The organism is Variovorax paradoxus (assembly GCA_016806145.1).
GTDB lineage: Bacteria > Pseudomonadota > Gammaproteobacteria > Burkholderiales > Burkholderiaceae_C > Variovorax.
On sequence record CP063166.1, the window covers coordinates 1587457 to 1816526 of the forward strand.

Below are 229070 nucleotides of genomic sequence, written 5' to 3' on the forward strand. Positions count from 1 at the left end.
TAAAAAGCCTGAAATCACAAAAAACACGTCGACCCCAACGAAGCCTCCGCCAAAGCCCGGTACGCCAAAGTGATAGAGGATGACGGCGACAACGGCCCAAGCGCGAAGGCCATTGATGTCGTTGCGAAAGCTCGTAGGATTGCTAGATGCAGACTGCATTTTTTTGGCTCATAGGGCGTTGGGGATGGCACGCGGTTGAAAAGAAAGTTCGACGATGAGGCATCGAGCCATCCAGCGACCGGCAACGTGTGCGGGTGATTCTAGTTCTACCGTGACTTGGTATCAAAAAGGCGTCGGCGAGCGCACGACCTCGACTGGCCCGGCGCCAAAGTGAAGGCCATTGGCCGCGCTGGTCGCGTACCGGGAAATAACCTTTTGGCAACTCGGTGACGGAATAGTCGGTGGGCAGGCCTGGGAGGATGTGGGCCTGGTGCCGGCCAGTGGCCTTGCACGGAGCATGCAAAAGTGTGGGGTAGGTTTGGATCACCGGGGCCTTCCGGGCACCACCCACCATGACTGATGGATGGCCGGATCGCTCGGCAGGTGAGGATCAACGCCTACCAGCCGCATTCCCACGCCATCATGGCTCGCAGCCAGCAGTGGTCAAGCTCGTAGAGAAGCGCGTTCTCTGAGGCGGTGGAGCTGGGGAGGATGAATGCTTGTGAAAACGGCATGCCAACGCCAGGCGTCTTCGAATGCATACGCAGCCAGCCGAAGATGAAGTTGGCCTTGGCCTTTTCCGCAGGGAGTAGCTTGCCATCGCGGTAAAGCATATGATGGCATCTCGAGCCTAGGATGATAGACATTTGGGTCAAAGAAAATGCATAGCCTACTTAGCCCGGCTAGACCTGCCTGCTGCGCTTGTGCTTTGCTTAAAGGAGAGAACAGAGTGCGCCAGTTTGCGTTGGCGTATTGCTCAAAAAAATCATAAAAGGAAGCGGGGTAAAGGCTTTGATCTGAACTCCGCCCAAGGATGTTTCGCACCTAAGGCCATTTACGTTGGAGTCGTGCGATGGAGGTGGGGGTTTATGTTTTTTCATGCGTTGTCCTGTTCAAAAGCATTCCGCGCGCCGCAGCGCTGTGCGTGCCAGCAAGCGGGTCGAGTCCAGCGTCGGCAGCGATGAGCTGCCGTCGTTCAGCACTAGCCGCAGCTCGGTACAGCAGAGTACGACGGCACCGCGGTTCTGCGCTTTCAGCCGATCGATCAGCCGCCGCAACACGTCGGTCGACGGGCCTGACCACGCCGCGCACGAGTCCGTCCATGATGATGGGGCCCATCTGCTACGGTTCGTCGGCGCCGGGTCGCACCACCTCGAGCCCTGCCGCCGAGAGCGCCTGCGCGTAGACCTCGTTGTCCACCAGCCAGTGCGTGCAGAGCACGCCGACGCTGCGAAAGCTGTACGGCACCGCCTCGGCCGCAACGACTTCGGCGATATGCAGCCAGGGCCGCGGAGACCTGGGCAGCACAAGGTGCGTCACTTGGTGGATGGTGTTGTCGGGGCAGATCAGAAAGTCGACGCCCGCGACCGCGAGCTTGCTCGCTGAAGACAGCATCAGCTGCCCGAAGCCGTCTAGGTCGCCGCGGTCCAGGCAGTTAAAGTATGCCGCGAGCGAGTGCGTGTGCATCGACACCTCGGGGGCGCGCGTACGCGTGGCCCATGTGGCTCGCCCTTCCACGCAGAGCGTGCAATCGCAGCATTGTCAGGTGAGCATGCCTTGCGAGACATTGAGCGGGTGAAGTTCGCATCGCTGATTCTTGATAGCCAACCTGGCCATCGATAGTAGGCGCCCCGATCGAAGTGAACCACGGGCCGCGCCGTGCCTCCAGCGCGCCCGTCGATGCGTTCGAGCCAAGCGGCCGCGTGTTCAAATTCATGCCCCTTCAGGTTCGCGGCGCCTTCGCGCTGCAGCCGGGTCCAGGCCTCGAAGCACTACCCCACCATGCCGAGCCGCCGATTTGCGCATCGAGCTGGATCCGAAAGGTGAAGCTGGCCACATCGTGTCCTGTACGGTGACTTCCTACCCTGAACTTCGATGACATAGGGACGCTCGCCGCCCATCGTCTCGACCGCCAAGGACCGAGTATGCCGAGACACCGTAGCCGCCTGCCAGGATCATGAGACGGGCCACTTCGCGCTGGCGCGGGGTGTCGCCCCGCGTGTGCACAGGACGCGCCCATATGCGATGCTGTGAAACGCCGCGTGGCCCGTTTGACTTGCGGACAAAGACACGCTCTCCTGCAAGCAGCCGCGGGCTATTGCCCCACCTTGTGCATCCACAGGCTCAGCAGCGCGAGCCGACCCACCAGCGTGCCGCGCTGCGCCGCGCGTAACTGGGCGGGCACGCCGCGCAGCAGCCTGGCGCTGCGCGCGAGCCCGGCCCGCTCGAGTTGCGCGGCCTGCGTTTCGGCGCGCGAGCCGGCGCCGCCGCCCTGGTGGCGCAGGCCCTGGCGCAGCCACAGCGCGAGCAGGTCGGGTGTCGGTGGCGAGCGCGTTGAGCGCGGGCGGCTCCTCGTGCTCGCCCTGCAGCGGCAGCGGGTGCGGCGCGGGTGCCTCGGCCTGCAGCACCACGGCGCGCTGCACGGTCAGCAGGGCCGTCGGCTGCATCACGGGCTCGCCGTCCTGCAGCCGCACGCTGCCGGCCACGGCGCGCAGCGCGCCCCATTCGCCGGCGAGCGCGCGCGCGAGCGCGTCGACGGCGCCGGGCGCGGCCGCGCGATGGGGCAGGGCGAGGTGCAGCGGCGGGACTTCATCGGCAGGCGCGGCCGCTTCCGTGTCGTCCGCCGCGCGCCCGATGCGCGCATGCAGCACCTGCGCCGCCGCATCCCAGTGGCTGGCCAGCACCGCCATGTGTTCGAAGGCCGCCACATGCAACTGGCCCGAGGCGCCCGCCGCGGCACCGCTCGCCGCCTGGCGCGGCCGCACGAAGTCGGGCGGCGTCTCGCGCAGGTGCGCGACCAGTGCCTGCACGCTCGGCTGCTTGAGCGGCGCGACGAGATCGTCCCAGGACTTCGGCGACAGCGGCATCACGCCGGTCTGGCGCGCACCGGGCGCGATGTCGATCTGGCCGTTGGCACGCCGGGTCGCGGTCTTGGTGATGACCTGCCCGCTCGCGAGCTGCCGCAGCGGAAAGCCCGCGACGCGGCGGCCCAGCAGGTTGGCGGGCGTGCCGCCGGCCGTGGCATCGTCGGCGCGCGACCACTGGCGCTCGAGCACCGTCACGGCCTGCGTGTCGGGGTCGGCGAACATCACGCTCGCGCCTTCGCCGCTCTCGTCGGACCAGAGCTCGGCGCCCAGCGACACCAGCCGCAGGTGATCGAGCGCGACCTCGCCCTTCACGCCCACGCCGAGGATCTGGCTCGCGGGCAGTGGCGGCGGCCCGGCCGCGCCGTCGGCATGGGCGGCCGCGCGCAGCCGCGCCCAGAGCTCGGCCATCACGTGCAGCAGGCGCCGCGGATCGAAGCGGCTGCTGCGCGCCTGCTGCGCCTGCAGCAGCATCCAGAGCTCGTCGATGCCGTCCTCCACCCAGCGCCAGCCCAGCGCGCGCGCCTGCTCGCGCGCGGCCTCGAAGCGCGCCGCCAGCGCCATCAGCGGCTGGCTCGAGCCATCGAGCCAGAGCGAGAGGCTCAGCGCCTCGAGCTTCGCCTGCAGCGCGCGCGCGGCCTCGCCGTGCATCAGCGCCGCGGGGCGGTGGCCGTCGCCAGTCTCGTCGTCGGCGGCCGGCGCGCGCACTTCCACCATGCGCTCGGCCGAGCCCCCGGCCAGCGGCCCGGCCTGGCGGAAGGCCCACAGCGCCACCACCACGTGGGCGCAGCCGCTGCCCTGCTTGCAGTCGCAACGCGCATGCACCAGCGAGCTGCGCGAGAAGAAGCGCACGCTGCACATCGGCAGCCGCGCGATCGGCGGCGCGCTCGCGCTGCGCCAGGCCTGTACCGCGACCACGGGCCGCGCGGCGGCCAGGCGCTGGGCCTGCTCGATGACGGAGGGCGCGAAGCTCGCGGCCAGCGCGGCGTCGTCGAAATGGGCCGGGCTCCATTCGCCGCCCGCGGCCGAGGCGTCGACCTCGTCCTTCGCCGGCGTGGCCGAGGGCGCGGGCGCGGCACTGGCCGCCTGCGCCTGGTAGGCCAGCACCAGCATCACGCGGTGCCGGCACATGCCGCTGGCCGGACAGCTGCACTGCGCATCGCGCAGGGTGCGGCCCGGCGGCAGGCTGGTGCGCACGCCGTCGTCGAAACGCGCGCTCACCGTGCCGTCGTCGGCGGTCTCGAGCACCGGCAGCAGGCCGGCCGCCACGTCCTTCTGCGCGCGCTTCACGAAGCCTGCGTTGGCGAGCGCGGTCAGCGCCTCGGGCGTGAGTTCGAGCAGGTCGCCGCGCACCGCCGTCATGCCTGCACCTTCTCGGCCAGCCAGCCCGCGAGCTGGCCCGGCGTCATGGCGCCGATCTGCGCGCCCTCGCGCACCAGCCGCGCGGCCATCTCGCGGTCGTAGCTCGGCTCGGCCTTCGCATCGAGCGCGGCCAGGCCCAGCACCTTGGCGCCGGCCTCCACCAGCGCCTTCACGCGGCGCACCAGCTCGTAGGGGCTGCCGCCCTCGTAGAAGTCGCTGACCAGCACCACGATGGTCTTCGCGGGATTGGCCACCAGCGACTGCGCATAGGCCACCGCCTTGGCGATGTCGGTGCCGCCACCGAGTTGCACCTTCATCAGCAGCTCGACCGGGTCCGACACGTCGGCCGTGAGGTCGACCACCGCGGTGTCGAAGGCCACCAGCCGCGTGCGCATGCCGGGCAGTTGCCAGAGGCAGGCGGCCATCACCGCGCTGTGGATCACCGAGTCGACCATCGAGCCGCTCTGGTCGATCAGCAGGATGATGTCCCAGGGCTCGGCATGGCGCTTGGTGCGGCTGATGAACACCGGCCGCTCGACGTAGAGCTTGCGCCGCTGCGGGTCGTAGCGGTGCAGGTTGGCCGCCAGCGTCTGCTTGAAGTCGAAGTTGCGCGCCACCTTCATGCGCGAGCGCCGGCGCCGGTCGCGGCTGCCGCTGAAGGCCTGCCGCACCTCGGTCGCGAGCTTCTCCATGATGCGCCGCACCACCTCGGCCACCAGCTTGCGCGCGGCCGCGAGCACCTCGGGGTTCATCAGGTGCTTGGTGTGCAGCACGGCCCGCAGCAGCGATTCCGAAGGCTCGATGCGCTCGAGCACCTCGAGGTTGGTCACCACCTCGTCGATGCCGTAGCGCTCCACCGCGTCCTGCTCGAGCCGCTCGATCACCTCCTTGGGAAACAGCGTGTGGATGGCGTTGATCCAGTCGGGCGTGCTGAGCGCCGAGGGCCCGAGGCCGGCGCTGCGTTCGCCGCGCTCGGCGCGGTCGCCGTCGCGGCCGTAGAGCCAGTCGAGCGCGGCGTCGGCCGCCTGCGCCTCGGCGCTCAGGCCGCCGCAGGCCCGCTCGGCCGGATCGCCGAGCAGCAGGCGCCAGCGCTGCAGCGGATCGGGGATGTCGAGGCTCATGGCTGTTCTTCCGTATCCAGGCTCGGCAGGCTCAGGCCCCAGCCGGCCAGGCGCGCGATCGCCGCATCCTCGGCGGCGCGCGCCGCGGCCAGCGCCTCGGGCGCGGCCTCGCCCTCGCGCCGCGCCGTGAGCGCGCGGCGCGACAGGTGGGTGGCATCGTGCAGCGTCAGCACCTGGTCGGCGAGCCGGCCGCGCTCCTGCGGCGGCAGCCAGGCGAAGGCCGCGCGCAGGCTCGGCATGGCGCGCACGAAGTCGGCGTTGTCCAGTGCCTGCACGGTGCGGTCCATGCCGGCGGCGAAGGCGGGCTCGGACGACAGCGTCTCGCGCGCCAGTGCGAGCAGGCCCGTGAGCGCATCGCCGAGCACCGGCGCGGGCATCGCGTGCAGCAACTGCATCGCATCGGCCACGCCGGCCTGCGTGGCTTGCGGCACGCGGTGCGCGAGGCTCAGCGTCGCGCCCAGCGCCGCGCCGCGGCTCAGCGGTGCCGCGCCGGCATCGGCCGCCTTGCGCTGCCACACGGCGAGCGCGCGCGCGGGCTCCACGTCGAGCGGCTCGGCTTGCGCGGCGTCCTCGCGATCGGCCAGCACGTCGGCCACGATGCGGCGCAGCGCGAGGTGGCCCTGCAGGTGCGCGTCGATGTCCGACGGCGCGATCGCGGCGGGCGGCTCGAGCAGCCACAGCGCGCGGTCGAAGCCGGCCTCGATCGCCACCCGCAGCACCGGCGCGTCGGCCATGCCGAGCAGCTGGCCGTGGCGCAGCAGTGTGTGCATCACCGCGAGGGCCGGGCCCATGGCCTCGAAGCGCGGCTCCCGCGCCATCGCCTGCTGCAGCTCGCGCAGCAGCGCGCCGCTGAGCGCCGGCAGGCCGGCCCAGGCGGCCTGGTTGAGGCCCTCGGCCAGCGGACCGATGCGGCCCTGCGCATGGCGCAGCTCGTCCTCGAGCCGCGCGCGCGCCGCGTCGTGCAGGTTGGCGCCCCAGGCGCCGGCCTCGATCAGCGCGGCCTGTTGCTCGAAGGGCTGGCCCAGGGTCCAGACCTCGGTGCGTTCGCCCGACATCGCGAGCTTCGGTCCCTGGCTGCGCACCACGCCGGGCAGGCGCAGCAGCGCGAGCCGGTGCAGCACGCGGCTGCGCGCGCGGTCGGCGGCATCGAGCAGGTCGAGCTTGCGCTGGCCGCGCAGCTCGAGGCCGTGCGCCGCGAGCTCGTCGCGCACCGCCTTCACCAGCGGCGGCTGCGGCGTGCCGTCGGCGAGCTGGCCCGCGATGTCGCCGGCCAGCACGTCCATCGCCTGCACCAGCACCGGCGCGGTGCCGGGGCGCATCGGGCCGCGGTAGGTCCAGGGCAGCCGCGCGTCCAGCGCTTCCTTGACCAGGGCGCCGGCCAGCGCGTCGAGCCAGTCGGAGCGCAGCGGCTTCTCGTGGCCGCGCAGCCGCGCCAGGCCCTGCGCGCGCAGGTGCACCGCCATCAGGTCGGCGGTGGAGGCAGGCAGCCTCTTGTCGCGCAGCCGCTGCATCACCTGCTGCAGCGCGCGGTGCGCGGCGCCCTCGGGGCCGAGCTCCCACATCCACTGGTAGTAGGCCGGCGAGGGCATGCCCGAGGCATAGCCCGCGAAGGCATCGAGCCGCTTGAAGGTGTAGGGCACGAGGTAGGAGCCGTAGCGCACCACGGGGTCCTGGTCGCGGGCATCGGGCGTGTCCTCGACGCTGGGTTCGGGCGTCTCGGGCAGCTGCGCCGGCAGCCCGGGCCATAGCCGAGCGAGCGCGGGCGCGTGGTAGCCGCCGCAGACCACCAGCACCGGCGCGCCGGCCCGCACCGCGGGCTGCGCCATGGCCCAGGCGATCCAGCGCGCCATCATGGTCTCGCGCGCCTGGTTGCCGAGCGAGCCCGGGTCCTCGCCGCGCAGGTGCTCGAAGTAGGTGGACAGCCGCTGCGCGAGTTCGGCGCTGTCGCAGCCGTCCTCGAACAGGTGGTCCCACAGCGCATCGCGGCCCTGCACCGAGAGCTGCTCGGTCAGCGCGCGCTCGTAGGCCGCGGCGCGTTCCTCGTGCTGGGTGTCGGCCACGTCGGCATAGCGGTTCTCCATGCGCGAGAAGGCGTCGTGCCAGGCCGGCAGGTCGATGAAGCGCACGTCGGCACCGACCTCGCGGCCCACCTGCAGCGCCTGCCATTCGGGCGAATGCTCGGCGAACGGTGACCACGAGCCGTGGTGCGTCTCGCCGGCCGAGAGGTAGCTGTAGATCGCCACCGGCAGCCGGTGCGGCAGGTAGAGCTCCTCGAGCCGCGCGTTGAAGTCGGCCGGGCCCTCGATCAGCACATGGGCCGGGCGCAGCGCGCGGATGCGCTCGGCCACCAGCCGCGCGCAGGCGGGGCTGTGGTGGCGCACGCCGACGATGTGGGGCGCGTTCATCCTTGGCAACCGCGAGCGTCTATGAATGCGGGATCGGACTTCCGGACGCAGAGGACGCGAAGATTTCGCGAAGGTCGCGAAAGGAACAGCCCCAAGAAGTTTTTCATTTCTTCTTTCGCGTTCTTCGCGGAACCTTCGCGTCCTCTGCGTCCGGCTGTTGGTGTTGTTTGCTGGTCGCCCATGGCACAACGCTTCTCAAGGCAGCCGATGGCGTGCTTCGTAGTAGGCGCGCCAGTGCTCGCCGCTGCGCTTGGCCGCCTTCTGCTCGAAGTAGCGGCGCAGCTTGGCGCGGTCGTCGGCGTTGTCCTTGACCACCGTGCCCGCGATGCAGTCGACCAGGTCGGCCGGCGAGCCCTCGCGCTGCTCGAGGAACCAGGCGCGCACGCCCACCGCGTGCGCCACGTTGACCGCCTCGGCGGTCGACATCACGGCCGTGAGCCGGTCCATCGCGGCATCGCTGCCGCCGCCGTTCTTCTCGGAGGAAGCGGGCGCGCCGCGCAGGTCGCGGAAGGTGGCCACCAACAGCTCGAGCACCGGCTGCGGCACGGTCTTCGGAATGCCGCTCTGCGCGAGCAGCCGCGCTGACGATTCGCGCACCAGCGCGAGCTCGCGCTCGAAGTCGAGGATCGGGAACACGGTCTCGAAGTCGAAGCGGCGCTTGAGCGCGGCGCTCATCTCGTTGACGCCGCGGTCGCGCGTGTTGGCGGTGGCGATGATGTTGAAGCCCTCGCGCGCATAGAGCATGCCGTGCTCGCCCGAGAGCTCGGGCACGGCCATCACGCGGTCGGACAGCATGCCCAGCAGGCAGTCCTGCACCTCGAGCGGCGCGCGCGTGATCTCCTCGAAGCGCACCACCTGGCCCTGCTGCATGCCGATGTACAGCGGCGCCGGCACCATCGCGCGCGGGCTCGGGCCCTCGTTGATCAGCAGCGCGTAGTTCCAGCCGTACTTGATCTGGTCCTCGGTGATCGAGGCGCCGCCCTGGATGGTCAGCGTGGACACGCCCGAGATCGCGGTCGCCAGCAGCTCCGAGAGCATCGACTTCGCGGTGCCCGGCTCGCCCACCAGCATCAGGCCGCGGCCCGTGGCAAGGGTGACCAGCATGCGCTCGATGCTCGCGACCGGCGCGACGATCTTCGGCGCGATGCCCAGCGGCGCATCGCCGAGGATGAAGGCGCGCGCGGCCTTCAGGCTCATGGCCCAGCCCGGCGGGCGCGGGTCCTTGTCCTGCGCCTGCAGCTGCGCGATCTGCGCGGCGTACTGGATCTCGGCGGGCGGGCGCTGCAGGGCGGGGGAACCGGTGGGTGGGGTGTCGGTCGGCTTGCGGGAGGTGGCCATGGTCGGGATCGGTGTCGGATCTGAAAAGGGCGCGGGATGGTGCCCGCGGAAACATAGCAGAGCGATGGCAGGACGGCGCAGCGCTCCTCAGCGCGCGCCCAGCGCGTCGATGTCGCGCACCGCCTCGCTGAAGACGATGGGATCGAGTTCGCAGAACGGGTGGCCGTGGTGCAGCACGTCGAGCGTCTGGTCCTCGCCGGCGCCCGCGTTGTCGAGGCCGGGCCCGAAGCGCAACGAGAGCGCGCGACCGCCGCCCAGCCCTTGCCAGGCATGGTCGTAGGCACCGCCGCCGCCGCGCCCGCGCAGCCAGCCGCGCGACTCCAGCGCCCACAGCGGCCCGGGCCGCGCGATGCGGCCCGACCAGCGTGTGAGCGCGGTCAGCGTGCGTTCGTCTTCGCGTGGTGCATGCACGGCGCGGTGCAACTGCTCGAAGGGCTGGATCAGCTCGTAGTCGGCGAACTGCTGCGCGAAGGCGGCGATCTGCGCGGCGCTCAGCTGCAGCGGATGGGCGACGACGATGCGCGCGGCGGCGCCATCGTCGAGTGTCTGTGGCACTTCATCGGCATCGACCCATTCGCCTTCGGCGCTCACGCGGAAGGCGGCGCGCAGCAGCGTCAAGCCGCGCGCATCGCGCCCGCCCTCGCTCACGCCCCACACCAGCCGCTCGGCCAGGTGGCGCATCAGCGGATGCCCGGCGATGAAGCGGCGGAAGTCCTCGACCGGCCAGCCGCGGCCCGTGCGCATCGCGCGTTCCAGCCGCAGCGGCTGCTGGGCCGCGACGGTGGCGGCATCCTGCTTGAGCGCCTTGAAGCGTTCCGCGGCCGTGGCCGCGCGTTCGGCATCGTCGCTCGCGCGCGGCCGCGGCGCCGAGGCCAGGCGCGCGCCGGGCCGGCCCTCGACCGATTCGCGCACGAAGGGCACCAGCGCCTCGTCGAAGCCGACGTGGAACTGGCGCGGCCCGAAGTCCAGCAGCAGGCCGCCGCGCTCGTCCAGGCCGAGGTCGGGCGCGATCCGGTCCTCGAGTTCGTCGGCGCTCAGGCCGCGTTCGGCCGCGGCCTGCGCCAGCTTCTCGGCGGCCGCATGGCGCACCGTGGCGATGCGGTTCTTGCGCGCGATCGCGTCGAGCTGCATCAGCGCGACGTCGCTGCCCAGCCGCGCCAGCGCCTCGAGCACCCAGCCGATGCGCGTGGCGGTGCCGCCGGCGCCGGGTGCGCTCCAGCGCCGCACGAGGGCGCCGAGCCGGCGCGCCGTGTCGTCGGTGCCGACGAGGCCGAGCGCGCGCAGTGCCCAGTTGCCCGGCGCGCCGGCGCCAGCGGCCTCCCACGATTCGCAGACGTCCCAGCCGAAGTCGGCCAGGCTCTGGGGCTCGCAGGCGGCGCGCACGGCGTCCAGGCCCGCATAGCCCTGCGGCAGATCGGCCGCGAAGCTCAGCATCAGGCCCAGCGGCTGCAGTGCCTCGTCGGGCAGCGCGAGGCCGTCGTCGCGCAGCCGCGGCTTGCGCCAGCCGGCCGGTTGCCAGAAGGTCGGAAGCTTGCTGCGTGCGTGGATGCGCGACGGGAAGTCGCGCAACGGGTCCTCGGCCAGCAGCGCATCGACGGCGGCTGCCACGGCCGGGTCGTCGTGGCGGCGCGCGGTGGCGCGCAGCGCCTCGGCCTGTCCCAGCGCGGCCATGGCGCGCAGCGCGGCGCGGGCCTGCTGGCGTGCCTCGCCCTCGGGGCCCAGCACGGCGGGCAGCAGGCCGGCCGCGCCATGCGGCGCGAAGCGCACCAGCCACTGCCGTGCTTGCGCGCGGCGCGTCGGTCGGCGTGCGAGCGCCTGCGCCATGAAGGGCGCGAGCTGCGTGGCCCCGATGAAGCGCGCGACGAAATACTCGTCGCCGTCGTTGGCCAGCGCCTGCAGCAGGCCCGGCAGCGCGGCGCTGCCGAAGCGTGCCACGAAGCCGCCGGCGCGCGGTGCTTCCTTGCCACTGCCCACGGCATTCCAGAACGCCAGCCCGGTGGCCGGCGGCAGGAACCAGGCGGCCTGCACCGCAATGAAGTTGCCGTACTGGCGGCGGTCGGGCGCGGCATCGTCGTGCACGCGTTGCCAGTCGGCGATGAAGCGCTCGAGCTCCCGCGGCGGCTGCGTGTGCAGCGCGGCGACGCGCTCCGGCGTCCATTCGCGCAGCCGCTCGCCGATGGCGCGCTCGGCCTCCATCGGCTGGCGGTAGACATAGGGCGTGTCGCGGTCGATCCAGTCCTGTCGGACCTCGTCGCCCCAGTCCTCCTCGGGCGGCACCTCTAGCACGGGCAGGCCGGCCAGCACCAGCGGCGGCGCCGCATCGGCCGCACGCCGCGCCCACGGCGGGTCGGCGAGCACCGCGGGCCAGCGCGCGCGCTCGGCGAAGGCTTCTGGTGCCGACCCGGACTGGTCGGCGACCGCGCCGAGCTGGCGCCGCACGGCCGCCGGCAGCGCCGGCAACAGCGCGGGCAAGCGCTCGCCGAGCGTGCCGGCCAGGGTCTTGAGCTGTGGCACGAGGCGCGCGGCGCCGGCTTTGGGCAGGCCGCCGTCCTCGAGCACCTGCGCGAGCGCGAGGAAGCAGCGCTCGGGCCGTTCGCCCGCGACCCAGCCCAGCGCCTTGGCACAGGCGGCGTCGGCGGCGGTCATGCGCGCCAGCGCCTCGGCGGCCTCGGGCGTGTCGAAGGCGGCCAGCGTCCAGGCCACGGCCACGCTGCGCTGGCGGGCGCCGAGGTCCAGCAGCAGCGGCAGCAGCGCCTCGCCGTGTTCGCGCAGCAGCAGCGCGAGCATCGACGGCTGGTCGAGCAGCCGCATGCCGTCGCCCGCCACCTCGGCCAGCGGCAGGCCGGCGGCCCAGCGCAGCCAGGGACCGCAGCGCTCGAGCTGCTCGGGCGTGGCCTGCTCGAACAGCTGCCGCGCGCGCGGGCGCCATTCGGGCAGCGCGATCGCGAAGCGGGCGCGCGCGGCCAGCGGCAGCTGCGGGTCGAGCGCGCGCAGCCGTTCGATGCAGGCGGCGCGCGTCGCGGCGTCGGCCGCCATCCAGTGGCCGCGGAACTGCCACAGCGAACTCGCGGGCTGGCCCCAGAAGGAATGGGCGCCATCGTCGGGTGGCGCATCCTGGCGCAGCGGCTTGTGGCCGATACGTTCGCGGCGCCAGCGCGCCGCATGCAGCAGCGCGTCGAAGGCCGTGTCGAGGCCGTGCTGCAGCACCAGCCAGTGCACCAGCGCCTCGGCCGGCTCGTCGCGGCCGGTGTAGGCCTGCTCGCGGAAGCGCGCGATCATCAGGCCCAGCAGCCGCGTGTCGGCCGCGTCCATCGCGGCCTCGAGCCAGCCGCGCGTGGCGGGCGAGCGCACTTCGAAGGGCTCGGGCAGCAGCGCGTCGACCGCGTACTCGTTGCACTTGTCGAGCACGCGCTTGCGCAGCGTGGGCAAGGTCGAGGCCTTGGGCGGCGGCTTCGCGCCGGGTTCGCCGGGCGGCAGCGCGTTCTGGAGTTCCGGTGGCAGCACGAGCGGCGCCGCGCTCATTCGAAGACCTTCGTGCTTCGCACTGCGGTGCGGGCTTGCTTGGGGCTACCCGGCGCCGCGCTCATGCCCTCAGTCCCTCCATGTCGCGGATCAGCTCGCTGGCCGAGATCGGATCGAGCTGGTCCAGCGTCTCGGCGTTCTGCATGTTGCCCCAGCCCGAGGGCTTGCCGACCTGCACCTCGCCGAGCTTCTGCTCGGGGTACTCGTCGACCATGCCGACGATGATGCCGGGGTCGAGGTAGAGCTCGATCACGCGGCTCGGGCCCAGCGGCTTGGTGAAGTACCAGATGCCGCCACCGTCCTGCGCCTCGCCGCGGCGCCAGCCCTTGTTGACCAGGCCCAGCACGCGGCCCGTGGGCACGGTGGCGTCCTTCCAGCGCTCGAGCTTCTGGCTCTTCTTCTCGTCCTCGGTCAGCACGTAGGTGTCGCGGCCGATCTGCGCGAAGGGCTGCAGCAGCTCGTAGTCGGCGAACACCTGGCCGAAGGCGCCCGCGTCGGCAGGCGAGATCTCGAGCGCATGCGGCACGCCGATGCGGATGTCCTCGCCCGCGGGCAGTTCGAAGGGATCGTCCTCGGCGGTGGTGAAGCTGCCGTCCTCGGCAACGCGGAAGCACGCCAGCAGCTCGCCGCCGTAGCTGGCTTCGCCCTGCACGCGGTAGGCGCCCCAGATCAGCCGCTGCACCAGGTGGCGCACCAGCGGATGCTCGACCAGGAAGGTGCGGAACACCTCGGGCGTCCAGCGCCGGCGCGCGCACATCGCGACCTCGAGCCGCAGCAGCTGCTGGCTCGCGATGGTGCGCACGTCCTTCTTGAGCAGCTTGAAGCGTTCGACCGCCTCCTTGCTCTTCTCGGCGTCGTCGGTCTTCTTGGGCTTGGGCAGGTCGGACAGGCGCGCGCCGTCGACGCCATCGGCGCGCTCGCGCACATAGGGCTTGAGCGCCTCGTCGAAGCCGACCTTGAAGCTGCGCGGCCCGAAGTCCAGCAGCAGGGTGCCCTGTTCGTCGAGGCCGAGGTCGGGCGCGAGCCGGTCCTCGAGCTCCTCGGTCGAGAGGCCGCGCGCCTCGGCGATCGTGTCGATCTTCTCGCGCGCGCGGTCCTGCAGGCCCTTGAACTTCACCTTCTGCGCGATGCCGTTGAGCAGCATCAGCGCCACGTCGGAACCGATGCCGGCCAGCACGTCGAGGCCGGTGACGGCGCGCGCATGCGCGGCCTCGCCAGGCCAGGCGCGGATGAAGGGCGTGAGCCGGCGCGCCGTGTCGTCGTTGCCGAGGAAACCGAGCACCGTGAGCGCCCAGCCTTCCTTGCTCGGGCCGCCGGCCTCGAGCCAGGCGCTGAACGCGTCCCAGGCGAAGTCGGCCAGCGACTCGGGTGCACAGGCCTCCTTGACCACCGCGATGCCGCCGTAGACCTCCTCGTTGGTCGGGAAGGTGAACATCTGGCCCAGGTGGTCGAGCGCCTCGTCGGGCAGCGCCTTGCCGTTGCGCAGCACCGGCCGGCGCCAGCCGCGCGGCTGCCAGAACTCGGGCAGCTTCGCGCGCTTGGTGGGGAAGCGGTCGAGCGGGCTTTCCTCGAGCACGGCGCGCAGCGCCTGCACCACCTCGTCCTTGCCGTAGCGGCCGGCGACCTCGAGCAGCAGCTCGGCATGGCCCTCGGCCTGCAGCAGGCGCAGCGCCGAGCCCGCCACGTCGCGCGCCTCGCCGGCCTTGCCGAGCGCGGTCGCGATCAGGCCGCAGGCCGCGTGCTCGGGATACCTGAGCAGCCAGTCGCGGCCGGCCTGGCGCGCGGTCTTGAGCTTGGCGAAGGCGCGCGCGGCCGGTGCCGCGAGTTCCACCGCGCCGTAGTTCAGCGCCAGCTGCAGGTTCTCGCCGGGCTTGGCGCGCACCACCGACAGCAGCCCCGGCAGCGCGGGCAGGCCGAAGTTCGCCATCACGAAATCGGCGCCCTGCGTCTCTGCCTGGCCGGCCACCGCGTTCCAGAACGGCACGCCGATCTCGGGCGGCAGCAGCGCCGCATAGCGCGCATCGAACCAGAAGAAGTAGTAGCGCTCCTGCTTGCGCGCGGCCAGCATGCCGCGCCAGGCGGCGATCAGCTTGCCCGCATCGCCGCCGCGGATGCCTTCGCGCGCGGTGTCGAGGATCGGGTCGCGCAGGCTCTCGAGCAGTTCCTTCTCGCGCGCCTCGCCGCGCTGGTGGATGTCCTGCAGCACGGCGGCGTCGGGCATGTCCTCGGCCTCGTAGGCGGCCTGCATCAGCTTCACCTGCTCCTCGTGCGCGAGCTTGCTGGCCTTGCTCTCGAAGCCCAGCTCCTTGAGCATCACCTGCACGTCGGTGCGCGCGGTCGCGAAGCGGTTGACCTGCCACGAGGTGCCGGGCCGCTGCGCTTCCTCGCGCGCGCCCGGCGCCCACTGCTCGACCGGCGCCAGCGCGAGCGGCTCGAGCGCGAGCACCGCGGCCGCCTTCTTCTGCACCTTGGCGAGCCAGGGCGGCGAGGCCAGCACGCCCGGCAGCTCGCTCGCCTCGGCGACCTCGCTCGGGCCCGACAGCAGCGCGAGCTGGCGGTCGATCGCGCCCTGCGCGCCGGCATCGAGCCAGGGCCGCAGGCCGTCGACCAGGCCGCCATGCGCGCGCAGCAGCCGCGTGAGGCTGGGCGTGAGCAGGCCCGCGTCCTTGCCGCCGGCCGCCACCAGCCGCGCCAGCGCGACGATGGCGGCCTGCGGCCAGCGGTCCACCGCGAGCGACAGCCGCGCCAGCGCCGCCTTCGAACCGCTCGCGACCTTGGCGAGCGCCGCCACCGCCTCGGGCGTGCCGATGGCCGCGAGCGTCTCGCCCGCGTGTTCCTCGGCCGCGCCGCGTTCGAGCAGCGCCACGGCCTCGGTGCCGCGCTCGAGCAGCGCGGTGGCCGTCATCTTGTAGTGGCCCCAGAAGCCGCTCGAATAGCTGAGCCGCACCTTCGCGGCCTGCGCGGCGGCGGCGGCATCGGTGATGGTCAGCAGCAGCCAGTGCAAGGTCTCGCCGCTGTCCTTCTCGCCGGCCAGGCGCAGCGCGAGCGCGTTCGAGAGTTCGGGCCGCTCGGGCAGCAGCAGCGCCGCCAGCGGCTGGCGGCTCGGATGCAGCGAGGGCAGCGCGGCCTCGATCAGGTCGGCGCACTGCTGCCACTCGGCCTCGGGCGCGGTCGAGAGCTGCTCGCGCAGCACTTCCTCGGCATCGCCCACGGCGCCGTACCAGCCGTGGTTGACCGCATGGCCGGGGTTGCTCGAGAAATGGCTGCGCCACTTCTTGGCCTGCTGGTCGTAGCTGCCCTCCACCTGCAGGCGCAGCGCCGACAGATAGACCTCGATCGCGCCGGCCAGTCCGTACTGCGCGACCAGGTACTGGATCAGGAACACAACAGAGCCGGCCTTGTCGCGGCGCGTGTTGTGGTCCATGAAGGCCAACAGCAATGCATCGGCTTCGGCATCGGGCGCGGGCGCGACGGGCTTGTCGCGCGCGAGCATGCGTTCGGCCGCGGGCCGCAGCGCGGCATCGGTCGCGGCCATGTCCAGCGGCAGCTCGAGGTCGTTGCAGGCCCGCTTCCAGGCCTGCGCGAGGTCGAGCACCGGACGGGTCGAGGGGAAGCGCCGCGAGGCATAGGCGAACTCGCGCGTCTGCGACGTGATGCGCAGCGGCGCGCCCTGCGCGAGCCAGGGCGGCGCGCCTTCGGCCACGGGCTGGGCCGGCACCTCGCTGCGCGCGGTGGCCGTGCGCTGCGCCAGTTCGCGTGCCGCATCCTTCGCCTTCTCGCGCACCTCGGCGGTGGTGCCCCAGCCCGACAGCAGGCCATGGGACTTGAGCTCCTCGAAGGCCATCGTGGCGCCTTGCTCGCTCACGCCGTACTGGCGCTTGAGCGCGGCGGCCGAGAACTTGTCGCCGCTCTTGACGCTGCCGTCCTCGATCGCGATGCGCACGGCCTCGACGACGCGCTCGCACTGGCTGTCGAGGCTTTCGCTCGCGACGGGCGGCGGTGCCGGCGTGGCGGGTGCGGTGGCGACTGGTGCCTGCACCGGTGCCTGGGCGGGTGCGGCGGCAGGCGCCGCGGCGGGTGCGGCAGCCGGCGCTTCCGCCTTCGGTTTGACCTCGGTCTTGCCGATGCTCGCATCGGCGCTCACGCCGACTTCCTTGTAGCCCTTGCCGGTCTTCTCGCTCACCAGCTTGGTCAGCGCGGTGGCGGTCTTCGCGGCATCGGCGAAGGACTTGGTCTGGCTCTGGCCCGCGGTGCCAATGCGGCCCCAGCGGATGTTGAGATCGTTCTCCGCCTGTTCCACTTCCCAGAACTTGCTGGCGGTTCCCTCGATCAGTTCAAAACGGCGCATGGAAAGAAAATCCTCCTGGGGTTCGTCGATGAGCGGGCATCAAGAAGCGTTGCCGTACGCAAGCCTGGGGGCAGGATAGGCGCGCCATGTGAACACCGCGTGCAAGCGGCGCAGCGAAGGGCGCGGGGGTTCAAGACGCAGGCGCCCGATGGGCGTCCGGCAGTCGCATGCTGCGCGCCGGAGCGATCGGGAAAGGACAACGCATGGGCGCGATCATGCCCGCGGTGCACGCGCGCGTGCACCTCCAAAAGTCGCAAGGCCGCGTAGGGCGTCGGGAATGTACGAAGAAGGTCTGCGGTTCGCGCGCGGACGCCTCGAAAAAGCTCAGGAAGGCGCGTGCGCGCTGCCCGGTTCCGCGATCCTGCGGTGCTGCTCGGCCAGCGCGGGCGAGGGCATCACGCGCGACAGCGCCACCTGCATCTTGTTGCGCCAGCCCGCGATCACGCCGCTCTCGCCCTTCATCAGCGCGTCGAAGCCCTCCTTCGCCACCTCGGCCGGATCGGCCTTGTCGGACTGCTGCCCCACGCGCGTGTCGAGCATGTCGGCGCGCGCGAAGAAGTGGGTGTCGGTCACGCCGGGCATCAGGCAGGTCACGGTCACGCCGGTGTCCTTGAGCTCGTTGCGCAGCGCCATCGCGAAGGAATCGATGAAGGCCTTGGTGCCGTTGTAGACCGCCTGGAAGGCGCCGGGCTGGAAGCCCGCGATCGAGCCCGTGATGAGGATGCGGCCCTGGCCGCGCTCGCGCATCGCGCGGCCCACGCGCTGCACCAGGTAGAGCGTGCCGGTCACGTTGGTGTTGATCACGTGCTGCACGTCGTGGAACTCCTGGTCGAGGAAGCCATGGCCCAGGCCGTGGCCCGCGTTGGCGAACAGCACGTCGATCGGCCGGTCCTCGCAGGCCGCGAGCAGCGCGTCGACGCCGTCGCGCGTGGCGAAGTCCTCGCGCACCGCGAACACGCGCGCGCCCATCGCGCGCAACTCGGCTTCGGCCTGGGCCAGCGACTCGTCGGCGCCGATCAGCAGGTCGTAGCCATGTTCGGCCGCGCGCCGCGCGAGCTGGTAGCCGATGCCCGAGGAGGCGCCGGTCACCAGCGCGAGCGGGCGGCGTTCGGCGCCGGGGAACACGTCGGGGGAGGGTGTCTGCATGCCGGTCTCCTGCGTTGCACCGCGTGGACGCTGCCGGAAATCGGCCGTGGCGCGCCGTGCATGGAGATCAGCGTAGAAGCCCCGCGCGCCTTCCATGTAGGAATGTGTACCGAGCGCGCGCCCGTCGAGGCGGGACGGCGCATGCAATTGCTTGCAGCGGAAACCCCGGCGTAACCTGTGGCCGAGGCTCGAGCGCTTCAGATTTCGGCGCCCTCGACCAGGAAGCGCACGCGCCGCACGCCCTGCCATTCGTCGGCGTCGAGCCGGAACGCCAGCTTCACGCGCGGCGGCAGCGGGTCGGTGTGGCCGAACCAGATGCCGTCGATGGGCTGGCCCTGGTGGCGCAGCTTGAGCGCGAGGTGCCGCTCGCCGACCAGCCGCTGCGACACCACCTCGACCTCCTCGCTGAAGGTGGGCGGCGCGAAGCCCTGGCCCCAGACCTCGCGGTGCAGGGTGTCGATCAGGTCCACGCGCAGGTACTCGCGCGAGATCGGGCCGTCGGTGTCGATACGGCGCGTGAGCGTGGCGGCATCGAGCCATTCGTCGGCCACCTGCGCGAGCGCGCGCTCGAAGGTCTGGAACTGCTCGCGCGCGACCGTGCAGCCGGCCGCCATCGCATGGCCGCCGAAGCGCAGCAGCACGCCCGGATGCCGCTTGGCGACGAGGTCCAGCGCATCGCGCAGGTGGAAGCCCGGAATCGAGCGGCCCGAGCCCTTGAGCTCGTGCTCCTTGCCGGGCGCGCCGCTGGCCGCGAACACGAAGGTGGGCCGGTGGAAGCGCTCCTTGATGCGCGAGGCCACGATGCCGACCACGCCCTCGTGGAAGTCGGCATCGAACACGCTGATGGCCGCGGGCACCGTCTCGATGCCTTCGCCGTCCACGGTGAACAGCGACTCGGCCAGGAGCAGCGCCTGGTCGCGCATGCCGCCCTCGATGTCGCGCCGCTCGCGGTTGATGCCGTCGAGCAGGCGCGCGAGCTCGTCGGCGCGGGCGGCATCCTCGGTCAGCAGGCATTCGATGCCCAGCGTCATGTCGGCCAGCCGGCCGGCTGCATTGATGCGCGGGCCGAGCGCGAAGCCGAAGTCGAAGGTGGTGGCCGCGGCGGCCACGCGGCCCGCGGCCTTGAACAGCGCCGACACGCCCGCGGGCATGGCGCCCGCGCGGATGCGGCGCAGGCCCTGCGCCACCAGCCGGCGGTTGTTGGCGTCGAGCTTCACCACGTCAGCCACGGTGCCCAGCGCCACCAGCGGCAGCAGCGCGTCGAGCTTGGGCTGCGTCGCCACGTCGAACACGCCGCGCCGGCGCAACTCGGAGCGCAGCGCGAGCAGCACGTAGAACATCACACCGACGCCGGCGATGCACTTGCTCTCGAAGCCGCAGTCGGGATGGTTGGGATTCACCAGCACGTCGGCGATCGGCAGCTCGGGGCCGGGCAGGTGGTGGTCGGTCACCAGCACCTGCAGGCCGCGCGCCTTGGCCGCGGCCACGCCGTCGACGCTGGCGATGCCGTTGTCGACGGTGATCAGCATGTCGGCGCCGCTCGCGGCCACGCGCTCGGCGATCGGCGGCGTGAGGCCGTAGCCGTCGACCACGCGGTCGGGCACGAGGTAGCTCACGTTCTTCGCGCCCAGCAGGCGCAGGCCGCGCACGCCGACCGCGCAGGCGGTGGCACCGTCGCAGTCGTAGTCGGCAACGATGCACAGGCGCTTGTCGGCGGCCATCGCGTCGGCCAGCAGCACCGCGGCCTCCTGCGTGCCGCGCAGGGTGTCGGGCGGCAGCAGGCGTGCCAGGCCGTCGTCGAGCTCGTCCTTGGCGCTGACGCCGCGCGCGGCGAACAGCCGGGCCAGCAGCGGATGCACGCCGGCCTGCTCGAGCGCCCAGGCGCTGCGCGGGGGAATGTCGCGGGGGTGGATCTTCATATCAGTTGTTCACGTTGCCGAGCGCCCCCGCGTCGCATGACACGGTGAATCCGAAGACGGGAGCGGGCTTCCGGACGCAGAGGACGCGAAGGTTGCGCGAAGGACGCAAAAGGAATGCAAGAAAAATTTTGAATTTCTCTTTCGCGCCCTTTGCGAAATCTTCGCGTCCTCTGCGTCCGGCTGTTGGCGTTTCATTTCAGAGCGCCTCCAGCACGGCGGCTGCGCGGGGCCGGTCGAACAGGCTGCGCGCCCAGCCCACGAAGCCGCGCGGCTGGATCTCGTGACGCTGCGCCGTGCGGTCGCCGCACAGCGTGATCGCGACCGGGGCGCCCGCGTTGTAGTGGTCGAGCAGCGCGGCGACGGGGCCCGCGTCGAGCGCCTGCCAGGCTTCGGCCCAGCCGATGCCGTCGTCGTGCAGCGCGGCGGTGCGCAGCGAATCGTCGACCTGCGGCGCCGGGCCTTCGGGGCTGACGGCACCCGCGGGGAGCACGCCGGTGCCGCTGAGCCAGAAGGAGTTGATCGGCGGCGCGCCGCGCGCGGCGCGGTCGTCGTTCACGCGCTGGGTGTAGAGCAGCATCTGCATCTCGTTCTGCAGCCGGCGCAGCGGCCGCGCGGCATCGGCCAGCGGCGACCACTGCGAGATCGGGTGGCCCACGGCGCGGTCGATGGCGGCGGTGGCGAGGTCCTGGAAGATCGGCGCGCGCGCGAGCCAGCGGCCGGGGCGCGCGGACGGATGCAGCGCGATGCCGTCCTCCTCGAAGAAGGGGCGCGCCGCGGCCAGCAGCGCGGCCGACTCCTCGGCGTCGATCTCGATCGCCGAGGGATCGCCGAGCACCACGTCGTCGATGCCGACCTGCCAGTGGCACAGCGTGACCAGGCCCCAGGCGCCGGTGTCGTCCGCTCCGGCGGCACCGTTGCGGCGTGCCTCGAGCGCGGCCCAGGGGATGCAGCCGTCGGCCGCGGCGATGCCGAGCGCGCGCGCCAGGGCGCGTTCGTGCGGCGGGGAGCGGGTGCTTTCGTCCTGCGTGTCGGTGGCCGTGACGGCGAGCCGGCCGAGCAGGGCTTCGAGCTTCGGCAACCTCAAGGTCGAGAGGGCTGCGCGGCAGGACGGGGAACCGCGGCCGGCAAAGGGAATCAGGAGATGACGGGCGGGAGCGGGTTCGGCCATGGGCCTATTGTCCGGGATGCCACAATTCCGCCCGCCTTCCTCTTCGTCTTCACCCTTTTTCCCATGAACCGACCCATGCCGTCGCCCCGAGCGCCGCAGGAGACCTGATGCGACTCCCCTACGAACTGCAGCTCGGCTGGCGCTACACGCGCGCGGGCCGCGCGACCCGGCGCAACGGCTTCATCTCGTTCATCTCCGGCGTGTCGATGCTCGGCATCGCGCTCGGCGTGGCCGCGCTGATCATCGTGCTGAGCGTGATGAACGGCTTCCAGAAGGAAGTGCGCGACCGCATGCTGGGCGTGGTCTCGCACATCGAGATCATCTCGCGCGACGGCCAGGCCCTGCCCGAGCTCGACACCATCATGGCGGCCGCGCGCAAGCATCCCGAGGTGGTCGGCGCGGCGCCCTTCATCGCGACCCAGGCGCTGATCGCGCGCGGCGAGGACATGAAGGGCACGCTGGTGCGCGGCATCGAGCCCAAGCTCGAGCCCGAGGTCACCGACATCGCGGCCGCCGCGCCCAAGGGCACGCTCGACAAGCTGGTGCCCGGCGAGTTCGGCATCGTGCTGGGCGGCGAGCTGGCGCGCTCGCTGTTCGTGCAGCCCGGCGACCAGGTCACGCTGGTGGCGCCGGGCGGCCAGGTCACGCCGGCCGGCGTGGTGCCGCGCCTCAAGCAGTTCACCGTGGTCGGCACCTTCGACTCGGGCCACTACGAATACGACTCGGCGCTGGCCCTGATCAACGAGCAGGACGCGGCGCGCGTGTTCCGGCTCGAGGGCCCGACCGGCATCCGCATCCGCCTGAAGGACCTCAACCAGGCGCGCGACGTGGCCGACGAGATGGCCGTGACCCTGCCGGGCCAGTTCCTGATCCGCGACTGGACGCGCCAGAACAAGACCTGGTTCGCGGCCGTGCAGGTCGAGAAACGCATGATGTTCATCATCCTCACGCTGATCGTGGCGGTGGCCGCGTTCAACCTGGTGTCGACGCTGGTGATGACGGTGACCGACAAGCGCGCCGACATCGCGATCCTGCGCACCCTGGGCAGCTCGCCGCGCAGCATCATGGGCATCTTCGTGGTGCAGGGCGCGATGGTGGGCGTGATCGGCACCGTGGCCGGCCTGCTGCTGGGCCTGGGCATCGCCTACAACATCGACGTGATCGTGCCCTTCCTCGAGCAGCTGTTCCACGCGAGCTTCCTGCCCAAGGACATCTACCTGATCAGCAAGATGCCCAGCGATCCGCAGCGCAGCGACATCATGCCGATCGCGATCATCTCCCTGGTGCTGGCCTTCCTGGCCACGCTGTATCCGAGCTGGCGCGCCAGCCGCGTGAATCCCGCCGAGGCGCTGCGCTATGAGTGAAGTCGTATTGAAGGCGCGCGGTCTGACCAAGCGCTTCCACGAAGGGCGCCTCGACCTGACCGTGCTGCACGGCATCGACCTCGACGTGCATGCCGGCGAGACGCTGGCCATCGTCGGCGCCTCGGGTTCGGGCAAGAGCACGCTGCTGCACCTGATGGGCGGGCTCGATTCGCCGACCTCGGGCAATGTCGAGCTGCTCGGCAAGGACATCGCGCATGCCGACCCCGCCGAGCAGGGCCGGCTGCGCAACCTGCACCTGGGCTTCGTCTACCAGTTCCATCACCTGCTGCCCGAGTTCAGCGCGCTCGACAACGTGGCGATGCCGCTGAAGATCCGCCGCGTCGACCCGGCCACGGCCGCGCAGTCGGCGACGAAGATCCTCGAGAGCGTGGGCCTGGGCGAACGGCTGCACCACCGGCCGGCCGAGCTGTCGGGCGGCGAGCGCCAGCGCGTGGCGATCGCGCGCGCGCTGGTCACGCAACCGGCCTGCGTGCTGGCCGACGAGCCCACCGGCAACCTCGACCGCAGCACCGCCGACACCGTATTCGCGCTGATGCTCGACCTCGCGCGCCGCCATGGCACGGCCTTCGTGATGGTCACGCACGACCAGGACCTGGCGCGGCGCTGCGACCGGGTGCTGCAGCTGGTGGCGGGGCGGCTGGCCTAGTTGTCTTTTCTCCCTCCCCCGCTGGGGGAGGGTAGGGGTGGGGGCACCGGGCGGTCGATAAGCCTTGGCCTTCCCACCGCCGCGTGCCCCCATCCCGGCCTTCCCCCAGAGGGGGAAGGAGCAAATGCGGATTCAGAACGAGAGCGCTTCCTTTTCTTCCTGCCGCGCCTCCAGCGGCAGCACGCACAACAGCTTCCCGCCCAGCGTCAGCACCAGCCCGAGCCGGCCGCCGATCTGCACCACCTGGCAGGCCGCGCGCGGCGAGCCCGAGGCCCGTGGCGGAGGTGCTGCATCGGCCGACAACCCGATCGCCCGTGCCGGCGGCTGGCGCAGCATCGCGAACAGCAGCCGCGCATCGGCATCGCGCAGCGCCTGCTGGTAGAGAGGAAAGGCGGCATCGCGCCCGGCCGCGTCGGACGCCTTCTCGCGCGGCTCGCGCAGCCGCAGCAGCGCGCGGTGCATCTGTTGGCGCCAGGCGGCCTCGGTCCGGCCCGTGACCTCGGCCAGCTCCTTGAAGCTGACTTCGAACACCTCTCGCAGCAGCACCGCGGCGCCATCGGCGGGGCTCAGCCGCTCGGCCAGGAGGCGCAGCGCCTGCCCGGTCTCTTCGGCGCGCGCGGCCTCGGTTTCGGCCGATTCCGCCGTCTCCGGCATGGCGCCGGCCTCGTCGAGCCAGCGCCGCATCCAGCCTTCGCGCCGCAACCGGTCGATCGCGAGGTGCTGCATCACCGTCGTGAGCCAGGCCTGCGTGCTGTCGATGCCGGCGTGTTCGCCGGCCTCGAGCGCGCGCAGGTAGCTGTCCTGCACCAGGTCCTCGGCCTGCGCCGTGCCGCCGACCAGCCGCGCCGCCGCGCGCACCAGCCGGCCGCGCAGGAGGGGGAATTGCGAGAGATAGCGTTCGTCTAGCATCGGCGCAGCTTGCCACGGCCGGCGATGTCACGAAAGCGTGGGCTTGTTCGTCAAGACAGCTCCAACCCCCTGGAGCTTTTTTCATGACCGCCATGTTCACGCTGGAATCCGAAGACGACACCCGCCCGGCCGCCACCGCCGAGCCGCGCAATTCCTACCTTGAGGAGAAGGCCTTCCGTTCGCGCACCTTGCTGATCTTCGGCAGCATCACCGACGCCGTGGCCGCCGACGTCACGCGCCGGCTGATCGCGCTCGACGCCGACAGCGCCGACAAGCCCATCGACATCCTCGTGAGCTCGCCCGGCGGGCATCTCGAATCGGGCGATGCGATCCACGACGTGGTGCGCTTCATCGCCGCGCCGGTGCACATGATCGGCACCGGTTGGGTCGGCAGCGCCGCCACCCATCTGTTCCTGGCCGCGCCGCGCGAGCGCCGCGTGTGCCTGCCCAACACCCGCTTCCTGATCCACCAGCCCTCGGGCGGGGCCGGCGGCCAGGCCACCGACATCGCGATCCAGGCCCAGGAGATCGTCAAGGCCCGCCAGCGCATCGCGCACGAGATCGCGCGCGAGACCGGCAAGCCCCTCGAGGTGGTGCTGGCCGACATCGAGCGCGACCGCTGGCTGTCGGCGGAGGAGGCGGTCGAGTACGGGCTGGTCTCGCGCATCGTGCAGCGCAAGAGCGAGCTGCGGGGCTGACGCGGGACGGAAATCCGAACAGCCGAACGCAGAAGAAAGCCCAAAGCTGCGCAGAAGTCGCAGAAAAGACCGAAGGCATCTTTCGGTTTTCTTCTGCGACCTTCGCGCAACCTTCGCGACCTCTGCGTTCGGCTGTCCGGTCCCCGTGTCTCAAGCCTTCGGCTTGTACGCCACCACGTCGATCTCCACCTTCGCATCGACCATCAGCCGCGCCTCGGTGGTCGAGCGCGCGGGCTTGTTCTCGCCGAAGTAGCTCATGTAGATGCGGTTGAAGGCGCCGAAGTCGCGCGCGTCGTCGAGCCAGCAGGTGGTCTTGCAGACGTCGTCGAGCGTGGCGCCGGCCAGCGCGAGCACGGTCTTCAGGTTCTCCATCACCTGGCGCGTCTGCGCCTCGATGCCGCCGGCCACGATCTCGCCCTGCGCATTGGCCGGCACCTGGCCCGACACGTAGATGAAGTCGCCCGCGCGCACGGCCGGCGAGAAGGGACGCACCTGGCGGTCGGAAGCGGTGGGCGGGGCGCCGAGGTATTCGAGAGGCATGGACGAACTCCTGTCTAAGAAGGAAAGGGAAGGGGTTGAAAACGGCCGCCAGTATCGGCCGAAACTGAAAATCTATTTCAGTGATAACGCTGAATCAAGGGTTTTCACGGATGATTTGGCATGGATACTGCTTCAAAGTGCGGCCCGCAACGAAAGTTTTTTTCACAAACGCGTCTCGCCCCATGAAGGAGAACTCCATGCCCCACGCCGGCTCTTTCCCGCGCCTGCCCATGCTGTCGAAGCGCACCCTTCTGGGTGCCACCCTGCTCGCGGCGCTGTACGCCGTGGCGCCGCTGAACGCCCAGGCGCAGGGTCCGCGCAACTTCGCCACGCTGGCGATGGTGGCCGAGCCGCAGACGCTCGATCCGATGGCTTCGACCGCCGACCTGGTCGGAACCATCATGCAGCACGTCTACGAGACGCTCTACACCTTCGACGCCAAGTGGAACGTGGTGCCGATGCTGGCCGAGGGCATGCCGAAGATCTCGGCCGACGGCAAGACCTACGCGATCGCGCTGCGCAAGGGCGTGATGCTGCACAGCGGCCGCGAGCTCACGGCCGACGACGTGGTCGCGAGCCTGCAGCGCTGGATGGACCAGTCGCCGCGCGGCAAGGCCGTGGGCAAGGAGATCGACAGCCTCAAGGCCAAGGGCCCGCTGGCGGTCGAGATCGTGCTCAAGGAACCCTATGCGCCGCTGCTGTCGCAGCTCGCGCTGCCCAGCGGCATGGCCGCGATCATGGCCAAGGAATCGATCGCCTCGCCGCTCAAGGACTTCGTCGGCACCGGCCCCTACAAGTTCAAGGAGCGCCGGCCCGACCAGTTCGTGCTGCTCACGCGCTTCGACAAGTACGCGGCGCGCAAGGAGCCCGCGAGCGGCTACGGCGGCAAGCGCGAGGCGGCGATCGAGGAACTGCGCTTCGTGCCGGTGCCCAACGCCAGCACGCGCGTCGAGGGCGCGCTGGCCGGCCAGTACGACTTCGCCGACCTGCTGCCGGTGGAGGCACTGCCGCGCCTCGAGAAGTCGGGCGGCAAGACGGTGCCGATCATGACGCCCTCGTTCGGCTTCCCCTACCTGGTGCTCAACACCAAGGAAGGCGTGGCCGCGAGCCAGCCGGTGCGCCAGGCGATCCAGACCGCGCTCGGCGAGGGCGAGATGCTCGCGGCCGGCTTCGGCGACACGCGCTTCTTCGTGGCCGAGGCCAACCACTTCCCGAAGGGCTCGCCGTTCTATTCGACGGCCGGCGCCGACCAGTACAACCAGCGCAACGCCGCCAAGGCCAAGGAGGCCGCGGCCAAGGCCGGCTACAAGGGCGAGCCGATCCGCGTGCTCACGAGCCGCCAGTACGACTTCCACTACAACATGTCGCTGCTGATGGCCGAGCAGCTCAAGCGCGCCGGCTTCAAGGTCGACCTCAACGTGGTCGACTGGGCCACGCTGGTGCAGCGCCGCAACGACGCCAAGCTGTGGGACATCTACGTCACCCACTCGGGCCAGTTCCCCGAGCCCATGCTCTCGCCGCCGCAGCTCGGCGACGGTGCGCCCGGCTGGTGGGACACGCCCGCCAAGAAGGCGGCGCTGCAGGCCTTCAACGTCGAGAGCGATCCGGCCAGGCGCGGCGCGCTGTGGGGCAAGGTGCAGCAGGTGGTCTACGAGGAGGTGCCGTACATCAACGTCGGCAAGTTCAACGGGCTGTCGGCCAGGAGCCCGGCGCTCGACAACTACCAGCCGGCGACCTGGCCCTTCTTCTGGAACGCTCGCATCAAGTAACGCGGCCGTCGAACACGGGCAGCCGAACGCAGAAGGAAGACCAAAGTAGCGCAGAAGTCGCAGCAAAAGACAGAAGACTTTTTTTTGGTTTTTCTTCCGCGACCTCTGCGAAACCTTCGCGACTTCTGCGTTCGGCTGTCCGCTCCCGCATCCCATAACGACTACCCCATGATCCGCTACATCGCATCCCGCGCCACCGGCATGCTCATCGTGCTCGCCCTCGTGGCGGTGCTGGTGTTCGTGCTCACGCGCGCCGCCTCGGGCGACCCGGTCTCGGTGCTGCTGGGCGACCAGGCCACCGCGGCCGACATCGCGCGCGTGCAGAAGGAATACGGCCTCGACAAGCCGCTGCCCGTGCAGTTCGGCTACTGGCTGCGCGAGGTGCTGCAGGGCAACCTCGGCACCTCGATCTTCCTGCAGCGGCCGGTCACGCAGGCGCTGTGGGAGCGCGCCGAGCCCACCGCGCTGCTCGCGCTGATGGCGGTGGCCATCGCCGCGCTGATCGGCGTGCCCTGCGGCATCGTCTCGGCCGTGTTCCGCGGCCGCGCGGTCGACCAGCTGTTCACCGGCATCGCGATGCTGGGCGCGAGCATCCCGAGCTTCTGGCTCGGCATCGTGCTGATCCAGATCTTCGCGGTCTCCTTCGGCTGGTTCCCGGTCTCGGGCTACGGCGCGCCCGACGCGGCGCTGGCCGAGCGGCTGCATTCGCTGGTGCTGCCGGCCGCGGTGCTGGGCCTCCTGAACTCCGCGCTCATCATCCGCTTCACGCGCGCCTCGATGCTCGACGTGCTCGGCGAGGACTACGTGCGCACCGCGCGCTCCAAGGGCCTGAGCGAGACGGTGGTGGTGCTCAAGCATGCGCTGCGCAACGCGCTGGTGCCGATCGTCACGGTGATCGGCCTGACGGTGGCGCTGATGATCGGCGGCGCCGTCATCACCGAGACCGTGTTCGGCCTGCCGGGCGTGGGCAACCTCGTGGTGAGCGCGGTGCTGCGGCGCGACTACCCGGTGATCCAGGGCGCGCTGCTGGTGATCGCCGCGATCTACGTGCTCATCAATTTCTCGATCGACCTGCTGTATGCGGTGGTCGATCCGCGCGTGAAGGTCTGAGCCATGCGGATGCCAAGAATGCTTCGCCAGCTGATGCACCGCCGCATCGTGATGCTGTCCGCGCTGGTGCTGCTGGCGATCGCCATCCTCGCCATCGGCGCGCCGCTGTTCGCCTCCATCGATCCCAACGACACGGCCGTGCTGCAGCGCCTGAAGGCGCCGAGCGCCGAGCACCTGCTGGGCACCGACGAGCTGGGCCGCGACCTCTACTCGCGCATCGTGCACGGCGCGCGCTACTCGCTGGCGATCGCGGCGCTCACCGCGCTGGGTGCCGTCGTCGCGGGCACCGTGCTGGGCCTGATGGCCGGCTTCTTCCGCCGGCTCGACGCGCCGCTGATGCGCGTGGTCGACGCGATGATGTCCTTCCCCGACATCCTGCTGGCGATCGCGCTGGTGGCGATCCTCGGGCCGTCGCTGATGAACACGGTGCTGGCGCTGGTGCTGGTCTACACGCCGCGCGTGGCGCGGGTGGTGCGAGCCTCCACGCTGGTGGTGCGCGAGCTGCTGTTCGTCGAGGCCGTGCGCGCGCTCGGCGTGCGCACCTCGCGCATCCTGTGGCGCCACATCCTGCCGAACCTGATGTCGCCGATCCTGGTGCAGGTCTCGTTCATCTTCGCCTACGCGATCCTGGCCGAGGCGGGGCTGTCCTTCCTCGGCGTCGGCGTGCCGCCCGAGATCCCGACCTGGGGCACCATGGTCGCGGGCAGCCAGCAGTACGCGCACCAGGCCTTCTGGGTGGTGCTGTTCCCGGGGCTCGCGATCATCTTCACGGCGTTGTCGCTGCAGCTGCTCGGCGATGGCGTGCGCGACCTGCTCGACCCCAAGCTGAAGAAGACCGCGTGATGACGACCGCCACATCCTCCCCGCGCCTCGTGGTCGACAGCCTGAGCACCAGCTTCCCCACCGAGGACGGCCTGATCCGCTCGGTGGCCGACGTGAGCTTCGCGATCCAGCCCGGCAAGACCACCGCGCTGGTCGGCGAATCGGGCTCGGGCAAGTCGGTCACCAGCCTCACGCTGATGCGCCTCTTGCCCAGGACCGCCAATGCCCAGGTCAGCGGCGGCGCGCGCTTCGTCACGCGCGAAGGCAAGACCGTCGACCTGCTGACCCTGCCCGAGCGCGAGATGCGCGCGCTGCGCGGCAACCAGCTCTCGATGATCTTCCAGGAGCCGATGACCAGCCTGAACCCGGTGTTCACCATCGGCGAGCAGATCGCCGAGAGCGTGCGGCTGCACAAGGGGCTCGATCGCCAGGCCGCGCTGGCCCATGCCAAGCGCATGCTCGACCTGGTCGAAATCCCGGCCGCGGCGCAGCGCATCCACGAGTACCCGCACCAGCTCTCGGGCGGCATGCGCCAGCGCGTGATGATCGCGCTGGCCATGGCCTGCGACCCGACGCTGCTGATCGCCGACGAGCCTACCACCGCGCTCGACGTGACCATCCAGGCACAGATCCTGGTGCTGATGCGCCGGCTGCAGGCCGAGACCGGCATGAGCATCCTGTTCATCACGCACAACCTCGGCGTGGTCGCGCACCATGCCGACGACGTGGTCGTGATGTACGCGGGCCGCGTGGTCGAGAGCGCGCCGGTGCGCCCGCTGTTCGCGCAGCCCGAGCATCCCTACACCCAGGGCCTCTTGGCCTGCCTGCCGGGCAAGGCGCGGCAGCCGGGCCAGCCCAGGCCCAAGCGCCTGTTCGCGATCCGCGGGCAGGTGTCGAGTCCGCTGGCGCCGCCGCCGGGTTGTGCGTTCGAGCCGCGTTGCGATCTAGCGCTGGCGCAGTGCAGTGCCGAGATGCCCGCGTTGCTGCAGACCCATGCCGGTCGCCAGGCGCGCTGCGTTCGCGTGCAACCGGCGCCGTCGATGGCGAAGGTCGCATGATGTCCTCACAGACCCTGTCTTGCTCCCTCCCCTTCCGGGGGAGGGCTGGGGTGGGGGCACCGGGCCGCTCCATCGCCGCAACGGTATCGACCGCCCGGAGCCCCCATCCCAACCCTCCCCCAGAGGGGGAGGGAGTCCATACCAGGGACCCACGATGACCACCGCCACTCCCCTCATCGAAGTCCGCGGACTCAAGAAGTATTTCGGCAGCGGCGAGCGCCCCGTGCGCGCGGTCGACGACGTGTCGTTCGCGATCCAGCCCGGCGAGACGCTGGGCCTGGTCGGCGAATCGGGCTCGGGCAAGAGCACCATCGGCCGCACCGTGCTGCGCCTGCTCGAGCGCACCGAGGGCCAGGTGCTCTACCGCGGCGACGACATCGGCGCGCTCTCGGGCGAGCGCATGCGCAAGCTGCGCAGCAAGCTGCAGATCATCTTCCAGGACCCGTACGCGAGCCTGAACCCGAAGATGCGCATCGGCGCGATCCTCGGCGAGGCGCTGGCCACGCACGGCCTGCACAAGGGCGCGGCCGCGCGCGAGCGGCGCATCGCCGAGCTGCTCGAAACGGTGGGCCTGCGCGCCGAGCATGCGAGCCGCTTCCCGCACGAGTTCTCGGGCGGCCAGCGCCAGCGCATCGGCGTGGCGCGCGCGCTCGCGGTGGAGCCCGAGTTCATCGTGGCCGACGAGCCGCTGTCGGCGCTCGACGTGTCGATCCAGTCGCAGGTCATCAACCTGCTGGCCGACCTGCGCGAGCGCCTGGGCCTGACCATGCTGTTCATCTCGCACGACCTCGACGTGGTCGAGTACCTGTGCGACCGCGTGGTGGTGCTGTACCTGGGCAAGGTGATGGAGGTCGCGGAAACCGACGAACTCTTCGCGCGTCCCTCGCACCCCTACACCCAGGCGCTGCTGGCCGCGAGCCCGAAGCCCGATCCCGAGCTCGCCACCGAGCGCATCGCGCTCAAGGGCGACATCCCCAGTCCGATCTCGCCGCCTTCGGGCTGCGTGTTCCGCACGCGCTGCCCGCATGCCATCGAGGCCTGCGCGCAGACCGTGCCGCCGCTCGAGCAGGTTTCGAGCGGACACTACAGCGCCTGCATCCGCAAGGACCTGCTTTCCCCCATCGCCGCATGACCATGACCGACACCGCCGCCCCCTCCTTCGACGACCCGCTGCTGGGCAGCAGCTTCAAGGGCTATCCGCGCACCCAGGCGCCGCGCCGGCGCAGCGAGATCGGCGCCGCGGGCTGGAACGTGCTCGCGGGCGACCTGCCGCTGCCGCTGGCTGTGCTCAAGCGCGAGGCGCTCGAGCACAACCTGGCCTGGATGCAGGCGCGCGTGCGCGAATGGGGCATCGACCTCGCGCCGCACGGCAAGACCACCATGTCGCCGCAGCTGTTCCAGCGCCAGCTCGACGCCGGCGCCTGGGGCCTGACCTTCGCCACCGTGACCCAGCTCGCGGTGGGCGTGGCTGCCGGCGCGCGCCGCACGCTGATCGCCAACCAGGTGGTGAGCGACGAGGACCTGGCCGGCATCCAGCTGCTGCTGCGCGACCATGCGGGCCTGCGCATCGTGTTCCTGGTCGATTCGCTGGCGCAGCTTGCGCTGATCGAGGACTGGGCGCGCCGCCACCCGAACAGCGTGCCCTTCGAGGTCATGCTGGAGATCGGCGTGCAGGGCGCGCGCACCGGCTGCCGCACGCATGAAGAGGCGGTGGCGCTCGCCACGCGGCTGCGCGCGAGCGACGCGGTGCGGCTGGTGGGCATCGAGACCTACGAAGGGCAGGGCGCCACCGGCGCCAGCGAGCCCGACGCGGCCTATGCCGCGACCCTGATGGACCGCGTGGAAGCCGTGGCGCGCCATTGCGACACGCAGCAGCTGTTCCAGACCGACGAGGTGCTGGTCTCGGCCGGCGGCTCGGCCATCTTCGACCTCGTGGCGGGGCGGTTGAAGCCCGCGCTCGCGTCGCCGGTGCGCGGCCTGCTGCGCTCGGGCTGCTACGTCACGCACGACCATGGCTTCTACAAGCGCATGGTCAGCGCGGTCGACGAGCGCCTCGGTTGCGATTGCGGCGAGAGCCTGGTGCCCGCGATGGAGGTCTGGGCCACGGTGCAGTCGCGGCCCGAACCCGGGCTCGCGATCCTGGCCGTGGGCAAGCGCGACATCTCCTTCGACCTCTCGCTGCCGGTGCCGATCGCGCGCGCGGCACGCGGCGTGCTCGCGCCCGAGGCCGTGCCCGCCGGCTGGAAGATCACCGCGCTCAACGACCAGCATGCCTACCTGCGCTGGGAGGCCGACGAGGAGGCGCGCGCGCCGGCCGTCGGCGACCGCGTGGGCCTGGGCATCTCGCATCCCTGCACCACCTTCGACAAGTGGCACTGGATGCCCGTGGTCGAGAACGACTACCGCGTGAGCGACGCGGTGGCGATGCACTTCTGACAGCGCGGCCGATGAATCCCTCGCTGCTCCAGAAGATCGCGCAGACCCGCGAGGGCGCGCCCGCCACGCGGCGCGCGATCCTCGACCTGATCCTCGAGGACCCCGACCGGGTGCTCGAGGAGAGTTTCGAATCGCTGGCCGAGCGCTCCGGCAGCTCGGTGCCGACCATCATGCGCACCTGCCGCGACCTCGGCTTCGCGGGCCTGCGCGAATTCAAGCTCGCGCTGGCGCAGGAGCTCGCGCTCGGCGGCTCGCCGCTGCACCGCCGCGTCAACATCGAGGACGCCGCCGACGAGGTGGTGTCGAAGATCGCGCGCAGCGCGGCCGCCTCGGTCTCGGGCGTGCGTGGCCAGCTCGACATGCAGGTGCTCGACGGCGCCGTCTCGGCCATCGCGGCCGCGCCGCACGTCGACCTCTACGGCGCCGGCGCCACCTCGTGGTTCATGGCCAACGACCTGCAGGCGCGGCTGTTCCGGCTCGGCCTGTCGGCCAATGCCTGGGCCGACTACCACCTGCAGCAGGTGGCCGGCGCCGCGCAGCGCCCCGGCGGCGTGGTGATCGCGATCTCGCACGTGGGCGGCATGCCCTCGCTGCTCGACGCGGTCGACATCGCGCGCGGGCAGGGCGCCAAGGTGGTCGCGCTCACGCGGCCCGGCACCGCGCTCGCGGCCAGGGCCGATTTCCTGCTCGGGCTCTCGGTGCCCGACGACGCCGTGATGCACGTGGGCATCGATGCCTACCTGACGCACCTCACGGCGATCGAGATCCTCACGGTGCTGGTCGCGCAGCGGCGCGGCGAGCCGGCGGTGCAGCGCCTGCAGCGCGCGCGCGAAGCCTTCCAGCGCCACGGCATCGACGCCACCACGCACCCGCTGCAGAGCTGGGACGGCGGCGGCATCAACGAGAAAGGACAACGGTCGTGAGCGCTCCCCAAGCCGTGCTGCTCGAAGCCGGCCTCGTGGTCGACGGCTCGGGCGGCCCCTCGTGGCCCGGCGACGTGCTGCTGCACGGCGACCGCATCCTCGCGCTCGGCGAGGGCCTGCGCGCGCGCCTGCCCGAGGGCCTCGCGCTGGCCGACGTCGAGGTCGTCGACTGCCGCGCCAAGGTCATCGCGCCGGGCTTCATCGACGCCCACACGCACGACGACGCGATCGTGCTGCGCGACCCGCTGTGCCTGCCCAAGGTGTCGCAGGGCATCACCACCGTGGTCACGGGCAACTGCGGCATCTCGCTCGCGCCTTACCGCACGCCGCAGTCGAAGCCGCCGCTCACGCTGCTGGGCGCCGATTCGTTCCGCCACGCGAGCATGGCCGAGTACCGCGCCGCGGTCGACGCCACGCAGCCCGCGCTCAACGTGGCCGCGCTGGTGGGCCATACCACCCTGCGCTTCGCGGCCATGGAGGCGCTCGACCGGCCCGCAAACGCGGACGAGCTCGCGCGCATGGCGGCGCTGCTCGAGGCCTGCATGGAAGAGGGCGCGCACGGCATGTCCTCGGGCCTGTTCTATGAAGAAGCCTTCGCCGCGCCCGCCGAGGAGGTGACCGCCCTCGCGCGCGTGGTCGCGCGCCATGGCGGCGTCTACGCCACCCACCTGCGCAGCGAGATGCAGCAGATCGTCGAGGCGCTGCACGAGGCCGGCGACTCGGCCTTCGCCGCGGGCGTGCCGCTGGTGATCTCGCACCACAAGTGCGCCGGGCCCGCGAACTGGGGCCGCACCAAGGAGACGCTGCCGCTGATCGAGTCGCTCGCGCAGCGCCAGAAGATCGCGATGGATGTCTACCCCTACGTCGCCGGTTCCACCGTGCTGCGCGAGGACCTGGTCGACGGCGTGATCGACGTGCTGCTGACCTGGTCCGACCCGCATCCCGAGATGACCGGCCGGCTGGTGTCGGACATCGCGCGCGAATGGGGCGTGAGCGAGCAGGAGGCCTGCCTGCGGCTGAAGCCCGGCGGTGCCTGCTACTTCCAGATGCAGGAAGAGGACGTGGAACGCGTGATCGCGCATCCGCTGACCATGATCGGCAGCGACGGCCTGCCGCACGACCGCCATCCGCATCCGCGGCTGTGGGGCGCGTTCCCGCGCGTGTTCGCGCGCTACTGGCGCGAGCGCCGGCTGTTCACGCTCGAGCAGGCGGTGCACAAGATGACCGGCATGAGCGCGCGCAACCTGCGCATCGCCGAGCGCGGCCTGCTGCGCGCGGGCCACATGGCCGACGTGGTGGTGTTCGATCCCGAGACCATCGCCGACACCGCCACCTACGACCGGCCCCGGGGCTTGAGCCTGGGCATCGAGCGCGTGTTCGTGAACGGTGTGCTGGCCTATCGCGGCGGCGCGACGGTGGACGAGGCGCGCGTGCTGGCGCGCGCGGGGCGCATGCTGACGCGCGGGACCTGAAAGACCCCATGGCGCGGGGGTGCGCGGGGGGGCTTCTATAGACTGAAGGGGTGACAACCTCTTGCGAGCCTCCCAGTCCGTCGCTGGCCTGCGCCAGCCTCCCCGTTCCCCGCCGCCGCTTTCCGAGCGCGCTGTCCCCGCCAATGACACGGCCTCCGCCGCGTCCAACGGCCGCTTCTCCCCTCCCGATTTCCCCTTCATCGCCCGCCATGGTTCGCGCCATGCCGGGCCGCACGCGCTCGCGCGCCACCTTCCATGATTGAACTGCTGTCCGACCCCGCCGTCTGGATCGGTCTCCTCACCCTCGTCGTGCTCGAGATCGTGCTGGGCATCGACAACCTGATCTTCATCGCGATCCTCGCGGAGAAGTTGCCGCCGCACCAGCGCGACCGCGCGCGGCTCATCGGCCTGAGCCTGGCGCTGCTGATGCGCCTGGGGCTGCTGTCCATCGTCTCGTGGCTGGTGACACTGACCACGCCGCTGTTCAGCCTGTTCGGCCAGGGCTTCTCGGGGCGCGACCTGATCCTGCTGTTCGGCGGCCTGTTCCTGCTGTTCAAGGCCACGGCCGAGCTGCACGAGCGCATCGAGGGCGTGAGCCATGCCGTGACCGGCAGCGCGGCCTATGCGAGCTTCGGCGTGGTGGTGGCGCAGATCGTGGTGCTCGATGCGGTGTTCTCGCTCGACGCGGTGATCACCGCCGTCGGCATGGTCGACCACCTGCCGGTGATGATGGCCGCGGTGATCATCTCGATCGCGATCATGCTGTGGGCCTCGAAGCCGCTGACGCGCTTCGTCAACGCCCATCCCACGGTGGTGGTGCTGTGCCTGAGCTTCCTGCTGATGATCGGCCTGAGCCTGGTGGCCGAGGGCCTGGGCTTCCACATTCCCAAGGGCTACCTCTACGGCGCGATCGGCTTCTCGGTGCTGATCGAGGCGCTCAACCAGTGGGTGCGCCGCAACGAACTGCGCCACGAGGCGCGTCGGCCGCTGCGCGAGCGCACGGCCGAGTCGGTGATCCGCCTGCTCGGCGGCCGCACGCGCGGCGAGCCGGTACCCGTGGGCGGCGATGCGGCCGATGCCGATGCGCCCGCGGCCGAGCCCGCCTTCGGCATCGAGGAACGCAACATGGTCAGCGGCGTGCTCTCGCTGGCCGAGCGCAACGTGCGCTCGGTGATGACGCAGCGCGCCGACGTCTCCTGGGTCGACCTCGACGACGATCCCGAGGCGCTGCGCGAGCAGCTGCTCGACACGCCGCACGGCATCTTCCCGGTGTGCCGCGGCTCGCTCGACCAGGTGGTGGGCGTGGCGCGTGCCAAGGACCTGCTGGGCCAGCTGCTGCGCCATGGCCGCATCGACGAGGGCCATGGCCTGCGCGCGCCGATCTACGTGGCCGAGTCGACGCGCGTGATCCGGCTGATCGACACCCTGCGCGGCGCGCGCGGCCAGCTCGCGCTGGTGGCCGACGAGCACGGCACGCTCACGGGCGTGGTCACGCCGATCGACGTGCTGGAGGCGATCGCGGGCGAGTTCCCCGACGAGGACGAGGCGCTCGAGATCCAGCAGACCGGCCCCGAGGCCTGGACCGTGGCCGGCAGCGCCGACCCGCACCTGCTCGAGCAGGCGCTGCAGACCGACGGCCTGGCGAGCGAGGACGACAGCTACACCTCGGTGGCGGGGCTGCTGCTCGATCGCTTCGGCGGCCTGCCCGCGGCCGAGGCGACCTGGGTGCATGACGGCTGGGAGTTCGTCGTCACCGGCGTGGACGCGCAGCGCATCCGCGAGGTGGCGGTGCGGCGCGTGCCCGTGGCGTTGCCCGAGGCCTGAAGCGCGCGGGGCGCCGCTTTGGTAGGCTGGCGCCCCCGCTTCCCGACCCGCTCCGCGCATGACCTCCAACGCCGCCCACCGCCAACCCGTTCCCCTCGCCAAGGCCTATCGCCTGCTCAACCACGGCCCCACAGTGCTGGTGAGCGCGGCCCACGCGGGCCGGCGCAACATCATGGCGGCGGCCTGGGCCATGCCGCTGGACTTCGATCCGCCCAAGGTGGCGGTGGTGCTCGACAAGAGCACCTGGACCCGCGTGCTGCTCGAGGGCGCGGGCAGCTTCGCGCTGCAGGTGCCGGTGCGCGCGCAGCTCGACCTGACTGAGGCGCTGGGCAGCAGTTCGGGCCGCGAGATGGTCGAACGCGACGGCCGCGACAAGTTCGAGGCCTACGGGCTGCAGAGCTTCGCGGGCAGCGCCACCGAGGCGCCCCTGCTCGAGGGCTGCGCCGCCTGGCTCGAATGCCGGCTGCTGCCCGAGCCGCCGATCCAGCAGCGCTACGACCTGTTCCTCGGCGAGGTGATCGCGGCCCAGGCCGACGCGCGCGTGTTCTCGAACGGCCGCTGGCATTTCGAGGGCCACGACGACCTGCGCACGCTGCACCATGTGGCGGGCGGGCACTTCATCGTCGACGGCGAGGCGGTGGACGCGAAGCCGCTGGCGCCCTTCAGCGGTTGATGCGGCAGCACCGACAGAACCGTTCTGGCTGAGCTCGGCCCGTCCTGAGCTTGTCGAAGGATCGAAGCCCAGCGCGGCGCTTCGACAAGCTCAGCGTGAACGGTTTTCGTAGATCAGCCCTCGCTGGTCCGCCCCGAGGCCACCAGCAGCTGCCGCAGCACCACCCCGCCGCACAACGCGGCCGCGCCGGCCAGCAGCACGAAGCTCAGCACGCCGGCCGGCGAGGCGTCCTCGAGCCAGCCGGCCACCAGCAGCGTGGTGCTGTTGTAGGCCGCGTGCAGCGCGATGCACGGGATCAGCGAGCGCGTGCGCTCGTAGAGCCAGCCCAGCACCGCGCCCATCGCCACGCCGACCACGAACTGGTAGATGTTCATGTGGGCCGCGCCGAACAGCAGCGCCGACATCAGGATCGCCTGCCAGCGCGGGTAGCGCTGCAGGAAGCCGCGCAGCACGACGCCGCGGAACAGCATCTCCTCGAGCAGCGGCGCCATCACGCAGACCGCCAGCACCGCCGCCACGCTGCCGTCGGCCATGCGGCTGAACATCGCCTCCTCCCAGGCCGACAGCGGCATCGCCAGCGTCAGCAGGTTGATCGCGCAGGTGATCGCCAGCATCAGCGCCGGCACCAGCAGCAGCGTGGGCGGCACCACCAGCATCAAGGTGGCGCGCATCGATGCGTGCGAGGGATGGAACAGCGCGCGCCAGCCCAGCTTCTGCCGCTGCATCACGACCGCGAACACCAGCCCGTTGCCCAGCACGGCCGACAGCACGCCGATCTGCATGCTGCTCAGGCCGAACAGCCGGTTGGCGTCGCGCAGCGCGGCGCCCACGACCAGCTCGCAGAGGAACAGGGCGAGGTAGAGCAGGACGGCCTGCGTCGCCGAGGGGAAGGCCGGGCGGTTCGGGGAGGGCATGGGCACGGGCGCTGGCGGGGAGGTGGCGCGCATGTTAGCCGCGCGCCGCCCCGGCCCGCCTGAGCGCCGCGTTCAGCCCTGGCGCGGCGCCGGCAGCTGCCGCAGGTACAGGTGCAGCGCCCGCATGTCGGTGTCGCTGATCTCGCGCAGCGACTCGAAGGGCATCACGCGCACCGGCGTGCCGTCGGGGCGCAGGCCGCTGCGGAAGAGGCGGATCATCGACTCGGCATCGGGATAGCGCGCCATCGCCGAATCCCCGCCGGGCGCGAGTCGCGAGGCCGCGGGCCAGTCGGGCGGGCCGCCCGGGACCTTGCCGCCCGCGAGCTGCGCGCCATGGCAGCCCAGGCACATGTTCGCCACGTAGGCGCCATGCGCCACGCTCACGCCCTCGGCCACCGGCTGCGCGGGCGGCAGCCGGTGATCGATCTTGGCGGCCGCGTCCTGGATCAGGCCGAAGCCGTAGAGCGCGCGCACCGGCAGCGGCATCTCGACCACGGCGGGCGTGCCCTGCACCGGCGGCAGGGCGCGGACGTGGGCCACCAGCGCGGCGAGGTCCTCGTCGGTGAGGCGGTTGTAGTCCTCGCTCGGCATGATCATCAGCGGCCGGCCTCCGGGCGCCACGCCGTGGCGGATCGCGCGCACCCAGTCCTCGGGCCGGTAGCCGGCGGTCGCGTTCGCGGCACCGGGCGCGATCTGCGGCCCGGCCACGCGCAGGCCGTTCGGCGCGTCGATGAAGCGGCGGCCGCCGCCGTTGGCGCCGTGGCAGTCGACGCAGCCGCGCGAGGCATAGAGGTAGCGCCCGCGTTCGAGCGCCGCGGTGTCGCCGCGCGGGCGCAGGGCCACCGGCTTGACCTCGATGTCGACGCGGCGTTCCATCTTGTGGCGCGCCATCAGCACGCCGCCGGCCAGCGCGGCCGCGGCGAGCAGGGCCAGCGCCAGCAGCGCGAGCACGCCGCGGCGCAGCCAGCGGGCGGTGGCACCGGGCGCGCTCATCGCGCCGCCTCCGCGCTGCGATGGCATGGCGCGCGGCGGGCGGGCTTCTTTTTCTTCTTCTCTGTCATGGGGGAATCGTGGGATCGTTGGCGACGCCGGATGGGCGCGCGCCGTTCAGGCCCGAACGATAGGAGAAAGGCCCGGCCATGGGCATTGGCCGGATTGCCTATGCCCGGCGCCGGGCCGGCCGAGGCCTCGGACCTTGTCAGACCAGGAAGGGCACGAAGCGCCGGGTGCCGCGCATGTAGGCGCGGTAGGCGTCGCCGAAATGCGCGATGCATTCGCGCTCGTCGCTGAGCGCGGTCAGCACCAGCAGCACGGTGGCCGCGAGCGCCAGCGCGAGGCCGGGGCCGCCGACGTCCTTGAGGCAGGCGCCCCAGGCCAGCAGCATCAGCGCGGTGTACATCGGATGGCGGATGTAGCGGAAGGCGCCGTCGGTGACCAGCGACGCGGTCTTCTCGAAGCCGAGCAGCGCGGGATCGTCGTCGCGCGCCGCGCCGGGTCGCACCGCGGCCCGCAGCCGGCGCCAGGCATGCACCGGCAGCCAGGCCGACAGCGCCAGCAGCAGCCACGACAGCAACTGGTGCGGCGCCAGCGGATCCACGTGCCACACGGGCAGGTTCAACAGGATCAGCGCCAGCATGCACTCCCAGGCGAAGAAGCGGTAGAAGCCGTGCGAACCGCGCCGGCGCAGCGCGCCGCGCGAGACGTGAAGCAGCGCGGCCGACACGGCGACGAACAGGGCGATCTGGATCCAGGCGAAAGGCATGGGGCCGAATCTACACGCCGGGCCGCGGCGCCCTCACACCTTGTCAGCCCATCGTCGAGTAGCCGCCGTCCACCGGGATCGACACGCCGGTCACGTAGTCGGACGCCGGGCTCGCGAGGAACACGGCCGTGCCCGCGATGTCGGCCGGACGGCCCCAGCGGCCCGCCGCCGTGCGCGCGACCACGCGTTCGTAGAGTCCCGCGACCTGGGCGCGCGCGCCATCGGTCATCTCGGTCTGGAACCAGCCCGGCAGGATCGCGTTGACCTGGATGTTGTCGGCCGCCCACGAGAGCGCGGTCGACTTGGTGAGCTGCACCACGCCGGCCTTGCTCGCGGCATAGGCGGGCGAGTAGGCGGCGCCGAAGATCGACATCATCGAGCCGACGTTCACGATCTTGCCGCCGCCCGCGCGCTGCATGTGCGGATGCGCCGCGCGGCTCACGAGGAAGGCGCTGGTGAGGTTGGTCTGGAGCACGAGGTTCCACTCGTCCAGCGTGAGCTGGTCGACCGGCTTGCGCACGGTGGTGCCGGCGTTGTTGACCAGGATGTCGAGCCGGCCGCAGCGCGCGGCCACGGCGTCGACCGCCTGCTGCACCGAGGCCTCGTCGGCCACGTCGATGGCGACCGCGAAGCTGTCGCTGCCGAGCGCCTTCAGCGTCTCGACCGCGGCGGCCGATTTCTCGGGGTTGCGCGCGGCGATCGCCACGCGCGCGCCGGCCCGCGCCAGGCCCTGGGCCATGCCGAGGCCCAGGCCGCCGTTGCCGCCGGTGACCAGCGCGACCTTGCCGCCGAGGTCGAACATCAGGCCGCCGCCGCCGGCACCGGCTTCTTCGCGACCAGCGTCAGGATGTCGTAGCTCGCGACCAGCTCGCCGTCCTGGTTCGTCACCTCGACGTCCCAGGCCACCACGCCCTGGCCCTGACCATTGGCGTCCTTGCGGTTGCGGTCGATCTTGCGCTTGCAGGTCAGGCGCGCGCGGATGGTGTCGCCAATGCCCACGGGCTTGACGAAGCGCAGCGTGTCGAGGCCGTAGTTGGCCAGCACCGGGCCCGGCGCGGGCGAGACGAACAGGCCCGCTGCCGCCGACAGCACGAAGTAGCCGTGCGCGATGCGCTTGCCGAACGGCGACTCCTTGGCCGCGATCTCGTCGAAGTGCATGTAGAAGTAGTCGCCCGACAGGCCGCCGAAGGCCACGATGTCGGCCTCGCTCACGGTGCGGCGGTGCGTCAGCAGCGAGTCGCCGATCCGCAGGTCCTCGAAGTGGCTGCGGAACGGATGCACCTCGCTCTCGCGCACCTTGGCGCCGCGCACGTGCTCGCCGGTGACGGCCGCCAGCATGGTGGGCGAGCCCTGCAGCGCGGCGCGCTGCAGGTAGTGCTTGACGGCGCGCAGGCCGCCGAGCTCCTCGCCGCCGCCGGCGCGCCCCGGGCCACCGTGCTTGAGCGGCGGCAGCGGCGAGCCGTGGCCGGTCGATTCGGCGGCGGCCTCGCGGTCGAGCACCAGCAGCCGGCCGTGCCAGGCCGCGGCCACGGGGATCGCCTTGGCGGCGGTGGCGGGATCGCGCGTGACCAGCGTGCCGACCAGGCTGCCGCGGCCGCGCGCGGCCAATGCGAGCGCCTCGTCGATGCCCTCGTAGGGCATCAGCGTGCTGACCGGGCCGAAGGCCTCGATGTCGTGCACCGCGTCGTGCTCGAGCGGCTTGCGGCTCAGCAGCAGCGTGGGCGCGAAGAAGGCGCCCTCGGCCGTGCCCTCGCCCACGGGCGAGAAGCCGTCGCCGCCGCCGTACACCAGCTCGGCGCCCTTGCGCAGCTCGGCCACGCGCTCGGCCACGTCGGCCTGCTGCGCATGCGAGGCCAGCGCGCCCATGCGCACCTCCTCGCGCGAGGGGTCGCCCACCACCGTCTTGGCCAGCCGCGCGCGCAGGCGCTCGGCCACGGCGTCGAGGTGCTGGCGCGGCACGATGGCGCGGCGGATGGCGGTGCACTTCTGGCCGGCCTTCACCGTCATCTCGCGCGCCACCTCCTTCACGAACAGGTCGAACTCCTCGTCGTCGGGCGTGACGTCGGGCGCGAGGATCGCGCAGTTGAGCGAGTCGGCCTCGGCGTTGAACGGGATCGACTGGCGCACCAGGTTCGGATGCACGCGCAGCCTGGCGGCGGTGTCGGCCGAGCCGGTGAAGGTCACGACGTCGGGACCCTCGAGGCGGTCGAGCAGGTCGCCCGTGCCGCCGATGACCAGCTGCAGGCTGCCCTCGGGCAGGATGCCCGACTGCACGATCAGCCGCACCACCGCCTCGGTGAGGTAGCTGGTGGCGGTGGCCGGCTTGCCGATGCAGGGCATGCCCGCGAGGAAGCTGGGCGCGAACTTCTCGAGCAGGCCCCAGACCGGGAAGTTGAAGGCGTTGATGTGCACCGCCACGCCGCCGCGCGGCACCAGGATGTGGGTGCCCGCGAAGCCGCCCTTCTTGCCCAGCGGGAAGGCCGGGCCTTCGTGCACCAGGTTGCCCGAGGGCAGCTCGTTGCTGCCGATGCCCGCGTAGGCCGCCAGCGTGCCGGCGCCGCCCTCGATGTCGACCCAGCCGTCGGCGCGCGTCGCGCCGGTGTGGGCCGAGACGGCGTAGAGCGTTTCCTTGTTGGCGGCGATGTACTTGGCCAGCGCCTTGAGGCGTTCGGCGCGCTGCTGGAAGTCGAGCGCCATCAGCGCCGGGATGCCGACGCGGCGCGCATGGGCCAGCGCCTCGGCGAAGTCGATCGCCTCGGCGTGCGTGCTGGCGATGGCCTGGCCGTTGACGGCGCTGCGCAGCGACTGCGCGGCTTCGCGGCCGATCCAGCGGCCGGCGATGTAGCTTTGGAGGGTGGTCATGAAAGGGTCCTCGAAGTTGAAACCGTTCGGGCTGAGCTTGTCGAAGCCTTGCGCCCGGCTTCGACAAGCTCAGCCCGAACGGTGATGGGGATGGATGTTCAGCAACGTGAACGGGGATGGAAGATCGCGGCGGTGCGCGCCTCAGTGCTTTTCGGCATCGCGGTTGCCGATGCCCAGGTAGGTATCGATGATCCGCTGGTCGTGCAGCAGCTCGCGCGCCGGGCCCTCGAGCGCCACGGCGCCCATCTCGAGCACGTAGGCGCGGTCGGCCACCTGCAGCGCGGCGCGTGCGTTCTGCTCCACCAGCAGCACCGACACGCCGTGCTTGCGCAGCTGCGCCACCACGCGCAGCACCTCGCGCACCACCAGCGGGGCCAGGCCCAGCGAGGGCTCGTCGAGCATCAAGAGGCGCGGGCGCGCCATCAGCGCGCGGCCGATGGCCAGCATCTGGCGTTCGCCGCCCGAGAGCGTGGAGGCCATCTGCGGCCGGCGTTCCTTCAGGCGCGGGAAGATCTCGAAGATCTCGTCCATGCGCGCGCGCTGGTCGCGCTTGCCCTTGCGCCACTGGTAGAAGCCGCCGAGCAGCAGGTTGTCTTCCACCGACATCTCGCCGAACAGCTCGCGCCGCTCGGGCACCAGCGCCACGCCGCGCGCGACCATGGCCTCGACGCCGGGGCGCGCGATGCGCTCGCCGTGCAGCGACAGGCTGCCGGTGGAGGGCAAGAGGCCCATCGCCGCGCACAGCAGCGTGGTCTTGCCGGCGCCGTTCGGGCCGATCACGGTGACGATCTCGCCTTCGTTCACGTGCAGGCGCACGCTGTGCACCGCCTCCACCTCGCGGTAGGCGACGCAGAAGCCGTCGAGTTGAAGCAGGGGTTGGCTCATCGCGATGCGTCCTCGAGCAGTTCGTCGTCGGCGCCGCCGAGGTAGGCCTCGAGCACGCGCGGGTTGGCCTGCACTTCGGCGGGCGAGCCGGTGGCGATCACGGTGCCGAACTCGAGCACGGTGATGCGGTCGGCGAGGTTCATCACGAACTCCATGTCGTGTTCCACCACGAGGATGCCGAGGCCTTCGGCGCGCAGCTGGCCGAGCAGCTCGGACAGCGCGCGCTTCTCGAGGTGGCGCAGGCCGGCCGCGGGCTCGTCGAGCAGCAGCACCGAGGGCTGGCCCGCGAGCGCGCGCGCGATCTCGACCACGCGCTGCTGGCCCAGCGAGAGCGAGGCCGCGGGCGTGTCGGCATGCGCGCCGAGGCCGCAGCGCTCGATCTGGCGCCGTGCCTCGGCCATCAGCGCGGCTTCCTCCGCGCGGTCCAGCCGCAGCATCGCCGAGACCCAGCCGCGTTTGGCGCGCAGGTGGGCGCCGAGCGCCACGTTCTCGATCACGCTGCGCTGGCCGAGCAGGCGCACGTGCTGGAAGGTGCGGCCCAGGCCCAGCGCGGCGAAGGCGCGCGAGGGCTGGCCCGACATCGGCTGGCCGACCAGCCGCACCTCGCCGGTGGTGGGATCGTCCACGCCCGAGATCATGTTGAAGAAGGTGCTCTTGCCGGCGCCGTTGGGGCCGATCAGCGCATGCACCTCGCCGGCCTTGAGGGTCATCGAGATGTCGTTGTTGGCGACCAGCCCGCCGAAGCGCTTGCTCACGCCGTCGGCCTGCAGCAGCAGGCTGCCCGTGGCCGGCAGCGCGCGCTGCGCGAGCTGCTCGGTGCTCGAGACGGCCGGGCCGGCGCCGGCGGCACGCGGCAGCTCGCGCACCCAGCGGCGCGTGAGCCGCGCCAGCGTGGGCCACAGGCCGTCGGCGAAGCGCTGCAGCACGAACAGCATCAAGAGGCCGAACACCACCACCTCGAAGTTGCCGCTGGTGCCCAAGAGCGCGGGCAGGATGTCCTGCAGCTTTTCCTTCAGCAGCGTGATCAGCGTGGCGCCGAGCACCGCGCCCCAGAGATGGCCCGCGCCGCCGACCACCGCCATGAACAGCATCTCGATGCCGATGTTGAGGTTGAAGGGCGTGGGGTTCACGAAGCGCTGCATGTGGGCATAGAGCCAGCCCGAGATCGCGGCCAGCAGCGCGGCCAGCACGAACAGCTTGATGCGGTGGCGCGCGGTGTCCACGCCCATCGACTCGGCCATCAGCCGGCCGCCCTTGAGCGCGCGGATGGCGCGGCCCTCGCGCGAGTCGAGCAGGTTGTGCATGGCCCACAGCGCGAGCAGCAGCACGGCCCAGATCACCACGCCGAGCATGCGCGGCGTGGCGAAGGAGAAGCCCGCCACCACCAGCGGCGGAATGCCGGTGATGCCGGTCTGGCCGCCGAGGAACTCCATGTTGCCGAGCAGGAAGTACAGGCTCAGGCCCCAGGCGATGGTGCACAGCGGCAGGTAGTGGCCCGAGAGCTTGAGCGTGACCGCGCCGAGCGCCCAGGCCAGCGCGAAGGTCAGCACCAGCCCGAGCAGCAGGCCGAGCCAGGGCACCAGCGCGGAGCCCGCGAGGCCGCCGAGCCAGCCGGCCGCGGTCGGCGAGGTGCAGATCCAGGCCGTGGCATAGGCGCCCATGCCGACGAAGGCGGCCTGGCCGAAGGAGGTCATGCCGCCGACGCCGGTCAGCAGCACCAGGCCCACGGCCACCAGTGCATAGAGGCCGATGTTGCTGAGCACGGTGACGGTGAAGGCCGGCAGCCAGCCCCAGGCCAGCGCGAGCGCGACGATGAAGACGAGCGTGAGCACGCGCGGCGTGACGAGCGGACGGCCCTCGGGCACGGCGCTGGCGGAAGAAGAAGCCACAGGGGTCGATGAAGACGGGTTCATTCCTCGTCCTCCACGTGATGGCTGCGCAGCGAACGCCACCACAGCACCGGGATGATCAAAGTGAAGACCAGCACTTCCTTGTACGCGCTGGCCCAGAAGGAGGAGAAGGCCTCGAGCAGGCCCACAAGCAGCGCGCCCGCGAGCGCCAGCGGATAGCTCGCGAGGCCGCCGACGATGGCGGCCACGAAGCCCTTGAGGCCGATCAGGAAGCCGGTGTCGTAGTAGACCGTGGTGATCGGCGCGATCAGCAGGCCCGAGATGGCGCCGATGACGGCCGCCAGCGCGAAGCTCAGGTCGCCCGAGAGCTCGGTGGGAATGCCCGACAGGCGCGCGCCCACGCGGTTGATGGCGGTGGCGCGCAGCGCCTTGCCGATCATCGAGCGGCCGAAGAACCAGAACATCGCGATCACCAGCACCAGCGTGACGCCGACCACCACCAGCGACTGGCCGCTGACGGGAATGCCGCCGAGGTCGAGGCGCAGCTCGGAGAACGCGCTGGTGCGCGAGCCCTCGGCGCCGAAGAAGAAGAGCCCGAGGCCGACCAGCACGCCGTGCAGCGCGACCGAGACGATCAGGAGCATCAGCACGCTGGCGTCGGCCAGCGGGCGGTAGGCGAGGCGGTAGAGCAGCGGGCCCAGCGGCGCGATCAGCACCAGCACGGTGAGTGCCTGCGCGGCCAGCGAGGTGGGCTTGAGCACCAGCACCAGCGCGGCGGCGACCGCGGGGAAGGCCACGCACCAGGTCAGCGCCGAGCGCCAGTCGACCGTGGCGCCGCGCTTCCAGCGCCAGGCCTCGACCGCCAGCACGGCCACCGCCAGCGCCAGCAGCAGCCACAGCGTGGACGGCGCGCGGCCGCCCTGCAGCGCGGCCATCGACAGCGCGCCGAAGGCGACGAACTCGCCCTGCGGGATGAAGATCACGCGCGTGACCGAAAACACCAGCACCAGCGCGAGCGCCATCAGTCCGTAGACCGCGCCGTTCACGATGCCGTCCTGCCCGAGCAGCAGGGCGATCTGCAAATCCATACGACCAACTTTCCTTCAGAAGACCAGGGGCGAGAGAAAAACCGTGCCCCTCTTGCAGGAACACCGCGGGCCGGTGGCGCCGGCCCGCGGTGTCCGTCGTTCAACCCCGTGCGATCAGGGCTGGTATTTCCAGGCGCCGTTCTCGATCTTGACCATCACGCGCGCGCGCTGGTCCAGGCCCAGGTGGTCGGTGGCGCTCATGGTGAACACGCCGTGCGCGCCCGCCACGTCCTTGGTCTGCTCGAGCGCGTCGCGCAGCGCGGCGCGGAACTCGGGCGTGCCCGGCTGGGCCTTCTTGAGCGCGACCGGCACGGCCGAGCTCATGAGCAGGCCGGCGTCCCAGGCGTGCGCGCCGAAGGTCGAGACCGAGCCCTTGCCGTAGGCGGCTTCATAGGCGGCCACGTAGGCGAGCGCGGACTTCTTCACCGGGTTGGAGGCCGGCAGCTGGTCGGCCACCAGCACCGGGCCGGCGGGCAGGAAGGTGCCTTCCACGTCCTTGCCGCCCACGCGCAGGAAGTCGGCGTTGGCCACGCCGTGCGTCTGGTACATCTTGCCGGTGTAGCCGCGCTCCTTGAGCGTCTTCTGCGGCAGCGCGGCCGGCGTGCCGGAGCCGGCGACCAGCACCGCGTCGGGCTTGGCGGCCATGATCTTGAGCGCCTGGCCGGTGACCGAGGTGTCGGTGCGCGCATAGCGCTCGTTGGCCACGACCTTGATCTTCTTGAGCTCGGCGGCCTTGGCGAATTCCTGCGACCAGCCTTCGCCGTAGGCGTCGGAGAAGCCGATGAAGGCGACGCTCTTCACGCCGTTGGCGGCCATGTGCTCGGCGATGGCCAGCGACATCATGATGTCGTTCTGGGGCGTCTTGAAGACCCACTTCTTCTTGGCGTCCATCGGCTCGATGATGCGCGCCGAGGCGGCCACCGAGATCATCGGCGTCTGCGCCTCGGCGGCCACGTCGATCATCGCGAGCGAGGCCGGCGTGGTGGTCGAGCCCAGGATCACGTCGACCTTGTTCTCGGCGATCAGCTTGCGCGTGTTGTTGACGGCGGCCGTGGTGTCGGAGGCGTCGTCGAGCACGATGTAGTTGATCTTCTGGCCGCCGATGGTCTTGGGCATCAGCGAGATCGTGTTCTTCTCTGGGATGCCCAGCGAAGCCGCCGGGCCGGTGGCCGAGATGGTCACGCCGACGTTGACGTCGGCCCAGGCCGACAGGGCCGTGGCGCACAGGGCGGCGATCAGCAGGGGCTTGAAGAATTTCATGGTTGGCTTGTCTCCGGTTGAAAAGAAAGGTTGAGGCCTGAAGTATCTCAGCGCTCGTCGAACGAGAGCGTGACGCGTTCGGTAAGGGGGTGGGCCTGGCAGGTCAATACGAATCCCGCGGCCACTTCATTCTTGTCGAGCGCGAAGTTTCTTTCCATGCGGACTTCCCCGTCCACGCACTTGGCGCGGCAGGTGCCGCACACGCCCGAGGTGCACGAGAACGGCACCTCGAGGCCGGCCGCCGAGGCCGCGTCGAGGATGCTGGGCTGGCCTTCGGTGTAGGTGATCTCGCGCTGCAGGCCGTCGCGCACGATGGTCACGCGGGCGCGCTTGGCGTCGCCGGGCAGGGCCTCGTGCACCACGGCGCCGACCTGGGCGGTCGAGCTCGCCGAGGGCAGCGCGACGCCGAAGCGCTCGATGTGGATGCGTTCCTCGGGCACGCCCGCGGCCAGCAGCGCGGCCTCGGCCTCGTCGTTCATCTGGAACGGGCCGCAGATGTAGACGTGGTCGATGCTGCCCGCCGGCACCAGGCCCTGCAGGAACTCGCCGATCTTCTCGCGGTTCATCACGCCGAAGCCCAGCGGCGAGTCGGTGTGCTCGTCGGAGAACACGTGCTGCAGCACCAGGCGCGTCATGTAGCGGTTCTTCAGGTCCTCGATCTCTTCCTTGAACATCGTGGACTGGAGCTGGCGGTTGCCGTAGATCAGCGTGAAGCGGCTCTTCGGCTCGCGCGCGAGCACGGTCTTCATGATCGACAGGATCGGCGTGATGCCGCTGCCGCCCGCGATGCCGACGTGGTGGCGCGCGGACTCGCCCTCGATTGGCACGAAGAAGCGGCCTTGCGGCGCCATCACCTGGATCGAGTCGCCGGGCTTGAGGTGGGCGTTGATCCAGTTGGAGAACTGGCCGCCGCGCACCTTGCGCACGCCCACGCGCAGTTCGCCGTCGTCGACGCCGGCGCAGATCGAATAGGAACGGCGCAGATCCTGGCCGTCGATCTCGTTGCGCAGGGTCAGGTACTGGCCCTGCGTGAAGCCGAAGACTTCGCGCAGCGTCTCGGGGACCTCGAAGGAGACGATGACGGCCTCGGGCGTGTCGGGCTCGATGGCCTTCACGCGCAGGGGGTGGAACAGGGTACTCATCGGCGTGGGGCCTAGATCGGCTTGAAATGTTCGAAGGGTTCGCGGCAGGCGAGGCAGCGGTACAGCGCCTTGCAGGCGGTGGAGCCGAAGGCCGACAGCCGCTCGGTGCGCTCGCTCGCGCAGCGCGGGCAGGCGATGCGCTCGCCGGCGAGGCGGCCGAACAGGCGGATCGGCACCGCGGTGCCGGCGGCCTGCTCGGGCGTGAGGTGGGCGGGCGGGGCGATGCCGTAGGCCTTGAGCTTGGCGCGGCCCTCGTCGCTGATCCAGTCGCTGGTCCAGGCCGGCGCGCGGCGCAGGGTGGCGCGCGCGGGGCCGAGGCCGGCGCGCTCGATCGCGGCCAGCACGTCGTGCTCGATGGCCTCGGTCGCGGGGCAGCCCGAATAGGTCGGCGTCAGCACCACCTCGAGGCCGTCGTCGTGCTCGATCACGTCGCGCACGATGCCGAGGTCGCAGACCGACACGGCCGGCACCTCGGGGTCGGGCACCGAGTGCAGCACCTCCCAGGCGGCGTCGATGCGCGAGGCGGCCATGGTGTCGGCAGTCACCACACGCCCCCGGGGAAGGCGCGCTGCAGGTGCTGCATCTCGGCCAGGATGTAGCCCATGTGCTCGCTGTGCACGCCCTGCTTGCCGGTGCTGCGGAACTTGGCCTCGGCCGGCGCGGCGAGGCCGGCGGCGTCGAGCACCTGCTGCATCTCGGCGAACCACGGTTCGCGCAGTTCGTTCCAGGCCGGGCCCAGGCCGCTGGCGCTGGCCTCGCGGTCGACCGCGTCGGCTTCGAACAGCTCGGGCATGTAGAGCCAGGCCTGCTTGAGCGCGGCCTCGGTGCGGCGGCGCGATTCCTCGGTGCCGTCGCCCAGGCGCACCACCCAGTCGGCCGAATGCTGCTGGTGGTAGCGCGCTTCCTTCAGCGCCTTGCCGGCGATGGCGGCCACTTCCTCGTCGCTCGAGCTCGCCAGCCGTTCCCACAGCAGCTTGAGCAGGGTGGCGATCATGGTGTTGCGCACCACCGAGAAGGCGAAGTCGCCGCGCGGCAGCTCGACCAGCGTGAGGTTGAAGTAGTCGCGCTCCTCGCGCAGGTAGGCGAGCTGGTCCTCGTCGTGCTCGCGGCCGGCGCCTTCCAGCTTGCCGGCGTGGGTGAGCAGCGCGCGCGCCTGGCCCACGAGGTCGAGCGCGATGTTGGCCATCGCGATGTCCTCCTCGAGCACGGGCGCGTGGCCGCACCATTCGCCCAGGCGCTGGGCCAGCACCAGGCAGGTGTCGCCGATGCGCAGCAGGTACTGCACGGCGGGCGTGCGGTTCAGTTCGATCGATGCTTGCATGTGTTGTGTGTCCTATGGCTGTCGCAGACCCCAGACCGTTCACCCGGCTTCGACAGGCTCAGCCCGAACGGGTGGGGTGGCACGACGGGTTGCATCACATGTGGTCGACGGACTTGGGCAGCGCGTAGAAGGTCGGGTGGCGGTAGACCTTGTCCTCGGCGGGATCGAAGTACATGTCCTTGTCGCCCGGATCGCTCGCGACGATCTGCTCGGAGCGCACCACCCAGATGCTGCAGCCTTCCTGGCGCCGCGTGTAGACGTCGCGTGCCATCTGGATCGCCATCTTCGAGTCCGCGGCATGCAGGCTGCCGCAATGCTTGTGGTCCAGGCCGGCCTTGCTGCGCACGAACACTTCCCACAGGGGCCATTCTTGTTTCTGTTCGACGGTCATGCCGCCTCCTTCATCGGTTGCTTGTTGGCATGGGCGAGTGCGGCTTCGCGCACCCAGGCGCCGTCGTCCCAGGCGTCGACACGGGCCTGCAGGCGTTCGCGGTTGCAGGGGCCGTCGCCGCCGATCACGCGCCAGAACTCGCTCCAGTCGATGGTGCCGAAGTCGTGCGCCTGGCGTTCCTCGTTCCACTTGAGGTCGGGGTCGGGCAGGGTCACGCCGAGGATGGCCGCCTGCTCGACGGTGGCGTCGATGAACTTCTGGCGCAGCTCGTCGTTGCTGAAGCGCTTGATGCCCCAGCGCATCGACTGCGCCGAGTTGGGCGACTGGTCGTCGGGCGGGCCGAACATCATGATCGAGGGCCACCACCAGCGGTTGACCGCGTCCTGCACCATCGCCTTCTGCGCGTCGGTGCCGTGGGTCATCATGGTGAGCAGGGCCTCGTAGCCCTGGCGCTGATGGAAGCTCTCCTCGCGGCAGATGCGGATCATGGCGCGCGCATAGGGTGCGTAGGAGCAGCGGCAGATCGGCACCTGGTTCATGATGGCCGCGCCATCGACCAGCCAGCCGATGGTGCCCATGTCGGCCCAGGTCAGCGTGGGGTAGTTGAAGATCGAGCTGTACTTGGCCTTGCCGGTGTGCAGCGCGTCGAACATCTGGTCGCGCGAGGTGCCCAGCGTCTCGGCCGCGGCATAGAGGTAGAGGCCGTGGCCGCCCTCGTCCTGCACCTTGGCCAGCAGGATCGCCTTGCGCTTGAGCGTGGGCGCGCGGCTGATCCAGTTGCCCTCGGGCAGCATGCCGACGATCTCCGAGTGCGCATGCTGGCTGATCTGCCGCACCAGCGTCTTGCGGTAGTGGTCGGGCATCCAGTCCTTGGCCTCGATGAAGTCGCCGGCGTCGATGCGCGCGTCGAAGCGTTCCTCGAGCCGCAACTCGTCGGCCGAGCGCAGGGCCTTCTTGCCGTCGCCGGCATCCTTGCCCATGGTGTCCATGGCTTGTGTGTACATCGCGGTTCTCCTTGAGAGGTGAAGAGGTCGTCGATCGGTGGTCAGTAGCTCAGCTGCTTCGTGGACTGCGCCCGGCGGTCCACCTCGGCCGGTGTCAGGGCCTCGCTCTTGCAGCCGAAATCCTTGAACAGCGCCATCTGGTCGGCGTAGTGGGGCGACTTGCGGCCGTCGGGTGCGACGAAGCCGCTCTGGCCCGGCGGGGCGGCGGTGCACAGCACGACGCCCTTGGCGCCGAGCACCACCTTGTCGTTCTGCGTGCCGCGGTTCATGTAGCTCGGCAGGCTCAACAGCTCGTCGGCCCCGGCCTGCGGTGCGCCGATGAAGTTGCTGGTGAGGAACACATGCTTCGTCACCGGCGTGCGCCACCTGGCGGTGTCGCTGCCGTAGCGCTTGTCGAGCTCGGCCACGGCCTGCGCGAGCGTGGCGCGCAGCACGGCGTTCCTGTCCTCGCCGTTGAAGAAGTCGTAGCGCTGCGGCACGCCGGCCTTGGGGCCGAGCAGCGCGTTGTAGACCAGCTTCAGGCCGTTGCCCGGGCGGATGCTGGCCACCTGCGTGTCGCCGGCATAGCCGGTGCCCGCATAGGCCGCGAACACCTCGGGCGGCAGGTCGTCGGCCAGCACCTTGCGGTAGAGGATCGGCAGCCACGCCGTCATGAGCGTGGTGGCCGGGCTGTCGTAGACGCCGCGCTCGGCCGGGTCCTCGTTGAGCATGTTCCAGTCCGCCAGCACCTGGGCGGCGCGGCGCGCCGGGTCGGCGGCCGGCAGGCCGCGCGTGGCCTCGAGCGCGAAGGGCACGAGGTAGCGCGCGTTGGTGTCGGCGTAGGCGGTGGTGCGATTGAGCGCCCAGAGCTCGTCGGGCGTGAGCCGGGGCTTGGCCTCGAGCCGCGCCGTGAACTCGCGCACCCGGTCGACCACCGAGTAGTTGCCGCCGTCGCTGACCGCGCCCGGCGCCGACTGGTTGTTCCAGTTGGCGACGTAGCCCTGCGCCGGGTTGAAGGTCTTCGGGTCCTCGCCGAACGGGCGGATGCCGAGCCATTCCATCGAGCCGTCGCCCACGGCGGGCAGGCGGATGTCCTGCGTGGCCGGGCGAATCGGCAGCCGGCCCGGCGAGACGTAGCCGATGTTGCCGGCGGTGTCGGCGTAGTACCAGTTGATGGTGATGGCCACGCGCGAGGCCTGCGCCAGCCACTGCTCCCAGTTCTGCGCGCGCATCGCGTGGATCCAGCCCAGCAGCGACTCGAGCTCGTAGCCGTCCCAGCTGCGCTTCATCGAATACGCGGTGCCGTTGGGCAGGTCGAAGTTGGTCACGGTGCCGTGCACGGTGGCGTAGACGTCCAGGCTCTGGTCGGGCTGGCCCTTGACCTTGATGAGCTCGGTGCGCTTGCTCATGGCGCGCATCGCGCCGTTGAAGCGGTACTGATACTGGTTGGCCGGGTCCAGCTTCTCCTGGTACATGTCGTTCACGTCGAGCGGACCGGCGGTGGCGCCCCAGGCGATCTTGCCGTTGGCGCCGAACAGCACCACGGGATGCGCGAACGGCGTGTTGCCGGTCACGTCGAAGCCGGCGCCGTGCAGGCCGATGCCGAACACGTACGAGGGATTGAACCAGTTGAACTGCGGGCCGTTGATGAAGACGGTGCTGCCGTCGGTGGTCTTGTTCGGGCCGGCGATCCAGAGGTTGCTGGCGATCGGGCGGGTCCAGGGCTCGGCCACGCCGCGCTGCGCGGCATCGATCTCGTTGCGCGCGACCAGCAGCTCGGGCGAGACCGGCGCCAGCGCCGCGCGATGGGCGGCGTGCGCATCGTTGGCGGCGCCTCGGGCCACGGCCTTGGGACGCGGCACGGTGGTGGGCGCGAGCGGGTCTTCCACCCAGCGGATCTGGTCGAACAGCTGGCGGCCGGCCTCGTCGCCGCGCGCCTTGCGCAGCTGCTCGAGCAGGCGCAGGTTGGCGAGCTCGCTGCTCACGTTGGAGTAGCGGTTGGCCATGGTGCCGACCCAGATCATCGCCACGTCGTAGCCGGTCCAGTCGGCCTTCGGGCGGAAGCCCGCATCGGCGAACTGCTTGGGCAGCAGGGTGGCCGGCGCGGCCAGCACTTCGTTCACGCGCGCATTGAAGCCGGCGGCATAGCCGTCGAAGATGGCCTTGTCGTCGCTCGACAGGCGCGCCATCTGCGCGCGGATCGAGGCGGGATCGAAGCTGGCGCGGCTGCCCTTGTCGAGCGCGACATAGGCCGGGCCCATCACTTCGGCGACGGTGCCCAGCACCGCGCGGCGCGCCATCTCCATCTGGAACAGGCGGTCTTCCGCGACGGCATAGCCGAAGCCGTGGAACAGGCCGCGCACGTCGTTGGCATAGACGTGGGGCACGCCGTAGTCGTCGCGCTTGATCGTGACCTTGCCGGCCGGGGGCATGGCCGCGCCGGTGGCCGGGGCGGTGGAGTTGGCGGCGCAGCCGGCCAGCGCCACCAGGGCGCAGGCGAGGGCGATCGATCGGAAATTCAGTGTCATCGGTGGCGGTTCAAGGGAAAGCGGCGGCGCCTCAGCGCGGGCGGTTGTCGACGACGCGCCGGGCCTTGCCGGTCTGCGTGCGTTCCATCTCGTTCGGTGCATGCACCACCACGCGGGTGGAGATGCCGACCAGCGTCTTCACGCGGTGCTGCACCCAGCCGGCGATGGCCGCGCGGTCGGCCGCGGCGGCTTCGTTCGGCGCGAGTTCGCAGTGCACCTCGACCTGGTCGAGCAGGCCTTCGCGGCTCACGTGCACCTGGTAGAGGCCGGAGAGGGCGCCGTGCGCGAGCACGATCTCTTCGACCTGCGTGGGGAACACGTTCACGCCGCGGATGATCATCATGTCGTCGCTGCGCCCGACGATCTTGCCCATGCGGCGGAAGGCGCGCGAGGTGGGCGGCAAGAGGCGCGTGAGGTCGCGCGTGCGGTAGCGGATGATCGGCATCGCTTCCTTGCTCAGCGAGGTGAAGACCAGCTCGCCTTCCTCGCCGTCGGCCTTCAGTTCGCCGGTCTCGGGATCGATGATCTCGGGATAGAAGTGGTCTTCCCAGATCACCGGGCCGTCCTTGCTCTCGACGCATTCGCTGGCCACGCCCGGGCCCATGACTTCGCTCAGGCCGTAGATGTCGACGGCGTCGATGCCGGCCTTGGCCTCGATGTCGCGGCGCATGGCCTCGGTCCAGGGCTCGGCGCCGAAGATGCCGATGCGAAGCGAGCTGTCCTTGGCGTCCAGGCCCAGGCGCTCGAACTGTTCGATGATCACCTGCATGTAGCTCGGCGTGACCATGATGATGTCGGGCCGGAAGTCCTGGATCAGCTGCACCTGTTTCTCGGTCTGGCCGCCCGACATCGGGACCACGGTGCAGCCCGCGCGCTCGGCGCCGTAGTGCGCGCCCAGGCCGCCGGTGAACAGGCCGTAGCCGTAGGCGATGTGGATCAGGTCGCCGGCGCGGCCGCCCGCGGCGCGGATCGAGCGCGCGACCAGGTCGGCCCAGGTGTCGATGTCCTTCTTGGTGTAGCCCACCACGGTCGGCTTGCCGGTGGTGCCCGACGAGGCGTGGATGCGCGCCACCTGCTGGCGCGGCACCGCGAACATGCCGAAGGGATAGTTGTCGCGCAGGTCGCTCTTGACCGTGAACGGGAATTTCGCGAGGTCGGCCAGCGTCTTGAGGTCGCCCGGCTGCACGCCCTTGGCGTCGAAGGCCTGGCGGTAGTGCGGCACGTTGTCGTAGGCGCGCTGCAGCGTGTCGCGCAGGCGCTGCACCTGCAGCGCGGTGATCTCGTCGCGGCTCGCGGTCTCGATCGGTTCGAGATCGCCGGGGGCGGGGCGGGGTGCTGGCATGACGGGGTCCTCGTTTTTTTCGTTCGGTTCAGGCCGCGACGGCGGGGCGGCCCTTGGCGGTGTAGGAGCGGCCGCGGAAGATCGCGACGCGCTCGCCGCGCTGGTTGGTGATCTCGGTGTCGTAGACGCCGGTGCGGCCGGCCTTCGAGACCTCGAAGCAGCGCGCGGTCAGCAGGTCGCCTTCGCGCGCGGGGGCGATGAAGTCGATCGCGAAGCCCGAGGCCACGGTCAGCTCGTTGTAGGAGTTGCAGGCGAAGGCGAAGGTGGAATCGGCCAGCGTGGCCATGAAGCCGCCGTGGCAGATCGCATGGCCGTTGAGCATGTCGGGGCGCACGCGCATCTCGATCGTGGCCTGGCCGGGGCCGACCTCCACGATGCGCATGCCCAGGCCCTTGGAGGCGTTGTCGTTGGCGAACATGCCATCGCGCACGTATTCGGCGGTCTGTTGCGGGGTGCGTTCGGTGCTCATGGCTCAGCGGTCCTTGAAGACGGGGGCGCGCTTGGCGCGGAAGGCCTCGACACCTTCGCGGTAGTCGTCGGCAGCGCCGAGGTCGCGCTGCAGGCGGGCCTCTTCGGCCAAGGCGGTGTCGAGGTCCATGGTCTGCGCGGCATTCATCGCGGCGCGCGTGGCGACCAGCGCGCGCGAGGGCATGGCGGCGAGCCGGCCCGCGAGCGCGGCGGCGGCATCGGCCAGCGCGGCGTCGTCCACCACCTGCCAGATCAGGCCGATGCGCGCGGCTTCCTCGGCAGGCAGCTTGTCGCCGAGCATCGCGATGCCCAGCGCGCGCGCCGGGCCCACGAGCCGCGGCAGCAGCCAGGTGCCGCCGGTGTCGGGCACCAGGCCGATCTTGGTGAAGGCCTGGATGAAGCTGGCCGAGCGCGCGGCGAGCACGAGGTCGCAGCACAGCGCGAGGTTGGCGCCGGCGCCGGCGGCCACCCCGTTGACGGCGGCCACCACGGGCACGGGCATGCTGCGGATGCGCTGGACCAGCGGGCCGTAGAGCTTCTCGATGACATGGCCCAGGTCCTTGGGCGCGGCGCCGGGCGTGGTGTCGGGCGCGACCATCGGGTCGGCGAGGTCCTGGCCGGCGCAGAAGGCGCGGCCGGCGCCGGTCAGCACCACGCAGCGCACCTCGGCATCGGCCGCGGCCGCTTCGAGCGCCGCCAGCAGTTCGGCGTGCAGTTCGCTCGTGAAGCTGTTGAGCGCCGCGGGGCGGTTGAGGCTCAGTGTGCGGACGGCGCCGGCATTGCCGACGAGGACCAGGGGTTCCGACATGGGCTTGTCTCTCATCTGTGTGGGGGATGACTTCGGGTCAATTACTATTGACCGACCGTTCGGTAGATTTTAGGATCGCGAACGAATCCGGCACAAGTCCAAAGCATTCAGGGAAAACCCTGGTATTGCGTGACAGAGGACCGGCACCCCACAGGAGACCGCATCCATGCCCAGCTACGCCATCGACGGCGTGATCCCCGTCGTCGACCCCACCGCCTACGTGCATCCGTCCGCCGTGCTGATCGGCGACGTGATCGTGGGCCCGAACTGCTATGTCGGCCCCTGCGCCAGCCTGCGCGGCGATTTCGGCCGCATCGTGCTCGAGGAGGGCTCGAACCTGCAGGACAACTGCTGCGTGCACGGCTTTCCCGACAACGACACGGTGATCGAGGTCAACGGCCACATCGGCCATGGCGCGATCCTGCACAGCTGCGTGGTGCGGCGCGACGCCATGGTGGGCATGAACGCCGTGGTGATGGACGAGGCCGAGATCGGCGAGAAGGCCATCGTGGCCGCCAGCGCCTTCGTGCCGGCCGGCATGAAGGTGCCGCCGCGCACGCTGGTGGCGGGCATGCCCGCGCGGGTGAAGCGCGAACTCAGCGACGCCGAGATCGCCTGGAAGCTCGAGGGCACGCAGGTCTACCAGGCGCTCGCGGTGCGCAGCCTCGCGACGATGCGCGAGGTCGAGCCGCTGGCGCAGGTCGAGGCCGGGCGGCCGCGGCTGCCGGCGATCGACGTCAAGCCGCTGATCGCGACCAGGCGCGGCTAGGATCGCGCGCTGCCCGCCACACCCTCTCAACGCCAGAACAGAAAGAACACCGATGCCCAGAGGAAGATCCGCCAGCTACGACGACCAGCGCGAGCTCATCCTCGAGCGGGCCGCGCGGCTGTTCGCGCGCCAGGGCTACCCCGCCACCTCGATGAACCAGGTGGCCGAGGCCTGCAATCTCTCGAAGGCCACGCTCTACCACTACTACAAGGACAAGCGCAGCCTGCTGATCAGCATCGCCGAGACGCACGTCTCCAAGCTGGCGGCGCTGGTGGCCGAGGAGGAGGCCTCGACGCAGACCGACGAGGAGCGGCTGCGGCGCTTCATCTACCGCATCGTCGAGGAGTACGCGGGCGCGCAGGACGCGCATCGCGTGCTGACCGACGACGTGCGCTTCCTCGAGGAGGAGGACCGCGAGCGCGTGCTCGACAAGGAGCGCGAGGTGGTCGCGGGCTTCGCGCGCGCGGTGGCCGCGCTGCGCCCGGGCACGCCGAGCGACGACCTCGCCAAGCCGCTGACCATGCTGCTGTTCGGCATGATCAACTGGATGTTCACCTGGATGAAGCCCGGCGGCCAGCTCGACCATGCCTCGATCGCGCCGGTGGTGGCCGACCTGTTCCTCGGCGGCATCGGCGCCGTGAAGGCGCCGCCGGCGCGCGCGAAAAGGAAGCCGAAACCGGCGGCCTGAGGGCGCGGACCTTCAGCGCGCCGCGCCGGCGTAGCGCGTGGCCGGCGTGCCGTTCTGCGAGGCGCCGAAGAGTCGGGCGCGCGCGTCGTCGTAGGCCGCGAACAGCGGCGCGTAGTCGTCCACCGAGGGCATGGTGATCGGCTCGCCGAGGTCGAGGCCGGCGATGGCGGCATCGACGCAGTGCTCGGCCGTCATCACGTGCGCGGGATCGAGGTTCGTGACCGGGACGCCCGACAGCTCCCAGATGTCGGTGGCCGTGGCCGCGGGCAGCACCAGCTGCACGCGCACGCCGCTGCCCGCCACTTCCTCCTGCAGGCCGCGCGTGAAGTTCAGCACGAAGCCCTTGGTGCCGCTGTAGATGCTGCTGATCGGCAGCGTGTGGAAGCCCAGCACCGAGCCGATGTTGATCAGCGTGCCGCGGTCGCGCGCCTTGAAGCCCGCGAGCGCCACCAGGCTCAGCCGCGCCAGCGCGGTGACGTTGACGTCGATCATCGACTGCGCCGACGCGGGCGCGGTCGCGAGCACCGGCGCCAGCGTCGAGGTGCCGGCGTTGTTGACCAGCAGCGTGATCGAGGCATCGGCGGCGATGGCCTGCGCCACGCGCTCGAGGTCGGCGGTGGCGCCGAGGTCGGCCACCAGGATGTTCACCGTCACGCCGTACTGGCTGCGCAGCGCGTTGGCGGCTTCGTCGAGGCGGTCGCCGCGGCGTGCCACCAGCAGCAGGTCGTGGCCGCGGCGCGCCAGCCGGTCGGCGAAGAGCCGGCCCAGGCCGGCGGAGGCGCCGGTCACCACCGCGGTGCCGGGCTTGGCGGAGGTGTTGTTCGCTTGCTCGCTCATGTCGTTCTCCAAAAAAGAAGTCGGGGTGCCCGCGCGGTCGGCGACCGCTTCCCAAAGGCCCTTCGTCGTTAAGCATGATGGTCATCATGTTTGACGGTGCGAAGCATGATGCCTATCATGAATAGCGTCAACCAGGGTCTGGAAGTACCCGGAAAGAGGATGAGGTCACATGCGATACCCCGCAGCGGAAACCGCCGAAAAGCATCAGAAGATCCTGGGCGAGGCCTCGCGCCTGTTCCGCGAGCGCGGCTTCGGTGGCGTGAGCGTGAGCGAGATCATGAAGGCCACGGGCCTCACGCACGGCCCGTTCTACAACCACTTCGACTCGAAGGAAGCGCTGATGGCCGAGTGCGTCGACCATGCATCGGCGCATTCGCTCGCCGACCTCGATGCCGCCACCCAGCTGCCCAACGGCATGGTCGACTACGTGCGCGCCTACCTCAGCGTGTCGCACCGCGATGCGCCCGGCGACGGCTGCCTGCTCGCGGCCTTCTCGGCCCAGACGGCGCAGAAGCAGGTCACCGCGCCTTCGCTCACCGCGCACATGAAGGCGAGCATCGAGCGCTTCGCGAAGTTCTTTCCCTGGCGCGCACGCAAGAACGCCGATGCGCGCGGCGACGCGATCCGCGCGGTGGCGGCGATGACCGGCGCTCTGGTGCTGGCGCGCGCGATGAACGACGAGGCGCTGTCCGAGGAGATCCTGCGCGAGGTGCTCGCGGGGATCGAGGGAATGGCGAAGGCCTGAGCGGGCGTTGGCCTAGAGGATCCGGTTGAACCAGAGCAGCGAGAGCCCGGCCGACAGCAGCGTGAGCACCGCGGCGCCGAGCGCGAACAGCGCCGAGATCTCGGTTTCCTTCTTCTCGACCGTGAGCCGCGAACTCAGCGTTTCGTAGACCTTCTTGAGGTCGGCGGCGGTGCCGGCGTAGAAGTAGTCGGCCTGGGTCTTGCTGGCGACGGCCTTGAGGGTTTCCTCGTCGAGCCGCACGCGCATCGACCAGCCCTCGAAGCCGATGGTCTCGCCGTCGACCGTGCCGATGCCCACGGTGTAGATGCGCACGCCGCGGTCGGCCGCGGCCTTGGCCGCGTCGAGCGGATCGACGCCGGTGGTGCGCTGGCCGTCGGTCAGCATGATGATCGCGGCCGAGGTGAAGGAGCCCGGCGCGACCGGCGTGAATTCCTTGGCCGGCTTGTCGGCCTGGTCGATCGCCACGCCGCGCTGGCGGCTCGGCGCGCTGAACTGCGAGACGTCGATGCCGGCCTCGGGGAACAGCGTGGCGAGCGACACCACGATGGCATTGCCGGTGGCCGTGGCGCGCTGCAGCTGGAAGCTGTCGATCGCGGTCACGAGGTCGTCGTGGTTGGTGGTGGGCAGCTGCGCCACCTGCGCGCTGCCCGCGAAGGCGACGATGCCGACCTTCACGTTGCGCGGCAGGTCCTTGATGAAGCTCTTGGCGGCATCCTGCGCCGCCACCAGCCGGTTGGGCTGCACGTCGGCAGCGCGCATGCTGCCCGAAACGTCCATCGCGAGGATGATGGTCTGCTGGTTCGACGGCAGCATCACCACCGCCATCGGCCGCGCGGCGGCCACCAGCATCGCGGCCAGCGCAAGCAGGAACAGGAACGGCGGCACATGGCGCCGGATGCTCTGGCCGGTGCCCATCGCCTCGCGCACGATCGAGAGGCTGGCATAGCGCACCGCGAGCTTCTTCTTGCGGCGCAGCAGCCACAGGTAGAGCAGCACCAGCAGCGGCAGCGCCAGCAGCAGCCAGAGGAATTGGGGCCAGAGGAAGGTCACGGCGAAATCCTCGCGCTCGTCGTCGCCAACGTCAACTCGATATACCCGATGGTCGTCATGCGGCCACCGCCTTTACAGGACGCGAGGCACCCGAAGTGCGCACGCGCCGCTTGCGCATGTCCGCGAAACGCACGATCGCCTCGACCAGGTCGTCGGCGGTCGACAGCTCCAGCGTGTCGACGCCGGCGCGGGCCAGCGCGCCGCGCAGCGCATCCTCGCGCTCGCGCGCGATGCGCGCGAAGCGGCGGCGAAAGCCCGCATCGTGGGTGTCGACCCAGAGCTGCTCGCCGGTCTCGGCGTCGCGCAGCGGCACCAGGCCCAGGTCGGGCATGTCGAGCTCGAGCGGATCGAACAGGCGCACGGCCACCACCTCGTGGCGCTGCACCAGCTGGCCCAGCGGCTTCTCCCAGCCGGGCTCGCTCAGGAAGTCGGACACCACGAACACGGTCGAGCGGCGCGGCATCAGGGTGGCGGCCGACTTCAGCAGGTCGTCGAGCCGGGTCATGCCCTTCTGCGGCGGCGCCTTGTCGGCCTGGTCGGCGCGGCGCTCCATCGCATGCAGCAGGTGCAGCACGTGGCGCCGGCCGCTGCGTGGCGGGATCACGGCCTCGAGGTCGTGGCCGTAGACCAGCGCGCCGACCCGGTTGCCGTGGCGCGTGAGCAGGCGCGCCAGCACGCCGACGAAGCCGGCCGAGATCTCGCGCTTGGCCTTCAGGCCCGAGCCGAAGTCGACCGAGCGGCTCAGGTCGAGCACGAACCAGGCCGACATCTCGCGGTCCTCGGTGAAGACGCGCACGTGCGGCGTCTGCAGCCGCGCCGTGACGTTCCAGTCGATGTGGCGCACGTCGTCGTGCAGCTGGTACTCGCGCAGGTCGGCCAGGTCGAGGCCGGTGCCGCGCATCAGCGTGCGGTAGTCGCCCTGCAGCAGGCCGTCGAGGCGGCGGATCACGGTCCATTCGAGGCGGCGCAGCGCGCGCTCGGCGCCGCCGGCCTCGAGCGCGGGGCGTTCGTCGTTCGCGGCGGCCTCGGGGGCCTTGCGCCACCAGCTTTTCTTCATGGCGGGTCGTGTGGGGTGATCCGGGTTCAGGCGGCGAGCTTCTCGTGCTCGAGCGGCTTCGGCGGCGCGGGCACCGCACGCATGATCTTCTCGATCAGGCCGTCGGGCGTCAGGCCCTCGGACAGGCCCTCGTAGGACAGCGTCACGCGGTGGCGCAGCACGTCGGGCACCAGCGCCGTCATGTCCTCGGGCAGCGCGTAGCTGCGTCCGCGCAGCAGCGCCAGGGCGCGCGCGCCCTCGGTCAGGCTGATGCTCGCGCGCGGGCTGGCGCCGAAGGTGATGAAGCGGCCCATGTCCTTGAGCCCGTGCCTGTCGGGCGTGCGCGTGGCCGACACCAGCTTCACCGCGTACTGGATCAGGGAGGGGTCGACGTACACGCGCCGCGCCTCGGCCTGCAGCGCCGCGAGCTGCTCGGTGGTGGCGACCGGCACGGCCTCGACCGGCGGGCCGATCACGCGCTGCACGATCACGAACTCTTCCTCGTCGGTCGGGTAGTCGACCAGCACCTTCATCATGAAGCGGTCGACCTGGGCCTCGGGCAGCGGATAGGTGCCCTCGGTCTCGATCGGGTTCTGGGTGGCCATCACGAGGAAGGGGCGCGGCACCTTGTGCGTTTCGCCCGCGATCGTGACCTGGCGCTCCTGCATCACCTCGAGCAGCGCGCTCTGCACCTTGGCCGGCGCGCGGTTGATTTCGTCGGCCAGCAGCAGGTTGGCGAACACCGGGCCCAGCGAGGTGCTGAAGTCGCCGGTCTTCTGGTTGTAGATGCGCGTGCCCACGAGGTCGGAGGGCACCAGGTCGGGCGTGAACTGGATGCGCTTGAACTGGCCCTGCACGGTGTCGGCCAGCGTCTTCACGGTCAGCGTCTTGGCGAGGCCCGGCACGCCTTCGACCAGCAGATGACCGCCCGCGAGCATCGCGACCATCACGCGCTCGAGGAAGCGGTCCTGGCCCACCACCACGCGCTTCACCTGGTAGAGGATCTGCTCCATCAGCTCGGCGGTGCTGGCGGGCGTGGCGAAGGAGGAGGTCTCGGTGCTGCTCATTCGGGACTTTCTGGATCGAGGAGGAGAAAGGGGATCAGAACGGTGGCGAACCGGCCGCCGAGGCGGCGTTCTCGATCGGCACCGCGAAGCCGATGCCGATGAAGGTGCGCTGCTGCGTGGGATTGAGGATGGCGGTGACGATGCCGAGCACCTCGCCGTCCATGTTGACCAGCGGCCCGCCCGAATTGCCGGGGTTGGCGGCCGCGTCGAACTGGATCAGGTTGCCGAGCTCCTGCTTGCCCTCGGGCGAGCGGAACGAGCGCTTGAGGCCCGACACCACGCCAGCCGACACCGAGGGGCCGATGCCGAAGGGGAAGCCCACCGCGGCCACCTGGTCGCCGGGGCGCAGGTCGGCGGTCGAGCGCATCACGGCGGGAATCAGGTCGTCGGGAATCTTCTGCGCCTGCAGCACCGCGAGGTCGTTCTCGGGCTGCACGCCGGTGATGACGGCCGGCGCCTCCAGGCCGTCGGCGAAGGTCACCTTGATGGTCTCGGAGCCCGCGACCACGTGCAGGTTGGTGAGGATCACGCCCTTGTCGACGATCACCACGCCGGTGCCCACGCCGCGCTCGACCTGGCCCGGCGGGCCGTCGTCGGCCGGTGCCTCGGGCGACTTGCCCTTGGCCATGTTGCGGCCGCGCTTCTGGGTCTTGGCCTCGGGCGTGGCCTTCTCGGAACCGTAGCCGACCACGCGCACCACCGAGGGCCGCACGATGTCGGCGGCCTTGGCGGCGGGCGAGGGCAGGGTGTTGGTCTGCAAGGTGCGCAGCACGGCCGCGTCGATGTCCTTTTGCGTGAGCTGGCGCGCATTGCCGCGCTGCCACCAGGCCGCGCCGCCGGCCGCGAGGGCCGCGCACAGCGCGAGGCTCAGCAGCGCGAAGCTGCGGCGCCCGGGTTGCCAGCGCTCGCGCGCGGCGGCGGGCTGCGGCGCCACGGGATCGGTGACGGCCTGCCCGGGGGCCCCGTCGTCGGACTCGATCGGCGTGCGTGGCGAGCGGCTGTACATGGCGGGCCTGCGCATGGGTGCACCTCCGGCAAAAGACTGTCGCGTGGTGGGTGTCACGCAATGAGCGTGATGAAAAGCACGGTAGCACGCTTTCTTCTGCCTTGCATCCCTTCGGGCATCATGACGCGATGGCTCTTTTCGTCGACACCCACTGCCACCTCGACGCGCCCGAGTTCGGTGCGCAGATGCCCGGGATCCGCGCCCGCGCGGCCGAACGCGGCGTCGCGCTGTGCGTGATCCCGGCCGTGGCCGCCTTCAATTTCGAGACCGTGCGCGAGCTGGCCGAGCGCCAGGGCGACGCCTATGCGCTGGGGATCCATCCGCTGTGCACGGGCGATGCGAAGGAGGAAGACCTGGCCCTGCTCGATGCCGAGCTGGCCGCGCGGCGCGACGATCCGCGGCTGGTGGCGGTCGGCGAGATCGGGCTCGACTATTTCGTCGAGCACCTCGACGACGACAAGCAACAGCACTTCTTTCACACTCAGTTGCAATTGGCGCGCAAGCACGGGCTGCCGGTGCTGATCCATGTGCGGCGCTCGGTCGACAAGGTGCTCAAGCATCTGCGCCAGACCGCCGGCGGGCAGCCGTGGCGCGGCATCGCCCATGCCTTCAACGGCAGCGAGCAGCAGGCACGAGCCTGCACCGGGCTCGGGCTCAAGCTGGGCTTCGGCGGCGCCGTGACCTTCGAGCGCGCGCTGCAGCTGCGGCGGCTCGCGGCCAGCCTGCCGATCGAGGCGCTGGTGATGGAGACCGACGCGCCAGACATCCAGCCGCACTGGCTCTACCGCACGCAGGCGCAGCGCGACGCGGGCGAGCCGCAGGGCCGCAACGAGCCTGGCGAGCTGCCGCGCATCGCCGAAGTGGTGGCGCAACTGCGCGGCATCGGGGTCGACGAGCTGGCCGAAAAAACCACGCGAAATGCCGTGGAAGCGATGCCGAAGCTCCAAAGTCTTCTGGCGCTGTCGGAGGGGTCCTTACCCGGGGCGTAGGCCAATGCCTTGACTTGGGTCGAAGTGGTTTTCGGGCCTGCATTTGCTGTCATCCTTGAACCGTGGAGCTTCGTTGGACGGGTGTGACGACCTTCGTCACCGATGTCGAACGACACCGGCTCCCAGCATTTCATCCAAGAAAAGGAGTTCATCCATGAAAGCAACTTTCGCTCGCACCCTTCCCGTCGTGCTCGCACTGGCCTTCGGTGCCGTGGGCATCTCTGCCGTGGCACAGACCACCGCTCCGGCAACGGCCGAACCCTCGACCACCGAGAAGGTGAAGGAAGCCGGCAAGGACGCCTACGACGCGACCAAGGACACCACCAAGCGCGCCGTGAACGCGACCGAGCGCGGCGCCGAGAAGGCCTGGGACGCGACCAAGCGCACGACCAAGAAGGCCGCCAACGCGACCGAGTCGGGCGCCGAGAAGACCTGGGACGCGACCAAGAAGACCACCAAGAAGGCCACCAACGCCACCAAGAAGGCGGCCAACAAGACCGGCAACGCGGTCGAAAACGCCGGCCACAAGACGGCCGACGGCATGCGCAGCACGGGTCACGCCATCGGCGAGAAGATCCCGGGCACGGCCGAGAACGAAGCCGCCAAGAAGTAAAACCGCACGCGCCGCGCCCTCGGGCCGGCACGCAAGGAATGGAAACCCGCTTCGGCGGGTTTTCCTTTTGGGGCGCGCCGCGACCGGTCCCGGACTATCGCTTGCGGCCAGAATGCGCATCCATGCCCAGATCCAGATCCCCCGCAAGCCCGGCCCCGCCCGAGCGCGAAGCCATCCCCGAGCCGGTGGCCGCGGGCCCGGTGCTCACCGGACTCGCGCCGATCGTCTCGCCCGCCACCGTGCTGCTGATCCTCGGCAGCTTCCCGGGCGCGAGATCGCTCGAGCTGCAGCAGTACTATGCGCATCCCCAAAACCAGTTCTGGAAAATCTTGCAAGCCCTGTGGCCCCATGACCCGCTCCCCACGGGAGTAGACAGCTATCGAAAGCGTAGCGACTGGCTGCTGGCACACGGCCTCGGCGTGTGGGACGTCTATGCGGCCTGCGAGCGCGAGGGCAGCCTCGATTCGGCGATCCGCGCGGCCGTGCCCAACGACATCGCGGCGCTGCACCTGCCGAAGCTGGCGGCCGTGGCCCACAACGGCGGCGAGAGCTTCAAGCACGCCCGGCATACCCGAACCCTCGGCGTGCCGGTTTACCCACTGCCTTCGACCAGCCCGGCCAATGCGTCGTGGAGCTTCGAGCGCAAGCTCGCCGCATGGCGCGAGGTCTTCTCTGTCCATGGACTGGTCTGATCCGATGGCCGCACGCAAGCAATCCACGTCCCGCCTTCCCGCCGAACTGCCCGAGGTCAACTTCTCCGACTGGGGCGACATCCGCTACCTGCACCTGGGCACCGAATGGGTCCAGGGCTCGATGAAGCTGGACGCGCCCTACGAGATCGAGCTCGAGTACGTGCAGCGCATGATGGCCTGGCTGCTGTTCACAGGCGGCACCGGCATCGGCAACCGCCATGCGATGCAGCTCGGCCTGGGCGCGGCCACGCTCACCAAGTTCTGCCGCAAGACCTTGCGCATGCGCACCACCGCGATCGAGCTCAATCCGCAGGTGGTGTCGGCCTGCCGCGGCTGGTTCAAGCTGCCGCCCGACGACGTTAAGCTGCGCGTGGTGATCGCCGACGCGGCCGAGGAGATCCGCCGGCCCGAATGGCAGGGCACGGTCGACGCGCTGCAGGTCGATCTCTACGACCACGAGGCCGCGGCGCCGGTGCTCGACAGCGAGGACTTCTATGCCGACTGCCGCGCGCTGCTCACCGAGGACGGCGCGATGACGGTCAATCTCTTCGGCCGCTCGTCGAGCTACGAGCGCAGCCTCGAGAAGATCCAGGCCGCCTTCGGCGCCGACGCGGTCTGGGCCTTCAAGCCGACGCGCGAAGGCAACACGGTGGTGCTCGCGCAGCGCCAGCCCAGCCGGCCCAAGCGCGAGGCGCTTGCCGAGCGTGCCCAAACCATCCAGACTCGCTGGGGCCTGCCCGCGCCCAAGTGGCTGCGGGTGTTCAAGCCGGTCCTTTCCATCTGAATCCATGAGCGCCGTTCCCGCTTCCGCCGCACCGGCCGTCCGCCCCGAAGGTCCACTCGAGCTGCGTCGCCTGATCGAATGGCTGGCCGCCGACGGCGTGATCTCGCCGATGGAAGCCAAGCGCACCATCGCGCGCTGCGCCCAGGCCGAGAGCCGCCAGCATCCGCTGGTGCGGCTCGCCAATGTCGCGATGACGCGCGAGAGCGACAGCAAGCCGCTCGACCTCGAGATGCTTGCGCAGTGGCTTGCGGGCCGCGCGGGCCTGTCCTACCTGCGCATCGACCCGCTCAAGGTCGACGTGGGCAAGGTGGCCGACACCATGAGCGCGGCCTATGCCGAGCGCCACAAGGTGCTGCCGGTGCAGGTGCTGCCCAACGAGGTGGTGGTGGCCACGGCCGAACCCTTCCTCACCGACTGGATCTCCGAGGTCGAGCGCCAGTCGCGGCGCACGGTGCGGCGCGTGGTCGCGAACCCGGCCGAGATCCAGCGCTACACGGCCGAGTTCTTCGCGCTCGCGAAGTCGGTGCGCGCGGCGCAGAAGGCCGGCGGCAACACCGGCGGCGCGAGCTTCGAGCAGCTCGTCGAGCTCGGCAAGAGCAACAAGCAGCTCGATGCCAACGACCAGAGCGTGGTGCAGGTGGTCGACTGGCTGTGGCAGTACGCCTTCGACCAGCGCGCGAGCGACATCCACCTCGAGCCGCGACGCGAGCAGGGCGTGATCCGCTTTCGCATCGACGGCGTGCTGCATCCGGCCTACCAGATGCCGATGGGCGTGATGAACGCGATGGTCGCGCGCATCAAGCTGCTGGGCCGCATGGACGTGGTCGAGAAGCGCCGGCCGCTCGACGGCCGCATCAAGACCCGCAACATGCGCGGCGAAGAGATCGAAATGCGGCTGTCGACCCTGCCCACCGCCTTCGGCGAGAAGATGGTGATGCGGATCTTCGACCCCGACACCGCGGTCAAGGACCTCGACGCGCTCGGCTTCGCGCAGCACGATGCGCAGCGCTGGGAGCAGCTCGTCACGCGGCCCAACGGCATCATCCTCGTGACCGGCCCCACGGGCTCGGGCAAGACCACCACGCTGTACTCGACGCTCAAGCGCGTGGCGACCGAGGAGGTCAACGTCAGCACGGTGGAAGACCCGATCGAGATGATCGAGCCTTCGTTCAACCAGACGCAGGTGCAACCGCAACTCGATTTCGGTTTCACCGAGGGGCTGCGCGCGTTGATGCGGCAGGACCCGGACATCATCATGGTCGGCGAAATCCGAGACCTCGCCACCGCCGAGATGGCGGTGCAGGCCGCGCTGACCGGCCACCTGGTGTTCAGCACCCTGCACACCAACGACGCGCCCAGCGCCATCACGCGGTTGATGGAGCTCGGCGTGCCCTCGTACCTCATCAACGCCGTGATGCTCGGCGTGCTCGCGCAGCGGCTGGTGCGCACCCTGTGCCCGCACTGCAAGCAGCCCGACGACGGCATCACGCGCGAGAAGCTCGAGGCCATCGTCAAGCCGTGGCAGATCACGGGCTCGGTGCGCGCCTACAAGCCGGTGGGCTGCGTCGACTGCCGCATGACCGGCTACATGGGCCGCATGGGCCTGTACGAACTGCTGAGCATCAGCGAGACCTTCCGCAACGAGGTCACGAAGGCGCCGAACCTCGCGGTGCTGCGGCGCCAGGCCGTGGTCGACGGCATGCGGCCGCTGCGCCTCGCGGGTGCGCTGCGCGTGGCCGAGGGCCTGACCACGATCGAGGAAGTGCTGAGCGCCACGCCGCCGCTCGACGCTTGAACAGTCCCCGGCGCAGCCCCGCGCCGAACACGAACTGCCTACATCCGAGGCGCCTCGTGCACCGGGGTTATCCCTAAGTTCTCGGTAGGTGGAACCCACATGGGGCTGACTTCCACCTGACTCCACAATCCCGCATCGAAATTTGTTCGAGGAGACTGTTCGTGAAAATCAAGAGTCAAAAAGACTTTTTCTCGGGCCTGATGTTCACCGTGGTCGGGGTCGCCTTCGCTTGGGGCGCCACCAACTACAGCGTGGGCACAGGCGCTCGCATGGGCCCCGGGTACTTCCCGCTGGTGCTCGGCATCCTGATGGCGGTGATCGGCCTGGGCATCATGTTCAGCGGCCTGACCGTCGAAACCACCACCGGTGATCCGATCGGCAAGTGGGCCTGGAAGCAGGTCGTGCTGATCCTCGGCGCCAACCTGATGTTCGGCATCCTGCTCGGCGGCCTGCCGAGCATCGGCCTGCCGGCCATGGGGATGATCATCGCGATCTACGCGCTGGTGATCATCGCGAGCCTCGCGGGCCACGAGTTCAAGCTGCCCAGCGTGCTGGTGCTGGCCACCGTGCTGGCCGTCGGCAGCTACGTTGCATTCATCTGGGCGCTCAAGCTCCAGATCCAGGTCTGGCCGACCTTCATCGGCTGAGGACGCAAGCACCATGGAACTCTTTCAAAACCTCTCGACCGGCTTCGGCGTCGCGTTCACCTTCACGAACCTGCTGTACTGCCTGGTCGGCTGTATCCTGGGCACGCTGATCGGCGTGCTGCCCGGCATCGGCCCCGTCGCGACCATCGCGATGCTGCTGCCCGCGACCTACGCACTGCCCCCGGTGTCGGCCCTGATCATGCTGGCCGGCATCTACTACGGCGCGCAGTACGGCGGCTCCACCACCGCGATTCTCGTGAACCTGCCAGGGGAGTCATCCTCGGTGGTGACAGTGATCGACGGCTACCAGATGGCGCGCAAGGGCCGGGCGGGGCCGGCGCTTGCCGCGGCGGGCCTGGGCTCGTTCTTCGCGGGCTGCGTCGGTACGCTGATCCTGGCCGCCTTCGCGCCGCCGCTGACCGAGCTGGCCTTCAAGTTCGGCCCGGCCGAATACTTCTCGCTGATGATCCTGGGCCTGATCGGCGCCGTGGTGCTGGCTTCGGGTTCGCTGCTCAAGGCGATCGCGATGATCGTGCTGGGCCTGCTGCTGGGCCTGGTGGGCACCGACGTGAACTCGGGCGTGGCGCGCTTCAGCTTCGACATCCCCGAACTGACCGACGGCATCGGCTTCGTGGCCATCGCCATGGGCGTGTTCGGCTACGGCGAAATCATCGCGAACCTCTCGCGTCCCGATGAAGAGCGCGAAGTGTTCACCGCCAAGGTGAAGGGCCTGTTCCCGACCAAGGAAGACTTCAAGCGCATGGTGCCCGCGGTGCTGCGCGGCACGGCGCTCGGTTCGGCCCTAGGCATCCTGCCCGGCGGCGGTGCGCTGCTGGCGGCCTTCGCGGCCTACACCATCGAGAAGAAGACCAAGCTGAAGCCGGGCGAAGTGCCCTTCGGCAAGGGCAACATCCGCGGCGTGGCGGCTCCCGAGTCGGCCAACAACGCCGGCGCGCAGACCTCCTTCATTCCGCTGCTGACGCTGGGCATTCCGCCCAACGCCGTGATGGCGCTGATGGTGGGCGCGATGACGATCCACAACATCCAGCCGGGCCCGCAGGTCATGACCAGCAACCCCGAGCTGTTCTGGGGCCTGATCGCCTCGATGTGGATCGGCAACGCGATGCTGATCATCCTGAACCTGCCGCTGATCGGCATGTGGATCAAGCTGCTGTCGGTGCCGTACAAGTACCTGTTCCCGGCGATCGTGCTGTTCTGCGCGATCGGCGTGTACTCGACCAACAACAACACCTTCGACATCTGGATGGTGGGCATCTTCGGCTTCGTGGGCTACACCTTCTTCAAGCTCGGCTGCGAACCCGCGCCGCTGCTGCTGGGCTTCATCCTGGGCCCGATGATGGAAGAGAACCTGCGCCGCTCGCTGCTGCTGTCGCGTGGCGACTGGAGCGTGTTCATCACGCGTCCGATCTCCGCTGGCCTGCTGGCTGCTGCCTTGCTGCTGCTCGTCATCGTGCTGCTGCCGGCCGTGAAGTCGAAGCGCGAGGAAGCCTTCGTCGAGGAGTGATCGACGACCGCCCGGCACGCGTGCCGGGCTCGCTCCAATGAACGGCGCCCGCGGGCGCCGTTCGTTTTTGGCGAAGGCCTTTTCAGCCCTTCGCCGCGCGCGGCTTCAGGTGCTGCCGCGCGATGTCGAGGAAGGCCATCGCCGCCGGGCTCAGCGGATGCTTGGCCAGCCGCACCGCCACCAGCGGGTATTCGAGCACCGGCCGCGTGACCGAGAGCACGCGCAGGTTCGGCGGCATCAGCACCTCGACGTAGCGCGGCAGCAGCGCCACGCCCGCGCCGGCCTGGATCAGGCCGAAGGCGGTGGAGAGCATCGACACGTGGTGCGCCACCTGCGGATAGACGTTGGCCACGCTCGACAGCTGCCGGCTCACCGCGCGCCAGACGTTGGCGTCGGGGTTGACGTGGATGAAGGGCAGGGCCTCGAGCTGCCGCGCCTCGATGCTGCTGCGCTGCGCGAGCGGATGGTCCTCGCGCACGAACAGCGCCATGCGCTCGACGAACAGCGGCTCGGTCGCGAGCTCGGAATGCGCCTGGCCGATGTCGGAGCCGAAGCCCAGGTCGGCCTCCTGCGAGAGGATGCGCGAGATCATCTGCTCGGCGGTGCTGTCGAGCAGCGTGGTGGCCAGCTTGGGGTGCTTGTGCGCGAAGCGCCCGAGCAGCGGCGGCATCAGCGCGCCGGCCGTGAGATGGCCCACCGCCAGCACCACGCGGCCCTCGCGCAACTGCGCCTGCGAGCGGCAGGCATTGACCGACTCATCGATCAGCCGCAGCGCGCGCACGGCCGTGTCGACCATCATCTGGCCGGCATCGGTCATGCGGATGCGCCGCCCGCGCACCACCAGCGGCTGGCCCAGGTCCTCCTCCATGCGCTTGACGAGATGGCTGATGGCCGGCTGGGTCAGTTGCAGGCTCTCGGCGGCCAGCGTGAAGCTGCCCGTTTCGGCCACCGCCGCGAGCGCGCGAAGCTGCTGCAGCGAAACCTCCTCGGCGGCGATCCGTGCCATAAATTGTGCTCATAGTTGAATAAGCGGGATTATCTGGCTTGATGCGCCCGTGCTGCTTAGCATCGAATGTTCGCCATCTTGCGAAGGGAATCCAGCACCATGCAACGCCACCAGTTTCTCCACGGCCTCGCGGCCGCCTTCGCCGCGCTGTGCCTGGCCGCGCCGGCCACCGGCTTCGCGCAGGGCTATCCCAACAAGCCGATCCGCCTGGTCGTGCCCTTTCCCGCGGCCGGCGCCACCGACCTGTTCGCGCGCACGCTGGGCCAGAAGATGGGCGAGAAGCTGGGCACCACGCTGGTGGTCGACAACAAGCCCGGTGCCGGCGGCGCCATCGGTTCCGACATTGCGGCCAAGGCCGCGCCCGACGGCTACACGCTGCTGTTGGCCACCACCAGCACGCATTCGATCGGCCCGGCCATCACCAGCCGGCTGCCCTACGACACGGTGCGCGACTTCACGCCGATCGCGCACGTGGGCGACGCGCCGAGCATCATGCTGGTGCCGGTGAACTCGCCCGCGAAGACGGTGCGCGAGTGGATCGACTACGCGAAGAAGAACCCCGGCAAGCTCAACTACGCCTCGAGCGGCAACGGCACCATCGTGCAGCTCACGGCCGAGCTGTTCAAGGCGCAGGCCGGCGTGTTCGTCACCCACATCCCCTACAAGGGCACGGCGCTCGCGATCCCCGACCTGATCAGCGGCAAGGTCGACGTGCTGTTCGACTCGCTGCCCACCGGCATGCCGCACGTGCGCGACGGCCGGCTGCGCGCGCTGGGCGTGACCTCGCTCAAGCGCAGTCCGCTCGCGCCCGAGCTGCCGCCGATCGCCGACACGCTGCCGGGCTACGAATCGAACACCTGGTTCGGCTTCTACGGCCCCAAGGGCCTGCCGGCCGATCTGGTGGCGCGCGTGAACAAGGCCGCCAACGAGGCGCTGGCCGACCCCGAGGTCAAGGACAAGCTGTCGCGCCTGGGCATCGAGCCCGCCACGGCCGGCACGCCCGAGCAGTTCGCGAAGATGGTGGCCGTCGACGCCGCCAAGTGGAAGAAGATCGTCGTCGAACGCAAGATCACCAACGACTGAAGACACGAGAGCACGACCGCCATGACCGCCATGAACTTCGATTTCGGCAACCCCTACACCTCCACCCGCATCCCGGTGTTCGCGCGCAACGTGGTGTCGACCTCGCACCCACTGGCCGCGCAGGCCGGCCTGCGCATCCTGCAGCAGGGCGGCAACGCGGTCGACGCGGCCGTCGCCACCGCGGCCGTCATGACGCTGGTCGAGCCGGTGAGCAACGGCCTGGGCAGCGATGCCTTCTGCATCCTGTGGGACGGCAAGGCCCTGCACGGCCTCAATGCCTCGGGCCCCGCGCCCAAGGCCTGGACGCCCGAGTACTTCAAGGCCAAGTACGGTGCCGACGCCGCCACCCCGCCGATGCGCGGCATCGACTCGGTCACCGTGCCGGGCGCGGTGCGCGGCTGGGCCGCGCTCAGCGAGCGCTTCGGCAAGCTGCCCTTCGCCGACCTGATGGCGCCGGCCATCGACATCGCCGAGCGCGGCTACCTGGTGCCGCCGGTGGTGCAGGGCAAGTGGCTCGCGGCCACGCCGCTGCTGCAATCGCAGCCGGGCTTCGCCCAGGCCTTCCTGCCCTGGGGCCGCGCGCCCGAGGTCGGCGAGCTGTTCCGCTTCGCCGCCGCCGCGCGCGCGCTCAAGGCCATCGCCCGCACCAGGGGCGAGGCCTACTACACGGGCGAGATCGCCGAGGCGCTCGCGAAGTTCTCCCAGGAGCAGGGCGGCGCGCTCACCGTGGCCGACCTCGCGGCCTACCAGCCCGAGTGGATCACGCCGATCTCGCGCGACTATCGCGGCCACACGCTGCACGAGATCCCGCCCAACGGCCAGGGCATCGCGGCGCTGATCGCGCTGGGCATCCTCGAGAAGTTCGACATCGCCTCGCTGCCGGTCGACTCGGTGGAGTCGCAGCATCTGCAGATCGAGGCCATGAAGCTGGCCTTCGCCGACGTCTACCGCTACGTGTCGGAGCGCTCGACCATGGAGGTCACGACCGAGCAGATGCTCGACGACGCCTACCTGGCCTCGCGCGCGCGGCTGATCGACCGCAACAAGGCGCAGGACTTCAAGGCCGGCAACCCCGTGAAGGGCGGCACCATCTACCTCACCGCAGCCGACGAGAGCGGCATGATGGTGAGCTTCATCCAGAGCAACTACATGGGCTTCGGCTCGGGCTGCGTCGAGCCCGAATTCGGCATCAGCCTGCAGAACCGCGGCCACGGCTTCAGCCTCAAGGCCGAGAGCCCGAACGTGGTGGCGCCGGGCAAGCGTCCGTTCCACACCATCATCCCGGCCTTCCTCACCAAGGACGGCCAGCCGGTGATGAGCTTCGGCGTGATGGGCGGCAACATGCAGCCCCAGGGCCACATGCAGACGCTGGTGCGCATGCTCGACTACAAGCAGAACCCGCAGGCCGCCTGCGACGCGCCGCGCTGGCGCTTCAACGCGGGCCTGGAGATCAACGTCGAGGCCGCGATGAACCCCGCCACCGTGCAGGGCCTGCGCGGGCTGGGCCACCACCTCGAGGTCATCAACGACTCCTACCAGGACTTCGGTGCCGGCCAGTTCATCTGGCGCGCGGGCGATCCCTCGGTCGAGGGCTACGTGGCCGCCAGCGATCCGCGCCGAGACGGAGCGGCAGCAGGGTATTGAGCTTTCACGCGATGATCGGGGGATGACCAAGACGGCCGCGAGCACCGGCATTCCCCTTCCAGACAGCGCGAAGAGCATCGCGCCCGGCCTCGTCCTCGCCTCGCTGGGCGCGATCGCGTTCAGCGGCAAGGCGATCATCGTCAAGCTGGCCTACCGCCATGGCGTCGATGCCGTGACGCTGATCATGCTGCGCATGCTGTTCGCGCTGCCGCTGTTCGCGCTCATGGCCTGGTGGGCCGGCCGCGGCAAGCCCGCCCTGAGCTTTCGCGACTGGCTCGGCGTGATCGGGCTGGGCTTCTCGGGCTACTACCTTGCGAGCTTCCTGGACTTCGCCGGGCTGGCCTACATCTCGGCCAGCTTCGAGCGGCTGATCCTCTATCTCAATCCCACGCTGGTGCTGTTCTTCGGCTGGGTGCTGTACCGCCGCCGCGTCACGCGGCCGCAACTGATCGGCATGGTCATCAGCTACGCGGGCGTGCTGCTGGTCTTCGGCCACGAGCTCCTGGCCGGCGAGAGCAAGGGCGGCGGCCTCGCGGCGGCCTGGGGCGCGTTCCTGGTGTTCCTCAGCGCGGTGAGCTATGCGGGCTACCTGGTCTACAGCGGCGAATTCGTGCAGCGCCTGGGTTCGCTGCGGCTGGTGGGCCTCGCGACCACGGTGGCCTGCCTGTTCTGCCTCGCGCAGTTCGCGCTGCTGCGCCCGCTAGCCGCGGCGCTGCAGGTGGCGCCCGAGGTGATCTGGCTGTCGGTGCTCAACGCCACCCTGTGCACCGCGGTGCCGGTGCTGATGGTGATGATGGCGATCGAGCGCATCGGGCCGGCCATCGCCGCCCAGACCGGCATGATCGGGCCCCTGTCGACCATCCTCATGGGCGTGGTCATACTCGGCGAGCCGTTCACGGCCTGGATCGCCGCCGGCACGGCGCTGGTGATCGCGGGCATCTTCGTTTTCACGCGCAAGGGCCGCTGAGGCCACCGCGCTTTATTTTTTCTCTTCTGGAGTCGAACAAATGGATCTGGGCATTGCAGGCAAGACCGCGCTGGTGTGCGGCGCGAGCAAGGGGTTGGGCTACGGCTGCGCCGAGGCGCTGGTGCGCGAGGGCGTCAACGTGGTGATCGTGGCGCGCGGCGCCGAGGCGCTCGAGGCTGCGGCCAAGCAACTGGCCGACGCGGCCACCGCGGCGGGCACGCCCGCGCCCTTCGTCAAGGCCGTGGCGGCCGACATCACGACCGAGGCCGGCCGCGCCGCCGTGTTCGCGCTGGGCCATGCCTTCGACATCGTGGTCACCAATGCCGGTGGCCCGCCGCCCGGCGACTTCCGCAACTGGGAGCGCGAGGACTGGATCAAGGCGGTCGACGCCAACATGCTCACGCCGATCGAGCTCATCAAGGCCACGGTCGACGGCATGGCCGAGCGCGGCTTCGGTCGCATCGTCAACATCACCTCGAGCTCGGTGAAGTCGCCGATCGAAGTGCTGGGCCTGTCGAACGGCGCGCGCAGCGGCCTCACCGGCTTCGTCGCCGGCGTGGCGCGCAGCAGCGTTGCCGGCAAGGGCGTGACCATCAACAACCTGCTGCCCGGTTCCTTCGAGACCGATCGCCTCAAGGGCACGATGAGCGGCGCGGCGCAGAAGTCGGGCCTGGACTTCGACACCGTGTGGGAGAACCGCAAGAAGGCCGTGCCCGCGCGCCGCTTCGGCACGCCCGCCGAGTTCGGCGCCATCTGCGCCTTCCTGTGCAGCGTGCAGGCCGGCTACATGACCGGCCAGAACGTGCTGGCCGACGGCGGTGCCTACCCGGGCACCTACTGAGCCGGACCAGGCATCACGCGAGCCGAAGAATTCGCGGGGCAAGAGGATGAGCAGGGAGTCGTTTCAAGAGATCACGCTGGTGTCCGTCACCGGCCTGCCGGATGCACGCGGCGCCGCCATGGCGCTCGCGCTGAGCCTGGCGCAGATGCCCGGCGCGCGCGCGCTGCTGTGCAGCCCGCAGGCGCCGCCCGACCTGGGCCGCGGCATCGCGCACCGCGCGATCGCGCCGCTCGACTACCACGAGTACAGCTGGTTCATCATGTTCGCGCTCTGGCGCCTGGTGGACACCGAGTTCGCGCTGATCGTGCAGGAAGACGGCTGGGTGCTCGACGCGGCCAACTGGAACGAGGCCTTCCTCGACCACGACTGCATCGGCGCGCCGATCCACCTCGCGCGCATCGAGCCGCCGCGGGGGCCGGCCTATTGGCGCAACCGCTTCGAATGGGCCGACGAGTACGCGCGGCCCGACCACCGCGTCACGCCGGTGCTCAACGGCGGCTTCAGCCTGCGCAGCCGGCGCTTCCTGCGCGCGCTGGTCGACCATCCCGAGATCCGCGTCGAGATTCCGCCGCCCGATGCGCTCGAGGGCGAGCCGCTGCGGATGCACTGGCATCACAACCCGCTGCTGGAGGACGTCCAGCTGACGGGGGTGCTGCGGCCCGCGCTCGAGGCCCGGGGCCTGCGCTTCGCGCCGGTCGAGCTGGCGCGCGAGTTCGCGATCGAGCATGCGGGCCCGCAGCTGCACCATGGCTTCGATGCGCTGAAGATCTTCGGTCATCACTCGAAGGTGCGCCGGCTGGTGTCGCTGTCGCCGCCCACGGTGCGTTCGCTGGTGCCGCTGTCGGAGCTCGACGGCTGGTACGGCGAGCGCGACCTGCTGGCGATGTTCGAGCGCCGCGGCTACCGCGTCGAGTTCCCGCTCGAGGCGCGTCAGGCCGTGGCCGTGTCGCAGGGCCCCACGCGCAGGGTCTACGACTGCTTCACCTACAACGGCGAGGCCGACGTCCTCGCGGCGCGGCTGCACGAGCTCGACGAGGTGGTCGACTGCTTCGTGCTGGTGGAGGCCGACCGCAGCTTCACCGGCGCGCCCAAGCCGCTGCGCTTCGATGCCGCCGATCCGTGCATTGCGGCCTTCCTGCCGCGCATCCGCCATGTGGCGGTGCACGACATGCCCGAGGTCGACGCGGCGGCCGATGCGATCGCCGTGCCCGGCGACTGGCATGCCGACACGCCGACATCGGGCTTCTGGATCCGCGAGAAATTCCAGCGCAACCAGATCCTGCGCGGCCTGCACGACGCGGCGCCGCACGACCTGGTGATGGTCTCCGACGCCGACGAGATACCGCGCGCCGACGTCGTTCGCGCCATGCGCGACGACCGCCGCCACGAGGTCTTCGGGCTGCGCCAGGCCTTCTATTACTTCTACGCCGACTACCGCAACGTGCAGGGCCCCGAGGCCGCGGCGATCTGGACCGTGGCGGCCACGCGCGCGCGGCTCGATGGCCTCACGCCCGACCAGCTGCGCCTGCGCGTGCGCAGCGGCGCCCAGCCCGCGCGGCTGATCGACGACGCGGGCTGGCACCTGTCGTACCTCGCGATGGACGAGGAGGCGGTGCGCGCCAAGATCCGCGGCTTCGCGCACCAGGAATACAACCGGCCCGAGCTGCTCGAGGCGCTCGACATTCCCGCGCTGCTGGCCTCGGGCCGCGATCTCTACGGCCGACCCGGCTATGTCTGGCGACTGGTGGGGCGCGAGGAGGCGCCGCGCTGGCTCGCGGCGCAGCCCACGCTGGCGCACCTGTTCGCCCCGCGCCAGTGATTCAGCGCCGCGCCGACACCACGATCCCGCCCACGATCAGCACGAAGGCCGCGCCGTGGTACCAGTGCGGCGCCTCGCGCAGGAAGGCCGCCGACATCACGGCCGCGAACAGCGGCGTGAGGTTCATGAAGATGCCGGCCACCTGCGGGCCCGCGCGCTGCACGCCGCTGCCCCAGCACCGGTAGGCCAGCACGGCCGGGCCGATGCCGATGAAGGCCATGGCGGCGACCAGCGGCCAGCCCAGGTCGAGGTGGGCCGGCGTCAGCGCCCATTCGCCGGCCGCGAACGTGCCCGACCAGGCGACGCCGAACACCAGCTGCGCCATCAGGAACGCGGCCCAGTCGCGCCGCAGCGCGGCGGGCTCGTGCGTGCGCGCGAGCAGCCAGCTGTAGAAGGCCCATGCGATGGTGCCCAGGATCATGTAGAGGTCGCCCGGCACCAGCCGCAGCGCCAGCAGCTGGCGCCATTCGCCGCGGCTGAGTACCAGCAGCACGCCGAGCATCGACAGCAGCGCGCCGCCGATCGCGCGCCCATGCGGGCGGGCGCCGAAGAACAGGCTGCCCACCGCCAGCATCCACAGCGGCAGGCTCGAGCCCACCAGCGTCACGTTGATCGGCGTCGAGGTCTGCAGCGCCAGGTACTGGAAGGCGTTGTACAGGCCGATGCCCAGCAGGCCCAGCAGCGCATAGCGCCTCCAGTGCGCCCACAGCGGGCTCGCGGGCCGCAGCACCGCGGCCGCGAGCGGCAGCAGCAGCACGAAGGCGATGACCCAGCGCACGAAGTTCAGCGTGAGCGGCGACACCAGTTCGCGCACCAGCCGGCCGACCACCGCGTTGCCGGCCCACAGCAGCGGCGGCACGACGAGCAGGAGGACGGTCAGTGGCGTGAGGCGCTGCGGCTGTGACATGGGCGCCGACTCTAACGGCTGGATGCAATGACCCGTGTCGCCGCGGAAACCCCAAACATGGCAGGATGCGCCTCTTCTTTTTTCGCGCGTGGAGACAGCACCGATGTTGAGCAAAGCCGTTCGTATCGACCGCCATGGCGGTCCCGAGGAACTGAAGATCGTCGAGGTCGAGGTCGGCGAGCCCGGCCCCGGCGAGATCCGCATCCGCCACAAGGCCGTGGGCCTGAACTTCATCGACACCTACCAGCGCAGCGGGCTTTATCCGTTCCAGATGCCGCTGCAGCTGGGCATGGAAGCCGCGGGCGTGGTCGAGGCGGTGGGCGAGGGCGTCACGCACCTGAAGGCCGGCGACCGCGCCGCCTATGCGAGCCAGCCGCCCGGTGCCTACAGCGAGCTGCGCGTGATGCCCGCCAAGTGCGTCTGCAAGCTGCCCGACGACATCTCCTTCGAGACCGGCGCGGCCATGATGCTCAAGGGCCTGACCACGCAGTACCTGCTGAAGAAGACGCTGCCGGCCGAGGGCCTGCAGGCCGGCGACTTCGTGCTGTTCCATGCCGCGGCCGGCGGCGTCGGCCTGATCGCCTGCCAGTGGGCCAAGGCGCTGGGCCTGCAGCTGATCGGCACCGCCGGCAGCGACGCCAAGTGCCAGCTCGCGCTGGACCACGGCGCGGCGCATGCCCTCAACTACAGCAGCGAGAACTTCGCCGCCCGCGTCAAGGAGATCACCGGCGGCAAGGGCGTGAAGGTGGTCTACGACTCGGTCGGCAAGGACACCTTCGAAGGCTCGATCGACTGCCTGCGTCCCTTCGGCCTGCTGGCCGTGTTCGGCAACGGCTCGGGCCCGGTGCCGCCGGTGAACCTCGGCGTGCTGGCCTCGAAGGGCTCGCTGTACCTGACGCGTCCCACGCTGTTCTCGCACCTGGCCACGCGCGAGAGCACGCAGGCGATGGCGGACGACCTGTTCGCCATCGTGCAGAGCGGCGCGGTGAAGATCCCGATCGTGCAGCGCTATGCGCTGGCCGACGTGCAGCAGGCGCACCGCGACCTCGAGGCGCGCAAGACCACGGGCTGCACCATCCTCACGCTCTGAGCGTCACCCCGGCCTTGTCCTACCCGGGCAGGGGTGTCATGCCTGCGTCTTGTGGCGGGAGCACTTTGTAGCCTCGTTGGCAACGAAGCCCCGCCGCCGTCCCGCCTCTTCGCGGGATCGCCGCCTGCCGCCATGAGCACCGTCCGCACCTTCATCGTCGAAGACAACCCCACCATCCGCGAGAACCTCGTGGGCACCCTGCGCGAGGTGGCGCGGGTCGATCCGGTCGGCCTGGCCGACACCGAGGCCGAGAGCACGCGCTGGCTCACGCGCAACATGGCGGCGTGGGACCTGGCGATCATCGACCTGTTTCTGAAAGACGGCACCGGCCTCAGCGTGCTTCAGGCCTGCCGCCACCGCGACCCATCGCAGAAGATGGTGGTGCTGAGCAACCACGCCACGCCCGACATGCGCCGCCGCTGCCTGCAGCTCGGCGCCGATGCCGTGTTCGACAAGGCGACCGAGGTCGACGACCTGATCGACTTCTGCCTGCGCTGCCGCCAGGCGCGCTTCACGGCCACCGCCACGGGCTATCCCCCACCGTCCGCGTCGCCTTCTTCGCGCCCCGCCGCCTCGACGGCGCACTAGCGCGAAAATACGGGTAATCCCTAATTCGAGCGATCGTCCCTGTCCCGGGGTCGGTCGCGCTTTGCCTTTCCATGTCCCGTTCCCGTCTCCTGCCCGACAACTTCACCCTCGCCCTGCTGTTGGTCGTCACCCTCGCGAGCCTCGTCCCCGCCAGCGGCCGTCCCGCCCAGTTCTTCGAGGGCCTGACCACGGTGGCCATCGGCCTGCTGTTCTTCCTGCACGGCGCCAAGCTCTCGCGCGAGGCGATCCTCGAGGGCATCACCCACTGGCGGCTGCACCTGCTGGTGTTCGCGAGCACCTTCGTGCTGTTCCCGCTGCTCGGGCTGGCGTTGAAGCCGGTGCTGGTGCCGCTGGTCACGCCCGAGCTCTACACCGGCGTGCTCTACCTGTGCGTGCTGCCCGCGACCGTGCAGTCGGCGATCGCCTTCACGGCGATGGCGCGCGGCAACATGCCGGCGGCGATCTGCAGCGCCTCGGCCTCGACGCTGCTGGGGGTGTTCGTGACGCCGGTGCTGGTGGGGCTGGTGGTACTGCCGCACGGCGGGCATGCGGCGTCGTCGTCGCTCGATGCGATCGGGCGGATCCTGCTGCAGCTGATGGTGCCGTTCGCGGCGGGGCATCTGCTGCGGCCGTGGATCGGGGGCTGGGTGAAGCGGCGTGCGTCGGTGCTGAAGTTCGTGGACCAGGGGTCGATCCTGCTGGTGGTCTATACGGCATTCAGTGCGGCGGTGATCGAGGGGTTGTGGCGGCAGGTGCCGATGCATGCGCTGGTGGGGTTGCTGGTCGTGTGTGCGGTGATCCTGGCTTTGGCGTTGAGCCTGACTACCTTGTTGGCGCGCAAGCTGGGCTTCGATACTGAAGACGAGATCACTATCGTGTTCTGTGGGTCGAAGAAGAGTCTGGCTAGCGGGATTCCTATGGCGAAGGTTCTGTTCGCCTCGCATGCTGTGGGCGCTATCGTTTTGCCGCTGATGTTGTTTCATCAGATGCAGTTGATGGTTTGTGCTGTGTTGGCGCAGAGGTATGCGCGGCGGGAGGCTGGGGTTGCTGAGCCTTCTGCTGTTGGGGCTGCTGCTTCCTCTAAATAGCGGGTTGCTTTTTTTTGAGGCAGGAGCCGGGAATTCGCCCCGGCGGGCGAGTCACTTTCTTTTGCTTCGCCAAAAGAAAGTAACCAAAGAAAAGGCGACCCACTGTCTGCGTCCCTCCGCTTCGCTGCGGGCAACCTGCGGTGCTCGCGTTTCGCGGGGTCTCGCAGAACTCGCTCCGCTGCGCTGCGCTCAAACAGCTGCGAGCCCTTATCCGCGAAACGCTGCGCTCCTCGGCGCAGCCAGAGGGGGTGGGTCGGGCCTTTGCTTCGCTCGGCCTTGGAATGCCGCTCGGGCCATTGCTTCGCTCGGCCTTGCAATGTCGCTCGGGCCATCGCTTCGCTCGGCCTTGCAATGTCGCTCGGGCCATCGCTTCGCTCGGCCTTGTGTTTGTCTTGTCCCCTCTCCCTCTGGGAGAGGGCTAGGGTGAGGGCACCGGGCCTCACCAAGGGTTTGACGGTATCCACCGCCCGGAGCCCTCACCCCAGCCCTCTCCCAGAGGGAGAGGGAGCAAGACCCGAAGCCGAGCGAAGCGATGGCCCGAGCGGATGTCGTGTGGCCGAGCGAAGCAAAGGCCCGAATCACCCCCCTCTGGCTGTGCCGAGGAGCGCAGGGGAAAGCGGGATCAGGGCCGCAGCTGTCTGAGCGGAACGAAGTGCAGCGAGTTCTGCGGACCCCCGCTTTCCCCGAGCACCGCAGGTTGCCCGCAGCGAAGCGGAGGGACACAGACAGCGGGGTCGCCTTCTTTTGCTTACTTTTCTTGGCGAGACAAGAAAAGTGAGTCGCCCGCCGGGGCGAGTCCCGGCCTACGGCCTAAAAAAAGAACCCTACCCTTCGATCTTCCCAAGACGAGACTCTTTCAACCGAGAAGGCGCCAACGCCCCAGCCGACTCCAGAATCGGATAAGCAATAGAACAGATATGCGAATTGATCCGCTTCAGATCGCTGATCAGATCGATATGCAATGAACTGGTCTCGATGCTCAACGTCGTCCGATCCGACAACCGATCCAGGTGCGTCGTCGCATAGGCCCGCTCCAGATCCCGAAACCGAGCCTTCTCCTCGAGCAGCTTCTGCGCATCCCGAACATTCCCGTTCAGGAACACGCTCATCGACAGCCGCAGATTCGCCACCAGCCGCCCGTGCAGCTCGACGATCTCCGCCATGCCCGCTTCCGAGAAGTTGCGCTGCGGCTTGATCTTCTTGTCCTCCACGTCCTGGATCACCCGCTCGATGATGTCCCCGATCTGCTCCATGTTGATCGTGAAGCTGATGATGTCCGTCCAGCGCCGGCTCTCCTCCTCGCCGAGGGCCTCGCGCGAGATGCGCGTCATGTAGTACTTGATCGCCGAATAGAGCTCGTCCACGGTGTCGTCGAGCTGGCGCAGCTCCTGCGCGAGCTTGAGGTCGTTGCGGCGGATCACGTCGAGCACGCCGATCAGCATCGTCTCCACGATGTCGGCCTGGTGCAGCGCCTCGCGCGCGGCATTCGAGATCGCGAGCGTGGGCGTCGACAGCGCCGAAGGATCGAGGTGGTGCGGCCGCAGCGAGGCGGTCGAGGGCGCGGGCTCGGGCAGCATGCGCGTCACCAGCTTCGCCACCGTCTGCGTGAGGCCGATGAAGCCGATGCTGATGATGATGTTGAAGGCCAGGTGGAACAGCACCACGCCATGCGTGGGCGTCGGCAGCTGCGGCTGCACGTAGCGCAGCCAGAGGCCGACGAAGGGCGCGACCACCGCCACGCCCAGGGCCTTGAACAGCAGGTTGCCGATGGTCACCTGGCGCACCGGAATCGCCGACTTGGCCGTGGTCAGCACCGCGAGCAGGCCGCTGCCGAGGTTGGCGCCGAGCACCAGGCCGAGCGCGACGTCGAGCGGCACCACGTTCGAATTGGCCATGGTCGCCACCAGCAGCACCACCGCGAGGCTCGAGTACGAAGCGATCGCGAGCACGGAGCCGATGGTGATCTCGAGCAGCACGTCGCTGCTGATCGAGGCCAGCACCGCGCGCACCGCCTGCGAGGAGAACAGCGGCTCGGTGGCTTCGACCACCAGCTGGAGCGCCAGGAGCATCAGGCCCAGGCCGATGAAGACGCGGCCGATGCGGCCGGCCACGCTGGCCGGGCGGCTGATGAACAGCACCACGCCCACGAAGATGAACATCGGCGAGAGCCAGGACAGGTCGGCCGAGAACAGCACCGAGATCAGCGCCGTGCCCACGTCGGCGCCGCGCATCACCGCCAGCGCCGCGGGCAGGGTGATCAGGCCCTGGCCGACGAAGGAGGAGGTCATCAGCGAGGTGGCGGTGCTCGATTGCACCAGGGCCGTGACGCCGATGCCCGAGAGGGCGGCCGTGAATCGGTTGCGCATGCTCTGCACGAGGATCTTGCGCAAATTGGCGCCGAACACGCGAAGAACGCCGGTGCGCACGAGGTGCGTGCCCCACACCAGCAGGGCGACGGCCGCCAGCAGGTTCAGAAGATGCTTCATGGGTGTCGGGCTTGATCCTTTCTTTTCGTTCTGTTTCGGTTTTGCGTCGACCCCCCATTCTCCACATGTGGCCGGAGCAGGCCAGCGGGGTCCTAATCGATCAACGCGCCGTTGTCGTGGAACGGATACGGCCCCTCGAAATGCCCCGAGGCCGCGAGGTGCGTGACCAGCCGGCCGGCCGTGGGCGACCAGGCATGCACGCGGAAGCCCGGGGGCTCGAGCGTCCAGGCCGAGGCCGCGTCGGGCGCGAGGTCCAGGCAGACCTGGTGCGCGGGCGCGGGCGCGGTCGAGGCCAGGGTGCCGCCGAAGCGCACGTCGATGGCGCGGTGCAGGTGGCCGCAGATCACGCGTTCCACATTGGAATGACGCGCAATCAGGGCCTCGAGTTCCGCGGCGCCCTCGAGCAGGCCGATCTCGTCCATGTGGCCGATCAGGGTCTGGAACGGCGGATGGTGCATCGCCACCACCACCGGCTCGCGCCGGCTCTCGCCGAGCCGGGCCTCGAGCCAGGCCAGCCGCTTCTCGCACAGCGCGCCATGGCTGGCGCCGGGCACCACGGTATCGAGCGCGATCATCCGCAGCGGCCCGACGTTCAACGCGTACTGCACGAAGCCGTCGCTGTCGCCGCCGTCGCCGAGGTAGGCGTGGCCCGGGAAGCTGCGGCGCAGCTGGTCGCGGTCGTCGTGGTTGCCGGGCATCAGGTGGACGGGGATGCCCCGCGCCTCGAGCGGCGCCAGCAGGCGCGCGAGGTGCTCGTACTCGGCGGCGCGGCCGAAGTCGGTGAGGTCGCCGGTGATCACCACCGCGTCGGGCGACTGCCGCAGCGCGAGCACCGATCGCACCGCGCGCGCGAGGTAGGGCGCGGTGTCGATGCGGCCATAGGCCAGCCGGCCCGGCTCGCGGATGTGCAGGTCGGTGAGCTGGACCAGGAAGGTGTCTTGGGTGGTGGCGGTCATGCGCGGGTGTCCTGCGGGCTCATCAATCGGTCGGGGTGGATGCGAAGCGCGACGGCATCGCCGATGCCGTAGGGCGTGTCGCGCGCGGTGTCGGCCAGCAGCATCTGCGGCTGGTCGGCCACGCGCAGCTGCAGCTGCACGCGGTCGCCGAGGAAGGTGCGGCGCTCGACCGTGGCCGTGCCCCAGCCGGGGCGCGCGGGCTGCGCGGGGCCGACCTCGATGTCCTCGGGGCGCACCAGCAGCATGGCGCGGTCGCGCCAGGCGCCGGGGCAGGGCAGGGCGCTGCCGCCGAGCCGCACGACGTCTTCGCGCAGCGCCTCGGGCGTGCGCTGCAGGCGGTTCACGCGGCCCAGGAATTCGGCCACGAAGGGATGGGAGGGCGCGCGGTAGAGGTCCTCGCCGCGGCCCACCTGCACGATGCGGCCGGCCTGCATCACGGCGAGCCGGTCGGCGATGGCCAGCGCCTCCTGCTGGTCGTGCGTGACATGCACGGCGGTGATGTGCAGCCGCCGCAGCAACTCGGCGAGCTCGTCGCGCAGCGACTCCTTGAGCTTGGCGTCGAGCGCGGCCAGCGGCTCGTCGAGCAGCAGCACGCGCGGGCGCACCGCCACCGCGCGCGCGAGCGCCACGCGCTGGCGCTGGCCGCCCGAGAGCTCGGCCGGGCGCTTGGCCTCGAGGCCGCCCAGGCGCACCAGGTCGACCAGTTCGCCGACGGCGCGCTTCTCCTCGGCGGGCGCCACGCCGCGGATGCGCAGGCCATAGCCGATGTTGGCCGCCACCGTCATCTGCGGGAACAGCGCGTAGCTCTGGAACACCATGCCCACGCCGCGCTGCTCGACCGGGCGCTGCGTCACGTCCTGGCCGCCGAAGGCGATGCGGCTGCCGGCATCGGGCGTTTCCAGGCCCGCGATCAGCCGCAGCAGCGTGGTCTTGCCGCAGCCCGAGGGGCCGAGCAGCGCCAGCACCTCGCCGGCCTCCACCTGGAGGTCGGTGGGCTGCAGGCCGCGCGTGCCGTCGGCATAGGTCTTGGCGCAGTGGGCGATGTCGATGGGGACGCGTTCAAGTTCCATGGCGTTTCTGGATCAGGTGGGCGAGGTATTGCAGGCCCCACAGCACGGGGAGGATGACGGCGAAGAAGACCAGCGTGTAGGCCGAGCCGATCTCGATGCGCATCGAGGCATAGCTGTCGGCCAGGCCCACGGGCAGGGTGCGCGTGAGCGGGGTGTGCAGCATCCAGGTGAGGTTGAACTCGCCCACCGAGAGCGTGAACACCATCAGGCTGCCGGCCACGATGGCGGGGAACACGGCCGGCACCAGGATGCCCATGAAGCGCTGGCGGAAGCTCGCGCCCAGCGTGCGCGCGGCTTCCTCGAGCGCGAGCAGCTCGTGGCGCTGGAAGGCCGAGCTCACGGTGCGCACCATGAAGGGCAGCGTGAACACGACGTGGCCGACCAGGATGAAGGCGAAGCTCTGGCGGAAGGCCGTGAGCTGGCCGTAGGCGAGGATCAGCGCGAGCGCGGTCGCCAGGCCCGGCACCGCGACCGGCAGGGTCAGCAGTTCCTCGAAGACATGGGCCGCGCGCGAGCGGCTGCGCGCCAGCGCATAGGCGCAGGGCACGCCGAGCAGCACGGTGCAGGCGACGCAGGCTGCGGCCAGCGCGAGCGACCAGCCGACGGTGCCGCCGTAGTTCTCCCACACCTCGCCGAGCCAGCGCAGGGTGAGGCCGCTCTTCAGGCCGGTGCTGTAGTTGTTGACCAGGCCGGCCATCACCGACAGCAGCATCGGCGCGATCATGAACAGGCTCACGACCAGCGTGATCGCGAGCAGGAAGGGGGCCTGGGGCCGGGTGTTCGTTCGCATGGCGGCCTCAGCGTGCGACTGGGTTCGCGCCGAAGCGGCGCGCGGCGAACAGCACCAGCCAGGTCACGAGGCCGAGCGCGATCGACAGCGAGGCCGCGAGCGCGAAGTTCGCGTAGTTGGTGAACTCGTTGTAGATGGTGATCGGGATCACCTCGAACTTGCTCGCGAGCGTGAAGGCGGTGCCGAAGGCGCCCATCGAGGTCGCGAACAGGATCGCGCCGCAGGCCAGCGTGGTGGGCGCGAGTTCGGGCATCCACACGTCGCGCGCCACGCGCAGCCGCGAGGCGCCAAGCGAGCGCGCGGCTTCCTCGAGCTGCAGGTTCATGGCCTCGGCCGCGGCCGCGTAGGTGGCGATGGCGCGTGGCAGCGAGAAGTACAGGTAGGCCAGGAACAGCCCGAGCAGGCCGTAGGCGAAGGTGATGCGCTCGCCGATCAGGGCGTCGCTCAGGCTCGCCACCACGCCCTGGCGGCCGCCGAGCAGGATCACGAAGAAGCCGATGATCACGCCCGGAAAGGACAGCGGCAAGGTGAGCAGCGACAGCAGCACGCGCCGGCCCCAGAAGGCATGGCGCGCGAGGTAGATGCCCACGGCCGCGCCGAGCACCAGCGTGGCCAGCGTGACCGCCGCCGACAGCAGCACGGTGTTGGCCATGCTCTGCAGGTAGCGCGCGTCGGTCAGCACGGCGAAGTAGGTGGCCCAGCCCTTGTCGGCGGGCAGCGCGAGCAGCCGCACCACCGGCAGCAGCCAGAAGGCCGCGAAGAAGGCGGCCGCGGGCAGGGCGCAGGCCAGCAGCCGCCAGCGCGGGGTCCAGACGCCGGAGGCGCCGTCCGAAGGCATCGTGGCGGTGGCCTGCGTCATCTCATGCGGTTCGGCTCAGCGCACTTCCTTCAGGTACTCGTCGGAGAAGGCGCGCTGCGCCGCGGCCATGCGGCCGTAGTCCACGCTCTTGGCGCGCGCGTAGTCGCTCGCGGGCAGGAACTGGGCCTCGATCTCCTTGGGCATCGCGCCGGCGCGCACCGGGCGCAGGTAGGCCTTGGCCCAGATCGCCTGGCCCTCGTCGGACAGCGTGAAGTCCAGCACCTTCTTGGCGTCGGCCGCGTGCGGCGCCTTGGCCACCAGGCTCATCACGTAGGGCACGGCCAGCGTGCCTTCGCTCGGGATCACGAAGGCGACGTTGGCCTTGTCCTTGTACTTCGCGCGGTAGGCGTTGAAGTCGTAGTCGAGCAGGATCGCGATCTCGCCCGAGAGCACGCGCGCGTACGAGGTCTGCTTGGGCACGATCGGCTCGTTCTTCTGCAGCGCCTTGAAGTAGTCGATGGCCGGCTTGAAGTTGTCGAGCGTGCCGCCGCGCGCCTCGTTCACCGCGACCGCGCCGACGTAGCCGACGAAGGCCGAGGCCGGGTCGAGGTAGCCGATCAGGCCCTTGTACTCGGGCTTGAGCAGGTCGGCCCATGACTTCGGGACCGGCTTGCCCTTGAGCGCGTCGACGTTGACCATGAAGCCCAGCGTGCCCGAGTGGATGGTGAACCAGTTGCCGGCAGGGTCCTTGAGGCCGTCGGGGATGTCCTTCCAGGCGGCCGGCTTGTAGGGCTCGACCAGGCCGTCCTTGGCGGCCTGCACCGCGAAGGTCACGCCGAGGTAGGTGACGTCGGCCACCGGGCTGGCCTTCTCGGCCGCCATCTGCGCGAGCGACTGGCCCGAGTTCTTGTTGTCGGGCGGCACGGTGATGCCGGTCTTGGCCTTGATTGCCTTCAGCTGGGTGCCCCAGTCGGCCCATTCGGTCGGGCAGTTGTAGCAGATGGCGGTCTGCGCGAAGGCGGCGCTGCCGCCGACGAGCGCGGCGGCGAGCAGGCCGAGGCGCGCGATGTGGCGCAAGGAAGAGGACATGGGAGAAGCTCCTGTGGCGGGGTGGGTTGAAGCGGTCGGGAGAAAAGGGCGTCAGGCGATGTCGCCCGGGTCGCCGTCGGGCGCGGCGGCGCACGATTCGCCGTCGCGGAACACGTGGGGCAGCAGCAGGCTGGCGTCGGCGTCGAGCGCGCCGCCGCCGGCCATGGCCTGGATCAGCAGCTCGACGCCGTGGCGGCCGATGTCGCTGTTGGGCTGCGCGATGGTGCTGAGCGCGGGCGTGAGGTCCTCGCCGAGCGCGATGCCGTCGAAGCCGATCACGCTGAGGTCGGCGGGCACGGCCAGGCCGCTGCGGTGCGCGGCGCGGATGCTGCGGATGGCCAGCAGGTCGTTCGAGCAGACCAGCGCGCTGGGCCGGTGGCGCAACTGCAGCAGCCGCGCGAGCCGGTCGACCGCGCTCTCGACGAAGGGCACCTCGACCAGCGGCTGCGGCTTGAGGCCCGCGTCGGCCATGCCCTTCTGGTAGCCGCGGTAGCGCTGCTGCGCGCGGTCGGAGGCCGCCAGCGTGCCGCTGACCATCGCGATGCGCCGGTGGCCCAAGAGCACCAGCCGGGCCACCGCGTCGGCGACGGCGGCCTCGTTGTCGACCGTGACGCAGGGATGCGCGGGATGGCGGTTGTAAGCCAGCACGTAGGGCACGCGCTGGGCACGCAGCCGCTCGAGCGCCTTCGAGGTCGAGGGGTTGGAGACCACGAGGATCAGGCCGTCGACATTGCCGGCCAAGAGCATGTGGACCGCGCGTTCCTCCTCGTCGAGCCTGTAGCCGGTGGTGACGGGAATGATCGCGTAGCCGCCCGCCACGGCCGCCTGCGCGATGCCCTGCAGGCATTCGGCGAAGGTGGGGTTCAGCAGCGTGGGCAGCACCACGCCGAGCACGCGGCTGCGCTGGGTGCGCAGCGTGCGAGCGCTGGCGTTCGGCAGGTAGTCGAGCTCGCGCGCCGCGCGCTCGACCAGGTCGCGCGTGGCGCCGCTGACCTTGTCGGGGAAATTGAAGACGCGCGAGACGGTGGCGACGGACACGCCGGCCTTGGCCGCGACTGCCTGTATGCTCATCGGTGGGTGCTATGTAATCGATTACATTGGACCGCGGCAGTATGACCTCGCCATGACAGCGCGGGATCGATGAAAACCCGTGCGCCCGAATGCGCGAAGGGCGCGCCGGGAATCCCGGCGCGCCCTTCAAGGGAGCAAAAAAGACGGTGGGCCGCTACTTGCCGCGCCGCACCCTGCGGATCTCGTCGAGGATCAGGCAGATCGCGCCGAGCGTGATCGCGCTGTCGGCCGCGTTGAAGGCCGGGAAGTACCAGCCGCCCGCGTGGAAGCTCAGGAAGTCCACCACGTAGCCGTGCATCATCCGGTCGACCACGTTGCCGATGGCGCCGCCCAGGATGCAGGCCATGGCGAACGAGAACAGCTTCTGGCCCGCGTGCGACTTCAGCATCCAGACGATGAACACGGCCGCCGCCACGCCGATGCCGGTGAACAGCCAGCGCTGCCAGCCCGAATGGTCGGCCAGGAACGAGAAGGCCGCGCCCGTGTTGTGCGCGCGCACGACGTTGAAGAAGCTGGTGACGTAGGTGGCGTCGCCGAGCTTGTAGTAGCCGAGGATCAGCGTCTTGGTGAACTGGTCGATGATCACGATGATCAGCGCCAGCGCGAGCCAGGGCCAGATGCCGGTGCCGCGCGAGCGCGAGGCCGAGACGGTGCGGGTGGCGGCCATCAGGCGAAGCTCCTCGATTCGCCGGCGCCGAACAGGTTGCTGGTGCAGCGACCGCAGATCGTCGGATGGGCCGGGTCGTGGCCCACGTCCTCGCGGTAATGCCAGCAGCGCTCGCATTTCTGCGCCGTGCTCGGCACGACCGCCGTGGCCAGCGCCTCGCCCGCGGCCAGCTCGATCGCCGAGGCGATGAAGACGAACTTCAGGTCCTCGCCGAGCGAACCCAGCAGCGCGAAGTCCTCGGCCGGTGCCGTCACGCGCAGGTTGGCCTGCAGCGAGGAGCCGACCTTGCCGTCGGCGCGCACCGTCTCGATTTCCTTGTTGACCGCGTCGCGGATCTCGCGGATGCGGCCCCACTTGGCGAGCAGGGCTTCGTCGGGCGCGTCGAAGCGGCTGTAGGTCTGGGTGAAGATCGAGTCGCCGGGCGCGCCGGTGCCGACGAGCTTCCAGGCCTCCTCGGCCGTGAAGCTCAGGAACGGCGCCATCCAGCGCAGCATCGCCTGCGCGATGTGCCACAGCGCGGTCTGCGCGCTGCGGCGCGCGCGCGAGCCGGGCGCGGTGGTGTAGAGGCGGTCCTTCAGGATGTCGAGGTAGAAGCCGCCGAGGTCTTCCGAGCAGTAGATCTGCAGCTTGGCGACCACCGGGTGGAACTCGTACACCTTGTAGTGCGCGAGGATCTCGTCCTGGAACTGCGCGGCGCGCGCGAGCGCGTAGCGGTCGATCTCGAACAGCTCCGACAGGGGCAGCGCGTCCTTCGCGACGTCGAAGTCGCTGGTGTTGGCCAGCAGGAAGCGCAGCGTGTTGCGGATGCGGCGGTAGGCGTCGACCACGCGCGCGAGGATCTTGTCGTCGCCCGCGATGTCGCCCGAATAGTCGCTCGCGGCCACCCACAGGCGGATGATCTCCGAGCCCAGCTTGTTGCTGATCTCCTGCGGATCGATGCCGTTCTTGAGCGACTTGCTCATCTTGATGCCCTTGGCATCGACGGTGAAGCCGTGCGTGAGCAGGCCCTTGTAGGGCGCGCGGTCTTCGAGCGCGCAGGCCAGCAGCAGCGACGAGTGGAACCAGCCGCGATGCTGGTCGTGGCCCTCGAGGTAGAGGTCGGCCTCGGGGCCGGTCTCGTGGTGCACCGTGGGGTGCGTGCCGCGCAGCACGTGATAGAAGGTCGAGCCCGAGTCGAACCACACCTCGAGGATGTCGGTGCTCTTGGTGTAGCTCGGCGCATCCTCGGCGCCGAGGATCTCTTCGACCGTCACGCGGCTCCAGGCCTCGATGCCGCCCTTCTCGACGATGTCGGCGGCCTGGTCGAGGATCTCCATCGTGCGCGGATGCAGCTCGCCCGAATCCTTGTGCAGGAAGAACGGGATCGGCACGCCCCAGCTGCGCTGGCGGCTGATGCACCAGTCGGGCCGGCCGGCGATCATGTCGTGCAGGCGGGCCTTGCCGTTCTCCGGATAGAAGCTGGTCTCTTCGATCGCGTCGAGCGCGGTCTGGCGCAGCGTCTTGGGCGCCTTGTCCTTGGTGAACACGCCCTCGCCCTCGTCCATGCGGATGAACCACTGGGCCGCGGCGCGGTAGATCACCGGCGTCTTGTGGCGCCAGCAATGCGGGTAGCTGTGGCTGATGGTCTCGGTGGTCAGCAGGCGGTTGGCATCGCGCAGCGCGGCGATGATCACCGGCACGGCCTTCCAGATGTTCTGGCCGCCGAACAGCGGGAAATCGGGCGCGTAGCTGCCGTTGCCCTGCACCGGGTTCAGGATGTCGTCGTAGGCCACGCCATGGGCGACGCAGGAGTTGAAGTCGTCCAGGCCGTAGGCGGGCGAGGAGTGGACCAGGCCGGTGCCGTCGGTGGCGGTGGCGTAATCGGCCAGGTAGATCGGCGACAGGCGGCGGTAGCCCGCGTCCACGTCGTACAGCGGATGCTCGAACTCGAGCCCGCCGAGCGCCTCGCCCTTGACGGTGGCGATCACCTTGCCGTCGAGCGCATAGCGCGTCATGCACATCTCGACCAGCGAGGCGGCCAGGATCAGCAGGCCGCGCTCGGTGTCGACCAGCGCGTACTCGAGCTCGGGATTGAGGTTGAGCGCCTGGTTGGCCGGGATGGTCCAGGCGGTGGTGGTCCAGATGACCGCGAAGACGTCGCCCAGCGCATCGGGCCGGCCGAAGGCGGCGAGCACCTTCTCGCGCTCGTGCGCCTTGAAGGCCACGTCGATGGTCTGGCTCTTCTTGTCGGCGTATTCGATCTCGAACTCGGCCAGCGAGGAACCGCAGTCGAAGCACCAGTAGACCGGCTTCAGGCCGCGGTAGACGAAGCCGCGCTCGATCACGCGCTTGAACGCGCGCAGCTCGCCGGCCTCGTTGGCGAAGTCCATGGTCTTGTAGGGATGGTCCCATTCGCCCAGCACGCCCAGGCGCTGGAAGTCGGCCATCTGCTGCGCGATCTGCTCGGTGGCGTAGGCGCGGCTCTTGGCCTGCATCTCGTCGCGGCTCAGGTTGCGGCCGTACTGCTTCTCGATGGCGTTCTCGATCGGCAGGCCGTGGCAGTCCCAGCCCGGCACGTAGAGCGCGTCGTAGCCCTCGAGCTGGCGCGCCTTGGTGATCATGTCCTTCAGGATCTTGTTCACCGCGTGGCCCATGTGGATCTGGCCGTTGGCGTAGGGCGGGCCGTCGTGCAGGATGAACTTGGGCGCGCCGCGGCGGGCCAGGCGCAGGCGGTGGTAGGTGCCGTGCTCGGCGTCGTTCCATTCCTTGACCCAGCCCGGTTCGCGCTTGGGCAGGTCGCCGCGCATCGGGAAGGGGGTGTCGGGCAGGTTCAGCGTGGAACGGTAATCGGTGGGGGCAGCAGCGTCAGACATGTTGGGGGTGCGAAACAGTGGGCTTCGACAGGCTCAGCCCGAACGGCACAAAGGGCGTCGGTGCGGAAGAAAAGCCGTTCGCCCTGAGCTTGTCGAAGGGCGGCAGCACGGAGCGTGCAGGGCTAAATTCGATCGCGCGTGGTCTGGCGGTGGGTTTCTGCGTGGGTGGATGCAAAGAAGGCACGCGCGTCGCGTCCATCCTTCGCGATGCCCGCGGTGAGGGCTTCGAGGCTGGTGTAGCGCAATTCGTCGTGCAATTTGTGCAGCAGTTCCACGCGCACGATTTTACCGTAGGCCCCTTCGGCGCCCAGGTGAGAGGGCCACTCGAGGCAGTGGGTCTCGAGCAGGACCCGGCCGGCATTGACGTCGTTCGGGTCGAGCGAGGGCCGCACGCCGAGGTTGGCGACGCCGGGCAGCGGCCGCTCGGACAGGCCATGCACCAGCACCACGAAGATGCCGCTGGCCGCGGGTTTCCAGTGCTTGAAGCGCAGGTTGAGGGTGCGGAAGCCGTCGTCCTGCCCCGGTGCCGAAGCGCCGAGCGCGCGGCCCAGCTTGCGCCCGTGCACCACGTGGCCCGAGATGGCGTAGGGCCGGCCCAGCAGGGTCTGGGCGTCGGCCATGCGGCCTTCGGCCAGCGCCTCGCGCACGGCCGAGCTCGACACGCGCAGGCCGTGCACCTCGTAGCTGTTCATGCGCGCGACGTCGAAGCCGCGGGCATCGCCGGCCGCGTCGAGCATGGCGTAGTCGCCCGCGCGCCGGGCGCCGAAGCGGAAGTCGTCGCCCACCAGCACGTAGCGCGCGCCCAGGCCGTCGACCAGCACGTTCTGGATGAATTCCTCGGGCGACTGCGAAGCGAGCCGGGCATCGAAGGGCAGCACCACGGTCTGCGCCACGCCGCAGGCGGCCAGCTCGCCGAGCTTGTCGCGCAGCGTGCCGATGCGCGCCGGCGCGAGTTCGGGCTTCTTCGCGAGCGCGGCGAAATAGTCGCGCGGATGGGGCTCGAAGGTCAGCACGCAGCTCGGCAGGCCGCGTTGCCGCGCCTCGGTCTGCAGGAGCGCCAGCATGGCCTGGTGGCCGCGGTGGACGCCGTCGAAATTGCCGATGGTCAAGGCGCAGGCCGGAGCCACGCCCGGGTGCCGGAAGCCGCGGAAAACCTGCATGGGTGAATATCTTTTTGATAGCGCCTGTCGCCCGCCGAATGGGCTCATCAGGCCGTTTTGTCACAAAGCCGGTATATTGTGACGCAGTGCGCCGATCCGCGAGGTCGCCGACGCGCTCCGTGTCCCGGGTCTCTCCGTGTTTCTTTCGTTCTGTCGAGGAGGCGTGTGGTGAAGGTCTTGAAGCTGTCGGCCCAAGGGCTGCCCCAGTCGTGGATTTCGCTCGAACAGGCGGTGATCCACTATGCAGCGGACGAAGTCCGCTGGGAGGCTGGCGGCCAGGTGGCCCTGTTCCGCGGCGGCCACAACGCGATGACGGGCGAGCAGTCGCAGATTGCCGTCAACAGCATCATCGGCACCAAGGGCGTGCCGCGCATCAACCCCTTCACCCAGCGCCCGGGGCTCACCAACAGCAAGCTGTTCGCGCGCGACCGCAACGTGTGCGCCTACTGCGGCGGCCACTTCCACGAAGACGAGCTGACCCGCGAGCACATCATTCCGTTCGCGCAGCGCGGCATCGACACCTGGATGAACGTGGTCACGGCCTGCAAGCCCTGCAACCACCGCAAGAGCAGCCGCACCCCCGAGCAGGCCAACATGCCGCTCTTGTACGCGCCCTACGTGCCCAGCCTCTGGGAGGACTTCATCCTGCGCAACCGCCGCATCCTGGCGGACCAGATGGAATTCCTGATGGCGCACCTGCCGCAGAGCTCGCGGCTGCACGACAGCTAGCTGGCCGCGTTCAGGCCTTCCAGGAAGGCGGGCGCTTCTCGATGAAGGCCTGCACGCCTTCGAGCGCACTCGCATCCATCATGTTGCAGGCCATGGTCTGGCTGGCGTCCGCCAGCGCCGGCGCGATGCCCGTTTCGAGCTGCCGGTAGAACAGCGCCTTGCCGAGCGCCAGCGCGGTGCGCGGCTTGGCGACGATGCTGGCCAGCAGCGCCTCGAGCGCGGCATCGAGCTGGTCCGGCGAGGCCACGCGGTTGACCAGGCCCTTCTCGCGCGCTTCCTCGGCGCCGATGAATTCGCCGGTGACGAGCATCTCGAAGGCCTCCTTGCGCCCCAGGTTGCGCGACAGCGTGACGCTCGGCGTGGCGCAGAACAGCCCGACGTTGACGCCGCTGACCGCGAAGCGCGCCTCGCTCGAGGCCACGGCGAGGTCGCACACCGCCACCAGCTGGCAGCCCGCGGCCGTCGCGATGCCGTGCACGCGCGCGATGACGGGCACCGGTAGCCGTTGCAGCGACAGCATCATCTCGCCGCAGCGCGCGAACAGGCGCTGGTAGTAGTCGAGCGCGGGCGCGGCGCGCATTTCCTTCAGGTCGTGGCCGGCGCAGAAGGCCTTGCCGGCGCCGGCGATCACGACGGCACGCACCGTGTCGTCGGCCGCGATGCCGGCAATGGCCGTTTCGAGGGCGCCCAGCATGCCCTCGGACAGCGCATTGAACGCGCCCGGGCGGTTGAGCGTGAGCGTGACCACGCCGCGGGCGTCGCGGGCCTCGAGCACGAAGGGGGAGCTGTCGTTCATCGCATGCCGCCTTTTCTTCAGTAGGTCAGTTCCAGCACCGTGACATGGCCCTTGACCGCGGGCCAGGTGAGCCCCGTGAGGCGCTCGCCATTGAACTCGCCCGTGACCGCGCGCTGCGGCTCGGAGCCCGTCTCGCGCAGGCGCGAGCTCGACACGCCGGCTCCCTTGGGCGGCACCCCTGCCGGCGGGCTCTTGCCGTCGAAGCGCATGGTGTCGCGCTGCGCGTCGAAATAGCCGCGCGGCCGCGTGAAGACGGCGACTGCGTTGGCGCTGCCGTCGGCCGGCACGATCGGGTCGAGCCGCAGGTTCACGAGGCTGCTGCCGCGCGGGAACGGGCTGCGGTAGACGTGGGTGACGCTGGCCTGCGTGTCGAGCACGAATTCGTAGGCCGCATCGGGGCGCGCGCTGAAGGGCCCCCAGCGGCCGTCGGCACCGACGGTCTTGCGGTGCACGGGCTCGCCGAGCCGCCGGCCGGTGGCCGGATCGACCGCGTACACCAGCACTTGCGCGCCGGCCAGCGACTGGTTCTCCGCGCCGATCGCGCGGCCGTCGAGCACCACGTTGGCCTCGCGCGCGATCTCCAGGCTGCGCGGCGCCTCGCCGGTGAGGAACCGCCAGGTCGCCGCGAAGGCCGCGGGCGAGAACGAGGTCTCGCGGTGGTCCACGCGCGGCAGCACGGTGTTGGTCGCGCCCTTGAGCGCCGGGCCGTCGAAGCCGATGTTCGTCGGCTTGCCGGGCGAGCCGATCCACAGGCCGTCGGGCTGGGCGTACTTGTCGTTGTTGTCCGAGCGCAGCGTCAGCCACTTCACGCCCGGCGTCACCTCGTCGCCGTTCGGGCCCTTGGGCGCGTTGAGCTGCCGCATGAAGGGCGACAGCCCCGAGAACTCGTTGTTCTCGCGCAGGCCCGGCACGGCCCAGATGCCGTGCGCCGGGTTGCCGCCGAGCACCACGTGGCTGACGACGGCCGCGCCGCCGCCGTTCTGCACGTAGTTGCGGATGGTGTTGCCGCCGCGCGAGTTGCCGATCAGCACGACCCGGGTCGCGCCGGTGGCGCGCAGCACCTGCTCGACCTTTTCCTTGAGGAAGGCGGCCGATTCCGCCGTGGAGCTGCGCCCGGCCTGGGCCACGGCGTCGTCGTCGCGCGCCAGCGGCAGGGGCTGGTCGAAGGCGAACAGTCGCGCGCGCGGCCAGCCGTTCGACTCGAAGCGCCAGAGCGTGGTCTGCCACAGCGCGGCCGAGTCGCCGTTGCCGTGCACGAAGACGATGGGCGGGCGGTCGGCGAGCGAGGGCATGGCGGTCGGCGCATTGGCGCAGGCGGTCAACAGGAGGGCGGGGGAGGCGAGCAGCCCGGCGAGGACCGGCGGCGCGCCGAGGAGGAGGGTGCGGCGGGATGGCATGGTCGTTCTTCGTGGTTGCGTTGCGGGGGCCGTTCCGAATGAAAAACGCCCGCCGGCGCGAAGGCGGGCGGGCGCTGGATGCTAAGAGAAAAGCACCGTCAGGCGAAGACGCCGGCCGTGTCCTGCATGCGCGCCGACACCTCGCCCAGGTGGTGGAAGCTGTCGCCGAAGCTCATCTCGAGCTGCGTGAGCTTGCGGAAGTAGTGGCTGCCGATGTATTCGTCGGTCACGCCGATGCCGCCGTGCAGCTGCACCGAGTTCTGGCCCACGAAGCGCATCGACACGCCGAGCTGGTACTTGGCGCGCGCCAGCGCCTGGCGCCGCTCGGCCGCGGGGGCGTTGAGCTTGAGCGTGGCGTAGTAGCTCATCGAGCGCGCGAGCTCGAGCTGCATCTTCATGTCGGCGACGCGGTGGCGCAGCGCCTGGAAGCTCGAGATGACCACGCCGAACTGCTTGCGCTGGTTCATGTAGTCGACCGTCACGTCCACCGTCTTGTCGAGCACGCCCACCGCTTCGGCGCAGGTGGCGGCGATGCCGACGTCGACCGCGTACTCGAGGGCCGCGAGGCCGTCGGCCGTGACCAGCGTGGCGTCGGCCTTGTCGAACACCACCTCGGCGGCGCGGCTGCCGTCCTGCGTGCCGTAGCCGCGCGCTTCCACGCCGCTGGCGCTGCGCTCGACCAGGAACAGGGCGATCTTGCCGTCGGCCTGGGCGGGCACGAGGTAGGCATCGGCCTGGTCGCCGATGGCCACCAGGCTCTTGGCGCCGGTCAGGCTCCAGCTCTCGCCGGCCTTCACGGCCTTGGCTTCGCAGACGTCGAGGCGGTAGCGCGCCTTGCGCTCCTGGTAGGCCAGCACCACGATGGCCTCGCCGCCCGCGATGCGCGGCAGCCAGGCCTTCTTGAGCGCCTCGCCCGCATAGCCGCCGAGCACGGCGCCGGCGATCAGCGTCTGCGCGAAGGGCTCGAGCACGATGCCGCGGCCCAGCTCTTCCATCACGACCATGCCGGCCACCGGGCCCATGCCCAGGCCGCCGTCGTCTTCGGAGATGTAGAGGCCGCCGAGGCCGAGTTCGGCCAGTTCGTCCCATGCCTCGCGCGAGAAGCCGCCCTTGGCTTCGATGCCGCGGCGGCGCTCGAAGTCATAGCCCTTGTCGACCCATTTGCGGACGGCGTCGCGCAGTTGTTCCTGGTCGTCGGTGAAATTGAAGTCCATGTGTGATCTCCGTTTGTCCTGAGCCTGGTCGAAGGGCTCAGCCCAGAACCGTCTGCGCGACGATGTTGCGTTGCACTTCGTTCGAGCCGCCGTAGATGGTGGTCTTGCGCATGTTGAAGAAGGTCGACGACAGCGGCGCGAGCGCCGGGTTGCCGCCCGGGAAGTTGCCTTGCCAGCCGGCGGCCATGGCTTCGCGGATCAGCGGCAGCGCATACGGGCCGCCCGCGAGCATCATCAGTTCGCTGTAGCGCTGCTGGATCTCGCTGCCGCGGATCTTGAGCAGGCCGGCCACGTCGAGCGAGTTCTTGCCCGAGGTGGCGGCCGAGAGCACGCGCAGCACCATCATCTCGAGCGCGACGATGTCGACCTCGAGCCTGGCGATCTCGTCGCGGAAGCGCGCGTCGTCGTACACGCCCTCGGTCTTCGCGATGCGCTTGAGGCGCTCGAGCTCGCGCTTGGCGCGGTTGACGTCGGCGATGTTGGTGCGCTCGTGCGAGAGCAGGTGCTTGGCGTAGGTCCAGCCCTTGTTCTCCTCGCCGATCAGGTTCTCGGCCGGCACCTCGACGTTGTCGAAGAACACCTCGTTGACCTCGTGGCCGCCGTCGAGCAGCTTGATCGGGCGCACGGTGACGCCGGGCGACTTCATGTCGAGCAGCAGGAAGCTGATGCCGGTCTGGGGCTTGCCCTCGCTGCTGGTGCGCACGAGGTTGAACATCCAGTCGCCGTACTGGCCGAGCGTGGTCCAGGTCTTCTGGCCGTTGACGATGTACTTGTCGCCCTGGCGTTCGGCCTTGGTCTTGAGCGAGGCGAGGTCGGAGCCCGAGCCCGGTTCGCTGTAGCCCTGGCTCCACCAGACCTCGCCGCTGGCGATGCCGGGCAGGAAGCGCTTCTGCTGCTCGGGGTTGCCGAAGGCCATGATGACCGGGGCCACCATCACCGGGCCGAAGGGCACGATGCGCGGCGCGCCGGCCAGCGCGGTTTCTTCCTCGAACAGGTGGCGCTGCACGGCGGTCCAGCCGGGACCGCCGAATTCCTTGGGCCAGCCGTAGCCCAGCCAGCCCTTCTTGCCGAGGATCTTGGCCCAGGTCTGCATATCGTCGCGCGTGAGTTCCAGCGCGTTGTGGACCTTGGTGGAGATCTCCTTGGGAAGGTTTTCTTTGACCCATGCGCGAATCTCTTCGCGGAACTGCTGTTCTTCGGGCGTGAAGCTCAAATCCATGCGTGCCTCGCTGTGTTGATCGTCGGTGCACCGCAGACGCGGCGTGTCTCCGGAGCCACGAGTTTTAGCACGGTCGTGCTGCAAATCGCTGTCCGCGCGGCGACAAGTCTGTGTGCGCGGACCTCGCGCGGCAAGGGGCGGGCCGGAAAAGGGCAGCTTGGCGGGCACGGATAATCCCGCCTCCCATGAAGAACATCGTGATCCTGATCTCCGGCGGCGGCTCCAACATGGAGGCCATCGTGCGCGCCGCGGCGCGCGACCGCTGGGCCGAGCGTTTCGGCGCGCGCGTCGCCGCCGTCGTCAGCAACAAGGCGGAGGCGGGCGGCCTGGCGCTGGCCCGGGCGCAGGGCATCGCGACCGCGGTGGTGCCGCACAAGGATTTCGAGAGCCGCGAAGCCTTCGACCAGGCGCTCGCCGCGGCGGTCGACGCGCATGCGCCGGCGCTGGTGGTGCTGGCGGGCTTCATGCGCATCCTGACGCCCGGCTTCGTCGAGCGCTATGCCGGGCGGCTGGTGAACATCCACCCCTCGCTGCTGCCGGCCTTCCCGGGCCTGCACACCCACCAGCGCGCGATCGACGCGGGCTGCAAGGTGGCGGGCGTCACGGTGCACCAGGTCACGACCGAGCTCGACCATGGCCCGATCCTGGCGCAGGCCGTGGTGCCGGTGCTGCCCGACGACACGGCGGCGACGCTCGCCGGCCGGGTGCTTGCCCAGGAGCACCAGTTGTATCCACGCGCCATTGCCCAGTGGCTGATGGATACATCAGGACACAATCCTTAAAGAACTTGTTTATATTCGCGGGTTTTCGGGAGTCGCAGTGAAAACCCAATCGCTACTGTCCACGATCGCCGGTGCCGCCCTGATGGCCGGCTGCGCCGCTCCGGCCCCGCCGCCGCCCGCCGCGCCGGCGCCGCCGCCCGCCCCGGTGTTCCAGTGCGGTGCCGACGGTGCCCGTTTCGCCGTGGGTCAGCAGCTCACGCCGCAGCTCGAAGCCGCCGCCAAGGTGCGCGCGGGCGCCGGCACGGTGCGCGTGCTCAGGCCTGGCGACGCCGCGACCACCGAACTCGATGGCGGGCGCCTGAACCTCGACGTCGACGCCCGCAACCGGGTGACGGACGTCCGCTGCGGCTGAGCGTCCCGATTCATTCGAACGGACGGCGAAGCGGCGAGGCAGGATGAGCGCCGGCGCCCGTTCAGCCGTCGATCCGCGCGAAGCGCGGCTGCACGCGGCCGTCGATGTCCACGGTTTCGCCGAACATCGCGGCCGGGCGCACCCACAGGCCGCGGGCGCCGTAGAGCGCGCGGTAGAGCGTCATCGGTTCCAGGGTCTCGCTGTGGCGCACGGTGCCCAGCACCTCGTATTCCCCGCCCTTGTAGTGGCGGTAGCGGCCCGGCGGGGTTTCGATCAGGGGCGGCAGGTCGTCGTCGGTCACGGGGTCGTTTCTTTCTTAGTCAGGAGTCGGGGCCGTCGGCAGGCATGCCGGGGCCGGCGGAAGTACCGGAATGGATCGCGCTGACTTTGTCCACCTCGTCCGGCTCAGCGAGCATGCCAGCGCACAGGACAGCGCGCGCTACCGCCGCGGCGTGGCGGCGTTCGCGGCCCTGGGCTATCTGTGGGTGCTGGCCTGCCTCGGGCTGGCGATGGGGCTGATCGTCTGGGTCGCCGTGTCGCTCGGCGATGGCGGGTTCAGCGTCTCGCGCGGCTGGCTGCTGCTGTTCGGGCTGGGCCTGCTGTGGGCCACGGTGCGCGCGCTGTGGGTGCGCTTCGACGAGCCGGACGGCCTGGAGCTCTCGCGCGAGGACGCGCCCCAGCTGTTCGAGGCGCTCGACCGCATCCGCGGCAAGATCAAGGGGCCGCCGGTCCATCACGTCTACCTCGACGACGATTTCAACGCCAGCATCCGCCAGGTGCCGCGCTTCGGGCTCTTCGGCGGCGCGGTCAATTCGCTGAGCATCGGGCTGCCGCTCTTGATGATGCTCGACCGGCGGCGGCTGCTGTCGGTGCTCGCGCACGAGTACGGCCACCTGCGCGGCAACCACGGCAAGCTCAGCGCCTGGATCTACCGCACGCGGCTGTCGTGGCTCAAGCTCGACGCCAACCTGCAGCGCAACGAAGGCGTGATGGCGATCGTCTCGCAGGCCTTCTTCCGCTGGTACTTTCCGCGCTTCGCGGCCAAGACCTTCGCGCTCGCGCGGCAGGACGAGTACGAGGCCGACCGCATCTCGGGCCGGCTGCTCGGCACCTCGGTCGCGGCCGCGGCGCTGACCGAGATCTCGATCAAGGCCAGCTGGTACGCCAACGAGTTCTGGCCCTGGCACTGGGCCCGGGCCGAGCGCGAGCCGCTGCCGCCGGGGCCGTTCGCGGGGCTGCGCGAATGCGTCGCGACGCCGCCGGGACCGGAGTTCGCGCGCCAGGCGCTGCGCGAGGCGATGCGCCGCGTCAGCGACCTGGAAGACACCCACCCGGTGCTGCGTGACCGGCTCGAGGCGCTGCGCCAGAAGGCGACGGTGCCGGCCTGGTCGAAGCGGCCGGCGCTCGAGATGCTGGTCGACGGCCCGCGCTGGATCGCGCACTTCGACGCCCAGTGGCGCCAGGCCCATGCCGCCGACTGGAAGCAGCACCACGCGCATCGCTCGCGCATCCGCGAGCGCATCGCGGTGCTGGCGGCGCGCGGCGAGCGCAACACGCCCGACGAATGGGTCGAATGGGCCGATGCCGAGCGTCGCCTCGACACCTCGGCGCCGGTGCGCGAGCACTACGAGCGCGCGCTGCGGATCGCGCCCGAACATCCGGGCGCGTTGCGCGGCCTGGCGCAGATGATTCCGCCGACCGAGCGCGAGGCGCGGCTCGCGGTGCTCGAGCGGCTGCACGAATCGGGCGCCGCCAGCCGCTGGTGGGCGGCGCGCAATGCGGTGGCGGTGCTCGAGAACCCCGATGCCGGTCCGCACGACGAGGCGGGCCTCAAGCACTGGCGCGGCCGCCTGAAGGAGGCCGAGGAGGCCGAGGCGCGCGCGTGGGAGGAACTGACCGAGACGCCGTGCTTCGCCCAGATCGGCCGCCACGACCTCAACGCGCACGAGCTCGACGAACTGCGGGCCGACCTCGTGCGCAACCTGCCGGTGTCGCGCGCCTGGCTGGTGCGCAAGAACCTGCGCGAGTTTCCGTGGCGGCGCGCCTTCGTCGTCTTCGTCGAGCTGCCGGGGCTGGACGACGAGGAGCGCTGGCAGCTGTGCCGCCAGCTCGAGCAGACGCTGAGCCTGCCCGGCGTGGCGCTGGTGCTGTGGGCCGGGCATTCGCCGACGCTGGAGGACATCGAGCGGCAGGCTTTCGGCGCCGTCTGGACACGCGGAGCCTGAGGTCGACGGCGGCTGAGACAATCGGGGCATGCACCCCAAAGCCCTGTTGGAGGCCACCGCCGATCTGGTCGGCCTGGTCCTGAAATTCGATCACCCCGCCGACCAGGTGGTTTCGCGCTTCTTTCGCGACCACCGCGAGTTCGGTCCGCGCGAGCGCGCCACCCTGGCCGAGACGGTCTACACCGTGCTGCGCAAGAAGCTGCTGTTCGATCACCTCTCGCCCTCGGGCAGCGGCCCGAAGGAACGCCGGATGGCGATCCTGGGCTTCCACGGCCCGCGCGACTTCCTCAAGAGCGCGCTCAACGACACCGAGAAGCGCTGGCTCGACAACTGCGACGCCGTCAGCGAGGACGACCTGCTCGAACGCCATCGCCACAACCTGCCCGAATGGCTGGTGGCACCGCTCAAGAGCCAGCTCGGCGACGGTTTCTGGCCGCTGGTCCGGAGCCTGCAGCAGCCGGCGCCGCTCGATCTGCGCGTCAATTCCCTCCATGACAAGCGGGCCGATGTGAAGGCGGAGCTTGCCAAGGCTGCTATCAAATCGGAAGCAACGCCGTATTCGCCCTGGGGCCTGCGCCTCGAAGGCAAGCCCGCGCTGACCAAGCTCGACGCCTTCGTGCGCGGCGCCATCGAGGTGCAGGACGAGGGTTCGCAGCTGCTCGCGCTGCTGCTGGACGCCAAGCGCGGCGAGATGGTGGTCGATTTCTGCGCGGGCGCCGGCGGCAAGACGCTGGCGATCGGCGCGGGCATGCGCAACACCGGGCGGCTCTACGCCTTCGACACCTCGGCGCACCGCCTCGATGCGCTCAAGCCGCGGCTGGCGCGCAGCAAGCTCTCCAACGTGCATCCGGCCGCCATCGCGCACGAGCGCGACGACCGCGTGAAGCGGCTCGCGGGCAAGATCGACCGGGTTCTGGTCGATGCGCCCTGCTCGGGGCTCGGGACGCTGCGGCGCAATCCGGACCTCAAATGGCGCCAATCGGCCAAATCGGTGGAGGAACTGACCGTGAAGCAGGCGGCGATCCTGCAGAGCGCGGCCCGGCTGGTGAAGTCGGGCGGGCGGCTGGTCTACGCCACCTGCAGCGTGTTGCCCGAGGAGAACGAGGCCATCGCGGAGGCTTTCGGCGCCGCGAATCCCGATTTCGTGCCCGTGGACGCGGCGGAACTGCTGCAGGGCCTCAAGGTGGAGCAGGGCGACAGCCTGGTCGCGGGCGGTGCCGACGGACGGCGCTACCTGCGGCTGTGGCCCCACCTGCACGCCACCGACGGTTTCTTTGCCGCCGTGTGGAACCGCAAATAGGTACGGCGCTCCAAAGTAAGGGTAAATCTGCGCAAACCATGGGGTGAAAGGTGAGTGATTCCTGACCCCCGGCCCTAAAATTGCGAGTTACTAGACAAGCCGCACCTTCGTGCGGTTATGGAGTACCTGACTCAATGTTGCTTCCTGACTCCGCCATCCTGAGTGCGGCCATCGACTGGCTCGGAAACGGCCTGTGGGATCTCACCTGGTGGCAGATCGTGCTGTACACGCTCGTCACCACGCACATCACGATCGCCGCCGTGACGATCTTCCTGCACCGGACGCAAACGCACCGGGCGATGGACCTCGGCCCGATCCCGTCGCATTTCTTCCGCTTCTGGCTCTGGATCGGCACCGGCATGGTGACGAAGGAGTGGGTCGCGATCCACCGCAAGCACCACGCCAAGTGCGAGAGCGAGGAAGATCCGCACAGCCCGCAGGTCAAGGGCATCGAGGAAGTGCTCTGGCGCGGCGCCGAGCTCTACCGCGCGGAGTCGAAGAACAAGGAAACGATGGAGCGCTACGGTCACGGCACGCCCGACGACTGGATCGAGCGCAACCTGTATTCGCGCTACAGCTGGCAGGGCGTGGGCCTGATGCTGGTGCTCAACCTGGCGCTGTTCGGCACGCTCGGCATGGCCGTGTGGGCGGTCCAGATGCTGTGGATCCCGATCACCGCCGCCGGCATCATCAACGGCATCGGCCACTACTGGGGCTACCGCAACTTCGAGGCGCCCGACGCCAGCCGCAACATCATGCCCTGGGGCCTGATCATCGGCGGCGAAGAGCTGCACAACAACCACCACACCTATCCGACCTCGGCCAAGTTCTCGGTCAAGAAGTACGAGTTCGACATCGGCTGGATCTACATCCAGATGATGCAGAAGATCGGCTGGGCCAAGGTCAAGAAGGTGCCGCCGAAGATGCTGATCGGCGACATCCAGCCCGTGGCTAACGAGAAGACGCTCGAGGCCGTGATCGCCAACCGCTACGAGGTGATGGCCGGTTTCGCGCGCGAGATGCGCCGCGCCACGCAAGAGGAAATCGCCGCGCTCAAGAGCAAGGGCGCCGACCTCTCGGCACTGAAGGCCGCCAAGCGCTGGATGCACCGCGACGACGACAAGGTGCCCGCGTCGGCCCGCTCGCACGTGGTGCAGGCCCGTGCCGCCCACCCGGTGCTCGACAAGATGGCGACCATGCGCGAAGAGCTGCGCCAGCTCTGGCTCAACACCTCGCACTCGCGCGAGCAGCTGGCGGCCGACCTGGCGGCCTGGTGCCATCGCGCGGAGGCCAGCGGCATCGCGGGCCTGCGTGAGTTCTCGACACGGCTGCGCTCGGCGCGCGCCTGAGAGGCCTTTCTCTCCATCGAAAAGCCGGCCTCATGGCCGGCTTTTTTGTGCGCGTCGTATTTGCCTGTCGATGGAAATTCCGGGCAAATAAAAAAGCCCGCGGCTTGCGCTGCGGGCTTTTTAGAAAGAATTCAGACTGAATTACTTCAGCTTGATTTCCTTGTATTCGACGTGCTTGCGTGCCTTCGGGTCGAACTTCATGATCGACATCTTTTCAGGCATCGTCTTCTTGTTCTTGCTGGTCGTGTAGAAGTGGCCGGTACCCGCGGTGGATTCCAGCTTGATCTTTTCGCGTCCGCCTTTGCTCGTTGCCATGATTCAGCTCCTTAAGCTTGGCCGCGTGCGCGCAGGTCTGCGAGCACGGCGTCGATGCCGTTCTTGTCGATCAGGCGCAGGGCAGCGCTCGAAACACGCAGGCGAACCCAGCGGTTTTCCGTTTCGACCCAGAAACGACGGTATTGCAGGTTCGGCAGGAACCGGCGCTTGGTTTTGTTGTTGGCGTGGGAAACGTTGTTTCCCACCATCGGGCCCTTGCCCGTGACTTCACATACGCGTGCCATGAGGACACTCTTTCTTGAACAGCTGGCACCGGCTCGACAGCAGTGGCCGAGGGTGTTTTGCAGCTTGACCTCGCCAGAAACGGGTGGCGGTACCCCGGATTGCCGCTGAGCCAGCCCTTCATAGAAGGAAGGCGCGATTTCGGCAAAGCCTCGGATTATAGCCCTTTTGGCGGACCTGCAGGGAAGTCGAAGCCGAGCCCATGAAAAAGGCGGGCACCAGGCCCGCCTTGTCGAGGAGCGTGGCGGCTCAGAGCGTGCCGTCCTGCTCCAGGAAGCGCTGCGCATCGAGCGCGGCCATGCAGCCCGTGCCGGCGCTGGTGATGGCCTGGCGATAGATGTGGTCCTGCACGTCGCCGGCGGCGAAAACGCCCGGCACGCTGGTCATGGTGGCGAAGCCTTGCAGGCCCGAACGCGTGACGATATAGCCGTCCTTCATGTCGACCTGGCCCTGGAAGATGTCCGTGTTCGGGTGGTGGCCGATGGCGATGAAGCAGCCCTTGAGGTCGATCTGTTCGGTCGCGCCGGTCTGCGTGTTCTTGATGCGAATGCCGGTCACGCCGGAATCGTCGCCCAGGACTTCATCGAGCGTATTGTGTACTTTCAGTTCGATTTTTCCTTCGGCTTCTTTTTCGTGAAGCTTGTCGATCAGGATTGGTTCCGCGCGGAATTTATCGCGGCGATGCACCAGCGTTACTTTTTTCGCGATATTCGAAAGATAAAGCGCTTCTTCGACCGCGGTATTGCCGCCGCCGATCACGCAGACTTCCTGCTCGCGATAGAAGAATCCGTCGCAGGTCGCGCAACCCGATACGCCGCGGCCCATGAACTTCTGCTCGGAATCGAGGCCCAGATACTTCGCCGACGCGCCGGTGGCGATCACGAGCGCATCGCAGGTGTAGGTGCCGCTGTCGCCGGTGAGGGTGAAGGGGCGCTTGCTCAGGTCGACCTTGTTGATGTGGTCGAACACGATCTGGGTCTTGAAGCGCTCGGCGTGCTCCAGAAAACGCTGCATGAGGTCGGGGCCCTGCACGCCATGCACATCGGCCGGCCAATTGTCGACCTCGGTGGTCGTCATCAATTGACCGCCCTGGGCCATGCCGGTAATCAGCAAAGGCTGAAGATTTGCACGCGCCGCATAAACGGCAGCCGTATAACCGGCGGGACCTGAGCCCAGAATTAAAACCTTGGCATGTTGGGAAGCGGACATGGTGCGTAAAAACCTAGGAATTGCGCTGATTCAGCGTGTACATTTTGAGGGTGGTAGCGATACATGGGGAGTATCGCCGCTCGGATCAACCACCGAGTGCACGGTGTTTTCAATGCGCGCGATTGTAGTAATCCATCGGCGCGCCGATGGCCCGACCGCAGGAGCGCGCGGTACCAGGGATTGAATGAATGTCGATGCTGTCCAACCTTGAATTGCTCCGGCGCGTTCCGCTGTTCGCGTCGCTGACTCCTTCACAATCCGCAAGCATTGCGGACGCGATCATCAAGAAGCGCTTCAAGCGCGCGGAGGTCGTGGTCGAGCAGGGCAAGAAGTCCGACGCGCTCTACATCATCCTGACCGGGCGGGCGCGCGTGACCAGCGCCGACAGCCGCGGCCGCGAGGTCATCCTCGCCACGCTGCATCCCGGCGACTATCTGGGCGAGATGAGCCTGATCGACGACGAGCCGCACTCGGCCACCGTGCGCACCGAGATCCAGTGCGACGTGCTGATGCTGGGCCGCGAAGCCTTCGCGCGCTGCCTGCCCGAGAACTCCTCGATGGCCTACAACATCATGCGCGGCCTGGTGCAGCGCCTGCGCCATGCCGACCGCAAGATCGAGTCGCTCGCGCTGATGGACGTCTACGGCCGCGTCGCGCGCTCGCTGCTCGAGTTCGCGGTCGACGACGGTGCCGGCAACCTCAAGGTGCGCGAGAAGATCTCGCGCCAGGACCTCGCGAAGATGGTCGGTGCCTCGCGCGAGATGGTGAGCCGCGTGATGAAGGATCTCGAGGAGCGCGGTTTCGTGCAGACCCTCGAGGACGGCTCGATGATCGTCAAGGAGCGCCTGCTGTCGCTGGCCTGAGCCGGCACGGGGCGTGAAAGAAGGTGTGAGCGAAACTGCCGCGGCCCGCGGACGCGGCAGAATAGCCGCGGCCCTTTTCGTTGTAGTGTTCGTGCCGCCAGACCCGCATCCTGCCGGTCTGGCCGCCAGTATTTCATGACCTATTCGCTCAATACGCTTCACTCTTCCACGGCCGGCGAAGGTGCGCCCGTGCGTGTGCGGGCCATGCGCTTCGCCCACGAGATCACCCTGATCGCCGGTTTCGCGGCGCTGCTGTTCTGGCTGCTCGCCATGCTGAGCTTCACGCCCTCCGATGCCGCCTGGTCGACCTCGGGCACCGGCGGAGAGATCAAGAACTGGGGCGGCCGCATCGGCGCCTGGGTGGCCGACGGCAGCTACTTCCTGGCCGGCTATTCGGTCTGGTGGTGTCTGGCGGCCGGGCTGCGCGCCTGGCTGTCCTCGCTCGCGAGCTGGATGCGCGGCGGCGAGGACGGGCCCCATGGCGATCCCGTGCCGCGCGGCCGCTTCAACCGCAGCCGCCTGGCCTTCTGGTTCGGGCTCGTGCTGCTGCTGTGCGCGAGCACCATGCTCGAATGGTCGCGCCTGTACCGGCTCGAATCGCACCTGCCCGGCTCGGGCGGCGGCGCCATCGGGCTGCTGGTCGGTCCCGCGAGCGTGCGCTGGATGGGCTTCACCGGCTCCGCGCTGGTGGCCATCGCCGGCGGCGTGATCGGTTCGGCGCTGGTGTTCCGCTTCTCCTGGAGCCAGATCGCCGAGCGCATCGGCGCGCGCGTGTATTCGCTGTTCGAATCGCGCCGCGAGAAGCGCGAGGTCGCCGCCGACATCGCGCTGGGCAAGAAGGCCGTGCGCGAGCGCCGCGCCGAGGTCGACGACGAGCCGGCCTACACGCCGCGCGGCACCATCGAACCCTCGATCGACGGCGAGCAGCCCGCCACCGCGCCCGACATGGACGACCTGCGCATCGAGCCGCGCGCCAAGCGCCGCCCCGCGTCGCCGCCGGTGCAGATCGAGCCCGCGATGACCGAGGTGCCCAAGAGCGACCGTGTCGCCAAGGAGCGCCAGAAGCCGCTGTTCAAGGAGCTGCCCGACAACAAGCTGCCGCAGGTCGACCTGCTCGATGCGGCGCAGGCGCGCCAGGAGACCGTCTCCTCCGACACGCTCGAGATGACCTCGCGCATGATCGAGAAGAAGCTCAAGGACTTCGGCGTCGAGGTGCGCGTCGTGCTCGCCTCGCCCGGCCCGGTCATCACGCGCTACGAGATCGAGCCCGCCACCGGCGTCAAGGGCTCGCAGATCGTCAACCTCGCGAAGGACCTCGCGCGGTCGCTCTCGCTGGTGTCGATCCGCGTGGTCGAGACCATCCCCGGCAAAAACTACATGGCGCTCGAACTGCCGAACGCCAAGCGCCAGTCGATCAAGCTCAGCGAGATCCTCGGCTCGCAGATCTACAACGAGGGCAAGTCGATGCTCACGATGGGTCTGGGCAAGGACATCATCGGCAACCCCGTGGTCGCCGACCTCGCGAAGATGCCGCACGTGCTGGTGGCCGGTACCACCGGCTCGGGCAAGTCGGTGGGTATCAACGCGATGATCCTGAGCCTGCTCTACAAGGCCGAGGCGCGCGATGTGCGCCTGCTCATGATCGACCCGAAGATGCTGGAAATGTCGGTCTACGAAGGCATTCCGCATTTGCTCGCGCCCGTGGTCACCGACATGCGCCAGGCCGCGCACGGCCTCAACTGGTGCGTGGCCGAGATGGAGCGCCGCTACAAGCTCATGAGCAAGCTCGGCGTGCGCAACCTCGCGGGCTATAACACCAAGATCGACGAGGCCAAGGCGCGCGAGGAGTTCATCTACAACCCCTTCAGCCTCACGCCCGACGATCCCGAGCCGCTGCGCCGCGAGCCGCACATCGTGGTCGTGATCGACGAACTCGCCGACCTGATGATGGTGGTCGGCAAGAAGATCGAAGAGCTGATCGCCCGCCTCGCGCAGAAGGCGCGCGCCGCCGGCATCCACCTGATCCTGGCCACGCAGCGGCCCAGCGTCGACGTGATCACCGGCCTGATCAAGGCCAACATCCCGACCCGCATCGCGTTCCAGGTCTCGAGCAAGATCGACAGCCGCACCATCCTCGACCAGATGGGCGCCGAGGCGCTGCTCGGCATGGGCGACATGCTCTACATGCCCAGCGGCACCGGCCTGCCGGTCCGCGTGCACGGCGCCTTCGTGAGCGACGAGGAAGTGCACCGCGTGGTGGCCTATCTCAAGAGCCAGGGCGAGCCCGACTACATCGAGGGCGTGCTCGAAGGCGGCACGGTCGATGGCGACGGTGACGGCGATCTGCTCGGCGGTGGCGATGCCGAGAAGGACCCGATGTACGACCAGGCGGTCGAGGTCGTGCTCAAGAACCGCAAGGCCAGCATCTCGCTGGTGCAGCGCCACCTGAAGATCGGCTACAACCGCGCGGCGCGGCTGGTCGAGGACATGGAGAAGGCCGGCCTCGTGAGCGCCATGAGCGGCAGCGGCCAGCGCGAGATCCTCGTGCCCGCGCGCGCCGAGTAGGCGCGCCCACGCGCTCCCGCGCCCATCCCGTTACGTGTTGAGATACGGCTTGCACAAGCTCGCTGCCCATTGCAAATCTTCATCAAGCCCTACAAGGGCGGTCATGGCCGCCGGGGTAAGGTCGATGCGGTGTTCAGCTTCGAAGGTTTGAAAAAATGAAGATTCGTCCCTGGCTGCTCGCCGGCCTTCTCCTCGCGTGCGGCGCCCATGCATGGGCCGGCGGCATGGAAAGCCTCGAGGCTTTCGTCAAGTCCGCCAAGTCCGGCCGCGCCGACTTCACCCAGACCGTGACCGCGCCGCCGCGCGACGGCCAGGCCGGCCGCGTGAAGACCTCCAGCGGCACCTTCGAATTCCAGCGGCCCGGCCGCTTCAAGTTCGACTACAAGAAGCCCTTCGCGCAGAGCATCGTGGCCGACGGCAAGACGCTGTGGCTCTACGACGCCGACCTGAACCAGGTCACGCAGCGCGCGCAGGTGCAGGCCCTGGGTTCGACGCCCGCGGCCCTGATCGCCGCCGCGCCCGACCTGCGCGCGCTGCAGGCCGACTTCGCGCTCGAAGCGGGACCGGAACGCGACGGCCTGCAATGGGTCAAGGCCACGCCGAAGAACAAGGACGGCCAGCTGCAGAACGTGCAGGTCGGCTTCCAGGGCGATGCGCTCGCGGCGCTCGAGATCCTCGACAGCTTCGGCCAGCGCTCGGTGCTCAAGTTCAGCAAGGTCGAGGTCAATCCCGCGCTGCCCGCCGCCACTTTCGACTTCAAGGTGCCCACCGGCGCGGACGTCGTCAAGCAGTAATCCCACCTCTCACCCGAACGTTTCGTCCTTGGCCGTCAGCTCGCATCAACCCCTGGCCGAGCGCCTGCGTCCGCGCACGCTCGGCGAAGTCATCGGCCAGCAGCACCTGCTCGGCCCCGGCATGGCGCTGCGCATCGCCTTCGAGTCGGGCCAGCCGCACTCGTGCATCCTCTGGGGCCCGCCCGGTACCGGCAAGACCACCATCGCGCGCCTGATGGCCGACGCCTTCGATGCGCAGTTCCTGAGCATCAGCGCGGTGCTCGGCGGCGTGAAGGACATCCGCGAGGCGGTCGAGCGCGCGACCGCGGCGCGCGACGGGCTCGAGCAGCGGCGCACCATCGTCTTCGTCGACGAAGTGCATCGCTTCAACAAGAGCCAGCAGGACGCCTTCCTGCCGCACGTCGAGTCGGGGCTCTTCACCTTCATCGGCGCCACCACCGAGAACCCTTCGTTCGAGGTCAACTCGGCGCTGCTCTCGCGGGCCGCCGTCTATGTGCTGCAGTCGCTCGGCGAGGCCGACCTCAAGCAGATCGTCGCGAAGGCGCAGGCCATCGACGCATTGCCCGCCATCGAGGACGCTGCGCTCGATCGGCTGATCGCCTATGCCGACGGCGATGCGCGCCGGCTGCTCAACACGCTCGAGACGCTGGCCGTCGCGGCGCGCGCCGAGAAGCTCGAGGCCATCGGCGACGAATGGCTGCTGCGCGTGCTCGGCGAGCGCATGCGGCGCTACGACAAGGGCGGCGAGCAGTTCTACGACACCATCAGCGCGCTGCACAAATCGGTGCGCGGCAGCGATCCCGATGCCGCGCTCTACTGGTTCGTGCGCATGCTCGACGGCGGCGCCGACCCGCGCTACATGGCGCGCCGGCTGGTGCGCATGGCGAGCGAGGACATCGGCCTGGCCGACCCGCGCGCGCTGCGGCTCGCGCTCGACGCGGCCGAAGTCTACGAGCGCCTGGGCACGCCCGAGGGCGAACTCGCGCTGGCCCAGTGCGTGGTCTATCTCGCGATGGCGCCGAAGTCGAACGCGGTCTACACGGCCTACAACGCGGTGCGCGCGCTGGTCAAGAAGGACAGCACGCGGCCCGTGCCCATGCATCTGCGCAACGCCCCGACCAAGCTCATGAAGGAGCTCGACTACGGCAAGGGCTACCGCTACGCGCACGACGAGGAGGGTGGTTTCGCGGCCGGCGAGCAGTACCTGCCCGACGGCCTGCAGGGCCAGGTCTTCTACGAACCGGTCGATCGCGGACTCGAGATCCGCATCGGCGAGAAGCTGCGCGAACTGCGGCGCCGAAACGCTGAACAGGGCGACTGATACGCCCTTGCGGCGTGCACGCAAGACGTGCATGGATACAAGCGCAAAGCGCATGACGTCAGCGGGTAAACCCCCGTCGATGCGCACCAAATCGGCGCTGACCCGTGACTACAATCCCGCCCACTAAATCGCCGGCCACCACATGCTGGCTGGTTTTTTGCTTGTGAAGCCAAGGCGCCAAACCGGTGCCACGGTGGGTGAATGGCACCCCGCAACGGTGCAACACAGAGGAATCTTCTTTATGGACATTTTGCTGCAGCAGATCATCAACGGTCTGGTTCTCGGCAGCATGTACGCCTTGATAGCCTTGGGCTACACCATGGTGTACGGCATCATCAATCTGATCAATTTCGCGCACGGTGAAGTGCTCATGGTGGGGGCGCTCACGAGCTGGTCCATCATCGGGCTCATGCAGTCGTCGATGCCCGGCACGCCGGGCTGGCTGATATTGATCATCGCGCTGATCATCGCGTGCGTCGTCGCGGCCACGCTGAACTTCGTGATCGAGAAGGTCGCCTACCGGCCGCTGCGCAACTCGCCCAAGCTCGCACCGCTGATCACCGCCATCGGCATGTCGATCCTGCTGCAGACGCTGGCGATGATCATCTGGAAGCCCACCAACAAGGCCTACCCGACCCTGCTGCCCTCGGACCCCATCCACATCGCCGGCGCCGTCATCTCGCCGACGCAGGTGATGATCCTCGGCGTCACGGCCGTCTCGCTGGCCATCCTCATGTGGCTGGTCAATTACACGAAGCTCGGCCGCGCGATGCGCGCCACCGCCGAGAACCCGCGCGTGGCCGCGCTGATGGGCATCCGCCCCGACATGGTCATCTCGGCCACCTTCATCATCGGTGCCGTGCTCGCGGCCATCGCGGGCGTCATGTACGCCTCCAACTACGGCATCGCGCAGCACGCCATGGGCTTTTTGCCCGGCCTCAAGGCCTTCACCGCGGCCGTGTTCGGCGGCATCGGCAACCTCGCGGGCGCGGTCGTCGGCGGCCTGCTGCTGGGGCTCATCGAAGCCATCGGCTCGGGCTACATCGGCACCCTCACCGGTGGCGTGCTCGGCAGCAACTACAGCGACATCTTCGCGTTCATCGTGCTGATCGTGATGCTCACGCTGCGCCCGGCCGGCCTGCTCGGCGAACGCGTGGCCGATCGCGCCTGAAGGAGCTTGCCATCATGAAGAACAGCAAGAACCTCGCGCTCTACCTGGTCGGCGTCATCGCCGTGCTCGCGCTGCCGCTGCTGCTGCAAAGCCAGGGCAACGCCTGGGTGCGCATCGCCGACATCGCACTGCTCTACGTGCTGCTCGCACTGGGCCTGAACATCGTGGTCGGCTACGCCGGCCTGCTCGACCTGGGCTACGTCGCCTTCTTCGCGGTCGGCGCCTACCTCTACGCCCTCATGGGCTCGGGCCACCTGTCGGAGACCTTCGAGTGGTTCAAGGCCACCTTCCCGAACGGCCTGCACACCTCGCTGCTGATCGTGATACCGCTGGCCTTCGTGTTCGCGGCGCTGCTCGGCGTGCTGCTGGGTGCGCCCACGCTCAAGCTGCGCGGCGACTACCTCGCGATCGTCACGCTGGGCTTCGGTGAAATCATCCGCGTGTTCCTGAACAACCTCGACCAGCCGATCAACATCACGAACGGTCCCAAGGGCATCACCTCGATCGACTCGATCAAGTTCTGGGGCCTGGACCTGGGCAAGGCCTGGAAGTTCGACGGCTTCACCATCTCCTCGGTCACGCTGTACTACTACCTGTTCCTCGCACTGGTGGTGGTCACCATCGTGATCTCGCACCGCCTGCAGGTCTCGCGCATCGGCCGCGCCTGGATGGCGATCCGCGAGGACGAGATCGCCGCCAAGGCGATGGGCATCAACACCCGCAACATGAAGCTGCTGGCCTTCGGCATGGGCGCGAGCTTCGGCGGCGTGTCGGGTTCCATGTTCGCGGCCTTCCAGGGCTTCGTCTCGCCCGAGTCGTTCAGCCTCATGGAGTCGGTGATGATCGTCGCCATGGTCGTGCTCGGCGGCATCGGCCACCTGCCCGGCGTGATCCTGGGTGCCGTGCTGCTGGCGGCCCTGCCCGAGGTGCTGCGCTATGTCGCCGGCCCGCTGCAGGCGCTGACCGACGGGCGCCTCGACGCTTCCATCCTGCGCCAGCTGTTCATCGCGCTGGCCATGATCGTCATCATGCTGGTGCGCCCGCGCGGCCTGTGGCCCTCGCCCGAGCACGGCAAGACGCTCCAGCGCAAGGGCGGCGTGCCGGTCGATCCGGCCCATGCCGCCGTGGCGCCGGGCTCGCTGCAGACCCACGCACCGGGCGTCGACACCCCGGCCGACGAGCTGCCCGGTGCGGCCTCGCGTCCCATGTCGATCAATCCGTGAGCGAGGAGACGCATCCCATGAGCAAGGCAGACACCATCCTCGACGTTCGCGGCATCTCCAAGCGCTTCGGCGGCCTGCAGGCCCTGTCCGACGTCGGCATCACCATCCAGCGCGGCCAGGTCTATGGCCTGATCGGCCCTAACGGCGCCGGCAAGACCACCTTCTTCAACGTCATCACCGGGCTCTACACGCCCGACAGCGGCAGCTTCGAGCTCGCCGGCAAGCCCTACCAGCCCACGGCCGTGCACGAGGTGGCCAAGGCCGGCATCGCGCGCACCTTCCAGAACATCCGCCTGTTCGCCGAGATGACGGCGCTCGAGAACGTGATGGTCGGTCGCCACATCCGCACCCGCTCCGGCGTGGTCGGCGCGATGCTGCGCACCAGTTCCTTCAAGGCCGAAGAGAAAGCCATTGCGCAACGCGCGCAGGAACTGCTCGACTACGTGGGCATCGGCAAGTTCGCCGACTACAAGGCGCGCACCCTGAGCTACGGCGACCAGCGCCGCCTGGAGATCGCGCGCGCCCTGGCCACCGACCCGCAGCTCATCGCGCTGGACGAGCCCGCGGCCGGCATGAACATGACCGAGAAGGTCCAGCTGCGCGAGCTGATCGACCGCATCCGCCGCGACGACCGCACGATCCTGATCATCGAGCACGACGTGAAGCTGATCATGGGCCTGTGCGATCGCGTCACGGTGCTCGACTACGGCAAGCAGATCGCTGAAGGCACGCCGGCGGACGTACAGAAGAACGAAAAGGTGATCGAGGCTTACCTCGGCACCGGAGGACATTGAGATGAGCGCAGCAGTGCAAACCCAAGAGGAAGTCGCGGCGGGCGCTTCGCAACGCAAGGCCGCGGGCAAGGTGTTGCTCAAGGTCAGCGGCCTGAAGGTGGGCTATGGCGGCATCCAGGCCGTCAAGGGCGTGGACTTCGAGGTCCGCGAGGGCGAGCTGGTCTCGCTGATCGGCTCCAACGGCGCGGGCAAGACCACCACCATGAAGGCGATCACCGGCACGCTGCCCGCGGGCGCGGGCGACATCGAGTTCCTGGGCCGCAGCATCAAGGGGCGCGGCGCCTGGGACCTGGTGGGCGAGGGCCTGGTGATGGTGCCCGAGGGCCGCGGCGTGTTCACGCGCATGACGATCACCGAGAACCTGCAGATCGGCGCCTACATCCGCAAGGACAAGGCCGGCATCGCGAGCGACATGGAGCGCGTGTTCGTGACCTTCCCGCGGCTGCGCGAGCGCAAGGACCAGCTGGCCGGCACGATGTCGGGCGGCGAGCAGCAGATGCTGGCCATGGGCCGCGCGCTGATGGCGCGCCCCAAGGTGCTGCTGCTGGACGAACCCACCATGGGCCTGTCGCCGATCATGTGCGACAAGATCTTCGAGGTGGTGCAGGCCGTGGCCGCGCAGGGCGTGACCATCCTGCTGGTCGAGCAGAACGCCAACCGCGCGCTGCAGCTGGCCGACCGCGGCTACGTGATGGAGTCGGGCCTGATCACCATGTCGGGCGATGCCAAGGGGCTGCTGAGCGATCCGAAGGTGCGTGCGGCGTACCTGGGCGAGTAGGCGGCACGGCGGGCCTTTCGAGGCCACGCCAAAAAAAGGGCGGCGGTGCGAGGCACCGGCCGCCCTTTGTCTTGTGGGTGCGAGCTCAGTCGACCTTCGCGCCCGTGGCCTTCACCACCTGCTCGTACTTGCCGAGCTCGCTCTTCATGAAGGCGCCGAACTGCGCGGGCGTGCTGGCCACCGGCTCCGCCAGCAGCAGCGCGAAGCGCGACTTCGTCTCCGGCGCGTTCAGCGCATCGACGAAGGCATGGTTGAGCTTGGCGATCACGTCCGGCGGCGTATGGGCCGGCGCGACCAGGCCCCACCAGGTGTCGATCGAGAAGTCCTTGAGCGTGTCCGACACCGGCGGCACCTCGGGCAGGGCGCTGCTGCGCTGCAGGGTGGTCACGGCGATCGCCTTGAGCTTGCCCGAGCGGATGTTGGGCGCGGCGGTGGCGAGGTTGTCGAAGTTGAAGTCGACCTGGCCCGACACCAGCGCGAGTTGCGCCGGGTTGCCGCCGTTGTAGGGGATGTGCACCGCGAAGATGCCGGCCGCCTTCTTGAACATCTCGCCCGCCAGATGGCCGGCGCTGCCGTTGCCGCCGCTGCCGTAGTTGAGCTTGCCGGGGTTGGCCCGGGCGTAGGCGATCAGGTCCTTGAGCGTGGCGATCTTCAGGCGCTGCGCGGTCTCGGCGTTCATCACCAGCACGTTGGGCACGCGGACCATCTGCGTGATCGGCGCGAAGTCGGTCGCCGCGTTGAACGGCATCTTGCTGTAGAGCCAGGGGTTCACCGCATTGGTGGCGGTGGCCGCGATGCCGATGGTCAGGCCGTCGGGCGCGGCCTTGGCGACGATGTCGGCGCCGATGTTGCCGCCCGCGCCGGGCTTGTTGTCGATGATCACCGGGCCGCCGAGCGTGTCGCGCACGCGTTCGGCCAGCGCGCGCGCCGTCACGTCGATGGGGCCGCCGGCCGCGTAGGGCACGACGAGGCGGATCGGGCGCTGCTGCTGGGCCAGGACGGGGGCGCCGGTAGCCAGGGCGAGCGTGGAGAGGGCGAGGGTGCCGAGGAAGGTCTTGCGGGTTGTCATGCCCCGGATTGTCGGCGCGCCGCGCGGCGCTTGCAGCGTGGCTATCCCTAGCCGGTGCGCCGGGCCACCGGCTTCAGGGCAGTGCCTTGTCGGCCTCGGTGGTGAACGCGTCGGCGAAGAACTCTTCCTCAGGCAGGCCCGCGAGCGCCACGTAGTCGCGCTTGGCCGAGTCGACCACGATCGGCGCGCCACAGGCATAGACCTGGTGGCCCGAAAGGTCGGCGAAGTCTTCCAGCACCGCGGCATGGACGAAGCCGGTGCGGCCGGTCCAGTTGTCCTCGGGCGTGGCATTGGAGATCACGGGCACGTAGCGCAGGTTCGACATTTGCGCGAGCTGCTCGCGCACCCAGTCGTCCATGTAGAGGTCCTCGGGCCGGCGGCCGCCCCAGTAGAGCGTGGCGGGGCGGTCGATGGCCTTGAACTTCATGTGCTCGAGCAGCGCCTTGATCGGCGCGAAGCCCGTGCCCGAGGCCAGCAGGATCATCGGCTTGTCGGAATCCTCGCGCAGGAAGAAGCTGCCGTAAGGACCCTCGATGCGCAGGATCTCCTTCTCCTTCATGGTGAGGAACACGTGATCGGTGAACTTGCCACCCGGCAGGTGGCGCAGGTGCAGTTCGATGCCGGTGCCCGGCTCGCCCAGCGTGTGCGGCGCATTGGCCATCGAGTAGCTGCGGCGCGCGCCGTCGCGCAGGATGAATTCCACGTACTGCCCCGCGTAGAACTGCAGCGGCTCGCCGGCCGGCAGTTGCAGCCGCACCTGCATCACGTCGTGCGACTTGCGCGCGAGCGCGAGCACCCGCACCGGCATCTTGCGGATCGGGTGGGCGCCGGCCTCGGTCACCTGGCGCGATTCGAGCACCACGTCGCTGCGCGCGCGGGCGCAGCAGGTCAGCACGAAGCCCGCGAGTTGCTCTTCCGCGCTCAGCGCCTTGCTCTGGTGCGGGCCGAGCTCGACCTCGCCCGAGAGCTTGCGGCACTTGCACGAGCCGCAGGCGCCGTCCTTGCAGCCATACGGCAGGCCGATGCCCTGGCGGATGCCGGCAGCGAGGATGGTTTCGTCGCCTTGGGCCACGAAATGGCGGCCGCTGGGTTCGACGGTGATGGAAAAGCCCGCCTCATGCGGCGCTGCAACAGTCATCGGTATTCTTCGGCTTGGATCAGCCCGTTACATGGGGGCTGAAAAAGAAAAGGGAACCCGAATTTTGCCTTCAATCCATAGCCCCTCCGGCGCGCTGCCGGCGCGCTTCCGCCGAGCGCGCCTTTTGATCGTCGGCTGCGGCGACGTCGGCCAGCGCGTGGCGCGCGATCTGCGCGGGCGCGTGTCGCTGGTGGCGCTCACCTCCTCGGCCGAGCGCGTGCCCGACCTGCGGTCCGCGGGCATCCGGCCGCTGATCGGCAATCTCGACGATCCCAAGACCCTGCGCCGCCTGTCGGCGCTGGGCACGCGCGTGCTGCACCTGGCGCCGCCGCCGCGCGACAGCGGCTCGGCCTGGTGGCGCGACCAGCGCACCGCGGCGCTGGTGCGCGCGCTGCGGCTGCGTGCGCTGCCCGATGCGCTGGTCTACGGCTCGACCAGCGGCGTCTACGGCGATTGCGGCGGCGCGCGCGTGAGCGAGACCCGCACCGTGCGCCCCGACACGCCGCGCAGCCACCGGCGCGTCGATGCCGAGCGCGCCGTGCGCTGGTTCGGCCGCAGCACGGGCGTGCGCGCCAGCATCCTGCGCATCCCGGGCATCTATGCGCCCGACCGCGAAGGCGGCACGCCGCGCCAGCGGCTGCAGCGCGGCACCCCGGTGCTGCGGCGCGAGGACGACGTCTACACCAGCCACATCCATGCCGACGACCTCGCGCGCGCCTGCATCGCGGCGCTGTTCCGCGGTCGGCCGCAGCGCATCGTGCATGCTTCGGACGACACCGAGCTGCGCATGGGCGACTACATCGACCTCGCGGCCGACCTCTACGGCATGCCGCGCCCGCCGCGGGTGGCGCGCGAGGAGGCCGAACGTCAGCTGCCGCTGCAGCTGCTGAGCTTCATGGGCGAATCGCGCCGGCTCGACAACACGCGGCTCAAGCGCGAGCTGCGCGTGCGGCTCGCGCATCCGACGGTGCATACCGGGCTGCGCGAGAACGCCGGCTAGAACTTGTACTGCAGCTTCAGCCACGCATTGCGCGGCGTGCCTTCGGTGTAGCCGTTGTAGCCGCCGAGCCCCGCGTAGTAGCGCTTGCCGCCGAGGTTCTCGATGTTGAGGCTCGCGCTCAGCTGCCGGCTGAACTCGTAGCGCGCCATCAGGCCGATCAGCGTCACGCTGCCCTGGGTGGCGCGGCCGAGGCCGTAGCTCTCGTCGAAGTAGATGCCGTTCTGGTAGCTCAGGCTGCCGCCCAGCGTGAGCCGGCTCCAGTCGCCGGGCAGGCGGTAGCTGGTCGAGATGCGCAGCATGCGGCGCGGCAGGGCGGTGTTGAGCAGCGCGCCTTCGGCATCGCGCTTGGCGTTGTAGGTGTAGCCGCCCATGAGCTGCCAGCCCTTCGCGAGTTCGCCCGACACCGTGGCCTCGAAGCCCTTGGTGCGCGCGCCCTTCACGGCGCGCATCGGAATCGTGCCGTCCGCCAGCGGCGGTGCGCCGGGGATCTCCACCGCCAGGTTGTCTTCCTCGGTGCGGAACACCGCGAAGCTGGTGTTGAGCCTGCCGTCGAGGTGCTCGCCCTTCAGGCCCAGCTCGATGTTGTGGCCGCGCTTCGGATCGAGCACGTTGTTGTTCGTGTCCTTGGACGTGTTGGGCTGGAAGATGTCGGTGTAGCTCGCATAGGCCGAGAACGCCCGGCTCAGGTCGTAGACCACGCCCACGTAGGGCGTGAACACGCCGTTCTCGCGCTGCAGCGGCGTGTCGGTGGTGCTCTGGACGCCATCGGCCCAGTTGGTCGACGTGCCCCGGTTGCGGTACCAGGTGACCCGGCCGCCGACGATGACGGCCAGCTCGTCGGTCGGCCGCAGTCGCACCGAGCCGTAGAGCGCGCGCTGCTGCGTCTGCTCGCCGAAGCGGAAGTTCGGGTGGATGAACGCGGGCCGCGGCGCGGCCGCGATGCCGTAGAGCGCGACCGGCACCTGGTCCGAGCCCTCGGGGCTCGCGCTGCTGCCGAACACCGAGTAGCTGTAGCGGTTCACGTTGAGGCCGAAGCTGGCCTGGTGCGTGCGGCCGAACAGCTCGAAGGGCCCGGTGGCATAGAGGTCGAACGACTTGTTGCGGCCCTTGGCCGGGTTGTAGCCGCGGTCGAGCACGCCCTCCTGGGTCAGCGGATCGAAGGTCGAGGGATAGAGCCAGAGGTCGCCGCCGGCGCGCTCGCGCTGGTTCTTCACGCTGGCCGCCTCGGCCTTCACGCGCCAGCCGTTGTCCAGCCGGTGCTCGAGGTTCAGGAACACGCGATCGGTGGTCATGTTCCAGTAGCTCCAGGGTGCGCTGGAGTTGAAGGACACGGGCAGCCGCGTGCGCGAGCCGTCGGCGTAGAACAGCGGCGACTGTCCGAAGTTGGCTCCCGTGATCGCGTTCTTCTGGTATTCGTAGCCCAGCGCCACCGTCGTGCGCGGCGCGATGTCGGCCTCGACCACGCCGTAGAACAAGTCCTGCCGGCGCTGCTTGTCGTCGGTGAAGGTGTCGCCGTCGGAGCGCGAGGCCACCACGCGCCCGCGCAGCGTGCCCGCCTCGTTGAGCTTGCCGCCGATGTCCGCCTCGGCGCCGTAGCGGTTCCACGAGCCGAAGCCGCCCTGCACGTAGCCCGACAGCTCGGTGGTGGGCCGCTTGCGCACCAGGTTGATCGAACCGCCCGGCGTGCCCACGCCGTTGAGCAGGCCGGCCGCGCCGCGCACGACCTCCACGCGGTCGTACATCGCGGTGCCGACCATGCTCGGCTCGCCGGCCACGCTGGCGAAGGCCAGCGTCGGGATGCCGTCGATCATCTGGCTCAGCTCGAAGCCGCGCGAGGTGAAGCTCACGCGCTCGTCGAGCCGGTCGGCGACGATGCCCGGCGTCTGGCGCAGCACGTCGTCGAGCGAGACCAGGTTCTGGTCCTCGATCTGCTGGCGCGTGACCACGCTGACCGATTGCGGCGTCTGGCGCAGCGTCAGGTCCATGCGCGTGCCGGCGCCGGTGATCCGGGCGGTGTAGGAGCCCGTGCCCTCGGTGGTGGCGCTGGCGTCGGTCGGCGCGGTCACGGTGACGGGCGCGAGTTCGCCGGCGCCGGCGTCCTGCGCCGGCCGCTGCACGACGAAGCCGCCTTCGGAGCGGCGCGCGACCAGCCCGCTGCCGGCCAGTACCCGCGTCAGCGCCTGTTCGACGCTGAGGGCACCGCTGAGCGCGGGCGCGCCGCGGCCTGCCACCAGGGCCGGGCTGAACAGCACCTGCATGCGGGCCTGCTGGCCGATCTGCGTGAGGGCCTGGCCCAGCGTGCCGGCCTCGACCCGGAACGTGACCACGGGCGTGGCCTGAGCCTGCGCGTGGACCGCGGCCGGGCCGGCGAACAGGGCCGCCAGCACGAGGGCCAGCGCCCCCTGGCGTGCGGATGGCGGCAACGAACCGGACGGCGGGCCGGGGTGGCGCGCCGAAGTTGCGCCCCCGATGGCGCGGGCGACGCGGGCGGCGCGGGTGGCGGTGCCACGGACTGTCATGCTTTCTCCTCCAGGTAAGACAAGGTGCTTACCTGTCTAGACGTGCCAGTCGCGCGCACCCGAATGCCGGGCCGAAAAAATAATCGAGCGGCTCAGGAGCGGCGCGCGGCGCCGATCGACACCGCGCCGTCCGGCTGCCAGTGCAGCTGCACGCCGGGGAGCAGGTCGGGCAGCGCGCGCAGGAAGGCGTCGGGGCGGCGCAGGTCGATGGTTCCGGACACCAGCAGCGTGCCGGCCGCGCCGTCGAGCGTTACCGCGCCCGTGCGGTAACGCGCCAGCTTCTCGAGCACGCGCGCCAGCGGCTCCGCCTCGACGATCAGGATGCCGTCGCGCCAGCTGCCGACCGCGTCGGCGGCACCCTGGACGACCACCGGCTCGGCCGACTTGCCGGCCGCCAGGTCGATGCTGGCCGTGTCGCCGGCACCCAGTTCGCGTTCGACGCCGGGCCGCGCCATGTCGGGCGTCAGGGCCACGCGTCCGCTCTTCACGCCCACCTGCAGCAGCGTGGGCAGCGCCAGCACGTTGAACTCGGTGCCGATGTCGCGGATGCGCGCCGTGCCCGAGACCACGGCGAAGGGACGGCGGTCCTCGCCGATCTCGAAAAAGGCCTCGCCGCGCTCCAGCCGCACTTCGCGCCGGGCCAGGGTGTAGTGCACGGCCAGCCGGGTGCCGACGTTGGCGCGGATGCGGGTGCCGTCGGCCAGCACGAGCTGCCGCACCTCGCGCGGACCGTTGGCGAGGGCCTGCGACTCGACGGGAATGTGCTGGTAGCCGGCCCAGCCGGCCAGTGCGAGGACGGCGCAGGCGGCGAACGCGGCGGCGCCCCATTGCCAGGCCGGGCGTGTCGGCGTGGAGCGCGCGCGGACCGGGGCGCGGGCGAGGGCGGGGCTCGGCACCGGCTGGCGCGCGGCGGCCGGCAACTGCGCCATGTCGCGCCATACCGCCTGGAGCTGCGCGTACTCGCGCGCATGGTCGGGCGAGGCCGCGAGCCAGGCCTCGAACGCCGCCTGCTCGCGCGCCGGCAGCGCGCGGTGCTGCTGGCGGAAGAACCAGTCGAGCGCCTGGGCTTCCACCGCGGTGGGCGGCGCGCCGTCGTCCGGCGCCTGGGGGTGGGGCTGACTGGTCATGCGTCGCGCGGCGGCGTGGGGTCGCCCTGCACCTGCCGCTTGCAGTGCAGCAGCGCGAGCTGGAGATGGCGTTCGACCATGCGCACGGAGATGTTCATGCGGCGCGCGATCGCTTCATGCGGCAGTTCCTCGAAGCGGTAGAGCAGGAAAGCCTCGCGCTGCTTCTCGGGCAGGCCGTCGATGGCCCGTTGCAGCAGCGCCAGGCGCTGGCGCGCCTCGGCGCGTTCCTCGGGCTGCCAGGAGGAGGGCGCAGCCGGCTCGTCCGCGGGCCCGGCGTCGTCGTCCGGGCGAAGCGGAGCGGGGTCGGCACGTTCGGAGAACACCGCGTTGCGCACCTTCTCCGCGCGCCAGTGGTCGCGCAGGACGTTCTGCGCCACCTTGCGCAGGAAGGCACGGGGCTGTTCGACGGAATGCTGGAGCGCCAACACGCGGGCATAGCTTTCCTGCAGTGCATCGGCAGCCACCTCGCGGTCGTTGACCGTGCGGAGGCAGAAGTTCAGCAGTTCTCTGTAATAGCGCGCGGGCACATCGATTCCAGCCAGGGAAATTGCAGGAATCCTTCTCGAATCGAGATGTGGCGGCGGCTGGATCTGAAGCGCGAGGCGGACGGATTGGGGCCGGATTATAGAAACGCACCGCGAGTGCGCGGTGGTTCGGATGCGAAGGCGCAAGCCGGGAGATGTCGCTGCCGTGTGTGGTGCCCGGGGCCGGAATCGAACCGGCACGCCTTGCGGCGGGGGATTTTGAGTCCCCTGCGTCTACCAATTTCACCACCCGGGCACGGCAGGAAGGAAGCCCAAAATTATGGCACAGTGGAATGATGAACCGTCCAAAAGCTCCTTCTTTCGCATATCCGCTACCCTCCGGGGCGGAATCCAGCGCCTCCCGCGCGGCAGACCGGACGCAGTCATGACCCACAAGTACCCCACCATCGAAGACGCCATCGGCCGCACGCCGCTGGTGGCGCTGCAGCGCATCAACGCCGAAGAGAACGCGCGGCGCAACAACGTGATCCTCGGCAAGCTCGAGGGCAACAACCCCGCCGGTTCGGTCAAGGACCGCCCGGCGCTCTCGATGATCAAGCGCGCCGAGGAGCGCGGCGAGATCAAGCCCGGCGACACGCTGATCGAGGCCACCTCGGGCAACACCGGCATCGCGCTCGCGATGGCCGCGGCCATCAAGGGCTACCACATGGTCCTGATCATGCCGGAGGACCTCTCGATCGAACGCGCCCAGACCATGAAGGCCTTCGGCGCCGAGCTCGTGCTCACGCCCAAGAGCGGCGGCATGGAATACGCGCGCGACCTCGCCGAGCAGATGGTGGCGCAGGGCAAGGGCCGCGTGCTCGACCAGTTCGCCAACCCCGACAACCCGCGCATCCACTACGAGACCACGGGCCCCGAGATCTGGGCCGACACGCAGGGCAAGGTCACGCACTTCGTGAGTGCCATGGGCACCACCGGCACCATCACCGGCGTGTCGCGCTTCCTCAAGGAGAAGAACCCCGCGATCCGCATCGTCGGCGCGCAGCCGGCCGAGGGCTCGCGCATCCCGGGCATCCGCAAGTGGCCGGCCGAATACCTGCCGAAGATCTTCGACCCGAGCCGCGTCGACCAGGAGATCAACGTGAGCCAGGACGATGCCGAGGAGATGTGCCGGCGCCTCGCGCGCGAAGAGGGCATCTTCGGCGGCATCTCGGCCGCCGGCGCGCTGTGGGCCGCGCTGCAGGTCGCCAACACGGTCGAGAACGCCACCATCGTGTTCGTGGTCTGCGACCGCGGCGACCGCTACCTGTCGACCGGCGTCTTCCCCGCCTGATGCCAGCACCCCGGTGCGCCACGCGGCGCGCCGGCGGTTCCCCGGAACGAGACAAGAAAGAACAAGAGCCACCCCATGCCCCATCCCAAGTTCTGCCAGGTCTGCGCCACGCCACTCGAATGGATCGCGCTGATGGAAGACGGCGGCCCCAAGGAGCGCCTGCGCTGCCCCAACTGCGGCCATACGCACTGGAACAATCCGACGCCGGTGCTCGCGGCCATCGTCGAGTACCGCGGCCAGGTGCTGCTGGCGCGCAACGCGGCCTGGCCCGGCAAGATGTTCGCGCTGATCACCGGCTTCATGGAGGCCGGCGAGACGCCCGAGGAAGGCATCGCGCGCGAGGTCAAGGAAGAGACCAACCTCGACGTGAGCGCCACCAAGATCGTCGGCGCCTACGACTTCCAGCGCATGAACCAGGTCATCATCGCCTACCACGTGGTGGCCGATGGCGAGGTCAAGCTCTCGCCCGAACTGGTCGACTACCGCCTCTACGACCTGCCCGACCTCAAGTGCTGGCCCGCCGGCACCGGCTACGCGCTGGCCGACTGGCTGCGCACGCGCGGCCACGAGCCGGTGTTCTTCACCGCGGCCGAGAACGAGGAACGCCGTCGCGGCCTCGACCTGCCGCCCGCCGATCCGCCGCCGGGCAAGGGAGCCTGACCATGGACGTCGACCGCGAAATCGACACCCGCGGGCTCAACTGCCCGCTGCCCATCCTCAAGGCCAAGAAGTCGCTCAACGACATGGCCAGCGGCCAGCTGCTGCGCGTGGTCTCGACCGACCCCGGCTCGGTGCGCGACTTCCAGGCCTTCGCGCGGCAGACCGGCAATGCGCTGATGGAGCAGCAGACGGTCGGCACCGACTTCATCCATGTGCTGAAGCGGCGCTGAGGCCGCGCGCGACACGGCATCGAAAAAGCAAAAAAGGCCGGGAATCGCTCCCCGGCCTTTTGATTTGGAGTGACCCGGCTCAGAGCTTCAAGCTCTTGAGGTACTCGCGGAACTGGCCGCCGACCTCGGGATGCGCGAGCGCGAGCTCGACGCTGGCCTGCAGGAAGCCTTCCTTGCTGCCGCAGTCGTAGCGCACGCCCTTGTAGGAATAGGCGTAGACCGATTCCTTCTTCATCAGCGCGGCGATGCCGTCGGTGAGCTGGATCTCGCCGCCCGCGCCCTTGGGCTGCTGGCGGATCTCGGCGAACACGCCGGGCGTGAGGATGTATCGGCCGGCCACGCCCAGGCGCGAGGGGGCATCCTCGGGCTTCGGCTTCTCGACCATGCGGTTGACCTTGACCAGGCCGTCCTCGACGGCGTCGCCGGCCACGATGCCGTAGCGCTTCACATGCTCGAGCGGCACTTCCTGCACCGCCAGCAGCGAGCCGCCAAGGCGCGCGAAGGCGGCGGTCATCTGGGCCAGCACCGGTTCGCCGCCCGTGGGGCCGACCATCAGGTCGTCGGCCAGCAGCACGGCGAAGGGCTCGTTGCCCACCAGGTGCTCGGCGCACAGCACCGCATGGCCCAGGCCCAGCATGCGCGGCTGGCGCACGTAGGAACAGGTCATGTCGTCGGGCATCACCGAGCGCGCGATGTTCAGCAGCGCGTCCTTGCCGCTGGCCTCGAGCTGGCTTTCGAGCTCGTAGGCGGTGTCGTAGTGGTCCTCGATCGCGCGCTTGTTGCGGCCGGTCACGAAGATCATGTCGCGGATGCCCGCGGCATAGGCTTCCTCGACCGCGTACTGGATCAGGGGCTTGTCGACCACCGGCAGCATTTCCTTGGGCTGGGCCTTGGTGGCCGGCAGGAAGCGGGTGCCGAAGCCTGCAACGGGGAATACGGCCTTGCGGATGCGCGTCGGGGAGGTGGACATGGGCAATTCGGTGTCGGTTCGTTCAGGAAGAAGGAAGGAGTGAGGGCCGCCAGGGCCGTCCGGAACTGCGGCGGCGGAACCGGTCCGCCGCCTGGCCGATTCTGCACCGGCCAGCCATCCTACCGGGCTGCGGAGAAGCCCGTATGTCAGCCGAGGCGCACAAGCTGGTCGCGCAGGCGTTCCAGCGTGGCCGTGAAGTCGGCCAGGCGCTTGCGCTCCTGCTCGATCACGGCCGGTGGCGCCTTGGCGACGAAGGACTCGTTGCCGAGCTTCCCGTTGACCTTGGCGATCTCGCCCTCGATGCGAGCAATTTCCTTGCCGATGCGCACGCGCTCGGCCGCCTTGTCGATCTCCATGTGCAGGCACAGGCGGGCATTGCCGACCACGGCCACCGGCGCGGCCTCGGCGGCCGCCGCCCAGGCCGCCTCGTCGTCGAACACGCGCACCTCCTTGAGCTTGGCCAGCGCCTGCAGCACCGGCGCGGCCTCGCGCAGGAAGGCGGCGCCCTCGGCGTCGTCGGCCACCGCATAGAGCGGCAGCCGCATCGCGGGCGAGACGTTCATCTCGCCGCGCAGGGTGCGGCAGCCGTCCACCAGCGCCTTGAGTCGCGCCACGTAGGCCTCGGCGGCCTCGTCGATGCGCTCGGGCTGGCTCAGCGGATAGGCCGCCACCATCACCGATTCGCCCGTGCGGCCGGCCACCGGCGCGACCTTCTGCCACAACTCTTCCGTGATGAACGGGATCACCGGATGCGCGAGGCGCAGCAGGGTCTCGAGCGTGCGGATCAGCGTGCGGCGCGTGGCGCGCTTCTGGGCGTCGTCGCCGGTCTGGATCTGCACCTTGGCGATCTCGAGGTACCAGTCGCAGAACTCGTCCCAGGCGAACTGGTAGATCGCGTTGGCGACGTTGTCGAGCCGGTACTCCTCGAAGCCCTTGGCGACCTCGGCCTCGACGCGCTGCAGCTGCGAGACGATCCAGTAGTCGGCGCGGCTGAACTTCAGGTAGCCGTGCGCGGGACCGCCGACCTTGCACTCCTCCTTCGTGTGCTCCTTGAGGCCGCAGTCCTGGCCCTCGCAGTTCATCAGCACGAAGCGGGTGGCGTTCCAGAGCTTGTTGCAGAAGTTGCGGTAGCCCTCGCAGCGCTTGCTGTCGAAGTTGATGCTGCGGCCCAGCGAGGCCAGCGAGGCGAAGGTGAAGCGCAGCGCGTCGGCGCCGAATGCCGGGATGCCCTCGGGGAATTCCTTCTGCGTGTTCTTGCGCACCGTGGGCGCGGTCTCGGGCTTGCGCAGGCCCTGGGTGCGCTTGTCGAGCAGCTCGGGCAGCTCGATGCCGTCGATCAGGTCGACCGGGTCGAGCACGTTGCCCTCGGACTTGCTCATCTTCTTGCCCTGCGCGTCGCGCACCAGGCCGTGGATGTAGACGTCCTTGAACGGCACGCGGCCGGTGAAGTGCTTGGTCATCATGATCATCCGGGCGACCCAGAAGAAGATGATGTCGTAGCCGGTGACCAGCACGCTCGAGGGCAGGTAGAGGTTGTAGTCGCTCGTGGGCTCGGTGCCCTGGTTGGGCCAGCCCAGCGTCGAGAACGGGAACAGGGCCGCGGAGAACCAGGTGTCGAGCACGTCCTCCTCGCGGCGCAGCGTCTTGCCGGGCGCTTGCGCCTGGGCTTCCTCCTCGCTGCGCGCGACGTAGACCTTGCCCTCGTCGTCGTACCAGGCCGGGATCTGGTGGCCCCACCAGAGCTGGCGCGAGATGGTCCAGTCCTGGATGTTCTCCATCCAGTGGTTGTAGGTGTTGATCCAGTTCTCGGGCACGAAGCGCACCTCGCCCGAGCGCACCACGTCGATCGCCTTCTGCGCGATCGACTGGCCGTCGGCGCCGGGCTTGGTCATGGCCACGTACCACTGGTCGGTCAGCATCGGCTCGACGATGGCGCCGGTGCGCGCGCAGCGCGGCACCATCAGCTTGTGCTTCTTGGTCTCGACCAGCAGGCCCAGCGCGTCGAGGTCGGCCACCACGGCCTTGCGCGCCACGAAGCGGTCGAGGCCGCGGTACTTCTCGGGCGCGTTGTCGTTGACGGTCGCGTCGAGCGTGAGGATGCCGATGGTCTCGAGCTGGTGGCGCTGGCCGACCGCATAGTCGTTGTAGTCGTGCGCGGGCGTGACCTTCACCACGCCGGTGCCGAAGGCCTTGTCGACGTAGTCGTCGGCGATCACCGGGATCAGCCGGTCGACCAGCGGCAGGCGCACCTGCTTGCCGATCAGCGCCTTGTAGCGTTCGTCTTCCGGGTGGACCATCACGGCCGTGTCGCCGAGCATGGTCTCGGGCCGGGTCGTGGCCACCGTGAGCGTGCCCGAGCCGTCCGCCAGCGGGTAGGCGATGTGCCAGAGCCAGCCGTCCTCTTCCTCGCTCTCGACCTCGAGGTCGCTCACGGCGGTCTTGAGCGTCGGGTCCCAGTTCACCAGGCGCTTGCCGCGGTAGATCAGGCCTTCTTCGTAGAGCTTGACGAAGGTGTCCATCACCACGGGCGAGAGCTTCTCGTCCATGGTGAAGTATTCGCGGCTCCAGTCGACGGTGTCGCCCATGCGGCGCATCTGCTGGGTGATGGTGTTGCCGCTGCGTTCCTTCCACTCCCAGACCTTGGCGATGAAGTTCTTGCGCGCTTCCTGCGGCGTCGGGCCCATCTCGTGGCGGCTGATGTTCTGCGCCTGCAGCTGGCGCTCGACCACGATCTGGGTCGCGATGCCCGCGTGGTCGGTGCCCGGCAGCCACAGCGTGTTGTCGCCCTTCATGCGGTGGTAGCGCGTGAGGCTGTCCATGATCGTCTGGTTGAACGCATGGCCCATGTGCAGCGTGCCCGTGACGTTGGGCGGCGGCAGCTGGATCGAGAACGCGCCGGCGTCGGCCTTGGGCTTCCCGGTGCCGCGCCAGCCCGCGTGCGCGTAGCCGCGCTTTTCCCATTCGGGACCCCAATGCGCCTCGAGGGCCGCGGGTTCGAACGATTTGGAAAGGCTCTCGAGGCCGGGTTGGGCGGTGGGTGTGGTGGGTTCGCTCATGGGGGCTTGGGGGCAATGCGGCCATGGCGCCGGTACGCAGGTCGTACGGGCCGCGGGCCGCGCGGGGGCAGGGAAGGTCGGCGATTTTACCGGCGCCGCAAGGGGCGGGCGGGCCAACAGATAATTCCGCGATGCTGTTTCTGCTCTCTCCCGCCAAGTCGCTCGACTACGACACCCCGGTCCCCGCCGAAGTCCCCGCCACCCAACCCCATTTCGAGAGCCCGAAGGGCCCCTCGGTCGAACTGATCAAGCTGCTGCGCGAGAAGTCGCCGCAGCAGATCTCCGAGCTGATGCGCCTGTCGGACAAGCTCTCCGCGCTCAACGTGGCGCGCTATGCCGCCTGGCGTCCCAAGAGCACCGAGCAGAACGCCCGCCAGGCCGCCTTCGCCTTCGATGGCGACGTCTACGGCGGCCTCGACGCGCGCTCGCTCACGCCCGCGCAACTGGACTGGGCGCAGGACCACGTCTGCATCCTCAGCGGCCTGTACGGCGTGCTGCGCCCGCTCGACCGGCTGCAGCCCTACCGGCTCGAGATGGGCACCGCGCTGGCCAACCGGCACGGCAAGGACCTCTATGCCTTCTGGGGCACGCGCATCGCCGAACACCTCAACGAGCGGCTGGCGGCCGACCGCACGCCGGTGGTGATCAACGCCGCCTCGCAGGAGTACTTCCGCGCGGTCGACACCAAGGCACTGAAGGCGCGTGTGGTCGAATGCGTGTTCGAGGAGTGGAAGGGCGACCGCTACAAGGTCATCAGCTTCTTCGCCAAGCGCGCGCGCGGCCTGCTGGCGCGCTGGGCCGTGCTGCATCGCGTGGCCACGCCCAAGGCGCTGGAAAAATTCGATCTCGAGGGTTATGGTTTCGACGCCCAGGTGTCCACGGCCGAACGGCTGGTCTTCAGGAGAAAACTCGTATGAATGATGTGAGGGAAGCAGGCGAGGCAACCGGAGCGCGCGCATGACGCAGGCGGTGAGTCCCGAACTGCGCGACTGGCTGGTGAGCCAGCTCGCGGCCGGCCATTCGGTGCCCGCGCTGCGCGCCTCGATGCGCGCGGCCGGCTGGCACGATGCCGCCACCGACATCGCGCTGGCCCAGCTCGAGGCCGGCTTTCCCGAGTCCAGGGCCGCGTCGGCACTGCCGCCGCGCACCTCGATGCCGGGCCCCGACCTCGAGGGTTCGCCGCTGTACATCGACGTGGGCGACCGCCGCGTGCAGGTGCTGCAGACCATGAAGCATCCGCGCGTGATCGTGTTCGGCAACCTGCTGTCGGCCGAGGAGTGCGAGGCGCTGATCGCGGCCGCGCGCGTGCGGCTCGCGCGCTCGCTCACGGTCGAGACCAAGACCGGCGGCGAGGTGCTCAACGTGGACCGCACCAGCGAAGGCATGTTCTTCGAGCGCGGCGAGAACGAGACCGTGCGGCAACTCGAGCAGCGCCTGGCGCTGCTGCTGCGCTGGCCGCTCGAGTTCGGCGAGGGCCTGCAGATCCTGCGCTACGCGCCCGGCGCGCAGTACCGGCCGCACTACGACTACTTCGATCCCGGCGAGCCCGGCACGCCCACCATCCTCAAGCGCGGCGGCCAGCGCGTCGCCACGCTGGTGATGTACCTGCAGGAGCCCGAGAAGGGCGGCGCCACCACCTTCCCCGACGTCGGCCTCGAGGTCGCGCCGGTGCGCGGCACCGGCGTGTTCTTCAGCTACGACCATCCCGATCCCGCCACCCGCACGCTGCACGGCGGCGCGCCCGTGGTCGCGGGCGAGAAGTGGGTCGCCACCAAGTGGCTGCGCGAACGCGAGTTCCGCTAGCCCGCAACGCAAGAAAGCCACGATGAAGGTCCAGGCCAACGGATTGCAGATCGAAGTCGACGACACCGGCGGCGAGGGCCGGCCGGTGATCCTGCTGGTGATGGGCCTGGGCATGCAGCTCGTGGCCTGGCCGCGCGATTTCGTGCAGCCGCTGGTCGACGCCGGCTTTCGCGTGGTGCGCCACGACAACCGCGACATCGGCCTGAGCGAAGGCTTCGACCACAAGGGCGTGGGCAACATCGTCTGGGAGAGCATCCGGCTGCGCCTGGGCCTGCCGGTGCGCTCGGCCTACACGCTGCAGGACATGGCGGCCGATTCGCTCGGCGTGCTCGACGCGCTGGGCATCGCGCAGGCGCACGTGGTCGGCGCCTCGATGGGCGGCATGATCGCGCAGCGCATGGCGGCGACCGCGCCCGATCGCGTGCAAAGCCTCGTGAGCATCATGAGCTCGAGCGGCGCGCGCGGCCTGCCGGGTCCGCGCCGCGAGGTGGCCGCGATGCTGCTGCGCCGCCCGCTGGGCCGCGGCGAGGACCAGCTGATCGCGCACAGCATCCGCCTGCTGCGCCTGATCCAGAGCCCGGCCTATCCGCAGACCGACGAGGCGCTGGCCGAGCGCCTGCGCTTTTCCATGCGCCGCGCCTACCATCCGGCCGGCATGTTCCGCCAGATGCTCGCCATCGGCGCCGACACCGAGCGCCCCGCGCTGCTGGCCCGCATCCAGTGCCCGACCCTGGTGCTGCACGGCGAGCCCGACGCGCTGGTGCCCATCGCCTGCGGCCAGGACACGGCACGCCGCATTCCCGGCGCGCAGTTCGTGCCCATCCCCGGCATGGGCCACGACCTCCCGCCCGAGGTCTGCGCCATCCTCGCAAGACACATCGTCCCGTTCCTGAACGCGACGCCATCCCGCCATCCATGAGCCACGACGCCAACAACACCCCCAACCCCAACACGCCCGAGCAGTCCCAGCTCGGCCGCGCCTCGGCCTACGCCGACCGCTACGACCCCACGCTGCTGTTCCCGATCGCGCGCGCCACCCAGCGCGAGGCCATGGGCATCGCGGCCGGCGCCTTGCCCTTCTTCGGCGCCGACCTCTGGACCGCCTTCGAGCTGAGCTGGCTCAACCCGCGCGGCAAGCCGCAGCTCGCGATCGCGCACTTCACCGTGCCCTGCGAAACGCCCAACATCATCGAGAGCAAGTCCTTCAAGCTCTACCTCAACAGCTTCAACAACACCGCCTTCGTCGACGCCGAGGCCGTGCGCGAACGCCTGCGCACCGACCTGGCCGAGGCGCTGTGGCGCGGCAGCGACCGCGCGGCGGGCATCGGCGTGAAGCTGGTCGCGCCCGAGCTGTTCGACCGCGAGCCGGTGCACGAGCTCGACGGCCTGGACCTCGATCGGCTCGACATCGAGTGCACCCACTACCAGCCCGCGCCCGAGCTGCTCTCGAGCGATGCCACGCAGCTGCCGGTGACCGAGACGCTGACCAGCCGGCTGCTCAAGAGCAACTGCCTGGTCACGGGCCAGCCCGACTGGGGCAGCGTGCAGATCCGCTACAGCGGCCCGCCCATCGACCAGGCCGGGCTGCTCGCCTACATCGTGAGCTTTCGCAACCACAACGAATTCCACGAGCCCTGTGCCGAGCGCATGTTCACCGACATCTGGAAGCACTGCCACCCGACCAAGCTCACGGTGTACGCGCGCTACACGCGGCGCGGCGGGCTCGACATCAACCCGTTTCGCACCAGCTGGCCGCAGGCGCTGCCGGCCAACGTGCGCACGGCGCGCCAGTAGTCGGACCGGTGTCGCCGAAGTTTTTTGAAGATTTTTTGGCCCGGATTCGAGAACTGCGTTTTTGGGGCATATAATCTGAGGCTTCGCGGGAATAGCTCAGTTGGTAGAGCGCAACCTTGCCAAGGTTGAGGTCGAGAGTTCGAGACTCTTTTCCCGCTCCAAATTTTTGCTTCTTCGATGGGTCCGCAAGACCCGCCGCAGAACGCAAGCGAAGACGAAAGAAAAGGCCGCTGTCCCCAGCGGCCTTTTTCTTTTTCCGCGGCCGCTCGCGAGGGGCGCCCCGGCCCGTGTGGCATCCTGCCCGCATGACCCCCGACACCCGCTCGCTGCGCCTGTTCGTGGCCGTGGCCGACCACGGCAGCATCAGCGAGGGCGCCAAGCGCTGCCACCTCGCGCTCGCGGCCGCGAGCAAGCGCATCTCGGACCTCGAGGCGCGCGCGCGGCTGCCGCTGCTGGTGCGCCATGCGCGCGGCGTCACGCTCACGTCGGCGGGCCATGGCCTGTTGCTGCATGCGCGCGCAGTGCTCTCGGCCATGGACCGGCTCGGTGCCGAGCTCGACGACTTCCAGAACGGCGTGGCGGGCGTGGTGAGCATCACGGCCAATGCCTCGACCATCGCGCAGTTCCTGCCGGCGCAGATCGGCTCCTTCCTGCGTCTGCATCCGGTGCTCAAGATCGACCTGCAGGAGCGCGCGAGCACGGAAGTGGTGAAGGCGGTGCAGGCCGGCCTGGCCGACATCGGCGTGATCGAGGGCAACACGCCGGCCGATCCGCTCGAATGCCTGCCCTACCGCAGCGACGAACTCGCCGTGGTGGTGGCGCGCGACCATCCGCTGGGCCGGCGCAAGCGCATCGGCGCGGACGAGGTGCTGCGCCACGAGCACATCGTGGTGCGCGAAGGCACGGCGCTGCACCGCGTGTTGCTGAGCGCCGCGCTCGAGGCGCAGCTGCCGCTCAAGGTGCGCATGCAGGTCGGCAGCTTCGACATGGTGTGCCGCATGGTGGAGCAGGGCGTGGGCATCGGCGTGCTGCCCTATGCGGCGATCCTGCCGCAGCTGCAGATCCTCAAGCTGCGCTGCCTCAAGCTCGACGCGCCCTGGGCCATGCGGCGCCACCTGCTGTGCGTGCGCCGGCAGCAGGACCTGACCGCGGCCGCGCGCTCGGTGCTGGAACATCTGAGCCGGCCCGACTGAAGCACGAGGCTTCGCGCCGCGCGAAGCCTCGCTCCCGCCAAAAACGAATTGTTCTCCACCGGGGCGCGCGCAAAGATGCGCGCACAACGAAGGAGACAATTTTGAAGATCGTTCGCGTCAGCGCCACGCCGCTGAACATTCCCGTCGCCATCGACGTGCTGGGGCTCGACAAGAAGACCTCGCTCTCGCTGTGCCTGACCGAGATCGAGACCGACACCGGTCTCGTCGGACACGGCATGACCGCCATCACCGAGGAGGAGATCATCGCCGCCGCGGTGCGCGAGGTGGCGGGCCCGGCGCTGATCGGCGAGGACCCGATGGCCACCGAGCGCCTGTGGGACAAGCTCTACTGGCTGCTCTCGCCGCGCGGCCAGACCGGCTACGCGAGCCATGCCATCGCCGCGCTCGACATCGCGCTGTGGGACCTGAAGGCGAGGGCGCTGGGCCAGCCGCTGTGGCGCCTGCTCGGCGGCGCGCGCGCCAGGGTGCCGGTGTATGCGACCTTCGGCTTCGGCTTCTTCGAGCGCGACCAGCTCGCGGCCGCCGCCAAGCTGTGGGTAGAGCAGGGCTTTCGCCGCCTGAAGATGACCGTCGGCGGCCATGCGCTCGCGCGCCGCGACGAGCCGCGGCCGATCGACGAGGTGATCGCCGAGGACGTGCGCCGCGTCGCCGCGGTGCGCGAGGCGGTCGGTCCCGAGGTGAAGCTCTATGTCGACGCCAACTGCGGCCTCGACCTGTTCCATGCGAGCGAGCTCGCGCGCCGCATCGAGCCCTACGGCATCAGCTTCTTCGAGGAGCCGCTGACGCAGAACGACGTGCGCCAGATGGCCCAGTTGCGCGCGCGCACGAGCATCCCGCTGGCCTGCGGGCAGAACGAGGGCCTGGCCTTCCGCTTCCGCGACCTGCTGGTGAACCAGGCGGCCGATGTGCTGCAGCCCAACGTGACGATCTCGGGCGGCTATTCGCAGTGCCTGAAGATCGCGGGCATGGCGCAGGCCTTCAACGTGCCGATCGACAACGGCGGCGCCTGGCCCTTCCACAACATGCACCTGCATGCGGGGGTGTCGAACGGCGGGCTGGTCGAGTACCACTACGTGGCGGTGAAGATGCTGGAACAGATCTTCGACGGCCTGCCGGTGCCCGATCAGGGCTGGCTCACGCTGCCCGAGACACCGGGCCTGGGTTTCGCGCCCAATGCCGAGCGCGTGCGCGAACTCGCGAAGCTGCCGACCTCGCGCGGCAAGGGCAAGGCCTGAACGATGAAGACGACAAGACCCACGATCCCTCACCCGCGTCGTCTGGCATTGCGCGCCGCAACCATCCTCGGCCTCGCGGGCCTGCTCGCGGCGCCCATGGCCTGGGCCCAGAAGTACCCCGACAAGCCGATCCGCCTCATCGTCGGCTATTCGGCCGGCGGCGGTGTCGATGCCGTGGCGCGCCTGTTGAGCGCGCGCCTGCCCGCGGTGCTGGGCCAGCAGGTGCTGGTGGAGAACCGCACCGGTGCCACCGGCCTCATCGCGGCCGACTTCGTCGCCAAGGCGCCGGCCGATGGCTACACGCTGATGATGGGCGACAGCGCCCTGCTGATCGCCAAGCTGCTGCAGCCGAAGATCGCGATCGACCCGCTCACCAGCTTCAAACCGGTGGCCGGTGCCTTCGTCTCGCCGCTGATGATCGTCACGGGCAACGACTTCCCCGCGAAGACGCCAGCGGAATTCGTCGCCCAGCTCAAGGCGAACCCGGGCCGCTTCTCCTTCGCGACCTCGGGCGTGGGCACGGTGCAGCACCTGGGCTTCGAGATGCTCAAGCAGTCCACCGGCAGTTTCGTGGTGCATGTGCCGTACCGCGGCGCCGCGCAGATCGTGCCCGACGTGATCGGCGGCCAGGTGCCGATCGGCGTGGTCAGCGCCACGGCGGCGATGGCGCAGTCCAAGGCCGGCAAGTTGCGCGCGGTGGCGTTGATGAACAGCGCGAAGCTCGAAGGGGCCGAGAGCATTGCCCCACTGGCCGATGCGCTGCCGGGGTTCGATGTGGCGCCGCGCATCTTCGTGCTTGCACCTGCTGGAACGCCCAACGAGATCGTCGAGCGGTTCTCCGCCGCCGTGAAGACGGTGCTCGACGCGCCTGATGCTGGAACTGCCGCGGCGGCGCAGGGGACCTTGCGGGCCTATGCAACGTCGGCGCAGCTTGGCAAGGACATGGCCGAGGAGACGGTGCGGTGGAAACGCATCATCACCGAGCAGCGGATCGTGGCTGATGGGGGGTGATTTTTTGTCCGGGGCGGGCTCCCGCCGACGGGGTACTCCCCTCCGCGAATGTCCCCCGCCTTCGGCTCCTCCTTTATTTCGCTGCGGGGAGTACCCCATCGGCGTGAGCCTGGACGCGGCGGTCGTTAGCCGCTGGCACCACCGCTGCGCCCACGTGCACAGGGCAGTGGGTGCTTCCCGCAGCGAAATAAAGGAGGAGGCCGCAGGCCGGGGGACATTCGCGGAGGGAAGTACCCGCTGTCCTGTGCACGCGCCCCCGGCCCAAAACCGTATGAAACCGAAGAAATGAACCAACAACACCTGGGCCTCATAGTCCCCCCCAAAGCCGGCCAAGTCCCCATCGACGGCCCGCTTCTCTACGGCGACCGCATCCGCTTCAGCGCACGCGGCCTGGGCCTCGGAGAAATCTCCACCCGCGGCTACACCGAAGTCATCGACTCGGTGATCGACAAGGCACTGGAACTCAAGGAGGAGGGCGTCGGCGCCATCTCGCTCATGGGCACCTCGCTGAGTTTCTTCCGTGGCGCCGCCTTCAACCGGCAACTCGAAGTCGAGATGTCGCGTGCCACCGGCCTGCCGTGCACCACCATGAGCAACGCCATCGTCGAAGGACTGCGCAGCCTCGGCGTGAAGCGCGTCGCCGTGGCCACCGCCTACATCGACGAGGTCAACTTGCAGCTGCGGCGCTACCTCGAACAGTGCGACTTCGAACCGCTGGCCGTCGAAGGCCTGTCGATCTTCGATGTGCAGGCGGTCGGCCAGGTCGGCACGCAGGTGCTCGTGGACCTGGGTCGCCGCGTGTTCGAAGCACGGCCCGGCGCCGATGGCATCCTCATCTCCTGCGGCGGACTCGTCACGCTCGATGCCGTGCGCGAACTCGAGTCGATGCTGAAGGTGCCCGTGGTCTCGAGTTCTCCCGCGGGCTTTCGCGACTTGGTGCGAAAGGCCGGGCTCGATGCGCGCTCGCCGGGCAACGGCCGCCTGTTCGATTGAACGGCGAACGCGCGCATCTCGCATCGTCTCGCCTCGCTTCGGACATGTCCTGCACAGGGACGCGCTGCGGTCTTTCCGTCGCGGTCATCGAAGGGATTCAGTCTGCTGTCCATTCCCTGAAACCATCCTGGAGGACAGCACCATGGCAGACGACCTGAGCCAACGCGGGCAACCCGACCGCTCGCGCATCAACGTGAACGAGGCGCACGAGATGCGCTACTGGACCCAGACCCTGGGCGTCACCGAGGCGCAGCTGCGCTCGGCGGTCGCGGCCGCCGGCGTCGAGGTCAAGGACGTGCGGACCTACCTCGGCAAGCCTTGAGCGCGAGTGAGCAAGAACCTGCGTAGGCAGGTTCCTACACCCGGGCGGCGAGGCGCGGCCGATACTCTGTCGCTTGCCTCGCACCGGGACATTTCCCTTGAACCTCCCCCTCTTCATCGCCTCTCCTTCCGGCCCGATCTCCGGGCATCGCCATCCACATGCCGCCCCCGCGGCTGGAGCCGCGGCGCGATGAAGAGCTCTCCCGGAGCCCGCAGCTGGATCGCCGCCGGCGTGCGCCATGAACTCCTGACCCGTGCCTTGCCCGCGCTGCGCCACGACATGGCGGCGCCGGTGTCGGTGATCCGCATGGCGCTGCTCATGCTCAAGCGCCAGCTTGCCGCTGAAACCATCGATCGTGCCGTCAGCGAGGAACGCATGGGCCTGGTCGATGGCCAGGTGTCCGAACTGGTCGAAGGCATCCGCTCGTTGCGCGACTGGGAACTGGCGACTACCGACGACGGCATCACGCGCGCCGCGCTCGTGGCGCGCTGCGTCGCGCTGATGCGCGCCGCCTTCGACCTGCATGGCGTGTCGCTCGAGGTGGACGATGCGCTCGGCGCCGGCGAGGATGACAAGCGCTGGCCCGCGGCGGCCGCGCTGCGCTATCTGTTCCTCGGCGCGCTCGGCTACCTGCACGACGGCGCGCCGGAAGCCGGCGCGATCCGCATCGAGGCCGACGGTGCCGAAGGCCTGCGCTTCGCGGCGCTGCCGCGCGAGGCCAGTGCCGCCAATCCGGTGCTCGACGCGCACCGCGCGCCGCGCGCGCTGGCCATCGACGCCATCGCGCTGCAGAGCCTGGCCGAAGACCTCGGCTACCGCATCGCGCTCGAGCGCGACAGCGTGCGCTTCTCGCTCGGCGCGGGCTGAACACGCGGCCGCGCGGGAGCGGCCTTGCGCACGGCCAGCGGCGCGTGCTTCGATTTTTCCGACGATGTCGTCGGGCCCGATACGGGCTTCGCGCTCTTGCGCTGCCGCGTCGCGGCCTGCAGTTCGCGCCGATGCGCCTGCAAAAAATCCAGCAAACGCCGCTCCGCCGCATGCAGCCCGCGCGAGGGTCGCGCGCTGCGGCGCCCCGCGATGCGTTCGAGCAGGGCCGACGCCGCATCGGCCTCGGTGCTCGCGAGCGCGCTGCCCAGCGACAGCACCGCGGGATGCACATAGGCCTTCTTGCAGACCGCGGGCGTGTTGCCGAGCTGGCGCGCCACGGTCGCGAGGATGTCCTTCGCGGTGTAGCGGCTGCCGTCCGAGGCGACCCGGCCCGGCTCGCAGGCCAGCCGCGTGAGCTCGAGCGCCTGCACCGTGCCGTGCCAGGTGCGGAAGTCCTTGGCGGTGAAGCGCTCGCCCTCCAGGCCCTTCTGGCCCTCGACCACCTCGCCGAGGTAGTCGTTGACGTCGGTCGACGAGACGCTGTGCGGCTCGCCGTCCTCGCCCACGTACTGGAACAGCGCCTGTCCCGGCAACTGCTGGCAGCCGCGCACGATCTTCGCCACGCGCGGGTCCTCGAGCGTGGCCTCGTGCATCACGCCGCTCTTGCCGCGGAAGCGCAGCTGCAGCGCCGCGCCCTTTACCGCCGCATGCCGGTTGCGCAGCGTCGTGAGGCCGTAGGAACCGTTGCTGCTCGCGTACTCCTCGTTGCCCACGCGCATCAGCGTGGTGTCGAGCAGCCGCACCAGCGCGGCCAGCACCTGCGCCCGGGCCGGCGCGCCCGTGACCTTGCCGGCCTGCAGGTCGCGCTGCACCCGCGCGCGGATGCGCGGCAGCGCGCGCGCGAAAGCCTCGAGCCGGTCGAACTTGGTCTCGTCCTTCAGCGCGCGCCAGTCGGCGTGGTAGCGGTACTGCTTGCGGCCGCGCGCATCGAGGCCGGTGGCCTGCAGGTGGCCGTTGGGCAGCGGGCAGATCCACACGTCGTCGTAGGCCGGCGGTATCGCCAGCATGCGGATGCGCGAGAGCTCGTCCACGTCGCGCACCCACTGGCCGCGCGCGTCGCGGTAGCGGAACTTCGCGCCGTGCCGCAGGCGCCGGATGCCCGGCATGTCGGGGTTCACGTAGACCAGCCCGTTCGCAATCGGCGTGGGCTTGGACGGAGGCCGTCTCGCGGAGGATGCTGTGTCCGGCATGGTGGTTGCGTGGTGTAGACAAGCCTGTTGTGCCAGCGCCGACAATGCGCGGCTGTAGGACGCCGCGAGCGCCGCCGGTGCGATGGCCGCGCTTGCGTGTCCTGCCCTCATCCTCGAATCCACGGAGTCCCCCATGCCGTCTTCCTCCTCCCTGTGCTTCGCCCGACTCTCGGCACTGGCCGCCGCCGTGCTGCTGGCCGGTGCCGCCAGCGCCGCCACCATGCCGCCCGCGCCCGGCGCCGAAGCCCGCGCCGAACTGCCTGTGAAGGTGAAGGTGTTCGTCGCCGCCATGTTCGAGATCGGCCAGAACACCGGCGACCGCGCGGGCGAGTTTCAGCACTGGTACGAGCGCTACTGGAAGGGCGCGAAGCCGATGGCCGTGCCCGGTGCGCTGCAGCCCGTCTACTGCAATGCCGACGGCGTCTGCGGCGCGGTGCTCGGCATGGGCAAGGTCAATTCCTCGGCCTCGATGCAGGCGATCCTCTTGAACCCGCAGTTCGATTTCTCGCAGGCCTACTACGTGATCTCGGGCGTGGCCGGCACGCCGCCCTCGCGCGGCACTATCGGCGAGGTGAGCTGGGCCACCTGGCTGGTCGACTACGACCTCGGCCACCGCTGGGCGCCCGAGGAGAACCAGCCCGGCGAGCCCACATTCATGCCGCGCAAGGGCTATGAGTCGTACCGCCGCTTCAAGCTCAACCCCGAGCTCGTCGGCTGGGCCATGAAGCTCACGGCCGACACGCCGCTCAAGGATTCGGAATCGGCGCGCGGCTACCGGCTGCGCTATCCCGATGCCGCGGCGCGCCGCGCGCCCTTCGTCGGCACCGGCACCCACATGACGGGCGACACCTTCTTCCACGGCCCCGGCATGTCGAACCAGGCGCAGTACATCGCGAAGCTCTATGGCGCCGACGACTACGTGATCACCGAGATGGAAGCCGCCGCGATCACGCTCGTGATCCAGCGCACCCACGGCACCGACCGCGTGATGAGCCTGCGCGGCGCGGTCAACTTCGACCAGGGCAATCCCAACGAGACCACCTTGCAGCACCTCGACCCCGCGCCCGGCGAAACGGCCGGCGGCTTCGCCGAGACGGCGGAGAACATCGCGCTGGTGGGCACGCGCGTGGTCGACCACATCGTGGCGAACTGGGGGCAGTGGCAGGGCGGCGTGCCGCGGCCCTGAGACATAAGCGGCCGCGCTCAGGGCGCCGGCTGAAGATGCCAGGTCACCGTGAAGTCGAACGGCGTCCAGCGGCTGACCGTCACGCCCGCACGGCGCAGGCCGCGGCCGGTCCAGGTGTTGCAGGTCTCGAACAGGTGGTAGGCGCCGTTGGCTTCGTAGAAGGCGTCCTGGGCGTTGTAGTGCGCGCCCGCGATGGGCGTCGCCTGGCCCGCGGGCAGGGTGCTTCGCACATGCTCGATCAGTCGCAGGTACTGCGGCATCGACAGCGGCAGCCGGAACGCGCCGGCGCCGAACTGGTCGCGCCGCAGGTAGCTCACGTGCAGCAGCGAGCGGTTGCGGCCCGACAGCGCACCCAGCGCGCGTGTGGCCGTGAGGTCGGCCCAGGTCGGCGTGTGCAGGTAGAACTCGCGGTCGCCCCAGCCCAGCGCCACGTAGTCGGCACCGGGCGGCACGGCCGGGAAGTCGGCGAGCGGGAACAGCTTGCGCCAATCGATCAGCGTCGAGCGCACCGGGAACACGTAGTCGGTGTGCACGCCGTTGCTCAGCACCCAGGCCTCGACGTAGGGCGTTTCCGGCGCGCTGGTCTTCGCATGGCTGGGCCAGAACACCAGCGCGAACGCCGTTCCCGCATAAAGCCCGACCAGCGCCACGAGGCCGAGCAACAGCAGCGAGAAGCGGCGCAGCCAGCGTGCGACGAAGGCCATGCCGTCAGAACAGCGAGGCCGTGGCCGACTCGGGCGCGGTGGCCGGGCGCTGCGTGCCGCCGGCCGGTGCCAGCGCCTCGGGGCTGCCCGCGCGCGCCAGTGCGCCCACGCGCACGCCCAAGAGGCGCAGCGGCCGTTCGAGCGGCACGCGCTTCAGGCACAGGCCGCCGGTGCGGCGGATGGTCTTCGCGTCGTCGGTGAAGCGGTCGATGGTCTGGTCGCGCGTGGCGATCTTGAAGTCGTCGTAGCGCAGCTTGATGCCGATGGTCTTGCCCACGTAGCCCTTGCGCCGCAGGTCCTCGGCGACCTTCTCGCACAGCCGCGTGAAGATCTCGCCGAGTTCCGCGCGGTCGCGCACCGCATGCAGGTCGCGCTCGAAGGTGGTCTCGCGGCTCATCGAGACCGGCTCGCTCTCGGTCACCACCGGGCGGTCGTCGCGGCCCCACGCCACCTCGTGCATCCAGACGCCGGTGGACTTGCCGAAGTTGTCGATCAGCCAGCCGCGCTCGCAGGCCGCGAGCTGGCCGATGGTCTCGATGCCCAGGCGCTTGAGCTTCTCGTCGGCCTTGGGCCCGATGCCGTTGACCTTGCGGCAGGGCAGCGGCCAGATGCGGGTCTCGATGTCGTCCTGGTAGACCACCGAGATGCCGTTGGGCTTGTCGAATTCGCTCGCCATCTTGGCGATCAGCTTGTTGGGCGCCACGCCGATCGAGCAGGTCAGGCCGGTGGCCTGGAAGATCGATTTCTGGATCAGCCGCGCCAGCGTGCGCCCGCCCTCGCGCTGGCCGCCGGGCACCTCGGTGAAGTCGATGTAGACCTCGTCCACGCCGCGGTCCTCCATCAGCGGCGCGATGTCGGTGATGATCGACTTGAAGCCGCGCGAGTACTTGCGGATCTCCTCGAAGTCCACCGGCAGCAGGATCGCCTGCGGGCACAGCTTGGCGGCCTTCATGAGCCCCATGGCCGAGCCCACGCCGAACTGCCGCGCCGGGTAGGTGGCGGTGGTGATCACGCCGCGACCCACGTAGTCCTTGAGCCGCGCGAAGGCATCGACCGGAATGTCGGCCAGCGTGCCGCCGGGCGGCAGGCGGCTGATGGCTTCGTCCACGCTGCGCCGGCCGCCGCCGATCACCACCGGCAGTCCCTTGAGCTGCGGATAGCGCAGCAGCTCGACCGACGCGTAGAAGGCGTCCATGTCGAGGTGGGCGATGCGGCGGATCGGGGGGGTGGCGGCGGGCTTGGAACTCACGGTAACGATTGTCTCGCGCTGCGCCGATGTTCGCCCGGGCCGGCGCAGCGTGCAAGAATGCATCGGAATCTCAAGCCCCCACGAGGGCCATGAACACGTTCTAGGAAAGGAATGCGCCATGGGTGACGACGAGGAAGGCGGCCTCTCGGTCGCGCTGACGCCGGTGCAGCTGGCGGCGGTGCTCGGTGGCGAGGACGTGCCCGAGTCGGCGAGCCTCAGCAACCGGCTCTGGGGCACCGCGGCGCTGGTCGGCGGCGTGCTCGAGCTGGTCGGCGCGGGCGTGCTGTGCGTCGCGCCCGAGCCCACCATGGCGAGCAAGGTCGGCTGCGTGGTGCTCGGCGCCCACGGCAGCGACGTCACCGCCACCGCCGCGCGCCAGGTCTGGACCGGCCGCTCGCAGCGCACCGCCACCTCCATGACGGCCGATGCCGCCGCGCAGGCCATGGGCGCCTCGCCCGAGACCGGCGCGCAGGTGGGACTCGCGGTCGATGTCGCGGTGCCGCTGTTCGTGGCCGGCGGCCTCGCCGCATCGCGCGTCATCGCGGTGCGCGCGAGCCGCTTCAAGCTCGAACCCGTGCGCCTCATCGAGCACGAGGGCGTGGCCGGCTCCAAGGCCGGCGGCCACACCATCCGCGAACACGTCGGCAAGTCGGCGCAGGACCTGTTCGGCCGCTTCGCGAAGAAGCCCAGCCTGCAGAAGTCGTCGTCCTTCTTCGACCTCGCCACCGCCGAGTCGGCCATCAGCCAGACGGTGCGCGCCAATGCGCGCGCGATCCGCGCCTGGTCGCGCTCGGCGCAGGTGGGCTCCAAGCCCATGGCGTTCGAGCACGACATCGGCACCGTGGTCGGCATCGGCGTGCAGCGCGGCAGCACGGCCGTGAGCCAGCTCACCAAGGTGCGCGTGACGCTCAACATGCGCGCCTACAACGGCAAGCCCTTCTACATCCTCACCGCCCATCCGTTCTGACAGTCAGCACAACAAGACCCACGATGCGATTCGAACTGATCGACCACTTGACCAAGGTCTATTTCGGCCAGGATGCCGACATCCTCTTCGGCGAGACCGGCGCCGAGATCATGGCCTCGTACCGCGAATCGAGCACCCCGGCCGAACTGGCCGCGCTGCGTGCCGAGATCGCCGACTACCGGGGCTCGCACGACGACGTCGAGGCCGCGTTCGCGCGCGACTTCGAGCGCGACTACCTGCCCGAGGATTTCGGCCGCACGGCGGCGGAGTTCTTCGACCGCGTGCTGGCGGCGGTGCAGTAGCACCCGCGGCTTCGCTCAGGGCGATTCGGTCGCGGGCACGCCGTCGGCCGGGTCGGGCGGCGGGGCCATCTCGCGCATCAGGCGGTCGGCCGCCTCGGGGTCCATCGGCGCCTGCCCGGGTGCCGCCGTCTCGGGCGCGTCGCGCAGCCAGTGCGTGCTGACGGGCCAGGCCATCGCCGCGGCCAGCACCAGCGCGAGCAGCGCGAGATAGGGCGCCAGCGCGAGCGCCACCGCGCGCAGCGGCGGGCGCGGCACGGTCTGCCCGCGCGCGAGCACGAGCGCATAGCCGAAGGGCGGCAGCAGGAAGCCGGCCTGCAGCACCAGCAGCGCGAGCGTCGCGATCCAGGCCGCATCGGGGAGCTGCGCGAGCACCGGCGGCATCACGATCGGCACCACCAGGAAGATCAGCTCGAAGGCATCGAGCACGAAGGCGCAGGCCAGCAGGATGGCGAGCACCGCGCCCAGGCCGAGCATCGGATGGCCCTGCAGCGCGAGCATCAGCCGCATGACCAGCGCATCGGTGCCGAAGCCGCGCAGCAGCAGCGAGAAGGTGGTGGCCGCGACCAGCAGCGCATAGAGCGCGCCGGTCAGCGCCATCGCGTCGTCGAGCACCTGGCGCAGCAGCTCCGCGCGCAGCATCTGGCCCGAGACCAGTCCCCAGCCCAGCAGCAGCATGCAGGCGGTGGCGGCGCCTTCGACCGGCCGCACGCGGCCGAGCGCGATCAGCACCAGCAGCGAGCCGATCACGGGCGGCACGATCGACAGTGTCCAGCGCTGCGCGCGCGTGAGCGGCTCGCGCGTGGCGGGCGTGGCCGGCACGGCGGGGCGAGCGCGGCGCGCGCTCCAGGCGGCGATCGCGAGCCAGCCGACGAACAGCGCCGCGGCCGGCAGCAGCGCGGCCTGCAGGATGTCCTGCGTGTTGACGATGCGTTCGGCCGCGGCGCCCGGCAGGCCCAGGCCGCGCGCCATGTTCACGCCCTCGGTGTGGGCACGCAGCATCGCGTCGGCGAGCAGCAGCAGGACCAGCGAGGGCGGCACGATCACGCCGAGCGTGCCGGTCACCGCCACCAGCGCCGTGCGGCGCGGGGCCGACAGTCCTTCGCGCGCCCAGCTCTCGCCCGCGGTGCGCGCCAGCGTGAGCAGGCTCGCGCCGACCGAGCCGTTCATCGGCGCCAGCAACAGGCCGAGCGCCATGCCCGCGATCTCGGCCGCCGCGCGCGGCGCGATGCGCGCGAGCAGGCGGCGCAGGCCCTCGTACAGGTGCTGCGCGAGCGCGAGCCGGTTGAGCAGCGCGCCCACCAGTGCATAGAGCGCGAGCGCCTGCAGCAGGTCGTGCTCGAGCAGGCCGACGATGCGCCACGGCAGGTTCTGCAGCAGCGCCATGTCGAAGGCGCCGAGCGCGAGGCCCGCCACCGCGCCGAGCGTGGACACGCCGAGCAGCACCGCGTAGGTGGGCCAGCCCGTGCTCATCATCAGCGCGAGCGCCACCGCGAGCAGCGCGAGACCGAGCCAGCCGCTGCCGGCGCTCATCGCGCGCGCCTCCAAGGCCAGGCCTGCCAGAGCTCGAGCGCCGCCTGCAGCGCGAGCAGCACGGCGAGCAGCAGCAGCGCGATCTTGACCATGAAGTAGCCCGCGTTGAAGGTGTCGGGAAAGCGCTCGAGCGCCGCCACCGAGCCCAGCACCGGCCGCGCCGACACGGCCACCAGGAACAGCGCCCACGGCAGCACGCACAGCGCGGCACCGGCGCGGCGCCAGCGCGCGGGGCTGCCCGCGGCGAGGTCGGGCCGCGCCACCAGGTGCGCGCCGCGCCGCCCGCGTGCCGCAGCGCCACCGCCACGTAGAGCGCGAACAGCCACTGCGCGAGGTCGTTGGCCTGCGTCGGTCCGAAGCCGGCCCCGGCGAGATCGCGCAGCGGCCACTGCAGGAACAGCAGCAGCGCGATCGCCAGCGCCAGCGGCATCGCCAGCCAGTCGAGGCGGTCGAGCAGACGGGTGGCGAGGCAGGCGTCGGGCGGCGTCATGGCGAGCGACGCTAGTTCCCGAACCTGACCAGCACCTGCGGCGTGGCGGGGCAATGCTTGCGCCGCCCCACGGCCCGGGCCATCATCCGCCCCATGCAAACCGTCGCTTCCATCCTCTGGCGCAGGCTCGACGTTCCGGGCCACGATGCCTGCCGTCTCGAACGCAATGCCAGCGCCTGGCAGCTCGACGGCGCCTCGGCCTTCCGCGCCGAGGACGGCCGCGTGGCGCAGCTGCACTACCGCGTGCGCTGCGACCTGCACTGGCATGCGCAGTGGGGCACGGTGCGCGGCTGGCTCGGCGACAGCACGGTCGACCTCTCGATCACGCGCGACGCGCAGGGCCGCTGGAAGCTCAACGACGAGCCGGTGCCCGATCTCTCGCACTGCGTCGACCTCGACCTGGGCTTCACGCCCGCGACCAACCTGCTGCAGCTGCGCCGCCTCAGCCTGTCGGACGGCGAGGGCGCCGACGCGCCCGCGGCCTGGATCGACCTCGACGGCGGCAGCCTCGGCGAGCTGATGCAGCGCTACGAGCGCCGCGGCGACAACGCCTACCGTTACGTGGCGAAGCGCTTCGACTACGAGGCGGTGCTCGGCGTCACGGCCGACGGCTTCGTGCACGACTATCCGGGGCTCTGGGTCGCCGAAACCTGAGTGCCCCGCCGGCCGCGCGATGCGGCCTCAATCGAACTGCGAGCGATCCCCCGCCACCAGCGCCCGGTTGCGCCGCCGGTCCAGCGCGATCTCGCGCGCGAAGTCCTCGCTGCTGCCGCCGGCCGGCAGGTTGTAGGCCTCGCGCAGCCGAAGCCGCAGCGTCTCGCCGCGCAGCAGGCGCTGGATCTCGGCGTTGAGCCGCTGCACCACGGGCTGCGGCGTGTGCGCCGGCGCGAACAGGCCGAACAGCGAATCGCGGTTGGCGCGTTCGTAGCCGAGCTCGGCGAGCGTGGGCACATCGGGCAGGGCCTCGATGCGGCGCGGCGCGCCGACCGCGAGCGCCTGGAAGCGGCCGTTCTCGATGTACTGCAGCTGCTGCGCCGCGACGTTGGTCGACAGCACCTCGAACTGGCCGCTCAGCGCGTCGTTGAGCTGCGGGCCGCCGCCCTGGTAGGGGATGTGCGTGATGTCGGTGCGGCTCTGCACCCGCACCTGCGCGAGCACCAGGTGGCCGATGGTGGCCACGCCCGAGCTGGCCCAGCGCACCGCGCCCGGCTGGGCGCGCGCCTGCGCGATCAGGTCGCCGAAGCCGCGGCCGGTGAAGGCCTGGGTGCCGACCACCAGCACCGGCGTGCGCATCAGGCTGGCCACCGGCACGAAGGCGCGCAGCGGGTCGTAGGCCACGCGCGCGAGCAGCGGATGCAAGGTGAGCGGGCTGATGGCCGAGAAGGCCAGCGTGTGGCCGTCGGGCGCGGCGCGCGCGAGCGCGTCCATGCCCACGCTGCCGCCGGCGCCGGGCCGGTTCTCGATCAGCACCGGCACGCCGAGCGACTGCGCCAGCGGCTCGGCCAGCACGCGCGCCATGCCGTCGCTGACGCCGCCCGGCGGGTAGACCACGATCAGCCGCACCGGCCGGCTGGGCCAGGTCGGTGCCGCGCCGGCGCGCGACACGCCCAGCGCGGCAAGGCCGACGAAGGACGCGCCCGCGCCGAGCAGCACGCGGCGATGCAAAGGCCGCGTCATGGCCGGCCCTTCGCGTCGCCGGCCGCGAGGCCGCGCAGCAGCGCGGCGAAGCGGCGCGCGGGCAGGTTGTCCTCGTCGGCGCGCGACACCAGCGTGAGCGGCGCGTCGAGCGCGCCGCCGTCGGCCAGCGGCGCATAGGCGATCGCATGCGCGTGCACGCCGGTCATCGAGGCCGGCACCACCGACAGCCCGACACCCGCGGCCACGAGGTTGAGGTTGGTCATCATGCGTTCGACCTCGGCCACCACGCGCGGGCGCAGGCCCTTGGCATGGCACAGCGCGAGCAGCTCGGCATAGAGGCCGGGTGCGCCGGGGCGCCGCACCAGGATCAGGTCTTCCTCGCAGAGCTTCGCGAGCGGCAGCGGGCGGGAAGCCGCGCGCTGGCTGCGCGCGGTGGCGAAGCGGTGGTCGCTGGGCATCGCCACCAGCACCGGCTCGCGCAGCAGGGTCTCGAACGCCAGGCCCGCGGGGCGGTCGACCGGCACGCGCAGCAGGCCGCAATGCACGCGGCCCGCGGCCAGCGCCTCGGTGATCTCGGCGGCATTGTTCTCGCTGAGCTGCAGCTCGACGTCGGGGTACTCGCGCCTGAACGCACGCAAGGCTTCGGGCACGAAGCGGTGCGCGGCGGCCGAACTGGTGAAGCCCACGGCCAGGCTGCCGGCCTGGCCGCTGGCCACGCGCGCCATGCGCTGCCGCATCGCGTCCATGTCCTGCAGCATGCGCAGCGCCTCGGCCTGGAACTGGCGGCCGGCGTCGGTCAGCGTCACGCCGCGCGGATGGCGCTTGAACAGCAGCACGCCGAGCTCGCGTTCCAGCGCCTTGATGGCCTGGCTCAGCGGCGGCTGCTGGATGCCCAGGCGCTCGGCGGCGCGCGTCATGTGGCCGGTCTCGGCGACGGCCACGAAGTAGCGCAGCGGTCTTATCTCCATATTTTTTTCATATCGAAAGTGCCTTGTTATTTTATTTGACCCTAGGTCAGGCTGCTTCTATCGTCCGGCCGCCCCTTCGAGCCGATGCGTTTTCCTGGCACGGCCGCAGGGCAACTTTCAATGAACGGCCCCGCGAGGCCGTGTTCCGGAGACAAAGACCATGCGCCCACACCGCTTACAGCGCCCCTTGCCCAATTCCGTGCCGACCCGACTCGGCCTTCCCTCCATGCTGCGCGCCGGTGCCACCGCGCTGGGCCTGTCGCTGATCCTGGCCGCCTGCGGTGGCGGCGGAGGAGGGGGCGGCGGCTTTCCGTTCCTGCCCGTCAACCCGCCCGCGAATGGTGGCGATGGCGGCAACCCGCCCGTGGAGCCGCCGCCGCCCGCGCAGATCGCGAAGGCCTGCGCCGAGCTCGCCGGCATGACCCTGGCTGCCGCGCAGATCAGCCTGCCCACGCAGGGCGCCACCGTGACCAGCGCCACGCCGGTGGCCGCGGGCGAGGCCGGCAACAGCTACGGCGACTACTGCCGCGTGCGCGGCACCATCCAGCCGGTGGACCCGAACTCGCAGCTGATCAACTTCGCGCTGAACCTGCCCGAGAAGTGGAACCAGAAGACCATCCACTTCGGCGGCGGCGGCTTCGACGGGGTGCTGATCGACGGCACCGAGCAGATCCGCTTCGGCCCGCGGGACAAGCCCGCGCCGCTCGCGCTGGGCTATGCCACCTACGGTGACGACTCGGGCCACCAGGCCAGCAGCATCACCGACGGCCGCTTCGCCGCCAACGACGAGCAGCTCGCCAACTACGGCGGCCAGTCGCTCAAGAAGACGCGCGACGTGGCGCAGGCGCTGGTGCTCGCGCGCTACGGCAGCAAGCCGAAGAAGGCCTACTTCCTCGGCACCTCGACCGGCGGGCGCGATGCGCTGAGCTACATCCAGCGCTGGCCGCTCGACTACGACGGCGTGATCGCCAACGAGCCCGCGCTCAACTACACGGGCACGCGGCTGTCGAACGTGGCCGTGGGCCGCGCGCTCTACAACAACAACGGCGCGGGCTGGCTGACCAAGAAGAAGACGCTGCTGGTGCAGGACACGGTGAAGCAGCGCTGCGACAAGCTCGACGGCGCTGTCGACAACATCGTGAGCAATGTCGAGAGTTGCCGCCAGCTCAACGCGCAGATCCTCTCGGACCTGCTCTGCCCCGGTGGCACCGATACCGGCGACACCTGCCTGTCGAAGGCACAGATCGACACGGTGAAGGCCATCGAATCACCGCTCGAGTTCAGCCGCTACGCCCTGGCCAACGGCGTCAAGCGCGCGGGTGGCTACAACCTGCTGGAAGGCACGCTGGTCGCGGGCCCCTACACCACGCGCGACCTGGGCACGGACAACCAGCCCGACAACCCTGCCGGCACGAACGATGCCAACATGTACGTGACGGGCGACCAGTGGGTCAAGTTCTTCGTCACGCGCATCACCGACTTCGATACCCTGACCTTCGATCCGCTCAATCCCGGTGCATACACGGCGCGCGTGACCGAGGTCTCGAACCTCACCGATGCCACCAACCCCGACCTGTCGCCGTTCTTCGGGCATGGCGGCAAGCTGATCATGCTGCACGGCCTGGCCGACGAGGTGATCAGCAACAACTCGACCATCGACTACTACAAGCAGATGATCGCCACCATGGGCCAGACCATGGTCGACCAGAACGTGCGCTTCTACACCGTGCCCGGCATGGGCCACGGCACGGGCGTGTTCATTCCCAACTGGGATTCGCTCGCGGCACTCGAAGGCTGGGTCGAGGGCGGGCTGGCCCCGGCCACCGCCGTGGCGGTCGATGCGGTGCCTGCCACCTACGGCCGCACGCGTCCTCTGTGCCAGTACCCGAGCTGGCCCAAGTACGGCGGCAGCGGCAGCCTCGATGCGGCGATCAACTACAGCTGCGTGACGGAAGCCGGCAATCCGCTGGCCTGTCAGAACCTGCCGGCAGCCGTCACCACCTACAAGGGCGGCAACAGCTTCGGCGAGGAACTCAGCGTGCGGATCGATCCGGCCACGATGGCCTACACCGTGACCATCGATGCGAGCGTGCAGCGCAAGGACCCCGCCCCCAGTAGCGGCAAGCTGGTGTCGCAGGGGCTTTGCAGCTACACCAGCGACGAGGCGGGTGCCGTGTTCACGTTCGCGCCGGGCGGTGTGCTGCAGGGGGGCGTAAAGGCACCGGTCGGCGCCAGTTTTGCGCCGCTGCTCGCGTTCCAGAACACCTTCGACAACGTGCTCGACCCCACGGAGTTCAAGCCGGTCTCGGACATCTTCAACACGGTGGGCGTGCAACAGGGCGCGAGCGGTGCGAAGGTCTATGCAGGGGCCGTGCGCCTGCGCGATGCGGGTTCCTTCCAGTACTGCCGCAGCGCGGCGGGTGACGCCGGCAGTTTCATGATCTACAACGCCTCCTGCACGAACACCGAGAAGGGCTACATCACCTACGACGCCACGCACAAGGCATTCAACGTGTTCACCACCACCAGCACCGCCACCAGCGGAGGCGATCGCACCGGCTCGATGGTGATCGGCCTGGTGAATGGCGCGGCGGTGCCGCTGCACCTGGTGCGCGCATCGACCGACAATTTCGGCATGCGCTTCTACGCGCTGCAACCGAATGATGGCGAGGCACTGCCTCTTGGCACGGCGGACGGCAGCTACGCCATGTCGAGCGTGTCGGGCCTGAACAGTGCGGCCACGGCGACCGGCACGGACTTCAATCTGGCGGGCACTGCGGCGACACTTGCCTATAACAAGCCATTGCGCGGCGTGGTCGAATCCAGCGCCGGAACACCGGACCACTTCATCTTCAACAGCGGCGTCATCGGCTACGTGTCCGGCGCGGGCACGAGCGCGGGGCTGCAATTCGGAGTTCGCAATTGACGAAGAAGTCCTCTCGCACGTTGGCCTGGACGGCACGCCTCGTGTCGACGGCGCTCGCGAGCCTCGCTGCGTCGAGCGTTCTCGCACCCACCGCCCTCGCAGCGCCTGCCGGGCCCAGGGCGACCGCGTGTCCGACATCGGTGCCGCAGGACGCCCGCTGCTACACCGGCGCCGACGGCACCGGCGCGCTCTACTGGATCGCGATCCCCAAGGACTGGAACCGCGGCGTGCTCGTGATGCACGCGCACGGCGGTCCTGAAACCGGGCCCCCCAAGCTCGAGCGCAGCGAGGAGGACCTCAAGCGCTGGGCCGTGACCGTGAAGGCCGGCTATGCCTGGGCCGGTTCCACCTACCGGCGCGGCGGCTACGGCGTGACCATGGCGGCCGAAGACACCGAGCGCCTGCGCCAGCTCTTCGTGCGCCAGTTCGGCGAGCCGCGCCGCACCCTGCTGCATGGCCAGAGCTATGGTGCGGGCGTGGCGGCGAAGGCGGCCGAGCTCTATGCGCCGGCCGGCGGTGCCAAGGGTCCCTACGACGGCCTGCTGCTGACCAGCGGCGTGCTCGGCGGCGGCAACAGCGCCTACGACTTCCGGCTCGACCTGCGCGTGGTCTACCAGTACGTCTGCCGCAACCATCCGAAGCCCGACGAGCCGCAGTACCCGCTGTGGCAGGGCCTGCCGCTCGATGCGAAGCTCACGCGCAAGGAACTGGCCGAGCGCGTGCGCGAGTGCACCGGCGTGGGCCTGCCCGCGGCGCAGCGCACGCCCGAGCAGGCCGCGCGGCTCAAGACCCTCCTCACCGCGGTGAAGATCCCCGAGCGCTCGCTGGTCGGCCACCTGAACTGGGCCACCTGGCTGTTCCAGGACCTGACGCAGCTGCGGCTGCAGGGCCGCAATCCCTTCGGCAACGTCGGCGTGAGCTACGCCGCGGCGCCGGCCGAGGCCGCCGCGCTCAATGCCGGCGTGCTGCGCTACGCGGCCGATCCGCAGGCCAAGGGCGCGCTCGCGGCCGACAGCCAGCCCACGGGCCGCACCGCGCTGCCCACCGTGGGGCTGCATGCCATCGACGACCCGACCGCCTTCGTCGAGCTCGAGAACGCCTACCGCCGCATCCGCGACGCGGCCGGCACCGGCGACCTGCTGGTGCAGAGCTTCAGCGACGAGCGCGAGCACAGCTACCTCAGCGATTCGGAATACCCGGCGCTGTTCGCCGCGCTGCTCGACTGGATCGACAAGGGCGAGAAGCCCACGCCCGCGAGCCTCGCGCAGCGCTGCGCCGCGCTGATGCCGCGCTACGACACCGACGGCAAGAACGGCTGCCACATCCAGCCGGCCTGGCAGCCGCCGCCGCTCGAGCAGCGCGTGCCGGCGCGCGCGCCCTGACCCTCTTTTCGCATTCGACCTTTTCAATACCCGGAGACTCCATGACCCAGCGTTCCGCTTTCGCCTTCGCCCTCGCCACGGTGGCCGCCGCCTGCGCCTTCACCGTGCAGGCGCAGGACTTCCCGGCGGGCAAGCCCGTCACCATCGTCGTGCCCTTCGCCGCCGGCGGCCCGACCGACCGCGTCGCGCGCGATCTGGCCGAAGCGCTGCGCAAGCCGCTCGGCGGCGCCAGCGTGGTGATCGACAACGTGCCCGGCGCGGGCAGCTCGATCGGCGCGGCCAAGGTGGCGCGCGCGGCACCGGACGGCTACACGCTGCTGCTCAACCACATCGCGATGTCGACCATCCCGACGCTGGTGCGCAACGTGCCGTTCAAGGTCGAGAGCGACTTCGAGTACCTGGGCATCGTCAACGACGTGCCCATGACGCTGATCGCCAAGCCCAGCCTGCCGGCCAACAACTACAAGGAACTGACCGACTGGATCGGCGCCAACAAGGGCAAGATCAACCTCGGCAACGCGGGCGTGGGCTCGGCCTCGCACCTGTGCGGCCTGCTCTACCAGAGCGCGATGAAGACCGAGATGACGCCCGTGCCCTACAAGGGAACGGCCCCCGCCATCACCGACCTGATCGGCGGCCAGATCGACCTGCTGTGCGACCAGACCACCAACACCTCGCCGCAGATCGAGGCCAAGAAGGTCAAGGCCTATGCCGTGACCTCGCCCAAGCGCCTGACCACGCCGCTGCTGAAGGACCTGCCGACCCTGCAGGAAGCTGGCCTGAAGGACTTCCAGGTCACGATCTGGCACGGCCTGTATGCGCCCAAGGGCACGCCGGCACCGATCCAGAAGAAGCTCAACGAGGCGCTGAAGGCCGCGCTCAAGGACGCCGACTTCATCAAGCGCGAGGAAGCGCTGGGCGCCGTGGTCGCGACCGACGGGCGCATCGAGCCCGAGGGCCACAAGAAGTTCGTGGCGGCCGAGATCGCGAAGTGGAGCCCGATCATCAAGGCCGCGGGGGTGTACGCGGACTGAGCGCCGCGGGGAGCAGTCGGTGCGTCAGAGGTGCTGCGAGATCAGCACCGCCGCACCCGCGAGCGAGATCGCGCCGCCGACGAGTTTTCTGAGGTTCTTGAGCGTCATGGTGGTTCTCCTGGCTGAGGCTCCATGGTGCCGTGCTTCACCCCGGCGCGGGTTTGGAAATCCTCATGCCGGGGATAGCCACGGCCAGTCGGGTCAATGGTCGTGGTGCAGATAGCTGGCCTGCCTCGGCAGCCGCAGACTCACGAGGAAGGCGATCACCATCATCGCGCTCACGTACCAGAAGAAGGCCGACTCGTGGCCCAGCGACTTCAGGCCCAGCGCCACGTACTCGGCCGAGCCGCCGAAGATCGCGTTGGCCACCGCGTAGGCCAGGCCCACGCCGAGCGCGCGCACCTCGGGCGGGAACATCTCGGCCTTCACGATGCCGCTGATCGAGGTGTAGAAGCTCACGATGGCCAGCGCCACGATGATCAGCACGAAGGCCAGCACCGGGCTGGTGGTGTGCTGCAGCGCGGTGAGGATCGGCACGGTGGCGATCGCGCCCAGGCCGCCGAACAGCAGCATGTTGTTGCGCCGGCCGATGCGGTCCGACAGCGCGCCGAACAGCGGCTGCATGCACATGTAGGCGAACAGGGCGCCGGTCATCACGTAGCTCGCGGTCTTGATCGGCAGGTGCACCGTGTTCACCAGGTACTTCTGCATGTAGGTGGTGAAGGTGTAGAAGATCAGCGAGCCGCCGGCCGTGTAGCCCAGCACGGTGAGGAAGGCCGGCGTGTGGTGCCTGAACAGGCCGCCGATGCTGCCGGCTTCCTTGTTCTTCTTGGCCTCTTCGCTCTGCGTCTCGTGCAGCGTGCGGCGCAGCAGCAGCGCGACCACCGCGGCGATGGCGCCGATCACGAACGGGATGCGCCAGCCCCAGGCCTTGAGCTCGGCCTCGCTGAGCAGCTGCTCGAGCACCACGATCACCAGCACCGCGAGCAGCTGGCCGCCGATCAGCGTGACGTACTGAAACGAGGAGAAGAAGCCGCGCTGGCCGCGCAGCGCGACCTCGCTCATGTAGGTGGCGGTGGTGCCGTATTCGCCGCCCACCGACAGGCCCTGGAACAGCCGGCACATCAGCAGCAGGAACGGCGCCCAGGCGCCGATGGCCGCGTAGGTCGGCAGGCAGGCGATGACCAGCGAGCCGCCGCACATCATCGTGACCGAGATCAGCATCGAGGTCTTGCGCCCGAGCCGGTCGGCGATGCGGCCGAACAGCCAGCCGCCGATCGGCCGCATCAGGAAGCCGGCCGCGAACACGCCCGCGGTGTTGAGCAGCTGCGCGGTGGGATCGGACTTGGGGAAGAAGGCCGGCGCGAAGTAGAGCGCCGAGAACGCGTAGACGTAGAAGTCGAACCACTCGACCAGGTTGCCCGAGGAGGCCGCCATGATCGCGAACACGCGGTGGCGTTTTTCTTCCGCCGTGTAATGGGGTGGGGATGCGGAAGCCGCCGGGCTTCCCGGGCTCGCGTGGAGGGGCGTGGTCGCGCTCATGGTGCCTGTGGGCCACCGAACGGGCCGGCGGCCGTGTTGTTGTTGCCGGACCATTCTGCGCCGCACGATGACCGGGTCGTGTCAGCGGGTGCCGCATCGGCCTATCTCCGACGTGGCCTTGGATTCGGCCCGCCCCCACGGGCCGGATCCGTGGCAGCCTGCTAGAAGTCGTAGGTGCCCGGCAGCAGGATCCCCGAGTCCACCGTGTCGATGCTCGTGTGGCCGCAGAAGGCCATGGTCACGTCGAGCTCCTTGTGGATGATCTGCAGCGCGCGCGTCACGCCGGCCTGGCCGTAGGCGCCGAGGCCGTAGAGGAAGCTGCGGCCGATCAGCGTGCCGCGGGCGCCGAGGGCGCGCGCCTTGAGCACGTCCTGGCCGCTGCGGATGCCGCCGTCCATCCAGACCTCGATGTCGCGGCCCACGGCATCGACGATGGCCGGCAGCGCGCTGATCGAGGAGGGCGCGCCGTCGAGTTGGCGGCCGCCGTGGTTCGACACGATCAGCGCGTCGGCGCCGCTGTTCGCGGCCAGCCGCGCGTCTTCCGCGTCGAGGATGCCCTTGAGGATCAGCTTGCCGCCCCAGCGCTTCTTGATCCACTCGATGTCGCCCCAGTTCAGCGCCGGGTCGAACTGCTCGGCGGTCCACGAGGACAGCGAGGACAGGTCCTTCACGCCCTTGGCATGGCCCGCGATGTTGCGGAAGGTGCGGCGCTTGGTGCCCAGCATGCCGAGGCACCAGTGCGGCTTGGTCGCGAGGTTCAGCAGGTTCTTGATGGTGGGCTTGGGCGGCGTGGTCAGGCCGTTCTTGATGTCCTTGTGGCGCTGGCCGAGGATCTGCAGGTCGAGCGTGAGCTGCAGCGCCGACACGTTGGCCGCGCGCGCGCGGTCGATCAGGCGCTCGATGAAGTCGCGGTCCTTCATCACGTAGAGCTGGAACCAGAACGGATGGCGGCCGGTGTTCTCGGCGATGTCCTCGAGCGAGCAGATGCTCATGGTCGAGAGCGTGAACGGGATGCCGAAGGCCTTGGCCGCGAGCGCGCCCAGGATCTCGCCGTCGGCGTGCTGCATGCCCGTGAGGCCCGTGGGCGCGATCGCCACCGGCATCGCCACGTCCTGCCCGATCATGGTGGTGCGGGTGGAGCGGCCCTCCATGTTGACCGCCACGCGCTGGCGCAGCTTGATCTTCTGGAAGTCGCTCTCGTTGGCGCGGTAGGTGCCCTCGGTCCATGCGCCGGAGTCGGCGTAGTCGTAGAACATCTTCGGCACGCGCCGCTTGGCGACCACCCGCAGGTCTTCGATGCAGGTGATCTTGGAAAGGTCGGGCACGGGGAGTCTCCTGTGGAACGGGTTGTTGTCGTGGGCGGGCCTGGGGGCCGGGCCGCCGCCATTATTGGGCAGCAGCCCCTCCCGCAGCGCAACGCGCGGCGCCGTGAGTGTGGCCGCGGCGCGGCCCGGCCGGGCTGAAAAACGCTGGCCGGCGATCTGAAAAGAATTCAGGCGGCCGCTTCCCGCCTCGTCAGCCCTCGAGCGACTGCCGGGCCCAGGCCACGAAGGCGGCGCATTCGGGGCGCTCGAGCGCCCCCGGCCGCCAGCACAGGAAGTAGTGGTTGGGCGAGGGCACGCTGACCGGCGACAGCCGCACCAGCCGGCCGCCGTCGATCCAGGCGCGGCCCAGGTGCAGCCGCATCAGCGCCACGCCCAGGCCCTCGGCGGCCGCCTCGAGCAGCAGGCCCAGGTCGGTGAACTGGGCGCCGCTGGCGGGCTCGGGCAGGCCGATGCCGTGGGCCGCGAACCAGATGCGCCAGTTCTCGAGCGGGGTGCGCAGCAGCTGGGCGCGTTCGATCTCGGCCCGGGTCGCGAAGCCCTCGAACGGGCCGTGGCGCTTCAGGTAGGCCGGGCTGCACACGGGCGTGAGCGCATCGGCCGGGAACTGCAGGAACTCGCGCTGGCGGAACGGCCCGGCGCCGAAACGCAACTCGATGTCGGCCTCGTCGAGCGCGTTCTCGCGCATCGGCGCCGTCACCTGCATCACCAGCTCGACCTCGGGATGGGCCTCGCAGAAGCGCGCGAGCTGCGGCATCAGGATCTGGCGCGAGAAGGTCGGCGTGACGGCCACGCGCAGCCGCCGGGTGTGGGGCGCGGCCTCGCGGCCCGGCACCTGCTCGAGCGCGAAGATGGCCTCGCGCACCCGCGCCAGGTAGACGATGCCGTCGGCGCTGAGGCTGAAGTCGCTGCCCGCGAAAAAGCGCAGGCCGAGCTGCGACTCGAGCTGGCGGATGCGGTGGCTCACGGCGCTGGGCGTCACGCTGAGCTCCTCGGCCGCCAGGTTCACGCTGCGCAGGCGCGCGACGGCCTCGAAGGCGAGCAGGCCCTGGGTCGAGGGGAGGCGCGTGGAAGCCATGAAGGTGTGGAGGGCGGTGCGTAGAAGGAGGTTGTACCCGAGGGCACGGGGCGGCCCACGGTTGTCCGCAGGTGGTGCGCCGCGGGGCCCACGGGCGTACGATGGTATCGAAGCGCCGCGGGCCCGACCGCCCCGGCGCTTCGTTTCGCCGCGCCGCAATGCAGTGCAGAGGGGACAGGTGGAAGGAACAGGGGGTCTGAGCGATCGCAGTGTGTTGCAGCGCATCCGTCACATCGAATACCAACAGTACGGAGACAGACACATGGTTTGGCAACAGGTTTACAACCCGTTCGGGAGCATGGTGGTATCGACGGCGCTCGCCGCGATACCGGTGGTGGTAATGCTGGTGTGCCTCGGCCTCCTGCACGTCAAGGCCCACTTCGCGGCCGGGCTCGGCCTCCTCAGCGCGCTGGCGATCGCGGTCTTCGCCTTCGGCATGCCGGCCGACATGGCGGGCAAGGCCGCCTTCCTCGGCGGCATCACCGGGCTGCTGCCGATCGGCTGGATCGTGCTCAACATCATCTTCCTCCAGCAGCTCACGCAGCAGAACGGCAGCTTCCAGGTGCTGCAGGATTCCATCGCCGGCATCACCGAGGACCGGCGGCTGCAGCTGCTTCTGATCGCCTTCGCCTTCGGCGCCTTCTTCGAGGGCGCGGCCGGCTTCGGCACGCCGGTGGCGGTCACGGCCGCCATCCTGATCGGGCTGGGCTTCTCGCCGCTCGCGGCCTCGGGGCTCTCGTTGATCGCCAACACCGCGCCGGTGGCCTTCGGCGCGCTCGGCACGCCGGTGCTCACGCTGGCCAAGGTGCACGGCTACGACCTGATGGCCGTCACCGCGATGATCGGTCGCCAGCTGCCCTTCTTCTCGGTGCTGGTGCCGTTCTGGCTGATCTGGGCCTTCGCGGGCCGCAAGGGCATGTGGGAGATCTGGCCGGCGATCCTGGTGACCGGTGTCTCGTTCGCGATCCCGCAGTACCTGGTGTCGAACTTCATCGGCCCCGAGCTCGTGGACATCATCGCGGCCATCGTCTCGATGGTCTGCCTGGTGCTGTTCCTGCGCGTGTGGAAGCCCGCCAGGGTGTGGACCTCGGTCTCGCTCAAGGGCCACGAGGCCGGCGGCGGCGAGGCCGCGCCGGTGGGCGCGCCCGCGAAACACCCCACGGCCGCGGTCGTGCGCGCCTGGACCCCGTGGCTGATCCTCACGGTGTTCGTGTTCATCTGGGGCCTGCCCTCGGTCAAGACCTGGCTCAACGGCATCTTCGCGCCCAACTTCCCGATCGAGGGGCTGCACAACATGATCGAGAAGGTGGCGCCGGTGGTGCCCAAGCCGACCAAGGAAGGCGCGGTCTACCAGCTGCTGCTGCTCTCGGCCACCGGCACCGGCATCCTGGTGTCGGCGCTCGTGGGCGGGCTGGTCATGAAGTACAACCCGGTCCAGCTCGTGGCCGCCTACGGCCGCACGCTGTGGCTGGTGAAGTTCTCGCTGCTCACCATCGTGCTGATGCTCGCGCTGGGCACGCTCACGCGCTACTCGGGGCTCGACACCACCTTGGGCCTGGCCTTCGCCAACACGGGCGTTCTGTATCCCTTCTTCGGCACCCTGATGGGCTGGCTGGGCGTGGCGCTCACGGGGTCCGACACGGCCTCGAACGTGCTGTTCGGCGGCATGCAGAAGGTGGCGGCCGACCAGCTCGGGCTGAGTCCCAACCTGATGGGCGCGGCCAACAGCTCGGGTGGCGTGATGGGCAAGATGATCGATGCGCAGTCGATCGTGGTGGCCTCGACCGCCACGCGCTGGTTCAACCACGAGGGCGAGATCCTGCGCTACGTGTTCTTCCACTCGATCGCGCTGGCCTGCCTGGTCGGCGTCCTCGTGACCCTGCAGGCCTATGTGTGGCCGTTCACCGCGATGGTGGTGAAGTAGGCGCCGCGGCGTCGGCCAGCGCGCGCAGCAGCCGGCGCAGATCCTCGACCGCCTCGCGCACCAGCTCGGCGCCGCCCATCTGCGCCTTGACGATCGCGCCGTCGATGCCGAGGGCGGCGGCCTGCGCGAGCGCCATGCGCTGCGGCAGCGTGGCGGGGAGCAGGTCGGCGATCACCTCGACCATCTCGCGCTTGTGATCGCGCGCGCGCTCGGCCGCGCCCTCGACGCTGCCGCCGACCTCGGCCACGGCATTGATGAAGGCGCAGCCGCGGAACACCGGGTCGGCGAACCACTCGGCCATCACGTCGGCCAGCAGCAGCAGGGCCTGCGCGTCGCCGCTGCGCTCGTGCGCGCCGCGCCGGCCCAGCGCATCGACGAACCAGGCCATCCAGCGCGCATGCCGGTGGTCGAGGAAGGCGCGCACCAGGTCGTCCTTCGAGGGGAAGTGGCGGTAGAAGGTGACCTTGGTCACCGCCGAGGCCGCGATCACGCGGTCGATGCCGGTGGCGCGGATGCCGTCGGCGTAGAAGAGGTCGTGCGCCGTGAGCAGGATGCGCTCGCGCGCGGGCAGGGCGGAAAGGTCCAGGTCCATGGCGCGATTGTAGGCACTCCCGCATCCATGTAGACAGGTCTGTCTACATGTGGCACATTGCGGCCGGGCTACACCGCCTTTCCCCTTTCCAACGTTTCCCTCTTCACCGAAAGACCGCCATGGAATCCGAATCCCGCCCGCCGCTGCCCCCGTTCACGCTCGAGACCGCGCTCAAGAAGGTCCAGGCCGCCGAAGATGCCTGGAACACGCGCGACCCCGTGCGCGTGAGCCTGGCCTACACGCCCGACACCGAATGGCGCAACCGCGCCGACTTCGTCAACGGCCGCGAGCAGGTGGTGCAGTTCCTGCAGCGCAAGTGGGTGCGCGAGCTCGACTACCGCCTGAAGAAGACGCTCTGGGCCTTCATGGACAACCGCATCGCGGTGCGCTTCGAGTACGAATGGCACGACGACTCGGGCCACTGGTTCCGCAGCCACGGCAACGAGAACTGGGAGTTCGCGCCCAACGGCCTGATGCAGCGGCGCTACGCGAGCATCAACGACCAGCCCATCGCGGAGTCGGAGCGCAAGTTCCGCTGGGAACGCGCCTGATGGCGCCGGGCCGGGCGGCGGCACGCCTGTTGCTTGCCCGTGTCCGGCACTCAAGGAGCACCTGAACATGAACCGCAACGACGTCACCGAGAAGATCATCGCCACCAAGGTGGCCAAGGGCCTGCAGTGGGCCGATGTCGCGAAGAAGCTCGGCCTCTCGAAGGAATGGACCACCGCCGCCTGCCTCGGCCAGATGACGCTCGACGACAAGCAGGCGAAGATCGTCGGGCGCATCTTCGGCCTCAGTGCCGAGGAGCAGAAGTGGCTGCAGGTGGTGCCCTACAAGGGCTCGCTGCCGACGGCGGTGCCGACCGATCCGCTGATCTACCGCTGGTACGAGATCGTCAGCGTCTACGGCACCACCATCAAGGAGCTGATCCACGAGGAGTTCGGCGACGGCATCATGAGCGCCATCGACTTCAGCATGGACATCCAGCGCGAGCCCGATCCCAAGGGCGACCGCGTGAACGTGGTGCTCTCGGGCAAGTTCCTGCCCTACAAGACTTATTGAATCAGAAGGCGTACTCGGCCGGCTCCTCGGGCGCGCTGTCCGAGCGGCCACCCGGCGAGCGCAGCAGCGCGGGCACGGGGTGCGCCGCGTAGTAGCCGCCCTCGATCGCGCCGGCGATCGAACGCGCCACCGCGTCGGTCGGCGCGAGCAGGCGCCGCCGTGTCGACATGCGTTCGCCCGCCAGGCCCGCGGCGATGCGCTCCAGGCGCGGATCGCCCGGCGGCGCGAGCTCGGGATGGAGCACGCTCACGCGCAGGCGGCCCGCATGCTCCTGGCGCAGGCCCTCGGAGATCGCGTCCACCGCGTACTGGGTGCCGTGGTAGACGGCCGACTCCGCCGTCACGCCCGTGACCGACACCGGCAAGAGGTTGACGATGTGACCCCAGCCCTGCTCCTGCATCGTCGGCAGCACGGCCGCGATGCCGAGCAGCACGCCACGCAGGTTGACGTCGATCATGAGCTCCCACTCCTCGATCTTGCGCATCCACAGCGGCGAGCGCGGCATCACGCCCGCGGCGTTGACCAGTGCGTCGATGCGGTCGTGGCGCTCGAGCGCCAACTCGGCGAAGGCCTCCATCTCGGGGCGCAGCGTGACGTCGAGCCGCTGGAAGCTCGCCGAGCCGCCCGTGGCCCGGATCTCGGCCGCGAGCGCCGCGAGCCGGTCGGTGCGGCGCGCACCGAGCACCACATGCGCACCGCGCCGCGCGAGCAGCCGCGCGGTCGCTTCGCCGATGCCGCTGCTCGCGCCGGTGATGAGAACGACTTTGTCCTGGATTGCGGTCATGGATAACTCCTCATGCTTGGGGGATGCACGGTTGCCACGCGGCTCCCGGCATGCTTGGAAGTGTCGCGCCGCCGCCGCCTTGGGCGTTATCCGGATCGAACGCGGTTCTTGCCTTTTTCTCCGAAACAAGGGCGTCGCGCCGGTGGCGCCGGCTGGCGGGCGAACTTTCTTCTCGCATGAGCCCATCTTCGGTGCGCGGGCACTTCAGGGCTGGCCGTTTCCGGCCGTGCGTTTGCCGGTTCTTGCCCGATCCTTCGCGGCCGCGGCCGCGGCGGTGGCCTCAGCGCGCCAGCAGCTTCAGCATCCGCTCGAAGGTCTTGCCATAGGGCGGCTTGAACAGGCCGACCCCGTTGAAGCCCGACTGGTGGAACACCGGCTTCATCTTCGAGAAGGTCTGGAAGCCGAACTCGCCGTGGTAGGACCCCATGCCGCTCGCACCGACGCCGCCGAAGGGCAGGTCGTCCTGCGCGACGTGCAACAGGGTGTCGTTGACGGTCACGCCGCCGGCCACGGTCTGGGCCAGCACGCGGTCGATGTCCGCGCGCTGCTTCTCGAACAGGTAGAGCGCGAGCGGCCGCGGCCGGGCGTTGACGTAGCCGATGGCCTGCTCGAGCGTGTCGTAGGGCACGAGCGGCAGCACCGGGCCGAAGATCTCCTCGCGCATCACGCGCATGCGGTCGTCCACGCCCGTGAGCAGCACCGGCGGCAGCCGCCGCGACGCGGCATCGGCCGGCGCGTCGCCCAGCCGTTCCACCGCGGCGCCCCGCGCCCGGGCCTCGTCCACCAGCGACTCGAGCCGCGCGAAGTGGCGCGGGCTCACGATGCTGGTGTAGTCGGCGTTGCGCGCCAGGTCGGGGTAGAGCAAAGCGAACACGCGCCGCGCGGCCTCGACGAAGCGCGCCTGCTGCTCGCGCGGCAACAGCACGTAGTCGGGCGCGATGCAGGTCTGGCCGGCGTTGAGCGTCTTGCCCACGAGGATGCGTTCCACCGCCTTGTCGAAGGCCGCGCCGCGTCCCACGATGGCCGGCGACTTGCCGCCGAGCTCGAGCGTCACCGGCGTCAGGTGCTCGCTCGCGGCGCGCATCACGTGGCGGCCGACCTCGGTCGAGCCGGTGAACAGCAGGTGGTCGAAGGGCAGGCTCGCGAATTCGCGCGCGACTTCGGCATCGCCGTTGACCACCGCGATCTCGTCGGCCGCGAAGGCCGTGCCCACCAGCCGCGCGAACAGTTCGGCGAAGCGCGGCGTGTACTCCGACTGCTTGAGCATCGCGCGGTTGCCCGCGGCCAGCGCGGCCGTGAGCGGCCCGGCCGCGAGGTACAGCGGGTAGTTCCAGGGCACGACGATCCCGACCACGCCGAGCGGCTGCGGCATCAGCCGCGAGGACGCGGGCCTGAACCACAGCCCGGTGCCGCGACGCCGCACGCGCATCCAGCGCTTGCCGTGGCGCAGCGCATGGTCGATGCCCTCGAGCGTGGGGAAGACCTCGGCCAGCTCGGTCTCCTGGCGCGGCCGGTTCGAGAAGTCGGCGCTGATCGCCGCGGCGATCGCGGCGCGGTGCTCGCGCACCAGCGCGCGCAGCCGGCGCAGACGATCGGCGCGCACGCTCCAGGGCGGGGCCTGGTCGCGCAAGCTGGCGGCGCGCTGGGCGTCGAAGAGGGGGCGCAGCTCTGGGGTCATGGAGGCCTCGGCGTGTCGGGGGGATGGCGGCGGCAAGTATGCCGGCCGTGGAGGTCGGGGCGGGCACGCGCCGACGGGGCACTCCCCTCCGCGAATGTCCCCCGGCCTTCGGCCTCCTCCTTTATTTCGCTGCGGGGAGTACCCCGCCGACGCGCGCCAGACGCGCAGCGCCTGATCGGCCGGCACAACCCGAGCGCCTCCGTGCACAGGGGTCGAAGAGGAGGCGCAACTCTGGGGTCATGGCGGCCTCGGCGTGTCGGGTGGGGAGTATGCCGGCCGCAGGTTGTAGCGGGCTCACGCCGATGGGGTACTCCCCTCCGCGAATGTCCCCCGCCTTCGGCTCCTCCTTGATTTCGCTGCGGGGAGTACCCCATCGGCGTGAGCCTGGACGCGGCGGTCGTCAGCCGCTGGCACCACCGCTGCGCCCACGTGCACAGGGCAGTGGGTGCTTCCCGCAGCGAAATCAAGGAGGAGGCCGAAGGCCGGGGGACATTCGCGGAGGGAAGTACCCGCTGTCCTGTGCACGCGCCCCGACCCGCAGCAAGCCCGCCCCTAAGATCGCCCCCATGCCCTCCATTCGCCCCTGGCCAGCCGTCATCGCAGCCTTCCTCGCAGCAGCAGCCACAACAGCCGCGACAGCCGCCCCCACAGCCCAGGTCTTCGACCGCGTCGCCAAGCCGGAAGCGGTCGATGCCCAGTGGCGCCCCGCCTTGTGCGCGCTGCTCACGAAGCCCTGCAGCGCCGAGGAGCTCGGCCTCTACCGGCCACGCGGCGGTGCCGAGGGCGAATACGTGGTGTTGTCGGTGAAGCCGCTCGCGATGGCGCGCGTGCAAAGGAATGCCGATGGAACCTGGCGCCTGCAGCGGCTGCATGACTTCTCGGCCTACCAGGGCACGCCCTCGAAGCTCGGCGGGGGTCGCGAGGCGCAGCGCTCGCTCGCACCCGCGCTCTATCCGCTGGCCGACGGCCGCTGGGCGGTCGCGGTGCAGAGCGCGTTCAGCGACATGTACTCGGGCGGCGGCGCCAGCTTCGTCGTCGCCGACTTCGTGCCGCTGGAAGGCGATCCCGCCACGGCCAAGCCGGCCTACGAGGACATCCCCTTCTGGTGCTCGCAGATGATCCGCGCCTGCTTCTCCGAGAAGGAATACAAGACCTCGCCGCACTGCCACGACGAGACCTCGGGCGGCCTGCGCATCGCCTATGCCGATGCCGCGCGTCCCGGCGCCACGTATGGCTGGAGTTTCAGCTGGACCGAGAGCGAATGGCCCGCGCACAAGCCGCGCAGCGCCCGGCGCAGCGGCACCACGCGCTTCACCGCGGCCGACACCTCGGCCGTGCCCTTTTGCGGCGGTCCGCAGTAGCGGGGTCGATCAGTCCGCGGGCGGCGGGGCTTCCCACGCGAAGCCCACGCCGTACACCGAGCGGATCCAGTCGTGCCCGGGCGTCACCGCGCCGAGCTTGCGGCGCAGGTTCTTCACGTGGCTGTCGATCGCGCGCTCGGTCACGTCCACCGTGTCGTCGTAGGCCAGCTCGAGCAGCCGCGCGCGCGAGAAGATGCGCCCCGGATGGCGCGACAGCACCTGCAGCAGCCCGAACTCGCGCCGCGTGAGGTTCAGCGGCGTGCCCTCGAGCGAGGCGCGCCAGTGCACGTCGTCGAGCACCAGCCCGGGCGCCGCGTCGTTCGCGGCGCGGCCCGGCGTTCCCTGGTCGGACATGCCCGGCGCCGCGCGGCGCAGCACCGCGCGCACGCGCGCCACCAGCTCGCGCGGCGAGAAGGGCTTGCAGACGTAGTCGTCGGCGCCGAGCTCCAGGCCCAGCAGCCGGTCGACCTCCTCGATGCGCGCCGTCAGCATGATGATCGGATGGGCCGTGTGTGCGCGCGCGCGCCGCAGCACCTCGATGCCGTCGAGCCGCGGCAGCATGATGTCGAGCAAGGTCAGGTCGGGCGGCGCGGCCACGATGCTCTCGAGCGCGCTCTGGCCATCGGCGAAGTGGGTGGTTTCGTAGCCGGCGTGGCGCAGGTAGTCCTGCACCACCGAGGCGATGTCGGCTTCGTCCTCGACGATCACGATGCGGGTCATGGGGAGCTCATGGGCAGGTCAAGGCGAGTTGGCCAGCGGCAGGGTGAGGGTGACGCGCAACCCGCCCATCGGCGAGGGCGAGGCGTCGATGGTGCCGCCATGCGCCTCGATGGTGGCGCGGCAGATCGAGAGGCCCAGGCCCGAGCCGCCATGCTCGCGGCTGCGCGAGGTCTCGCCGCGGAACAGGCGGTCGAACAGGCGCGGCAGCTCGCTCTCGGGCACGCCCGGCGCGCTGTCGTCGAACAGCAACGTGAGGCTGTGGCCGGTCCAGGGTCCTTCCACCGTGACGTCGATGCGCAGCACGCCGCCGGGATCGGTGTAAACCAGCGTGTTCTCGAGCAGGTTCATGAAGACCTGGTGCAGCCGGTGCGCGTCGCCCTCGATCGCCGGCTGCTTGCGCGCCGCGATCAGGTCAATCGCGCGGCGGTCGACCGCGATGCCGCGCTGCGCGAAGCGGTCGCGCGTGTGGTCCAGCGCCTCCTTGAGCAGCGACAGCGGATACACCGTCGTGGTCGGCAGGTCGCTCTGCGGCGCGCGCATGCTGCTGCGCAGGTCGTCCACCAGCTGGCCGAGCCGGATCACCTGGCGGTGCAGCCGCAGCGCCGTGCGTTCGTCGAAGGTGCGCACGCCATCCTGCAGCGCCTCGATCTCGGCGCGCATCGCGGCCAGCGGCGTGCGCAGCTCGTGCGCGGCATCGGCGAGCCAGGCGCGGCGCGAGGCCTCCACCGTGTCGAGCCGCTGCGCCATGTCGTTGAAGGTCTTGCCCAGCAGCGCGAGCTCGTCCGAGCCCTGCACCACCACGCGCGTCGACAGCCGGCCGCGCGCCACGTCCTGCGCCGCCTGCGTCAGGTCGTCGACCGGCTTGAACCAGCGCCGCGCCAGCAGCCACGAGAGCGCGAGCGCGAACACCAGGCCCGCGAGGCCGGTGAGCACGATCACGCCCGACTGGCGCGCCAGGAACGCGCGGTCGGCCTCGCTCTCCAGGCCCTGCAGCGGTGCCAGCGCGAGGTAGCCGATGACGGCCCGGCCGCGCCGTATCGGCAGGCGCGCCGCGTTCTCGGGATCGATGGTCGCGCCGACCACGCGCGCGCCCTGCGCGTCGAGCACCGCGAGCCGCTGGTAGATCGAGTCGGCCATCGCGCGCGGATCGGCGAAGAAGAAGGGCGGCGGCATCGCCGGCATCGCGCGCCGCGGCAGCAGCTCGAGCTGGCCCGGCGGCATCGGCGGCGGGCCGTTGTCGGCCGAGCCATCGGGCGGGGCACCGCGCGTGCGGTACTCGTACCAGGGCGGCAGCCGGCGGTCGTCGGGTGTGCTCGCGTTGTCGAGCACCGTGGCCACGCGGCCCATCTGCAGCCGGTGCCAGGCGTCGTCGTTGTCGCGCAGGCTCTTCCAGTCGCCGTTGAGCACGTAGTGCTTGAGCACCAGCTGCGAGAGCCAGTCCATGCGGCGGATCTCGATTTCGGCCACGTAGGCGCCGAGGCCGCGCTGCAGCGCGAGGATCGACAGCCCCGCGAAGCTCAGCAGCAGCACGATCAGCAGCGCGGCGAGCGCCAGGAAGATCTTGCGGGAGAGGGTCAGGCGCAGGCGCGGCATGGTCTCGGGAGGTGAGGGCCGCATTCTGCGACAGGCGATGCGGGTGGCGCGGGCGGGGCGGACGGTGCGGCGAACGGGGGCGTCATCGGCAAGCCGCCGATCATGACCGCCAAATGTGGAGGAATCTGGGAGGCCCCGTCTCCCTTATTTCTCCCGAATCGGCCCGCACCATGGCGGCCATGACACCGTGCATCGACCTCCTGTGGCCCGCGCTCCTCGCGCTGTTCGGGCTGTTCGCCCCCGCCTGGATCCTCGCGATCCACTGGGCCGAGGGCCGCGCCACGCGGCCCTGCGTGGCCGGCGGCACGGCGCTCGAGGAGGAGTCGGCATGAGCCTCGGGGTGCCCCGGGAGCGCCGCACCCGGCGCATGCAGCGCCTGGCGGGCGCGCTGGCCTTCTGCGGCCTCGCGGCCGGCACGGTGGTCGCGGTGCGCGACGAATGCCCGCCCGAGGCCGGCGGGCGCGGCACGGCGCGCCGCATGCCGGTCTCCACGCTCGCGCCGATCATGGACGTCGAGCGACCCGCACTGCCGCAGCAGGCCCGGCCCCGGCCCGGCCAGCCCCTCGACATCTACAGCCCCGGCGCGCCGAAGCCGGGCGCTCGCCGCGGCGCATGGGCCTGCCGCTACCAGGCGCGTTGAAGCTCAGGCCGGCCGCTCGGCGAAGCTGAAACCCACGCCATAGATCGAGCGGATCCAGTCGTGCGCGGGCGCGGCGGCCGAGAGCTTGCGGCGCAGGTTCTTGATGTGGCCGTCGACCGCGCGCTCGTTGACCTCGAGCGCCTCGGGGAACGCGGCCTCGAGCAAGGTCGAGCGGCTGAACACCCGGCCCGGGTCGCCCGAGAGCGCGCGCAGCAGCAGCAGTTCGCGCCGCGTCAGCGCCAGCGGCCGGCCCTCGAGCACCGCGCCGCCATCGGCATCGGCGAAGGCCACGGCCGCCGAGGGCCGCGCCGCGTGCCGGCGCTGCGCATGGCGGCGCAGCACCGTGTTCACGCGCGCCACCACCTCGCGCGGCGAGAAGGGCTTGCAGACGTAGTCGTCGGCCCCGAGGTCGAGCCCGCGCAGCCGGTCGGCCTCGCGCGTGCGCGCCGTCAGCATGATGATCGGATGGTCGCTCAGCGAACGCACCGCCTCCAGCACGCGCAGGCCGTCGATGCGCGGCAGCGCCACCTCGAGCAGCGTGAGCGCGGGCGGCGCATGCAGGATGCGATCGAGCGCGGCCGCGCCGTCGGCGATCTGCTCGACCTCGTGGCCGGCCTCGCGCAGCAGGCCATGCAGCGCGGCGGCGCTGCTGTGGCGGGCGTCTTCCACCAGCAGGATGCGGGCCATGGCGTTCAGAACGAGGTGCCGATCTGGAACTGCAGCCGCTGCGTGCGGTCGGCCGCGATGCCGTTGGCCGTGTCCTCCTTCTGATAGCGCAGCGGCACCGCATAGGCCAGCCGCAGCGGCCCGAGCGGCGAGATCCAGCTGATGCCCAGGCCGGCCGAGGCGCGCAGCCGGTTCTGCGCCTTCCATTGCGCATCGCTCATGCTGGCCGTGCGGCTCGCGAAGACGTTGCCCGCGTCGAGGAAGGTGTACAGGCGCAGCGAACGGTCGTTGCCCGCGCCCGGGAACGGCGTGCTGAACTCGAGGTTGAAGATCGCCTTGCGCGTGCCGCCCAGCGAGCCTTCGCTGACCGCGTCGCGCGGCCCGAGCGAGTTCTGCTCGAAGCCGCGCACCGAGCCCAGCCCGCCGGCGTAGAAGTTCTTGAAGATCGGGAAGGCCGCGTCGCCGAGCGCGCGCGCATAGCCGAGCTCGCCGTTGAGCGCCAGCGTGTACTGCTTCGACAGCGGGAAGTACTGCTGGTACTGGTAGTTGCTCTTGAGATAGCGCAGCGCGCCGCCCACGCCTACCTCGAGGTTCGCGCTCTGCAGCCGGCCCCGGGTCGGGATCAGCGCGCTGTCGCGGTCGTCGCGCGACCAGCCCAGCGTGGCCGGAAACGCCACCATGCTGCGGTTGGCGCAGCTCACGCTCGGTGCCGTGCCGGTGCACTGGAAGTAGTCGAGGTAGGCCTGCGGCGTGCCGGTGTAGACGTAGGAACCGTTGACCAGCGTGTAGGTGCCGTTGCTGCCGGGCGTGAACGCATAGCGCTCGACGCCGATGCCGAGGTAGATGCGGTCGAGCTCGCCCACCGGGATGCCGAAGCGCACCGAGCCGCCGTCGCTCGCGAGCTTGTAGTTGCCGTCTGCCTCGTAGTAGGGGCGGGTGGTGGTGTGGAACAGGTTGAAGGTGCGAGAGATCCCGTCCTTGCTGAAGTAGGGATCGGTGGCCGTCACCGAGATCGTGCGGTTGTACGAGCTGGTGTTGACCTGCAGGCCCAGGTAGTTGCCGCTGCCGAACACGTTCTCCTGCGTGATGCCGAAGCTCAGCGAGATCTTGTCGGTCGACGAATAGCCGGCACCGAGCTGCAGCGAGCCGGTGGGCTTCTCGGCCACGGTGACCGCGATGTCGACCTGGTCGGGCGAGCCGGGGATCTCCTGCGTCTCGACGTTCACGTCGGTGAAGAAGCCCAGCCGGTCCACGCGGTCGCGCGAGAGCTTGATCTTGTTGCCGTCGTACCAGGCGCCTTCGTACTGGCGGAACTCGCGGCGGATCACCTCGTCGCGCGTGCGCGCGTTGCCGCCGATGTGGATGCGCCGCACGTACGCGCGGCGCGAGGGCTCGGCCTTGAGCACCATCGTCACGCGGTTGTTCGCGCGGTCGATCTCGGGCTCGGCCCGCACGCGCGCGAAGGCGTAGCCGAAGGTGCCGAAGTAGTCGGTGAAGGCCTTGGTGGTCGCCGCGGCCTGCTCGCCGTCGTAGGGCTGGCCGGGCTTGATGGTGACAAGCGTCTTGAATTCGTCGTCGCGGCCCAGGTAGTCGCCCGCGAGCTTCACGCCGGCCACCGTGAACTTCTCGCCTTCGGTGATGTTGACCGTGATCGCCAGGTCCTGGCGGTCGGGCGAGATCGCGACCTGCGTGGAGTCGACGCGGAACTCGAGGTAGCCGCGCGTGATGTAGTAGCTCTTGAGCGTCTCGAGGTCGGCGTCGAGCTTGGCGCGCGAGTACTGGTTCGACTTGGTGTACCAGCTGAGCCAGCCGCCGCTGTCCTGGTCGAACAGGTCGAGCAGCGTGCTTTCGCTGAAGTCCCGGCCGCCGACGATGCGAACCGAGCGGATGCGCGCGGGCTCGCCCTCGGTCACGCCGAAGCTCAGGTTCACGCGGTTGCGCTCGATCGGCGTGGCGGTGGTGACCACCTGCGCGTTGTAGAGGCCGCGGCCCAGGTACTGGCGCTTGAGCTCCTGCTCGGCGCGGTCGGCCAGCGCCTTGTCGTAGGGCCGGCCCTCGGCCAGGCCGACCTCGCGCAGTGCCTTCTGCAGCGCGGCCTTGTCGAATTCCCTGGTGCCGACGAAGTCGACGTCGGCGATGGTCGGGCGTTCCTCGACGATCACCACCAGCACGCGGCCGGTGACGTCGATGCGCACGTCCTTGAACAGGCCCAGCGCGAATAAAGCGCGGATCGCTTCGCTGCCGCGTTCGTCGCTGTAGGTGTCGCCGGCGCGCAGGCCGAGGGCCGCGAAGACGGTGCCGGCCTCCACGCGCTGCAGGCCCTCGAGGCGGATGTCCTGCACGGCGAAGGGCTCGGCGGCCCGGGTGGAAGGTGCGATCAGCGCGGCGAGCAGCGCCAGGCCCGCGAGGGACTTCGGAGATTTCATCGGCGCATGGTTTCGTCCAATGTCGGAGAAATTTGGGACGCCGCGCCGAGTTCACTTTCTCTCCTCTATTGCAGTCCGATGGCGTTGGCGGACAGCCAGCCCGGGACCGCCATCGGGGCCCGCGCGCCGGGCTCGCCGCAGGCGCGACAGTTGCGCAGGTGCGCCTCGAGGTCGAGGTCGCCCTGGATCTCGAGCAGCCGCTGCACCGTGCGCTCGACCGCCTGCGCGTCGAGCAGCGGATAGCTGCGCGCGGTGCGGCCGTTGTTGCGCACCAGCCGCGCGATGTAGGGCAGGTCCTGCTGCGTGATGACGGCCGCGGGCATCACGCCCTCGAGTTCCACGCCCTCGCAGGGCAGCAGCACGAAGTACTGCAGCCGCAGGTCATCGGGCAGCAGGCTGCGCAGCTGCGTGGTCTTGCGCCCGCCCTGCCAGGCCGGGTCCTTCACCTCGCGCGCGCGGTTGCAGCCCTGCAGCCGCAGGAACCAGCGCGGCGGTGCCTGCTCCGATTTCTTGCGGTAGACGAAGGCGTTGCGCCAGGCCTTGATCTCGAACAGGTAGATGCCGGTCTCGCAGACCACCACCGCGTCGATGCGCGCGGTGCGCACCGCGCAGCCCTCGGGCATCGGGATGATCAGGTTGCGAAGAATGCGCAGGTGGTCGAACGCCGGGCTGAATGCGTTGGCGAGCTGTTGGACGCCGAGCGAGGCGGCGAGGGTGCTTTGCAATGCGATGGTCATGGTGGCTCCTTCGGTGCGCGAGCATGGCGCTGCTTTTGGGAGACTTCTGGTAAGGCGAGCGATCGGGGATTGCGCGCAAAAACAACATTCGTCCCCATGCACCAGATTCCTCCGAATTTGGACGGGAGCATCCGTTCCGGCCGCTCGATGAAGAGCGCCGAAACCGGAGAAACCTGAATGAAGAAATCCCTCACGGCCCTGGCCGCGCTGACCGTCACCGGCCTGGCCTGTGCCCAATCGTCCGTCACCCTGTTCGGCGTCGTCGACGCCGGCGTGAGCTACCAGTCGGCCACCTCGCGCAACGCGATCACCGGCATCACCAGCAAGCAGAGCCAATGGAGCCTCGCCAACTCGGGCTACAACTCCAGCCGCATCGGCTTCAGGGGCACCGAGGACCTGGGCGGCGGGCTGGCCGCGAGCTTCTGGCTCGAAGCGCCGATCACCAACGACGACGGCGCGAACGGCATCGCCAACTTCAACCGGCGCTCCACCGTGAGCCTGTCGGGCGGCTTCGGCGAAGTGCGGCTGGGCCGCGACTACACGGCCACCTTCTGGAACGACACCGTGTTCGATCCCTTCGGCACCAACGGCTCGGGCACCAACGTCATCAGCACCGTCGGCGCCAGCACGGGCATCGGCAACAGCAACTACACGCGCGCCAGCAACATGGTCGCGTACTTCCTGCCGCCCAACCTCGGCGGCTTCTACGGCCAGGTGCAGTACAGCCTGAACGAGAACGTGCGCAGCACCGACGTCACCGGCACCACCAGCAGCAGCAGCGCGGGCCGCTACGTCGGCGGGCGCTTCGGCTATGCCAGCGGGCCGCTCGACATCGCGCTGGCCGCGGGCCAGAACGTGGCGGTCGACACCACCTCGCTCACGCGCAAGGTGCAGACCGTCAACCTCGGCGCCTCGTACGACTTCGGCCCGGTCAAGCTGTTCGGCGAGCTCTCGAACGTGCAGAACAAGTTCGACACCGGCCTGTCGAACACGCACGACAGCTACAAGGGCTACCTGATCGGCGCCTCGGTGCCGGTGGGCCCGGGCCTGATCCGCGCCTCGTACTCGGCGGTGCGCTACAACGAGGGCGCCACCGGCCTCTACGGCGAGGACCCGCGCGTCAACAAGCTCGCGCTGGGCTACGTGCACAACCTGTCGAAGCGCACCGCGCTCTACGCCACCATCGCGCGCGTGAGCAACCGCAACGACGCGGCCTACACCGGCAGCCTCACGGCCGCCAGCACCACCGGCTACGGCACCACGGGCGTGGGCTACACCGGCCTGCCCAAGTCCTCGACCGGCTACGACTTCGGCATCCGCCACGCGTTCTGACGCCGGCGCGCACCCGCGTGCCTCGCGGCGCGCGGGTGCGCAGCCGATGCGCAGCCCCACAAGAACAGAGGAGAAGCCTGCATGACTTTTCACCCCATCCGCTGCCTGGCCGGCGCGCTGGCCCTGGCCAGCCTCGGCGGCTGCATCGTGCTGCCGCCGCCCGTGGCCTACGGTCCGCCACCGCCGCCGATGGCCGCGCGCATGGCGATGCCCGGGCCGATGACCGCGCGCCTGGCGCCGCCGCCGGCCTGGGACATGTGCGAGGGCGAGCCCGAGGGCGCGCGGCCCGTGCCGCCGGGTCCGCGCGGCGACGCACTCGCGGGCCGCTGCGAGCGCACACCCTCGGGCGCGCTCGAGTACCGTCCCGGCGCGCCGCGCTGAAGCCGGCGCGCGCACCGATGCAGACCGGCAATCTCGGCCTCGTCATCGCCGGCGCCGTCGGGCTCGGCTTCGCGGGCGTCTTCGGCCTGATGGCCTCGCTGCTGGTCGCGAACCTGCGCGACGGGGCGCGGGCGCGCGAGGCCGCGGCACGCGCGCGCGACGAGGCCCTGCAGCGGCTCGGCCGCAGCACGGTGCACGACCTGCGCGCGCTGCTCGGCGCGGCGCTGCCGCACCACGCCGCCATCGAACTGCCGCCGCGGGCCGTGCCCGTGCTGGCGGTGGAGAGCGAATTGCGCGAGCTGCTCGCGCAGATCGCCGCGCAGGCGCTACCCGCCGCGCCGCGCGATGGGCTGCGCGTGCACGCGCGCATCGAGGGCACGCAGGCGGTGGTGCACTGGCGCGACGTGGGCGCCACGCCCGCGCGTGCCTGCGAACGCATCGCGGCCAGCCTCGGCGGGCGGCTCTATGCGGCTTCGCATGCGGGCGGCCCGCTGGGGCTCACCTTGCGGCTGCCGCTGCACAGCGGCGAGTTTCACAAGGTGTGAAGAAACCGTAGCGAGCGCCCCGAGGTCGCGCCGAGGACCGGAGCCGTACCTTGTACGGTGAGGACCGCAGGTGCGAGATCGGGGCGCGCAGTAGGTTTATTCATACCTTGTCAGCCTGGGAGGCGCTGCGCCCAGGGCAAAACCTTGTCGAGCGGCATCGGCCGCGCGAGGTGATAGCCCTGCATCAGCGGGCAGCCGAGCGCGTTGAGCGCCTCGAGCTCCTCGCCCGTCTCCACACCCTCGGCCACCACGTCGATGCGCAGCGAATGGCCGAGGCGGATCACCGATTCGACCAGCACGCGGTTGCCCGGCGAGGCGGCCAGGCCGAAGATGAAGCTGCGGTCGATCTTGACCTGCCGCACGTACTTGCTGCGCAGCGAGGCCAGCGAGGAATAGCCGACGCCGAAGTCGTCGACCACGATCGCCACGCCCGCGTCGGCCAGCGCATGCAGCCGCGCGCTGGCGGCGAAAGTGTCGAGCGCGATCTCCTCGGTGATCTCGATCTGGAGGCGGTGCGGCCCGATGCCGTGGCGCGCGATCTCGCCGAGCACGATGCGGTCGAGCGCGAGCTGCGACATCTCGCGCGGCGAGACGTTCATCGCCACCGGCACGGCCTCGAAGCGCGGGTCGGCCGCGGCGAGCTCCTGCAGCCCGACGCAGATCTCGGCCAGGATGTGGCGCAGCAGCGATTCGGCCAGGCCGGTGCTCGCGGCCGCGCGGATCACGTCCTCGGGCGGGATCCAGCCATGGCGCGGATGCTGCCAGCGCAGCAGCGCCTCGAGGCTGTGCAGCCGGCGGCCGCCGTCGGCCAGGATCGGCTGGTACCAGACGCCGATGGCGCGCGAGGCGACCGCGCCGGGCAGGTCGCGCTCGACGTCGCGCCGCGTCACCAGGCGTTCGCGCAGGGCCTCGTCGAAGCGGCGGTAGCGGCTGCGGCCCGCGCGCTTGGCCTCGTGCAGCGCTTCGTCGGCCGAGCTCAGCATGTCGGCGATGGGCACGCCGCGCTCGATGCAGATGCCCACGCTCGCGCCCAGCTTGCCGCCATAGTGCGCGGTGGCCGAGGCGATCGATTCGATCAGCGACTGCGCCACCTGCTCGGGCGAGGCGCCGCCGTCCTCGGTGATGAACAGGGCCGCGAACTCGTCGCCGCCCCAGCGGCCCAGGATGGCGTCGCGCCCGGCCAGCTCGCGCTGCAGCCACTGCGCCACGTCCTGCAGCACGCGGTCGCCCATCTTGTGGCCGAAGGCGTCGTTGACGGCCTTGAAGCCGTCGATGCCGAGGATCAGCAGGCCGTGCTCGCGCTCCTTGCCGCCGGCATCGATGCGCAGGCTCGAGGCCTGGGTGAAGCCCTCGCGGTTGAGCAGGCCGGTGAGCGCGTCGTGCGCGACGCGAAAGGCGAGCTGGCGCGTCGACTCGAGCGACAGCGCATGCGACTGCCGCAGCCGCGCGGCCATCGACACGGCCTCGTTCTTGAGCCGGCTGCCCTCGCGGAAGCCGCGCGCGCTCTGCAGCGCCGCGCGCATCAGCGCCGCGAGGTAGACCAGCACCATCGCGGCCAGCATCAGGCGGTCGAAGCCGCCGGCCCAGACCAGGCAGCCCATCACCGACAGCAGGGCCGGCGTGATGAAGCTGATCGGCACCGGCGCATAGGCGATGCCGTAGGTCACCGAGCCGGCGCAGATGCCGCAGACCACGGTCAGGTAGAACAGGGTCTCGGGCGAGGTGTAGCCCTCGCAGAGGATCGGGATCAGGGCCCAGACCGAGCCCGACAGCAGCGCGAACAGCCAGGCCAGCCGCAGCTCCTGGTCGACCGCGGGATCGCTGCCGTCGGCGGTGGGCGCGGGCACGAAGGGCCGGCGGCAGACGAAGATGCGCGCGAGGTTGACGGCCAGCGAGAGCGCCAGCCAGGCCAGGCCGAGCGCGGTCAGGTCCGCGTGGTGGGCCAGCAGCGCCACCGTGAGGCTCAGCACCAGGTTGACCGGGATCGCGGCGAGCACGCTGCGGCGCACCGCCAGCATCTGTTCGGTGCGCACCATGCGCGACAGCGCAAGGCCGTCGGGTGAACCGGTGGCTTCTTCTTCCTGCGGGGCGGAGGAGGCGTTCATGAATTGGATCGGCGACGCATCATGCACCGGTCCGCCGCATCGCGCAGCGCGGCACGGCCGCCGTGGGCGGCCCGCGCGGTTCCCCTCGGGGTCACCGCGCGCGAGAGATCAGGCGGGGGGGCACGCTGTCAGCGCACCGTCGACATCACGGTCGCGCGGCAACGCGGCTGATCGCGCGGCGCGAGCAGGATGCAGTTGTCGAGCGCGCGCTGTTGCATGTCGCTGAGCTTCGGGGGCTCGCCGCGGTAGACCGGCGGGGGCGGCGGCGCGGCGTAGCGCGGGCGCTGCTCGTACTCCCAGCGGCCGCGGTCGTCGCGGTTGCGTTCCCAGCGATCGCGGTCGCGCTGGCGGTCGAAGCGCAGCCGGTCCATGCAGGAGTGGAAGTCCATGCCCGAGCGGCCGCTCGCGCAGTAGCGGCGGTCGGCTTCGTAGACGTCCATGTCGCGCTGGGCCAACGCGGGGGCGGTCTGGATCAGGCCCAGCAAGGCCAGGGCGGCAAGTTTCTTCATGGTGCGCTCGTCGAAGAGAAGCCGTGAGGCGGGTGGATCGGGGCGGTGCCTGCTAGCCGCAGTCTGACCGTCGGCATGGAACGAAGTTTCTCATGCTCCGGACCCATCGCTGTTCGGACGCGCGAGCTTCTTGCTGTAGGCGCGCGCGGACTGCGTGCCGCGTCGCGCCAGCACCACGCCGGGCGTCTCTAGCGCGCGACCGTGACCGCGCCCACGTGCATCGTGCGGCCCGCGCCGATGCCCGCGATCACCAGCGCGACGCCGACCGCGACGAACAGCCACGAGGCGGCGCCGAAGCTGCCGGTCCAGCCGTGCAGCAGCCCGGCCAGCAGCGGGCCGAAGGCCGCGATGACGTAGCCCACGCCCTGCGCCATGCCCGACAGGTGCGCCGCCACGTGCGAATCGGGCGAGCGCAGCACGATCATGGTGAGCGCCAGCGCGAAGGTGCCGCCTTGCGCGATGCCCAGCAGGACGGCCCAGACCCACACGCCGCCGAGCGGCGCGAACAACTGGGCCAGCATGGCCGCCACGGTGAGCAGCGCGAGCGCCACGGCCAGCCCGATCTGGTTGCGCAGCCTGACCGCGAGCGCGGGCACCACGAGGCAGGTCACGACCTGGGTGATGACCGAGACCGAGACCACGTAGCCGGCGGTGTCGCTGGCCAGCCCGCGCTCGCGCAGGATCGGCGCGAGCCAGCCCATGACGATGTAGGCCAGCGCGGACTGCAGCCCCATGAAGCAGGTGACCTGCCAGGCCAGCCGGTCGCGCCACAGGCCGCGCACGGTGAAGCCGGACTCGCTGGCGATCGGCTTGCGCGCCAGCGCCTGCGGTGCCCACAGCAGGGTGACCAGCGCGGCCGGCAGCGCCCAGACCGCGAGCGCCGCGGTCCAGCCGCCGCCCAGCGCATGCTCGATCGGTACCGTGAGTCCGGCCGCGCTCGCGGCGCCGCCGCACACGGCCATGGTGTAGAGGCCCATCATCAGCGCCGCCTGCCCGGCGAAGTCGCGCTTGACCAGCCCCGACAGCAGCACGTTGGCGACCGCGATGCCGCTGCCGGCGATGGCCGATGCGACGAACAGCAGCGGCACGTTCCCGGTGCCGCGCAGCAGCGTGCCGACCAGGATCAGCGCCATGCAGCCCAGCAGGGTGCGCTCGGTGCCGAAGCGCCGGCCGAGGCCGGGCGCGAGCGGCGCGAACAGGCCGAGGCACAGCACGGGCAGGGTGGTCAGCAGGCTGGCGGCGGTGGCCGACAGGCCGGTGGAACGGATGATCTCGGGCAGCACCACCGAGAGGCTGGCGAACACCGGCCGCAGGTTGAAGGCGATCAGCACCACGCTGGCGCCCAGCAGGATGCGGCGGCCGCGGCTCGGTGCCGGGGTGGGCGGCGGCGCGGGCTGGCTGTCGACCTCGGCGTCGATCAGCAACTGGCCGGCATCGGCGGCGGGCGCGTGGCGCAGGGTGGCCGCGGCGGCGGCGGGGAAGGTGGTGGTGGCGGTCATGGGCAGGACGGCGCGCGCGGGTCGCCGGTGGGGGTGTGGGTGCCGGCGGCGAGGGTCGCGATCATGGGCGTCATGAAGGCGCGCACGGCGGCGTCGGCGCGCTCGGGGTCGCGGCTGGCGATGGCCTCGACGATCGCGCGGTGGGCGGCGTCGTCGGGCTCGGGCAGCAGCGTGCCCATGGTGCTGGCGATGGTGTCCTTGATGTAGCCGCCGATGAAGCGCACGGTTTCGGCGAGCGCGAGGTTGCCCGCGATGTCGACGATGGCCAGGTGGAAGGCGAGGTCGCGCTCGATGAAGGCCGCGCCGCCATCGCCGGGCGCGGGCGTGCCGCGGGCGTCGAGCAGGACGTGGAGCTGGCGCAGGTCCTCGGGCGTGTGGCGCAGCGCGGCCAGCCGCGCGGCCTGCACCTCGAGCGCGCAGCGCACCTCGAACTGGTCGAGCAGGCTGGCCAGGCGCAGCTTCTGCAGGCTGGCGCCGGGATCGAAGCCCGAGCGCACATAGGTGCCCGAGCCCTGGCGCACCTCGAGCAGGCCGCGCGAGACCAGCGTCTTGACGGCCTCGCGCACGGTGCCGCGGCTCACGCCGAGCAGCTGGGCGAGCTGCGGTTCGATGGGGATGCGCGCGCCGACCGGCCAGCGGCCGGCGGAGATCTCGGCGCGGATGCCGTTGGCGGCGGCTTCTACTAGGGAGGTGCGGGGGGCTTGGGCTAGCATTTCCGCCAATTCATTGAATCATCGGATGAATTGTGTCCGGATTCCGTAGACCTGCTGTGGGGAGGGGCTTGGCTTGGGGCGGTCGGGGGGCGTGCGCAGGACACCGGGTACTCCCCTCCGCGAATGTCCCCCGCCCTTCGGGCTCCTCCTTGATTTCGCTGCGGGGAGTACCCGGTGCCCTGCGCACGTGGCACCGCCGGGGGAGTTCGGCCGGGGTTGCTGCTACCAGCTTCCCGAGGCGCCGCCGCCGCTGCTCGAGCCGCCCGAGTCCGATGAGGACGACGACGAGGAATCCGACGACGAGGAGGACGAGGATTCGTACGAAGAGGAGGACGAGGAGGAGCTGCTGCTGCCCCATCCGCTGTCGCCGTAGTCGCCGTCGTGCCCGCCCCCGCCGCCATCGGCCGGGAAGAAGGCCACGAGCAGCGCCACCACCGTGACGGCCGCCAGCACGATCCAGAACAGCTGCGGGTCGAGCTCGTCGTGCGCCAGCCCGACGAACAGGCCCACCAGCACGCACACCACGATCCAGCGCGTGACGAAGCTGCGCACGCCCTTGCCCCAGGCCTTGCGCATGCCGGTCACGATCAGCAGGCCGACCAGCACCGCCGCGCCCAGCGCCAGCATGCCGAGCAGCGACCAGCCCACGCGCTCCCAGCCCAGCTGCTGGCCCGCGATCACCACGGCCGCGATCAGCAGCGCGATGCCGGCGACGACGAGGCGCATGGTGCGCCACAGGCCGCAGCCATAGCCGATGCCGAAGCCCATCGGCACCGGCATCATCCCGAGCGCGATCGCAAACATCGGCTCGCCGAGCGTGGCGGCCGCGGCGACCGGCGCGATGGCGAGCGCGCCGAAGGTCCAGGGCCAGCGCCGCAGCGTCCTGCCGGGCGCGGCCTCGGCCACGGCCACGGCGCTTTCGAGTTCGTCCGCGACCTCGGCCTGCGCGCGCGCGCGCGCGCCTGGTCGAGCGGCGCGCGCTGCTGCGCGGGCCTGCCGCGCGCGCCGGCGCGCGAGCCGGTCGGCGTCGGTGCGCAGTTCGGCCGCGCTCTTCTTCTGCCGGCTCTGCCAGAGGCCGACCAGCGCCGACCAGCCGATCACGGCGAAGAAGGCCCAGCCCTCGGGCGTGACGTGCGATCCGCGCGGTTCGGGCGGTGTCGATTCGACGGGCTCGCCCGGATCGATCAGCGGCAGCTCCTGGGCCATGGCCATCGGTTCGCCGCGGATCAGCTGCGCGATGCCATCGACCGCGGCGTGCAGGCCGCCGTCGAAATCGCTGGCGCGAAAGCGCGGCGTCATCTCCTGGTCGATGATGCGCGCGGCCTGGATGTCGGTGATGCGGCCCTCGAGGCCGCGGCCGACCTCGATGCGCATGCGCCGGTCGCGGATCGCCACCAGCAGCAGCACGCCGTCGTCCTCGTCCTTGCGCCCGAGCTTCCACTGCGCGAACACGCGCGTGGCGTACTGCTCGATGCTGTCCTCGCCGGTGGTCGGCACGATCAGCACCGCGAGTTGCGCCTGGGTCTCGCGCTCGATGTCGGCGATGCGCTCGCGCAGCGCCTCGGCTTGCGCGGTGTCGAGCGTCCTGCTCTGGTCGATCACGCGCGACTTCATCGCCGGCACCGGCACCGGCCTGGCCTGCGCGCCGAATGCCGCGGCGAACAGCAGCACCAGACACAGCCAGAGGCGCGGGCCGGGTCGGAAGTCCAGGGTCGTCGCCTTCATCGTTGCGCGCTCTTGGTCACGACGCCCGCGCCGCGCACCTCGAGCCGGCGCTGGTCCACCACCTTGCCGCCGGCATCGACCAGCTCGATCAGGTGGCGGCCCGGCCAGGGCAGCCACTGCGCGCTGTTGCCGCGCGCGAAGTGCTTGCCGTCGATGCGCCACTGGACGCCGCGGCCTTCCGATTCGAAGCGCACGCGCTGGCGCAGCGGCGGGATGTCGGGATCGAGCGCGATGATCGTGCCGTCGGCCGGCGCGGTGATGCGCGCGACCGCGGCCGTGCTCGCGGCGCCGGGTTCGTTCGCGAGCGCGAACAGCGGCTGCTCGGTGCCCTGCACGAACCATTCGTCGCGCGCGGCCTCGAGCGCGTTGCCGTCGGGACCGGCGCCGAAGTCGATGTGCGTGCGCACCAGGCCCGGCGGCGGCGCCGGCGCGCGGCTGGGCTCGCGCGCGTGCAGGAAGCGCATGACCTCGGCCCAGACCGGCGCCGCGCCGCTGGTGCCGCTCACGTCCCACATCGATGCGCCGCTCGCGTTGCCGACCCACACGCCGACCGTGTAGCGCTGCGACCAGCCCACGGCCCAGTTGTCGCGCATGTCCTTGCTGGTGCCGGTCTTCACCGCGCTCCAGAAGCGGGTCGAGAGGATGCTGTCGAGGCCGAAGGTGCGGGTGCGCGCGTTGGGGTCGGACAGGATGTCGCCGACGATGAAGGCGGCGCGCGGGTCGAGCACCGGTGCCGGGGTGTTCTTCGCGGTAGCGGCGGCGGTGGTGGTCTTCTTCGACTTGTCCGGCGCGGCCGGCGCCAGCAAGGTGGTCGTGCCGTAGCGCCCGCCGTTGGCCAGCATGCGGTAGGCATTGGTCAGCGACAGCAGCGTGACCTCGGCGCTGCCGAGCGCGAGGCTGTAGCCGTAGTAGTCGCCGCTCTCGCGCAGCGGCAGCCCGGCCGCGCGCAGGCCGCGCGCGAAGGATTCGGGCGACACCATCACCAGCGTGCGCACGGCCGGCACGTTGAGCGAGGCCGCGAGCGCGGTGCGCGCCGACACCGGGCCCTTGAAGCGCCGGTCGTAGTTCTGCGGGATGTAGAGGCCGCTCGCGGTGTTGATCTGCGCCGACGAGTCCTCGATCAGCGAAGCGGCCGTGAGCCGCTGCTCGGCGATCGCCTGGCCGTAGAGCAGCGGCTTGAGCGTCGAGCCCGGCTGGCGCATCGCGGTCACGCCGTCGACCTCGGCCGCCTGGCTCAGCGGCCCCGAGGAGCCGACCCAGGCCAGCACCTCGCCGGTGGCGTTGTCGAGCACCACCAGCGCGCCGTCCTCCACGTGCCGGCCGCGCAGCTCGCGCAGGTGGCGCTGCAGGGTGCCGAGCGCGAAGCGCTGCAGCGGCGCGCGCAGCGTGGTGCGCACGCTGCCGTCGCCGCTGTCCTTCGCGGCCGCCTTGGCCTCGCCCGGCGGCGTGTCCTCCTGTCCGGGCTCGCGGCCCTCGCGTGCCTGGCGCAGCGCGCGCCGCGCGGCATGCGGCGCGATGCCCTCGCTGGCGTCGAAGGCGCGCCGCTGCACCGCGGCGCTGGTGAACATGTCGAGCGCCTCGCAGTCGGCGTTGCGCTGCGGCTCCATGGCGCGCAGCACCTCGCAGGCGCGCTGCGCCACCAGGGCCGGCCGCGCATTGGGCGCGCGCACCAGCGCGGCGGCCACCGCGGCCTCGCGCGCGTCGAGGCCGCTCGGCGCCTTGCCGAACAGGGTGCGCGAGAGCGCGTCGATGCCGACGATCTCGCCGCGGAAGGGCACGCTGTTGAGGTAGGCCTCGAGGATCTGGTCCTTGCGCCACTGGCGCTCGAGCTGGGCCGCGGCCACGGTCTGGCCGAGCTTCTGCGTCAGGCTGCGGCCGCCGCCGCCGCGCCGCAGGTCCTCGTCGAGCAGGCCCGACAGCTGCATCGTGATGGTCGAGGCGCCGCGCGTGCGCGTGTTCCAGAGGTTGCCCCAGGCCGCGGCCGAGACCGCGCGCCAATCGACGCCGCTGTGCTCGTAGAAGCGCCGGTCCTCGCTGAGCACCATCGCCGTGCGCAGCGCGGGCGAGATGTCGGCCAGCGCCGTCCACTGGCCGCGCCGCACGCTGGCGTCGGTGCGCACGCGCTGCAGCAGTTCGCCGTTGCGGTCGAGCACCGCGGTGTCGGACGAGCGGAAGTCGCGCTTCACCTCCTCGAAGCTCGGCATGGCCCCCGCGGCCTGCGCCGTCAGCATCAGCGCGGCGAGCGCCAGCGCGAGGCGCGGGCGCGCGAAGAAAGGAAACAGGGCGGTGGGCGTCGGCATCGGGGCAGGGGTGCGCGCGGGGAAGGCGCCGGGCTGGAAAGCGGCCGCCATTCTCGGCCATGCGCGCACGGCCGCCGTCCTGCCGAAAGACGTAGACGGAAGTTCGAACCCAGCGCCGCGCGGCCTGCGCCTACCCGCGGACGCGGGGCGCGCCGCCACGCAGGGGCCGGGCGCGTCGCTGACAGTCGGCTGCGGCGGCCACATCCGGTCACACAACTTCACCGCGGCGCAGCCATCGAGACACCGAGGCCCGACCTGCGTGGCCTTCAATGCGCTACCGCCGCGGCGCCCAGAGGCCAGCCGGTGCGGTGTTCCACAACCATTCCTAGGAGAGATGCATCATGAAGAACAACAGACTCGCCACCCTGGCCGTCGTGCTGTCGGCCTCGGCCGCGCTGGCCGGCTGCGTCGTCGCCCCCGGCTACGACCGCCCGCCGCCGCCGCGCCATGGCGACCGTGACCGCGACGGCGTGCCGAACCGCTACGACCGCGATCGCGATGGCGATGGCGTGCCCAACCGCTACGACAGCCGTCCGGGCGATCCGCGCCGCAACTGATCGAGGCGCCGGCTCAGGCCGGCCGGCGCGCCATCAGCGCCCACAGGCCGGCCGCGCTCAGCAGCGCGCCGCCGCCGAGGTTGAAGCGGCGCTGCGCGCGCGGCGACGACAGCAGGCGCCGCGCCGAGCCCGCGAACACCGCATAGAGCGTGGCGTTCAGCGTGGCCATTGCGACGAAGGTCAGCGCCAGCACCCACATCTGCGGCGCGACCGCGGCCTTCTGGCTGATGAACTGCGGCAGGAAGGCGACGAAGAACACGATGCCCTTCGGGTTGAGCGCCGTCACCAGGTAGGTGTTGGCGAACAGCCGCCAGCGCGAGGCGGGCGCTTCCGGCGTCGCGATCTCGGCGCTCGACACGCCCGCGCGCAGCAGCTTGATGCCCAGGTACAGCAGGTACAGCCCGCCCACCCACTTCACCGCGTTGAACCAGAAGGCCGAGGCCGCGAGCAGCGTGCCCAGGCCCAGCAGCGACACCACCAGCGCGGTCGAGTCGCCGAGCGCCACCGCGGCCACCAGCGGCACGTTGGCGCGGCGGCCGTGCGACATCGAGTAGCTGATGACGGTGAGGATGGTCGGGCCGGGAATGATCAGCAGCACGGCCGAGGCGGCCACGAAGGCGAGCCAGAGTTCGAAGGGCATGGGGTGGTTTCTCCTGGGGTTGTGTTCGTCTGTCAGTGATCGATCGCCGTGCGCGCCACGTGCCAGGTGCCGCGGTGGCCGTCGACGTAGCGCAGCGGCGAGTTGGCGAGGTCGTCGAGGTCCACGTCGTCGAGGCAGGTCACGTTCACGCCGTAGGCATGGGCGCCGGTCTCGGGCGAATGGCCGACGCCGAAGGAGCGCACGCCGCAGAGCTTGCAGACGATGTAGTGGCTGTTGCGGCTGTCGAGCATCTGGTCGCTGAGCTCGGATTCGCCCGCGAGCAGGCGAAAGGCCTCGGGCTCGACGATGGCCGGCCAGAAGCGCGTGCGGGTGCAGATCGCGCAGTTGCAGCGCAGCGTGCCCAGGCTGAGGTCGATGTCGGCTTCGAAGCGCACGGCGCCGCAGTGGCAGCCTCCGATATAGGTCTTTCTCATTCGGTCGATGTCCGCGTCTTCTTTTTGAATGTGTTTCGGCTTGCAAGGCACGATACCAAAGGCCTTTTGGGCCTGCGCCGCGGCAGGCGCAAAAACCGTGCGCGGCGAGGGCCGAACGCGGCGGGGTCGGGCGCGTGTGCTTGCCGCGGTCACGAAGGCTGCGTGCCGAAGCGGGCTGCTGAACGGGCCTTGGCGCGTTCGGCTTCTATCTCGCGGTCGCGCGGTTCGGCGGTGGTCACCAGCGATTCGAGCAGGCGCGCGGCGCTGGCGCTGACTTCTTCGACGGCGCGTTCGAATGCGGCTTCGTTGGCGCGCGAGGGGACGTTGAAGCCGCTGAGCTTGCGCACGAATTGCAGGGCGGCGGCGCGGATCTCGTGCTCGGTGGCGGGGGGCTCGAAGTTGTAGAGGGTTTTGATGCTTCTGCACATGGTGTCTCTTGTCTCCGGGCTCTTGTTGGGTTTGGCCAGTTTGCCAGCGGTCTTTGTTGAATTGAAGATGCTGTTTTTTTGGTTGGGTTGTTGGCCGGGACTCGCCCCGGCGGGCGAGTCACTTTCTTTTGCTTCGCCAAAAGAAAGTAACCAAAGAAAAGGCGACCCACTGTCTGCGTCCCTCCGCTTCGCTGCGGGCAACCTGCGGTGCTCGCGTTTCGCGGGGTCTCGCAGAACTCGCTCCACTGCGTTCCGCTCAAACAGCTGCGAGCCCTTATCCGCGAAACGCTGCGCTCCTCGGCGCAGCCAGAGGGGGTGGGTCGGGCCTTTGCTTCGCTCGGCCTTGGAATGCCGCTCGGGCCTTCGCTTCGCTCGGCTGCTTGTTCCCTCTCCCTCTGGGAGAGGGTTAGGGTGAGGGCAACGGGCCTCACCAAGGGTCTGACGGTATCCACCGCCCAGTGCCCTCACCCCAGCCCTCTCCCAGAGGGAGAGGGAGCAATACCAATGCCGAGCGAAGCGATGGCCTGTTAGGTACCCGCGGCCGAGCGCAGCGATGGCCCGTGGGGTATGCCAGGCCGAGCGAAGCAAAGGCCCGAATCACCCCCCCTCTGGCTGTGCCGAGGAGCGCAGGGGAAAGCGGGATCAGGGCCGCAGCTGTCTGAGCGGAACGAAGTGCAGCGAGTTCTGCGGACCCCCGCTTTCCCCGAGCACCGCAGGTTGCCCGCAGCGAAGCGGAGGGACACAGACAGCGGGGTCGCCTTCTTTTGCTTACTTTTCTTGGCGAGACAAGAAAAGTGAGTCGCCCGCCGGGGCGAGACCCGGCCTACAGCCTAAAAAAAAGAACCCAACTTCAATTCAACCGAAGCACGTCCTCAACAGCCAAAGCAACCCCAGCCAACCGCGAGTCATCCCCCCGAACAGACGAAAGCATCAACCCAACAGGCAGTTCCCCAGCCGAATGACAAGGCAAGCTGAACGAACACCCATCCATGAAATTGATCGCAAACGTATTCCGCAACAACAGTCCGTTCGCCTGGAAGAACGCCGAATCCTCAGCCAGCGAATCGATGGCAGGCGCCACGATAGGCACCGTAGGACACAGCAACGCATCGAACCCCTCGAGCCGCCCCTCGACCCGCGAGATCCACTCCCGCCGCCGATCCAGCAGCGCGATGTAATCGGCAGCCCGCACCTCGGTCCCCAACGCGATCCGCGCCGCAACCCGAGAATCGAACGCCTCGCCCTTCGAAGCAAACCGTTCCCGATGCACGGCCGAAGCCTCGATAGGCGACAACCCCCCCGGCGCATTGACCGTCCCGATCTCCGCCAGCTCGCTCAAGGGAATCTCGACGATCTGCGCCCCGGCTTTGGACAGCGCCTGCACCGCCCGCTCGAAAGCCCGCGCCACCCCAGGCTCGATCGCATCGAACATCAAGGTCTTCGGCACCGCGAGCCGCAACCCCTGCGCCGGCCGGCGGCGCACCACGAGCGGCGCGTCGGCGATCGCAGCGTCGGCGATCAGGCAGTCCTCGACGCTGCGCGCCATCGCGCACACCGTGTCGAGCGAACGCGCGAGTTCGAAGGCGCCGGTGCGCGGCACGCGCGACTGCGTGCTCTTGAAGCCGACGATGCCGCACAGCGCGGCCGGGATGCGGATCGAGCCGCCGGTGTCCGAGCCCAGGCCCGCGACCGCGAGGCCCAGCGCCACCGACACCGCGGCACCCGACGAGGAGCCGCCGGGAATGCGCGCGACCTCGGCGTCGGCCGGGTTGCGCGGCGTGCCGTAGTGCGGATTGATGCCCACGCCCGAGAACGCGAACTCGGTCATGTTGGTGCGGCCCACGATGGCCGCGCCCTGCGTGCGCAGCCGCGTCACCACGGCCGCGTCGCGCGCGGCGGGAGGCTCGCCCCGGCAGGCGATGGAGCCGGCCAGGGTGGTCTCGCCGGCCACGTCGTAGAGGTCCTTGATCGAGACCGGCAGGCCGGCGAGCGGCGCGGTCTGCACGCCGGCCTGGTGCGCGGCATCGGCATGGCGCGCGGCGGCCAGGGCGGCGTCGGCGTAGAGACGGGTGAAGACGTTCGCGGCCGCGGGCTGCGCGGCGCCGTCGAGCACCTGCTCGATCAGCGCCTCGTGCGTGAGCTCGCCGCGGGCGATGCGCGCGCGCAGCGCGCCGATGGTGGAGTCGTTCTGTGTCATGAAGGAGGAGGGGGCGTTCAAGCGATCACGGGCAGGACGCGCACCGCATAGCGGTGGACGATGCGCCGCTGCAGGCGCGCGTCATGCAACTCGATTTCCATCTGCGCGGCGGGGCGGATGGCCTCGCCGCGCGCGTTGGGCAGCGCCGCCAGTGTGCCGCAGGTCATGAAAAGTCCCTCGGGTTCCTTGCCAAGACCCGGCAGGCCGTCGCGCAACGCGGCCAGCGGCCGGATCGCCGCCAGGGTGCCGCGCTGGTAGTCGACCCAGCGGCCGTCCTCGAGGATGCGCGAGCGCAGCTCGATGGCGTCCTGGTGCGCTTCCACGTCGCGCCAGCGCCAGGCCGAGGCGGCCAGCGGCTTGGCGCACATCTGTTTGGAGACGGCGACCGAATAGCTCTCGACCTGGCGGTCGGTGTGGTCCGAGGCCACGCCGAGCCACCACTCGCCCTGCGAGAAGAACAGCAGCGGTTCGGCCTCGCCCGAGCTCTGGTCGCCGAGCGCCTCGATCTCGGCAGACTGCGTGAGCAGCAGCGAGGCCATGCGGTAGTACAGCGGCACGCTCGAAGGGCGTGGCACGCCGAGCGCGGCCAGTTCCTCGATGTGGTGCTCGATGGCGGCGCTGTCGCGGCCGGTCCAGCCGGCCACCACCAGCGCGCTGGGCGCCACGGCGTGCAGCGCGCTGCTGCGGGTGCCGTCCTCGGCGATGCTCTCGCAAGCGATGTGCAGGGTGTTGCGCGTCATCGCTTCAGGCCTCCAGCGGTTCGTGCGCGGTCTCGCGCGCCACCATCAGCGCGACCAGCGTGAGGCACAGCGCGCCGGTCACGTAGAGCGAGACCGCGAGCGTGCTGCCGTAGGACTTGAACAGGCTGGCGATGATCAGCGGCGCGAAGCCGCCGCCGAGGATGCCGGCCAGCGTGTAGGCCAGCGACGAGCCGGCATAGCGCACGCGGTTCGGGAACTGCTCGGTCACGAAGGCGGCCTGCGGGCCGTACATCATGGCGTGGATCACGAGGCCGACCACCACGGCGGCGCAGATCGCGAGCGGCTTGGCGCTGTCCATCAGCACGAAGAACACGAAGGCCCAGACGATGCCGCAGAGCGCGCCGATGATGTAGACCGGGCGCCGGCCGATGCGGTCCGACAGGCTGCCGAACCACGGCACCGAGATCGCGTTGCAGGCCGCGCCGATCATGGTCGCGGTCAGCGCCAGCGGGCGCGACAGGTGCAGCACGGTGGTCACGTAGGTGAGGGTGAACACCACCACCAGCGCATAGAGCACGTCGGAGCCGATGCGCGAGCCGCCGGCCACCAGCAGGCGGCGCCAGTGCTGGCCCAGCACTTCCTTGATCGGGGTCTTGGCGGTCTCCTGCTTCTGCTCCATCTCGCGGAACACCGGGGTTTCCTCGACGCCGCGGCGCAGCCACAGGCCGAACAGCACCAGCGCCACGCTCGAGACGAAGGGGATGCGCCAGCCCCAGGACTGGAAGTCCTCGGGGCTGAGCCAGGCCGACACGGCGGCGATGAAGCCGGTGCCGATCAGCGTGCCGGCCGAGGGGCCGACCTGCGTGAACGAGGCGTTGCGGCCGCGCTCGTTCGGCTTGCCGTGTTCCATCGACAGCAGCACCGCGCCGGCCCATTCGCCGCCGAGCGCCACGCCCTGCACGAAGCGCAGCGCGACCAGCGCCACCGGTGCCCAGATGCCCCAGCTCGCGTAGGTCGGCAGCAGGCCCATGAGGCCGGTCGACACGCCCATGATCACCAGCGTGGCGACCAGCACGAAGCGCCGGCCGAGCCGGTCGCCGAGGTGGCCGAAGACGACGCCGCCGAGCGGGCGCGAGATGTAGCCGACCGCGTAGGTCGAGAAGGCGAGGATGGTGCCGGTCAGCGGATCGAAGGAGGGAAAGAAGATCGCGTTGAAGACCAGCGCCGCCATGATGTTGTAGACGGTGAAGTCGTACCACTCGAGCGTGGTGCCGATGGAGCTGGCCATCGCGAGGCGGCCCATCTTGGCGGGCTTGGCGCCGTGCGCGGCGGGCGCGGCCGGGAGAGCGTGTTCGGTCATGAGGATCCTGGAATGAGGAAGAAGATGAAGGGGGGCGGTCTGTCAGGCCAGCTCGCCGGCGTGCAGCTTCCAGCCGAGCGCGAGCAGCCAGCCGCTCGCGGGATCGGCATCGAGCGCGGCGGCGGCCGTGGCGCGCGCGGCGCGGGCCGCGTCGGCGCCGCTGGTCTCGACCACCAGCATCGGCTGCAGCACGCGGCCTTCGCTGCTTTCGCGCGGCAGCAGCGTGCTCAGGGCGACATCGGGCTGCAGCAGGAAGGACTGCACGAAGCCCGGCTGTTCGGCCAGGCGGCGGCCGGCCTCGGCGGCGCGTTCGGCGAGCGCGGCGGCATCGCTGGCCACGGCCAGCGGCAGCACCGCGATGTGGCTGCCGCTGCCGAAGCCGGTGACGGCGCGCACCGCGCAGACGCGGCGGATCGGATCGCGCATGCGGTCGAGGTTGGCGATCGACCACGGCGTCTGGCGCTCGAAGGCGGCGCGGTAGCCGGCCGAACGGAACACCTCGAGCGAGGCGGTGCGGTAGAGGCCGAGGTAGCGGCGGCCGCCCTCGAGTGAGACATAGCGCGCGCCCGAAAGGAAGCCCGGGATGCGCACGCGTTCCTCGACGTGCTCGCGGTCGTACCAGCGGTTGAAGTCGGCCTCGTCGGCCGCGGGATCGACGTCGCAGGCGACGAAGAGCAGGCCGTTCTCGGCGGCGGAAGGTTCGGTGACGGAAGCGGTGGAAGTCATGGCGGCGGAAGCGGGAGCGGGCCTTCGAAAAAAGAAGGCGCGATCTTCCGTCGCGGGGTCAGGCTGTCACAAACGAGTTTTTCTGGGCGACAGCCACAAGAATTACTGGCCCCTCGATGGGGCGCAAATGCGCTGTTTCGAGGGTTAACCCTCTATGGCTCCGCTCCAGATTGGTGCGGTTGCCGCGGCCGTGAACTGGTCGGAGGCCCGGCAGGCCAGCTCGGCCACGAGCCGGATGGCATCGGAGTCGGCAGCCTCCAGATGGCTCACCACCAGCCGCTGCGGCGAGATCAGCGCATCGCATTCGATGATGCGCACGTCGCCGGCCGCCACGTACTCGTAGACCGGCGGCAACGGCACCAGCGCATTGCCGAAGCCGGCCTTCACCAGCCGCGCGAGCGCCGAGATCGAGCTCACGCAATGCACCTTGCCCAGCGGGATGCCCACCGCGCGGTAGAGGTTCTTGAGCGCCTCGTGCGGCTGCGAGCCCGGGCTCATGGTCAGCACCGGCTGGCGCAGCAGCTGTTCCACCGTCTGCGTGCCCTCGGCGCTCATCTGCCCGACCCAGCCCATGGGCATCGGCAGGCAGGGCGTGCTCACGATGCCGGCGCCCGCGATGTGGTCGGTCTGCAGCGCGATGTCGAGCGCGCCCTCGCGCAGGCCGCGATGCAGCGCCAGCGTGGTCTCGGAGGTGAGCTGCACCTCGATGCCCGGATAGGTGGAGCGCAGGTTGGTGAGGAAACCCAGCAGCCAGGTGTGGACCACGGTCTCGATCGCGCCGATGCGCACCAGGCCCAGCAGGTCCTCGCGCGGGCGGCCCAGCGAGACGATCTCGCGGCGCAGCTCGAGCAGCCGCTCGCCGTAGTCCATCAGGCGCACGCCGACGGGCGTGAGCCGCAGCTCGCGCGCGTCGCGTTCGAACAGGCGCGCGCCGATGTCTTCCTCGAGCGAGGCAACGCGGTTCGACACGGCCGCCTGCGTGATGTGCAGCCGGTCGCTCGCGGCCCGGAAGCTGCCCAGCCGCGCGGCCCAGAGAAAGGCTTCGACGAATCGTGTGTTCATGCAGGTGTGTCCGCGGGGATTGTGCCGGCAATCGCGCGGCGGCCAACCCGGGGCGGCCCGCATGGCTACTTCGCGGCGAGGGGCAGCGTGAGCGCGTCCAGCACCGGCACCACCGCGGCCGCGTCGTTGCTCGCGAGCAGCACCAGCGCCTCGTTCGTGGCCGGCGAGAACGCGAGCAGCGCGCGGTAGCCGCCGGTCTGGCCGGTGTGGAAATGGATGCGCCGCTGCGCGCCGCCCGCGGCCGGATCGCGCATGCGCAGCGCATAGCCGACGTCGTATTCGCCCTGCGCCGACAGCGGCTCGCGCAGCCGCTCGGCCGCGGCGCCCAGCGGTCCCGCGCGGCCGGCCATCAATGCGCGTGCGAACAGCAGCAGGTCGGGCGCGGTGCTGCGCAGCGCGCCGGCCGCGGCCAGCGCGCCGAATTCCCAGGGCGCGCGCGCCGCGTTGCCGGCATAGCCCTGGGGCAGCCGCTTCGCGCGTGCCGCGTCGAGGTGCTGCACCGTGTCCTTCATGCCCAGCGGCACGGCAATGCGCTCGCGCACCAGCTGGTCCCAGGGCTGGCCATAGCGGTCCGACAGCAACTGCCCGACCAGCGCGATGCCCAGGCTGCCGTAGCGCGGCGCGCACGGCGGCGCCTGCGCGAGCTCGAGCGAGGAGAGCGCCACCATCAGGTGCGCACGCGTGGGTCTGGCGAAGGGATTGGAGTCGGGCCCGGGCGGACGCGCCGGCAGCGCGGGCAGGTTCGGCAGGCAGGCCGTGTGGGTGATGAGCTGGCGCAGCGTGATCGCGGCCACGGGCGGCGGCAGCGTGGCCTTGTCGGCAAGCAGCCGGCCCAGCGTGTCGTCGAGCGAGAAGTCGCCGCGCTCCACGGCCTGTGCGAGCAGCAGGCCGGTGAAGACCTTGCTGATCGAGCCGATCTCGAACACCGGTTGCACCTCGCCGGGCGCCATCGGTTTCGCCTTGCCGACGTGCCCAGGCGCATTGCGCTGGATCGCGTAGCGCGACGTGCCGTCGTGCCAGGTGCCCGCGACGATGGTGCCGGGACGGTCGCCGAGAACTTGCGCGGCGAGCGATGCGGGAGGGCTGTCGAAGCCGGCGGGTGCCGCATGACTGGCCAGCGGCAGCAGCAGCGCCGACAGCGCGAGGAGGGTGGCGGGGAGATGTCGCATGGCGCGCATCTTCGAAGCGCGCGGGCGCCGCGGCAACGCGCGGCGGCGGCGGCCGCGTCACCGCCGTAACGCGCGTAACGACGGGCCGGCCGCGTCTCAGCGCTTGTCGGCGGGCAGCACGTTGCGCGCGTCCTGCCGCAGCACCAGGTCCCAGAGCTGCTGCCCGGTCGGCGCGCGCGATTCCTCGCAGACATGCGCGACCAGCCCGGCCGCGCGCCCGACCAGCGCGAGGCCGCGGCCCAGCAGCGGGTCGAGGCCCATGTCGGCGAGCACCGCGCCGTTGGCGCCGGCCGCGTTGAGCGGCAGGTGGCGGCCATGGTCCTCGCGCAGCACCTCGACCAGCGCGAGCGCGAGCCGCCAGTGGCGTCCGAAGTAGCCGTTGGCCTTCGACACGGCCATGAGCGTCGGCACGCGCGGATCGCCGTCGACGTGGATCGGATGCCCGATGCCCGGGATGCTGCGCTTCGCCTGCCGGCGCTCGCGCACCAGCGCGGCCGCGCGCTCGCGCAGCTCGGCATCGCTCGCGTCGTCGGTGAGATCCGCGGCGGCCGCGAGCAGCATCTCGCTGACGTTCTGCACCGTGCCGAGGAAGTTCGAGCCCGCGCCCAGCAGGCCCGCGGCCACCGCGCCCTGCAGCGACTCGGGCGCGCCGAGCCAGGTCATGCGCGTGGCGATCGCGCTCGGCGTGAGGCCGTGGTCGGCCGCGGTCACCAGCAGCATGTTGACCATCGCCTTCTCGCGCGGCTCGGGCAGCCGCGCCATCGCGAGCAGCCACAGCATCTCGACGAAGTCGAGCTTGCCGATGATCTCGGTGGCGAGGTTCAGGCCGCGCACGTGGATCGCGTCGGGGGTCGTGTAGCCGATCTCGGTGGTGATCGTCATCGCCGGCCCCTCAGCCTGCCAGGCCCACGGTGATGCCGCCGCAGACGTAGAGCACCTGGCCCGTCATGAACGAGGCCATCGGGTGCATGAAGGCGTCGACCGCGTGCGCCACCTCGGCGGGCTCGCCGAAGCGCTGCACCGGAATGCCCTCGGCGATGCGCCGCGTGCGCGGGCTGTCGGCCGGGTTCGCGGCCTTGAAGGCCTCGGTGGCGATCGGGCCCGGCGCCACCGCGTTGACCGTGATGCCCTGCGCCGCGAGCTCGAGCGCCCAGGTGCGCGTGAGCGCGTTGAGCGCGCCCTTGGCGGCCGAGTAGCCGCTGCGCAGTTCCTTGCCGAGCGCGGCGCGGCTCGTGATGTTGACGATGCGTCCGCCGCCGGCCGCGCGCATCGCGGGCAGCACGGCCTGCACGCACTGCAGCGCGGCGCGCGCGGTCACGCCGATCTGCAGGTCGAAGTCGTCGAGCGAGGTGGTCTCCAGCGGCGCCGGGCGGATCGCAGCCACGTTGTTCACCAGGCCGGTGAAACGGTGGCGGCCGCAGGCCTCGGCGAGCGCGGCGGCGAGCGCCTCGCGGTCGCCCATGTCCACGCGCAGGTGCGCGCCGCTGCGCGCGTCGGGCGGCGGCTGGAGGTCGAGGCTGGTGACCTGCCAGCCGCTCTCGATGAGGCGGCGGCAGATCGCCAGGCCGATGCCCGAGGAGCCCCCGGTGACGAGGGCGTGGCGGTCGGTGCTTGGCGGGGTCGGGTTCATGGCGTGGCGTGATGCGGTGGGGAGGTCTCGCTGCCGGCGCCCATGCGCCGCAGCACTTCGATGCGTGCGTCCTTCTTCGAGGCCTTGCCGTTCGCGGTGCGCGGCAGCGCGTCGAAGAAGTGCACCGCCTTCGGCGTCTTGACGGGATCGAGCCGCTCGCGCACCCAGGCGACGAGCTCGGCGGCCTCGCAGGCCGCGCCCTCGCGCAGCTGCACCGCGGCATGCACGGCCTCGCCCCACTTGTCGTCGTCGATGCCGATCACCACGCAGTCGTAGACGGCGGGATGCCGGCCGAGCACGTTCTCCACGTCGGTCGGGTAGACGTTGAAGCCGCCGGTGATGATCAGGTCGCGGATGCGATCCTTGAGGAACAGGAAGCCGCGCTCGTCGAGATAGCCGCCGTCGCCGGTGCGCAGCCAGCCGTCGTGGAAGGCCTCGGCGGTCTTCTCGGGCTGCTTCCAGTAGCCCGACATCACGAGGTCGCCGCGCACCACCACCTCGCCGCCCTGGCCCGGCGGCAGCAGCGCGCCGGCCGGGTCCATGATCGCGACCTCGGTCATCAGCGCGGCGCGGCCCACCGACTCGAGGTTGCGCGGATCGAGCGCGTCCTCCACCGGCATGTAGGAGATGATGGCCGGCGCCTCGGTCTGGCCGTAGCCGGTCTCCACATGGCCGAACACCTGCTGCGCCTCCACGATCTTCGCGCTGCGCATCGGCGCCGCCGCATAGACGAAGTGGCGCAGCGCGCGCCAGTCGCGCCCGCGCGCGGTCGGGTCCTCGAGCAGGCTGTAGATCAGCGTGGGCGGCATGAAGACCGCGGTCACGCGGTCGTGCTCGAGCTGGTCGAGCACCTCGCGCGGCCTGGTCGAGCGCGGCAGCAGCACCGTGCCGCCGCTGCCGAGCACCGGCAGCAGGAAGGTCGAGGTGCCGTGCGTGATCGAGGCCACCGCGAGGTAGCGCTCGTCGGCGTCGAGCTTCATCGCCTGCATGATCGAGACGATGGTGGTGTTCCACGCGCGGTAGCTCTGCATCACGCCCTTGGGCGCGCCGGTGGTGCCGCCGGTGAACTTGATCGCCTGGATCTCGGCCAGGTCGTGGCGCACCGGCGCGGGCCTGCTGCCCGCATGCGCGGCCAGCAGCGCCGAGAGTTCGCAACCGGTGGGCGCCGTGCCGAGCGCGCCCGGCCGGTAGACCACGCGCGGCGCGCCGGTGGCCTCGAGCTTGGGCGCCTGCTCGTGCTCGGCGATCACCAGCGCGGCCTCGGTGAAGTCGACGATGCGGCACAACTCGTCGGCGCCGGCGCGCGGATTGAGCGGCACCCAGATGCGGCCCGCGAGCAGGGTCGCGAACAGCGACACCACGTGCGCGAGGTGGTTGCCCGCGCAGATCGCGATGCGCCCGCGCGGATCGGGCACCAGCGCCTGGAACGCGGCGGCCAGCGCCTCGGTGTGGGCCAGCAGCTCGGCGTAGCGGAGGGCGCCCTCGGGGCCCGAGAGCGCGATCTTGTCGGGGTGGCGGCGCGCGGCGCGCAGCAGGAAATCGATCGGCCGCATCCGCTCACTCCGCCTTCGCGCCCGAGACGCGCACGATCTCGGCCCACTTGTCGTACTCCTTGCGCACGAACTGGTCGAAGGCCGGCTGCGGCATCGGCAGGATGTCGGCACCGAGGTCGCGGTAGCGCGCCTTCACGCGCTCGCTGCGCAGCGCCTTGTCGACCTCTTCGTGCAGCCGCGCCACCACCGGCGCGGGCACGCCGGTGGGCACGAACAGGCCCGACCAGGCGGTGGATTCGTAGCCCGCGAGGCCGGCCTCGGCCATGGTCGGCACCTCGGGCAACAGCGGCGAGCGCTGCGCGCCGGTCACGGCCAGCGCGCGCAGCGAGCCCTTGGCGATGTGCGGCAGCGAGGTCGGCAGGTTGTCGAACATCAGGTCGATCTGGCCGCCGATCAGGTCGGTCAGCGCGGCCGCGCCGCCGCGGTAGGGCACGTGCAGGATGCTCACGTGCGCGAGGTGCTTGTAGAGCTCGCCCGACAGGTGGATGCTGCTGCCGTTGCCCGAGGAACCCATCGTGAGCTTGCCCGGCGAGCGCTTCGCGAGCGCCGTGAGCTCGGCCACGGTCCTGGCCGGCAGCGCCGGATTCACCACCAGCACGTTGGGCACCGAGCCCACCATCGCCACCGGCACGAAGGCCTTGCGCGTGTCGTAGGGCAGGTTGCCGTAGAGCGTGGGATTGATGGCGTGCGTGCCGACGGTGCCGAGCATCATCGTGTAGCCGTCGGCCGGCGCATTGGCGACCTCGCGCGCGCCGATGTTGCCGCCGGCGCCGGGACGGTTGTCCACGATCACCGGCTGGCCCAGCGCCTGCGCGAGCTCGGTGCCCACGAGGCGCGCGAACAGGTCGGCCGCGCCGCCGGGCGGGAAGGGCACGACCAGGCGCAGCGGCTTGGCGGGCCAGGCGGGTGTCTGCGCGATGGCGCCGGTGGCGAGGGCGGCCAGCGCAAGGGCGCCGGCGCCCAGCAGGGATCGTCGTTTCAAGGCTTGTCTCCGGAAGCGGGAAGAAAAAGAGAAGGGGCTCAGGCCGCGGCGCCGGGTGCGCGCGCGATGCCGTGGCGCAGGCCGCCGTCCACCGGCAGCTCGGCGGCATTGATGTAGGTAGCCTCGTCCGAGAGCAGGAAGCAGGCGGCGTTGGCGATGTCCCAGGCGCTGCCCTGGCGGCCGAAGGGCAGCGGTCCGCTCGCGCGGCCCGGGCGCGCGGCGCTGGCGGCGCGGCCCATGGGCGTGTCGATCAGGCCCGCGCGCACGATGTTGGCGCGGATGTCGCGTGCATGGCCCTCGAGCGCGACCGCGCGGCACAGCGCCGACAGCGCGGCCTTCGAGCTCTCGTAGGCCGGGTTGCGGCCCGCGGGCATCAGGGCGGCGAGCGAGGAGACGAACACGATCGCGCCGCCGTGCTGCATGGCGGGCAGCGCCGCCTGCGCGCACAGCAGGTGGCCGCGCAGGTTCACGCCGAGGATCGCGTCCCAGCTCTCGGGCGTGACCTCGGCCAGCGGCCGGCGATCGCTGATGCCGGCGTTGAGCACCAGCGCATCGAGCACGATGCCGCCTTCGGCCAGCGTGGCGAACAGCGCGCGCACCTGGGCCGGGTCGCCGATGTCGGCGGCCAGCGCCAGATGCTGCGCACCGGGCGCCTGCGCCTCGAGCGCGGCCACCGTGTGCCGCGCGGCTTCGAGGTCGCGGTCGGCGCAGGCCACGCGCGCGCCGCGCTGCGCGAGCCGCAGGCAGATCGCGCGGCCGTTGCCCACGAGTTGGGGATCGCCACCGGCGGCCTGGCCGCCGCCCACCACCAGCACCGTGCGGCCGGTGAAATCGCGCCTTGTTTCTGAGAACGTTTCCATATCGATTCCAAGGTTAAAGTGAGCGCCCGGGAGGCCGCAATCCATGGAACGTTTACATAAGGGAAAACTATGAGCCGAACGCCCAGCCAGGCGGTCTCGCTGCGCGACGTGGCGCACGCCGCCGAGACCTCGGTGGCCACCGTCTCGCGCGTGCTCAACCACAGCGGCTACGTCAGCGCCGAGGTGCGCAAGCGCGTCGAGAAGGCCGCGCAGGGCATCGGCTACGTGCCGAACTTCAGCGCGCGGCACCTGAAGACCGGGCGCAGCAAGGCGATCGGCTTCATGGTCTCGAACATGGCCAATCCCTTCCTCTCGGCCTTCTTCGCGGCGGTCGAGGCCCGGCTGCAGTCCGAGGGCTTCTCGGTGCTGGTCGGCAGCACCTTCGACCAGCCGCAGCGCGAGGCGCAACTGCTGCACCTGTTCGAGAACCGCCGGCTCGAGGGCGTGTTCGTCTCGCCGAGCCGCGAGGACCTGCCCGCGGCGCAGGACGCCTTCGCGCGCTGCAAGCTGCCGTTGGTGGTGCTCGACCGCGAGACCGGCTTCGAGGCCGACGCGGTCTGCCAGGACCACCGCCAGGGCGTGGCCACGGCGGTCGACTACCTGGTGTCGCTGGGCCACCGGCGCATCGCGCTGTTCGGTCCCAATCCCGCGATCCGGCCCGGGCGCGAGAAGCTGCTCGGCTACCGCGACGGCCTGCGGCGCGCGGACATCGGCTACGACGAGGCGCTGGTGTGCATGCTGAGCTCGGCCATCGAGTCCTCGGCCGCGCAGATGGACGCGATGCTCGCGCTCGCGGCGCCGCCCACTGCGCTGATCGCGCTCGGCACGCGGCTGCTGTCGGGCGCGCTGCGCAGCGCGCGCGAACGCGGCCTGCGCATTCCGGCGCAGCTGTCGGTGGTGGGCATCGGCACCGACGACGCCTTCGCGCTGATGGACCCGCCGCTGACCACCTTGCGCTTCGACATCGAGGGCGCCGCGCATGCCGCGGCCGAACTGATGCTCGAGCGGGTGGAAGGGCGCGCGCCCGAGGCGCGGCGCAGCGTGCACGTGCCGCTGGCGCTCACCATCGGCGCCTCGTGCGCGGCGCCCGCGCGCTGACGAGGCGCGGTGGTGCGGCGCTCAGGCCGCGTAGAAGAATTCCTCGCGCACGATCTTGCCGTCTTCCACCGTGTAGAGCGCCATCTCCTCCATGGTGAAGCGCTCGCCGCTGGTCTTGAAGGTGGCGTCGATCCTGAAGCCGACGATGAAGCGGTCGTCGTGCGGCCACGGGCCCGCGACGATCATGCCGTGCACCTCGTGGTTCGAGGTCCACCATTCGCCCTTGCCGCGGATCGCCTCGATGCCGCGCACCTCGCGCGCCATGTCGGGCGGGCCGCCGGCCTCCACGCTCACCGCGTCGCTCGCATAGAGCGCCAGCGCTTCCTCGTAGGCGCCCTGGCGGCACAGCTCGACGAGCGTGTTGGCGATTTCCATCGTGTCCATCGTGGTCATGGGTAGCGGCCTTTCTGCGGATCGCAGCAACGGGGTGGGAGGGAAGCGAGCGTGTCGATGCAGTGTAGGCCGCCCGCCGCGCGGCGCCATCGGGAAAGACCGGGAATGACAGGCGCGCCGCCGCGCCTCAGCAGAACACGATCGCCGTGCGGTGCGCGATGCTCAGCCGCGCCGCCTCGTACAGCAGCAGCCAGGCCGCGTACTCGCGGTAGAGGCCGTTGTCGTCCTCGATCAGCGCGTCGATGCGCTCGGCCTCCTCGTCGCCGAGCTTGCCGTTCGACAGGTGGATGCCCAGCGCGGGCGCCACGTAGACCAGCTCCTCGAGCAGGCGGTACGAGGAGCCGAGCATGCCGCCGGGCAGGCCCAGGGCTTCGTCGTCCTCCTCGTCCTCTTCCTCGTCCCCGATGTCGTCCTCCTCGCGGCCGCGCGAGAGGTCGACGTCCTCGTCGTCCTCTTCTTCCTCTTCCTCGATCTCGTCATCTTCCTCGCGCTCGTCGAACAGCACTTCCTTGAAGTCCACCGGCACGTAGAAGCCCTCGGCATCCGAATGGCACAGCAGGTGGCTGTCCTCGCTGTCGAGCAGGGTCTGGATCTTCGGGTCGGCCGTGGGATCGACGTCGTCGGCCAGCGGCGTGGCCACCCAGTCGGGCGCGAGCACGCGGTGCGCGTAGGCGCGGCGCAGGTAATGGATGAAGGAGTAGGGGAAGCTCTCGATCGAGGCGCGCGAGTCGAACTCGATCGCCTCGCGCGGCTCGGTGTGCGGCGGCAGGCCGGCGGCGGCCAGCACGCGGTTGACTTCCGCCAGGTCCTCCTCGAACGCCTCGGCGCCCTCGGGGTCGTCTTCGAGCAGCTCGGCAAGCATGCCGACGCAGATGGCCAGGCCCATGGATCACTCCTCGTGGTTCGTGGCGGCGATGGTGACGAACCCAGATGAAGGCGGGATGACGGCCGGCCGCGCGTTGCGCCGGGCCGTCATCCGCGCGGGCGGCTTCAGCGCGCCGCTTCGACCTTGATGCGCTCGTTCGGCACCTCGCCGAACATCTCGGGCGCGTACATCGCCTCGACGCGGCTCGGCGGCAGCGCGAAGTCGCCGACGTTGTTCAGGCGCACCGTGTACTCCATCTTCACCACGCCCTTGGGCAGGTACTGGTAGTAGCTGCGGAAGGCCTCGAAGCTGCGTTCCTCGAAGGCCGGCCAGCCGGCGCCCGACTTCTTCTCGCCCTGGGTGGCGATCTGCGAGTCGCGGCCCAGGCCGCTGCCGAGGATGGTGGCGCCGCCGGGCACCGGGTCGCTGATGACGACCCAGGTCATGTCGGCGCTGGCGTTGACCTCCAGGCTCACGCGCAGCACGTCGCCGCGCGTGTACTTGCCGGCCACCGCCTGCTCGACCGGCGTCACGGTCTTCTTGATGGCATAGCCGGCCGCGAACGGCGCCTTGAGCTGCACCGCCGCGATCGACTGCATCGTGAGCCAGGGCTTGCCCGTGCCCTGCTGGGTCACGAGCAGGGTGTCGCGCACCGGCGCGCCGCCGGGCGAGGCCGCCCAGGGCAGGAACATGCCGTTGTTGCGCAGGTTGCCCGGCGAGGCCGGGGCGCCGAAGAAGGTGGTCTGGTTCGGCGCGCCGGTCGCGTCGCTGGCCTTCACGCGTTCGACCTTGCTCCAGTCGACCTGCGCCTTGGCCGCGCCCAGCGTGGCGGCGGTGATGCCGGCCACCGGCGTGCTCTCGAACACCTTGCTGAACTTCTCGAGCGCCAGGCCGCCCCAGAGGTTGGCGGTGGTGGTGTGCCAGGCGCCGTTCTGCTGCCGGCCGATGAATCCGTTGGCCAGCTTGCCGATGTCGTCCTTCCAGCTCGGGTCGTCCATCACCGTCAGCAGCAGGCGCGCGGTGTTGACGTCGCCGTTGGTCATCAGCCACCACCAGTAGTCGTCGCGCTCGGTGCTGAAGATCAGCTTGGTGCCCTGGTAGGACAGCCGCGCCTTGAGCACGTTGTTGGCCTCGTCCATGCGCTGCTGGCGCTGCGGCACGTCCTGCACGCGCTTGAGGATGTTGAGCCAGTCGATCACCGCGCTGGTGGGCCACTGGTTCGGCGCGATGGTGATGCTGCCGAGCATGGCGCCCGAGGCCTTGCCGTAGCGCGACAGCGCCTCGAGCGCGGCCAGCTTGCGCACGTCCAGGTCCTTGCGCGGGCTCCAGAAGTCGCGCGTGATGCGGCCCTCGACGAAGGCGATCAGGCCGGCTTCCATCGGCGCGCGCACGTCGTCGGCGAGCGCGAAGGCGGGATCGAGCGAGGCCGCTTCATTCGTGGCCGCCAGCAGGTACGAGGTCAGGATGTCGCTGCCGCCGTTGGCCTCGCCGTCGCGCGGCGGGAAGTAGCTCGCGAGGCCGTCGCTGTCGAGGTAGGTGGGCAGCTGCGCGAGCACGCCCTGCCACATCTTCGCGTCGCGCAGGCCGACCGACTTGCTGGTCTTCTGCTCGAGGCAGATGAAGGGGTAGTTGGCGAACCAGTCGCGCACGCCCGGCAGGCCTTCGGCCAGCTTGGGCTGTAGCGACAGCTTCAGGCCCCCGCGGCCGGGCAGGGCGTCGGCCGGCGGCGCGACGTCGATGGTGAACGGGCCGTCGACCTGCACCAGCGTGGCCTGCTGCACCGTGAGCGGCACCGAGGGCACGATGCGCTGGCGCACCTTGAGCGCGTCGCGCGCGCCGCCCAGCGTGTCCTTGGCCTCGATCTCCCACAGGATCGCCTCGGCGCGCGTCTGCGCGAGCTGCGCCGGCGCGGTCACGTTCCAGGCCACCTCGCGCGCCTCGCCGGCGGGGATGTCCACCGTCTGCGGCTGCAGGGTGAGCAGCGTGGCGCGCGGCGTGGCTTCCACCTTCATCGCCTTCTGCGTGGTGTTGCGCAGCGTGATCTGGGCGCGGAACTGGTCGTCCTCGCGCACCAGCGGCGGCAGGCCGCTGATGATCTGCAGATCCTGCGTGGCCTGGATGCTGGCCTGGCCGGTGCCGAACAGGTCGGCGCCCGAGTCGGCCACCGCCACGATCTTGAAGGTGGTCAGCGCGTCGTTGAGCGGCACCGTCACCACGGCCTGGCCGTTGGCATCGAGCACCACGCGCGGGTTCCAGATCAGCAGGGTCTCGAGCAGCTCGCGCGTCTGGCCCTTGCCGCCGCCGCCGCCCGCGGGCACGGCCTTGCGCCCGTAGTGGCGCCGGCCGACGATCTCCATCTGCGCGGTCGAGGTGCTGACACCCCAGCTGCGCCGCTGCAGCATCGCGTTGAGCAGGTCCCAGCTGTCATTGGGCATCAGCTCGAGCAGCGCCTGGTCGACCGCGGCCAGCGCCACTTCGGCGCCGGCGGCCGGCTTGCCGTCGGGCAGCTTGGCGGTGATCGTGACCTGCGCCTTGCCGCGCACCGGGTAGCTGGGCTTGTCGCTGGCCACCGTCACGTCGAGCTGGTGGGCGCGCGTGCCGACGCGGATCTCGGCCATGCCGAGGCGGTAGGCGGGCTTGCTGAGGTCGACCATGGCGGTCGGCGCCACGTACTCCTTGCCCTCGTACCAGAAGGCGGTCCACCATTCGCGCGGCGCCTTCCAGCCCCAGCTGAAGAAGCTGTACCACGGCACCTCGCGCAGCCGCCCGCGCAGCGCGAGCACGCTCACGTAGGCGTTCGGGCCCCATTCGGGCTTGACCTGCAGCGTGACCGTCGGGTCCTGGCCGTTGAGCTGCACCACATGCGTTTCGATCACGCCCTCGCGCTCGACCGACACCAGCGCGGTCGCGAAGCGGAACGGGCTGCGCACCTGGAACTTGGCGATCTCGCCGGGCTGGTAGCTCTTCTTCTCGGGCAGCACGTCGATGCGGTCGTTGTCCTCGCCGCCGAACCAGAGTTCGCCCTGCTTGGTCACGTAGACCGAGCTGGCGGCGCGGGCGTCGCGGCCCTCGCTGTCGGTGGCGCTGGCGACCAGTTCCACCTCGCCCGCGTCCTTGAGCTCGGTCTCGCACAGCAGCAGGCCTCGCGCGTCGCTCTTGCCGCTGCAGACGGTGCCGATGTCCTTGGTCTCGGTCTTGTTGTCGTAGGTGTAGAAGCCGCCCACCATGCGCTTGCGGCTGGTGGTGGTGATGCGCGCCACGGCGCGCACGTTGAGCGTCACGCCGGCCTGGGGCTTGCCCGCGAGGTCGAGCGCGAGCGCCTGGAACTTGACCTTCTGCGCGGTCGAGACCCAGCCCTCGGTCTTGATGCCGGCGATCACGCCCGCGGGCCACAGCGTCTGCGTGCTGCGGATGGTCTGCACCTCGCCGTTCGGGTCGGCGTAGGTGGCTTCCAGCAGCAGCTCGCGCGCGGCCTTGACCTTGGGCACCTTCTCGATCGTGAGCTTGCCGGCGCCGTCCTTGTTGAGCGTGAGCGGCAGCTTGTCGGCGATCACGCGGGTGTCGCTCGCGCTGTTGAGGTCCTCCTCGCCGCCCGTGGCCTCGGGGCCGGCCGCGGTGGCCGCCTGCAGGCCCGCGGCCTCCACCGGCCGCGGCGGGCTGAAGCTGAAGGCGTCGTAGTCGGAGAAGCTCAGGCTCTTGCCGCGCACCATGGCCGACACGCGCACCGGCAGGTTGGCCGCGCCGCCGCCGGCCACGTAGTTGATCTGCACGTCGGTGGGCACGGCCGTGGCCGCCACCAGCGGCTTCTTGTCGCTGGGCGCGATGCGGCCCTCGAGCACCGGCAGGCGGAATTCCTCGACGCGGAAGATGCCGGTCGCGAAGCTGCGGCCGCCGCCGTCCTCCTCGTCCTCGTCGCTCTCGTTGTTGTTCTTCTTGGCGCCGCCGCTGCGCAGCTGCACCTCGTACACGCCGAGCTTGGCGGCGGCCGGAATGGCGAAGCTGTTCTCGGCACTGAGGCCGCCGGTGGCGGTCTTGCGCCAGGCCAGCGGCTGGGTGAACTGCTGGCCGCTGCCCTGGTGGGTGATGACCAGCGTGTCGGGCGTGCCGTCGGGCAGGCCGAAGCCCTTGCGGGTCTGGGTGCGGATCAGGCTCTTCATCGACACCGTCTCGCCGGCGCGCAGCAGCGTGCGGTCGAAGATGGTGTGGGCGATGCGGTCGGGCTCGGGCTGCAGGCTGGTGGGCACGTTGAAGCGCCAGGGCTCGATGCCGCGCTGCCAGTCGCTCTGGGTGAAGGCGAGGTCTTCCACGCCCTTCTCGTCCTTGGCGCGCGCGCTGACGAACCAGAAGCCCTCGCCGTATTCGTCCTCGCCGTTGCAGTTGGGGGCCTTCGAGGGCACGCCCTCGAGCATCACGGTGCCGTCGGCGCCGGTGGTGCCCGAGGCCACGGCCTTGCCGCGGCAGTCCGACACGCGCACCTGCGCGCCCGCCACCACCTTGCCCTTGTCGAGCGTGGTGACCCAGGCCATCGAGTTCTCGCGGCCCAGCTTGAAGTGCACCGCCAGGTTGGTGGCCAGCGCGCTGGTGCGCACGTACATCGTGCGGTTGGCGCCCAGGCGCTCGTCGAGCAGCGCGTCGCCGAGCTTCTGCGAGGCGATCTCCAGCACGTGGAAGCCCGGCGTCAGCGGGATGCCGATGACCTCGAAGGGGCGCGGGTCGCCGCTCTCGGCCTTGGGCATGTCGAGCGACTTCACGCCCGGCTGGCCCGAGAGCAGCGACAGCGTGCGGGTCTGCACGTAGCTCTTGTCGCTGCTGTCGAGCACCGGCGGCAGCGGCGTGCGCAGGTCCTTGCGCGCCTCGGTGCGCGCGATGGTGTAGCTGTCGTAGCGGCGCACCTTGCGCAGCCATTCGATGATCTCGGCGTCGGTCTTCGGGTTGATGTCGCTGACCTTGCCGGGCGTGAGCGCCTGCACCATCAGCTGCGGCTCCACGCGGCGCACCGTCACCGGCATCATGGCCGGGGTGTCGGGCTCGGCCAGGCGCTCGATCACGCCGAAGGGCGAGGCCGCGAACTTGGCCAGTGGTGGCATGGAGCCGGTCGCGACCTTGAGCGGGAAGCCGTCGGGCGAGGCCAGCGGTCGGCCCGAGGCGTCCTCGAACTTCGAGGGCAGCTCGATGCTGAAGGAGGTGCTCTCGGGCAGCGGCGCCGCGAAGTTGATCGAGCTCACGACATCGTCGGCGTTCTGGGCCGAGCCCTCGTCGTCGAACTTCGGCGCAAGCGTCTTGCCGCCGCCCTTGAGCTGGATCGCCGCGGCCATCTTGCGCGTAACCGGAGCGTTGAACTGCAGCGTCATCGGGCGCAGCGGCAGGCAGGCGGCCTGCGCGTTCTCGCGCTCGCAGGTGAACGAGGCCGCGAAGGGCTCGCGCACCTCGAAGCTCAGCCGGCGCTCGACGCTGTTGGCGATGCCCGAGGGCGTGGCCACGCCCTTGCCGTAGACGATCTGCAGCTTGCTGCCGGGCGTCAGCGTGCGGTTGCACTGCATCGTGACGAAGCGCAGCGGCTCCTTGGCGGCGGCCTTGTCGCGGCCGTAGGCCTTGAGCAGCTCGGTGCGCTGGGCGCCCTCGATCAGCTTCACGGGCACGCGCTCGCCGATGCCGTCGGCCGCGCACCAGACGTTCTCGCGCACGCTGTCGAGCGTGGCCGGGCCGTTGAGCTCGAGCACGAACATCTGCTGCTCGTCGATCTTGCCGTAGCTGCCGGGCTGGAAGCTGCGCACGAACGGTCCGCCGGTGGAGAACTGGTAGCGCTCGGGGCCGGTCAGCTCGCCGCTGGCGGGCTTGAACGAGGCGATGCGGGCGATGGTGCAGCGCACGCCGGGCGGCAGGTCGTTCTCGAAGTCGTAGACCCACTGCTTGGCGTCGGTCCAGCGGCCCTGGCCCTTGCCGGCCTGCGCGTCGGTGCAGCTCACCGACAGCGGCGCCGGTGCCTTCGGATCGCCGAAGTTGACCGCGGCCTGGTCGAACTTGGCGACCACCTGGCGCACGCGCGAGACCTCGCCCTGCGGCGTGAGGCTGGTGATCTGCAGCGCGAACGCGGGAGCAACCAGTGCCGCCGCGCCGATGGCCAGCCAGAGGGATCGCGCACTCATCGAACTGTTCACAACTAACTCCTCCTGAGGACAGCGCACGAGGGTAGCCGATTTGCATGGCGGGACGGCAGTGCCGTCCGTCATAGACCGGGGGGCCTGATCCTGCGAAGTCGCCCCTTCTTCTTACAATCGCTCACCCCGGGCGAGCGTCGCGCGGACGAAGTCAGGAAACCGCCGCAACCGATGAAACGCTACTGGGAAATCGACGCCTTGCGCGGGCTGATGCTCGTGCTGATGACCGTCACCCACCTGCCGACACGGCTGACGGACCCGCTGGGCCAGCCCTTCGGCTTCGTCTCGGCGGCCGAGGGCTTCGTGCTGCTGTCGGCCTTCGTCGCCGGCCTGGTCTACAGCCGCATCGGCCACGTGCGCGGCGTCGAGTCGATGCGCAGCGCGTTCTGGCGCCGCGTGCTCAAGGTCTACCTGTGCCAGGCGGCCACGCTGCTGTTCCTGTTCACCGTCATCACCGGCGTGGGCCTGCACATCGACCAGCCGGCGGTGAAGAACCTGGTCTCCTATTACCTGGCGGCGCCGCGCGACGGCTTCCTCTACGGGCTGCTGCTGATCTACGAACCGGCGCTGCTCGACATCCTGCCGATGTACATCTTTTTCATGCTCATGAGCCCCTGGGTGCTGGCCTTCGCGATGCGCCACGGCTGGCTGCCGGTGATGGCGCTGAGCGCGGCGCTGTGGGCGGCGGCGCAGTTCGGCTTCAGCGAATGGGTCTACGGGCTGGCGGTGCGCCACCTCGGGCTGCCGGTGCCGTACCACGAGATGGGCGCCTTCAACACCTACGCCTGGCAGTTCCTCTGGTTCGCGGGGCTGGCCATCGGCGCCAGCCGCAACACGCCCGGCGTGAAGCCGCTGCGCTTTCCGGCCTGGCTGCTGCTGCTGGCGGCGGCCGTGGCGCTCTACTGCTTCTACTGGCGCCACACCGGCATCAACGGCCAGGCGCCGTTCGGTGGCGACGTGGAGCGCAACCTGCTGTTCGACAAGTGGCTGCTCGGGCCGCTGCGGCTGGTCAACCTCGTGGCGCTGGGCATCCTCGCGGTGCGCTTCGGCCCCTGGCTGATGCGCAAGCTGCCGCGCCTGGGCTGGCTCGAGGCCATGGGCTCGGCCTCGCTGCCGGTGTTCTGCGCGCACCTGGTGGCCGTGCTGCTGGTGCTGGCCTTCTATGGCGACAGCCAGACCGCGCGGCCCTGGTGGGGCGACGCGCTGCTGCTGGCGGCGGTGTTCACGGGCATGTACCTGGTGGCGCGCGTCTCGCGCGGCGCCGACGTGCCGCCGCCGGCCGACGAGGTGCCGACCGAGCCGGCGCGCGCCTGAGGGGCGCGGCGGCCGCGCCGACGCCTAGGCTTCCTCGAAGGAGCCCGCGATGTGGCCGCGCCATTCGCTGCGCTCGATCTCCTCGCGCGTCGGGTCGGTGGTCTCGTAGTCGCTCAGCAGCGTGAGGAAGCCCTGGGCCACGTCGCTCAGGCCCTCGGGATGCAGCCAGCCCCATTCGCATTCCTCGCAGTGCACGTACACCCGCGCGTTGGTGATGTCGTTCTGAAACAGGAGGCGGCCCTGGTTGCAGTTGGCGCAGGTGCTGGACCAGTAGAGGGTTCTCATTTGACGGGGTAGGAGGTGATGATCTGGTTGGTGCCGGGCACGAGCTTCATCTCGACCGAGCGGAAGAGCTCGCCGGTCGCCGCGGCGTTCCCGCCCGCGCGGCCGACGATCTCGTCCATCGGAACCCGGAGCATACCGGTGGCGTCCGGCTTGAGGCCCAGGTCCTGGGCCCGCTGCCAGGCCCGGTTGGTGGTGTCGACGCCGTCCTTGTAGAACACGCCGTGGCTGTCCTTGCCCGGCACGTCCTGGTTGTGCCGGCGCACATGGTCCTCGCGCTTCTCGCCCTTGTACGGACCCTTCTTCGGCACCACGGCCTCCCAGTCCAGCGGCGCGTACTTGCGCTGGACCACCGTGCCGCGCGCCGCGGCCGCGGGGTCGAGCGGCTCCAGCGGCGCGCCGCGGTTCATCTCGCGCGACCTGGCGAGCGCCTCGCCCGAGGCCGCGCGGCGCTCCGCCGCGAGCCGGGCGAAGGTGCGCGTGCGGGCGATCCCCACGAGGCTGCCCGAGAGCTGGTTCACGCCCGCCACCGCCTGCTCCGAGCCGCCGAGCAGGCGCGTGAGCGCGCCCGGGCCGCCGTAGACCGGCCCGAGGAAGGCGATGCCCATGGTGTTGCCCCAGCGCAGGTTGCGCTCGTCGAGCCAGCCCTGCTCCTGCGGCGTCAGCGGCGCGCTGTAGCGCGGGCCGGGCGTGTAGACGTCGCTGACGAAGTCGAGGTCGCGCCGCACCCGCAGCGATTCCTCGGGCGACAGCGGGGCCTTGCCGGTCAGGTGATCGGACAGCCGCTGGCGCTTGTCGTCGATCAGCGATTGCGGCACCTCCTCGGGCCACTTCTCGCACTCGCGCTGGAATTCCCTGGCGCGCATCAGTTCGTCCGTCGGCTCCACGCCGACGGGCCGGTCGGTGCCGGCGGTCCAGCGCACGTACCACGGCTTGGCGTCGAACTCGGCCTTGGCGCGCGCATAGGGCTCGCCGCAGATGCCGGGGCGGCGGCGCACCATCGGCCCCTTGGGCACCTCGAAGGTCAGCACCCGCCCGGGCGTGCCGTTGCCGAGGAAGGGCGGCGTCGTGAGCAGGGAGGACAGCGAGGGCGCGGGCACCGCCTGCCCCGGCGCCTTCTCCTCGTCCTCCGGGATCGAGCTCATCAGGCGGCCCCGTTCATCTCGCAGAGATCGCCATGGCGCGCCACGGCGCGGCTCTCGACGAACACCGTCTGCGAACCCGCGACGATCTTCACGTTGCCCGCGCCGAGCGAGACGCCCGAGCGCACGCCGCTGCCCGCGTTGCCCGCCACGCCCTTGACGATGCTGTCGACCATCAGCACCTTCTCGCCGCGCGCGAACACGGTGTGCGAGTAGGCGGCCTGCTCGGGCGGCAGCATCGAGACGATGTCGAAGGGCACGACCTGGTTGCCGACGATGCAGAAGTCGGGCGCGACGTTGACCACCATGAAGCGCGACTCCGCGTCGGCGATGTGTTTCTCGGCGCTCATCCGGTGGTCTCCATGGCTGCCGGTGCGCCGGCGACGTCTTGCGGAAGCGTTCGCTCGAACAGGTCGACCGCGACCGTGTCGAGCGCCTGGTCGAGCGTGAGCCGCCAGGTCAGGTGCACGAGCATCTCGTCCAGATCGATGTGCACGGTGTCGAGCTTCATCGCCGTGCTGCGCTCGCCGCCGTCGCCGTCGCGGCACAGCGCCTCGATCCACAGCCGCGGGAGCCGGGCCTCGAGGCCGGGCGTCGAGGCGAAGAAGCCGCTCAGCCGCAGGGATTCGTCGCCGCGCAGGCCGCCGGCCACGACCTGGTCGGCCGGGGCGTACTGGAAGAAGCGTTCGTCGAAGTCCTCGGCGTAGTCCATGTAGGGCTGGTCGCGCTGGCGCTCGCGCCAGGCATCGTCGTAGGTCCCGGCCAGCGCGAGGCGCGGCTGCCAGAAGCGCGCGATCGGCGCGAAGCCGGCCGGCCGCGCGTCCTCGTGGTTGGCCTGCGCGAGCGGCGCGTCGGCGTGCTCGATCTGCGGGCCGGGGAAGGGCCGCTCGAAGGCATGGCGCGCGCCCGGATGCTGCCCCTGCGCCGCGCCGCCGAACCAGCCGCTGCCGCAGGGGTTGGCCGCGTGGGTGCGCGGCGCGGCCGATGCGTCGTCGTCCGGCTCGAAGCCCCAGCCGCCATAGGCGAGCTCGTAGCGCAGCGGCACCGCGAGCGCGGGCTGCGGCGCCGACAGGGTGCGCTGCGCGGCCTCGGGCTGCCAGTCCCAATGGCGCGGTCCGGTCAGGCGCAGCGTCTTGTCCAGCAGCGGCGTTGCGTCGCGATGCAGCTGCAGCCGCGTCTGCCAGGCGTCGCGCGGCGTCCAGTCCAGGGCGTGCGCGGTGCCCGTCAGATAGACGTCGGCGCCGGGCTTGACCAGCAGCAGATCGGTGGCCGTGCGCAGGCTCGACAGCGCCGGCTGCGCGGCGTCCCAGGCCTCGTCGGCGAAGACCGGGCCGCGGTGCGAGGCCGCGGGCTCGAGCCGGCCCGGCGCGAGCACGAAGCTCGCGCACAGCACCACCACGTCGTGGAAGCGCCGCCCCCGCGCCATCTTGTCGAACTGGAAGTGCACGAAGGACGTGGCGTTGCGCAGCTGGCGCAGACGCGGCACGGGGATCGGCGGCGCGGGCTCAGCCATGGGCGCCCGACGGGTCGATCGCGCCGCCGCCGCCGCCGCCGGCGACCGCGCTCGTGACCGTGCCCAGGACCTGCGTCGCATGGGCCGCCGCGTCGCCGCCGCCCGCGGCCACCTGCTGGGCGATCGATGCGAGCTGCCCGGCCTTGCCGAGCAGCTCGGCGGGGTTGCCGCCCATCAGCGCGCCGAGGCTGGCCAGCGGGCTGCCCGGCGGCTCGGCCGGCGGCGCGGTCGGGACCGCCGCGGGCTGCAGCGCCGCCGCGCCGCCGACCGGGTTGAGCCAGATGTGCTCGCCGTTGACGGTCACGTCGTCGCCCTGCGCGGTGATGTTGATCTTCTTGCCGGTGACCGCGATCGAGCCGTCGGCCTTGAGCTGCACCACCGAGGCGCCCACGCGCAGCGAGATGGTCTTGCCGTCCATCTCGATGTGGCTGCCCTTGTCGCCGCCCACCGAGAGCAGGTACTTCTCGCCCACCTTGGTGGTCTGCGTCTTGCCGACCATGGTGTTGTCGACCATGCCCACCAGGGTGTTGCGCAGCATGCCGACATTGAACGAGTAGGCCAGCCCGATGTTGACCATCTTGGCCAGACCCACGTTGTGCATGTAGGCCATGCCGATGGTGCCGAGCTGGTTGCGGCCGACCTTCTTGCTGCGGTCGCGGCCCACCGAGTGGGTCTCGTCGTGCTCGACCTCGATGTCCTGGTTGCGCTCGGCATGCAGCCACACCTGCTCGGCGCCCTTCTTGTCCTCGAAGCGGAAGGCGTTGGCATTGGCTTCGCTGCCGTCCTCGGTGCTGCGCGAGAGCAGGCCGCTCTGCGTGGCGTTGGCGGGCAGCTCCCACGGCGGCATGTTGTCGGCGTTGTAGACCCGGCCGGTGACGATCGGCCGGTCGGGGTCGCCGTTCTCGAAGTCGACGATCACCTCCTGGCCGATGCGCGGGATCTGGATGCCGCCGAAGTTGGTGCCGGCCCAGGGCGACGACACGCGGACCCAGCACGAGCTGTTCTCGTCCTTCGAGCAATAGCGGTTCCAGTGGAAGCTCAGCTTCACGCGGCCGTACTGGTCGGTCCAGAGCTCGCGCCCGGCCGGGCCGGTGACGATCGCGGTCTGCGGGCCGGTGGTGCGCGGGCGCGGCACGGTGGGCGCGTCGGCGCGGTAGACCTTGCTGGTGGGGATCACCTCGAAGTCGACGCGGCATTCGAACTGTTCCTGCCCCGAGGCCTCGCCGGGCTCCTGCAGGCGCAGCCGCGCGGCGGTGACGAGGTACTCGCGGTTGGCCTCGTTCTGCGGATGGCGCTCGAGCGTCAGGGTGCAGCCCGGCACCACCGCGCGCAGATTGCCCGAGCCGTTCGCGCGCTCGCCGCGGCTGCCGGTCTCCTCCATGCGGCGGCGCACCAGCTGCTCGCCTTCGGACTCGACCGTGTAGTCGCCGGGCCAGCCATAGCGCTCGCGCTCGTTCTGCGCGGTCTTGCGCGGCATCGCGCTGACCTGCTGCAGCCGGGCCTTGGGCCGCTCGAAGTCGAAGTCGTCGGTGATCCAGCGACCGCTCTGCAGCGCCTCGAAGGCACAGAAGCTGTCGCAGTGCTCCTCGCGCACCGTGTCCTCGGCGGCGTGGAACGGGATCTTCTCGTAGCCCGCGTTCGCGAAGGGCCGGTGCGCGTCCATCTCGTCGACGATCACCAGCGTGTGCCTGTCCTCGGCATGCTCGAAGTGGAAGTACAGCCCCCATTCGTGCAGCAGCCGCGCGACGAAATCGAAATCGGTCTCGCCGTACTGCACCTGGAAATCGCGCGCCGGATAGCTGCGCGAGGCGCGGAGGTCGAGCGCCAAGCCATAGGGCGAGAGCACCTCGCGCACGATGTCCAGCACCGTCTTGTGCTGGAAGATGCGGTAGTCGCTGCTGCGCGTGGCGAGCGTGAGCCAGGGCGCGATCTCGGCCTCGTAGAGCGCGCGGCGGTTCTCCAGCCGCAGGAATCGCACCCGCGTGACCAGCCCCGAGAGATGGCGCCACTCGCCGTTCGCGCCTGGACGGCCGTCGAGCAGGATGTGCACCGCCAGCGGTTCGCCCACGAGCTGCTTGATGGCGATGTTGGCGGCCTGTCGTTCGTTGAGGCCGGGCTGCTCGCGCGTGCTCAGCGTGACCGTGTAGGCGAACAGCCGGCTCAGTCCTTCGTGTCCCTCGACCGCGACCGGCTCCAGCGCGGGGTTGCCGCCCCATTGCGGCATCGCAGGCGAAGTGACTCGCAGGACGCGGTTGGCTCGCGAAGCGCTCGGCATGGGCTCTCCCTCTTCGTCCCGGCGTGGCATGGCGCTGCCCGGCGGGTGTTGACGACCATGCGGTGTTTTTACACGGCCGTTCGGGCGCCGCGATGACCGCGGGCAGGGCCTCGCCGTAGTACGACGCCGGCAATGGGCGAAGGTCGGCCGGAAAAGTGAGTCGAAAGGATTCGGGTCGCGCCCGCGCGCGCCGGCCTCAGGGCGCCGGGACGAGGTGCGAGGCGATCACCGACTGCCACAGCCGGTAGCCCTCGTCGGTCATGTGCAGCCGGTCGCCGCGGAACAGCTCGGCGCGCGGCTTGCCGTCGGCGCCGAGCATCGGCGTGAAGATGTCGATGTACTCGCTGTTGGGCAGCCGGTTGAGGTAGGCCGAGACCATGTGGTTGGTCTCGCGGATCAGCGGCATCAGGTGCTCGCGCGAGGGACTGGGCTTGACCGAGACGAAGCTGATGCGCGCGTCGGGCAGCTCGTTGCGCACCGCGTTGGCGAAGCGCACGAAGGCATCGAGCACCTGCAGCGGCGTGCGGCCCTCGGCGAGGTCGTTGTCGCCCGCGTAGACGACCACCTGGCGCGGCCGGTAGCGCACCACCAGGTCGTGCGCGAACAGGCTGCAGTCGGCCAGCGTGGAACCGCCGAAGCCGCGGTTGACGATGCCGGGCACGGTGGCGAAGTCCTGCGAGAGGCGGGTCCACATGCGCACCGTGGAGCTGCCCACGAACACCACGCCGCCGGGCGGCGGCAGGCCGTCCTGGTCGGCGCGCGCGAAGGCATCGAGCTCGCGGTGCCAGCGCACGCGCGCGGCGAGGTAGTCGGCCGAGGAGACGACCGGGTCGAAGCTGGCGGCGGGCGGCGGGGCGAGGGCGGGCGCGGCGGACGGGGTCTGGGCCTGGGCGGCGAGCGAGGCCGCCAGCAGGGCCAGCGCGGCGAGCGCGGTCTTCATCGAGAACATGGAGCGGGAAGGAGAAGCGGGCGGGCGGACCATCGGAAAAGCCGAAGCTGGGCAGGGAACGGGCGCCGCGCGCGGCGCCCGCCAGGCCTCAGATTGTCTTCTCGATCAGCGCGCCCTTGAAGAGCACCGGGCCGGTCGGCCCGCCGGCGCTCGGCACGCCGCCCTTGGGCTCGAGGCTGATCGCGAGCGTGGGCACGGCGCGGACGTCGGCTTCGCTGGCCGGCAGCCGCAGGCCCGGCGCGTGGTCGAGCACGCCCAGCGAGCGCGGCGCGCCGCCCGGCGGCAGGGCCCACAGCTGCAGCGACTTGTCGGCGCCTTCGCTGAAGCCGCCCACGCGCTGCAGCACCAGCTGGCGCTTCTTCGGATCGAAGGTCACGAGCATCGAGGCCGCGTCCTTGTCGTCGGACAGCACCGCCACGTATTGCACCGCGGGTGCATTGAGCAGCTGGTCGCGCAGGTTCAGGCCGACCGTGACCGCGAGCACCGTGGCCAGCGCGCCGGCCGCGGTCGCGCCGCGCCACAGCGCGAGGCTGCCGAGCCAGCCGCCCGCGGGCTTGCGCTGCTGGGCGGCCGTGGCCGCCTCGCGCTGGCGGGTCAGCGAGCTGCGCCTGCTCGGCGTCGATCATGTTGCGGATGCGGGTCCAGACGGCCGGATCGGGCACGACCGGGCTCTGCAGCTCGGTCATGCTGGCGAGGCGGCCCTGCCAGACCAGCGCGGCGGCGCGCACCGGCGCCTGTTCGCGCGCGAGGGTCTCGAAGCGGCGGCGCGCGCCGCCGCGCAGGGTGCCGAGCGCGTGGCTCGCGGCCAAGAGCTCCAGCAGTTCGGGATGGGCGGTGAGTTTCATGGCAAGGCTACTTTCTCTGCGCCTACGCGAAGCGTCCCATGCAGACGCGCAGTTTCTCCAGGCCGCGCCGGATCCAGGTCTTGACCGTGCCCAGCGGCAGCTTGAGCTGGTCGGCCAGTTCGCCATGGCTGAGCTCGCGCAGGTAGGCCAGGCTGACCACCTCGCGCTGCCGGGCCTCGAGCTGGCTCAGGCACTGGTGCAGCGCCCAGGCCTGCTCGCTGGCATCGGCCGTGTCGGCCGGGTTCGGGGCATCCGACTCGAGGGTGTCGGCCATCAGCTCGTCGAATTCCTGCGTGAGCTGGGCCCGGTCGGCGGTGCGGCGGCGCAGCAGGTCGAGCGCGCGGCTGCGCACGATCAGCCCGAGCCAGGCCAGGGGCGGACTCAGGCTTGCACGGTAGTCGCCGGCCACGCGCCAGACGGTCAGAAAACTTTCCTGCAGGACATCCTCGGCCCATTCGCGCTGGCGTACCACGCGCATCGCGAGGCCCATGAGCTTCGGGGCGGTCCGGTCGTACAGGAGGCGCAGGGCGGCTTCGTCGCGATGGCCGATCCGGTCGATCAGCGCCATCAGCTCGGCGTCGGGGCTGGGTGCGGTCATTCGCCGATTGTGGGGCATCGCTTCGCATCCCTGGAATACGCCCGCTCGGGCGCGCCGGATTCAACCGCTTTCTTCGCCGCGGCTGAATCCGTTGCCGCATCGCGCGCGTACAGGCACAAGAGGCCGTCGAAATCCACGACAACAACGGACCGCTTCTTTCTTTCTCCTCTCCCGAAGCCGATCTGAAAAAGGAAACGATCATGCACATCCGCACCCTGAACGCCCTGGCCGCCGCGCTGGCCGTGCTTGGGCTCGCCGCCTGCTCCGGCATGGGCGCCAAGCCCGCCGCGACGTTCTCGCAGGCCTCCCTGCCCGACGCGGTGAAGGTGCCGGCCGGTCACATGGTGGTCATGGAAACCGTGGGCACCGGCGACATCACCTACGAATGCCGCGTCAAGGCCAACGCCGCCGGCCAGTACGAGTGGTTCTTCGTCGGCCCCGACGCGAAGCTGTGGGACCGCGGCGGCAAGCAGGTCGGCAAGTACTACGGCCCGCCCGCCACCTGGGAGAGCGCCGACGGCTCGAAGGTCACGGCCACGCAGGTCGCCGTCGCGCCGAACGGCACGGGCAACATCCCGCACCAGCTGGTGAAGGCCAACCCGGCCACGGGCGCCGGCGCCATGCAGAACGTGAGCTACATCCAGCGCGTGGCGACCCAGGGCGGCGTCGCGCCGGCCGCGGCCTGCGGCGCCTCGAACATGGGCCAGAAGCAGGTCGTGAAGTACCAGGCCGACTACATCTTCTACCGCGCGGGCTGAGTCGCTCGCGCGCCTTGAAGACCGGGGGCTCGCCCCCGGTTTTCCGTTGCGCCGCCGCCCCTGCCGGCCCCCCTTTTGGGTGGGTCGTTTGAAACATTTGTGAACGTATACTGCCCCGCACAAAACAGGAGCGGGAGCGCCGAGGCGCGCGGGGCGGAGCATGAGGAACATCGCGATCGTGATCGCGCTCTGCGTGGGCGCGTGGTATTACTTCATCGGCGGTCGCAAGCTCGACGAGCCGATGGTCCACCGGTATTACGAGCAGGAGGCGCACGCCATCCTCTCGCGCGACCCCGAGCGGCTGTGCAAGCAGCTCAGCAGCCGGGCCGTGGTGCAGGACCGCACCACCCTGCTCGGCCAGTCGCAGGACAACACCCTGAACCGCGCCCAGGCCTGCGATGCCGCGCGCGACAGCTTCAAGACCTTCGCGGCGATCGGCGAGGCGATGGGCGGCATCCTGACCATCGAGTACGACTACCACCTCGACTCGGTCGAGCTCGCCGCCGACCGCAAGAGCGCCATCGTCAAGGGCACCAGCCGGCTCAAGATGGGCGAGCAGGCGATGCAGTTCGTCTCGAGCTTCGAGCAGCGCATCGAGCGCGAGCTGGGCCAGGTGCGGCTGGTGCGCTCCGACCAGAGCACGCTGGTGCGCATGCAGGGCGCCGGCGCGATGCGGCAGAGCGATTTCTTCAAGAAATGAGGGCCGTGCCATGAGCACCCGAGACCGCCTCCGCGAGGACGACGACCGGCCCGCGCCGCCGCCGTTCTGGCACCGCCTCAACAGCTTCTTCGCCTTTCCGTTCCAGGTGCGTCCGCTCATGTACGGGCTCGCGCTCGCGCTGTGCAGCCTGCTGTACGAGGCGGTGTTCTTCCTGCCCGACGCGCTCGCGATCCTCTTGATCGAGCTGGGCATCGTGCTGGCCTCGAGCCGCTACGGCTTCAAGGTGGTCGCGCTGGGCTCGCGCGGCATCTGGCGCTCGGCCGACTTCCCGCGCTCGCTCGACGACGAATGGGTCAACCTGCCGTGGAAGCTGTTCGCGATCTCGCTGGTGCAGGGCATCGCGATCGGCGCGCTCGCCAAGCTCGACCCGATGCTCGCCACGGTCGGCATGTTCGTCATGTCCTTCACCTTCCCGGCCGCGGTGATCGTGCTGGTGCAGTCGTGCAGCTTCTTCCAGGCGATGAACCCCGGCTACGTGTGGGAGACGATGCGCATCATCGGCTGGCCCTATGCGCTGCTGTGCTTCTTCCTGTTCTTGCTGAGCGCCGGCGCGCAGATCGCGATCGGCATGCTGCTGCCGGTGATCGACGGGCGCATCGCGCTGCCGATCATCAACTTCGCCTTCATCTACTTCGGCTGGGTGATGGCGAGCCTGCTGGGCTACGTGATGTACCAGCACCATGCGGCACTGGGCATCGACCTGCTGCCCGGCGGCGGCGTCGACGACGGCGCGCCGGTGGACCGCCGCACGCCCGAGCAGATCGCGGCGCAGCGCATGGACGCCGAGGTCGCGCAGTGCATCACCGACGGCGACCTCGCGGCCGCGCTGGGCCTGGCCTACGAAGCGCAGCGCACCGCGCCTTCGGACGACCTCGCGGCGCAGCGCCGCTACCACCGCGTGCTGGCGCTGGTGCCCGACAAGAAGGACACCCTGCTCGACCATGCGCGCCGCTTCATCCCGCTGCTGATGCGGCGCGACCTCGCGTCCGAGGCGCTCAAGGTGCTCAAGACCTGCCGCGAGAAAGACAAGGCCTTCGTGCTCGAGGACCCCGCGATGGTGATCGCGATGGCGCGCGCCGAATGGCGCGGCGGCGATGCCCACGGCACCTTGGCGCTGCTGTCGGGCTTCGACCGGCGCTTCCGTGGTCATGCCGCGATCCCGCAGGCCTACGAGCTGGCCGCGCGCGCGCTGGTGCAGGGGCTCGGCCGCTCGGACATGGCGCAGCCGATCCTGACCACGCTCGAGAACCGCTATCCGGACAGCGAGCAGACGAAGGAAGTGCGCTGGCTGCTGCGGCCGGCGCCGGGCGTGGCGGCCTCGGTCTGAACCGCCTCAGCTCTCCTTCCAGCCCCCGCCCAGCACCTTGTAGAGCGTGAGCCGGTTGGTCTGCTCGGTGAGCTGCAGGCCGATCAGCGTCTGCTGCGCGGCGTAGTAGGCGCGCTGCGCATCGAGCACGTCGAGGTAGCTGCTGGCGCCGCTGCGGAACAGCGACTGCGACAGCGAGAAGCTGCGCGAGGTGGCGTCGAGCAGCGAGCGCTGCGCGTCCAGCCGCTCGGCCAAGGTGCGGCGCTCGGCCAGCGCATCGGCCACTTCGCGGAACGCGGTCTGCACCGTCTTCTCGTAGCTCGCGAGCTGGATCTTCTGCTGCGCCTCGGCCACGCGCAGGTTGGCGCGGTTGGCGCCGCCGTCGAAGATCGGCACGCTGATCGAGGGCGCGAAGCTCCAGGCGCTGCTGCCGCTGGCGAACAGGCCCGACAGCGTGCTGCTGGCCGTGCCCGCCGAGGCGGTGAGCGCGATGCGCGGGAAGAAGGCGGCGCGCGCGGCGCCGATGTCGGCATTGCTCGCGCGCAGCGCATGCTCGGCCGCGAGCACGTCGGGCCGCTGCTGCAGCACGCTCGAGGGCAGGCCGGCCGGCGGCACCAGCAGCCGCGCAGCGGGCGCGGGCTCGGCGGTGGCGGCGCTCGCCGTGGCGGTGCCCGGGTCGGTCGCGGCCGGCGTGGGCAGCAGCTCGGCCGGTGGCGTGGCGCCGACCAGCAGCGCGAGCGCATTGCGGTCCTGCTCGACCTGGCTGTCGAAGGCGGCCGCGTCGGCGCGCGCCGCGTCGACCGTGCTCTGGGCCTGCGCGAGCGCGAGGCCCGACTGCGCGCCCAGTCCATGGCCGCGCTGGATCAGGTCGAAGGAGCGGCGCTGGCTCTCGAGCGTGTGGCGCGCGAGCTGCAGCCGCTGCTCGTCGGCCGCGAGCTGCAGCCAGGCGGTGGCGACCGAGGCCACCAGGCTGATCTGCGTGCCGCGCTGCGTGGCCTCGGTCTGGAAGAAGCTCTGCAGCGCCGCTTCGCTGAGGTTGCGCACGCGGCCGAACAGGTCGATCTCGTAGCTCGTGAGGCCGAGGTCGGCGCTGTACTGCGTGGCGTAGCGCGGCTCGCCGCCTGTCGAGAGGCTGCCCGGCGTGCGCGAGCGGCTGCCGCCGGCGCCGGCGTCGATGGTGGGAAAGAGCCCGGCGCGCGCGATGCCGTACTGGGCACGCGCGCGCTCGATGTTGAGCGCGGCCACGCGCAGGTCGCGGTTGTTCGCGAGCGCGAGCTCGATGACGGCGCGCAGCTTCGGCTCGACGAAGAAGTCGCGCCAGCCCGCGTCGAGCGGCGTGGCGGCTTCGACATTGGCCGAGGGCAGGGTCGCCGGCACCGGCAGCGCGGGCGCCTGGTAGTCGGGCGCGAGGTTGACGCAGCCCGCGAGCACGGCGGCGGCGGCGACGGCGATGAGCGTCAGCGAACGCAAGGGGAGGGCGTGTCGCATCAGTGGCCTCCTTGCTCGGCGGTCTGCGCGGGCGCCAGCGGCTCGTCCTTCGGCACGGCCTTGCGCCGTCCCGCGAGCCAGCCGCGGATCAGCGCGAAGAACAGCGGCACGAAGAAGATGCCGAGCGCGGTGCCCACCACCATGCCGCCGAGCACCGCGGTGCCGATCGACTGGCGGCCACCCGCGCCGGCGCCGGTGCCGATGGCTAGCGGCAGTACGCCGAAGCCGAAGGCCAGCGAGGTCATGAGGATCGGGCGCAGCCGCAGGCGCACCGCCTGCAGCGTGGCGTCGAGCACGCTCTTGCCCTGTTCCTGCAACTGCTTGGCGAACTCCACGATCAGGATCGCGTTCTTCGACGACAGCCCCACGGTGGTCAAAAGGCCGACCTGGAAGTACACGTCGTTGCTCAGGCCGCGTAGGCTGGTGAACAGCAGCGCGCCCACGATACCCAGCGGCACCACCAGGATCACCGAGAACGGCACCGACCAGCTCTCGTAGAGCGCGGCGAGGCACAGGAACACGAACAGGATCGAGATCGCGTAGAGCAGCGGCGCCTGCGCGCCCGACAGCCGTTCCTGGAACGAGGCGCCGGTCCATTCGTAGGCGATGCCAGGCGGCATCTGCTTCATCACTTCCTCGACCGCGGCCATCGCGTCGCCCGAGCTCACGCCCGGCGCGGCATCGCCCACGAACTCGTAGCTCGGGCTGCCGTTGTAGCGCTGCAGCTGCGGCGAGCCGTAGCTCCAGCGCGAGCTCGAGAAGGCCGGGAACGAGACCATCTGGCCCAGGCTGTTGCGCACGCTCCAGCGGTCGATGTCCGAGGGCAGCATGCGGAAGCCGGTGTCGCCCTGCATGTAGACGCGCTTCACGCGGCCCTTGTCGAGGAAGTCGTTGATGTAGGTGCCGCCCATGGCGCTCGACAGCGTGCTGTCGATGTCGGAGGTGGCCAGGCTCAGCGCGCCGGCGCGCGCGTCGTCGATGTCGACCGCGAACTCGGGCGTGTCGTCGAGGTTGTTGCTGCGCACGTTCATCACCTCGGGCCGGCGGCCCAGCAGCTCGATGGCCTGGTCGCGCGCCTTCACCAGCGCGTCGTGGCCCAGGCCGTTGATGTCCTTCAGGTGGAAATTGAAGCCGGCGTTGGCGCCCAGGCCGCGCACGGCCGGCGGCAGCAGCACGAAGATGCGCGCGTCGCGCACCGTCGACAGGTCCTTGTTGGCGCGCCGCGCGAGCTCGGCGGCCGACTGGCCCTTGCCGGTGCGCTCGTCCCAGTCCTTGAGCTTGACGAAGGCGCGCGCCGAGCTCTGGTCGCCGTTCTGGCCGGTGAGCACGTTCACGCTCACCACCTCGGGCTGCTTCGCGAAGTACTGCTGCATCTGCTCGACCACGGGCTGCAGCCGCGCGTTCGAGGCGCCCGGCGGCAGGGTCACCTGCACCTGCAGGAAGGCCTGGTCCTCGTCGGGCAGGAAGGAGGTCGGCAGGCGCATGAACAGCAGTGCCATCACGCCCGCGATCAGCAGGTAGACCACGAGGCTGCGCTTGCCGCGCCGCACGATGCCGCCGACCACGCCCTCGTAGCGCGCGGCATTGCGGTCGAAGCCGCGGTTGAAGGCCGCGAAGAAACGGTCGACCCGGCCCAGCAGGCCGGTGCGCGGCGCCGCATGGCCGCCCTTGGCGACCGGCTTGAGCAGCGTGGCGCACAGCGCGGGCGTCAGCGTGAGCGCCACGAACACCGACAGCGCCATCGCCGAGACGATGGTGATCGAGAACTGGCGGTAGATCACGCCGGTGGAGCCGCCGAAGAAGGCCATCGGCACGAACACCGCCGACAGCACCAGCGCGATGCCCACCAGCGCGGGCGTGATCTCGGCCATCGACTTGCGCGTGGCCTCCTTGGGCGAGAGCCCTTCCTCGTGCATCACGCGCTCGACGTTCTCGACCACGACGATGGCGTCGTCCACCAGCAGGCCGATGGCCAGCACCATGCCGAACATGGTGAGCGTGTTGATCGAGTAGCCGGCCATCGACAGCACGCCGAAGGTGCCCAGCAGCACCACCGGCACCGCGATCGCGGGGATCAGCGTGGCGCGGAAGTTCTGCAGGAACACATACATCACCAGCACCACCAGCAGCATGGCCTCGAGCAGCGCCTTCACCACCTCGTCGATCGACGCGCTGACGAAGGGCGTGGTGTCGTAGCTCACGAAGGTCTGCAGCTGGTTCGGGAACAGCGGCTTGAGCTCCTCGACCTTGGCATTCACCGCCTGCGCCACCTGCACCGCGTTGGCGCCGTCGGCCAGCACCACGCCGAGGCCGGCGCCGGGCCGGCCATCGAGCTGCGAGCGCACCGTGAGGTTCTCGGCGCCGAGCTCGACGCGCGCCACGTCCTTGAGCCGCACCACGGCGCCGTCGGGCGTCACGCGCAGCACCACGTTCTCGAACTGCTCCGCGGTCTGCAGCTTGCTGCGCGCGGTGATGGTGGCGTTGAGCTGCTGCTGCGCGGCCGCCGGCAGCGCGCCGAGCTGGCCGGCCGAGACCTGTGCGTTCTGCGCCGTGATGGCGGCGCTCACGTCCGAGGGCATCAGCGCGTACTTGCGCAGCTTGTCGGGGTCGAGCCACAGCCGCATGGCGTAGCCGGTGCCCAGGGTCTGGACCTCGCCCACGCCGTCGATGCGGCTGATCACGTCGACCAGGTTGCTGCTGATGTAGTCGCCCACGTCCACGGCCGAGGCGCTGCCGTCGCCCGAGTACATCGAGACGATCATCAGGAAGTCGTTGCCGCCCTTGGTGACGGTGACGCCGCGGCTCTGCACCTGCTGCGGCAGCCGCGACATGGCCTGCTGCAGCTTGTTCTGCACCTGCATCTGCGCCACGTCGATGCTGGTGCCGGGATTGAAGGTCAGCGACAGCCGGGCCACGCCCGAGGAGTTGCTGGTCGACTGCATGTACAGCAGGTTGTCCAGCCCCTTGAGCTGCTGCTCGATCACCTGCGTGACCGAGTCCTCGACCGTCTTGGCCGAGGCGCCGGTGTAGGTGGCGTTGATCGACACGCGCGGCGGCGCGATGTCGGGGTACTGCTCGAGCGGCAGCGTGCGGATCGCCATCAGGCCCGCGAGCATGACGACGATGGAGAGCACCCACGCGAAGATGGGTCGGTCGATGAAGAACTGCGCCATGGTCCGGCCTCAGCGCGCCACGGGGTTGGTGGCGGCATCGGCCGCGTCGGGCGCGACGGCGGCCACCGGGCCGGCCGCGGCGCGCGCGCCGAGGTCGACCACCTTGACCTTGTCGCCGACCTTCACGCGCTGCGAGCCCTCGGTCATCACGCGGTCGCCGGGCGCGAGGCCGTCGAGCACCTGCCAGCGCGTGCCGATCGCGCGGCCGACCTGGATCGGGCGCTTCGCGACCTTGTTCTCGGCATCGATCACCAGCGCCGAGGCGCTGCCGTCGGGCGCGCGCGTCACGGCCTGCTGCGGCACCAGCAGCGCGGCGGCGTTCACGCCCTCCTGCAGCACCGCGCGCACGTACATGCCGGGCATCAGCAGCCGGTCGGGGTTGGGCACCACCGCGCGCAGGGTCACGCTGCCGGTGCCGGCATCGACGGTGACGCCGCTGAAGGTCAGGCGCCCGGGGTGCGGGTACTTGCTGCCGTCCTCGAGCACCAGCTGGATGCGCGCCTCGGCATCGCTGGCACGCTGCAGCCGGCCGCTGGCGAGCTCGCGCTTGAGCCGCAGCAGCTCGCTGCTCGACTGGGTGACGTGCACGTGGATCGGGTCGAGCTGCTGCACCGTCGTCATCGCGGTGGTCTGGTTGGCCGTGACCAGCGCGCCCGGCGTGACGCTCGAGAGCTCGGCCCAGCCGCTGATCGGCGAGACGATGCGGGTGTAGCCGAGCTGGATGCGCGCGGTCTGCTCGGCCGCGCGCGCCACGCCGAGGTCGGCCTCGGCCTGCTGCTCGGCGGCCTGCGACTCGTCGAACACCTGGCGGCTGATGGCGTCGATCTTCACAAGCTCGGCATTGCGGCGCGCCACGGTGCGCGCGGTGGCGAGCGCCGACTCGGCCTTGCGCACGCTGGCCTGCGCGCTGGCATGGGCCGCCTGCAGCGAGGCCGGGTCGAGCTGGTAGAGCACCTGGCCGGCCTTGACCTGCGAGCCCTCGGTGAACAGCCGCTCCTTGAGGATGCCGCCGACCTGCGGCCGGATCTCGGCGATGACCGGGGCCGCGGTGCGGCCCGGCAGCTCGGTGCTCAGCGCCAGCGTCTCGTGCTTGAGCGTGACGGTGCCGACTTCCCGTTCGGGCGCCGCCGCCTTGGGCGCGGCGGCCTCGTTGCGCGAACAGCCGGCGAGCGTGATGGCGGCGGCCAGCGCGAGGGCGGTGATGAGCAGCGGGAAGGGACGGCGTGTGTGAGCGGGCATGGGCGGGGGGAAGTGACGAAGGCCCCAAATGGAGCGAACGGGCGCTCCCGAGTTCAATGCAGGAGGAGACCGGGAGCGAGCTTTACAGAGAGAAAGCCCTGCAAGGGCGATGCCAACCATGACAAAGTCGTGTGACAGCCGCTTGGCTGGAATGCAAAGTTAAGCATCGCTAGCGTTTGCCGAGCAAGTCCTTGCGAACTGTGTGGGTCTCCGACCGGCGGCCGGAAACCGCGGAACGCTCAGGCGCGCTGCAGCGCGCGCGTGACCATGTCGTCGGGCGCGAGCCGCAGCAGGTGCGGCAGCAGGCCGACCGCCTTCTCGCGCTCGCCCGCATGCAGCAGGCCGTTGGCGCACACCGACAGCGTGTCGGCCAGCTCGGGATGGTCGGGCGCGGTCTTCAAGAGGATGGTGCAGAGCCGGCGCGCGTCCTCGAACTGCCGGATGCGCACGAAGCGGCGCGCGAGCCGCGCCATGTCCTCGGGCCTGAGGCGCACGCCGGGTCTGGCCTGGTCGAGGTAGGTGGTGAAGCTCGCATGCTGAAGCGCCAGCGTGTCGGGGTCGGTGGCGCTCAGGCGGAAGATGCGCCGCGCCGCGGCATGGAAGTCGTCGCCGGCCGGCTGCAGCCGCGCGGTGTTGAACCAGGCGCGCAGGGTGTCGGCGTCGTTCGGGCGCAGCGCCGCGGCCGCGCGCCACTCGCTGCTGGCCGACTCGAACTTCATCGCCGCGCCCAGCCGCCGCGCGTTGGCGACGCGGCGCTGGAATTCGCCCTCGCCGCCGTCGTTGTCGCGCGCGCTCGTGCGCTCGGCCGCCAGGGTCTCGGGCGTCTTCACGCGCCCGAGCGCCAGCGCCAGCGTCATCAGCGCGGCGCCGCTCAGCAGCCCGCCCAGGTGCGCCATGTAGGCGATGCCCTGGCCGCCCGCCAGGTGCTGCAGCAGCTCGTTGGCGATCCAGGCCGGCAGCAGCAGCAGGGCCGGCGCGGTGACGTAGTTGAAATAGAAGAACAGCTGGTAGAAGAAGCGGATGCGCCGCAGCCGGTACATCACGGCATACATGCCCATCAGCGCCGACACCGCGCCCGAGGCGCCGAGCCCGTAGCTGCCCTTGCCCGCATAGGCCCAGCCGGCCAGCGCCGAGGCGCCGACGGCGCCCAGCAGGTAGAAGCTCAGGAAGGTGGTGCGCCCGAGCGCGAGTTCGACCGAGAAGCCGAACAGGAACAGGAACAGCATGTTGCCCAGCAGGTGGCCGGTGCTGGCATGCAGGAAGGCGGCCGTGATCCAGGTCCCAGGCTTGAATTCGGCGTCCTTCGCATAGTCCTGCGCCCAGCGCTCGGTGAAGGGCGCGGGCCACTGGGCGTCGAACTGCTGGCGGTCGCGCTTCCATTCGTCGAAGCGCGGATGCGCGGGCGTGATCACCTCATCGGCGCGCAGCTGGCGCAGGAACGCGCGCTCGTGCTGCAGGCCTTCGAGCAGCTCGTCGGTGCGCTTGAGCTTGAGCAGCTGCCGCGCGGCCTCGGCGCGCGGCGACCGGGTGCGCTCGAGCCAGTCGACGAAGGCCGGCAGCTCGAGCGCCGGCAGCGAACTCTTCGCGTAGTAGCGCGCGGCGCGTTCCTGCGCGTTCTCCTCGCTGCGCTGCGGGCCCCAGAACACCAGCATGTTCACGAGGATCAGCAGCACCGTCATCCACGGCGGGTTGCGCCAGCTCGGGCGGTTCTCGAGCGGGATGGCGTAGAACATGGCGGGGCCCTGCGCTGCCGAGGGCCGCTGCGATCAGCCGAGGCGGGCGCGGTGGCGCGCGATCTGCGCCTTGACCTGCGCGGGCGCCGTGCCGCCGAGGATGTTGCGTGCGTTGAGCGAGCCGCGCAGGCTCAGCACGTCGTACACGTCCTTCTCGATCTTCGGGTTGAACTGCTGCAGCACCGCCAGCGGCAGCTCGGCCAGGTCGACCTTGTGCGAGGTCGCGGCCTTGACCGCGTGGGCCACGATCTCGTGCGCGTCGCGGAACGGCAGGCCCTTCTTCACCAGGTAGTCGGCCAGGTCGGTGGCGGTGGCGTAGCCGCGCAGCGCGGCCAGCTCCATCGCCTCGGGCTTGACCGTGATGCCGCCGATCATCTCGGCGAAGATGCGCAAGGTGTCCTTGAGCGTGTCGACGGTGTCGAACAGCGGCTCCTTGTCTTCCTGGTTGTCCTTGTTGTAGGCCAGCGGCTGGCCCTTCATCAGCGTGATCAGCGCCATCAGGTGGCCGACCACGCGGCCGGTCTTGCCGCGCGCCAGCTCGGGCACGTCGGGGTTCTTCTTCTGCGGCATGATCGACGAGCCCGTGGTGAAGCGGTCGGCGATCTGGATGAAGGCGAAGTTCTGGCTCATCCAGAGGATCAGCTCCTCGCTCATGCGGCTGATGTGCACCATGCACAGGCTGGCGGCGGCGCTGAACTCGATCGCGAAGTCGCGGTCGCTCACGGCGTCCAGGCTGTTCTGGCACACGCCTTCCATGTCCAGCGTCTTCGCGACCAGTTCGCGGTCGAGCGGGTAGCTGGTGCCGGCCAGCGCGGCGGCGCCCAGCGGCAGGCGGTTGACGCGGCGGCGCACGTCGGCCAGGCGCTCGGCGTCGCGGCTGAACATCTCGACGTAGGCCAGCATGTGGTGGCCGAAGCTCACGGGCTGCGCCACCTGCAGGTGGGTGAAGCCCGGCAGGATCACCTCGACGTTCTTCTCGGCGATGTCGACCAGCGACTTCTGCAGCGTGACCAGCAGCTCGGCGATCAGGTCGATCTCGCCGCGCAGCCACAGGCGCACGTCGGTCGCGACCTGGTCGTTGCGGCTGCGGCCGGTGTGCAGCCGCTTGCCGGCGTCGCCCACGAGCTGGGTCAGGCGGGCCTCGATGTTCAGGTGCACG

Annotated in this window: 195 protein-coding genes, 2 tRNA genes and 4 pseudogenes (2 of these 201 only partly in view); 82 read left to right on the forward strand and 119 right to left on the reverse strand. The window is 70.2% G+C overall.

The annotated features are described in order from the left end of the window. The 12 genes and pseudogenes from INQ48_07280 to INQ48_07335 all read right to left on the reverse strand — a co-directional run. Positions 1-159: the 5' end (the start) of an acyltransferase gene (locus tag INQ48_07280; protein QRF59027.1), read on the reverse strand. It extends 1839 nt beyond the left edge of the window; 159 of the gene's 1998 nt are visible here — the first part of the coding sequence; it begins with the start codon at positions 157-159; its stop codon lies beyond the left edge, outside the window. A gap of 398 nt (positions 160-557) precedes the next feature. Beyond that, positions 558-773, reverse strand: a complete 216-nt coding sequence (locus INQ48_07285) for a hypothetical protein (GenBank protein QRF59028.1) — start codon at positions 771-773, stop codon at positions 558-560. 279 nt (positions 774-1052) lie between these two features. Next, positions 1053-1626: pseudogene (locus tag INQ48_07290) on the reverse strand (aspartate/glutamate racemase family protein). A 628-nt stretch (positions 1627-2254) separates the two neighbouring features. Further along, positions 2255-4385: pseudogene (locus INQ48_07295) on the reverse strand (SWIM zinc finger family protein). Beyond that, positions 4382-5506: a VWA domain-containing protein gene (locus tag INQ48_07300; GenBank protein ID QRF59029.1), complete on the reverse strand. Its 1125-nt coding sequence runs from the start codon at positions 5504-5506 to the stop codon at positions 4382-4384. Before INQ48_07300 ends, INQ48_07295 begins: the two are co-directional and overlap by 4 nt. Further along, positions 5503-7911, reverse strand: a complete 2409-nt coding sequence (locus INQ48_07305; protein ID QRF59030.1) for a hypothetical protein — start codon at positions 7909-7911, stop codon at positions 5503-5505. The genes INQ48_07300 and INQ48_07305 overlap by 4 nt, the downstream gene beginning before the upstream one ends. 195 nt (positions 7912-8106) lie before the next feature. Further along, entirely contained in the window at positions 8107-9249 is a 1143-nt protein-coding gene (locus INQ48_07310) for an AAA family ATPase (GenBank protein ID QRF59031.1), read from the reverse strand. Between the two features lie 87 nt (positions 9250-9336). Then, on the reverse strand, positions 9337-12771 hold the full coding sequence (locus INQ48_07315) for a DUF4132 domain-containing protein (protein ID QRF59032.1): 3435 nt from the start codon (positions 12769-12771) through the stop codon (positions 9337-9339). A gap of 61 nt (positions 12772-12832) precedes the next feature. Continuing rightward, the gene (locus tag INQ48_07320) at positions 12833-17119 is read right to left on the reverse strand and encodes a DUF4132 domain-containing protein (GenBank protein ID QRF59033.1); all 4287 of its coding nucleotides are present in this window, start codon (positions 17117-17119) and stop codon (positions 12833-12835) included. Positions 17120-17443: 324 nt separating this feature from the next. After that, positions 17444-18265 carry an SDR family NAD(P)-dependent oxidoreductase gene (locus tag INQ48_07325; protein ID QRF59034.1) on the reverse strand — a complete coding sequence of 274 codons (822 nt, stop codon included), beginning with the start codon at positions 18263-18265 and terminating at the stop codon, positions 17444-17446. Between the two features lie 197 nt (positions 18266-18462). Then, positions 18463-20184, reverse strand: a complete 1722-nt coding sequence (gene recJ, locus INQ48_07330; GenBank protein QRF59035.1) for a single-stranded-DNA-specific exonuclease RecJ — start codon at positions 20182-20184, stop codon at positions 18463-18465. Between the two features lie 196 nt (positions 20185-20380). Then, the gene (locus INQ48_07335) at positions 20381-21352 is read right to left on the reverse strand and encodes a hypothetical protein (protein QRF59036.1); all 972 of its coding nucleotides are present in this window, start codon (positions 21350-21352) and stop codon (positions 20381-20383) included. 107 nt (positions 21353-21459) lie between these two features. Between INQ48_07335 and INQ48_07340 the strand changes: the two genes are divergently transcribed. Together INQ48_07340 and lolD are read left to right on the forward strand one after the other, a co-directional pair. Next, on the forward strand, positions 21460-22716 hold the full coding sequence (locus INQ48_07340) for a lipoprotein-releasing ABC transporter permease subunit (protein QRF59037.1): 1257 nt from the start codon (positions 21460-21462) through the stop codon (positions 22714-22716). After that, entirely contained in the window at positions 22709-23383 is a 675-nt protein-coding gene (gene lolD / locus INQ48_07345) for a lipoprotein-releasing ABC transporter ATP-binding protein LolD (protein ID QRF59038.1), read from the forward strand. The genes INQ48_07340 and lolD overlap by 8 nt, the downstream gene beginning before the upstream one ends. A gap of 132 nt (positions 23384-23515) precedes the next feature. Here the strand turns inward: lolD and INQ48_07350 are convergent, their stop codons facing one another. Beyond that, entirely contained in the window at positions 23516-24292 is a 777-nt protein-coding gene (locus tag INQ48_07350) for a sigma-70 family RNA polymerase sigma factor (GenBank protein QRF59039.1), read from the reverse strand. Positions 24293-24375: 83 nt separating this feature from the next. On the opposite strand from INQ48_07350, the gene INQ48_07355 reads away from it, so the two are divergent. Next, complete coding sequence (locus tag INQ48_07355; protein QRF59040.1) at positions 24376-24990, forward strand: ATP-dependent Clp protease proteolytic subunit; 615 nt, start codon at positions 24376-24378, stop codon at positions 24988-24990. A 150-nt stretch (positions 24991-25140) separates the two neighbouring features. Here the strand turns inward: INQ48_07355 and INQ48_07360 are convergent, their stop codons facing one another. Further along, positions 25141-25530 (reverse strand): RidA family protein, encoded by a 390-nt coding sequence (locus tag INQ48_07360; protein QRF59041.1) that lies wholly within the window; start codon positions 25528-25530, stop codon positions 25141-25143. 197 nt (positions 25531-25727) lie between these two features. Between INQ48_07360 and INQ48_07365 the strand changes: the two genes are divergently transcribed. From INQ48_07365 to INQ48_07410, 10 genes are all read left to right on the forward strand, one after another. Then, positions 25728-27299, forward strand: coding sequence for an ABC transporter substrate-binding protein (locus tag INQ48_07365; GenBank protein QRF59042.1), 1572 nt, complete (start codon positions 25728-25730; stop codon positions 27297-27299). A 168-nt stretch (positions 27300-27467) separates the two neighbouring features. Next, positions 27468-28409 (forward strand): ABC transporter permease, encoded by a 942-nt coding sequence (locus INQ48_07370; GenBank protein QRF59043.1) that lies wholly within the window; start codon positions 27468-27470, stop codon positions 28407-28409. Between the two features lie 3 nt (positions 28410-28412). After that, positions 28413-29252 (forward strand): ABC transporter permease, encoded by an 840-nt coding sequence (locus tag INQ48_07375; protein QRF59044.1) that lies wholly within the window; start codon positions 28413-28415, stop codon positions 29250-29252. Continuing rightward, entirely contained in the window at positions 29252-30289 is a 1038-nt protein-coding gene (locus INQ48_07380) for an ABC transporter ATP-binding protein (protein QRF59045.1), read from the forward strand. The genes INQ48_07375 and INQ48_07380 overlap by 1 nt, the downstream gene beginning before the upstream one ends. Before the next feature lie 154 nt (positions 30290-30443). Continuing rightward, the gene (locus tag INQ48_07385) at positions 30444-31421 is read left to right on the forward strand and encodes an ATP-binding cassette domain-containing protein (GenBank protein ID QRF59046.1); all 978 of its coding nucleotides are present in this window, start codon (positions 30444-30446) and stop codon (positions 31419-31421) included. 2 nt (positions 31422-31423) lie between these two features. After that, entirely contained in the window at positions 31424-32725 is a 1302-nt protein-coding gene (locus INQ48_07390; GenBank protein QRF59047.1) for an amino acid deaminase, read from the forward strand. A gap of 11 nt (positions 32726-32736) precedes the next feature. After that, entirely contained in the window at positions 32737-33648 is a 912-nt protein-coding gene (locus tag INQ48_07395) for a MurR/RpiR family transcriptional regulator (GenBank protein ID QRF59048.1), read from the forward strand. Further along, entirely contained in the window at positions 33645-35120 is a 1476-nt protein-coding gene (locus INQ48_07400) for a D-aminoacylase (GenBank protein ID QRF59049.1), read from the forward strand. The genes INQ48_07395 and INQ48_07400 overlap by 4 nt, the downstream gene beginning before the upstream one ends. Before the next feature lie 258 nt (positions 35121-35378). Continuing rightward, entirely contained in the window at positions 35379-36944 is a 1566-nt protein-coding gene (locus INQ48_07405; GenBank protein QRF60649.1) for a CBS domain-containing protein, read from the forward strand. Positions 36945-37002: 58 nt separating this feature from the next. Continuing rightward, positions 37003-37617, forward strand: coding sequence for a flavin reductase family protein (locus tag INQ48_07410; protein QRF59050.1), 615 nt, complete (start codon positions 37003-37005; stop codon positions 37615-37617). A 113-nt stretch (positions 37618-37730) separates the two neighbouring features. Here the strand turns inward: INQ48_07410 and INQ48_07415 are convergent, their stop codons facing one another. The 18 genes from INQ48_07415 to INQ48_07500 form a co-directional block, all read right to left on the reverse strand. Continuing rightward, complete coding sequence (locus INQ48_07415) at positions 37731-38531, reverse strand: CPBP family intramembrane metalloprotease (protein ID QRF59051.1); 801 nt, start codon at positions 38529-38531, stop codon at positions 37731-37733. A gap of 72 nt (positions 38532-38603) precedes the next feature. Then, positions 38604-39524: a cytochrome c gene (locus INQ48_07420; protein ID QRF59052.1), complete on the reverse strand. Its 921-nt coding sequence runs from the start codon at positions 39522-39524 to the stop codon at positions 38604-38606. A 205-nt stretch (positions 39525-39729) separates the two neighbouring features. Further along, entirely contained in the window at positions 39730-40293 is a 564-nt protein-coding gene (locus INQ48_07425; protein ID QRF59053.1) for an isoprenylcysteine carboxylmethyltransferase family protein, read from the reverse strand. A 43-nt stretch (positions 40294-40336) separates the two neighbouring features. Next, entirely contained in the window at positions 40337-41095 is a 759-nt protein-coding gene (locus INQ48_07430) for a glucose 1-dehydrogenase (protein ID QRF59054.1), read from the reverse strand. Then, complete coding sequence (gene paaZ / locus INQ48_07435; protein ID QRF59055.1) at positions 41095-43155, reverse strand: phenylacetic acid degradation bifunctional protein PaaZ; 2061 nt, start codon at positions 43153-43155, stop codon at positions 41095-41097. Before paaZ ends, INQ48_07430 begins: the two co-directional genes overlap by 1 nt. A gap of 141 nt (positions 43156-43296) precedes the next feature. Next, a complete protein-coding gene (locus tag INQ48_07440) occupies positions 43297-44040 on the reverse strand; it encodes an ABC transporter ATP-binding protein (protein ID QRF59056.1) in 744 nt (247 codons plus the stop codon). Beyond that, entirely contained in the window at positions 44037-45953 is a 1917-nt protein-coding gene (locus INQ48_07445) for a branched-chain amino acid ABC transporter ATP-binding protein/permease (protein QRF59057.1), read from the reverse strand. Before INQ48_07445 ends, INQ48_07440 begins: the two co-directional genes overlap by 4 nt. After that, positions 45950-46978, reverse strand: a complete 1029-nt coding sequence (locus INQ48_07450) for a branched-chain amino acid ABC transporter permease (protein ID QRF59058.1) — start codon at positions 46976-46978, stop codon at positions 45950-45952. The genes INQ48_07445 and INQ48_07450 overlap by 4 nt, the downstream gene beginning before the upstream one ends. A 114-nt stretch (positions 46979-47092) precedes the next feature. Beyond that, entirely contained in the window at positions 47093-48238 is a 1146-nt protein-coding gene (locus INQ48_07455; GenBank protein ID QRF59059.1) for an ABC transporter substrate-binding protein, read from the reverse strand. A 47-nt stretch (positions 48239-48285) separates the two neighbouring features. Beyond that, positions 48286-49380 carry a phenylacetate-CoA oxygenase/reductase subunit PaaK gene (paaK, locus tag INQ48_07460; protein QRF59060.1) on the reverse strand — a complete coding sequence of 365 codons (1095 nt, stop codon included), beginning with the start codon at positions 49378-49380 and terminating at the stop codon, positions 48286-48288. 11 nt (positions 49381-49391) lie between these two features. Beyond that, positions 49392-49910, reverse strand: a complete 519-nt coding sequence (paaJ, locus tag INQ48_07465) for a phenylacetate-CoA oxygenase subunit PaaJ (GenBank protein QRF60650.1) — start codon at positions 49908-49910, stop codon at positions 49392-49394. An 11-nt stretch (positions 49911-49921) separates the two neighbouring features. Further along, positions 49922-50701 (reverse strand): phenylacetate-CoA oxygenase subunit PaaC, encoded by a 780-nt coding sequence (gene paaC, locus INQ48_07470; GenBank protein ID QRF59061.1) that lies wholly within the window; start codon positions 50699-50701, stop codon positions 49922-49924. Positions 50702-50795: 94 nt separating this feature from the next. Further along, a complete protein-coding gene (gene paaB / locus INQ48_07475; protein QRF59062.1) occupies positions 50796-51092 on the reverse strand; it encodes a 1,2-phenylacetyl-CoA epoxidase subunit B in 297 nt (98 codons plus the stop codon). Then, complete coding sequence (paaA, locus tag INQ48_07480; protein ID QRF59063.1) at positions 51089-52096, reverse strand: 1,2-phenylacetyl-CoA epoxidase subunit A; 1008 nt, start codon at positions 52094-52096, stop codon at positions 51089-51091. The genes paaB and paaA overlap by 4 nt, the downstream gene beginning before the upstream one ends. Positions 52097-52137: 41 nt before the next feature. Then, a complete protein-coding gene (locus tag INQ48_07485) occupies positions 52138-54603 on the reverse strand; it encodes a penicillin acylase family protein (protein ID QRF59064.1) in 2466 nt (821 codons plus the stop codon). A 31-nt stretch (positions 54604-54634) separates the two neighbouring features. Beyond that, entirely contained in the window at positions 54635-55945 is a 1311-nt protein-coding gene (gene paaF, locus INQ48_07490) for a phenylacetate--CoA ligase (GenBank protein QRF59065.1), read from the reverse strand. 28 nt (positions 55946-55973) lie between these two features. After that, positions 55974-56414 carry a hydroxyphenylacetyl-CoA thioesterase PaaI gene (gene paaI, locus INQ48_07495; protein QRF59066.1) on the reverse strand — a complete coding sequence of 147 codons (441 nt, stop codon included), beginning with the start codon at positions 56412-56414 and terminating at the stop codon, positions 55974-55976. 3 nt (positions 56415-56417) lie between these two features. Beyond that, positions 56418-57221 (reverse strand): 2-(1,2-epoxy-1,2-dihydrophenyl)acetyl-CoA isomerase, encoded by an 804-nt coding sequence (locus INQ48_07500; GenBank protein QRF59067.1) that lies wholly within the window; start codon positions 57219-57221, stop codon positions 56418-56420. Positions 57222-57387: 166 nt separating this feature from the next. On the opposite strand from INQ48_07500, the gene INQ48_07505 reads away from it, so the two are divergent. After that, a complete protein-coding gene (locus INQ48_07505; protein ID QRF59068.1) occupies positions 57388-57990 on the forward strand; it encodes a phenylacetic acid degradation protein PaaY in 603 nt (200 codons plus the stop codon). A gap of 52 nt (positions 57991-58042) precedes the next feature. After that, the gene (locus INQ48_07510; protein ID QRF59069.1) at positions 58043-58678 is read left to right on the forward strand and encodes a TetR family transcriptional regulator; all 636 of its coding nucleotides are present in this window, start codon (positions 58043-58045) and stop codon (positions 58676-58678) included. Between the two features lie 12 nt (positions 58679-58690). Here INQ48_07510 and INQ48_07515 read toward each other — a convergent pair whose 3' ends face one another. Further along, positions 58691-59515 (reverse strand): SDR family oxidoreductase, encoded by an 825-nt coding sequence (locus INQ48_07515; protein ID QRF59070.1) that lies wholly within the window; start codon positions 59513-59515, stop codon positions 58691-58693. A gap of 169 nt (positions 59516-59684) precedes the next feature. Between INQ48_07515 and INQ48_07520 the strand changes: the two genes are divergently transcribed. After that, entirely contained in the window at positions 59685-60260 is a 576-nt protein-coding gene (locus INQ48_07520) for a TetR/AcrR family transcriptional regulator (protein QRF59071.1), read from the forward strand. Positions 60261-60272: 12 nt separating this feature from the next. Here the strand turns inward: INQ48_07520 and INQ48_07525 are convergent, their stop codons facing one another. Genes INQ48_07525 through INQ48_07540 form a run of 4 tightly spaced genes read right to left on the reverse strand, consistent with a single transcriptional unit; the run spans position 60273 to position 64434 of the window. Beyond that, on the reverse strand, positions 60273-61310 hold the full coding sequence (locus tag INQ48_07525; protein ID QRF59072.1) for a VWA domain-containing protein: 1038 nt from the start codon (positions 61308-61310) through the stop codon (positions 60273-60275). 55 nt (positions 61311-61365) lie between these two features. Then, a complete protein-coding gene (locus tag INQ48_07530) occupies positions 61366-62367 on the reverse strand; it encodes a DUF58 domain-containing protein (GenBank protein QRF59073.1) in 1002 nt (333 codons plus the stop codon). Positions 62368-62393: 26 nt separating this feature from the next. Continuing rightward, the gene (locus INQ48_07535) at positions 62394-63413 is read right to left on the reverse strand and encodes a MoxR family ATPase (GenBank protein ID QRF59074.1); all 1020 of its coding nucleotides are present in this window, start codon (positions 63411-63413) and stop codon (positions 62394-62396) included. 34 nt (positions 63414-63447) lie between these two features. After that, positions 63448-64434, reverse strand: a complete 987-nt coding sequence (locus INQ48_07540; GenBank protein ID QRF59075.1) for a trypsin-like peptidase domain-containing protein — start codon at positions 64432-64434, stop codon at positions 63448-63450. Between the two features lie 113 nt (positions 64435-64547). Between INQ48_07540 and INQ48_07545 the strand changes: the two genes are divergently transcribed. From INQ48_07545 to INQ48_07575, 7 genes are all read left to right on the forward strand, one after another. Then, the gene (locus INQ48_07545; GenBank protein QRF59076.1) at positions 64548-65408 is read left to right on the forward strand and encodes a TatD family hydrolase; all 861 of its coding nucleotides are present in this window, start codon (positions 64548-64550) and stop codon (positions 65406-65408) included. Positions 65409-65562: 154 nt separating this feature from the next. Further along, positions 65563-66021 (forward strand): hypothetical protein, encoded by a 459-nt coding sequence (locus INQ48_07550; GenBank protein ID QRF59077.1) that lies wholly within the window; start codon positions 65563-65565, stop codon positions 66019-66021. A 122-nt stretch (positions 66022-66143) separates the two neighbouring features. Beyond that, entirely contained in the window at positions 66144-66713 is a 570-nt protein-coding gene (locus INQ48_07555) for a DNA-deoxyinosine glycosylase (protein QRF59078.1), read from the forward strand. Between the two features lie 4 nt (positions 66714-66717). Next, the gene (locus INQ48_07560; protein QRF59079.1) at positions 66718-67497 is read left to right on the forward strand and encodes a spermidine synthase; all 780 of its coding nucleotides are present in this window, start codon (positions 66718-66720) and stop codon (positions 67495-67497) included. 4 nt (positions 67498-67501) lie between these two features. Continuing rightward, a complete protein-coding gene (gene tadA, locus INQ48_07565) occupies positions 67502-69292 on the forward strand; it encodes a Flp pilus assembly complex ATPase component TadA (protein QRF59080.1) in 1791 nt (596 codons plus the stop codon). Between the two features lie 161 nt (positions 69293-69453). Then, positions 69454-69939 carry a tripartite tricarboxylate transporter TctB family protein gene (locus tag INQ48_07570; GenBank protein QRF59081.1) on the forward strand — a complete coding sequence of 162 codons (486 nt, stop codon included), beginning with the start codon at positions 69454-69456 and terminating at the stop codon, positions 69937-69939. Between the two features lie 13 nt (positions 69940-69952). Next, positions 69953-71464 carry a tripartite tricarboxylate transporter permease gene (locus INQ48_07575; protein ID QRF59082.1) on the forward strand — a complete coding sequence of 504 codons (1512 nt, stop codon included), beginning with the start codon at positions 69953-69955 and terminating at the stop codon, positions 71462-71464. A gap of 82 nt (positions 71465-71546) precedes the next feature. Here INQ48_07575 and INQ48_07580 read toward each other — a convergent pair whose 3' ends face one another. Next, on the reverse strand, positions 71547-72470 hold the full coding sequence (locus INQ48_07580; GenBank protein QRF59083.1) for a LysR family transcriptional regulator: 924 nt from the start codon (positions 72468-72470) through the stop codon (positions 71547-71549). Between the two features lie 99 nt (positions 72471-72569). Between INQ48_07580 and INQ48_07585 the strand changes: the two genes are divergently transcribed. The 5 genes from INQ48_07585 (at position 72570) to INQ48_07605 (ending at position 78824) form a co-directional block, all read left to right on the forward strand. Beyond that, positions 72570-73553: a tripartite tricarboxylate transporter substrate binding protein gene (locus INQ48_07585; GenBank protein ID QRF59084.1), complete on the forward strand. Its 984-nt coding sequence runs from the start codon at positions 72570-72572 to the stop codon at positions 73551-73553. A 69-nt stretch (positions 73554-73622) separates the two neighbouring features. Next, complete coding sequence (locus tag INQ48_07590) at positions 73623-75197, forward strand: gamma-glutamyltransferase family protein (GenBank protein QRF60651.1); 1575 nt, start codon at positions 73623-73625, stop codon at positions 75195-75197. A gap of 22 nt (positions 75198-75219) precedes the next feature. Further along, positions 75220-76164, forward strand: a complete 945-nt coding sequence (locus INQ48_07595) for a DMT family transporter (GenBank protein QRF59085.1) — start codon at positions 75220-75222, stop codon at positions 76162-76164. 40 nt (positions 76165-76204) lie between these two features. Then, positions 76205-77005, forward strand: coding sequence for an SDR family oxidoreductase (locus INQ48_07600; GenBank protein QRF59086.1), 801 nt, complete (start codon positions 76205-76207; stop codon positions 77003-77005). 46 nt (positions 77006-77051) lie between these two features. After that, a complete protein-coding gene (locus INQ48_07605; GenBank protein QRF59087.1) occupies positions 77052-78824 on the forward strand; it encodes a hypothetical protein in 1773 nt (590 codons plus the stop codon). 1 nt (position 78825) lies between these two features. On the opposite strand, the gene INQ48_07610 is transcribed toward INQ48_07605, so the two are convergent. Next, positions 78826-79731, reverse strand: a complete 906-nt coding sequence (locus tag INQ48_07610; GenBank protein QRF59088.1) for a DMT family transporter — start codon at positions 79729-79731, stop codon at positions 78826-78828. 103 nt (positions 79732-79834) lie between these two features. Between INQ48_07610 and INQ48_07615 the strand changes: the two genes are divergently transcribed. The 3 genes from INQ48_07615 (at position 79835) to INQ48_07625 (ending at position 82497) form a co-directional block, all read left to right on the forward strand. Further along, positions 79835-80821, forward strand: coding sequence for a quinone oxidoreductase (locus INQ48_07615; GenBank protein ID QRF59089.1), 987 nt, complete (start codon positions 79835-79837; stop codon positions 80819-80821). A gap of 132 nt (positions 80822-80953) precedes the next feature. After that, complete coding sequence (locus tag INQ48_07620; GenBank protein ID QRF59090.1) at positions 80954-81409, forward strand: response regulator; 456 nt, start codon at positions 80954-80956, stop codon at positions 81407-81409. A gap of 71 nt (positions 81410-81480) precedes the next feature. Next, positions 81481-82497 (forward strand): bile acid:sodium symporter, encoded by a 1017-nt coding sequence (locus tag INQ48_07625; protein QRF59091.1) that lies wholly within the window; start codon positions 81481-81483, stop codon positions 82495-82497. Positions 82498-83321: 824 nt separating this feature from the next. Here INQ48_07625 and INQ48_07630 read toward each other — a convergent pair. The 10 genes from INQ48_07630 to INQ48_07675 form a co-directional block, all read right to left on the reverse strand. Continuing rightward, positions 83322-84983 (reverse strand): Na/Pi cotransporter family protein, encoded by a 1662-nt coding sequence (locus tag INQ48_07630; protein QRF59092.1) that lies wholly within the window; start codon positions 84981-84983, stop codon positions 83322-83324. Positions 84984-85075: 92 nt separating this feature from the next. Next, a complete protein-coding gene (locus tag INQ48_07635; GenBank protein QRF59093.1) occupies positions 85076-85939 on the reverse strand; it encodes a phosphodiesterase in 864 nt (287 codons plus the stop codon). After that, on the reverse strand, positions 85936-87009 hold the full coding sequence (locus INQ48_07640) for an ABC transporter ATP-binding protein (GenBank protein QRF59094.1): 1074 nt from the start codon (positions 87007-87009) through the stop codon (positions 85936-85938). The genes INQ48_07635 and INQ48_07640 overlap by 4 nt, the downstream gene beginning before the upstream one ends. Next, positions 86999-87799: an ABC transporter permease subunit gene (locus tag INQ48_07645; GenBank protein QRF59095.1), complete on the reverse strand. Its 801-nt coding sequence runs from the start codon at positions 87797-87799 to the stop codon at positions 86999-87001. The genes INQ48_07640 and INQ48_07645 overlap by 11 nt, the downstream gene beginning before the upstream one ends. A 7-nt stretch (positions 87800-87806) precedes the next feature. Continuing rightward, complete coding sequence (locus INQ48_07650; GenBank protein QRF59096.1) at positions 87807-88658, reverse strand: ABC transporter permease; 852 nt, start codon at positions 88656-88658, stop codon at positions 87807-87809. Positions 88659-88673: 15 nt separating this feature from the next. Next, the gene (locus tag INQ48_07655; GenBank protein ID QRF59097.1) at positions 88674-89687 is read right to left on the reverse strand and encodes an ABC transporter substrate-binding protein; all 1014 of its coding nucleotides are present in this window, start codon (positions 89685-89687) and stop codon (positions 88674-88676) included. 51 nt (positions 89688-89738) lie between these two features. Next, positions 89739-90758 (reverse strand): LacI family DNA-binding transcriptional regulator, encoded by a 1020-nt coding sequence (locus INQ48_07660; protein QRF59098.1) that lies wholly within the window; start codon positions 90756-90758, stop codon positions 89739-89741. 154 nt (positions 90759-90912) lie between these two features. Next, positions 90913-91425: a lipoprotein signal peptidase gene (locus tag INQ48_07665; GenBank protein ID QRF59099.1), complete on the reverse strand. Its 513-nt coding sequence runs from the start codon at positions 91423-91425 to the stop codon at positions 90913-90915. Further along, positions 91425-94277 carry an isoleucine--tRNA ligase gene (ileS, locus tag INQ48_07670; GenBank protein ID QRF59100.1) on the reverse strand — a complete coding sequence of 951 codons (2853 nt, stop codon included), beginning with the start codon at positions 94275-94277 and terminating at the stop codon, positions 91425-91427. Before ileS ends, INQ48_07665 begins: the two co-directional genes overlap by 1 nt. Positions 94278-94399: 122 nt before the next feature. Beyond that, positions 94400-95437, reverse strand: coding sequence for a bifunctional riboflavin kinase/FAD synthetase (locus INQ48_07675; GenBank protein QRF59101.1), 1038 nt, complete (start codon positions 95435-95437; stop codon positions 94400-94402). Positions 95438-95605: 168 nt separating this feature from the next. Here INQ48_07675 and INQ48_07680 point away from each other — a divergent pair, with 168 nt between their 5' ends. Then, the gene (locus INQ48_07680; GenBank protein QRF59102.1) at positions 95606-96166 is read left to right on the forward strand and encodes an HNH endonuclease; all 561 of its coding nucleotides are present in this window, start codon (positions 95606-95608) and stop codon (positions 96164-96166) included. 10 nt (positions 96167-96176) lie between these two features. Here INQ48_07680 and INQ48_07685 read toward each other — a convergent pair whose 3' ends face one another. From INQ48_07685 to INQ48_07700, 4 genes are all read right to left on the reverse strand, one after another. Continuing rightward, positions 96177-96962 (reverse strand): enoyl-CoA hydratase, encoded by a 786-nt coding sequence (locus INQ48_07685; protein QRF59103.1) that lies wholly within the window; start codon positions 96960-96962, stop codon positions 96177-96179. 17 nt (positions 96963-96979) lie between these two features. Then, positions 96980-98359, reverse strand: a complete 1380-nt coding sequence (locus tag INQ48_07690) for a twin-arginine translocation pathway signal (protein ID QRF59104.1) — start codon at positions 98357-98359, stop codon at positions 96980-96982. A gap of 98 nt (positions 98360-98457) precedes the next feature. Further along, positions 98458-99573 carry an acyl-CoA dehydrogenase family protein gene (locus INQ48_07695; GenBank protein QRF59105.1) on the reverse strand — a complete coding sequence of 372 codons (1116 nt, stop codon included), beginning with the start codon at positions 99571-99573 and terminating at the stop codon, positions 98458-98460. A gap of 37 nt (positions 99574-99610) precedes the next feature. Further along, positions 99611-100792, reverse strand: a complete 1182-nt coding sequence (locus INQ48_07700) for an acyl-CoA dehydrogenase family protein (GenBank protein ID QRF59106.1) — start codon at positions 100790-100792, stop codon at positions 99611-99613. A gap of 185 nt (positions 100793-100977) precedes the next feature. On the opposite strand from INQ48_07700, the gene INQ48_07705 reads away from it, so the two are divergent. Together INQ48_07705 and INQ48_07710 are read left to right on the forward strand one after the other, a co-directional pair. Beyond that, entirely contained in the window at positions 100978-101574 is a 597-nt protein-coding gene (locus INQ48_07705) for a phosphoribosylglycinamide formyltransferase (GenBank protein ID QRF59107.1), read from the forward strand. Positions 101575-101611: 37 nt separating this feature from the next. Beyond that, positions 101612-101926, forward strand: coding sequence for a peptidase inhibitor I78 (locus INQ48_07710; protein QRF59108.1), 315 nt, complete (start codon positions 101612-101614; stop codon positions 101924-101926). A gap of 61 nt (positions 101927-101987) precedes the next feature. Here the strand turns inward: INQ48_07710 and INQ48_07715 are convergent, their stop codons facing one another. Continuing rightward, positions 101988-102227, reverse strand: coding sequence for a DUF1653 domain-containing protein (locus INQ48_07715; protein ID QRF59109.1), 240 nt, complete (start codon positions 102225-102227; stop codon positions 101988-101990). 70 nt (positions 102228-102297) lie between these two features. Here INQ48_07715 and INQ48_07720 point away from each other — a divergent pair, with 70 nt between their 5' ends. The 3 genes from INQ48_07720 (at position 102298) to INQ48_07730 (ending at position 106800) form a co-directional block, all read left to right on the forward strand. Then, the gene (locus INQ48_07720; GenBank protein ID QRF59110.1) at positions 102298-104151 is read left to right on the forward strand and encodes a M48 family metalloprotease; all 1854 of its coding nucleotides are present in this window, start codon (positions 102298-102300) and stop codon (positions 104149-104151) included. Positions 104152-104179: 28 nt separating this feature from the next. After that, positions 104180-105451 carry an RsmB/NOP family class I SAM-dependent RNA methyltransferase gene (locus INQ48_07725; GenBank protein ID QRF59111.1) on the forward strand — a complete coding sequence of 424 codons (1272 nt, stop codon included), beginning with the start codon at positions 104180-104182 and terminating at the stop codon, positions 105449-105451. Positions 105452-105585: 134 nt separating this feature from the next. After that, entirely contained in the window at positions 105586-106800 is a 1215-nt protein-coding gene (locus tag INQ48_07730) for a fatty acid desaturase (GenBank protein ID QRF59112.1), read from the forward strand. Positions 106801-106941: 141 nt separating this feature from the next. Here the strand turns inward: INQ48_07730 and rpmG are convergent, their stop codons facing one another. The 3 genes from rpmG to trxB form a co-directional block, all read right to left on the reverse strand. Next, complete coding sequence (rpmG, locus tag INQ48_07735; GenBank protein ID QRF59113.1) at positions 106942-107115, reverse strand: 50S ribosomal protein L33; 174 nt, start codon at positions 107113-107115, stop codon at positions 106942-106944. Between the two features lie 11 nt (positions 107116-107126). Then, positions 107127-107360, reverse strand: a complete 234-nt coding sequence (gene rpmB / locus INQ48_07740; GenBank protein ID QRF59114.1) for a 50S ribosomal protein L28 — start codon at positions 107358-107360, stop codon at positions 107127-107129. Between the two features lie 247 nt (positions 107361-107607). Further along, a complete protein-coding gene (gene trxB, locus INQ48_07745) occupies positions 107608-108567 on the reverse strand; it encodes a thioredoxin-disulfide reductase (GenBank protein QRF59115.1) in 960 nt (319 codons plus the stop codon). Between the two features lie 188 nt (positions 108568-108755). Here trxB and INQ48_07750 point away from each other — a divergent pair, with 188 nt between their 5' ends. From INQ48_07750 to INQ48_07785, 8 genes are all read left to right on the forward strand, one after another. Then, the gene (locus INQ48_07750) at positions 108756-109430 is read left to right on the forward strand and encodes a Crp/Fnr family transcriptional regulator (GenBank protein QRF59116.1); all 675 of its coding nucleotides are present in this window, start codon (positions 108756-108758) and stop codon (positions 109428-109430) included. Positions 109431-109565: 135 nt separating this feature from the next. Next, positions 109566-111995 (forward strand): DNA translocase FtsK 4TM domain-containing protein, encoded by a 2430-nt coding sequence (locus INQ48_07755; protein ID QRF59117.1) that lies wholly within the window; start codon positions 109566-109568, stop codon positions 111993-111995. 155 nt (positions 111996-112150) lie between these two features. Then, positions 112151-112789: an outer membrane lipoprotein chaperone LolA gene (lolA, locus tag INQ48_07760; GenBank protein ID QRF59118.1), complete on the forward strand. Its 639-nt coding sequence runs from the start codon at positions 112151-112153 to the stop codon at positions 112787-112789. Between the two features lie 28 nt (positions 112790-112817). After that, positions 112818-114110: a replication-associated recombination protein A gene (locus INQ48_07765; protein ID QRF59119.1), complete on the forward strand. Its 1293-nt coding sequence runs from the start codon at positions 112818-112820 to the stop codon at positions 114108-114110. 241 nt (positions 114111-114351) lie between these two features. Then, complete coding sequence (locus tag INQ48_07770; protein QRF59120.1) at positions 114352-115281, forward strand: branched-chain amino acid ABC transporter permease; 930 nt, start codon at positions 114352-114354, stop codon at positions 115279-115281. Positions 115282-115295: 14 nt separating this feature from the next. Then, positions 115296-116504, forward strand: coding sequence for an ABC transporter ATP-binding protein (locus INQ48_07775; GenBank protein QRF59121.1), 1209 nt, complete (start codon positions 115296-115298; stop codon positions 116502-116504). 17 nt (positions 116505-116521) lie between these two features. After that, complete coding sequence (locus INQ48_07780) at positions 116522-117298, forward strand: ABC transporter ATP-binding protein (GenBank protein ID QRF59122.1); 777 nt, start codon at positions 116522-116524, stop codon at positions 117296-117298. Positions 117299-117311: 13 nt separating this feature from the next. After that, entirely contained in the window at positions 117312-118076 is a 765-nt protein-coding gene (locus tag INQ48_07785; protein ID QRF60652.1) for an ABC transporter ATP-binding protein, read from the forward strand. An 85-nt stretch (positions 118077-118161) separates the two neighbouring features. Here INQ48_07785 and INQ48_07790 read toward each other — a convergent pair whose 3' ends face one another. Both INQ48_07790 and INQ48_07795 read right to left on the reverse strand, forming a co-directional pair. Beyond that, complete coding sequence (locus tag INQ48_07790; GenBank protein QRF59123.1) at positions 118162-119145, reverse strand: tripartite tricarboxylate transporter substrate binding protein; 984 nt, start codon at positions 119143-119145, stop codon at positions 118162-118164. 73 nt (positions 119146-119218) lie between these two features. After that, a complete protein-coding gene (locus INQ48_07795; protein ID QRF59124.1) occupies positions 119219-120283 on the reverse strand; it encodes a CDP-6-deoxy-delta-3,4-glucoseen reductase in 1065 nt (354 codons plus the stop codon). A gap of 64 nt (positions 120284-120347) precedes the next feature. Here INQ48_07795 and INQ48_07800 point away from each other — a divergent pair, with 64 nt between their 5' ends. Then, positions 120348-121283, forward strand: a complete 936-nt coding sequence (locus INQ48_07800; protein QRF59125.1) for an SDR family oxidoreductase — start codon at positions 120348-120350, stop codon at positions 121281-121283. Here INQ48_07800 and INQ48_07805 read toward each other — a convergent pair. The 4 genes from INQ48_07805 to INQ48_07820 all read right to left on the reverse strand — a co-directional run bounded on the left by INQ48_07805 (position 121280) and on the right by INQ48_07820 (position 125709). Further along, a complete protein-coding gene (locus tag INQ48_07805; GenBank protein ID QRF59126.1) occupies positions 121280-123802 on the reverse strand; it encodes a TonB-dependent siderophore receptor in 2523 nt (840 codons plus the stop codon). The genes INQ48_07800 and INQ48_07805 overlap by 4 nt on opposite strands. Before the next feature lie 92 nt (positions 123803-123894). Continuing rightward, complete coding sequence (locus tag INQ48_07810) at positions 123895-124929, reverse strand: FecR domain-containing protein (protein ID QRF59127.1); 1035 nt, start codon at positions 124927-124929, stop codon at positions 123895-123897. Then, the gene (locus INQ48_07815; protein QRF60653.1) at positions 124926-125456 is read right to left on the reverse strand and encodes a sigma-70 family RNA polymerase sigma factor; all 531 of its coding nucleotides are present in this window, start codon (positions 125454-125456) and stop codon (positions 124926-124928) included. The genes INQ48_07810 and INQ48_07815 overlap by 4 nt, the downstream gene beginning before the upstream one ends. A 168-nt stretch (positions 125457-125624) precedes the next feature. Beyond that, positions 125625-125709, reverse strand: a tRNA-Leu gene (locus INQ48_07820). Between the two features lie 129 nt (positions 125710-125838). Between INQ48_07820 and cysM the strand changes: the two genes are divergently transcribed. From cysM to INQ48_07835, 3 genes are all read left to right on the forward strand, one after another. Next, on the forward strand, positions 125839-126747 hold the full coding sequence (gene cysM / locus INQ48_07825; GenBank protein QRF59128.1) for a cysteine synthase CysM: 909 nt from the start codon (positions 125839-125841) through the stop codon (positions 126745-126747). Between the two features lie 75 nt (positions 126748-126822). After that, positions 126823-127407 (forward strand): NUDIX domain-containing protein, encoded by a 585-nt coding sequence (locus tag INQ48_07830; GenBank protein ID QRF59129.1) that lies wholly within the window; start codon positions 126823-126825, stop codon positions 127405-127407. Positions 127408-127409: 2 nt separating this feature from the next. Then, positions 127410-127637 (forward strand): sulfurtransferase TusA family protein, encoded by a 228-nt coding sequence (locus INQ48_07835; protein ID QRF59130.1) that lies wholly within the window; start codon positions 127410-127412, stop codon positions 127635-127637. Positions 127638-127716: 79 nt separating this feature from the next. Here INQ48_07835 and galU read toward each other — a convergent pair whose 3' ends face one another. Continuing rightward, positions 127717-128607: a UTP--glucose-1-phosphate uridylyltransferase GalU gene (galU, locus tag INQ48_07840; protein QRF59131.1), complete on the reverse strand. Its 891-nt coding sequence runs from the start codon at positions 128605-128607 to the stop codon at positions 127717-127719. 146 nt (positions 128608-128753) lie between these two features. Then, entirely contained in the window at positions 128754-131663 is a 2910-nt protein-coding gene (locus tag INQ48_07845) for a valine--tRNA ligase (GenBank protein ID QRF59132.1), read from the reverse strand. A gap of 131 nt (positions 131664-131794) precedes the next feature. On the opposite strand from INQ48_07845, the gene yaaA reads away from it, so the two are divergent. From yaaA to INQ48_07900, 11 genes are all read left to right on the forward strand, one after another. Beyond that, positions 131795-132580, forward strand: coding sequence for a peroxide stress protein YaaA (gene yaaA / locus INQ48_07850; GenBank protein ID QRF59133.1), 786 nt, complete (start codon positions 131795-131797; stop codon positions 132578-132580). Positions 132581-132620: 40 nt separating this feature from the next. Then, positions 132621-133466, forward strand: a complete 846-nt coding sequence (locus tag INQ48_07855) for a 2OG-Fe(II) oxygenase (protein ID QRF59134.1) — start codon at positions 132621-132623, stop codon at positions 133464-133466. A gap of 22 nt (positions 133467-133488) precedes the next feature. After that, a complete protein-coding gene (locus INQ48_07860) occupies positions 133489-134385 on the forward strand; it encodes an alpha/beta hydrolase (protein ID QRF59135.1) in 897 nt (298 codons plus the stop codon). After that, positions 134382-135260: an NADPH-dependent 7-cyano-7-deazaguanine reductase QueF gene (gene queF, locus INQ48_07865; GenBank protein QRF59136.1), complete on the forward strand. Its 879-nt coding sequence runs from the start codon at positions 134382-134384 to the stop codon at positions 135258-135260. The genes INQ48_07860 and queF overlap by 4 nt, the downstream gene beginning before the upstream one ends. Positions 135261-135345: 85 nt before the next feature. Next, positions 135346-135421, forward strand: a tRNA-Gly gene (locus INQ48_07870). A gap of 144 nt (positions 135422-135565) precedes the next feature. Beyond that, positions 135566-136453 (forward strand): LysR family transcriptional regulator, encoded by an 888-nt coding sequence (locus tag INQ48_07875; protein ID QRF59137.1) that lies wholly within the window; start codon positions 135566-135568, stop codon positions 136451-136453. Between the two features lie 101 nt (positions 136454-136554). Continuing rightward, the gene (locus INQ48_07880) at positions 136555-137709 is read left to right on the forward strand and encodes a mandelate racemase/muconate lactonizing enzyme family protein (GenBank protein QRF59138.1); all 1155 of its coding nucleotides are present in this window, start codon (positions 136555-136557) and stop codon (positions 137707-137709) included. Positions 137710-137712: 3 nt separating this feature from the next. Then, a complete protein-coding gene (locus INQ48_07885) occupies positions 137713-138720 on the forward strand; it encodes a tripartite tricarboxylate transporter substrate binding protein (GenBank protein QRF59139.1) in 1008 nt (335 codons plus the stop codon). Between the two features lie 285 nt (positions 138721-139005). After that, positions 139006-139713 (forward strand): arylmalonate decarboxylase, encoded by a 708-nt coding sequence (locus INQ48_07890; GenBank protein QRF59140.1) that lies wholly within the window; start codon positions 139006-139008, stop codon positions 139711-139713. Positions 139714-139855: 142 nt separating this feature from the next. Next, positions 139856-140035, forward strand: a complete 180-nt coding sequence (locus INQ48_07895; protein ID QRF59141.1) for a DUF3606 domain-containing protein — start codon at positions 139856-139858, stop codon at positions 140033-140035. A 189-nt stretch (positions 140036-140224) separates the two neighbouring features. Then, positions 140225-140902, forward strand: coding sequence for a hypothetical protein (locus INQ48_07900; protein ID QRF59142.1), 678 nt, complete (start codon positions 140225-140227; stop codon positions 140900-140902). On the opposite strand, the gene INQ48_07905 is transcribed toward INQ48_07900, so the two are convergent. Continuing rightward, a complete protein-coding gene (locus INQ48_07905; GenBank protein ID QRF60654.1) occupies positions 140848-142068 on the reverse strand; it encodes a DNA topoisomerase IB in 1221 nt (406 codons plus the stop codon). The two genes, INQ48_07900 and INQ48_07905, sit on opposite strands and share 55 nt — an antisense overlap. 217 nt (positions 142069-142285) lie before the next feature. Between INQ48_07905 and INQ48_07910 the strand changes: the two genes are divergently transcribed. Beyond that, positions 142286-143338: a purine nucleoside permease gene (locus tag INQ48_07910; protein ID QRF59143.1), complete on the forward strand. Its 1053-nt coding sequence runs from the start codon at positions 142286-142288 to the stop codon at positions 143336-143338. 17 nt (positions 143339-143355) lie between these two features. Here INQ48_07910 and INQ48_07915 read toward each other — a convergent pair whose 3' ends face one another. Both INQ48_07915 and INQ48_07920 read right to left on the reverse strand, forming a co-directional pair. After that, complete coding sequence (locus tag INQ48_07915) at positions 143356-144042, reverse strand: TIGR02117 family protein (GenBank protein ID QRF59144.1); 687 nt, start codon at positions 144040-144042, stop codon at positions 143356-143358. A 4-nt stretch (positions 144043-144046) separates the two neighbouring features. After that, positions 144047-145354, reverse strand: a complete 1308-nt coding sequence (locus tag INQ48_07920) for a DNA polymerase IV (protein ID QRF59145.1) — start codon at positions 145352-145354, stop codon at positions 144047-144049. A 55-nt stretch (positions 145355-145409) separates the two neighbouring features. Between INQ48_07920 and INQ48_07925 the strand changes: the two genes are divergently transcribed. Continuing rightward, the gene (locus INQ48_07925) at positions 145410-146258 is read left to right on the forward strand and encodes a hypothetical protein (GenBank protein ID QRF59146.1); all 849 of its coding nucleotides are present in this window, start codon (positions 145410-145412) and stop codon (positions 146256-146258) included. Between the two features lie 23 nt (positions 146259-146281). After that, positions 146282-146560 (forward strand): hypothetical protein, encoded by a 279-nt coding sequence (locus tag INQ48_07930; protein QRF59147.1) that lies wholly within the window; start codon positions 146282-146284, stop codon positions 146558-146560. A 15-nt stretch (positions 146561-146575) separates the two neighbouring features. On the opposite strand, the gene INQ48_07935 is transcribed toward INQ48_07930, so the two are convergent. Together INQ48_07935 and INQ48_07940 are read right to left on the reverse strand one after the other, a co-directional pair. Continuing rightward, complete coding sequence (locus tag INQ48_07935; GenBank protein QRF59148.1) at positions 146576-148090, reverse strand: TRAP transporter large permease subunit; 1515 nt, start codon at positions 148088-148090, stop codon at positions 146576-146578. After that, positions 148087-148580, reverse strand: a pseudogene (locus INQ48_07940) (TRAP transporter small permease subunit). Before INQ48_07940 ends, INQ48_07935 begins: the two are co-directional and overlap by 4 nt. A 93-nt stretch (positions 148581-148673) precedes the next feature. Between INQ48_07940 and INQ48_07945 the strand changes: the two are divergent. Next, positions 148674-149234, forward strand: coding sequence for a putative glycolipid-binding domain-containing protein (locus tag INQ48_07945; GenBank protein QRF59149.1), 561 nt, complete (start codon positions 148674-148676; stop codon positions 149232-149234). A gap of 27 nt (positions 149235-149261) precedes the next feature. Here the strand turns inward: INQ48_07945 and INQ48_07950 are convergent, their stop codons facing one another. Both INQ48_07950 and INQ48_07955 read right to left on the reverse strand, forming a co-directional pair. Continuing rightward, entirely contained in the window at positions 149262-150257 is a 996-nt protein-coding gene (locus INQ48_07950; GenBank protein QRF59150.1) for a tripartite tricarboxylate transporter substrate binding protein, read from the reverse strand. Beyond that, the gene (locus tag INQ48_07955) at positions 150254-151186 is read right to left on the reverse strand and encodes a LysR family transcriptional regulator (GenBank protein QRF59151.1); all 933 of its coding nucleotides are present in this window, start codon (positions 151184-151186) and stop codon (positions 150254-150256) included. Before INQ48_07955 ends, INQ48_07950 begins: the two co-directional genes overlap by 4 nt. A 226-nt stretch (positions 151187-151412) precedes the next feature. Here INQ48_07955 and INQ48_07960 point away from each other — a divergent pair, with 226 nt between their 5' ends. From INQ48_07960 to INQ48_07970, 3 genes are read left to right on the forward strand one after another with little or no spacing between them, the layout of a single operon-like run. Next, on the forward strand, positions 151413-154112 hold the full coding sequence (locus INQ48_07960; protein QRF59152.1) for a tannase/feruloyl esterase family alpha/beta hydrolase: 2700 nt from the start codon (positions 151413-151415) through the stop codon (positions 154110-154112). A 41-nt stretch (positions 154113-154153) separates the two neighbouring features. Further along, entirely contained in the window at positions 154154-155494 is a 1341-nt protein-coding gene (locus INQ48_07965) for a hypothetical protein (GenBank protein ID QRF60655.1), read from the forward strand. Between the two features lie 41 nt (positions 155495-155535). Beyond that, on the forward strand, positions 155536-156528 hold the full coding sequence (locus INQ48_07970; protein ID QRF59153.1) for a tripartite tricarboxylate transporter substrate binding protein BugD: 993 nt from the start codon (positions 155536-155538) through the stop codon (positions 156526-156528). 201 nt (positions 156529-156729) lie between these two features. On the opposite strand, the gene INQ48_07975 is transcribed toward INQ48_07970, so the two are convergent. The 3 genes from INQ48_07975 to INQ48_07985 form a co-directional block, all read right to left on the reverse strand. Next, a complete protein-coding gene (locus INQ48_07975) occupies positions 156730-158070 on the reverse strand; it encodes an MFS transporter (GenBank protein QRF59154.1) in 1341 nt (446 codons plus the stop codon). 161 nt (positions 158071-158231) lie between these two features. Next, complete coding sequence (locus INQ48_07980; protein QRF59155.1) at positions 158232-159395, reverse strand: alpha-hydroxy-acid oxidizing protein; 1164 nt, start codon at positions 159393-159395, stop codon at positions 158232-158234. 190 nt (positions 159396-159585) lie between these two features. Then, on the reverse strand, positions 159586-160470 hold the full coding sequence (locus INQ48_07985; GenBank protein ID QRF59156.1) for a LysR family transcriptional regulator: 885 nt from the start codon (positions 160468-160470) through the stop codon (positions 159586-159588). A gap of 262 nt (positions 160471-160732) precedes the next feature. Between INQ48_07985 and INQ48_07990 the strand changes: the two genes are divergently transcribed. Then, positions 160733-162394 (forward strand): L-lactate permease, encoded by a 1662-nt coding sequence (locus INQ48_07990; protein ID QRF59157.1) that lies wholly within the window; start codon positions 160733-160735, stop codon positions 162392-162394. On the opposite strand, the gene INQ48_07995 is transcribed toward INQ48_07990, so the two are convergent. Further along, positions 162372-162980, reverse strand: coding sequence for a TetR/AcrR family transcriptional regulator (locus INQ48_07995; GenBank protein QRF60656.1), 609 nt, complete (start codon positions 162978-162980; stop codon positions 162372-162374). The genes INQ48_07990 and INQ48_07995 overlap by 23 nt on opposite strands. Positions 162981-163105: 125 nt before the next feature. Between INQ48_07995 and INQ48_08000 the strand changes: the two genes are divergently transcribed. Together INQ48_08000 and cynS are read left to right on the forward strand one after the other, a co-directional pair. After that, on the forward strand, positions 163106-163537 hold the full coding sequence (locus tag INQ48_08000) for a nuclear transport factor 2 family protein (protein QRF59158.1): 432 nt from the start codon (positions 163106-163108) through the stop codon (positions 163535-163537). Between the two features lie 67 nt (positions 163538-163604). Continuing rightward, the gene (cynS, locus tag INQ48_08005) at positions 163605-164048 is read left to right on the forward strand and encodes a cyanase (protein QRF59159.1); all 444 of its coding nucleotides are present in this window, start codon (positions 163605-163607) and stop codon (positions 164046-164048) included. Between the two features lies 1 nt (position 164049). Here cynS and INQ48_08010 read toward each other — a convergent pair whose 3' ends face one another. Together INQ48_08010 and INQ48_08015 are read right to left on the reverse strand one after the other, a co-directional pair. After that, on the reverse strand, positions 164050-164832 hold the full coding sequence (locus tag INQ48_08010) for an SDR family oxidoreductase (protein ID QRF59160.1): 783 nt from the start codon (positions 164830-164832) through the stop codon (positions 164050-164052). A 280-nt stretch (positions 164833-165112) separates the two neighbouring features. After that, on the reverse strand, positions 165113-166510 hold the full coding sequence (locus INQ48_08015) for a coniferyl aldehyde dehydrogenase (GenBank protein ID QRF59161.1): 1398 nt from the start codon (positions 166508-166510) through the stop codon (positions 165113-165115). A gap of 596 nt (positions 166511-167106) precedes the next feature. Here INQ48_08015 and INQ48_08020 point away from each other — a divergent pair. Further along, positions 167107-167871 carry a hypothetical protein gene (locus INQ48_08020; GenBank protein QRF60657.1) on the forward strand — a complete coding sequence of 255 codons (765 nt, stop codon included), beginning with the start codon at positions 167107-167109 and terminating at the stop codon, positions 167869-167871. 9 nt (positions 167872-167880) lie between these two features. On the opposite strand, the gene INQ48_08025 is transcribed toward INQ48_08020, so the two are convergent. Beyond that, entirely contained in the window at positions 167881-168591 is a 711-nt protein-coding gene (locus INQ48_08025; protein ID QRF59162.1) for a response regulator, read from the reverse strand. Between the two features lie 18 nt (positions 168592-168609). Beyond that, complete coding sequence (locus INQ48_08030) at positions 168610-170184, reverse strand: HAMP domain-containing protein (GenBank protein ID QRF59163.1); 1575 nt, start codon at positions 170182-170184, stop codon at positions 168610-168612. A gap of 170 nt (positions 170185-170354) precedes the next feature. On the opposite strand from INQ48_08030, the gene INQ48_08035 reads away from it, so the two are divergent. After that, entirely contained in the window at positions 170355-170516 is a 162-nt protein-coding gene (locus INQ48_08035; GenBank protein QRF59164.1) for a hypothetical protein, read from the forward strand. Next, on the forward strand, positions 170513-170824 hold the full coding sequence (locus tag INQ48_08040; protein QRF59165.1) for a hypothetical protein: 312 nt from the start codon (positions 170513-170515) through the stop codon (positions 170822-170824). Before INQ48_08035 ends, INQ48_08040 begins: the two co-directional genes overlap by 4 nt. A gap of 3 nt (positions 170825-170827) precedes the next feature. Here INQ48_08040 and INQ48_08045 read toward each other — a convergent pair whose 3' ends face one another. From INQ48_08045 to INQ48_08055, 3 genes are all read right to left on the reverse strand, one after another. Continuing rightward, on the reverse strand, positions 170828-171511 hold the full coding sequence (locus INQ48_08045; protein QRF59166.1) for a response regulator: 684 nt from the start codon (positions 171509-171511) through the stop codon (positions 170828-170830). Between the two features lie 5 nt (positions 171512-171516). Then, a complete protein-coding gene (gene bamA, locus INQ48_08050; protein QRF59167.1) occupies positions 171517-173916 on the reverse strand; it encodes an outer membrane protein assembly factor BamA in 2400 nt (799 codons plus the stop codon). A gap of 65 nt (positions 173917-173981) precedes the next feature. Further along, positions 173982-174653, reverse strand: a complete 672-nt coding sequence (locus INQ48_08055) for an NERD domain-containing protein (GenBank protein QRF59168.1) — start codon at positions 174651-174653, stop codon at positions 173982-173984. Between the two features lie 177 nt (positions 174654-174830). Here INQ48_08055 and INQ48_08060 point away from each other — a divergent pair, with 177 nt between their 5' ends. From INQ48_08060 to INQ48_08070, 3 genes are all read left to right on the forward strand, one after another. Then, positions 174831-175985 carry a porin gene (locus INQ48_08060; GenBank protein ID QRF59169.1) on the forward strand — a complete coding sequence of 385 codons (1155 nt, stop codon included), beginning with the start codon at positions 174831-174833 and terminating at the stop codon, positions 175983-175985. A gap of 81 nt (positions 175986-176066) precedes the next feature. Then, complete coding sequence (locus INQ48_08065) at positions 176067-176366, forward strand: hypothetical protein (protein ID QRF59170.1); 300 nt, start codon at positions 176067-176069, stop codon at positions 176364-176366. 17 nt (positions 176367-176383) lie between these two features. Further along, positions 176384-176911, forward strand: a complete 528-nt coding sequence (locus INQ48_08070; protein QRF59171.1) for an ATP-binding protein — start codon at positions 176384-176386, stop codon at positions 176909-176911. A 110-nt stretch (positions 176912-177021) separates the two neighbouring features. Here INQ48_08070 and INQ48_08075 read toward each other — a convergent pair whose 3' ends face one another. From INQ48_08075 to pbpC, 6 genes are all read right to left on the reverse strand, one after another. Next, a complete protein-coding gene (locus INQ48_08075; GenBank protein ID QRF59172.1) occupies positions 177022-179016 on the reverse strand; it encodes an EAL domain-containing protein in 1995 nt (664 codons plus the stop codon). Between the two features lie 128 nt (positions 179017-179144). After that, a complete protein-coding gene (locus INQ48_08080) occupies positions 179145-179525 on the reverse strand; it encodes a hypothetical protein (protein ID QRF59173.1) in 381 nt (126 codons plus the stop codon). Between the two features lie 188 nt (positions 179526-179713). After that, on the reverse strand, positions 179714-181024 hold the full coding sequence (locus INQ48_08085; protein ID QRF59174.1) for an MFS transporter: 1311 nt from the start codon (positions 181022-181024) through the stop codon (positions 179714-179716). Beyond that, positions 181021-181737 carry a FadR family transcriptional regulator gene (locus INQ48_08090; GenBank protein QRF59175.1) on the reverse strand — a complete coding sequence of 239 codons (717 nt, stop codon included), beginning with the start codon at positions 181735-181737 and terminating at the stop codon, positions 181021-181023. Before INQ48_08090 ends, INQ48_08085 begins: the two co-directional genes overlap by 4 nt. A gap of 222 nt (positions 181738-181959) precedes the next feature. Beyond that, on the reverse strand, positions 181960-183462 hold the full coding sequence (locus INQ48_08095) for a YgcG family protein (GenBank protein ID QRF59176.1): 1503 nt from the start codon (positions 183460-183462) through the stop codon (positions 181960-181962). Then, a complete protein-coding gene (gene pbpC, locus INQ48_08100; protein QRF59177.1) occupies positions 183459-185762 on the reverse strand; it encodes a penicillin-binding protein 1C in 2304 nt (767 codons plus the stop codon). The genes INQ48_08095 and pbpC overlap by 4 nt, the downstream gene beginning before the upstream one ends. A 341-nt stretch (positions 185763-186103) precedes the next feature. Here pbpC and INQ48_08105 point away from each other — a divergent pair, with 341 nt between their 5' ends. Then, positions 186104-186319 carry a hypothetical protein gene (locus INQ48_08105; GenBank protein ID QRF59178.1) on the forward strand — a complete coding sequence of 72 codons (216 nt, stop codon included), beginning with the start codon at positions 186104-186106 and terminating at the stop codon, positions 186317-186319. Between the two features lie 13 nt (positions 186320-186332). Here INQ48_08105 and INQ48_08110 read toward each other — a convergent pair whose 3' ends face one another. The 14 genes from INQ48_08110 to INQ48_08175 all read right to left on the reverse strand — a co-directional run bounded on the left by INQ48_08110 (position 186333) and on the right by INQ48_08175 (position 200061). Further along, on the reverse strand, positions 186333-186959 hold the full coding sequence (locus INQ48_08110) for a LysE family translocator (GenBank protein ID QRF59179.1): 627 nt from the start codon (positions 186957-186959) through the stop codon (positions 186333-186335). Between the two features lie 32 nt (positions 186960-186991). Further along, on the reverse strand, positions 186992-187393 hold the full coding sequence (locus INQ48_08115; protein ID QRF59180.1) for a GFA family protein: 402 nt from the start codon (positions 187391-187393) through the stop codon (positions 186992-186994). Positions 187394-187542: 149 nt separating this feature from the next. Further along, the gene (locus INQ48_08120) at positions 187543-187821 is read right to left on the reverse strand and encodes a DUF2277 domain-containing protein (GenBank protein ID QRF60658.1); all 279 of its coding nucleotides are present in this window, start codon (positions 187819-187821) and stop codon (positions 187543-187545) included. A gap of 850 nt (positions 187822-188671) precedes the next feature. Then, positions 188672-190018 (reverse strand): amidase, encoded by a 1347-nt coding sequence (locus INQ48_08125; GenBank protein QRF59181.1) that lies wholly within the window; start codon positions 190016-190018, stop codon positions 188672-188674. Positions 190019-190035: 17 nt separating this feature from the next. After that, entirely contained in the window at positions 190036-190758 is a 723-nt protein-coding gene (locus INQ48_08130; GenBank protein QRF59182.1) for a DUF2848 domain-containing protein, read from the reverse strand. A gap of 4 nt (positions 190759-190762) precedes the next feature. Next, positions 190763-192079 carry an MHS family MFS transporter gene (locus INQ48_08135; protein ID QRF59183.1) on the reverse strand — a complete coding sequence of 439 codons (1317 nt, stop codon included), beginning with the start codon at positions 192077-192079 and terminating at the stop codon, positions 190763-190765. Positions 192080-192121: 42 nt separating this feature from the next. Beyond that, entirely contained in the window at positions 192122-192805 is a 684-nt protein-coding gene (locus INQ48_08140) for a hypothetical protein (GenBank protein QRF59184.1), read from the reverse strand. Positions 192806-192949: 144 nt separating this feature from the next. After that, a complete protein-coding gene (locus INQ48_08145) occupies positions 192950-193867 on the reverse strand; it encodes a LysR family transcriptional regulator (protein QRF59185.1) in 918 nt (305 codons plus the stop codon). A 65-nt stretch (positions 193868-193932) separates the two neighbouring features. Beyond that, positions 193933-195036, reverse strand: coding sequence for a beta-lactamase family protein (locus tag INQ48_08150; GenBank protein QRF59186.1), 1104 nt, complete (start codon positions 195034-195036; stop codon positions 193933-193935). A gap of 96 nt (positions 195037-195132) precedes the next feature. Continuing rightward, on the reverse strand, positions 195133-195918 hold the full coding sequence (locus INQ48_08155; protein QRF59187.1) for a citryl-CoA lyase: 786 nt from the start codon (positions 195916-195918) through the stop codon (positions 195133-195135). Positions 195919-195928: 10 nt separating this feature from the next. After that, positions 195929-196666, reverse strand: coding sequence for an SDR family oxidoreductase (locus INQ48_08160; GenBank protein QRF59188.1), 738 nt, complete (start codon positions 196664-196666; stop codon positions 195929-195931). Further along, the gene (locus tag INQ48_08165) at positions 196663-198219 is read right to left on the reverse strand and encodes an AMP-binding protein (GenBank protein QRF59189.1); all 1557 of its coding nucleotides are present in this window, start codon (positions 198217-198219) and stop codon (positions 196663-196665) included. Before INQ48_08165 ends, INQ48_08160 begins: the two co-directional genes overlap by 4 nt. A gap of 4 nt (positions 198220-198223) precedes the next feature. Then, entirely contained in the window at positions 198224-199201 is a 978-nt protein-coding gene (locus tag INQ48_08170) for a tripartite tricarboxylate transporter substrate binding protein (GenBank protein QRF59190.1), read from the reverse strand. A gap of 38 nt (positions 199202-199239) precedes the next feature. Continuing rightward, positions 199240-200061, reverse strand: a complete 822-nt coding sequence (locus tag INQ48_08175; GenBank protein QRF59191.1) for an SDR family oxidoreductase — start codon at positions 200059-200061, stop codon at positions 199240-199242. A 69-nt stretch (positions 200062-200130) separates the two neighbouring features. Here INQ48_08175 and INQ48_08180 point away from each other — a divergent pair, with 69 nt between their 5' ends. Next, positions 200131-201159, forward strand: coding sequence for a LacI family DNA-binding transcriptional regulator (locus INQ48_08180; GenBank protein QRF59192.1), 1029 nt, complete (start codon positions 200131-200133; stop codon positions 201157-201159). A gap of 21 nt (positions 201160-201180) precedes the next feature. Here the strand turns inward: INQ48_08180 and INQ48_08185 are convergent, their stop codons facing one another. The 3 genes from INQ48_08185 to INQ48_08195 form a co-directional block, all read right to left on the reverse strand. Beyond that, complete coding sequence (locus INQ48_08185) at positions 201181-201543, reverse strand: nuclear transport factor 2 family protein (GenBank protein ID QRF60659.1); 363 nt, start codon at positions 201541-201543, stop codon at positions 201181-201183. A 136-nt stretch (positions 201544-201679) separates the two neighbouring features. Further along, positions 201680-202438 (reverse strand): hypothetical protein, encoded by a 759-nt coding sequence (locus INQ48_08190; protein ID QRF59193.1) that lies wholly within the window; start codon positions 202436-202438, stop codon positions 201680-201682. A 104-nt stretch (positions 202439-202542) separates the two neighbouring features. Next, entirely contained in the window at positions 202543-208563 is a 6021-nt protein-coding gene (locus tag INQ48_08195; GenBank protein ID QRF59194.1) for an alpha-2-macroglobulin, read from the reverse strand. Between the two features lie 183 nt (positions 208564-208746). Here INQ48_08195 and opgC point away from each other — a divergent pair, with 183 nt between their 5' ends. After that, positions 208747-209889 carry an OpgC domain-containing protein gene (opgC, locus tag INQ48_08200; protein QRF59195.1) on the forward strand — a complete coding sequence of 381 codons (1143 nt, stop codon included), beginning with the start codon at positions 208747-208749 and terminating at the stop codon, positions 209887-209889. 24 nt (positions 209890-209913) lie between these two features. Here opgC and INQ48_08205 read toward each other — a convergent pair whose 3' ends face one another. The 8 genes and pseudogenes from INQ48_08205 to INQ48_08240 all read right to left on the reverse strand — a co-directional run bounded on the left by INQ48_08205 (position 209914) and on the right by INQ48_08240 (position 217511). After that, positions 209914-210174, reverse strand: a complete 261-nt coding sequence (locus tag INQ48_08205) for a hypothetical protein (protein ID QRF59196.1) — start codon at positions 210172-210174, stop codon at positions 209914-209916. Next, complete coding sequence (locus INQ48_08210; protein QRF59197.1) at positions 210171-211316, reverse strand: hypothetical protein; 1146 nt, start codon at positions 211314-211316, stop codon at positions 210171-210173. Before INQ48_08210 ends, INQ48_08205 begins: the two co-directional genes overlap by 4 nt. After that, positions 211316-211663 carry a DUF4150 domain-containing protein gene (locus tag INQ48_08215; GenBank protein ID QRF59198.1) on the reverse strand — a complete coding sequence of 116 codons (348 nt, stop codon included), beginning with the start codon at positions 211661-211663 and terminating at the stop codon, positions 211316-211318. The genes INQ48_08210 and INQ48_08215 overlap by 1 nt, the downstream gene beginning before the upstream one ends. Then, positions 211660-212826 carry a DUF2169 domain-containing protein gene (locus tag INQ48_08220; protein QRF59199.1) on the reverse strand — a complete coding sequence of 389 codons (1167 nt, stop codon included), beginning with the start codon at positions 212824-212826 and terminating at the stop codon, positions 211660-211662. Before INQ48_08220 ends, INQ48_08215 begins: the two co-directional genes overlap by 4 nt. Continuing rightward, positions 212819-215101 (reverse strand): type VI secretion system tip protein VgrG, encoded by a 2283-nt coding sequence (tssI, locus tag INQ48_08225; GenBank protein QRF59200.1) that lies wholly within the window; start codon positions 215099-215101, stop codon positions 212819-212821. The genes INQ48_08220 and tssI overlap by 8 nt, the downstream gene beginning before the upstream one ends. A gap of 196 nt (positions 215102-215297) precedes the next feature. Next, positions 215298-216041: a GDSL family lipase gene (locus tag INQ48_08230; protein QRF60660.1), complete on the reverse strand. Its 744-nt coding sequence runs from the start codon at positions 216039-216041 to the stop codon at positions 215298-215300. Between the two features lie 97 nt (positions 216042-216138). After that, positions 216139-216895, reverse strand: a pseudogene (locus INQ48_08235) (anti-sigma factor). 22 nt (positions 216896-216917) lie between these two features. Next, a complete protein-coding gene (locus INQ48_08240; protein QRF59201.1) occupies positions 216918-217511 on the reverse strand; it encodes a sigma-70 family RNA polymerase sigma factor in 594 nt (197 codons plus the stop codon). 182 nt (positions 217512-217693) lie between these two features. Between INQ48_08240 and INQ48_08245 the strand changes: the two genes are divergently transcribed. From INQ48_08245 to INQ48_08255, 3 genes are all read left to right on the forward strand, one after another. Next, on the forward strand, positions 217694-218251 hold the full coding sequence (locus INQ48_08245; protein QRF59202.1) for a DUF3455 domain-containing protein: 558 nt from the start codon (positions 217694-217696) through the stop codon (positions 218249-218251). A gap of 160 nt (positions 218252-218411) precedes the next feature. Further along, positions 218412-218951 carry a hypothetical protein gene (locus tag INQ48_08250; GenBank protein ID QRF59203.1) on the forward strand — a complete coding sequence of 180 codons (540 nt, stop codon included), beginning with the start codon at positions 218412-218414 and terminating at the stop codon, positions 218949-218951. 10 nt (positions 218952-218961) lie between these two features. Further along, on the forward strand, positions 218962-220299 hold the full coding sequence (locus INQ48_08255) for a hypothetical protein (protein ID QRF59204.1): 1338 nt from the start codon (positions 218962-218964) through the stop codon (positions 220297-220299). 6 nt (positions 220300-220305) lie between these two features. Here INQ48_08255 and INQ48_08260 read toward each other — a convergent pair whose 3' ends face one another. From INQ48_08260 to argH, 5 genes are all read right to left on the reverse strand, one after another. Then, a complete protein-coding gene (locus tag INQ48_08260) occupies positions 220306-221766 on the reverse strand; it encodes an efflux transporter outer membrane subunit (protein QRF59205.1) in 1461 nt (486 codons plus the stop codon). Continuing rightward, complete coding sequence (locus INQ48_08265) at positions 221766-224939, reverse strand: efflux RND transporter permease subunit (protein ID QRF59206.1); 3174 nt, start codon at positions 224937-224939, stop codon at positions 221766-221768. The genes INQ48_08260 and INQ48_08265 overlap by 1 nt, the downstream gene beginning before the upstream one ends. 9 nt (positions 224940-224948) lie before the next feature. Next, positions 224949-226178, reverse strand: a complete 1230-nt coding sequence (locus INQ48_08270) for an efflux RND transporter periplasmic adaptor subunit (protein QRF59207.1) — start codon at positions 226176-226178, stop codon at positions 224949-224951. A gap of 239 nt (positions 226179-226417) precedes the next feature. Beyond that, positions 226418-227911, reverse strand: a complete 1494-nt coding sequence (locus tag INQ48_08275) for a rhomboid family intramembrane serine protease (GenBank protein ID QRF59208.1) — start codon at positions 227909-227911, stop codon at positions 226418-226420. Between the two features lie 33 nt (positions 227912-227944). After that, positions 227945-229070: the 3' portion of an argininosuccinate lyase gene (gene argH, locus INQ48_08280; GenBank protein QRF59209.1), read on the reverse strand. The gene runs 272 nt beyond the window's last position; only the last 1126 of its 1398 coding nucleotides appear in the window; the start codon falls outside the window, past its right edge — the gene reads right to left on this strand; it ends in the stop codon at positions 227945-227947.

Coding starts and splice junctions, on each gene's coding strand:
- INQ48_07285 (QRF59028.1), bottom strand. CDS start 773: ATGCTTTACCGCGATGGCAAGCTACTCCCTGCGGAAAAGGCCAAGGCC.
- INQ48_07300 (QRF59029.1), bottom strand. CDS start 5,506: ATGAGCCTCGACATCCCCGATCCGCTGCAGCGCTGGCGCCTGCTGCTC.
- INQ48_07305 (QRF59030.1), bottom strand. CDS start 7,911: ATGAACGCGCCCCACATCGTCGGCGTGCGCCACCACAGCCCCGCCTGC.
- INQ48_07310 (QRF59031.1), bottom strand. CDS start 9,249: ATGGCCACCTCCCGCAAGCCGACCGACACCCCACCCACCGGTTCCCCC.
- INQ48_07315 (QRF59032.1), bottom strand. CDS start 12,771: ATGAGCGCGGCGCCGCTCGTGCTGCCACCGGAACTCCAGAACGCGCTG.
- INQ48_07320 (QRF59033.1), bottom strand. CDS start 17,119: ATGCGCCGTTTTGAACTGATCGAGGGAACCGCCAGCAAGTTCTGGGAA.
- INQ48_07325 (QRF59034.1), bottom strand. CDS start 18,265: ATGCAGACACCCTCCCCCGACGTGTTCCCCGGCGCCGAACGCCGCCCG.
- recJ (QRF59035.1), bottom strand. CDS start 20,184: ATGAAGATCCACCCCCGCGACATTCCCCCGCGCAGCGCCTGGGCGCTC.
- INQ48_07335 (QRF59036.1), bottom strand. CDS start 21,352: ATGGCCGAACCCGCTCCCGCCCGTCATCTCCTGATTCCCTTTGCCGGC.
- INQ48_07340 (QRF59037.1), top strand. CDS start 21,460: ATGCGACTCCCCTACGAACTGCAGCTCGGCTGGCGCTACACGCGCGCG.
- lolD (QRF59038.1), top strand. CDS start 22,709: ATGAGTGAAGTCGTATTGAAGGCGCGCGGTCTGACCAAGCGCTTCCAC.
- INQ48_07350 (QRF59039.1), bottom strand. CDS start 24,292: ATGCTAGACGAACGCTATCTCTCGCAATTCCCCCTCCTGCGCGGCCGG.
- INQ48_07355 (QRF59040.1), top strand. CDS start 24,376: ATGACCGCCATGTTCACGCTGGAATCCGAAGACGACACCCGCCCGGCC.
- INQ48_07360 (QRF59041.1), bottom strand. CDS start 25,530: ATGCCTCTCGAATACCTCGGCGCCCCGCCCACCGCTTCCGACCGCCAG.
- INQ48_07365 (QRF59042.1), top strand. CDS start 25,728: ATGCCCCACGCCGGCTCTTTCCCGCGCCTGCCCATGCTGTCGAAGCGC.
- INQ48_07370 (QRF59043.1), top strand. CDS start 27,468: ATGATCCGCTACATCGCATCCCGCGCCACCGGCATGCTCATCGTGCTC.
- INQ48_07375 (QRF59044.1), top strand. CDS start 28,413: ATGCGGATGCCAAGAATGCTTCGCCAGCTGATGCACCGCCGCATCGTG.
- INQ48_07380 (QRF59045.1), top strand. CDS start 29,252: ATGACGACCGCCACATCCTCCCCGCGCCTCGTGGTCGACAGCCTGAGC.
- INQ48_07385 (QRF59046.1), top strand. CDS start 30,444: ATGACCACCGCCACTCCCCTCATCGAAGTCCGCGGACTCAAGAAGTAT.
- INQ48_07390 (QRF59047.1), top strand. CDS start 31,424: ATGACCGACACCGCCGCCCCCTCCTTCGACGACCCGCTGCTGGGCAGC.
- INQ48_07395 (QRF59048.1), top strand. CDS start 32,737: ATGAATCCCTCGCTGCTCCAGAAGATCGCGCAGACCCGCGAGGGCGCG.
- INQ48_07410 (QRF59050.1), top strand. CDS start 37,003: ATGACCTCCAACGCCGCCCACCGCCAACCCGTTCCCCTCGCCAAGGCC.
- INQ48_07415 (QRF59051.1), bottom strand. CDS start 38,531: ATGCCCTCCCCGAACCGCCCGGCCTTCCCCTCGGCGACGCAGGCCGTC.
- INQ48_07420 (QRF59052.1), bottom strand. CDS start 39,524: ATGAGCGCGCCCGGTGCCACCGCCCGCTGGCTGCGCCGCGGCGTGCTC.
- INQ48_07425 (QRF59053.1), bottom strand. CDS start 40,293: ATGCCTTTCGCCTGGATCCAGATCGCCCTGTTCGTCGCCGTGTCGGCC.
- INQ48_07430 (QRF59054.1), bottom strand. CDS start 41,095: ATGTTCGACCTCGGCGGCAAGGTCGCGCTGGTCACCGGCGGCAACGGC.
- paaZ (QRF59055.1), bottom strand. CDS start 43,155: ATGACCACCCTCCAAAGCTACATCGCCGGCCGCTGGATCGGCCGCGAA.
- INQ48_07440 (QRF59056.1), bottom strand. CDS start 44,040: ATGAGCCAACCCCTGCTTCAACTCGACGGCTTCTGCGTCGCCTACCGC.
- INQ48_07445 (QRF59057.1), bottom strand. CDS start 45,953: ATGAACCCGTCTTCATCGACCCCTGTGGCTTCTTCTTCCGCCAGCGCC.
- INQ48_07450 (QRF59058.1), bottom strand. CDS start 46,978: ATGGATTTGCAGATCGCCCTGCTGCTCGGGCAGGACGGCATCGTGAAC.
- INQ48_07455 (QRF59059.1), bottom strand. CDS start 48,238: ATGAAATTCTTCAAGCCCCTGCTGATCGCCGCCCTGTGCGCCACGGCC.
- paaK (QRF59060.1), bottom strand. CDS start 49,380: ATGAGTACCCTGTTCCACCCCCTGCGCGTGAAGGCCATCGAGCCCGAC.
- paaJ (QRF60650.1), bottom strand. CDS start 49,910: ATGGCCGCCTCGCGCATCGACGCCGCCTGGGAGGTGCTGCACTCGGTG.
- paaC (QRF59061.1), bottom strand. CDS start 50,701: ATGCAAGCATCGATCGAACTGAACCGCACGCCCGCCGTGCAGTACCTG.
- paaB (QRF59062.1), bottom strand. CDS start 51,092: ATGACCGTCGAACAGAAACAAGAATGGCCCCTGTGGGAAGTGTTCGTG.
- paaA (QRF59063.1), bottom strand. CDS start 52,096: ATGTACACACAAGCCATGGACACCATGGGCAAGGATGCCGGCGACGGC.
- INQ48_07485 (QRF59064.1), bottom strand. CDS start 54,603: ATGACACTGAATTTCCGATCGATCGCCCTCGCCTGCGCCCTGGTGGCG.
- paaF (QRF59065.1), bottom strand. CDS start 55,945: ATGCCAGCACCCCGCCCCGCCCCCGGCGATCTCGAACCGATCGAGACC.
- paaI (QRF59066.1), bottom strand. CDS start 56,414: ATGAGCACCGAACGCACCCCGCAACAGACCGCCGAATACGTGCGCGAT.
- INQ48_07500 (QRF59067.1), bottom strand. CDS start 57,221: ATGTCGGAACCCCTGGTCCTCGTCGGCAATGCCGGCGCCGTCCGCACA.
- INQ48_07505 (QRF59068.1), top strand. CDS start 57,388: ATGCCCAGCTACGCCATCGACGGCGTGATCCCCGTCGTCGACCCCACC.
- INQ48_07510 (QRF59069.1), top strand. CDS start 58,043: ATGCCCAGAGGAAGATCCGCCAGCTACGACGACCAGCGCGAGCTCATC.
- INQ48_07515 (QRF59070.1), bottom strand. CDS start 59,515: ATGAGCGAGCAAGCGAACAACACCTCCGCCAAGCCCGGCACCGCGGTG.
- INQ48_07520 (QRF59071.1), top strand. CDS start 59,685: ATGCGATACCCCGCAGCGGAAACCGCCGAAAAGCATCAGAAGATCCTG.
- INQ48_07530 (QRF59073.1), bottom strand. CDS start 62,367: ATGAAGAAAAGCTGGTGGCGCAAGGCCCCCGAGGCCGCCGCGAACGAC.
- INQ48_07535 (QRF59074.1), bottom strand. CDS start 63,413: ATGAGCAGCACCGAGACCTCCTCCTTCGCCACGCCCGCCAGCACCGCC.
- INQ48_07540 (QRF59075.1), bottom strand. CDS start 64,434: ATGCGCAGGCCCGCCATGTACAGCCGCTCGCCACGCACGCCGATCGAG.
- INQ48_07545 (QRF59076.1), top strand. CDS start 64,548: ATGGCTCTTTTCGTCGACACCCACTGCCACCTCGACGCGCCCGAGTTC.
- INQ48_07550 (QRF59077.1), top strand. CDS start 65,563: ATGAAAGCAACTTTCGCTCGCACCCTTCCCGTCGTGCTCGCACTGGCC.
- INQ48_07555 (QRF59078.1), top strand. CDS start 66,144: ATGCCCAGATCCAGATCCCCCGCAAGCCCGGCCCCGCCCGAGCGCGAA.
- INQ48_07560 (QRF59079.1), top strand. CDS start 66,718: ATGGCCGCACGCAAGCAATCCACGTCCCGCCTTCCCGCCGAACTGCCC.
- tadA (QRF59080.1), top strand. CDS start 67,502: ATGAGCGCCGTTCCCGCTTCCGCCGCACCGGCCGTCCGCCCCGAAGGT.
- INQ48_07575 (QRF59082.1), top strand. CDS start 69,953: ATGGAACTCTTTCAAAACCTCTCGACCGGCTTCGGCGTCGCGTTCACC.
- INQ48_07580 (QRF59083.1), bottom strand. CDS start 72,470: ATGGCACGGATCGCCGCCGAGGAGGTTTCGCTGCAGCAGCTTCGCGCG.
- INQ48_07585 (QRF59084.1), top strand. CDS start 72,570: ATGCAACGCCACCAGTTTCTCCACGGCCTCGCGGCCGCCTTCGCCGCG.
- INQ48_07595 (QRF59085.1), top strand. CDS start 75,220: ATGACCAAGACGGCCGCGAGCACCGGCATTCCCCTTCCAGACAGCGCG.
- INQ48_07600 (QRF59086.1), top strand. CDS start 76,205: ATGGATCTGGGCATTGCAGGCAAGACCGCGCTGGTGTGCGGCGCGAGC.
- INQ48_07605 (QRF59087.1), top strand. CDS start 77,052: ATGAGCAGGGAGTCGTTTCAAGAGATCACGCTGGTGTCCGTCACCGGC.
- INQ48_07610 (QRF59088.1), bottom strand. CDS start 79,731: ATGTCACAGCCGCAGCGCCTCACGCCACTGACCGTCCTCCTGCTCGTC.
- INQ48_07615 (QRF59089.1), top strand. CDS start 79,835: ATGTTGAGCAAAGCCGTTCGTATCGACCGCCATGGCGGTCCCGAGGAA.
- INQ48_07620 (QRF59090.1), top strand. CDS start 80,954: ATGAGCACCGTCCGCACCTTCATCGTCGAAGACAACCCCACCATCCGC.
- INQ48_07625 (QRF59091.1), top strand. CDS start 81,481: ATGTCCCGTTCCCGTCTCCTGCCCGACAACTTCACCCTCGCCCTGCTG.
- INQ48_07630 (QRF59092.1), bottom strand. CDS start 84,983: ATGAAGCATCTTCTGAACCTGCTGGCGGCCGTCGCCCTGCTGGTGTGG.
- INQ48_07635 (QRF59093.1), bottom strand. CDS start 85,939: ATGACCGCCACCACCCAAGACACCTTCCTGGTCCAGCTCACCGACCTG.
- INQ48_07640 (QRF59094.1), bottom strand. CDS start 87,009: ATGGAACTTGAACGCGTCCCCATCGACATCGCCCACTGCGCCAAGACC.
- INQ48_07645 (QRF59095.1), bottom strand. CDS start 87,799: ATGCGAACGAACACCCGGCCCCAGGCCCCCTTCCTGCTCGCGATCACG.
- INQ48_07650 (QRF59096.1), bottom strand. CDS start 88,658: ATGACGCAGGCCACCGCCACGATGCCTTCGGACGGCGCCTCCGGCGTC.
- INQ48_07655 (QRF59097.1), bottom strand. CDS start 89,687: ATGTCCTCTTCCTTGCGCCACATCGCGCGCCTCGGCCTGCTCGCCGCC.
- INQ48_07660 (QRF59098.1), bottom strand. CDS start 90,758: ATGAGCATACAGGCAGTCGCGGCCAAGGCCGGCGTGTCCGTCGCCACC.
- INQ48_07665 (QRF59099.1), bottom strand. CDS start 91,425: ATGGCCGCCACCCGCACCGTCTCGGCCTCGCGCTCGCGCGGCACCGGC.
- ileS (QRF59100.1), bottom strand. CDS start 94,277: ATGTCTGACGCTGCTGCCCCCACCGATTACCGTTCCACGCTGAACCTG.
- INQ48_07675 (QRF59101.1), bottom strand. CDS start 95,437: ATGCAGGTTTTCCGCGGCTTCCGGCACCCGGGCGTGGCTCCGGCCTGC.
- INQ48_07685 (QRF59103.1), bottom strand. CDS start 96,962: ATGAACGACAGCTCCCCCTTCGTGCTCGAGGCCCGCGACGCCCGCGGC.
- INQ48_07690 (QRF59104.1), bottom strand. CDS start 98,359: ATGCCATCCCGCCGCACCCTCCTCCTCGGCGCGCCGCCGGTCCTCGCC.
- INQ48_07695 (QRF59105.1), bottom strand. CDS start 99,573: ATGGACTTCAATTTCACCGACGACCAGGAACAACTGCGCGACGCCGTC.
- INQ48_07700 (QRF59106.1), bottom strand. CDS start 100,792: ATGGATTTGAGCTTCACGCCCGAAGAACAGCAGTTCCGCGAAGAGATT.
- INQ48_07705 (QRF59107.1), top strand. CDS start 100,978: ATGAAGAACATCGTGATCCTGATCTCCGGCGGCGGCTCCAACATGGAG.
- INQ48_07720 (QRF59110.1), top strand. CDS start 102,298: ATGGATCGCGCTGACTTTGTCCACCTCGTCCGGCTCAGCGAGCATGCC.
- INQ48_07725 (QRF59111.1), top strand. CDS start 104,180: ATGCACCCCAAAGCCCTGTTGGAGGCCACCGCCGATCTGGTCGGCCTG.
- INQ48_07730 (QRF59112.1), top strand. CDS start 105,586: ATGTTGCTTCCTGACTCCGCCATCCTGAGTGCGGCCATCGACTGGCTC.
- rpmG (QRF59113.1), bottom strand. CDS start 107,115: ATGGCAACGAGCAAAGGCGGACGCGAAAAGATCAAGCTGGAATCCACC.
- rpmB (QRF59114.1), bottom strand. CDS start 107,360: ATGGCACGCGTATGTGAAGTCACGGGCAAGGGCCCGATGGTGGGAAAC.
- trxB (QRF59115.1), bottom strand. CDS start 108,567: ATGTCCGCTTCCCAACATGCCAAGGTTTTAATTCTGGGCTCAGGTCCC.
- INQ48_07750 (QRF59116.1), top strand. CDS start 108,756: ATGTCGATGCTGTCCAACCTTGAATTGCTCCGGCGCGTTCCGCTGTTC.
- INQ48_07755 (QRF59117.1), top strand. CDS start 109,566: ATGACCTATTCGCTCAATACGCTTCACTCTTCCACGGCCGGCGAAGGT.
- lolA (QRF59118.1), top strand. CDS start 112,151: ATGAAGATTCGTCCCTGGCTGCTCGCCGGCCTTCTCCTCGCGTGCGGC.
- INQ48_07770 (QRF59120.1), top strand. CDS start 114,352: ATGGACATTTTGCTGCAGCAGATCATCAACGGTCTGGTTCTCGGCAGC.
- INQ48_07775 (QRF59121.1), top strand. CDS start 115,296: ATGAAGAACAGCAAGAACCTCGCGCTCTACCTGGTCGGCGTCATCGCC.
- INQ48_07780 (QRF59122.1), top strand. CDS start 116,522: ATGAGCAAGGCAGACACCATCCTCGACGTTCGCGGCATCTCCAAGCGC.
- INQ48_07790 (QRF59123.1), bottom strand. CDS start 119,145: ATGACAACCCGCAAGACCTTCCTCGGCACCCTCGCCCTCTCCACGCTC.
- INQ48_07795 (QRF59124.1), bottom strand. CDS start 120,283: ATGACTGTTGCAGCGCCGCATGAGGCGGGCTTTTCCATCACCGTCGAA.
- INQ48_07805 (QRF59126.1), bottom strand. CDS start 123,802: ATGACAGTCCGTGGCACCGCCACCCGCGCCGCCCGCGTCGCCCGCGCC.
- INQ48_07810 (QRF59127.1), bottom strand. CDS start 124,929: ATGACCAGTCAGCCCCACCCCCAGGCGCCGGACGACGGCGCGCCGCCC.
- cysM (QRF59128.1), top strand. CDS start 125,839: ATGACCCACAAGTACCCCACCATCGAAGACGCCATCGGCCGCACGCCG.
- INQ48_07830 (QRF59129.1), top strand. CDS start 126,823: ATGCCCCATCCCAAGTTCTGCCAGGTCTGCGCCACGCCACTCGAATGG.
- INQ48_07835 (QRF59130.1), top strand. CDS start 127,410: ATGGACGTCGACCGCGAAATCGACACCCGCGGGCTCAACTGCCCGCTG.
- galU (QRF59131.1), bottom strand. CDS start 128,607: ATGTCCACCTCCCCGACGCGCATCCGCAAGGCCGTATTCCCCGTTGCA.
- INQ48_07845 (QRF59132.1), bottom strand. CDS start 131,663: ATGAGCGAACCCACCACACCCACCGCCCAACCCGGCCTCGAGAGCCTT.
- yaaA (QRF59133.1), top strand. CDS start 131,795: ATGCTGTTTCTGCTCTCTCCCGCCAAGTCGCTCGACTACGACACCCCG.
- INQ48_07855 (QRF59134.1), top strand. CDS start 132,621: ATGACGCAGGCGGTGAGTCCCGAACTGCGCGACTGGCTGGTGAGCCAG.
- INQ48_07860 (QRF59135.1), top strand. CDS start 133,489: ATGAAGGTCCAGGCCAACGGATTGCAGATCGAAGTCGACGACACCGGC.
- queF (QRF59136.1), top strand. CDS start 134,382: ATGAGCCACGACGCCAACAACACCCCCAACCCCAACACGCCCGAGCAG.
- INQ48_07875 (QRF59137.1), top strand. CDS start 135,566: ATGACCCCCGACACCCGCTCGCTGCGCCTGTTCGTGGCCGTGGCCGAC.
- INQ48_07885 (QRF59139.1), top strand. CDS start 137,713: ATGAAGACGACAAGACCCACGATCCCTCACCCGCGTCGTCTGGCATTG.
- INQ48_07890 (QRF59140.1), top strand. CDS start 139,006: ATGAACCAACAACACCTGGGCCTCATAGTCCCCCCCAAAGCCGGCCAA.
- INQ48_07895 (QRF59141.1), top strand. CDS start 139,856: ATGGCAGACGACCTGAGCCAACGCGGGCAACCCGACCGCTCGCGCATC.
- INQ48_07900 (QRF59142.1), top strand. CDS start 140,225: ATGAAGAGCTCTCCCGGAGCCCGCAGCTGGATCGCCGCCGGCGTGCGC.
- INQ48_07905 (QRF60654.1), bottom strand. CDS start 142,068: ATGCCGGGCATCCGGCGCCTGCGGCACGGCGCGAAGTTCCGCTACCGC.
- INQ48_07910 (QRF59143.1), top strand. CDS start 142,286: ATGCCGTCTTCCTCCTCCCTGTGCTTCGCCCGACTCTCGGCACTGGCC.
- INQ48_07915 (QRF59144.1), bottom strand. CDS start 144,042: ATGGCCTTCGTCGCACGCTGGCTGCGCCGCTTCTCGCTGCTGTTGCTC.
- INQ48_07920 (QRF59145.1), bottom strand. CDS start 145,354: ATGCATTCTTGCACGCTGCGCCGGCCCGGGCGAACATCGGCGCAGCGC.
- INQ48_07925 (QRF59146.1), top strand. CDS start 145,410: ATGGGTGACGACGAGGAAGGCGGCCTCTCGGTCGCGCTGACGCCGGTG.
- INQ48_07930 (QRF59147.1), top strand. CDS start 146,282: ATGCGATTCGAACTGATCGACCACTTGACCAAGGTCTATTTCGGCCAG.
- INQ48_07935 (QRF59148.1), bottom strand. CDS start 148,090: ATGAGCGCCGGCAGCGGCTGGCTCGGTCTCGCGCTGCTCGCGGTGGCG.
- INQ48_07945 (QRF59149.1), top strand. CDS start 148,674: ATGCAAACCGTCGCTTCCATCCTCTGGCGCAGGCTCGACGTTCCGGGC.
- INQ48_07950 (QRF59150.1), bottom strand. CDS start 150,257: ATGACGCGGCCTTTGCATCGCCGCGTGCTGCTCGGCGCGGGCGCGTCC.
- INQ48_07955 (QRF59151.1), bottom strand. CDS start 151,186: ATGGAGATAAGACCGCTGCGCTACTTCGTGGCCGTCGCCGAGACCGGC.
- INQ48_07960 (QRF59152.1), top strand. CDS start 151,413: ATGCTGCGCGCCGGTGCCACCGCGCTGGGCCTGTCGCTGATCCTGGCC.
- INQ48_07970 (QRF59153.1), top strand. CDS start 155,536: ATGACCCAGCGTTCCGCTTTCGCCTTCGCCCTCGCCACGGTGGCCGCC.
- INQ48_07975 (QRF59154.1), bottom strand. CDS start 158,070: ATGAGCGCGACCACGCCCCTCCACGCGAGCCCGGGAAGCCCGGCGGCT.
- INQ48_07985 (QRF59156.1), bottom strand. CDS start 160,470: ATGGCTTCCACGCGCCTCCCCTCGACCCAGGGCCTGCTCGCCTTCGAG.
- INQ48_07990 (QRF59157.1), top strand. CDS start 160,733: ATGGTTTGGCAACAGGTTTACAACCCGTTCGGGAGCATGGTGGTATCG.
- INQ48_08000 (QRF59158.1), top strand. CDS start 163,106: ATGGAATCCGAATCCCGCCCGCCGCTGCCCCCGTTCACGCTCGAGACC.
- cynS (QRF59159.1), top strand. CDS start 163,605: ATGAACCGCAACGACGTCACCGAGAAGATCATCGCCACCAAGGTGGCC.
- INQ48_08010 (QRF59160.1), bottom strand. CDS start 164,832: ATGACCGCAATCCAGGACAAAGTCGTTCTCATCACCGGCGCGAGCAGC.
- INQ48_08015 (QRF59161.1), bottom strand. CDS start 166,510: ATGACCCCAGAGCTGCGCCCCCTCTTCGACGCCCAGCGCGCCGCCAGC.
- INQ48_08025 (QRF59162.1), bottom strand. CDS start 168,591: ATGACCCGCATCGTGATCGTCGAGGACGAAGCCGACATCGCCTCGGTG.
- INQ48_08030 (QRF59163.1), bottom strand. CDS start 170,184: ATGCCGCGCCTGCGCCTGACCCTCTCCCGCAAGATCTTCCTGGCGCTC.
- INQ48_08035 (QRF59164.1), top strand. CDS start 170,355: ATGGCGGCCATGACACCGTGCATCGACCTCCTGTGGCCCGCGCTCCTC.
- INQ48_08040 (QRF59165.1), top strand. CDS start 170,513: ATGAGCCTCGGGGTGCCCCGGGAGCGCCGCACCCGGCGCATGCAGCGC.
- INQ48_08045 (QRF59166.1), bottom strand. CDS start 171,511: ATGGCCCGCATCCTGCTGGTGGAAGACGCCCGCCACAGCAGCGCCGCC.
- bamA (QRF59167.1), bottom strand. CDS start 173,916: ATGAAATCTCCGAAGTCCCTCGCGGGCCTGGCGCTGCTCGCCGCGCTG.
- INQ48_08055 (QRF59168.1), bottom strand. CDS start 174,653: ATGACCATCGCATTGCAAAGCACCCTCGCCGCCTCGCTCGGCGTCCAA.
- INQ48_08060 (QRF59169.1), top strand. CDS start 174,831: ATGAAGAAATCCCTCACGGCCCTGGCCGCGCTGACCGTCACCGGCCTG.
- INQ48_08065 (QRF59170.1), top strand. CDS start 176,067: ATGACTTTTCACCCCATCCGCTGCCTGGCCGGCGCGCTGGCCCTGGCC.
- INQ48_08070 (QRF59171.1), top strand. CDS start 176,384: ATGCAGACCGGCAATCTCGGCCTCGTCATCGCCGGCGCCGTCGGGCTC.
- INQ48_08075 (QRF59172.1), bottom strand. CDS start 179,016: ATGAACGCCTCCTCCGCCCCGCAGGAAGAAGAAGCCACCGGTTCACCC.
- INQ48_08080 (QRF59173.1), bottom strand. CDS start 179,525: ATGAAGAAACTTGCCGCCCTGGCCTTGCTGGGCCTGATCCAGACCGCC.
- INQ48_08085 (QRF59174.1), bottom strand. CDS start 181,024: ATGACCGCCACCACCACCTTCCCCGCCGCCGCCGCGGCCACCCTGCGC.
- INQ48_08090 (QRF59175.1), bottom strand. CDS start 181,737: ATGCTAGCCCAAGCCCCCCGCACCTCCCTAGTAGAAGCCGCCGCCAAC.
- INQ48_08095 (QRF59176.1), bottom strand. CDS start 183,462: ATGAAGGCGACGACCCTGGACTTCCGACCCGGCCCGCGCCTCTGGCTG.
- pbpC (QRF59177.1), bottom strand. CDS start 185,762: ATGCCGACGCCCACCGCCCTGTTTCCTTTCTTCGCGCGCCCGCGCCTC.
- INQ48_08105 (QRF59178.1), top strand. CDS start 186,104: ATGAAGAACAACAGACTCGCCACCCTGGCCGTCGTGCTGTCGGCCTCG.
- INQ48_08110 (QRF59179.1), bottom strand. CDS start 186,959: ATGCCCTTCGAACTCTGGCTCGCCTTCGTGGCCGCCTCGGCCGTGCTG.
- INQ48_08115 (QRF59180.1), bottom strand. CDS start 187,393: ATGAGAAAGACCTATATCGGAGGCTGCCACTGCGGCGCCGTGCGCTTC.
- INQ48_08120 (QRF60658.1), bottom strand. CDS start 187,821: ATGTGCAGAAGCATCAAAACCCTCTACAACTTCGAGCCCCCCGCCACC.
- INQ48_08125 (QRF59181.1), bottom strand. CDS start 190,018: ATGACACAGAACGACTCCACCATCGGCGCGCTGCGCGCGCGCATCGCC.
- INQ48_08130 (QRF59182.1), bottom strand. CDS start 190,758: ATGACGCGCAACACCCTGCACATCGCTTGCGAGAGCATCGCCGAGGAC.
- INQ48_08135 (QRF59183.1), bottom strand. CDS start 192,079: ATGACCGAACACGCTCTCCCGGCCGCGCCCGCCGCGCACGGCGCCAAG.
- INQ48_08140 (QRF59184.1), bottom strand. CDS start 192,805: ATGACTTCCACCGCTTCCGTCACCGAACCTTCCGCCGCCGAGAACGGC.
- INQ48_08145 (QRF59185.1), bottom strand. CDS start 193,867: ATGAACACACGATTCGTCGAAGCCTTTCTCTGGGCCGCGCGGCTGGGC.
- INQ48_08150 (QRF59186.1), bottom strand. CDS start 195,036: ATGCGACATCTCCCCGCCACCCTCCTCGCGCTGTCGGCGCTGCTGCTG.
- INQ48_08155 (QRF59187.1), bottom strand. CDS start 195,918: ATGACGATCACCACCGAGATCGGCTACACGACCCCCGACGCGATCCAC.
- INQ48_08160 (QRF59188.1), bottom strand. CDS start 196,666: ATGAACCCGACCCCGCCAAGCACCGACCGCCACGCCCTCGTCACCGGG.
- INQ48_08165 (QRF59189.1), bottom strand. CDS start 198,219: ATGCGGCCGATCGATTTCCTGCTGCGCGCCGCGCGCCGCCACCCCGAC.
- INQ48_08175 (QRF59191.1), bottom strand. CDS start 200,061: ATGGAAACGTTCTCAGAAACAAGGCGCGATTTCACCGGCCGCACGGTG.
- INQ48_08180 (QRF59192.1), top strand. CDS start 200,131: ATGAGCCGAACGCCCAGCCAGGCGGTCTCGCTGCGCGACGTGGCGCAC.
- INQ48_08185 (QRF60659.1), bottom strand. CDS start 201,543: ATGGACACGATGGAAATCGCCAACACGCTCGTCGAGCTGTGCCGCCAG.
- INQ48_08190 (QRF59193.1), bottom strand. CDS start 202,438: ATGGGCCTGGCCATCTGCGTCGGCATGCTTGCCGAGCTGCTCGAAGAC.
- INQ48_08195 (QRF59194.1), bottom strand. CDS start 208,563: ATGAGTGCGCGATCCCTCTGGCTGGCCATCGGCGCGGCGGCACTGGTT.
- opgC (QRF59195.1), top strand. CDS start 208,747: ATGAAACGCTACTGGGAAATCGACGCCTTGCGCGGGCTGATGCTCGTG.
- INQ48_08205 (QRF59196.1), bottom strand. CDS start 210,174: ATGAGAACCCTCTACTGGTCCAGCACCTGCGCCAACTGCAACCAGGGC.
- INQ48_08210 (QRF59197.1), bottom strand. CDS start 211,316: ATGAGCTCGATCCCGGAGGACGAGGAGAAGGCGCCGGGGCAGGCGGTG.
- INQ48_08215 (QRF59198.1), bottom strand. CDS start 211,663: ATGAGCGCCGAGAAACACATCGCCGACGCGGAGTCGCGCTTCATGGTG.
- INQ48_08220 (QRF59199.1), bottom strand. CDS start 212,826: ATGGCTGAGCCCGCGCCGCCGATCCCCGTGCCGCGTCTGCGCCAGCTG.
- tssI (QRF59200.1), bottom strand. CDS start 215,101: ATGCCGAGCGCTTCGCGAGCCAACCGCGTCCTGCGAGTCACTTCGCCT.
- INQ48_08230 (QRF60660.1), bottom strand. CDS start 216,041: ATGAAGACCGCGCTCGCCGCGCTGGCCCTGCTGGCGGCCTCGCTCGCC.
- INQ48_08240 (QRF59201.1), bottom strand. CDS start 217,511: ATGCCCCACAATCGGCGAATGACCGCACCCAGCCCCGACGCCGAGCTG.
- INQ48_08245 (QRF59202.1), top strand. CDS start 217,694: ATGCACATCCGCACCCTGAACGCCCTGGCCGCCGCGCTGGCCGTGCTT.
- INQ48_08250 (QRF59203.1), top strand. CDS start 218,412: ATGAGGAACATCGCGATCGTGATCGCGCTCTGCGTGGGCGCGTGGTAT.
- INQ48_08255 (QRF59204.1), top strand. CDS start 218,962: ATGAGCACCCGAGACCGCCTCCGCGAGGACGACGACCGGCCCGCGCCG.
- INQ48_08260 (QRF59205.1), bottom strand. CDS start 221,766: ATGCGACACGCCCTCCCCTTGCGTTCGCTGACGCTCATCGCCGTCGCC.
- INQ48_08265 (QRF59206.1), bottom strand. CDS start 224,939: ATGGCGCAGTTCTTCATCGACCGACCCATCTTCGCGTGGGTGCTCTCC.
- INQ48_08270 (QRF59207.1), bottom strand. CDS start 226,178: ATGCCCGCTCACACACGCCGTCCCTTCCCGCTGCTCATCACCGCCCTC.
- INQ48_08275 (QRF59208.1), bottom strand. CDS start 227,911: ATGTTCTACGCCATCCCGCTCGAGAACCGCCCGAGCTGGCGCAACCCG.